This is a genomic window from Paenibacillus radicis (ex Xue et al. 2023) (assembly GCF_024722015.1).
Classification (GTDB): Bacteria; Bacillota; Bacilli; order Paenibacillales; family NBRC-103111; genus Paenibacillus_S.
This window is the reverse complement of record NZ_JANQBD010000019.1, coordinates 1-199,503: the sequence shown is the minus strand read 5'-3', so window position 1 is coordinate 199,503 and position 199,503 is coordinate 1. Positions and strand designations below refer to the sequence as shown.

Below are 199,503 nucleotides of genomic sequence, written 5' to 3'. Positions count from 1 at the left end.
TTCGGAGTGGGTCATGCAGCTCGAAGATCGGACGATCTTTCATAAAGCATTATAATTTTTCATTGAAAGTGAGAGGAGAAATTCACATAAAGGAGCAAGCCCAACTGCGAGAAGAAATCCAACAACTAGAGCAACGTAATGCCTCAAGGAAGACAACTTGGAGCTGTATCGGAAGCTCACCGATCCCGATTTTTGAGGCACTTCCTCAAGCACCCAGGGGTGATATTTGTAAAAAATCTCGAAATAAAGAGTTATGCTAAGGAAACCACTAATTTAAGGGTGAAGACTCCGGATTTAGGGGGCCTAGCCGGTTTTCCTGTTATTCTTCTAACTTTGGATGTTTACTGCAAATTAGCTTGAGGTTTTCCTGTTAGTCTTCTAACTTTGGATGTTTACTTTAGATTAGCTTGAGGTTTTCCGAGGTTTTCCCGTTAATCTTTTCCCATCATCTCCACTGACATTCAGCCGTAACTGCTAACAGACGCACCGGGAGCTGTTCCCAGCGTTCGGTGCGTCTGTTGCATGACGGTGGTCGACCACATTCGTCTATAAATTAACAAATTCCATTTATAAAGCTAGCTTGCTCCGCCATCAGGCATGCGGTTAGCGGCGGCAAAATAGTGCGGGCTCGTCCCGTCAGCAAATCGGACTGCCGTTTCCGCTTCTAGCATATCGTTGCCGACGACGAACAGGCCGCTTGCTGGCACATCGTCCAGCAGCAGGAACGTGCCTGTCCCCAGCTCTGCCTTGCAATTTTGCACGGACACGCCGTCCGCGTGCTTGAGCTCAATTGCCGTCCCGCCCGATTCAGCCGGAGCGCCTCGGAATTCACTCAAAGATAATCGCTCAAGATGCTCCCCATACAACGCATTAGACCAATGCTTGTTTAGCGGGCTCTGCCACTCGATATCAATGTCCTTCAGCGTGATATGCTTCCCGTAACGGCAGAAAACCGCTGGAATAGGATGATGGAAAACTCCACGGTACGATGGATTCGAGTCGAACACACCACCGGGATATCCACTCTCATCACGCATCTTCAGCTTCAAGCCGTGAATCGAGATACCTTCGATGATACTCTCCTCTGAGCCTTCCAGGTAAACGGCATTTTCCGCTTCTGCCAGAATATGCTCAAACCGGATGTTTCGGATAATTCCGGGAAATCCATGCTCTCGTCTGCGCTCCGCCGATACGAAGATAGCTTCTCCTTTGCCCCACCATTTACGCTTGCGCTGCTGCTCGAATTCGTCGCTAAACAGACGCGTTTGAACAATGATGTTGGAAAACAAAATATTCTCAATCGTACCGCCGTTTCTGGCCCATACGCCCAGCCCCCGGTTTGAGTAGCGAATCACACAGTTTTGGAATACGACATTGCGAATATCGGCGAACGTCTCCGTTCCAATCTTTAAAGCGCAGGATCTTGAAATCATCGTACAATTAGTGACCGTAATATTCTCGCAGGCTCCATATGCGGCAGCCCCGTGCTTCGTAGTCTTCAACACAATGCAGTCATCCCCGGCTTCTATGTGACAGTCCGATATATGCACATCCGAGCAGCTATCCGGATCAATGCCATCATTATTAGGACCGCGCAATTGACCGAGAATTTTGATGCCCTGCACATTAACACGACGGCAACCTGTCATATGAAGACACCAGGATGATGCTCGGTATAGGGTAACATCCCGGAATAGTACATCCGTACAACCTTCCAAGTCCACAAGCTTCGGACGGAAATCCTGCAGCGGCAGCAGCACATGATCTCCTTGACCGTCATCCGCCTGCAAAAACCGTTCTCCCTGACCATCAATAATTCCCGGGCCCGTCACCGACACACAGCTGGCATGACGCGCACTAATTAAACCGCAGGTACCCACGTTAGGGTCCGGTGTAAAATCCTTCTCATCCATGCTGCTAACAATTCGACCCGTTGCTTCCAAATGAAGGTTCACGTTTGATTTTAGCATAAGGGTGCCTGATAAATAATTGCCCTTCGGTACAGTTACCGTTCCTCCGCCTTGCTCATTGCAAAAGTCAATTGCCGCCTGTATAGCCAGGGTATCCAGTGAAATTCCATCCCCAATTGCACCAAAATCTTTGATGTTAATAGCGCTCATAATAATCCCCCATTCCATATATATCAGCGTACTAAGCAGCCGGATTCCTGTCGACAATCCCAACAGCATCTATCGGGTGGTAATAATCATAGGGGCAGACCGAGTAATCATTACAGCGCGTAAAAAATCCCCACAAAGTGGGGTCTTGCTTCGAAGTCGATTCAGATACTTTGCGGGGAGCCCCGAAACATATAAAAAATCCCCACAAAGTGGGGTCCTGCTTCGAAGTCGATTCAGATACTTTGCGGGGAGCCCCGAAACATATAAAAAATCCCCACAAAGTGGGGTCTTGCTTCGAAGTTGATTCAGATACTTTGCGGGGAGCCCCGAAACATATAAATTCCATATAGGCAAAAAAGCCGCCCTTACCTTCAAATAAGAATGTAAGGGCGGCTCACTTTTACGGACGGACCATATGTTACAGTTTTTCCTATGTCTTCCGTGTTTTCTGCATCTTGATCATTTACACTTATATCTTAAGCTCCACGTAATGACGGATTAGCGATGCTTTTCACGGTACTGCCCAGGAGTCATATCCTCCAGCTTGCGGAAATACCTGATAAAATTTTGCGAATTATGGTATTGGAGCCTTTCGGCAATTTCGTTAATCTTCATATCCGTCTCCACCAGCCATTGCTTTGCTACAGACAATCTATATTTCGACAGGTAGTCGCTGAAATTACTGCCCGTCTCCTTGCGGAAAACCGTCTTTATATAATTGGGATGATAATTCAATCTGGAAGCGCACAGCTCCAAGGTAAGCTCGCTTTCAAACTCCATATGAATCATATCCAACATCCGTTCGGATATTTTCTTATTCTGGCTTTCCCAACGTTGGTGCAGCGCGGCCATCATTGGTTCGATAACATCGTGGAAAATCCATTCCTCGATCTCTTCGGCCGTCTTAAGCTCCAGCAGATGCTCGTTTATCGGCTTGCCCGATGCCTGGAGAGGGTTCACCGATTCCCCTGCCTCCTGCCATTCGCGAATCAAATCGATTAGCAGCCTCGTCATAGCCATCTGAAAATCATAGTAACGCGGATAATCGCCCAGCACCTTTTGAATAAACTCTTTTAGAATATCCCGCGCTTTATCTCTTTCTTCCGTCTTGACCGCATCGATCAGCTCTTTCTCAAGCCAATCCGGATAGGCCGCGGCAATACGGGTGTCGGGCAATACGCTGTCAAAAGGCAGGATCACCTGCTCGCCAAAACGCACTCTGTAGGTTAAGGCTTCCAGGCTTTGCTTGTAGCCATGCGGTGTATCGTTGATATCCGTATACAGACGGCTGATGCCGATGCTGATCTTGAGGTTCAGCAGCTCCCGGATTGTTGCTTGAATCCGTTCGGCAAACCGGTACAAGTCATTCCCGTAATCATTGCCTTCTTCTATTCCGCTGCGGCATATGGTAACTTGATTGTTCACCATAACAACCGGCTCCAAGCGTTGCGTGGCAGGAATAAGCTCTCCCACAATATTGTTGATGGCAAACATCAATAAATCAAGATCACTCTCGGTATATCTTGTATTCTCGATGTTATCGATCTGGACTGTCATCACACCGAACTGAGCAGGTTCCGAATCATAAGAGAACTGCTGCCAGCGTTCCCGCGTTTCTCCAGGCCGGATTTCCCCTTGCAGAAGCCTGCGGATAAAGAAGGCCTCCAACTGCTTGGAATGCTTGCGCAGCTGATCGCGCAGCTCCGTCTGGGAATTTCGCAGCGAATGAATATGATCACCAATGAATTGAAGCTCATCCTTGATGTGGCGGTCATCAGATGATTGATCGCCGACAGCAAAGGACAGTATACGTTGAATCGGTGAATACATACGTTTCGACCCCGCCCAGGACAGGAAGAAGATCACTAAGAACACTCCAAGCGACACGTACAGAGTGTACCAGCCTATTGCCCGGGAATCTTTGGTAATATCGCTTACAGAGGAGAAGGACAAATACTTCCAGCCGTTATAGGCAGATTGGCGGTACATAACACCTATCGTTTCATTATGAGTCTTGAACGTTAAATAGCCGCTATTCTTGTCATCCGAATTATTAATGCTTTCAATAGCGTGGTTCAACTCTTCCGTAGATTGGATTACTCGTCCTTCGGGCTGCGTTAACAACCGGTTTTCCCGATCCAGAATGATGGTCTCGCGATCCGGCGATTCGTTAAACACAAGCTTCTCCAAAGAGTAGGCCGGTAGCTCGCCTATAATCAACCCGGTGCTGCTAAGAGAACCAAGCGGAAGCTTCTTTATAAGCCTGACACCCAAAGCCGGGTCATGCGTAAGGCTGAGTGCAGTCTGACTGTCCGATTGCTTCTGAGAGACGACACTAGTCCAATAGGAAGCTGCCTCGGCTTGAATGTAGTTCTCAACAGACTCCAACATGTCGGAATCCTCAAGCTTTGAATAACCTTGGTTGGAGATGATCCATCCGTTTTTCAGATTGGCCATGTACACGTTCTTCGCGCCCAGCTCGTACGGCTGCATTTTGTTCAACCCTGCGGTCAGCTCATTTAACATTTCAAAATTACGCTCGGTAATGGACGTTTGTAACGCTTCCCTCACAAGTGAAGTGCTCACATACTGGGTCATGAGGTTCTCAAATAATTGCAGCACCTGCTCCACATTTTTTTGGGTTTGCTGCAGAAGCTGCATATTACTATCATTAACCTTCTGTTGAACGCTGTCTTTCGCTCGAATGAAGGATAAGGTGCCTAACGTAACCACTGGAACCGTGCCGATCAGAAGACTGAATATGAGGAGTCGAACCAAATAGTTGGATGTAAACAGCCTGGACATGCGGTTCCCTCCGATGCAAACGTGAAAGTTTTCTACTATGTAACATTGTAGTCTATTTAATAAAAAAGCTCAAAAGGACTCATTAAGCAAAAAAACTGCGAGGGCCGGCTTACAGTGACCTTCTGGCAGCTTTTTCATGTTGAGCACTACACCGATTTCTATTAAGGTTTCTTAAAAATCATACCGTCATCACTGCTTATAGTTTGTGAAAGATGCTCCTAAGGCCATTGCCACTCAACAAGATCATCGCTCCATGCGATCCCAATACATGCGTGGGTATCGAAGATTACGCGTTCATCCTCGGGACCGGTTCCGTGAAAGAACATAAGGAATTTCTGAATTCCGGGAACTAGTCTGCAATCCAGTACAAAGCCCGCGGTTATCCTCCCTCTAGCCCAATCCCAATCCTGTTGTCCTAATGTCAGCAAGGCATCAGCATGATTCCAGTTTTTCAAATCAAAAGATCTCATGATCCCAATTCCATTCTCCGGAGAATGAAACATAATGTATTGATCCTTATCTTTCAAAATACAAACGTTCTCTCCAGCGCTTTCGTTTCCGCAGTACGTCCAATGAATCAAGTCATGCGAATAGGAATGGCTGACGCCGTTCTGTTTATAGAAACACCACCATTTGCCCGGTTCATCCTTGTCTTCGATCAAATAAGGATCGATCATCCGCCCCATAGACTCGACTGGAACTTGATCTCCCTTCAGCAGAAGAAGCTCCGGCACTGTCCAATGTACGAGGTCCGTGCTCTCCATGCTCCAAATCCGGGAGCTCTCATTGCCGTATTTCTCTCCGTTAGGCCTCGGATAGGTTTGGAGACACATAACCCATCGATCCTTGTAACGGATAATGTTGCCCGGGCTTGAATAGTTCAAGCTGCGGTCTCTCGGTGTCAAGCGCGTCGGCTCGCTCCAAGTCACAAGATCCACGCTATGGCTCATCGCCGTGTACATAAATACTTGACCATCGGGCTCCGTCTCAACCAGAGTATAATACAGCCTGAATACACCATCATAATAAATTGCGGCTGGATCGCGGTATCCGATATGTTTATTTCCATGGAGCAATATGGGTGACTGAATAAGGTTCAAATTCAAAGCAGTCAATTTCATCCCTCCTGAGAGTTTTGCTAAGCAAAACTTACTTGGTAAGCATCAGCTCGGCTTCCCGTTACAACACGGGTCGAATTCGTAATTGTTCATCGAATTCAACCTTCAACGCGGCAGGCCTCTCCCGAAAAGGCGCATTGGAGTCGTTACCGAAAAATGTACTCCACCATTGTCCGCTTTTATCCTGAAAAAACGTATTGTGTCCTCCATGCGGAACGGCTAAATAGCGTTCACCATAAGGACCATATATATGGTCCGAGCTTGCTACGTAGCAGTGGTAATCTCCTGCAATAAATTCTGCTCCAGCCAGGTAATACCTGCCATGGGCCTTGAACAGAAAGGTTCCTTCAAAGCCAACATGCTCGGCATTGGATGGACTCAACAGCCTAAGCTCCTCTGCCAAAGCCGTCATATCCTCGTTCATCCTGGCAATCTTACCGTTATCGCACAAGAAATACACGGTACCGTCATCGTCTTGAAATAACGAAGCATCAATATGTGGGCTGAGTGGTGAATTGGTGGCAATATGATCCATATAGGGGCCTTCCGCCCTCCCGCTGACGCTTCTTAATAAACCGTTGCCTAACCTCGGGATACTGTACGTGATCCAGAAAGTGCCCTTCAAATAATGAATTTCCGGAGCCCAAAGTGGGCGGAACGGTGCGCCGTCGCGAAGGGCTGTCTCCTTCTGCCAAGTACCGTCGCGATCTACGTTCCATACTGTAGATCTTTTACGTGGCTCGGTTATAACCGGAGTCCATGTGTGCATATCCGCCGATTTCCATACTTGAATATCTCCCGTAACAGCCCACCAATCAGGTGAGCCAGTCGTTCCTGTCAAATAATAATAACCATCGCCACCTATACAGATCGAGGTGTCACGAATCGGATAGTCGAACAAAGGCTCGAACGGTTGCGGTAATTTAAGCGGCTTTGTCATCGTCACCAGTTCCTTCTATTCGTTGTTAGAATTCGTCGGCCTTAAACCAGGCAAATCCGCCGAGGATTCGGCGGACTCCAGTAAAGATCAGGCTTTACTTACCGCTGCTCTTGTTATAATCAGCAGTAAACTCTTCGATGATTTTGTCTCCACCACCGGAGCGCCACTTGGCAACAGCAGCCTCCCAGCCTTTATCATCCAGCTCACCAAGAACGAATTTAACTTGAGCATCCGTAACAGCCTTCTTCAGATCAACACCTTTTTGTGTGTTCATATCTGAAAGCAGGGAAGCACTTAAATCAACGACCCCTATTTTTTCGTTATCCGTAAATAGCTTGTCGATCTTTTGCTCCAGCGGTGTTTTCTGAATTTTCACACCCGCATATTGATTGCCCCATCTAAAGTTTTGCCAGTCGTCAGAGCCCTTGGACCCGTCGATTTTTTTCGCGCTTCCGTTTTCAGTCTTATAATCCGTTCCTTCTATTCCAGCATTAATCAAGGACAGCATCGGCTCATCGCCCATTTTATCCAGGAATCCGAGAATTTGCTTCAATTTCGCTTCATCTTTTACATTTGACTTAGGAATTGCAATCAATGAATCATAGCCAGTAGTACCTCTTACTCGTTGTCCCTGCGGCCCGTCAAAATTTTGCGCGACATCAACCACTACTTTAGGGTCCTGCTTTATCATATCTATATGGCGGCCGTAGCCGTCATCGATAACGGAGAAATACATGCCGGCTTTTCCTTGATTGAAGTAATCATATTTTTTAGCTATGGGGAAATCCGAAGCTATGATTTTTTCAGCGACCATTTTCTTATACAAATCCAATGCCGGCTTGAATTCCGGAGCCATAAAATCAGGGATAACCTTGCCATCCTTCAAGCCCCAGCCGTTCGGAGCACCGTTGTAAATAGCCAATTGCTTGAGCAGCTCCATGGTGGCGTCCTCTTGAATGCCGAACGTATTTTTCTTGCCATCTTTATCCGGATCATTTTCTGTAAACGCTTTAGCTACTTTGTAAAGATCTTCAGATGACTTAGGCATCTGCAGCCCCAGACTATCGAGCCAATCCTTGCGGATGATCATTCCGTAACGGGAAAGCACACGCTCTCTCGGAATACCGTACAGCTTCCCGCTGATACTTGCGTTCTTTACTGCTACCGGACTCATTTTGCTTAAATTTTTGTAGTCCTTCAGGTAGGGGGTTAACTCCCAGAATGCACCTGACAGCTGCGCATTCAGGTTCGCTGTCTCTTTCGTTTTCCGAAGCAGGATCACCTCGGGCAAATTACCGGAAGCAATCGTTGCACTTACCTTATCATCATAAGCCGTTCCCGCCCCCGGTACCCAGGTGATATCCAGCTTTGTATTCGTATATTCCTCAATTTTCTTTAAAAAAGGACTATCCTTTTTAGGTGGCTCCGGGGATTGCTGAATCATCATGACTTTTAATTCCAACGGTTTTGCAGGGGTACCCGCCGCCGGTTGTTGTCCAGTTGGTGCTTCTGTCTTGGAGGAAGTGCAAGCTGTCAGCATCGAAGCTGTTAAGCAGGTGGCGCAAACAACCGTGAGCAATTTAATAGACTTGCTGGATGCATTGGTTTTCATACAAAATCTCCTCTTTCTTTCGTATATTTAGCCTTTCACTGACCCCAATAATGCTCCCTTGGCAAAATGCTTTTGCAGAAACGGATATACAATTAAGATAGGTAAAATAGAAATGACAATAACGGCCATCTTGATCGTTTCTGCCGGTGGAGCTACGTAGCTGTCATCAAACTGAGTAGAATCCCCGATCCCTCCTTGTGATAATATAACGATCTGCCTTAACCATACCTGGATAGGCCAAAACTTACTTTCATTGACGTATAAAATGGCGTTAAAGTAAGCGTTCCAATGTCCCACCGCGTAAAACAAAGCAAGTGACGCAAGTACAGGCGCTGACAGAGGAAGCACTATTCGGAACAAAATTCCGATGTCGCTGCAGCCGTCAATTCTTGCGGCCTCCTCAAGCCCATCGGGAAGCTGTTGAAAGAAGCTGCGCATAATAATCAGGTTAAATGCGCTTATCAAGCCTGGAACAATAAGTGCGGCCGGACTGTCGAGAAGGCCTGTCTCCTTCACTACTAAATATGTGGGAATCATTCCGCCGCTAAACAGCATGGAGAATACTACCAGCTTCATGAACAGCTTTACGCCCATCAGATCTCTTTGCGCAAGCGGATATGCCATCAGTGCAGTGAAAAGCAAATTAGCCAAGGTTCCAGCTACCGTTATGAAAATAGAAACGCCAAGGCTGGATAAAATAATATCGGTCGAAAGAATATAACGGTAGCCTTCGAGAGAAAATTTGGTTGGGAATAATATAAATCCCTTCTTCAATAATTCCTCCGGAGCTGTCAGTGAAGACGCCAAAATATAGATGAATGGCAGCACGCACGCAGCCGCGACAAGCAATAGCAATAAATAATTCATTCCATCCAAGATTCTACCGGGCAATCGATGGTCTAACATCTCTGTTCCCTCCTTTTGTCAGTAAATTCCCTCTTCGCCAAATCGTTTAGCTAGACGGTTCGCAGAGGCGACCAAGATTAACCCCACTACTGATTTAAACATACCGACCGCTGTACTGTAGCTGAATTTGCCCTGTGAAATCCCGGTCGAATACACGTACGTATCAAACACCTCACCAACCTCCCGGTTCATCGGATTGACCATCAGAAAAATTTGCTCGAAGCCTGAATCAAGAAAGCTGCCAATCCGCAAAATGAGCAAAATAATGATCGTACTGCGAATAGCAGGAAGGGTTATATGCCACATTTGCCGCCAACGATTAGCCCCATCCATTCGCGCCGCTTCGTATAATTGCGGATCAACGCCAGCGAGCGCTGCAAGAAAAATAATAGTACCCCAGCCTGTCTCCTTCCAAATCACCTGCGAAGTAATGATTGTACGAAACCAATCACGGCTAAGTAAAAAGTTGATCGGCTCATTGCCTGCACTGTTCAGCATATTGTTGACTATGCCGCTCTCCGTTGAAAAAAACAGGAAGCTGATCCCGACTACCACAACCCAGGAAACAAAATGCGGAATATAGATAAAGGTTTGAATTAATCGTTTGAATACATCCTTGCGCACTTCATTTAACATGAGGGCAATAACAATCGGCAATGGAAAGAAGAATACTATGTTGTAAACAGCTAGAATAAAAGTGTTGCGAAACAGCATCCAGAAGGTCTCATCATTGAAAAAAGTTTCAAAGTGCTTAAAGCCAACCCATTTACTTCCAAAAAAACCCAGGAACGGCTGGTAATCCTGAAAGGCTATCAGAACGCCCCACATTGGAACATATTTATAAATAAGGAAGTATAATAGCCCGGGAAGCAGCATGAGATAAAACCATTTCTGCTTTTTGATCCGGCGGTTGAAGATGACCATCTTAGAAGCTGTAAGCGTTTGAATTTTTGCAGAATCGGCCTGCATCACACATCCCTCCAAAGTTTCCCATCTGTTTATACTCACCAAGGATACTCCTTAACTTAAACGTCTTATGAATTCATGTCTACAATCACCATGGCATATCATTGCCGTAAAATGGTTATAGAAGCTGGATTATTGCCCATTAAGCGAATTCATAATCAATACGGCAGGTCTAATAATCATGAGGGATTGCAGACTTTGTTTAAGAGATATTCGCTCGCCGCTTTTTAACCATAGACATCGCCCAATATATTAACGGCAGGCATTCTACAAACAGGGCAAAGGTAGGCCAGGAACGTAAAATAAATTCATTGAGCTCAATCGTGTTATTAACCATATTTACGGAAATGCCGAGCATAATCGCACCGAAGGAAAAGGAAAACGGTCTGGTATCTTTAAGCCCCATAAGCTGTGTAGAGATCAATACCGGAATATAAAGCAGAATGCTTACTTTAATAAATAAGCTGCCCAACCAGATCGCAACAACGACGGGGTCTAAATTTTCGAGGAAATCACCAATGCGGATAAAACGGATCATTTCTAATATGGGGTAAGTCATTTGCCCTGACAGGTGAGAGCCGAATAATAGAAAACATAAAATAAAGCTTATTTCAATAAAAATAAGACTGGTAACCGTCGACCACAGCAGCGAACGGAATGTTTTCTGTGAATGAGCTAAGTAAGGAAAAATAAATAATATCATAAACATTTCACCAAACCAGGGAATGAAAGGATAAGAGTTACTGAACAAACTTGCCGCATTCAAATGAGTCAAAAGCGCAATCGAACGATCATAATTAAGCTCATTGGCAACCATGAAGGGAGTAATTGCACCCACGCCGAATATAACGAAAAAAAAGCCTGCAGCGCATCGGAAAATGGTCTCGATTCCCGTCCTTACTGCCATCGTTACGACAAAAGCGAATAAAGCGCCAACGACCCATGTCGGTGTGGTCGGCAGATATACCTGCACCATGAAGTCTGTAACCTGACGCAGTACAAGGCCTGCAAGATGAATAAAAAAGAAACAGGAGCCTATCATCAGGATGACATGAGGCCACCGGCCGACCAGCTCCTTTCCATAATGAACGAGGAATTCACTCGCTCTCTGCTTCGCAAGTACAATCGATATATAGGTAATCAGCAGTCCTCCAGCGGCAGCAACAATCAGAGTCAACCAGCCTTGATAAGCTGCAGTTGAAAAAAGCAAGGACATTAAAAATCCCGTTGCCGTAGAAAAATGAAACAGGATGAATAATATTCCAAGCTCTAGCTGGGATATTCGCTGCATAACGGTTACCTCCCTTACTTCGTAGCTAGCCAATAAAGCTACTTGCCAAACACAAATTCAATCCAACCATTAGGGCTCGGAAAGCTCTTAACAGAGTAAACCAGCATTATATATACGTAGGCCGCAAGTAAAGAGCAGCCCGCCAGCCAATAGGTCCTTTTCTTCCGTTGGTGATGTCTTAGAAAATTCCATTCCAGCGAAGCTATCACTATAAAAACAATCGTAATAGTAGTCATGGTTAGCCGCCTTAGCGATGAAACTGACGTATGATCGGATTTTTTTCCGTTCCGGTTCTTTTTACATTTACCTTGGCGTCCACATTAAACTCAACTTTCTTATATGTGGTCAGCCACTGCTCCTCATGTTCCTTCCATACATTGGGATAATTCCAATTCAGAAGCCGGCCGAATCCGAACACATCCGCCCCCATATTTTGAGATTTCCGAATGGCATGCTGAATTCTTCCTTTTAGCTGCCGCGAAAGCATATTCTGTACTTTGAGTATTTGCTCCGGATTTGTTAAATCAATGTTAGATTCAGACGACATGATGTCATCCTCTGCTTCAACGCTAATATTAAAGCGGATCTTCCCCCCTTGGACAACGGGATGTACAGCTGCTTTGGAGCTCAGAATGATAAAGCTGATCGTTTTGCCATCCGTCGGAGACTTTAATGAAATCATCGCATTTCTCATTTTTCCTTTTAACCATAGCCATGCTCTCATTTCCTTGACATCGAATGTCCCGATCATTTTATCCTTCCTGAAAATAGCCGCTCCATCGGTTCCAACCCAAGTACTTTTCTTCCCTTTTTCACTCAGCATTTCCGTATCCCCTATAGTTAGCATAGCCGCAGCCGTATCCCCGTCTGTTGCCGCTGACTCCAGAAAATCTTTAATGCTCGTATCCAGCGTCACTTTCCGCTTCGCAAATTCGCGGAGCACTTCCGCAGGAAGCCTTTCAAATACAGGCGTTAAATAGGAGATTTCCCTTGCCCTGTTTGGGGCAACCATGAAATAGCTCTTGGTATGAAAGTTCGGTTCTCGGGCTACGAATTCAAGGATAGGATTGACCCCCGATTCTGCCATCTTCCTCCCGACTACAATAACCCGGCAGTGTCCCCACGAGATTTCCCGGCTTAAGTCCGAGCGAATCAAACGGAGCGCAATGGCTATACTCTCAGCTTTTTTAGTCACTATCGTATATGGATTGCCGCCACCGCCGCCGCTGCTGCCTAGCCCCGTGGATGAGCCTCCTCCTGAAGCAATCCGGTTAGGCAGAGGAAAGCCTATGGACAACTCATAGTCGCCATCCTCTAAACGGTCAACATATATTGCCGTCACGAAAGCCCGATCGTTAATCTCAACTCTGGACCAGCATCCGGTTAAAATCAGCAAACACCACAAGGCCAATAAGAGTCCTACACCTGTTGTTCGCTTACGCAGCATCGTTAATCTCCATCATCCTCTGGAATTTGCGGCCTTTTCCGATAAGTTTGCCGCTTATCATCATTGGTTCCATACAGCAGGGGCCTCTTCTTCATCATCCACCATGGAGCCCGAATCAGTACATCCTTCCAATCGCTAAAAACGATTGGCGCAGTAGGTGAAAGATAAGGCGTACCGAATGATCTTAACGAAACCAGATGCACATAAATAAGTAAAATACTAATAATAACCCCATACAAGCCGAAGCTTGCGGCAAGAATCATAACCGGGAAACGCAATAGCCGAAAGGTTAGTCCCAGATCGAAATGCGGGATAATAAACGATGCAATTCCCGTAATGGAAACAACTATAACCATAGGCGCGGAAACGATTCCTGCCTGAACTACAGCTTGACCGATTACCAATGCTCCAATAATGGAAATGGTTTGTCCTATAGGCTTGGGAATCCGCAGTCCCGCTTCCCTGAGCGCCTCAAATGTGATTTCCATAATGTAGGCTTCAATAATGGCAGGAAACGGGACATCCTCACGGGCTGATGCAACTGTAATCAATAGATTGGGAGGCAGCATTTCCGGGTGGAACGTGCTTACCGCTATATAAATAGAGGGCAGCAAAAAGGAGATCAATAAAAAGATGTAACGAATCCAGCGGATCCAAGTCGCAGCAACAAACCTTTGATAATAATCCTCAGGTGATTGAAGCAGCATGTACAAAGTAACAGGCACGATAAGAGGAATTGGCGTTCCATCTATTAGAATAGCGACTCTGCCTTCCAGCAGCGCTGCGGATACGACATCCGGCCGTTCCGTGTATTGAACCTGAGGAAAGGGAGAGTAGGGATTATCCTCAATAAACTCCTCGATATAACTGCTGCCAAGCACCCCGTCAATGTCAATCCGAGATAATCGTTTCTTCACTTCATCGATCAGCTTCTGTTCACATATGCCTTCAATATAACAAATGACAGCAGCCGTTCTGGTATATGAACCGAACTGATAATGCTCCAGCTTTAGAGCGGGATGCTTGATTTTTCTGCGAATCATGGTGATATTGGTAGAGATATCTTCAACAAAGGCTTCCTTCGGCCCTCGAATTACAGTTTCGTTCTCCGCCTGGGGGATCGCCCTCTTCTCCAGAGCTTTCATCGGAAATAAAATGAGCTGCGGCTCGTTATGAACCAGAAGAACTATCGTTCCTTCAAATAATGAATTTAAAGCAGCCTCCAATTCCAAACTGGTTTCCACGTATGAGACAGGCAGCTGCTTTAAGCCTGCGATTTTCAGCACCAGCTCGGCACCGGTTACACCCGTTACTTCAAACATGAGCGGCGATAAAACCTGCTCCTGCAGCAGCTTTTGATCGGTAATACCTTCTATATAAATAAATACACAAGGAATATCTCCCGGTAGGCGAACCTCATGAAACTTGATGTCCGTGCAATTTTGCAGCTGTTCACGGAACCAAATAACCTTTGAAGCCAGATCATTCCTTACTTCCTTCTCTGAAGAAGAGATGTATGAAGGCGACGAATTGCGAATTAGCCCTTTGCGCTGCTTCTTGAACCATTTGGAAAAGAACATGATTCACCTCTGTAGGCAATTTCTATATAGATTTCCATTAATCGCTACTGATTATGCACTTTTCGGTTGAATCAACCGTATTCCAGCACGTAGATTCTCGTATAGGGCTTCGAAAAATACGTTTCAGCGTCCTTGATCCTGAATATAGGGTTGAACAAAAGCACCCTCAATTCCATTTTGGAATTAAAGGTACTTTTGCACATTCTATGGGATTCATTCACTAGGGTTTACCCTATTGAAACAGCCCCTTTTGAGACAGCCATTCTTGGGTATTCTCAGTGAAATGCAGCTATGAGGTCGATCTCCAACGCGTGCTAATCGCGGGTTCCGGGTTCGTTTACAGCATGGCATGGCAGTCTGGCGAACCTCACGCAATTATGAGGAAATTGTCACGTTATATTCTCGAAAAATAGCGTCCCAAGCCCTATAACTGGAATTTCTCATGCTAATTTTAAGGATTTTGTCTGATATCATCCCTATTGCCTCTATTAGCAGGAGTTTTTCCAGTTAGATTGATTTCAAACGGAATCCAGGCTGGATTAACGGGAGGATTTCCATCTATAGTCTTTCTTTCGGCAGCCGTCCGAAAATCCTAAGTTTCCTTTAGAATGAAAGCAACCTGTAATCATCTGTTCTCGCGCCATCACTAAAGCAACATTAAAGCAACATTAGAAAGAGTATCCTTATTTTAGCGCTGTAAGGCGCTTTCATTCATCGGTGGTGTCGCGTAAGCGGCATGGAAGTCTTATGTGTTAAAGCAACATGAAAGAGTATCCTTACTTTAGCGCTGTAAAGCACTTTCATTCATCAGTGGTGTCGCGTAAGCGGCATGGAAGTCTTATGTGTTAAAATAAAGCAGCCCACCCTGGTAGGGCGAGCTGCTTACTGTGCTTGCATAAAAATCATAAAGAAAAATGATAGAGTTTGTGACGCGCAATCGAGGGCGCGTTAAGCATAGTATTACGGATTATACAGATTACACAATAATTACGGAGTGATTGTAATCAGATTGGCAATTTGCTTGTAGTCGGAATTCCATTCTACCCTTGCAGCCAACGATTCCGCTACCTTCCGAACCGGAACGAATACCGTTCCTTGCTTCACTTGCGCCTCCGCCTCTGGAGTGTCCGCTATCTTCAGCACTATCGTCTTTCCTTTGCGGCTTATAGTAATTTCCGAGGATTTAGCATCACCCTTAATCTCCGCGCCCAACGTCTGTTGGATGACGCTGACCGGTACCATTGTGCGCTCAGAGGCTATGAATGGCTCCTTTTCCAAGGCAACCGCTTTGCCGTTCGCTTCCAAGTATATTTTGCCGTATTCGACTCCCTTCAACCATTCAGGCCCAACATCCTTCGGCTTCAAAGGCTCGTTGATTACTGGTGCTTGGGACTCATTGCTCCATGCTTTTATGGCAGGGCTTTGCGGAGTAGTCCGATAAATTCCATCTGCTCCCAGAGCAAGCTTCGGATCCTGTACAGTTATGCCGGCTACCGGATCGATACCGAGCTCAGCGCCATACATGAAATTGCCTTCATACTTAAGCTCGGCGGTATCATCAAGCACCTTGATTAACGGCAATGTACTTTTCCCGCTTGCTGCTACAAGATTATTTACAAGCATGGTACCTGCTGGCGCCAGTGAATTAGTGGCGCTTTTCTTGTCGCCTACAATAATGTTGTTCTCATTATTAACCAACGTGTTATTGGCGATAGTAACGTTCTTTACTTGGAAATATTTATTCAGATCTGAATTCGGGATGCCATTGGTCATTGTGATGGCTCCCCGAGTTACGTTAGAACCAACAATACCGCTTATGTAATTGTTAGCTATGACATGATCCTCACCGATAACGCGAATTGCGCCGGCATTCGCTTTCCCATTAGCGAGGAAGAAGTTATTCTCAATATGCGAGCCATTGCCGTGACGAAGCGTAACGGTAGCCGCATTGTTCAAAAATGTATTGCCGCGGATCATGTTTTTGCCCGACTTCACGGACATCATCTCAATCTCGCCATCGTTATTCTCGAACAGGTTAGCCTCAACCGTAGTGTACGAATCCGTAAGGGAATGCGTACTCGTGCCGATTCGCAGCGTCTCCGCTTCGTTGCTCACAACCTGTCCTTTATCATCCCTCAGAATAGGACGTCCGGCAAAATAGTTATGATCGATCTGATGGTAGTTCTCGCCTACCTTCTCTCTCCATACTACCATAGTTGCGCCAATATTCTTCTTGCCCTTGAAGTAAGAATGATCCACACGGTTATGGTCACCGTATATGCCTACCCACTTGGTATTCGTCTCATTGCTGGATGGATTATAATCGATCATCTGAATATTGGTAAGGCGGGAGTGTGAAGCTTCGATGTCACCAACCTTGAATTCTATAACGCCCGAATCATCGATATCTCCCCCGTTTTTAAATACCAAGCCATCGACTGTCAGGTAAGACCCTCCAATATTTAATGTAGAGGAACCGGTCAACCATACTTGACCCGGAGTTTCAGCGCGCAATGTAATAGGCTTATTTTCTTTTCCTTCTCCTGTTACTACAACAGCGGCATCCTTCCAAACGCCGTTCTTCATAACAATCGTGTCGCCAGGCTGCGCTTTCTTCATCGCAGCAGCGATTTCATCCACGGTAGATACTTTAACTTCCGCTGTTTCAGCAGAAGCCCCAGTCGGGGCAGTCGAGAAAGCGATTACAATACATAGCGGTAATAAAGCCCGATTCCATTTTTTCACGATACTATGCCTCCTCATGCAAATGTACTGTCATTATCCTACAAGTCCACTTGAATGAGGTAGCGGTTGTTTTTAGGTGATCTGTTGTTTTTTCCATTTTCGTCCATTCAGGGCTACAACTCTCCAAACCCTTCTTCAAGATCATGCCAATGGTCGGTCAACCATATCATTTCCTCAGCAAATCTTTTGGGGGGCGTATTATAATCGTCCATGTCGACCCTTAGCCACCAGTGAGCCTCACGGCACCATACAAGCTTCAAGGCTAAAGGCAGCCGCCCTCTTGGAAAAGGACGTTCCTCCCTGTAGCCCGCAAGAAAGGCGGCAGCAGGTTCCATGCGAAGCTCCCCCCTGTGCAAAGTGCAGGACAGCAGCAATCGTGCAATGTCGATTTCGGGATAGCCGAACTGGACGGTATCGAAATCAACGAAGCGAACCTCACAATCTTCGCCGAGCAACATATTATCGACCCATAAGTCCCAATGCGCCCAACCGTGTTCAAGCTCGCTAAACATTGATAAATCCAGGCTCGACAGCAGCATTCCTTGCCTTTTGATAGCGCGGACAGCTTTCTCGTTCTGAGTGCTCTTCTCTAATGCTTTCTCTAGATTGATTCGCCATTTATCTATCATTGTCGTCATTGACGGTGCCCAGCTCCCGCCCTCTGCCGGATAGCTTGATAGTATGACATGCATTCGGCCGGCAGCCTTCCCCAGCTTATGTATGGTCTCTGTGTCCACCAAGCCGGCTTGAAGCGGACGGCCCGCCACATGCTGCATGACCACATAGCAATGACCCGATGGGGATTGAAAAATGTATTCTCCATTCCGGCTCCACACTCCGGGACACACACCCGCCTGATTGTGCAGCACATGCTGAAACGAAAGCGAACGTCCAATTTTGGCACGGCGATCGGAATCGGTCAGTTGATACCGCTTAGGGTGGTAGCATTTAACGAACAGTTCCCCGGCATTAGTTGTCACAATCCACTTCATATTATGTAAACCTAAAAAATTGGGGACATAACTATAAATTCGCAAGCTGAATAATTCCGCTAAATGGGCGAATACTTCTTCCCTTACCTCAGAATCATCGGTTACGCGGGGTTCCATAAAAATTGACAAGGAAGGATCACCTTTTCTCTATAAATGAATGAACTCGTATGGCCATAAAAGCTTGAGCGCTCACCTCAAAACTTTATAGAACTGATGTTCTATAGTCAAACGCTGTTCCGGTTGATTCAGTCCTTTTAGCTATGATGAAAGCTTCTTACAGGATATGGAATGAGGCGTTTTTCAGAAAATGATTGGCTATGAATTTCTTGCGATTTCTTTCTTTTTCACTGTTTTTCAAAAATTGTACAATCCTTCTGATCCATAACTTCTCCAAGATAAATACCGCGTCAAGTTTGGGGTCGACCACTAGCCTCCAAATTTGTTACAATGGAACTAATTCAATTGGACACAAGGAGAGCATACAATGAAATATATCAGCACACGGGGACAGGTAGCCCCTACTGGCTTTATTGACGCAATTTTGATGGGACTTGCCGATGACGGAGGATTGCTTGTACCTGAGCAGCTGCCTCAGCTGTCGGAAGAAACCCTTAAACAATGGCAGCAGCTCTCTTATCAGGAGCTTGCTCTTGAGGTTTTCTCCTTATTTGTAAATAATGAGATTCCGCGGGCGGATCTGAAGAAGCTAGTTGATGACAGCTATTCAACATTCCGGCATGAGGATGTAACGCCAGTACACCAGATTAATGAAGGTCTGTATGTGTTGGAGCTGTTTCATGGCCCCACATTCGCCTTCAAGGATGTAGCGCTGCAATTTCTAGGCAATCTGTATTCTTACATCTCCCGTAAAAATAATTCCATCATCCATATCCTCGGAGCAACCTCAGGCGACACCGGAGCTTCAGCGATCGAGGGCGTACGCGGCAAAGAAGGAATCCGCATTTGCATTTTACATCCTCACCAGAAGGTTAGTAAGGTGCAGGAGCTTCAAATGACGACAGTCAGTGACACTAATGTGCTTAACCTCTCTGTCGAAGGCACCTTCGATGACTGCCAGCGTATTATTAAAGAATTGTTCGCGGATGTAGACTTCAAGCATCAGTACCATCTGCGCGCCATTAACTCAATCAATATTGCCCGGATTCTCGCACAGACCGTGTACTACTTCTATGCTTACTTCCAGCTGGCCAACAAAGGACAAGCCGAGAAGATCAGCTTCAGCGTACCGACAGGCAACTTTGGCGATATTTTTGCCGGTTACCTCGCTCAGCAAATGGGTCTTCCCATTCACAAGCTCATATTGGCGACGAACGAGAACAACATCCTGGCGCGTTTCGTAAACGAAGGCTTGTATCAACCTGGGGATTTCCGCGGTACGTACAGTCCGTCGATGGACATTCAAGTGGCAAGCAACTTCGAGCGTTACTTGTTCTATCTGTATGGAGGAGACGCAGCTACTGTCACTTCTCTCATGGCACAGTTCAAGGCAGAAGGACGCATCGTCATTCCAGAACAATTGTTGAAGCGTGTGCAAGCTGATTTCTCCGCTTATAGTGTGGATAACGAGGATTGCCTGAACACAATCCAGGAATATCACGAGAAGTATGGCTACCTGCTGGATCCCCATACCGCCTGCGGTGTAGCAGCATCCGATAAGCTTGCAGCTGACGGAGAAGTAACGGTCGCACTTTCGACAGCTCATCCGGCCAAGTTCGATGAGTCTATCCGGCTGCGCAATATTAGCCAGACTTACCCGGAGCAAATTCAAGCTCTGTTCGATAAACCGCAAAACCAAATCGTAGTCGATGGAACCAACGAAGAGATCAAGAAACAGCTATTGACGTTTTTTTAAAATAAAAGAACGGCTCTGTTCGCAAGCAATTGCGATGGAGCCGTTCTTTTTTTCAACGTGGATGCAGCTTGACACTCAAAACCAACCCGACCGCCAGCATGTTTGTCAACAGCGAGCTGCCTCCATAGCTGACGAAAGGCAGCGCGATCCCCGTCAATGGCATGAGGCCGATATGCATCGCGATATTTTCAAATATTTGCAGCGAAAACATCGAAATTACACCGACAATTAAATACCTGCCTTCTATGTCCTGAGTATCTATGGAAATCCGAACCATCCGGTAAATAAGCAGAAAATAAATCATCAGCAGAACAGCGCAGCCCAAAAATCCGAATTCCTCCCCTATCACGACAAATATGGAATCCGCGTAGCTGTACGGTATAAAGCCTCTGCGAATAAACAACCCGTTAAGATAGCCCTCACCGCTTAATTGTCCGGTGCCGATGGCTCGGATGGAATTAACGACATGCCAGCTTCGATCCGGATCAGACAGAGGATCAAGAAACGTTTGAATACGCTGCAGTTGGTGTGGCTTCACAATTGCGGAAAACAGCTCAAAATCGTAGAAATAGAGAAAAACAATGCCTGCAATTGCTGAAGCTGCACCTAAAGTGCCTATTAGGATGTGCTTCCACTGCATGTTTCCAATCCATAATATCCCGATGAAAATGCATAATAATACGATCGAGGTACCCAAATCAGGCTGCTTCAGCACCATGTAAAAGGGAATGCCTACCAAAAGCGCCGCGGGAATCAATTCATGCCATATCCGAATCGGCAGTCCGTCACGGTTTTTCAGCCATTTGGCCAAAGCCATAATAAGGAATAGCTTCATAATCTCCGATGGTTGAAATACCATCCCGCCTAATGAAAGCCAGCGCTGAGCCCCGTTAATTTGCATACCTTTAAAGGAAACGAAAAGCAGCAGTAAAATACCGGAGCCATATAAAATATAGGAAAATCGGTGGATGATAACACGATAATCCAATAAGCTCAATCCGATCATGGGAATAAACAATACTCCAAATGTGATGAGATTGTTTTTATACAGGCCTTCATAACTGGTTTCAAAGGTTGCGCTGTAAATGACAACAGTGCTGAGTACTAAAAAAATGCTTAAAATGAACAGAATCGGCATATCCAGTTGTTTGAGCTTACTAAGCAATATATTCAACTCCGCTCTAACGCGTTTTATTTCAAGAAATATTTTTGGCAAAATAAAACTCCCCGCGGGTGTAAGCCAAGGAGAGTTGTTGAGGCCGACACAGCAAGCTACAGTCCAAGATCTACAACTCGGAAACCATAGCAGGCTTGCATGTAACACTATAAATGAAGTAATACCTTGGCAATCGTGAAATAAATAATAAGTCCGGTACCGTCCACCAGCGTGGTTATAAAAGGCCCAGAGATAACTGCAGGGTCCGCTTTCAGCTTGTGCAGGATTAAAGGTAGGACAGCTGCGACAAAGGACGCCCAAATGACGATGGCCATAGCTGTTATGCCGACAACAAGTCCAATATTCGATTCAACCCCAAGAATCAAGGCTCGAATATAGGCTATCAATGAAATTGTGGCGCCTGTCATGAGGCCGGTCGAAACTTCTTTGCGGATGACCCTGAAAATATCGCTGAACTTCACTTCGCCAACAGCAAGCGCACGTACAAGCGTGGACACGGTTTGGGTTCCTGTGTTTCCTCCGGTACCGATCAGCAATGGAATGAAGAACGACAGTGCTATGACCTCGGACAACGTCTCTTCATAGTGCCTTAGCACAGTCCCCGTATACGTTTCTGCCACAAATAAAATCAACAGCCAAATAATTCGTTTTCTGTAGAGATGAAACACAGAAGATTTGAAATAAGTGTCCGTTAACGGTTGACTGCCGCCCAGCTTTTGAATATCCTCCGTTGCTTCCTCCTGCATGACATCAATCAGGTCGTCAACTGTAATTACACCAATTAATCGTTTTTTTGCATCAATTACAGGGAGGGCAACCAGATCGTATCGGAATAAAAGCTCTGCTGCCTCCTCCTGCTCCATAGACGCTGGCACCGAAATTACATCCCCGGTTACAATCTCCGATATTTCCGTTTTGGGCTCCGCTAAAATAATATTTTTCAACGAAACTACACCTACAAGCTCACCTTTATTTCCGGTGACGTAGACATAGGACGTGATTTCGGCCTCATGCCCGATTTTTCGGATATGCTGCAGCGTTCTCTCAATAGTCCACGTGCTTCGGGCAGCGATATAATCGATGGTTGCCAAGCTGCCAGCCGTATGTTCCGGGAAGGTCATTAACGTCTGAAGCTTTCGCCGGTAAATCTCCGGAAGTAGCTCCAGCAACCTGTCCGCCTGATGGCGATGCAAGGCCAACATCATATCGACAACCACATCGCTAGACATTTCATTCAATACCAGCGATGTTTGGGCCTCCTCCAGTTCATTCAATATTCGATATTGCAGCACAGGCTCCAAATATTCCAATATCGAAGCAGACCGATCCGGGGGCAATAATCCTAAAAGCTCCAGCTGTTCCGTCGGTTCGAGTCTTTCTACACAGTTGGCCAAATCATACGGCTGGAACGTTTCAACGTAGGCTATCAGTGAAGCCATATCGGATTGAGCCAGTATATGTTTCATTTCATTGATAGGGATCATTCGGGTCTACTCCCTCGTGATAGAATGATGCATTCCAAATTAGAAGCGGGTTCAGCCTCTTGACCTAAACGTCCAACATATCTCAATCATTTACTCTGTTGGTAAATATTACGATATTCAAGAAAACCTTCGGATCGAAGCCTTTTCGATGAAGATACATTCGTGTTTAAGCTGTAGCTTTTCTTGCAATATCCGACTTGTTCAGCTCCGCTGAAAACTTATCAAGTCTGATATTATATGAAAAATGTCTTGCGGCCGTCCTTGGAAAGTGCTGTCCCGAAATTCATTTTGGAACATCCCATCCATCATTTTATCTACATATAGGGTGGCAAAAGCTTAAAGATTCTTTTGCACATTCTATGGGATTCATTCGCTCTTACCCTTTTGAGATAGTAGCCCTTCTTAGGTATTCTCAGCGAATAGCAGAGATGAGCTTGCTTTCAAACGTGTGCTAATCGCGGGTATCGGGATTCGGGGTTAGTTTACAGCATGGCATGGCAGCCCATTGAACTCCACGCACGCAATTATCGGGAAATTGTCACGTTATTTTCCCCCAAACATAGCCTTACTAGCCCTATAACTGGAATTTCTCCTGCTAATTCTAAGGATTTTGGCAGATATCATCCCTATCACCTAGATTAGCAGGAGTTTTTCCAGTTAGATTGCTTTCAAACGATATCCAGGCTGGATTAACGGGAGGATTTCCATCTAACGGTTTTCTTTCGGCAGACGTAACAGTAATCCTGTATGTCCTTTACAAAGAAAGCAACCTTCGAACATCCGGTCTCGCTTCTCATGACTTACGCAACATTAGACAGGGTATTTCCACTTTAGTGCTATAAGCACTTAAACTTTCTGTATAAGAAAAGCTTCGGTTCGAAGACCCTTCGATGATGATACATTCGTGGCTTAGCTGTAGCTTTTCTTGCAATATCAGACTTGTTCAGCTTCGCTGAAAACTTATCAAGTCTGATATTTTAAGAAAACCTCTAGTAGAAGCCATTCATATACGCCGCCTTATTTGGTTAGCTGCCGCGGGCTCTTGCCAATGCGTGTAAGTATTCGCTGTTCAACCCGTTCATATAAGCGAACAATCGAGAGCAGCATATGCTGGGCCCAAGCCCATTTGCTTACAACAATACGAATCACAATCGCGCACAAAATGCCATTGACCATGCCGCCCACTATATCCAGCGGGTAGTGAACCCCGACCCATACTCTGGAGAACGACACACAGCATGCTAACAGGAACAAAACCCATCCTATAGGCTTGCGGTACAGCAGAAGAACTGCCGCGATAACGAATGTGCCGGTTGCATGATTGCTTGGAAAAGAAGCCGTAGCATGATGAGCAATCAATTGGATGACATCATGTGCGACAAACGGACGTTCCCGGAAAAAGAAGATGCCGCATAATTTGCTGACGCCAAACGCTGCGCCGGATGCCACGATCGTTTCCAGAACCATCAGCCGATTTCGCTCCGAACGAGTTAGCCCATACACCAGCAAGCAGAGAACGAATAAATAGACGGCCTGCTCCGCAAAAAAACGCATCAGCAGGTAGATGAAGCTGTCTTTACCGGCTGTTAGATTAATAAATTGAAATATTCGATAGTCGATTTCCGTTAACATTAACTTGCGCTCCTTCACCCATGTTTAAGTAGATTATTTTTTATGCTGGGCTAGGCTAATCCCATGATGCCAGCTGATGTCATTGCCTTTGGTCCCGGGAAATGCTTAATAACATACCGGTGCTGGCCATGCAAAGAATTAATGAAGAACCGCCATAGCTTATAAAAGGAAGCGGCACGCCCGTAATAGGCAAGCTGCCGGTAACGGCGCCAAGATTAAGCAGAGCTTGAATAGAGATCATCGCAACGATGCCCATCGCGAGCAGAACGCCAAATAGCTCCTGACATCGGACTGCTGCCAAGCATCCCCGCCATATAAAGAGAATAAAGACCAGGATAAACAGCCCGCATCCTACAAATCCCCATTCCTCACCAATCACGGCAAAAATAAAATCCGTATGCGCCTCCGGTAAATATAAAAATTTCTGCACACTTCCTCCGAGCCCTGCGCCCGTAAGCCCGCCATGTCCCAAGGCATAGAGCGACTGTACCAGCTGATAACCGGAATCGGAAGGAGTATCGAAAGGATTCATATACGAAGTAATCCGTTTCAATCGATAGCTTTTGCTGACAGCCAAATAAATGAACAGCGGAACCAGCCCCAAACCGAGCATGAACAGGTGGCGCCAATTAAAACCGCCAATCAATATAATCGTTCCTACTATAAATAGCAGGATCAGTACGGTACCAAAATCCGGCTGCAGCATAATAAGCAGAAAGATGAGCCCGACCACGATCAGAATGGGCAGCAAGCCTCTCTTGAACAGACGGGTCTTGTCGCCTTTCTTGCTAATGAGCGCGGACAAGTAGATAATGATCGATAGCTTCGTGAATTCAGCCGGTTGGAGAGTGAGGCCGCCCACCATAAACCATCTCCTCGCTCCGTTGACGGATGTTCCGACAATTAATACGAGGATGAGCAGCAGCAGTGAAATTAGCAACAGGTAAGGCGCGGTTTTTTGCCAGAACGGATAGGGTATGCCTATAAACAAAAACATGGAAGCTAATCCTATAATCGCAAACAAGCTCTGCTTATAAACGTAATACGAAGGTATGTTGTATTTATATATAGCCAAAGGCGAGCTGGCGCTAAAGATCATGACTAGACCAAAGCCGACTAGCAGCACCGTAACGATAAGCAATAAAAAATCCAATTGCCCTCTTTTGCCATTGCCATTCATATTTGTGAAGTACCTCCTGAAAGCAGCGTCACAGAATGGCTTGGGCGCTCTACTGCCGGTCCTCTCTTAGGCTGATCCTGCTAGTTACCCGCTTGACCCGGGATTATTTCCAATTGGAGAGGATTATCGTACCCTTGTTTGCCCCATAGCTTAAATGCGTTATTTTTCCATTCATAGATGTCCATTCCAGTGCCTCCTGCACCCAGAGACCATCCCAGCATAATTTCGGAAGTACCGTCCCCATTAAGATCAGTCAGACGGACATAATCGACTCCGTAACCAAGACCTTTGGCGTCGCCAACGATCCTCCATACCGCATTCTGCTGCTTCAACAACGAAGCTTTAATCATTTTTTCGTCAATCGAGCTTTCCTCATACACGATCACAGCTTCATCCACCCCGTCACCGTCCACGTCTCCGAATGAAGCGACTTGGTTCTCATCGCCATGGTTTGGAGTAAGCAAACGCGCTCCATCAGGGAGCAAGGCTAGAAGAGTGGCGCGTAAATTGCCCTTCTGGAAGCTTCCTTCCGGGGAGGGGGGTTTGATCAAATCGATAGGAGTAGCTGGCATACCGCACCCGGTTATTATCCATAACACCGTTAAGATCATTCCTACCCTGAGCGGTTTGCTGATCATTCGTTTCGCCTCTCTTGTCACGATCCTGATTTTTATTTTATAAGGTTAAGAAGTAGAAAGGGTTATGAAAAAGTTAAATTTAGCTCCAAGCCTTATACGGCAAACTAATTTCGACTGTTGTTCCCTTTCCAACACGGCTGTTTATTCTCAATTGCCCGCCATGCAGCTTAATAATTTGCTCGGATATAGACAGACCAATACCGCTTCCAGCAGTATGACTGCTTCCCTTGTAAAACTTTTGGAAAACATGCTCCAAATCCTGCTCCGCAATACCTGATCCTGTATCCTCGACGGTTATAATGATCTGCTCATGAGTCGGGCGGGCATGGATCTTGATAGCTCCGCCGGGTTCAGTAAATTTAAGCGAGTTATCGACCAAATTAATGAATACCTGCTTCAATCGGTTTTCATCAGCTTGAAGGAGAGGGAGGGGTGCATCTGAACTCACTTCCAGAGAAATGCCCTGACGTGCAGCTCTGGGAGCTAATTGCTTGCCGATATGTTGAAGCAGCTCCCCAATCTGAAGTGGGGCGCAGCTTAGCATCAATCGCCCATTATCCATTTTGGAAAAATCAAGCAGCTCATCCACAAGCCGTGTCAGCCTGTCGCTTTCGGCCTCGATGATATCCAGCCCTTCAATGAGATCGACCTTTCCGTCCTCAGAGCTTGATTTCAGCGTTATCGTCCAGCCTTTAATAGAAGTCAGCGGGGTTCTCAGCTCGTGGGAAACCGATGAAATAAAATCATTTTTAAGTCGCTCGTTACGCCGGATTGTAGCGGCCATCATCGTTAAAATATCAGCTAATGTCCCAAGCTCGTCCTGATACCGTTTCCTTGCGGTCACTGTAAAGTCGCCTTCGGCCATTTTTTCGGCCGCCAGCTTAAGCTCCCTGATCGGGCCTGTAATTGTTCTTGAAACAACGATGCCGAGAACGGCGACGATTACTACAACAACAACGCCCACAGCGATAAAAATGGCCGAAATTTGGGCGATGGTTGTGTTCGTATCCGTTAAAGAGGTAATGAAACGGACAATCCCTACAGTAGTTTGGTCTGCCTTCAGCGGATAAGATACGGCGAGAATAGCTTCATGCGTGCGGGGATCATACCCTCTCCAGGAGCCTGTATTGCCGCTGAATGCTTCCTGCACATCCTGATAATCGGCTGCATGCGCATCCATGCGCTTTCCTGAAGAGTCTTGAAGAATCTGCCCGGATGTACCGATAATCTGGACTTGCGCGGTGGAATGCTGCGAAAATCCTTTTAATAACCTTTCCGACTGCTTCTCCAAATCCTCGTCTGCAAAATATTGATTAAAAAAAGTAGCGGACAGTTCCGCTTGATTCATCATAATCCGTTCTATATTGTGATAATAATAGTACCTGACGAAAAAGATAAGAAACAATTCCAGGATCAACACCGTGATCAAAATAACTATAAGGTAGCTACCGACTAATCTTTTTTGGATTCCAAGCAATTCAATCGTCCTTTCTCCAACGGTATCCCAAGCCCCAGACGGTTTCGATCAGCAGCGGTTTGGAGCTGTCGTCTTCAAGCTTCTCCCTTAGTTTGCGGACATGGACATCCACCGTTTTAGTATCGCCAACGAAATCCTCACCCCACACAAGGTTTAGCAATTCATTCCTCGATAACGCCTGATCCGGGTTCTCTACAAATACTTTGACCAGCTGGTATTCCTTGGGTGTTACTTCTATTAAACAGTCATGTTTAAACAATTTATTCGAATCCAGATCTATCCGGATCGGACCGGATTGAAGTACCTTTCTTTGCCGTTTCTCCACATGCTGAGTACGGCGCAGCACCGTTCGAATTCGGGCTACAAGCTCCAAAGGATTAAACGGCTTAACGATATAATCGTCGGCTCCAAGCCCCAGACCTTTTATTTTATCCATATCCTGGCCGCGTGCCGTTACAATAATAATGACAATGTCGGGATCGCTTTCCCTGAGCTTCCTGCAAATTTCAAATCCGTCCATATCCGGAAGCATGAGATCAAGCACGATAACATCAGGCCGGTTTAAGTCGATAATGCGCAAAGCCTCTCTGCCCAAAGCAGCCTCAGAGACTTTAAATCCGTTTCTTTCCAAATTAATAGTTACAAAACGTCTTATGTTGTCGTCGTCTTCAATGATAAGTACTTCGTTACGATATACCGTTTCCATAGCAGCCTCCTTAAACCTGGCGAATCCGCCTCATCGTGATAGTACCACATGCAGCGCTGCAGCGCATAAAAAGCCGCATACTTCCTTGCTTCCTATCCGCTCTTCGATCCGGTATTCATAGCCATACTCCCCGTTGTAGTATTCCATATGTACCTTCAAAGTTGGCGCGTTGTGGCGTTGCATGGTGGTAGGTCGAACCCCACGATGGCGTGTCTTCATCTCCTATAACGCTGCCAATCACTCGCTTAGAAGGATGAAGGGAAGTGAGGTGCGCTATTTCCTTGTTTTAACGCTATTATTCAAGTGAAACGGAACTAGGATCTCTTATTTGTTGTAAATAGGTCATTTCAGTCTATTAAAAGTCGCAATAACGCATCGTAGTTCCGCTACATCATGAAATGGGATGGGTTTTCAAAAAATAAAGGATCGACGTTCCGTCAATCAACGGAATTCATGTTAGAATGGATCCAAAGACATAGCATACGAAAGAAGAAAATGTTCATACTGCCCCCCTCCCCCCAGCAAGAGAGAGACTTCCCCTATTGTAAAGTCCGATCTTATGAAAAAGAACCTTCAATACCACCCTTATGTGGTTTGAAGGCTCTTTTGTATAGATTAATTAAGACTCAATAAACAACCGAAGCGTTCTATCTCCAATTGCTATAGTTTCCATACCCTCTGCTTCAGCGTAGCGTACACTCGCTAACAGTACACTATCCTGCAGAACATGATCGAAACGCTCCAATGCCGCTTTCAGCTGTGAATCGACATCGAGAACGAGGTCAACACGCTTCTCTATCGGAAGCTCCAGCTTTTTACGGTAATCCTGAATGACCCGAATGACCTCGCGAACAAGCCCCTCCTGCTCCAGCTCCTCGGTAATTGCTGTATTCAGAGCCACAATCATTTGATAACCCGATGCGGAAGTAAAGCCCTCTTTGGCTTGTTTCTCAACAAGCAGCTCATCAAGAGTGATGTGAAGCGCTTCTCCATCAATCGTTAAATCCAGGAAGCCGCTATCCACCGCTTGTTTGGAGGCGGAAGCAGATAATTGCTTCAGCTGGCTTTGCACCGGACCTACGAATTTACCGTACTTTTTGCCTGCAGCCTTAAGATTCAGCTTCAAGCTGTATTGAGCGAAGCCGCTGTCGCTTTGTTCCACACGGATCTCTTTAACATTAATCTCATCTTTGATGATATCCTCGAACTGGCTTAGATTGAAATCCCGTGTAAGCGAAACAACCAGCTCTGACAGGGGTTGACGGTTCTTAATGCTAGTTTCATTCCTGATATTGCGCGCGAGCTCAACAATCTGCCTTGCGGTTTCCATGTCGCTCTCAAGTGCTCTATCAATGGCAGCATCGTTCACCAAAGGATAGTCTGCGAGATGCACACTTCCCTCGCCTCCGAGGTTATTGTACAGATCATCCGCGATTAGCGGCGCATATGGCGCAATCATTCGTGCGAGAGTCAGCAGCACTTCGCGCAATGTCTGGTACGCTGCTACTTTATCCGAAGTCATTTCGCTGCCCCAGAAACGGTCACGGGAGCGGCGGATGTACCAGTTGCTCAGCTCTTCGATGAACGCTTCGATCTGCTTCGCAGGATTCAAGAAATCGTTGACCTCAAGCCCAGTGACAACATTTTGCAAAGTGCTGTTCACTCTCGACAAAATCCAGCGATCCAATAAGTTCGCAGAATCCAGCCGCGGATGCTCTTCAGGCTTATATTGATCAATCGTTGCATACAACGCGTAAAAAGCATGTGTATTGTTAATCGTATCGATTACTTTCGATTTTGCTTCAGCTACGATTTGCTTAGAGAACCGCTTGCTGTTCCAAGGTGCGCTATCAGCCAGCAAAGCCCAACGGAATGCATCTGTCCCCAGCTCCTCAATGATCTCCCAAGGATCGATAACATTTCCTTTGCTCTTGGACATCTTTTGCCCATTTTCATCAAGGATATGTCCAGTCGACAGCACCGCTTTATATGGCAATTGACCATTATAGAGCGTCGAAACGGCCAGCAGGCTGAAGAACCAGCCTCGCGTTTGGTCGATTCCTTCGCAGATCATATCAGCTGGATACTGCTCGTGGAACAGCTCTTCGTTTCCTCTCGGATGATGATACTGTGCAAATGGCATCGATCCGCTGTCGAACCAAACATCGATCACTTCCGGTGTCCTTGTCATGACTCCACCGCAAGAGCAGCGAAGCTTCACTTCATCTACATAAGGCTTATGCAGCTCCAAGTTTTCACCGATCGGCTCAATCGCTCTCTCTTGCAAATCCTTGTAGCTTCCCGGCGCATATTCAGAACCACAATCCTCGCATGCCCAAACATTAAGCGGTGTACCCCAATAACGGTTCCGGCTGATGTTCCAATCGACGAGCTCCTCCAGAAATTTGCCAAAACGGCCTTCACGCAGATGTGGAGGGTACCAGGCAATTTTACTGTTGTTCTCGATCAACTGGTCCTTGACCGCTGTCGTTTTGATGAACCAGCTCTCCATTGCGTAATAAAGCAGAGGCGATTTGCAGCGCCAGCAGAACGGATAGCTATGCTCGTAGCGCTCCTTAGAGAATAACAGGTCGCGCGCGGACAAATATTTCACGATATCGACATCGCAATCCTTAACAAACCGTCCCGCAAAATCGGTGATTTGATCGGTATAACATCCGGCTAAGTTAACTACGTTAACGAAATCCAGCTCGTGCTGACGAGCCGTACGATAGTCGTCCTCCCCATGAGCCGGAGCGATATGGACGATACCCGTTCCACTTGAATCACTGACATAGTCCGCATCTACAACAATATGTCCTTTGTTCACGCTGAAATATCCAAAAGGAGGTTCATAAGATGTACCTACAAACTCGGCTCCTTTATGCGTCGATAAAACTTCATAATCCTCTTTAAACAGCTTTTCAACGAGATTCATTGCGACAATATAGACTTCGCCGTTTTGTTTAACTTTGGCGTAGTCGATATCTTTATTCATAGCTAGCGCCACGTTAGCCGGCAGCGTCCATGGAGTTGTCGTCCATGCAAGGAACGATTCGTCTCCGCTCTTGCTTTTGAACTTTACTGTTGCGCTCAAGTCCTTCACATCTTCATAGCCTTGCGCCACTTCGTGGGAGCTGAGCGTTGTTTGACAGCACGGACAGTATGGGCTTACGCGATGGCCCTTATACAGCAATCCTTTAGAATGGATTTCGGACAAAATATGCCATACACTCTCGATATAACCGTTGGTTAGTGTGATATACGGATTATCCATATCCGTCCAGTATCCAATCGCCTCCGTAAGCTCACGCCACTGCCTCTCATATTCGAATACGCTGCTTTTGCATTTCTCTACGAATTCGGCTACGCCATATTTTTCGATTTCTTGTTTGCCGGAGATGCCGAGCTCCTTCTCCACACCAAGCTCAACAGGGAGACCGTGAGTGTCCCAACCGGCTTTGCGAACGACACGGTATCCTGACATCGTTTTGTAACGGCAGATGAAATCTTTAATAACACGGCCAAGCACATGCCCGATATGAGGTTTTCCGTTTGCAGTCGGAGGACCCTCGTAAAAAACAAAGTTTGGCTTGCCCACGCGGTTTTCGATCGATTTGCCGAACGTATCATTTTGTTTCCATTGTTCAAGAACACGCAGTTCCCGGGTTCTTGCTTTTTCTTTCACATCCACTTTTCTCATGTTGATCATCCTTTCTTCAAATAAAAAAACAAAAAAATCCCGTCCCATAAGGGACGAGATTAGCTCTCGCGATACCACCCTAATTCCGTAACGATCATATCCATATGACCTAACGACTCCTCATGCTGCGTACCATCATACGCGGCCCTTGTAACGGCGGGATCCCGGGACAGCTTACTTAATTGCTTCAGCTTTCCTTCTCGGAGAGGATTTTCCGCTAAGTCTTGAACATTGGCTTTCAGCACAGGGCCAACTCTCTGGGGGACAAGGATTTAGCATACTCGTTCTCGTCAATGAATTTATAAAGAGATTCAACTAACTTTATTTTTACACCAAGTCCATTAAAAAGTCAACCGGGCGCATCGCCCAATGATCGTTTAAGCACCGTTTGCGCATGGCAGCCGACAAATAACTGTTTCCCGTCGCTATAGCCTTCCTCTCGATCAGCCAATTCTGCCGCGAGCCGTCCTCTCCAGTTATCCAGACTAACCTTATATCGCGTATCCTCAACCAGATTCGTTGTCTCCTGCGGATCCTGACTTAGATCAAACAATTGCTCACGACCCGTTTGGGAAAACCAGATATACTTCTGGATACCATCCGTCATGTAATGATTAGACATGTCTTTACACTCATGCTCTCCATGAATATCATTACGCCACTGTACACTCTCGCCCCTAGCCAATGGGAGCAGACTTAGGCCGTCAACGGTATCAGGGATTGATGCCCCTGCTGCATCAAGCAAAGTCGGCATAATATCTCTAATTTCTATCACATGATCGTTGAGGATATTCTTGTGCAAATTTAATAGGCCACCGGGATCGGCGAGTATAAAAGGAACCTTGGCACTTCCTTCATAAGGCAATGCTTTACGAAACAGATGATGATCACCCAGAAGTTCTCCATGATCCGAAGTGAACAGGATGATTGTATTATGCAGCACACCATACTCTAACATCGATTGTAGAAACCTTCCAATCTGATGGTCGATATGTGTAATCAGAGCATAATAAGCGGCTTGCGCTCTTCTCAGCCTGTTTCCAGGTACGATCCCTCTGTTAGTTATGGGATTGAGCCCATTGCGGTCGGGATCTGCCGCTTCTGCCCATTCCCCAACAACAGGGTTCGGCATGTCAACGCACGTATACATGTCCAAAAATGCCTGCGGCGGATCAAACGGCGGATGCGGCCTAACAAAGGACATGCTTAAGAAAAAAGGCTTCTGCGGGTCACGGCGGCGGAGAAAATCAATGGACTGGGTCACAACCCAATTGGTTGGATGCAACGCTTCCTGCAAATGCCATGGACGGGCTACCGTCGAGGCATTGCAGTCCAGCCCGAGATCCAGCAGGTCACAATTCGCCCCTGCCCTCTCCCGGAGCCATGGCAAATAGTCATCGCAGCTGTCGAATGACTCCGTCACCGTATTCGCCGAACGAATCCGGTTGTGGTGCAGGTATCCATCGTGCATCACAACATTGTGAAACCCGCACAGATTGCGCGCTGGGTATACGTGCATCTTGCCTACGCATTGAGTATGGTATCCTGCCTCAACCAGAACCGAGGGAAGCGTATGCTTATAATCCCATGGGACTTTATCCTGATAGCCTACCCTTCCGTGACTGCGCTGACTCATCCCTGTGAGCATCGCCGTACGAGCTGGAATACAGCTTGGCGTCGCGGAATAGGCGTTGCGAAACAAGACGCCGCTGCGAGCCAGCTGATCCAGATTAGGCGTATCCACTACTGGATGATTTAATATACTGAGGCAATCCCCGCGCATCTGATCTACTGAGATTAGCAGTATATTGGGCTTCATAGCAGTATTCCCCTTCCTTTACTTTGTCGTCTTAAAATGATTTGGCAGCTTAACGCCCCTCACAGCGGAAGCAATCATTTTGGCAAAGACTCTATTTCACCTGCTCCAGTACTGCCTGTTCCCCATTCCAGTCCAATGTAAAACTTAACTCCACATCAGAAAGCGTCAGCTCCAGCAGCAAGCTGTCATCGCTTTTTGTCCCAGCATTCAGCTTCAAGTGTCCCGAAATCTGTCCTTGCCGATCCATCTTATTGTTATAAGAAAACGCATTAATAAACAAAACTTCCCGCTCCCTAGAGCCGCTAACCCTCTGAACGAGTGTTTGCCTGGACCGGTTCGGCGGGTTATCAACTGTACTTGCAGTAATTAGCTGAACTGGGTTCGAGCACCAGCTTACCTGCTGCAGCATCCCTTCTCTCATTTTCCATTCCAAGTGCTGCCCAGCGACTAGCTGCTTACTCATTTTATCTTGAAGCCAATGCTCTCCCAGCTCGCTAAGTTCAGCATCGGAAGGCTGCCATAAGCTGTTATCCGCCAGCTCGCCGCTCAAATGATATAACAAATCGATGGTCCGTTCATCCGGTACCGTCACCTTAACCATATCCAGCAGCAAGTGCTCAGTAACCATATTCACTCTCCGCAGGCTAACCCCGTCATAGGCTTGATCATCCCAGGGGCACATCTCCTCAGGCAAAATAATGGAGTCCTTGACCGTATAAGCTGAATCATTCCATTCCACTGCACTTTCGATCCAGGAGCCCCAGTGCTCTTGATGATATTGAAGCCGCTTTCCGTCAGCCGGTGGTTGGTCCTTACCGTTAATACTCACGGTATTATGGGAATACGTATGCTTGAACCATCCGTAATGCGCTGGAACTCCGTACGCCGTGGTGCCTGGGTCGATGAACAACGGCACACTCCCGGCTCCGAATGACAAGCCAAGTCTATCCATATGATCGTGCTCTCCGCCAAACTTGCTGTGCTTAATCAGCAAATGCCAGCCCTTGCGGTTTACAAGCTTGGTCAACCCGCTGGCATCCGAGGTGGTGTCTGACATGAGGAGCTGAGCCAGAGAACGATCTCCGGTAGCCGCATCCTGAGCTGCGGAGGTCTTCTCATGCTGCCCGTTGTCCAATTCTTCACCAAACCAAAGCGCTTCAAGGGAATCACGGTCTACAGGAGCATCCGAAGTAGCCTTCCAGCTTTGCTGCACATTTCTTTCACTAAATGGATCGGAATCCTTTTGCTCCTCATTCGGGTTACTAAATCCATACGCCAATCGTAAAAGCTCGCCATACCGGGCATCTCCGTACCAATCAAAAGCGATTTCATAGTAGGGCGCCAGCCTCTGAATGTTTGCCGTATAACTCGCATCATTGAGATTCGGCAGTGTACCATCCGGTAATATATATCCCAGCGGGAAATCGAACATTTTCTTAAGCGTAGGGTGCGCCTTAAGATCCCATTCCGTGTGTTCAACCAAAATGGCATATTGCAGAAGCGAGTGGTATCCGTAGAAATGATATTGAAAAGCTCCTTCATACCACATCCCGTCTGCTAATACACCGCGGTCAATTTGATCAAGGAGGCCATACTCTCCCTTCAAGCCGGCCAGATGAATGGCTTCATCCTCAAGAAGAAAACCAAGCATCGCTATCGCGGAAGTAATCAGAACCGCATGATTATGCAGCTGCTTTTCTTTATGCTCGATAAGGAATTCCGCACAGGGCAGCAGCAAGCCGCTGCGAATCAGCTGCTTCTCTTCGTCAGTAAGCATGCGCTCAACAAAGCGGTACGCATAACAAATATCGATAATCCAATGGGCTTCATCCAACGTTTGGGCGAATAGCTTTCCCGGTCCGTTGTAAGGAATATCTCCGTGAATCTCATAATTGGCGTAATATTGGGCATAATCGAGCAGCACTGCCTTGACCTTGCCCAATGCTTCTATATCATCGTCAATCAAGCAGCTTAATGCGAGATGCTTCATCCCAATGCCGAGCTGCGAGTGAGCCAGCGTTACCCAAGCCGCATCGAACGGCTCCCCTGTCCATGTCTTAGAGCAGACTGGACATAGATGCTGCTTCGGAGAGCTCCAATCGAATTGGAGGCGGGCTGCGTCATGATGACAATAATAGTAGTGAGTCCAATTACCACGTTCCCCATCAGTGATCTTATAGTCGATCTCCTGTGCGCTTTTGGAGAGCGCATGAAGCTGGTCCAACGCCTTGCTATAGCTGGGATTGGCAGCATTACTCAGCAGCTTTTCCAATCGGAGGACGTTCATGAAATTCCCTTCTTTCCTAAAATATCAGGGGGCAAGCTCCCCCTAAAGTTAACCTTTGACAGATCCCGATGTGACCTGCATGAAGGTTTTATTAGCCAGCACATAAACGATGAGCAGCGGCAAAATCGACAAGCATGCACCGGCCATCATATAATGCGTTTGGGCCGCCGAGGCGATGCCATACCGCAAGCCAGCAAGCCCGACCGTTAAGGTTTGCAGCTTCGGCTGGCTCATCGTGAACACAAGCGGCAATATGTATTCGTTCCAGGCGTTTCGGAAAGTAAACAAAGCGGCCACGCCGAGCCCCGGTTTTAATAAGGGAAAAATAATTCTTGTAAATATCCACACCTTGGAGCATCCATCGATCATAGCAGCTTCATCCAATTCCCGCGGAATCGCTTTAACGAAGCTAAGCAGGATGAAGAAAATATAAGCATGTCCGCTGACCAGAATAAGGATAACGCCTGTCAGAGACGTATGCAGCTGAAGCTTAACCATCAATTCAAACTGCGGTCGAAGGACAACCGCCCCTATGGAAATAAACATTGTAGCAGCTTGTAGAGCGACATATACGCTTTTCCCAACATAATTGAGCCGATCTACAGCATACGCCGCCATGGATGCAACTATAAGTGTCCCTACCGTCGTAAGGATACTAACATACAGGCTATTCCACGTGTAGGTGGAAAAATGGGCTTGCTGCCAAACCTCGGCATAATTTTTAAAGTGCCACACATCTGGTAAAATCGTTGCTCCCGCCGTTAGTTCTGCGTTCGACTTGAATGAGCCTAACAATGCCATCACGATAGGAAATAAAGTCATTGCGGCTATTATAATAAGGAATATCCATAAAGCCCATCTTTTAGCAGCTGAGCTGACCGACCATCCATTGGTGGTAGAGTTGAGCTTTACTGCGGCTTTGGTTTCCATCTGCACACCTCCTGTGAGTTTAGGCTTGTTGCAAGCACTGATTAGTACACTTTATTCATCCGTTTGGATGAATAAAAATAAATGACAGTGATGACCCCTACAATCAATGCCGTTACAAAGCCAACGGCACTCCCGTAGCCGATCTGCTGCTCCACAGCCGAGCCTGAGGAAGTAAGAGGAAAGAACAGCTTGTAAACATACAGATACATGACTTCCGTTTTGCCTATCGGACCGCCTTCCGTCAACACCATGATGCTTTCATAGCCTTTCAGGGAGTTGATAATAGCCAGCATAATGACCATTTGCAGCACAGGGCCCAGCATCGGAATCGTAATGTACCAGAACTTTTGCACCGAATTGGCTCCATCCAGCGAAGCGCTCTCGTAGACATCATTCGGAATATTTTGCAGCCCCGCAATAAAGAGAAGCATATAATTGCCTACCGCACCCCATACCGCAATAATAATGACGATAAGCATGGCATGACCGGGTCCCAGCCAATCGATACTTTTGGAGATGATATGATAGCGGGTTAAATATTGATTGAGAATTCCGTTATAGGAATTGAAAATAATGAAGAACACAATGGAAATGACCGATGTACTCACGATAGTAGGCATAAAATAAATAGCCCGCAGCAGATGCTTACCCTTCAGCCCCTTATTCAGGATCACAGCCAATATAAGGGACAATGGCAGCGTAATGATTAGCTTTCCTCCTGCGTACACGAAGGTGTTTACAACCGAATCCCAATAAGTGTGATCATTCCATAATTGGGTAAAGTTATCCAAGCCGACGAAACGCTCTTTGCCATAGCCTTTGTAATCATAAAACATATACCGCATCGCCCATAGGATAGGGTATACGCCGAATACGAGCGTTAAGATCAGGCTTGGTAATGTAAATCCGTAACCTGCCAGCTGCGGCCGTAATTTCCTCATCTGTCAGCCCTCCTCCTAATTTCACTTGTTGATAAGAAAAGCTTCTATTCGAAGCCCTCTCAATGAAGATACATTCGTGTCTTAGCGGTTGCTTTTCTTGCTAAAAAAGGGGAGCCTGCAGCAGCAGACTGAATCTGACTGAATCTGACAGGCTCCGTGAATCTCGTTATTTCGCAAACGAGCCTTGCATTTTGGCAGGATCAAAGCTTGGATCCGGCGCTACTTTTACATCACCGCTTGCAATAGCTTTATCGAGCGCTTCATTATAGCGTTTGTTCAGATCAGCCACGATCTTATCCAAGTCCCCACCTTCCAAAATATATCTCCAGAAGGCATCCTCGTATTTCACTCCCTGCACGTTCACAGTCGGTTGTGTCGGCCATACGCCATCGTATTTATTGGGCAAAAATCCTTCGATTCCGTTAATTTCAGGCTTCTTCGCCTTCGCAATAATAGAGGGAACCATGGAAATACCGTAGCCCTTCTCGTGATACGTTTGTAAAATGTCATCACCGCTCATATAGCTGATGAACTTCCATGCGGCGTCCTTCTTCTTCGAGTCTTTATTAATCGCAAGCCATTGACCTCCGAGGAAGCCGGATGCGCCCTTCGCGTTGCCATCGATAGTCGGTGCAGGAGCCGATGACCAATTAATTTTGGCCGGGAATTGACTCTTATAAACTCCGGGCTCCGAAGAATAGGACAAGTACATCCCGATCTTACCTTCGGCGAACTGAGCGCGCAGCGGATCAATATCAAGCGCTTCCATCCCAGGCAAAGTGCTGCCATCATCGCGCATTTGCTTGAACGCCTTCGTAACTTCCTTGAATCCGCTCATATCAAAGCGCGCGGTTTTGAAGTCATAACCGAAGCCCCCATAGCCGCTTAGCTCGGCTATTACCCTGGCTGAACGGTTCCAAGCGCTCGCAGGTGTTTTGAACGGCAATGCAAAGCCATACGCCCCTGTTGCTTTTCCTGCTGCCGTCAGCTTCTTGGCAGCCTCTACCATCTCTGCAAGCGTGGCCGGCGGCTTAGCAATTCCTGCCTTGTCGAACAAATCTTTATTGTATACGAGCCTCATAGTGCTTCCATAGTTCGGCAGACTGTACAACTTACCGTCGAAGAGATTCTGATCGGCCATTGCCGGAAACTTCTTTTTCTGCTCATCCGTTAAGTAACCGTCGATTGGTGCCATATATCCTTTTTTATAAAAGGTTTGAATCACGGCGCCTTCCTTCACTCTGAACACATCCGGCGCTTGTGCAGCCGCAAAGGCCAAGTCTAGAGCCTGCGCATAATCGTCCGCTTTCACGACCAGTTCCACTTCAATGTTGTCCTTATTCGTCGTATTGAACTTTTCGATCACTTCTTTGATATAATCCGCATCATGACGATCGAGGGTCCAATACGTAATCTTCGTCTTCTCGCCCGGTTTGGTGCCAGCTGCCGCTTCCTTCTTCCCTTCCTCCGGAGCTGCTCCACATGCAGCCAGGCTTACCGATAGCAACACGCTCATTGCCGTTACAGCCGTCTTTTTCATCCCTAAAAGGCCTCCCTTTTCTCTCTCGTTTGTTAAGCTATTATCTAGCTCTTGCTGTTTATTGTAGTGGATAAAAGGATGCGGCATAATGTGGCAAAACAAAGAAAGAGGGCAGAAATCCATTATTTCTGCCCTAGATAGGCATCCTTAAACTCCGAGGGGGTCTGGCCCGTATGCTTCTTGAACACATCGCTGAAATAGCGTCTGTGCTCATAACCCAAGGACTGGGCAATCTCCTGCACCTGATAATTATCAATCAGCAGTCTTTTGGCTCGCTCAATCCGCTCGTTAGTTACGAACTGGTTGAACGTAGTTCCCGTTACCTTTTTGAACAGATTGGCAAAATGCCCTCCGCTTATATTCATGAACCTCGCGCAATGCTCCACCGTTAAATCCAAATGCAGGTTCGTACGAATATACTCTATGGCCCGATAGATCAGCTTGGTCGAATCGCTTACTTTTTCCTTCTCAATCCAAGCGCAGCCTCCCCTGCTGATATCCTTCAACATCTGCTGAAATTCCTGAACCATAACCAGCTCCTGGTTGCTGCGGTCACGGATTTTACGGTCGTATTCCTGCAAGCTGGAGAATGGAACCAACTCGTAAAGAACACGCAGCATGATGAAGGCCAGCTCATAATACAGGCTGCGAATATAATTCGGATCGGGGAGTGGGCTCAGATGATTCATTTCCTCGAAGATACATTCCAGCTCTTGTAACGATTTGTCCAGATTGCCTGCCCGAAGGGAAATGAGCAGCTCCTGCTCTTTGGCCGGTGAATAACGCGGGAAAGCCTCCCGCTCCTTCGGTACATCGGTAAAGCTGTATGCACCGTTTCCCCCTGTATAGAAATGATAGGCCAGAGCTGATAAAGCCGATTTATAAGAGAGCGGCAGCTCGTGAATTTCACGGACCATGGATCCAATACCTATTGAAATGGTAAACCGTGTACACTCCGCAATGTTGGAGCAGCATTCTCGGGCAAGAAGCTCTACCTCCTCCAGACGGTCACTGTTTATGATACATGTGAAGTAGCTCTGTCCATCGCGGAAAACGATGCCTTGGGTAGTGCTGCTAATGGTTTCCTCGATAATGTTATGCAAAGCAAATCGGATGAGCTCGATTTCATGAATCGGCTGTGTGGCATATTTGTCCGTAAATTGATCGATTTCAATGATCAGAACTACGAATCGTTCCAGCTCCATATGGACCTTCAATTCATTCCAGTATCGCTCCGCATCTTCCCTCCGAGTCTGGTATTGCAGCAATCGGCTGAAATATTCTTGACGCAATAAAGGCAGGCTTTCCTGAACCTTTTTCTCCATAATCTGAAACTGCTCATGCTTATTCTGCTCTTTCTCCAACGCCTGCTTCGCCTTCAGCACTACCTTCGTAATCTCCTGAATGGAGAACGGCTTCTTCATAAAATCCAAGGCCCCCAGACGGATCGCTTGCTGTGCATACTCAAAATCCGTATAAGCGCTGAGAATGATAATTTTACAATCAGGAAGCTGTTCAATAATGCGGCTGATCATCTCCAGTCCATCCATTCGAGGCATGCGGATATCGGTTAAAATAATATCAGGCCGAACCTCTTGAATAATACGCAGCCCTTCTTCCCCATTTTTTGCGGTACCTGCAATCTCAATCCCGTAATCGTCCCAAGGAATTTTGGTGGCAATCATTTCAACCGTACTTTTTATATCGTCAATCACACATAGCTTGAATATTGCGTTATCTGTTTGCATACGCCTTCTCCCCCTCCCGATGCGATAGGATCAACTGAACTTTGGAGCCTATCCCCGGTTTGCTATCATATTCAATCGTTGCTCCTTCTCCGTAAAATAAATGAAGCCGATGAGCGATATTCCGCAGTGCATAGCCCTTGTGAGAGACTTGCGGCTGCTCTATAGAACGTTTCAAGCTGTTCACATCCATACCCATGCCGTTATCCTCGACTGAAAAGTATATAGCCTGCTCTGTTCTCCTCAGCATTATCCGAATAAGACCGCCTTCCTCACGATCCTTAAATCCATGAAGAATACAGTTTTCCACCAGAGGCTGCAAAATAAGCTTAGGAATCTCCAGTTCTAAAATAGTTTCGTCCTCGACATCAATAATGAAATCGAACTTACCTTCATAGCACTTCTGCTGAAGAGTCATGTAATGCTTGACATGCAGCAGCTCTTCCTCGATTCGCAGAATATCTTTGCCCTGGCTTAAACCAAGCTGAAACAACGTAGATAACGATAAAATCATCTCATTGACATCCTCATTATTACCTAGCACGGATTTGCAATAAATCGTGTTTAACGTATTATACAGAAAATGCGGCTCCATCTGCGCGGAAAGCGCTTTAATTTCCGTTTTGCGTTTTTCTTCTTCTCCCCATCTCACCTTAGCGATCAGCTTCTTGATTTCCTCAAGCATCGAATTGAACCTCATGCCCACCTGTGATACCTCATCTTGGTACAAGCTGTGGAATCGCACATCCAGATCATTATGCTCCACTCGCTTCATTAAGTTATTAAGCCGGAATAAGGGCCTCAGCAAGAGATCAGTAAGCACGTTCGACAGCAGCAGCGCCAGCAGCACGAATCCTAATATGACCAGCAGTGTCGTCCATTTAATAGCTTCCACCTGCTGCAATACAACTTGCTTCGACTGAGTTTCATACAAAATCCAATCCTCTCCGACATCCAGCCTGGAATAATTGATCAGATAGTCTTTATCCTCGATTATTGAACTGAAGTAACCGTTCTTCTCATTTTTAAATTTGCCGAGAAATTCCGGATCCTGCCTCCAGGTTTCCTCCCCATTACCAGTGCGACCTATGACAGGCTTCCCCTCCCTGTTCACAAGCGAATAACCTGTGGAGGTGCTGATCTGATCAACGATTAAATTTTGCAGATCCTTCTCCTTAATATTAACTACGATGTACACATCCTCTACGTACTTCGCCGCACTGCCATCCACCACAAAGGAAATGACCCTGTCTTTTCCATAAAAAAAGCTGTCTTCATGGCTCTCGATCCATACTCCCCGCTGCATAGCTTTAATTTTCTGATACATCCCGGACTGATAAAAGGAGTTTTCCTTCAGGCGTGTATAAGTGGTAGGATAAAAATCGCCGATCGGCGTAGCAATAAGAATCGACTGTATAAAGTCATCATTAAATTTGAGCAGCGCCAGCATCGACTGAAGCGAGGATAAATGATAATAATATCGGCTAACATCCTCCATGGATACATCATCAAGAACATTTTTATACGGATCGCTTATTTTAAGGGACATGATCGATAAAACAATCTTTTTGAGCTTCTCATCCAGCACCTGGGACGATTTATTAATCGTATCCTGACTTAACCGGAGTGCATTCTGCTCGACTATTGTTGCGGAAATGGTGTAAGAGCTCCAGCCCGAGGCGGCAATCGCCAGTGTCATCAGAAGAACGAAAGAAACCCAAATTCTTTTTTTGAAGGAAAGACGATACAGCAGCTGTTTCATAAGCTAACACTCCCTGGGCGGTTAAAATGGTTCAGCAAACGATATGTAAACGATTCAACGCAGCGGGGTAGAATCCTTCAACTCGTCAATTGTATAAATAAAATCTATAGTAAACAATATTTTATATAGATCAAATTTATAATACCTTTACTTGCAGATGACACTTAGCTACAAATTGTGACTTATACTGATACTAGTTTCGAGAATATGGTAGAGAGGACTTGTGCCCATGTGGAGTAAATGGTCGAAAATCGAGTTTCAAAATATACGTATGCGCAAATTCATTTCCTTGCCCACACATCTTACCGTCCGGAAAAAACTATTAGGTTCATTCCTTCTGATAATCATTCTTCTAGGCATCATAGGGGCCGTTAGTATGCAGAGGATGTCCCTGATGCAGAAAGAAACGAGTGAAATAACAGACTCCTGGATGAAGGGCATTGAGACCATCAGCAATATTAATTTGTACGCCAAGGATATGCTAGCCCTCCAGGCTACCATGATTATGGAGCCTAATGATAGTAAAAAAGGAAACTTCATGCCGGAATCCGGTAAGCTTTTCAAAAAAATTGATGATGGATTAGCCATGTACCAGGGAATGATTAAAGATGCCAAGGAACAGGGGCATTTTGATAATCTGCAGAAGAAATGGGCTACCTACAAAGATATTTATTCGGATTCCTTCATCATGGCTACCAGGGTTAATTTCGTAGAGGGTGCGGGTGCCTACTCCACACAGATTGCAGCTATGCTCACCAAGTCCGAGCAGGCTTATCAGGAAATGCAGAAAGAAATTAATGAGCTTGTCGACTTAAATAAGATTGGAGCGGAAGAATCCTCAGAGAAAAGCGCAAATCTATATAAAAGTGCAGTTCGTGATATCGCAATCACTGTGCTGCTATCGGTTGTGATTTCAGTTGGACTAGCCCTCCTTATTGCAGCCAATCTAGCGGGGCCGGTTAAGCGGGTATCCCAGGTGCTGAAACAAATTTCAGAAGGGGATCTGACACAGCAAGCGCTAAAAGTGAAAAATCGCGATGAAATCGGTCAACTCGTCGTCTCCTTAAATCAGATGACCCTCCATCTTCGTACGACGATTATGCATATTCATGAGGCTTCCGATACGGTAGCCACTTCTTCTAGTCAGCTTCTGATCAATTGCGAGCAGAACACGTTGGCTGCAGATGAAGTAAACAAATCGATCCAGGTAGTCGCTGAAGGATCCGACAATCAACTGCTCAGTGCAAGCCAGACGGGGCAATCTATAGAAAAAATTACCGACGGAGTTCAATTCATTGCGGATTCCACCACTGAATTGTCGGGTGTGGCCGATGAAGCCTCACGTCAGGCGAAGCTGGGACATTCCTCTATGAATTCAGCCATTCATGTGATGGGGAATATTAACGAGGTCGTATTGCGTGCTGAGCAAGGGATGAATCAGTTGGGGCAGCATTCCAAGGATATTGGAAAAATAGTAGAAATCATCGGTGATATTGCCGGGCAAACCAATTTACTTGCTTTCAATGCTGCAATTGAAGCGGCTCGTGCAGGGGAGCAGGGGCGAGGTTTTGCAGTTGTAGCCGATGAGGTGCGCAAGCTGGCTGTGCAATCTTCAGACGCCGTTAGGCAAATTGGCAGTATTATTACGAAGGTTCAAACGGATACCGCCAAGGTTACGGAAACTATGAAACAAGGGCTAACCGAAGTCGAATCGGGAATGGCTTCGATTGGAAGTGCTGAAGCCTCTTTCACGAGCATTGTACATAGAGCCGAAGATGTTAGCCAGAGTATTCAAAGCATCTCCTTCGCTGCACAAAGATTGGCAGGAAGCGCTCAAGAGGTATATGCCACCATACAAGTTATGGAAAACATTGCCGCCGAATCGGCTACAGCGGCTACTCATGTCGTCACAACTACAGGCCAACAGCTGGCTTCAGTTAATGAAATGGCTTATTCCGCCAATCACTTGAGCACCATTGCTCAAAAGCTGAGGCAGCAAGTTAATTTATTTACCGTTTAAATTAACTTGCTGCCATTTATAAATATTTCTTGAACCACTCCAGAGCATCGGACATCATATCCGCCGTAAATTTATGCCCGACTCCAGAGTACACGGTCAATTTAACCTGCTCCTTGCTGCTGTAATTTCTCTCGATACGATGATAAAAAGCCTCTAAATCCGCTGATGGAATTTTATCATCGTTCTCACCTGTCAGGATAAGCAGCGGAAGCTCGCTCAGCTCATTCAATAACGGCAGCGGATGAAATGCAGACACCTGTCTTTCATAGTCCTGTATCGTTTCTTCCCCACCCAAATGGCGAAATTGATTGAAAGTAACAATGAACCTACGTACGATATTATCCCACCGTGGAGAGCCCGAGATCGGGACAGCTGCCTTTACTGCCTTCAGCCGCTCTTGCGCCAAATAATAATAAATAATATGAGCTCCCATCGAAAAGCCGATCAGACCCACTCGGTCCGCATCTGCCGCAGGATGCTCAGCCAAATGCCGGATCAGTCGATTGATGTACCCCGAGGTCTCCCGGTAGATTGTAAAAATATCCAGTGGATCGATCAGCTCCCGAGCGGCATAAGGCGACTCTCCGTAACCAGATGCATCAAAGACTACAGCAAAAAAACCAGCAGAAGCCAACTGATGAGCGGCCTCCAGGCCAGATTCTTTCCCGGATCCGGCTCCATGCAGCAGCAGGACTATCGGCCTCTTGCCTGCTTCGTCTGCGTCATAAACAGAAATTGCTGCGATATCCACTAGCTTGAAAGGCTCCGAAATGATAGGCATTGAATAGACTCTCCGTTCCCCCGCACCCAATTAGATGTCCGTAGGCAGTTTATTAAGGTACATGTTTAAGCAGCTTGTATTCTTCTTTAACACTTCCATTGTTTTGGCATTAGGCTTGGAATATATGGTGGGATAATCGATTTCTCCAAAAATCCCTCTAACCGGAAAAGCCAGCCGTTCTTCCTCTGTTGAGAACTGCGCATTTATCCCTTCCTTATTGCCGCGTGCATCGAGTCGAATCCACTTCTTGGAACCAGATACGTACACTGCATTGAGTGCATGTACGCAGTACCCCGTATCCGGCGTATCGCCAAGAGTTAATCGTTGATAGCAAAAGCCTGCCGGAATCCCTCTCCCGCGAAGAATAGCTGCTAACAGATTGGATTTGGCGTAGCAAATTCCTTCCTTCCACAGCAGTACTTCCGACGCTTTCCTCGTAATTCTTGTACTCTGAATATCCCAGGAATGCGCTATCTCGTCACGCACATATTCAAATGCAGACTGAATGAATGCAAGCTCGTTTTCGTTGTCCGTCGATCCATCCGCTAAAAGCTCTATTTGTTCTCTAATCGTTGGGTGACTAAAATCAATCTCATCCGTTTCTTCCAAATAGTCATTTATATGATTGGATTCAAGCACTCACTCCTACCTCCTGTCCAAGCAGATGTAACAGCAAGCTTTTTTGAACATGCATCCTGTTCTCAGCCTGCTGATAAATGATCGATTTGTCAGATTCAATTAAATCCTCCTCGATTTCGAAGCCAGGATGAACCGGCATATCATGCATAATGTAGGGTGAATATCCTTGCAGATTGCGTCGGTTCACCTGAAAAGGCAGCATGGTCTCAAGCCTGCGATTTTTCTCATTCTCATAATGAGCATCATGGTAAAATTCCATATCAACCCAAGTATCCGTATATATAAAATCCGTTCTTGCAACAGCTTCTGACAAGCTTGCTGCATTCTCAATACAGCCGCTCGAATAAGCTTCCTGCATAAGATCCTCATCCCAAGACGCCTCATTAATGATCGGGGTCACCAATAAAAGCTTAATCCCCAATGTGACGCAGCCCGCTACCAGTGAATTAACAACATTATTGTGAATACCAACATAGGTGAGAGTTACACCTGAGAATGTCCCCTTAACTTCGTAAATGGTCATTAAATCGGCCAACGCTTGGCAAGGATGATACTTATCGCAGCAGCCATTGATAACGGGAACTTGGGAGTATTGAGCTAACTGCAGCAAATCCGAATGCTTCTTCAATCTGGCCATAATAACATCGCAATTTCTTGACGCGTACCTGGCTTCATACTGAATCGGTGAAATGCTGAAATTGCTTGTTTCCCAATCCATCGTGACAGCGTAACCGCCTAATTGATTAATACCTGACTGGAAAGACAGATTTGTTCTTGTAGATGTTTTTTGAAAAAGCATAAGAAGACCTTTTCTCTCACACGCTTGGTAAAAATCATGGGGGCTCTGTTTGATTTCAATACCCTTTTGAATAATGGAGTATAACGCAGCCTTGTCGAGCTCCTTTAAAGACAATAAATGATTCAAAACTCTTTCACCTCAATGCATTAATATTCATTAATATGTATAATAATACATTCAAGCCATGACTGTCCAGTAAGAAAAGCTTTTGATCGAAGCCTTTCGATGAAGATACATTCGTGTCTAAGCGGTAGCTTTTCTTGCAATAACAGACTTCTTCAGCTCCGCTGAAAACTTATAAAGTCTGTTATTATAAGAAAAGCTTTTGATCGAAGCCCTTTCGATGAAGATGCATTCGTGTCTAAGCGGTAGCTTTTCTTGCAATAACAGACTTGTTCTGCTCCGCTGAAAACTTATAAAGTCTGTTATTATAAGAAAAGCTTTTGATCGAAGCCCTTTCGATGAAGATGCATTCGTGTCTAAGCGGTAGCTTTTCTTGCAATAACAGACTTCTTCAGCTCCGCTGAAAACTTATAAAGTCTGTTATTATAAGAAAAGCTTTTGATCGAAGCCCTTTCGATGAAGATGAATTCGTTTTTTACGGCAGCTTTGCTTGCGATAATAAGAAAGGGCTGTCCCAAAATTCATTTTTGGAATAGCCCTTCCACCGTTTAATCCTGAATATAGGGTTACAAAAGAACCCCCATATTAAAGGTTCTTTTTTACACATTATATCAGATTCATTTACTCACTAGGGCTTACTCTTTTGAGATAGCCCTTCTTGGGTAATCTCAGCAGAGAAATAGCAGAGATGAGGTCGCTTTCCAACGCGTGATAATCGCGGAGTTCGGGGTTCGTTACAGCATGGCATGGCAGCCTAGCGACCCAACGCAATTATCAGGAAAATGTCACGTTATTTTCTCCCAAAATAGCGTTCCAAGCCCTATAACTGGAATTTCTCCTGCTAATTCTAAGGATTTCGGCTGATCTCATCCCGATCACCTCTATTAGCAGGAGTTTTTCCAGTTAGATTGCTTTCAAACGATATCCAGGCTGGATTAACGGGAGGATTTCCTTCTATTACCTTTCTATCGGCAGCCGCAAATGTATGTATCCCTGTCTCCTGTACAATGAAAGCAAACTTTGAACATCTCTTCTCATTCCATGACTTAAAAATCCCGCCCCATTAGGGACGAGATTGTAACCCTTCGGTACTTCTATATAAAGCTGATCCTAGTTCGATCCTTTTTCGAGAAAAGAAAGAGCCGAGGACAGTTCTGTTCTCCCCGAAGCAACACCATCGATCATTTCTGCGAATGTATCCATCATCAGCATGAATACATCAATGATCTCCAGCAGCTCATCCTTTGGTAAAATTGTGCTGCCTGACACGCACCATACATACCGATAATAGAGTTCTCCGTCTTCACGAATACTGTAATGCCCTATCGCCAGATGACAATTAATGGCCAGCAGCAATTTTTCTACTTGCTCCAGATTCTCTTCCTTCCATATGGTTGGAACCTTTGTATAGATTTGCAGCAGCCGTATATGCTTGATCCCATGCTCAGCCAAAGAGGGAATAAAGCTAAAGGTCAGATAGCGATCACGCTCCCGATCATCCTGGTTTATAGGAACAAGCAGCACTCCGATTGGCACATCGTCCGAAGGATCGATCAAATCAGATTGGAGTCCGGCTTCCTTTAAATATTGCTTAAGAAAGCCCAGCTCAGCCAAATCTCTTGCTTGTGTACTTTCACTCATCGGCATTCCCTCCGGTTAGTTTGTTTATTCGCGTTTCTTCATACTCTTAATCAGTAGCTCGCGCTGCTTGCCAACGTCTCCGTTAAGTCTGTACAGCTCCATAGGATTGACGCCGCTAGAGGCTATAAAATTCTCGACGCGCTTGTACTGTTTTTTAATGTCAGGATCACTAGGCTTATACTCTGGAAGCTTCGCTATCATATCCAATATCAAATTACTTTGCTCAACTCTTTTCGCATGCTTAACAGTGGAGGATTTCTCTGCATTAAACACCATTTTGGTAAGCTTCCATGCATCCGGCTTGGCCGCGCGGTCACGGCCTATTTGTTTTGCTTTCCGGCCCAAGCTCATTGTAACGCCAACTCCTGCCGCTACAGCCTTCAATGGTACTCCGACTTGGGCCCCGGCACCGCTTAAAGTAGCGATATCCCCGGCGATATTAGTCATTTCAAGGCCAATCTGAATGCCCGCTCTCGTCAATCGTTTCTGATTGATATACTTCATTTCTTTGGCTACTTCGTACTCCTGAATATCCCGCAGCTCCACTTGTTCAGCATCGCTCGCCGCAGCTCCCTTCGCGATTAAATCCTGCTTTCGCTGCTGCAGCTTGGCTGTATCCGTCCCCGGATTGAAGGAGCTCCACAAGTTTCTGCCAAACAGCGTGTACTGCTTAGCCCCAACGTAATCCTTGCTGGCGTAATCCTCTTTGAATTTCCGCTTGGCCTGTGTCATCCGATAAGTAGCTATGGCCGACTTAATCATACCGTAAACCTTGATCGTAATGGTAATACCGCTGATCGCAATGCCAAGTCCCGGAATTGCCTGCGCAAGCCCCGCTCCTCCAACCTTTAGAATATCCAGAATCGATTTCACAGTCTTAACAGCCGATTGGGCAACTTTAAGTCCGTTGCTAACCACTTCGAGCCCTCCGCTCAAAGCCTCATCGGCGCTGATGCCCTCGCTGCTGGTCGCTTTGCTGAACAGATCGTATACATTTTTGACAATCATGAAAGAGCTTTTGATTGCAGATATAGCTTCGCCTACGGAGCCCGACCAATCGCTTACCGCTTCGGCTCCTGTGACACTTGTGTCAGATAGCTTTCCGATATTATCGGCAAACCCTGAGGTGCTCTCAACACCTTTCTGGAGCGACTTTCCTGTATCGAGTACACCTTCAGTGATGTCAAAGCCTTTCTCTGTAGCCGATTTTTCCGTGTCATTAACCGTGTCCACAATCTTCTTCATCGCTACGAGACCGTTGAGACCGGACATTAACATGTCCCCCGGAGCCGTTGCCATGCCTAATTTGGCATTTTGCAGCTCCAGCTCCTCTTTTAATTCTTCTTTACCCTCAACACCATCGATATCATCAATACGAATATCCAACGATTCTGAAACGCCGCCCGGTCCGGTGTTTATTATATCGCTTCCCTCACCGATCATTTCAATCCTATCTTCAATACTAGCCGTTTCTTCTTCGGCAGGAGCACCGATCTGATCCATGCGAGTATTAGGCGCTTGCTGCGCCGTGATCTGCTGAAGCTTGTCCCTCGCTCCCGACAGTCCCTTGATTTCCCCAATCTTATTGCTTCGAATAAATCCGTGTTTACCATCAAACTTGGCTAATTTCCATTTGCCTGTACTATCGGTTACATCATAGGTTTCAAATTCGCCACGGAAACTAATCTTGGATCCTATCATTTTATCTTCCTGGACGGTAAACGTCTCACTATTGGTTGCAGCATCGGTCTGTTTGTCATAATCACGCAAATGAGCACCCATAATCGATTTCATCGAAGCTGCCTTCGAATTCGGCAGAGATGCGGGCAGCTTAGTAGGAACAGGAGGAGAACCCGACGTATTGCGTTGAATACGCTTGTCCATCATCATTCTGCCTACCGCTTGATTACCTATCGAACGCTGAAGCTGCATGATACCTGCTGTCGAAGACATGCCAAATCCACCCGTTGGAAATGGGGCCGTCTGCGTGGTCTGCCCTCCCTGCTGTGCAGTGGAGCGGCTGGAGGCCGCGACATTATGAGCGGCTCTGGGTTTCGATCTATCGTGCATATCGATAACTCCCCTTCACATGATGTATATCTTTACTAATAGTATACGAATTGGCTGTATTTGGAAAGATCTACATCCAGTAATCTGCTCAATTCCGCATCGCCATAGACCTCTTGTTTTTTGCATAAAATATCCCCACAAAGTGGGGTCTTGCTTCGAAGTTGATTCAGATACTTAGCGGGGAGCCCCGAAACATATAAATTCTATATATGTAAAAAAAAAGAACCCATATCGGTTCTTAACAAAAGTACGTCTGGTTTATTGTGTACTCTGCAGATGCAGCTGCAAGCTTTTATTTGAAGATGCATCCAGCGGCTCATACTAAAACTCAGGCGTAATAGCTGCCTCTTTACCCAAATCGGGGACATCTATAAAAGCAACCTCAGCATGTTTGGAGCCATGCAGCTCAAAAAGAATTAATTCATTATCTCCATCACGCAGCAAGGGCCCTGGGACATACAATGTTTTTTGAGGTCCAACATTCCAGTATCTCCCGAGGTTAAAGCCGTTTATAAAAGCTACACCTTTGCTCCAGCCTTCCAAGCTTAAAAAGGTATCCGCGATCTCTCCAACATGGAAGTTAGCCTTGTAGAAGGCCGGGCCGTCAATAGAATCGCCATCTGTAAGAACTTCAAATTGAAGCTGCTCCAACTGCTCCATCGGCAGCGGATGCATGCTCCAGCCGAACTGGAACTGATTGTCCAAGCGGACGCCTTCGGTAATTCCTTTATAATCCTTCAATAATGGGCCGTAGTTAATTCTCCCCATATTTTCGACCAGAATATCAAGCCTTGCCCCTTCTTGCGGTACCTCTATTTTCAATGGCTGAGGATTCCAACGCTCGACCACCCCCAGCTCCGTACCGTTCAGAAAGATCTGTGCCCGGTCATGAACCTCCTGCAAATGAAGCTCCTGTCCATTTCGGGGTCCACTCAACTGCGCCGTGTACAGGATGAAGCCATAAGATTGTCCCAGCTTCTCCATGGGTTCAGGGCATACACTATGTATGGCCTCAGAAATTCGATTCAACTGACAGAACAAATCAGCACGCCCGGTTACTTTTACAGTGCCATAGCTTTTCTTGGGCATAGGCTTGGGAAGCTCCAGCTGTCCAATATCCGCATACTTAGACAAGGTCTCTCTTATGGCATAATATTTTTCCGTCGGCTCGCCCCACTCGTTAAGCGGACTATCATAATCGTAGCTTGTGATAGTCGGTTCATAAGCTTTTATATGATTGGCTCCGTTAGTAAACCCGAAATTGGTACCGCCGTGGAACATATAAAAGTTGACGGAGGCACCCGCTTCCAGCATATCACCGAATACGTTGGCTGCATCTATGGCATCACGAGTATGATGATCCTCTAGCCAATGATCGAACCAGCCATTCCAATATTCCATGCAAAACAACGGCTGTCCGGGGCGGTATTCTTGAAGCTTCGCAAAAGACTCTGCTGTCTGGGAGCCAAAGTTAACGGTAGCCAGCACATTCTCAAGCGTTCCCCCTTGAAGCATTTGGTCCGTAGGCCCATCGGAAGTGAACAGAAGCACATCGATTCCGCGTTGGAGAAGCCCTTGCCGGATATGCTCCAGGTAAGCCTTGTCGTTGCCATAGCTGCCGTATTCATTCTCCACCTGAACAGCAATAACAGGTCCCCCGTTTGTACAAAGCAATGGAACAAGCCTAGGAATCAACACGTCATAGTAAGCATCCACTTTGGACAGAAACAACGGATCCGAGCAGCGCAGCCGAATATCCGGATATCTCAGCAGCCAGCCGGGCAAGCCCCCAAACTCCCATTCCGCACAAATATAAGGGCTGGGGCGAACGATAACATGCAGACCAAGCTCCCCCGCCTTCTCGATAAAACGAACCAAATCCGCCATGCCCTCGAAGTAGAACTGCCCTTCCTCCGGTTCATGAAAATTCCATGGGACATAGGTCTCTACGGTATTAAAACCGCATGATTTCAACTTAAGAAGCCTGTCCTCCCAATAGGCCCGAACCACACGAAAGTAATGCACCGCTCCGGACAAAATACGTATCTGCTCGCCATTATAAGTAAAACGGTCTCCTTCTACGTCAAATATAGCCATGTATGTCCCCAACTCTCCTCCTGTGATTTGGATTTTTCGTAATTCCATTATATACCAAGTAACAAGCTAAGTTATGACTTAATCTCCACGCACCTAAATTTTTTAAGGTTTTATATGCATATTTTTTGATATTTGAGCTCAGGAGCTTTTTATTATCGGGGCTTCTGGAAAAACTACTGTACAAGTAAAGGAATTACCTAAACTTCAATTCTTCCACCAAAAGAAAGCGTTATCTATAATAATGAAGTAAGCAATGGTTACCGTTACAGAAATAGAGGTACCATTATAAAGCGAAAAGGGGAGGTTGTATAAAGTGAATGTAAAAAAAGTATCCGCATTAACGCTTAGTGCAGTCATGTTAGGGGGTCTTCTGGCAGGTTGCAGCTCCAGTCCTGCGAATCAATCAGGATCAGGCAAGGAAACCGGAAGCAAAGAGCCGGTTAAATTAACATTCTGGTTTCCAGGTGCAGATAAAGCAAATGATGAATATTTCAACAACGCTGCGAAGGAATTCGAAAAGCTGCATCCCAATGTTCAGATTGAAACGACCGTATTGCCCTCCGCTGCAGAAGATATTGATACCAAGCTAAACGCGGCAAAGCTTAGCGGGACGATGCCAGACATTTTCTCCGCCTACCTGGCTTTCATGGGATCAAGGGGAACCAAAGGTGATTTTGCCCCATTGGATGCTTATATCAGCAAGTGGGATGAGAAGGCCGATGTTATGGAAAGCGCAATGACCGCAGGTAAATATCAGGATAAAACATTGGGTCTCGGTTTCTTCCCGGCACCGGAAATTCTGACTTACCGTAAGGATTATTTTCAAGAAGCAGGCTTGGATCCTAACAAACCGCCGGCAACTTGGGAGGAATTGGCGAGTTACGCTGAGAAACTGACCAAGAAGGATGCTAACGGTAACGTCACTCGCGCCGGCTTTGATATTCCTTATACTTCCGCGGATGTGTTTGTAGAGCCCTTTTTACGTCAAAATGGCGCAAAGTTAATTGATGAACAGCAAAGCGTGCCCGTTCTGAACGACAGCAAAGCGATCGAAGGCTTAAAGTTTTTGGTCGATTTGGACAGTAAAAAAGTAAGCATTCCTTACAATTACCAAAAAAAGGATGAAATTCCTTTTATAAGCGGTAAGTCTGCGATGTCCTTTTTGCAAACCAGTGGAATTAGTAATCTCATCAAAAACAATCCTGATCTAAAGGACAAGCTAGGTTTTGCCCCGGTGCTAAAGAAGGAAGCTAAAGTCGCTTTCAACGGCTACCGTCTGTTTACGATCGGAAACACGAGCAAGCATAAGGATGAAGCCTTCGAATTTATTAAATTTATGATGTCCAACGATCAAGTATGGAAGCGATATAAGGATTTGAAAATCCCCGTTGTGAAAAAATCGCTGGAAAAACAATTTACTGACGAGGACCCAGCCTTTAACAGTGTTTTATTGGATTATGTGAAGAACGGTAAAGGGAAGCCTGTTGTTCCATGGTTAACTCTATACAACAAATACATTATCCAGTCTTATGAGGAAGCGATGAGCAAGAAGAAATCTCCTGAGCAAGCTCTGAAGGACGCCCAAGAGAATGTTGAAAAAGAGCTGAAAAACATTAGCAAATAAGGATACGGTTCAATCATCAGGTTTGCAGTGATAGCAGCTAATAAGCTCTGCAAGCCTGATGCTTAAGATTGTGATTTTGGGCTGGAAGGAGAACCACAATGAATGCAAGCACAGTACCCCATGAAGCGGCAGCAAGCAGTAGATTGAAAAAACAGCAGCTAGACCGTGATCCGATTGGTTATGCGCTAATTGCTCCATTTTATTTATTTTTGCTTATCTTCGTCCTGCTTCCCATTCTGATGAACATCTATTTAAGCTTTACCAATTATGACATGAACCGTATGGATTTTATCGGGTTCAAAAACTATAGAGTATTATGGGATGATACCTTTTTCTGGATATCTCTCAAGAATACGGTCATATACACTTTTTTTACCCTCTTCTTTACGCTTGCTCTTGGTTTGATTTTTGCGGGATTATTAAATAACAAATTAATTGGTCTTTCCTTCTTCAGAACGGGATTTTTCACGCCTCATGTAACCTCCATGGTTGCTGTATCCATGATCTGGCTGTGGATTTATGAACCGTCTCGCGGTATCGCCAATACCGTTCTAGGCGTTTTTCATCTGCAAGGAAAGCAATGGCTCTTTGACGCTAATTGGGCGATGGTTGCCCTTATTATTATGGGAATATGGAAATTCGTAGGCTACAACATGGTCATCTATTTGGCCGGGTTACAAGGTGTTCCGCGCGACTTGTATGAGGCGGCTTCTGTAGATGGTGCCCATACAATGCACAAGTTTTTTTACATCACGATACCTATGCTGAAGCCAATCACTTTTTTTCTATTGATTACAGGCTTAATTAACAATTTCAACGTATTTGAACAAATTAAAATTTTGACCAACGGCGGTCCGATGAATTCAACGACAACCATTGTTCATCAAATATATAACCGTGCATTCGGTGAATTCCAATTAGGCTACTCGTCTGCTATGGCAACGGTTTTGCTGGCGATTATTGCGGTTATTACCATCGTCAATTTCAAATATGGCCAAGGTAATGACATTGATTAAATAAGGTGGTTGATACGGTATGGAAGATACGAAATCCAGGCTAGGGCTTTCTGTAATTGTACTAATCTGCTCTTTACTCATGCTATTCCCTTTTATATTGATGGTTTTAACATCGCTGAAAACGATGGGGGATATAATGGCTCCACAGTTTATTTTTTTCCCGGAAACATGGGTTTGGCATAATTATGTCGAGGCTATGAGCAGGGGCAGCTGGGGAAAATACTTTTTTAACTCCGTGTTTGTGACGGTCATTACAGTCATTGTAAGCTTATTGCTTAACTCTATTGCCGGCTATAGCTTTGGCAGATTGAACTTTAAGGGTAGGGATATCCTGTTCTTGATTTCCTTGATAGGTTTAATGATTCCTCCTCAGGTGACTATGATTCCGGTGTTCTTGATTCTGAAGCATATTCCTCTTGCAGGTGGCAATGATCTGTTCGGGCAAGGCGGATTAGGCTGGATTAATTCCTATATGGGCTTAATTGCTCCTTACGTTGCAGGTTCCTTCGGTGTGTTTTTGTTCAGGCAATTTTATCTTGGCTTTCCTAAAGAACTGGATGATGCTGCGAAAATTGACGGCTTAACTCGTGTTCAAACATTTTTGTACATTTATGTGCCTGTCAGCAAGCCGATCTTTGCAACCCTCGTAGCATTAAAGGCTACCCAATCCTGGAATGAATATACATGGCCACTCATTGTTACCAATGCGGATGAGATGAAAACCGTTCAGCTCGCCTTAACGATGTTCCGTGACGAAACCCAGGTACAATGGAATCTTCTTATGTCGGCAACGACGTTAATCATTTTACCGCTATTAATTCTATTCTTGTTTACGCAAAAGTACTTTGTTGAAGGTATTGTCACTTCGGGAATTAAAGGCTAATTACGTAGAAAAAAGGAGAAAGCATAATGAAAGCAATCGTATTGCTCTTGGACTCGGTCAACCGGCATTATCTTAGCGCTTATGGCGCATCAGGCATCGCAACGCCCAATTTGGACAGGCTGGCTGAGAAATCGGCTGTTTTCACCAACCATTGGTCAGGCTCTCTGCCTTGCATGCCTGCACGCAGGGATATGCTGACCGGGAGGCTTGGGTTTCTTGAGCGTAATTGGGGGCCGATAGAGCCATTTGATCATACTTTACCGCAGGTGCTGCGGGATAATGGAATATTTTCGCATATAGCAACAGACCATTACCATTATTTCCGTGTAGGCGGAGAAAATTATTGCCAACAGTTCAACACTTGGGATTTCATCCGTGGTCAAGAGCTGGATTCATGGGTTTCCAGAGTCAGCCCACCCGAGAAACCGGAGCAGATCGGCAAATTTATGCCGCAGTATGCGCTCAATAGAACACAGTTTCATACTGAGGAAGACTATTCCTCACCGAAAACGATCCAATCTGCATTGAATTGGCTTGAAGATAATCGAGAGGAAGATCATTATCTTCTATGGGTGGAGGCATTCGATCCACATGAGCCGTTCGACTTGCCGGACAGCGAGCTCGATGATTACGAGGACGATTACGAAGGTCCGTCCTACTACTGGCCGGAGTATGGACAGGTGAATGTGCCGGACGATGCACTGAAGCATATACGGAAGCGTTACGCTGCATTGCTGACCATGACGGACCGTTCGGTCGGCAAGCTTCTGGATACGATGGATCAACAGGGGTTGTGGGAGGACACCTTGTTAATTTTCACCTCCGATCATGGATATTTGCTCGGTGAGCATAACTTTATGGCCAAAAATATTATGCCTGCATACAACGAAATTGCCCATATTCCTCTTATGGTTCATATGCCGGGAAGCAAGTATGCTGGAAAACGGATCGATGCGTTGACGCAAAACATCGATGTGTTCCCAACCTTGCTGGAGCATTTCGGAGTGGATCCAGGCTGCTGCCAGAACAAGCTGCATGGCAAATCATGGTTGCCCTTGATACGCGGTGATGCTTCTGCCATCAGGGACTGCGCTCTATACGGCTATTTCGGGAAAAACGTTAATATCACTGACGGATCTTACACCTACTTCAGAGCTTCGGCACAGGAAGACAATTCACCGATCCATCTGTACACGGCTATGCCAACAACGATAGGCCATTATTACGGGTCAGATCATATTATTGATCCCAGTCGCATTGAGACAGGTCCATTTCTGAAATGGACGGACTTTCCCGTGTACAAAATACCGGGAGATAATGTGCGAATGAAGGATCAAACACAGTCCTTTCATGTCAACAGTACGTTTATAAGAGAGCATCTGCTCTTCCATAACATAGACGATTATGGACAGAATCATCCAGTTCACGATAAAACGGTGGAGTTGAGGATGTTAGAGCTGCTGCGCAAAGCATTAGAGGATCATGACTCGCCCGATGAGCAGTATTCACGTCTAGGTCTGGAATAGGACCGATGGGTATGTCTCGATAGAAATAACAAGCATAGAGACATACCTGTCGTTAACTATAATTAACTATTTGGGAGGTCAACAATGCAATCATTCAATAAAAGTGTAAGCGGATTCACGAGCCTATTGTTATTTGCATCCATGTTTGTAGGAGGCGTGATGACTCCTCAAGCTGTCGCTGCTGCTGAAGCATCGAGCACGAAAATCACGGTAGAAGCAAATAATGTGCTTCATTCTATCAAACCTGGCCTGTTCGGCGTCAACCATCGCTATTTTGTCAATGGAGTCGGCATGTGGGATCCTGTTACTAAAAGTGTTTATGCCGAGTTTGACAAGAAACTAGCCGATATCGGTTTGAAATCCCTTCGGTATCCGGGTGGGACAACAGCTAACCTTTTTTGGTGGAAACGCTCCATAGGACCTGTTGATCAAAGATTGAATGAGGTCAACCCTTATTTAGGCAACGGCCCGGAGAAAGCCGATTTTGGCTTGGATGAAGCTATGCGTTATTCTGAAAAGCATGGCTTCGATACGCCCTATGTATATAATGTAGGGAACGGGAACCCGCAGGATGCCGCCGAGCTCGTAGAGTATTTGAATTCTCCTGCCGACGCTGCACATCCATGGGCGATGAAGCGCGCACAGAATGGACATCCGGCCCCCTATAACATCAAAACCTTTGAGCTTGGAAATGAAATTAATTTTTATGGCCAAAATTATTGGATGTCTGGGCAAATTATTTCCCAGGATCCCGCAGTGCTAGCTTTAAACAGTAATTCCGATCTAAAGACGGCCTATTTATATGCCAATGGCGGTACGGTGAAATTTACCCAGCAGAAGACGGGACTAATTGATGATTGGAGAGAAACGGACCCGACGGATGCTTCCAAAAGCGATGGCAAGCCGAACCAGGTGAAGTATGTCAAATACGCTCCGATTGATGCGGGATCACAGGTAGAGGTATCCATTGGCAATAATATGTATAACCCTGCTACAGGCAAAAATGACCTCTGGCAAGCGCAGAATTGGACTCAAGTATCCAATCTAGCTGTGACCGGAGCAACCTATTCGTTTGAACTGGATTATACTACCGGTGCGATCAAGTTTGGAGACGGCACCCATGGCAATATCCCTGCTGCCGGCAAAGAAATTAAAGTTACCTATCAGACAACACATGCCGGGGTTGGCGAATATTATGCCAGGATGAAAGCGGTAGATCCGACAATCAAGATTTACAGCTCCATGGACCAGAGCTACGCCATAGCAGCACTTGGCAATACGGTTCCTTACGACGGAATTGTCATCCATCCTTACGTCGGGATAAAAAAGGAGCCTGTGGTTGGCTTATCAATGACTACTCCTTATGATCCAAATAACGTTGCCAAATATCACTATGCCACTATGTTGGATTCAGAAGCAAGGGTTCGAGAAGTTAAGGAGATCGCACACTCATCCGCTACAGTATCAGGGCGCAATATCAAGCCAATTGTAACGGAATTCGGTCAGCATGATGGTGAGTCTAAGACCTATCAGGAGAATGGGGTAACCAAAACCGCTCTTTTATATGAGGGGTCCTTGGGAGCTACTCTGCAAACCGCCAATATGCTCATGCATTTTATCGATATGGATTTGGAATACGCTTTGAGGCATTCGCTGATTGACAGATGGTTCGAGAACAAGTCTGCCGTACCTATGGCATTATTTGACACGTATACGTTCTTGCCTTCAGCTTCCGCTTACATGTACAAAATGTTTACGCATATGAGCGGTGCAAACCAAGTGAAATCGACCATCGATAATAATCCGGTAAGAACGGTCAATATTGACAACCAGGATCAAAATATTAGCAAATTGATGACGGTAGCTTCCAGAACCGATAATGATCTGTATATGATTGTTCTGAATCAAGACGCAACCGATGCAGTAGCTTCCGCTGTGGAACTATCCGGTTATAAAGCACAGTCGGCTGAAGTATGGACCTTGAACTCGGATAAGCTTGAAGACATTAACACCAATGAAAAGCCGAATACAGTGGACATTGACACGAGTGTGCTCGCTATCAACTCGAATACTTTTAACTACACGTATCCTGCTCATTCGATCACTGCTTTTAAATTTACAGCTGCACAATCCACCGGCTCCCACTCGTCTTCACGTGGAGGTGGCGGTGCATCGGTGAATACGCAACCTTCAAACAGCATATCGATAGCTGCCGGGGCTTCAGGTAAAGTCAGCTTAGGGGATGAAGCATCGGTTGTGATTCCTGAAGGAGCGCTCAGCGAAGCAGCTCAAATCAGCATTCAAAAGCTTGAACTGACGGACAGCCTGAAAACCGATAAGATGAAGCTGATCAGTCCTATTTTCGAAATTTCAAAGAATATCAATGGCAATTTTAAAAATCCGGTTACTCTTACGCTACAGTTGGATGCTGCCTTATTAAGAGATAATCTGGCTTCCATCTTCTATTATGACGAGTCTGCAAAGACATGGGTGGAAATAGGCGGTACCGTTAGCGGCACTACCATTACGGCAACCGTAGACCACTTTACCAAATTTGCAGTTTTTGCCAAGAATAAAGAAGCTTCCAAGCCTGAAGATAAGTCAAAACCATCGGAAAGTATGAATTGGAAGGATATTCAGGGGCACTGGGCACAAGCACAGATTGAGGATGGAGCAAGCAAAGGAATCATTAACGGGTACAGCGATGGCTCTTTCCTGCCCGATCACATGATTACCCGAGCTGAGTTTACGTTAATGATATCCAGAGCCTTGCATTTGCAAGGAAAGACAGAAAAGCTGGCTTTCTCTGACGCCAATCAGATTCCAAGCTGGGCGTTAGAGGGCGTCAGCAGCGCTGTTAACGCAGGTTGGATCACTGGCTATGAAGATAACACCTTCCGCCCCGACCAGCCGATCTCCCGAGCTGAGATAGCTGCCATAGTAGGCCGGGCATTGAAGCTGTCAGATAATAATCTGACTAAACCAAGCTTCGCCGATGAAGCTGACATTCCTTCATGGGCCAAAGGCTATGTAGCAGCTGCAACTGCAAAGGGAATCGTTAACGGACGAAGCGCCAATCTCTTCGCGCCTAACGAAAGAGCGACTAGAGCAGAGGTTGTCGTCACTGTGATTAGAATGCTTCAAGCTGCTCCACAGTAGCGGTAAGTGAAGGTGGATAAGTCCTCCCCTTCCTCTCGACACACAAACGTAGGTGGGCTGCTCTAAGATTTAAAAAGGACCTAGCGGGGTGATAACAAATCATCTCCCGCTAGGTTTTTATTATGCCATCAGCAGGCTTTTCATTATTTATTGTACAATTTGCTATACTCGGAAGGCTTCATGCCGACTACCTTTTTGAATACTTGACCGAAGTAGCTCGGATTTGAATAACCGATCGCTTGGCAAACCGTATAAATGTTAGAGCTGGACTGCCTCAACAGTGCTTTCGCTTCATCAATTCGCAGGTTTATTAAGTAATTATTGAGAGTTTCCCCTGTTTGCAATTTAAATAACTGGCTTAGATAGCTTTTGTTAAGATGGAATTGAAGCGCGATGGATTGCAAGGAAATATCCTCCCTGTAATGCTGATGAATGAAATAAATAATGGATTTTACCGTAGGACTGTAATTCCCATTCCGGCTATCCTTCAAAAAAGTTTCAATTTCGTTCAATATATGCTTAAGCACCTGTAAACAATCGGTCACATTCCGGGTATTCTCAATTGATTTAAAAAAAGTAATCTTGCGCTTGTGGAGCTCGTCGATCTCTAATCCCATCTCATCAAGTCTATGGATAATATAGTAGCAAACTTCAATAAATCCATTCCGTATGGCATAGGGGTCTATGTAATTCTTAGTTTGAATGCTGTCTGTAATGAACTGCTGCACCTTCTCGTAAATTCCTGGGAAGTCTTGTTTATCAATGTACTCGTTAAAGTTTTTAAATGGCAAATCCATGCTGGTTTTAAGCTCTGCAAGCTCAGCCTCCTTCATTACCGAACCTGAATTTATGTAAAACCGGTACGGCGAGAGGGCCAGCAGTCTTTGATATACCGAAGGAATATCGCTGAATTCGGAAAACAATTCGCTCACGCATAGCCAGTGCTGCACATCGCAGGCTGCAAAAGCAGGAGCAATCAGATCCCTGTACTCGTCCTCTGACGTGTTCATAATGACGATAAGCTGCAGCGGATTAACCGCAAAGCAGCAGCCATTCTGTTGCTGCAGGAGCATGGCTTGCAATTCGTTAACTATAGTATTTGTGAACTCTCCCTCTTGGGGAGCATCCGAGGCAGAATTGGTTTCCAGAAGCTCAAGTTGAATCGATATTAAACGCATAGGACCTGGCTGCAGCGGTAGACTAAAAGCTATAATCTGTTCCAGGATCGCCTCATCGGTTTGGCTGGTCTCACACAGTAGGCTTTTAAAGAAGCTCTGCATGGACTTTTTCCTTAGTTCGCTTTGAGTATCCTTAGCCAGCTCCTTATGATGTTTGTTCGCTTTGGCCTTTTCCATGGCGTTCACCAAGTCGGTATATTGCATCTTAGGCTTCAAAATATAGTCCAGCGCACCCAGCTGCAGCGTTTCCTTCACATATTCAAAATCATTATAGCTGCTCAACACTATGACCTGAATGTCCTTATATCTCTGCTTAAGGATTCGAGTCAATTCAATTCCGTCCATGCCAGGCATGCGAATATCCGTCACAACAATGTCAGGCTGATAACGTTCTACAAGCTCCAATGCTTCGATTCCGTTGGACGCGTCACCAACGATTTCAAAGCCGTTTACGGACCAGTCCGTCATATGGATAAAGCCTTGGCGTAACAGCTTTTCATCGTCTACAATGATGACCTTATACATGTGCTTTCACCTCTTTCAATCTCATTGTACTTTTGGAAGTGTAAGGGTAACCGATGTCCCCATCCCAGGCTGGCTATTTATCGTTAAACCATATTGTAATCCGAAATTCAATTTCAATCGTTCATCGACGTTGCGAACTCCTATCCCGCTGAAGCGTGAGGAGGATTGATTGCCTGTTTCGTTAAAAATACGATCGATATCTTCCTCGCTCATTCCAACTCCGTTATCGATAATTTCAATTTTTATGCCGCCTCTGTATGACGATCCATACACCGAAATGGTGCCGGTTGTCTTATTCGGTTCGATCCCGTGGAAAATTGCATTTTCAATGATGGGCTGTAAGAGCAGCTTCGGCAGCTTGTATGGCATGAGCTGTTCATCTATTTTGTAATTCATCGTGATCGTTTGGGACGTTCGTATTTGTTGAATATAAATATAGTGATCGATATTATCGATTTCATCCTGGATGCTGATAAGCTCGTCACTACGGTTAATCGTTTGTTCGAGCAAATTGACGAGCGCGTTGATGGTAGGTTCGATTAAATGCGTTTTTTGGACCCAGACCAAGCATTTAATAGAATTCAGCGTATTGTACAAAAAATGGGGATTAATCTGCATTTGCAGTGCCTGCAGCTCAGCCACCCGCTTCTCTTCCTGATTTTTCACTAAATCGCCAATCGTCCGATCAAGTTTATTGATCATGTTATCGTATTCGGTGGTCAACAAATTAATCTCATTTACCGGTGAGGGCGATTTGATAGATTCGGAATTTCCTTTTAGCAAATAGGTTTGAATCCGTCTCGATAATTTCCCAAGCGGCATGGCGATCGTTCGAGAAATGAACAAAGCAGCTGCCAAGGACAGTAAGACACAAATAAAGGCAATAAGAAACACTTTTGATTTCAACACATCGATGTCTTTGTAAATCGCGGACATCGGAATTTTCTCGACAATGTACCAATCCACCCGGCTTATCTTTTTATATAAAGTGAGGTACTTCTCGTTGTTGATCGTGGAAATTTTGTAGCTCTCATCGTTATCAGATAACCATTGTACATAAGGTTCGCCTTCCATCTTTCCGCCAACCCGCTCTCTATTGCTGTGTGAGATGATGTTCAAGTTAGAATCCAGAATAAAAATTTCCTTCCCATTGTTCAACAGGTTTTTATAAATGTTATATAAATTATTTTCATTGACACTTAAGACGAATACGCCATAAGACTTGTTCGTATTAGCTGTCTGTAATAATTTGGCTGCTGTAAATACGTTGACTCCTTCGTTGTTCTTCAAGAAGCTTTTGTGGGTGCTAAGCCAAGTGATTCTATCAGGTACTTTAGCCAGATAGTCATTCCATTGATAGCCCAGAAGGCGGTCAGGATCTACGATATTGTTCTGATAGTTTTGAGTATAGATAAGCCCATTTTGACCGATGAGAAAGGATTGGAAATTAAGCCAATCAAATGCAAAGGAATAACGCAGCATACTGTTCTCCACTTTGGCCTGATCTTGAAGCTGGTCGTAGATATTGCTATAAGTTTTGGTTAGCATCGACTCCAGCTCATCATTCATATTGTAGATGTTTACGATTGCACTGACTTGGTCAAGAAGCACACTTATATTTTTGTCGATTTGCTCAAGTGTATCAATATTTGATTTGCTTACCTGCGCATCCAGCAGCTTCTCAGAAACTTTAAAAGATACGAGACCAACTACACTCATGGGAATAATACTAAGTAGAATAAAAGTTGCTAGGAGTCTGCCAAAAATGCTCTTGTTAAACGCAAAAAGTTTCCCCACCATGTTCTTCATTCCTTTATTAAATGATAGCGATTTCAATGGTTGGGAGTATTGTAGAACGAATTGCTCCACAACGCAAGCGTTTACCCTAAGATATGAGAATTATAAGAAAAGCTTCTATTCGAAGCTCATTCGATGAAGATACATTCGTGTCTTAGCGGTAGCTTTTCTTGCAATATCAGAATTGTTCAGCTCCGCTGAAAACTTATTAATTCTGATATTATTAGAAAAGCTTCTATTCGAAGCTCATTCGATGAAGATAAAAAGGCAAGCTACCTTACTAGCTTTTAACCCGCCCCACGATCATTTCCCTCCATGGTATATACGTATACCTTGGTACGGAATACATCTCCGCATGTAACTACTCTTTCCGGCCGCCAGCCGGGTAGTGCGAAACAAATGCTGACAATCCGCGCGTTCGGCGCCAGCCGCTCCCCAAGAATTACGCTAAGCCGCTTCATCGCGCCAGGGTACAAGTAGCACACAACAACATCCGCACTTTCATAAGGATAGTCGTAAATATCACCGCGGATGAAGGCAATAGGGTCACGTGTGACAGCCGAAGCTTCAGAGTTTCCGGATATTTTAGGAAAAGCCACCCTGACCCATGTTCTCGAAACCCACAAAGGTACCGGCGAATTTTCGATCCCTATGATCCTCCAGCCCGGACAGTGCTGCATTAGATGCAGTGCAAGCGTTCCCCAGCCTGAGCCCGCTTCTACGATCGTGCCACGACCTGAGATTTGATTGATCTCGTTCGCTACCGCAAGGCGAGTTGGAGCCGAGGAAGGCATAGGCGATATTCCATTCCTCCAGCTCACATACACAATGGATACCATCGCCAGAAATACAACTCCTGCCACCAGGATAGATACGGTATCATAAATGTTGATCTTTGCCGCCTCCTCTCCCTCTCCATGAGGATGATTTTATTTACACACTATATACGCATTCGAACTAATCCAATACCTCAACCAGGAAAACCCTTTTCGCAAAGCCGCCTCTTTCAGCTGCCTTCTTCATTCTCAAAGACTCTGCTTGCTCAATACTTACTCCGTGAATGGACGCATAAGCATGAATAACTTCCAGCATGTCCGCCAACTCTTCAGTAGCATCCTCCAGATTGTCTGCCTTCATATATTCTATAACTTCTTCATCTAATTTTTTGCGCAACTCTATTATATAGTTATCATTATCCAAAATCTCGTAAATGCAGGATTCCCCTTTGGATTCGATTATTTGTGGAATTGCATCACGCACCAATTTTTTATACAACGGCATTAGTCCACCTCACCTCATAGTTACTTATGTATTTTAATTACATCTAAGAGGTTATCGAACATGCATTCCCTTGTCAAGGGTCTTATTGCCTTCTCCATAAACCATACTCATGCGCTTTCAATACGCGTTCGGTTGGTGAACATTTGTTTGCTGCTCATGATATATCATCTCTTCTCACATATCTTTAATTCAAGATATTAATCTTCGAATAAAGATAGTTTGATTAGAGATAAATAAGGTGGCAAAGCCGCACTTCGATCCATTAAAAGACGATCCATCTGACTCTCTTAAGTTAGGAACAGCAAAGAAGAAATCATAGAAGCCTTTAAGGACATCCACCAATCCGGAAAAATGGTTCTAAAATTCAGCAGCCCAGCGCCGTAACAGGCACCAGGCTGTTTTAATAGCTTCAAAACACATTCCACTAGGCATCCGCATACGATGGAAAAACTCTACAAAATCGTAAACGGAGGTTCTTGCAATGAGCTGGCAATCTCAAGGATACCAACAAATGTATGGAAGAAATCCTATGTCAAACAATCTATTTTTACTGGATATGAAGCAAGCCGATGTAACCGGAGACGGAATACTTGATAACGTGTACTTATACGGCAATAAACCCGATGGACAATCAGGATTGTTTGCTGATCATATAACCCTCGTCATCCAAGATGGGCATTCCAAAATTAGAACAACGGTGAATTCTCCGAATAACGCCGGCTATAATGGCAGACTGTTCCTCGGGGATTTTGACAAAGATAAAGTAGCGGACATATTAGTTACTATTGATTCCGGAGGTAGCGGAGGATACATTAGTTCTTATATTTATTCCTTCAGAAATAAGGTTCTGAGGAAGCTGTTCGATGTCGATGCATATAATAGTTACTATACGTTTAATGTGAATTATGAGGATAACTATAAGGTTAGTGTGGGGAGCCCTCGACTTGATGTGCTTTTTACCATAGACATAAGCAATAAGGGCTACGATTATTTATCGCAATATTACAATGATAACGGAAAGCTGAAAACTCCGACTAAGGGTGAGGTTCTTGCTCTGGGAGCGCTATATCCTATTGTGACAGATGAAAAAAGCATGAGCTATGACTTACTTGCATTGCAACGAATCATTGGTACATTTAATGCAGATACATTAGGCTATGTCGAAAACCTTTTGACATGGGGTGGTACTGCTTTTATTTCCTCAAGGTTGTCGGTGTCCATACTTCCTGCAAAGCTAATTTCACTTTACTAAGCATTGATTTTTCTCAGTATCAGTAAGGAGCTCCAAGTTAATCCTCTGCAGATCCGAATCTTTTGGCAGATCTAACTCGGGCACGTTCGATCTCAACCTCACGGTTGCGAGGTTCAGCATTGGTTACTAGCGAGTCCAACAGGTTCTGAGCAACCACAGTGATCTCCTCAATAGCACGATTGAATGCTGCCTCATTTGCCTTCGAAGGTACGGTGAAGCCTGTGAGCTTTCTCACGAATTGGAGCGATGCTGCCTGAATCTCGTTATCGGTAGCTGGAGGGTCGAAGTTGAAAAGTGTTTTAATATTTCGGCACATAGCTTTCTCCTTTGGATAACCATTTTGGTATCCATTTTACTACACTCCAACCCGCTCATCCAGTCAAAAGAATAAGCAGCACTTTGCGAGGCCACCGCTTTTGAAAAGCGGAGATATCAGGAGATTCGAATAGGTCTCCCCAAATACGAAACGAGCCTTAGAAGCGATTCTAAAGGCTCGTTTTTTTGGGGGCTCAAAGCTCAAATCAGCGCATGACAAAGTCATTCGTTTCGGCTCCGTACCCAGCTCGACTCTTGATATGACTCTAGGAACGACAATGGCAGCAAGCAGAAGATATTATTCGATTCGAAGCCGTTGCCTACCCTAAAACCTGCAATTTTACATCCTTTTAGGTGGTTAATCGTAGTATTCTTGAATTCATGCAAATGTGCATCTTTTTTCCATTCTTAGCTGAAACGGGACCGTATTGCATGAAAATTACTGTATTTTTGCAGTTTATTCTTCTCAAACGCAAATTTCAGTAGAAAATAACTGCATTTTCGCAGGAATTTATGTGGAGTGATGGTCGGAGAATGGTCAACGAAGTATGATTTTCTGAAGGCAATAACAGAAAAAGCAGACCAACTGGAACCTTACAGTTTTGGTCTGCTTTTCTTTACTAGTCTAGTCTCTGATTTCGACGATCAATTCAATTTCAACCGGCGTATGAAAAGGCAGGTCGCTCGTACCAATCGCGGAGCGCGCGTGCCGCCCGCTTTCGCCGAACACATCGATGAGCAGATTCGAGGCGCCGTTCATGACGTAAGGCTGGTCCCCGAAGCCAGGGGCGCTGTTCACGAATCCGAGCAGCTTGACGATTTTGACAACTCGGTCAAGGTCACCCAGATAGCTCTTCATAACGGCGAGACAATTGATGATAACCTGACGGGCGGCTTCCTGCCCCTGCTCGATGGTCAAGTCACTGCCGACCTTTCCTTCGTACATCAGTACGCCGTCGATACGGCAGTCTTGTCCGGACAGGTACAGCAGGTTGCCGGTCCGGTTGCACGGAATGTAGGAGAAACGAGGTTCTCCCACTGGAGGCAGCTCGATATTTAATTGCTTCAGACGTTCTTCGATAGTTGACATAAGAAATAGCTCCTTTGGAAATAAAGTTGGATTATATATAGTTCGAGCTCGATTATATGGTTGTTTAGTACGGTTGTTTAGTACAGTCGATTAGTATGGTTGTTTAGTATGGTTGTTTAGTATAGTCGATTAGTTTAGTCGATTAATATAGTCGTTTAGTACAGTTGTTTTGTATAGTTGATTAGTGATCGTGATGACCGATGCCGCAGCAATGCTGAGCCCTAATGAGCGTTCCTTCGCGGGCTTTGGTGTGCTCACCATCATCGAGAGTAACACTGCCATTGACGATCACATGGGAGATACCCTCCGGATATTGACGCGGGTCCTGGAAGGTCGCCCGATCATGAATGGTTGCAGGATCGAACACTGCCAGGTCCGCTGCATAACCCGGCACGAGAAGGCCGCGCTTCCCGAGCTTGAACCGCTGCACCGGGAACGAGGTCACCTTGCGCACCGCCTGCTCCAGCGACAGCGTCTTCTTCTCTCGCACATAGCGGGAGAACAGGCGCGGGAACGAGCCATACAGCCTCGGATGAGGCTTGCCTGTCTCACAATGCAGGCTGTCGGAAGCGATCAGCGACTTCTCCCAGCCCACCACCTGCTCCACATCGTTGTCCGCCATGTGGAAGTAGACGATGGATACTTGCCCATCCTCCTCCAGCAGCAGATCCATGACGCAGTCAGCCGGATGCTGGCCGCGCACTTCGCTGATTTCCGCGATGGACTTACCTTCCAGCGCTGCATTCTCGGGATGGCGGACAGATGAAACAATAACCGCCTCCCAGCCGGTAGAGCAAACGAGGTTATCCCACTCCGTTTGCTCCTCCCCGAGCTCCTTTTTGACACGCTGGCGCAGAGCCGGATCACGGAATCGCTCCAGCGTGCTGCCTATGCCGCCTTCCAGTGTCCAAGGCGGCAGCACCGTTGTCAGCATCGTTGAGCCCGCGGAGTAAGGGTATACGTCGCAGGTGACGTCGAGACCACGAGCGCGCGCGTCTTCGATCAGCTCGAGAGCTTCCAGCGCCTTGCCCCAGTTACGCTTACCCGCCGCCTTCAGATGGCTGATGTGCAAAGAAACGCCGCTAGCTTCAGCAATCCAGATAACTTCCTTCACCGAAGGAAGCAGATTGTTGCCTTCGCCGCGAATATGCGTGGAGAACAGCCCGTTGTACTTAGGCAGCACACGGCATAGCTCCACCAGCTCTTCCTTGGACGTATAGCTGCCCGGGGCATACAGCAGTCCGATGGAGAAACCGATGGCTCCCGCCTTCAGACCTTCCTCCAGCAGCTGTTTCATATGCTCCAGCTCAGCTGATGTCGCCGGCCGGTTCTCAAAACCCATCGCCGCAATCCGCAGCGCGCCGTGTGCGACGTAAGTCGCCACATGCTCGGATGGACGGGATCCGGCCAGATGCGCCATATATTCGCCAACCGTTTCCCATGGCCACTTCCAGCTCGTTGAGCCCAGAACCGGCTGAACATAGGTCTGCAGAAGCTCCGCCCTGCTCGGAACGAACGGAGCAGGAGCCAAGCCACAGTTCCCAATAACCTCCGTTGTAACGCCCTGCCGTAGTTTGATTTCACTATGCGGGTAGTCGAGAATCATCAGATCGGAATGGCAATGCCCATCAATAAAGCCAGGCGAGATAACTCGCTTCTGTGCATCGATGATCCGGTGCGCCTCCACATCCAATCGACCGACAGCGGCGATCACGCCATTCGCCACGCCGACATCCCCGTAAAACCACGGGTTACCCGTGCCGTCAACGACTTTGCCATTTTTGATAATTAAATCAAGCATGGACATTCCCCTTTCTCCAGCGGCCTGCCGCCTTACTCAAGCATTCCACGCGCCAGCACGGATACCTTCTCCACCTGCTGGCCGTCCACGAAATAAATATGATTATGCAGATTCAATGTGCTGCAAACATGATTCGGGATAATATGGATTCGGTCGCCAACCTTAAGCGTATGATGCGGCTCCAATCGTATGACCCCATGCTCTTCGGAGAGCCGTTCCAGCACAGCCTCCGGAGCTTCGAGAATATGACCAAAGCCCTTTAGCTGCAAAGGGTTCGTTCCCGGCTGTACATCGGTTGCGAACGTTTTGCTGCCACCGTCGATGACTGCGTACTGCTCCGACGGACGACTGACCACCGTTGCCTCAATGACAGCCGCGCAGTCGTTCAAAGTGCATACGCCGAAAGCTTCCAGCATCCGGTCGTTAAATACATACGTGCCAGGCCGAATTTCCGTAACGCCCTCTACTTGAGCGGCGTAGAGACCGGTTGGGGACGAACCGACGCTGACGTCGGCAATCGGAATGCCAATCTCACGCATCGCCTCAGCGAGATGTACCATCAGCTCGCCTTCCTCACGACCCGCACGCTCCAGATCCAACGTTGGCTTGCCTTCTAGCAGAGCACCGCGGAACGTGTAGATGCCCGTCAGTTTCAGATGGGGCAATGCATGTATGCGACCAGCCAGAGCTACCGCTTCATCGTAAAGCACTCCGGTTCGTTTCAGCCCGGTATCGATCTCCAACCGCACTTGCAGCACATGGCCCAACCGTCCAGCTTCCTGCGACAAACGATGTGCCCCTTCATCGCTGTCCACACCGACAATCAGCTCGATCTTCCGGCTGAGCTGCACCGCTCTTTCGATTTTGGATGCCGTTACGAGCGGATAGGCTACGAAAATATTATCGATGCCATGCGCCGCCATGACCTCGGCTTCCGATATTTTAGCTACAGTAATGCCGACGGCTCCCGCTTCCATCTGAGCTTTTGCGATCGAAGGCGTCTTATGCGTTTTCGCATGCGGACGAAGCGCAGCACCATGGCGAAGCGCAGCTTCGGCCATGGTACGGATATTCGCGTTCATTGTGGGTACGTCTATTAACAGGCACGGGGTTTCTGGCATGAACAATTTCCTCCTTCACAGTGCGCGAGTGTGTTGCCTAGTTTTTATTTAATAAGTAATGAGTCGGCCATACATATACCATACATATCCAACCAAGAAGCTGCAACTAGCTGTTTAAGGACTCCAACACCTGCTTCACATACTCCACTGAGCGAATCGAGCCCAGTCGCTGCTCGTCATCTCCTTCGAATTCAACTGTAACCCAGCTGTTATAGCCACCCGTCTGCAGACGGGACAACAGGCCGCGCACATCCACACTTCCTTCGCCAAGCACCTTGCCTGCGTAGCGGTCTCCGCTCAAAGCCTCATACGATTCGCCGGAATAGCTACCCGCGACACGAGTAAAATCCTTGGCGTGTACATGGCCTACCATCGTTTGCAAAACGTCAAGTGCAGAGCCAGGCTGCTCGTCGACCAGCAGGAAATTGCCCATATCGAACGTGCTGCGCAGAGCTTCGGAGTCCACGTCCCGGATAATGTCCATAACCTGTTCCGCTTTCCCGGCGAATAGTCCATGATTTTCCAGGCATAACACAACATTCCTTGCGCCTGCATATTCTGCTGCCGTCTTCAGCCCTTCCACAATCCAACTCCGAGCCTCACCGAAATCAACCCCCTCCTGCCGGTTGCCTGAGAAGACACGTACGACCTTCGCCCCGAACCCGGCCGCTATATCGACCGACTCGGTAATTTGGCGGAGCTGCTCCGTACGGTTAGCAGCATCAGGCAGCGCAAAGTTGTTGCTCGCACCGACACAAGCTACCTCCAACCCTTCTTGCTGAAGCGCCCGTTCGATCATAGCTTGACTCTCGGTATCAGGGTACCAAAAGCGATGCAGCAGTTCAATACCTTCAGCGCAGGTCTCCTGACCGGTGAAACGAATGAAATCGATATTTTTCCATGTCTGATCGTAAAAGTATTTATGACAGCTCCATACACTTAAGCTTGTTTTCACTCCAATCCCTCCATCTGTTTCGCCCCCTTAGCGGTAGGCACGAATAAATTGAACGGCCTTGCGGATATCCTCCTCCGGCTGCTCGCCTACTTCCCTCTCGATCGTCAGATAGCCTTCATAGCCAATATCCTGCAGCGCCGCGAAATACCGGTCAAAGTCAACCTTCCCTTCACCGAGCGGAACCTCCCGGAAGCTGTCGCCCCCGGCTGCCATCTGCGCAATATGCTCATGGGACATCGGATCAAAGCCCAGTGCTCCGTAGACCAAGCGCGGATCCACCTCACGAAGACGAATACCGTCCTTCACATGCGTATGAACGATATAATCCTTCAGCAAATAGACGCCGTTTACCGGATCATCCCCTGTCACCATCACCATGTTCGCTGGATCAAAATTGACGGACACACCGTTTGTGCTCAATGTATCCAGAAAAGCTTTGAGATGCGCGGCAGGCTCCGGTCCCGTCTCGATGGCAAAATAAGCGTCCATGCTCTTCGCGTACTGCCCAAGCTCCTCGCACGCCAGCTGCAGCGTTTCGTATACCTCACTTTTCGGATCATCCGGCACAATGCCGATATGCGTCGTCACGACCCGGGTGCCGAGCTCCAGCGCCAGCTCCAGAATACGCTTGGACATATCCACCTTCTCGGGATTGGCACGATGATCCTGAAAGCCATGGCCTCCAAGATCGCCGCAAAGCGCTGACACTTCCAAACCAAGCTCGTTGATGTACCGCTTCAATTCTTGTCGGGCAGCAGTCGTCAACGTCCGAGGATCCATCTCACCACTTACAGCATATATTTGTACACCATCCGCATTAACCTCCCGGGCCTTCAGCAGCCCCTCTCGAACACCGATGCCGAAGCTATCTACTATCACGCCGATTTTATTCGTCATCATCATCAGCCCGTCTCCCCTCTCCTGCCTCAGCGGTTTATATCGAACCGAATTTCTTGCCCCGATGCCGCGGATTCATATACGGCGCATAGCATCTTCATCATCTCGACGCCATCCTCAACAGGGCTTAACGTCTCTAGACGTCCCAAGCAGCAGCCCACAAAATGCTCAATTTCGCTATTGAAGCCCGCTACGAAATCGAACGAAAGCCGATCGGCCTGGGGCAGCAGGTTGATCATCACGTCATGCTTCTCCGCAGCTATTTGCAGCTCAGGCTCAACCTGGGCGCCACCCTTGGTTCCATGGATCGAAATTGTCGTGTCGTTCTTCACCGCATGAAGGGTAAAGCTCACATCGACCATAAGCGATGCACCGTTCTCAAATCGGATCAACGCATTGGCCATATCTTCAACGTCATTTTTGGTTGCATCATAATCCGCCGCCTGATAAAACGAAAAATACTCTACATTGGCGCGGTTGCCGAGCTTATAGTACGTATTGCCGCTTACCGACTTAACCTTCGGTCGGCCCATCAAATACCAACACAGGTCGATCACATGTACACCGATATCGATTAGAGGGCCGCCGCCTGAGCGTTCCTTGTCGGAGAACCAGCCTCCAGGATTGCCGAGACGACGCAGATAGCTCGCTTTGGCATAATAAATCTCGCCCAGATCGCCTGCTTCAATGAATCGGCGCAAAATCTGTGTCGTCTGGCCGTAGCGGCGGACGAAGCCGACCTGGAACACTTTTCCACTGCGGCGGACTGCTTCCTCCACCTTAAGCGCCTGCTCTACGGTTTGGCATAGCGGCTTCTCACATAGAACATGCTTGCCTGCCTCCAAGGCGGCAATGCTAAACTCGGCATGCGTATTGTTCCAGGTACATATACTAACCGCATCCACTTCCTCATTTGCCAGCAGCTCGTGCACATCCGTGTACACATTAGGAATGTTGTACTTGGCCGCTTTTTCCTCAGCACGTCCACGGTTCATATCACAAATAGCAACAAGCTCGACTTCCTTGTTAGCTGCATACGCATCCAGATGCATAGCAGAAATCGAACCTGCGCCAATAACGCCAATCCTAAGCTTATTCATAGGTATTTACGCCTCCCAAAGAATTATGAGTTATGGTTTTCTTCGTACTCTAAAAAGCCTGGTGATCGTTTAACCTTTAACCCTTGCACGGGCGGAACTACTTTGGTCCTCACTCCGTAGTTCTGCGATTTTACAGCCTAATTTGGCTTCTCTCGCGGTGCATTGAATTTGCAGCACCGCGAGAGAAGCCGGCGGGGTTCGACCGACCGCCATGCAATGCCGCAACGCGCGCCAGGGATTCACGCGCGTTGCGGCAATATGATCATCAGCCGGTGGAGGACTTTGTACGGTTCATCAGAGCGAACATGATCAGGAATCCCGCAACTCCGAGCAGCGCAAGCACGGCTCCGAGTCGGTACATAGCCACCGCGCCCATATAGTGGAACACCCAGCCTCCGGCAATACCGGCGACTATACCGGACACGCCTCCCCAGCTCAGCGCGTACAGCGCCTGGCCTGAGGCCCGGTACTCCCGCGGAATCAGCGTAGAGGTCAGCTGCGTGCCTATGTAGTAGTATCCGCCGAACGTAATGCTGTTCAGGATTTGGATGCCTACAACCTCATAAGGAGAGGTGGCCAAAGACATCAGCAGCCATCGTACCGCATACAAAAGACTAACCACACCCAAACACAGAATCATAGTTCTGCCGTTCTTTGGCAGCAGACGGTCGAAGAGCAGGAAAACTGGAATCTCAAAGATAGATGTCAAGAAAGCCGACAATCCGATCAGTCCTTCCTGCCCTCCAAGATCGGAGATATAAATCGACACGAAGGTCGTATTCATACCGTTCGGGATCGAAATCAGCACCCCGATCAATAGAAAAGCAAGGAACCGCTTGTTCGTAAAGATGCGTCCGTACCCACCGCGAAACACATCTTCCTTGGGTCGTGCATTCCCCCGCGGAAGCGCGAAAGCAACCCCAATGGCCACCAGCATCATAACGCTGTACACGACCCAGAAACGACCGATGCCGAGCAGGCTCAGAACAGGTCCGGTCGCTATCGCCATTAGAGCCCAGCCAAGCGATCCCCAGAGGCGGAACGAGCCAAACCTGTGTCCCGTATGCTCGATGACATCCAGAATCAGACTATTGCTCTGCGAAAAGAGTGGGCTCTGAAAGAAAAAATACGCCAGCATCAGCGCGAACAACACAGTATGTGAAGTACTGAAAAAGACGCTCAGCATCACAACCGTGTTGCCGATCAACAACAAGATCAGCACCCGCTTGATATTGTTCCAGCGGTCGCTCCAATAACCCCAGAACGGATTCGCCAGAATCGAAATGAACGGACCTCCAGCCAGCAGCAGACCGATCTGCAGAGACGAAATGCCAATTGATTTCAAATAGAGCGGAAAGAAAGACGTGTAAATCGCAATCGCGCCGTAAATAAAGAAGTTAAAGCCTTTAATAACGGTGAATGACCGCGCTTTCGTTCGGGAGGCTAACTCCATGTCATGCCTCACCTCCTTACCCGTACCGGCCAGAAGCCTTATGTCGGTGTCGTTTCCGCAAGCTTGCGGTACTGCGTAGGCGTGACGCCTGTATATGATTTGAAGATGGAGCAAAAATACTTGTAATCCTTGTAGCCGACTTTCTCCGCAATCTCGAACACTCTGTCATGCGTCTCTCTCAGGAATGCTTTGGCATGCTCGATCCGCACCTCGTTTAAATATTCCGCGAAGCCTTTACCGAAATATTGATTGAAGACAATACTGAAATAGTTGGGCGTGATTTTCAGCCAGGCCGCAACCTCGGATGCCCTTAAATCGTTGGTGTAATGAGATTCAATATATTTTTTGACCCTATCGATAGTCCAATGGTTTTTGCCCCCGACAGAGGAATGAATTAGAGTGAACAGCGACAACAGCTCACGGCGGATCAGCGCTTCAAGCGCACGGTAGGAGTTATGCACATGCAGATCGATTTCCCCGGCCAGAAAGCCTTCGATCTCATCCGACACATCTACACTGCTGGTTCGCAGCCTCCGTTGAATCACAACCTTCAGCTCTTTGACCGCCTGGACGATATCTGCGAGCAAATTGCCTTTCTCACGCGATTGGTCCATCATTTTCCCCAGAACATCCTCCAACTCATCGATGCTCCCATTAAACAGGAGGTTCACAAGTTCCTTCTCCAGCTCTGCAGGTGCAAACAAACCGCGATTCCTTCTTGGAGAAACCGATTCCTCGTGGAATAACACGGTCCTTCCCTCCATAGCCGCACTCAGCTGGACAGCAGCAATGGCGTTCTCACAGCGCGTGTATGCCTCCGTCAGCGCCTGGAAGTCAGGAGAAACACCAAAGTGAAGACTATGCGCCTCCACTGCTGGTCCCGGCACTTCACCCAACGCAGCGAGCAGCTTCTCCCGGCTAACCTCCCGAGAATCGATACATAAGGAAATTAGCAAATTCGGATGATGAAAAAACGAGAAAACCTCCTGCCCCTCTTCCGAGAGGGCGTTATGGACGGCTTGCTCCCATTTCCTACGTACTGTCTGCCGTTCTTCCTCTGCCGATTGCTCGGCCCACATCGCATAATCCTCCAGCTGACTCGCTACAAAACGGAAGCTATGAGCCCCCGCTGGAACAGAGGGAGTTTTTTCTCCATCAGGCAAGGCACCACCGTTCTGCATCAGGCTTTTCAGCCAGCTCAGCCAGCAGTCTCGCACAGCTTCCTTCCTTTGGTTGGCCTCTTGCTCCAGTTCGCCGCCGATGCGCTGCACCATCCCCATCAGCTCGTCAACATTGACCGGCTTCAGCAAATAATCCTCCACCCCGATACGGATTGCCTGGCGTGCATATTCAAAATCGTCATAGCCGCTGAGGATAATGATCCGTATCTCTGAATGCCGTTCCCTCAGCGTCTTGGACAAGACGAGGCCGTCCATGCCGTCCATGTTGATATCCGTCAGTACCAAGTCGACCGGCTGGCGTTTAATCAGCTCGAGCGCTTCCGCCCCATCGGCGGCTTCGCCCACCACTTCAACTCCGATCGAGTCCCACGGGATCGTCTCCCGCAGTCCTCGGCAAATGATAGGTTCGTCGTCTACAATCAACATTTTAATGGTCATATAGCCTCCTGTCCGTTCGTCTGAATAGGAATTCTTAACCGAACGCAAGCCCCAGTCTGGTTGTATTCTTCGGGAATTTCAACACCATAACCTCCGCCATAGACCAGCGAAATAAGCTCATGAATATTGCATAGCGCATGCCCGACAAGACTCTCATCGCTGCTCTTCTCGGCTAACGCCTGACGAATTGCTTGCAGCCGCTCCTTCGTGAAGCCCATTCCTGTATCAGCTACATCAATGATCAGCTCATCTTGCAGACTACGATAGCAGCGCACACGGATCTCACCCTTCTGCCGGGAGATAAAGCTGTGCTTGATACTGTTCTCTACAAGCGGTTGGATCAGTCTGCGCGGCAGCACAACCTCTTCCAGTGAAGCCTCCATCAGCAGGGAGAAAGCGAGCTTGCTCCCCATTCGTTTCTGCTGCAAATTGAGATAAGACCGGACGAATTCCAGCTCATCGGCCAAAGTCGCAGTGCGTTTCTCCCTGTTCATGCTCATCCGGAAGAAGCCTGACAGTGCTTCGATCAGTTGGCTGGTTTCCGGTGCCTTCTCCAGCCTGGCCGTCCACCGGATCATATCCAACGTATTGTACAGAAAATGCGGGTCCATCTGGCTTTGCAAAATACGCAGCTCGGATTCCTTCTGCTGGATCTCCAGCTTGTATTTCTTATCGATCAGCTCTTTGATCGTCTGTACCATATTATTGAACTGCCTGCCAAGCTCACCGATCTCGTCACGAGAACGAACCGTCACCCGGGCAGAGAAATCTCCGGTCTTCAAACGGCTTGTTTGCTTCTTCAGCTCAAGCATAGGACGAATAATCGCCAGCTCGAATCCAATCAATGCAAACAGGCCAAATATAAAGACAACCAGGAACAAAGCCTGCAGCGAAACCTTTAGTGCACTGGTCTTGGCTACGATCGTCTCGTCACTGACCAGTGTCACAATGTTCCAACCGGTAGATCTCATGAACTTATTAAACACTACGTGATTTTTTCCATTTATTTCTATTTTCGTCACTTGACTTGATGATTGGTTGACTGCATTCAACAGCTCCGAATTCGGGTAAGGCTGTCCAATAAGCTCCTTGTTACTGTCCAACAGGACGGTTCCATCGGGACGTAATATAAAAATGGAGCCCTGCTCCTTCGGAATCGCTGCTGTCAGCAGCTTGGAAATCTCCGACTCGTTCAGCCTGACGATGACCAGTCCAACCGTCTTCGTTAAATCGTCAAAGGAATTGATGATGCGGAACAACGAAACCACACGCTTCGGTCCGGTCCAGGCACTGGTCAGCGGATATGAATTAGACCAGACAATCCTGCCCCGGTTCTCCTTTGCCAGATCGATCCACGGCTGCTCGGGTCCATCCACCGGCTCCCCAAGCTGCATCGTGTTTCCTTTCAGACCCTGCAGTGTAATTGATTTAATATAGCTCTTGGACATGAGCTGGAAGGCGACAAAGCCTTCGATGGATTCCCGGTCTTTGTTCAGCTGATCCAACGTCTCAGGCGTTTCAGCCGTCTGCATGAAATTACGGAAATCCTTTTGATAAATCATATAGTCCGTCATATCGTCCACGGTTTTGATCTTCTCATACAGATTCATCTCAATAGTGTTAAGATTTTTCTCCGTGGAATCGATGAATTGCTGTCTTAAGATGGTGTCATACCTGTTCAGAAACGCATACCCGACAAGCAGGGATGGGAGCGTTACCAATAAGAAGAAGATCGCAATCGATTTTTTTCGCAAGCTTATATTGGTTAATCTGCCTTGATTTTTTTTCATTTCCCGCAAGTCCTCCCCCCATAGATTTCCTTACCGGTATTTTGTCCATCACGGTTCGGATTCCATCTATTCCTTCTATAATATAGGAAGGCCCGAGGGGGAATCTACTGGAAATTGGCTAGCCTTTCACGGCTCCTGCGGTCATTCCCTGCACGAGCTGCTTCTCCAGCAGAAGATAGAAAGCTACTACAGGCAGCAGCGCCATTGTCAGTGCAGCCATTTGCATCGTCTGGAACTTCGTCTCCGTACCGGCGAAATTGGCAAGACCCAACGGAAGTGTCTTGAGTCCTGTCTTGCTGATCAGCACCAGCGCGAACAGAAATTCATTCCAGTTGTAAATGAAGTTAATGATGACAACCGTCGCCAATGCAGGCCGAGTCATCGGTAAAATAATGGACCAGAAGATCCGGTAGACTCCACCTCCGTCAATAACCGCCGATTCTTCGATATCCTTAGGGAAAGACTTCATGAAGCCTACTAGAATAAAAATCGTAATCGATAGATGGAACGCGGTATACGGCAGGATTAGAGACAAATGGGTGTTCAATAATCCGAGTTTCTTCATTAATATGAAGATCGGCACAAGCGTTGCGTGAATCGGAATAGTCATCCCGATGATAAACAGCCCGTAAACCCACTTGGACAATTTAAAATCGAATCTTGATATAAAATAGGAGGCCAACGCACCGAGAAACACAGTTAATACAATGGCGGCTATCGTCACAAAGATGCTGTTCCAGAAATAAGTACCGAGGTGAGCTACCCTCCAGGCATTGGTATAGTTGCTAAAATCCCACAGCTTGGGCCAACCCATCGGATTAACAGAAAATTCTTGCTCGGATTTGAAGGAGCTGATGATCATCCACAAGATAGGGATAATATTGGCCAAACATAAGACAGCCAGCAATATGTGGATGAATGATAATTTTATACGTGATGTTTGCATAGGTCCTCCTTCTGCTAGGTTCTGCTTATTGGCTGCGTCGTGTAAGCAGGTTGGCTGCATAAATGGCAATCAGGCTGAATAGCAGAATCAGCATGGAAACCGCGCTTCCATATCCAAAATTCATATTTTGAAAAGCATTGTTGTACATATAGATCGTCATCACTTCCGTGTTATGCGCCGGTCCGCCGGCCGTCATGACATAGATAAGATCAAATACCCGGAAGCTGTTGCTGATAGAGAAGATGAGTATTACCCAGATCGTATCCTTTAGCATTGGAAGAGTTACATACCAGAAATGCTTCCAGCCTATCGCTCCGTCCATAACGGCAGCTTCCTTGATTTCTTCCGAAATATTTTGCAGAGCCGCCAGGAATATGACCATATAAAAGCCGTAATTTTGCCAGATATACGTAATGCTGACCGAGAGCATGCCGAGCTTCGGGCTTCCGAGCCAGTCCTGCTTCCAGGCATCCAGACCGATCACACTAAGCAAACCGTTCAGTAGACCGGACTCTATCTTGTATACCATACCCCAAATAATTGACACGATAACAGCTGAGATAACGACAGGCAGGAACAGCATCGATCGATAAATCTTGATGCCTTTGAGCGAACGGTTAAGCAGCAGGGCGAAAAACAGACCTATCGGAAGCTGACCGAAGATACCGGTTGCCATCATGAAAATATTGTTTTGTACGCCCTTCCAGAAAATCGTATCCTTGAGGGTCGAAACGTAATTATCGATACCAATGAACTTCATAGGGGATAATCCATCCCAATTGAAGAAAGAATAGTAAAATGACATGCCGATAGGCACTAGTGCGACTCCTATATAAATGATGAGAGCCGGCAGCATTCCAATAAACACAGTCCATCCAGTTCTTTTCAATGCATGCATGTGCAGCAGCCTCCGTTCACAGTTAGTTATATCTTGACGGCAAGCGACCGGGAGCTGGCTGCAATTTCATCTGCCGTAACCTCTCGGCCAAGGGAGTCGGCCAAATAAAGCCCTTCGCTTATCAGCAGCGTCGCAAGTGCAATGTCCGCTGTCGGCAGAAGCTCGACTCTCCCTTGCAGTGCGGCAATCCAATGCTGCTGGGAGGAGTCGTAGGCATCCTCATTCGATCTCATTCGATGCCATCGGATGTCCATCCGGTTGAGGTCAACCGTACTGTTCAAATCGAGGTCCGCCACTGTCGTATGGAAGCTGAAATCGCCCGTTTGTTCTCCTGAATGATAGGAGGGCAGTCGAATTCCCCCTTTTGCCCCAACGATGCTGCTTCCTTCGATTCCGCCCAAATGTATGGCCCAGGCTTCGAAAATATCCAGCGTCACGCCACTCTTGAAAGTAACAAAGCCTACCGCCAGCTCCTCCACATCAAAGCCACTGTCTTCCCGGCGCTGCGGGTCCATATCCATCTCTTGAACCAGCCTGCCTGTCATCCGTTCCACATCGGTTACTCCGAGCAGGTAGAGCATCTGAGCAATATGGTACACGCCCATATCAAGCAGAGCACCGCCCCCTGCGCTAGCCTTCTTCGTGAAATGTACCGTACCAAAGCCATCCACATAAGGCCGGCCTCTGCGGCGAAAGCCATTCGAACGTGCATGGAACAATCGTCCCAGCTGTCCGTCATCAATCAGCGCCTTCGCTGCTTTTGTTTCTTTCTTGTACAGGGTGCCAAGCTGAATATGCAGCTTCTTCCCGCTTTCACGTGCCGCCTCCAGCATCGTCAGGCCATCATAGTAAGAGCCCGCTATCGGCTTCTCGCAGTAAACATGCTTGCCGCTCCGAAGTGCAGCGATCGTCAGCGGTGCGTGAAAATTATTGTGCAGACACACATCCACCGCATCGATGTCATCTCTCGCCAGCATTTCCTTAAAATCCGTATAGACATCCGGGATCCCATACTTTTCAGCAGTCAGCCGTGCTTCCTGCTCGTTAATATCGCATAAGGCCACAACCTCAGCTCCGGGGATGCCGGCGTATTCCTGCAAATGAGCTTTTCCGATAATGCCGACACCAATGACGCCGATTCTTATTCGTTGCACCTCATTTCCCTCCGTTTCCTTGTTCCAGCATGGCCATTTCAGCCTTGGCCAGTATTCGTTTCGCTGAAGCCAACGCCCATTCCAGCTCGATGTAAGGCAGGGACGGAGCGTTGTACTCGACCGCCCAATGTCCCTGATAACCGCACTCCATGAGCATCCTTGTGATCTCGATCGATTCCTCCGAGACTAATGACTTGGCATCGAGATGAACATGATTCACCCAAGGGGCTATCAGCCGATCCCCCTGCGTCTGCGTATCCTGCTGCCATCGGCCGATATGCAGAAGCACCCCATAACCCGGATGATCCACTGCTTCGGCAAGCTTCTTCATCCACTTCGGATCGAGCGAAATACCTGTATGATTCTCCGGCCCGACCGTATATCCATTGTCTAGTGCTCGCTGTGCATATTCCCGATAACGCATAACTGTGTATTCGAATTGCTCCTCAGAAGGCTCTACCGGCCCACGACTCGTATCGATCCGAACTGTGCGGGCGCCGAACAGCTCCGCTGCGCGTAAATGATCAAGCGCATTCTGGTGCAGCCTCGCCCGGGTACCGGGGTCCGGGTCCCATATATGGGCCCGGTCCACAGCAAAATTGGCAACGGTCAGTTCTTTCTCATCAAGCGATCTTTTAATTTTCTGTAAAATATCGTCTTCGGCGATCGGATAGAATGGATCACTCCGATCTGCGAAGAATCCATTCCACAAGTCAACGGATTGCAATCCATAACGATGCCGGACCGTTTCTAAATAACCGAAAATATCCATTTCTCCTGCACTGAGCAGCTGGTAAAAAGAAAATCCTCCGATGGAAACATTCAAGCTCCTAACCTCCCTGACCCAAGTCGATCCCAGGCTGCGTTTGCTTTATTTCTTACTCTTATCCACGGCATCTTGCAGCTCTTTGGCAATTTGCTCTGGTGTCTTCTGCTTCGTTATGATCGCTTGGATTCCATTCTCCATTGCATCCTTGACGGATGGATGCATCACACTGTCGAATACGAGCGCCGAGCCATTTTGCGTTAGCTTCAGCATTTCTTTCAGATAAGGGCTAGTATCCGCAGGCATATCGACCTTGGCCGGAACAACGATACCTTTGCTCATCAGGTTCTGGTACAGCTCAGGCGCGTAAAAATATTTCAAGAACTTCAACGCCGCTTCCTTCTTCGCACCATTCAGCTCTTTGCTCAACCCGATACCGTACTGAATGACTCCCGCACTCTTAGTTGGATCTCCTTTACCACCATCAACCGAAGGGAACAGCGCGATTCCGATGTTTTCGGCAGCTGCTTTATCCGTATTTCCAGCTCTGAATTTGGTGTCAATCGTCGAGCTGGTCATCGTCATGGCTGCTTTCTTCTGCAGGAAGTAATCTTGCTGCTGTACTTCGTCCATCGTGTTGATATCCGGGTTGAAGGCATCCAGCTTGACTAGATCAGACACTACATTCAGTGATTTCACATATTCCGCATCGGTAAATTTGGCTTCCCCTTTATTCACCTTAGTCAGGAATTCGCTTCCGGTGATACGATCCTCTACGGCAGACATGAAGGTCGATTGCATAGGCCATTTATTTTTGTTTCCGATCGCCATTGGAGTGACACCAGAATCCTTCAGTTTCTTGACCAGATCGAGGAAGCTGGCATAAGTTTTGGGAAATTCATTAAAGCCCGCTTTGGCCAACATATCCTTGTGGTAATATACAATATCAACAAACGTCATCTTGGTAGGAATCGCATATTGCTTGCCATTCACATTAAAGCCGGCCAGAGCCTGCTGTGGGAGTATGTTTTTCCAGTTATCCATAATCTCGTCTATCGGCATCAGCACATTAGCTGCGATATAAGGCTCCATTTCGATTCCCGGGAAAAGGATGAACATATCCGGCATACTGTTGCCAGCCGCTTCCGTACGAAGCTTGGTACGATATTGGGCCGATGGAATGTCCTGTGCCTCAATTTTAATATCAGGATTCAATTCTTCGAACTTCTTGATCCGTTCCTTGTACAGCACGTTGTCTACATTGGGGCTGGACCAGTTATACTCCATAGTCAGAGTCACAGGCCCTTTAGTTTCTTTCGCTGGAGTCTTGGTCTGCTCGGTTGTGGTCGTCTGTCCGCAACCTGATAAAGCAGTAACCATTGCGGCGGAAGCGGCAACCAAGATTGTATTACGAATCGACTTTTTCACAAGAACATTCCCCTTTTCAAATGTCATTATTATTAACACTAAAGTTCGTACGGCTATTATAACTCCGAATGTATCCGCTTAACTATCCCACGGAAATACAATAAAGTTGAATTTTTTAATCTAATATCGAATTTCAGTCTATTTTTTATGATTAATGTTAGTTTATATAACATACAAGTAAGCGCATCCAATCAAAAACCATTGTTTTTTAGCCCTCATGTTAGCTTTGAAAGCTCTTAAAAAAAGAAAAAAACTGCAATCCAGCCCGGATCACAGATTTTTTCATCTTCATTTCGCGATTAGTGTAGCCAAAAACCGAGAAACTCACTCTTCAGCTTGCGGAAACTGCGGAAGCCACTCCTTATTTTCAAGCAGAATGTCGTCCAGCACTTTTTTGGCAAGGGCCGCATCCCCTACGAGCGGATGAATAGCCAATGCCTGGAGCGCAGAAGCATAATCTCCCTCAACGGCGGCCTTGACCGTTAATTCTTCATACGCCTTTACGACCTGAAGCAAACCACGCATTTGTGCTGTTACCGGAGCCAAGGGCTGAATCGGGTGAGCGCCCTGCGCATCTATCACACAGTTGATTTCTACCGATGCGTCATTCGGCAGGAATGGCAGAATCCCGTTGTTTTTTACGTTTACCGTCTGAATATTTCTTGTGTTGTTGTAGATTGCCTTGATCAGATTGACAGCCGCCTCGGAATAATAGGCCCCACCTCTCTTCTCAAGCTGCGGCGGCTTAACCGCCAGCTCCGGATCCTTATACAGCTCGAATAATTCCGCTTCGACCCCGATTACATCGTCCGCACGTGTCGTTCCATGCTCACGGAATTTCTCCTGCATGTGCTCAAGCATCGTATTCCTCATGTAGTAATACCGATGATAGCTGCAAGGAAGTGCGCCTACAGCTTGAAGGAAGTCGTCATCCCAACCGAAATCGGGAATATTCTTCATCGTCAATCCGCTCGCCCCAGCCGCCTTGCTCAGAAAGCTGCGGGTTACGTCCTCCCCGTCAATCAGGATGCGCGTCGTCCAGTTCAGGTGGTTGATGCCTACCATCTCTGTTTCAACCCTCGCAACATCGATATCGTACAGCCCGGCAATCTGCATACGAGTACCGATTGGAAGATTGCAGAGCCCCATCGTGCGGATCTTGGAATGCTTGATTACCGCTTCGGTGACAATGCCCGCCGGGTTCGTGAAGTTGACGAGAAACGCGTCCGGCGCAAGCTCCTCCATATCCCGGCAAATATCGAGAATGACGGGAATCGTACGAAGCGCCTTGGCAAACCCGCCGGCACCCGTTGTTTCCTGTCCGATCAGCCCATGCCGGAGCGGAATTTTCTCGTCACGGGAACGCGCCGACAGCAGTCCGATTCGCATTTGCGTAGCAACGAAGTCTGCGCCGGCAATTGCAGCCCTCCGATCAAGCGTCAGGCTAAGCTGGATTGGCACTCCGGTCTTTTCGATCATACGCTCCGCCAAACGACCAACAGTCTCCAGTTTACTCCTTCCCTCTTCGACATCGACCAGCACCAGCTCGGTCACTGGGAGTTCACTGTAATTCTTAATGAATCCCTCTATCAGCTCAGGGGTGTACGATGATCCGCCGCCTATGACCGCTATTTTCAGAGTTTTTTTTCTCATGATTTGTACCCTCCGTAGGCTATGAATTTGTTCATGATAATATCCGTTACGGGCAGCTGCAGCCGATCCATCGCCAGCAGCACCGAACCGTACACCGGCGACAGCTGCGGCACTACGAGCTCGAAGGCATCATGCTTTTCAGCGATTGTCTCCTTCAGTGCCTGAAGCAGGTGAGGATTGCGGCCCTCTTGAACGACGCTTCCCACTAGCACAATCGGCACCGTTTCGGAGCCGAAGCCGCCGAGGCGTTGAATAACCGAGTTCGCCGCAATGCCGAGCTCCTTGCCCGAGCCACGCAGCAGCTCGATGGCCAGTTCGTCCCCTTCATCCGCTGCCTGGTGAAGCACGATCGTCAATTCCCCTGGAACTTGTCTTACATCGCGATCGAGAAAATCGTTCACGAGCGCCTCCATCGTGTCAAAACCAAAATAACGGGGAACCCTATCCGTTAGCAGCGACGGTCTCTCCCGCAGCTCCCACGAACGAACGGCGCTGCTGAAAGTTTCGCGCGCCAGATCGGTTCCGCTCGTCCGGTCGCCGTACAAGGGCCCAAGCCCTCCGGTCTGCACCGTCCGTCCTTCCCGGTTGCGCCCTGCAGCATTCGTACCGTTGCCGCATACGAGCACAACGCCCGTATTGGTGGGGCTCCCAGCCCGCAGCCCTGTCATCGTGTCGCAGACCAGATCCCAGCTCGCGAACGGAAGCCTGCCCAATGCCGGAAGCAGCACATCGAAATCCTTCTGTCGGTCTGCACCGGCTAGTCCGTATTGTACAAAGGCGATATCGTCATGCACCAGCTGCGCTTCCGCGAGCGCCATGGCAATCGATTCACTAATATTGGCCATCGCCTGCTCGACGCCAAAGTTCTGGTGATTACTGCGGCCCGAGATGCCCTGTCCAAGCCGGTTGCCCTGCCCATCAGTAACTACCGTATAAGTCTTACTGCCTCCGCCATCAATGCCCATTAGGTATGGCATCATCTGCCTCCTCTCCGTTATTCACTTCTTACTCCATGCCTCATAGCAAAGACCGGCTCCAACTTACCATACGGCCACATGTCCATCGGCCCGCGGTTCCGTCCCCCCGGCCAACACGCCGGTATCGGGCTCGCGCCATATAATCTGGCCGCGTCCGAACATCCCGGAATCAAGCGCCCGCTGCACACTATGCCCCTTGCGAGCAAGCGCCTGTGCAAGATGATCGGGAAATTGAGGCTCGACCTCGATCATCTTCTCCCTCAGCCAGCGCCATCTTGGCGCATCAAGCGATGCCTGCGGATTGAGGTGAAAATCAATCGCATTCATGACAACCTGCACATGCGCCTGGGGCTGGATCGAACCGCACATGACGCCGAAGCAGCCGATCGGCTGTTCATCCTTCGTGATGAATCCAGGGATGATCGTATGATACGTTTTTTTGCGGGGAGCGAGCACATTGGGATGCGCCGGGTCCAATGAGAATCCTGCGCCCCGATTCTGCATGCAGATACCTGTTCCAGGGATAACCAGGCCGGAACCGAAATCGCCGGAATGGCTCTGGATGAACGACACCATATTGCCCTCCCCATCTGCTGTCGCCAAATAGACCGTTCCGCCCTTCGGCGGCTCCCCGGCAGTCGGCATCAGCGCTTCCTCGCCGATCAATGATCGTCGCTGTGCCGCGTAAGCCTCAGAGAGCAGCTCTTCCACAGTGACCTCCATGTTTCGCGGGTCCGTAATATAACGCAGCCCGTCCGCATAAGCGAGCTTCACGGCTTCAATCTGCTTATGCAAGGTGGCAGGTGTATCCTTCCCGTCAAAATCCAGTCCCTTGAGGATGTTCAGCGCCATCAGCGCGATCATCCCCTGTCCGTTAGGAGGCATTTCCCAGACGTCGTAACCCCGGTAGTTCACGCTGATGGGCTCCATCCATTCCGGCTGGTATTCAGCCAAATCCTCCTTGGTCAAAAAGCCTCCATGCTGCCGGAAGAACGCATCGATGCGCTCAGCGAGCTCGCCTCGGTAGAACGACTCCGCGTTCGTTTCGGCAATGGATCGCAAAGTTCGCGCATGATCAGGCGAACGCCAGAGCTCACCGCTGCGGGGCGTACGGCCGCCTGGAGCAAATACATCCATCCACGAAGCGAACAGCTTCTCATCGTTCAGAGCACGGATGTTTTCATGCCCGAGCTTCCAGTAGCTGCCGATCGTCGGAGACACGGGAAAACCCTGCTCCGCGTAGTGGATCGCCGGAGCTAACACCTCCGTCAACGGCAAGCGGCCGAACCGCTCCGACAGTGCTACCCACGAAGCAGGCGTTCCGGGAACCGTAACCGGCAGCAAGCCGTAGGTTGGCATTTTGGCATATCCGGCAGCCAGCACCTTGTCAAGCGAAATGGCAGCTGGGGAAGGACCGCTGGCATTCAGCCCGTGCAGCTTGCCCTGCGTCCATACCAACGCGAATGAATCGCCGCCGATGGAGTTCGAGTTCGGCTCGACGACAGTTAGACAAGCTGCCGTCGCAATCGCAGCGTCGATCGCATTCCCTCCCCGCTTGAGCATATCCAGTCCGGCTTCGGCCGCCAACGGCTGGGTCGTGGATACCATCCCCCGACTTGCATAAGTCACCATTCTTCTGGATGAATAAGGATAATACAAGGCATCGTATTGCATCGTCACCGACATCATCTCCCTCATAATTGCGTCGTTGAAATCGGTGATCCCAAGACGGGCCGACCGATTTAATGAACATTATGTGCACTCTTCTTCCACGGTGTCAACTGAAATTGCGAGGCTCACGAACTCCCCTTCAAACCTACTAAAAGGCCTTCTCTAACGGCCTGGGGCTGCAAAAATCGGCCTGTATACCGCTGTCGTTTTTTGCCTTGCAGCACTTTTTGGCATCAAAAATGGGACAATTATTATATGTTGTCGAATTTATAGGTAGCGCTTTCAAAAAGTTCTTAAAAGTTTCACAATTAGTACAAATTTGCGACATCTTGATCCTCCCTCACACCCATGCCCTTTTTTGTTCTACTCTGTACTTTGCATCGATCCTTACTTCCTAACCGGTCTTTGATCTGGCTTCCCACAAGGAATGAGTTCGAGCTTTAGCGGACGTACTCGTTCCGTTATGGCTCGGGAAAGCGCAACAAACAGAGAGATAAAGGAACAACTGCTTCCGTAATCTCTCTGTTTTTGTTCAATAGGTTCCCATTCACTCTAAATAACGGAATTCTGGCTTCCGCTATCGTCTTAAATTGGAAACGGCAAATTCAATAACGGAATTTTCAGTTCCTTTCAGACCTTTAGAGCACCAGTCTCCAAGACCAAACCTTCTGTGAGGCAAAGCTTGTTCAACAGCTTTAATCGTTCATAGCTTTTAACATTCTCTCTTTGGTTTCTTTTAGATGATTCCCCGCATCATGAGGATGTAAAGGTTCACTCCATGAGAAGCCATCCCCTTCAAACCTTGGAATGAGATGCATGTGGTAATGAGTCAGATCATTAAAGCTTCCGCCATTTTGACATATAGTTATTCCGTCCGGTGCAAACACCTTCTTTATTACTTTGGACAGCTTTATCGAAGCATCCATTACAGCATAGGCGGTTTCAGTATCCATCTCTTCGACGTCCAAATAATGCTCTTTCGGTAGAATCAGCAGATGCCCCTCATTGAATGGAGCGATATCCAAAACACAAGCAACAAGTTCATTTTCATAAACCATATTTAAGTTAGGTTCATTGCCATTAGCAATTCTGCAACCGAGGCAACCCACACTCACCACTCCAATTGGATGTATTAGTCAGTCGTATTATGTGAATCCATTAAAAATACCTTCTCACCGACGCTAATTTGTCCTGTCTTTTTTACAGAAGCATATACCCCGAAATTTAAATTCATCTCCTCGTTTACTTTTTTCAACAGAGATTTATCATATTCCAAAGTATCCGGATCGATTGTAATCATTGAACAGCGCTTACAGTACATATCAACCTCCAGCTCCGCATTCCCTATTAATAAACGTTTCCCTATCCAGTTGCTTTCATCAAATGAGTTCTCGCCTAAAGACACCGTAAAGTTGGCTCTAAAACGACGCTTATCCAAATTTTTGCCCCATATATCCTCAAGCTTCCGTAATGAAGCATCTGTAATTATCAATATACTGCCTGTATCCACAGCCAAAAGATCTTCATTACTTGGTTTGTAGTCCAGCATGGACATTTTTGTTTTCGAATAGGCTTGTATCTCTCCTAGCAGCTCTTCATCCCACTTTAAAATCCGGCCATTTGGCGAGATGACATTCACTTGGGGAAACTCCTCTCCAGAGCCATCACCAATTAACTTGGCTTTATAGCTAAGCAGGTCAGGAATTTGTCTGGCCGTAATATATCTGGACCATCCCTCTTTCGTTTCATCGATAAAGGCATAACTGCGGTCACCATATAATCCATAGGTCTCGATTCTCGTTGTCTCCAAGCTCTCTCCAGCAAAAGACTTTATAGGATATCTATTAATTCCCCTTATTTCCCCAATAGATAATAGCGTCGACACTCCCGACATTCGCACACTTCCTTTCCTGTATAAATAGTACCATAAACTGACAAATAGATTAACATTTATCACTGAATTCTGCATGAAGAAACTACCCCAAAGCAGAGCCAGTCCTAGAACTTCAAACAAAAAAAGCCTCCAAAACCACTGTCAAAGTGGGGTTGGAAGCTTACTGACCGCAGCGCTATTTTAAGCCTTTATTTTCTAGCATGACCAACTGTGAAGCAGAAATTTTTGCTGCCTGTTTCGTTTGATGAACCAAGTTAACAATGTCCTTGTAAGCTTGCTTTGCCCCCATCACTAACAACGGAACTCCGATAAAATCAATTTTCAACCAACGCGAAAGCATACCGCCCATCGTCATTGAAAGAGGTACGGTCGGCGAAGTATTCGATAAAATAATTTTCTCATGCAGTACATTTTCATCAAGCAGCATCTGGATTAGATTATAAATACCCGGAATCAGGATTTTGGATCGTCCTCTGCCCATTGTATATACTTGATTCCCCTCTTCATCCGTCCCATGAAAATATAGCTTGCCTCGGTCTTTATACACCAATTTATTGAAATTATGCGAAGCTAATATCTCCGTTTTGGTCGGCTCTCTATTTACATCCAGCTTATTAAGATGGTAGGAGGCTGCCAATACCGTTGTGTGCGTCCCACCAAAATCATTATAAATATAAATCATATTTTTTCCTTCCCTACTATGTAATAGTCTAACTTCAAAATTATGTAGCCTTCAAAGCATAGGGAGCAGGCAGCATGAAAATGTTCTAAGTGAATTTAGTATGCTGTACCCGTCATTTCCATATTCATTCAAAAACTGCTTCCCTTCGCTGGTTTTAATTTTTTCCAGTTTTTTTTTACTAATATGGGATATATTATGTTCGTTACTTAAAGAGGAGGTGAAACCAATGACCGTAGCATCCCAAGTAAAAACATGCGTTGCTTCGTTAAAAAGCGCCCAAGCAAGTCTTGAGCAATTTGCTTTGGAAACTCAAAATCAAGAAGCAAAAACTCTTTTCACTAATGCTTCCCAGCAAACACAACAAATTTTGGAGCAGGTGGAGAGTCGCGTTCAGCAGCTTGAGAACGAGGAACCTCAATATAAGGGATTCTAAAAATTTTTAATCGGATGGGGGAATTTGAATATGGCCCAACAAATCGATACAAACCTGTTGAAAAAAGCAGAAGCATCCTCTTCGATAGCTAAAGATATGATTGCACAAGCGATCGAACAATCGGCTGCAAACCCAACGTTATGTGAAGAAGCTCTAAAAACGGCTTCTGCTGAAATAGCCCAGGCGCAAACGATGGTAAGCCAGGTGTATTCTTCACTTCAAACCGCCGTCCAACAGCCTCAATCCTAGCTGCCAGCTGTATTGAGAACCACAGAATGCAAAAAAAGGATGGCTATTAAGCCATCCTTTTTTTGCATTCCACTAAGCAAGCTCCAGCCACGCCTTGAACAGCGCATCGAGCTGCTCTCGCAGCGCTTCCCGCTCGCGCCACCGCTCCTCCAGCTGCGCCGCATCGCCGCCGCTGTCGCCTAGCTGCTGCAGCTTCGCATCTGCTGCAGCCAGTTCCGCCTCGAGCGCGGCGATTTGCCGCTCGAGCTGCTCGCGCCGCCGCTCAGCGGCCTGCGCGGGAGGCTGCGGCGCAGACGCGCTTCCCACCGCAGCGCCGAGCGCTCCCGCAGCTGCGCCAGTGCGGACCGGCTTGCCTTCGGGCCGGGCTCCGGCGGCTTGCCGCGCACTGCCGGCGGCTGGGCTTCCAGCTTCCGCCTTGTTTCTGGCGGAAGCCTCCTCCTGCTGTCGCTTCTTCGCCCGGTACTCGTCAAAATCGCCGAGGTACGTCGCAAGCTTGCCCTGCTCCAGCTCCCATACCCGTTGTGCCAACCGGTTAATGAAATACCGGTCATGCGAAATAGCTAGCACCGTCCCTGGAAATTCCTCCAGTGCTTCCTCCAGCGCCTCGCGTGAAGCGATATCCAGATGGTTGGTAGGCTCATCGAGCAATAGCAGGTTCGGCTTCTTCAGGACGAGCAGCGCAAGGCGCAATCGTGACCACTCGCCTCCGGATAGCATACTTACCGGCTTAAATACATCTGCGCCATAGAACAAATATTTGGCGAGAATCCCCCTCGCTTCGCCTTCCTCTATGTTTCCTTCCAGCCGGAAGTATTCCAGTGTGGTCTGCTTGCGATCTTGTATCTCCGTCTGCTGGGCAAGGTATCCAACCTCGACACGTGCGCCCAGCTTTATTTCCCCCTTATCCGGTGATTCTTCACCAAGCAGGAGCTTGAACAATGTTGTTTTGCCGGAACCGTTATCGCCCAGCAGCATAACCTTTTCGCCGTATTGAAGGCTTCCTTCGGCACCCGTCAGCACGCTGCGTTCGCCATAAGCCTTGGAGATCCGCTCGAAAGCAACAACCCTGTTCCCTGAGCGATCAAGCGGCGAAAGCTCGAAATCAGCGGTTTTGGGCTCCAACACGGGTCGTTTCACTATCTGCATACGCTCCAGCGCTCTGCGGATAGATGCCGCCCGCTTGAAAAACTTCTCATTCCCTCCGACACGCCCCCATTCCTCAAGCTGGCGAATCGTCTCCTTCATCTTCTTGATGACCTTCTGCTGCTCCTGAAATTGCGCGAACTGCTGCAGCAGTCGTTCTTCCTTTTCTTTCATATGTCCGCTGTAGTTGGAGGTATACGTATGAGCCTCCCCATCCTCGAGCTCAATCATTTTGGATGCCACCCGATCAAGAAAATACCGGTCATGCGATACCACAACGTATGCGCCCGTGTAGCTTTGCAGAAACTGCTCCAGCCATTCAATCCCCTTCAGATCCAGGTGGTTCGTCGGCTCATCAAGCAGCAGCAAGCCCGGACATACAATCAGCTGTGAAGCTAAGGATACCCTCGTCTTCTCACCTCCGGAGAGTGTGCTGAAGCTTTGTGCGTAGACGCTCTTTGATATTTGCAGACCGCCTGCCACCTTGTCTATATTTGCATCGATTTCATAACCGCCGCCACGTTCATAGCGTTCCTGAACAGCTGCGTAGGCTTTCAAAAGCTGTTCAAGCTTCTCGGGACTCGAGGCAGCGTCGGGTTTGGACATTTCTTGCTCCAAATGGGACAATTCCTTCTGAAGCGCTATTAATTCCCGGTAACCGTGGGCAAGCACTTCGTAAACAGTAAGACTCTCGAATTCAGCTGGAATTTGGGGCAAATACCCGACCTGCATATCCTTCTTCAGAGTCAGCATACCCTCATCTACATGCACGTGCCTGGAGATAAGCTGCAGCAGCGTTGATTTACCGCAACCGTTTCGGCCGATTAGACCAATCTTCTCTCCATCGTGAATTTCAAACGTAACCCCGTCCAGTACAAGATGGGCTCCCAAGTATTTTTTTATATGTTGACCGTTAACAATTATCATATAAGATCCTCCCAGAGATGAAGACCCTATCCACAATCCGAACGACAAAAAAAGAGCCGCAGCAGCAAGCCGCGACCCTTCGAATGATACAGCAATCCGTATCGGTTAAGGTAGGCATCTTCTCGCGAATGGTAACAACGTATAGGTATAAACGGACAGACTTCTCCCATTGCAAGAAAAAGCATGAACGAGGCCAGCCATAGCAATCGGCAGCTGGCTAATACGGTTGTTCACCATCTCGTGATTCACCTACCTCACCTCCTTGAAAATAATTACTTTTTACTTTAGCACGAAACATATAGGTATTGCAATCTCTAACCTAAACTAAGCGACCTATAGCTTCCCAAGCTTCCTAAAATGCAGTATAACCGCCGCTGGAATTTCGTATGAAAGGAACTTATTCGTTCTTTTTTAAACACCCGGCTGCTGTCCGCCGTCAATTACAATTTCCGTACCCGTGATCGAAGGAACTCGGTCGGAAACGAGCAGGAGCGCCATCGCCGCTATCTCAGCCGGGTCTACCATATGCCCAAGCGGAATAGCTGCATTCATCTCCGCTTTTTGAGCATCAACGGATACTCCTTTAGCCTCTGCATGCTGCTCAGCCAGCCTTTCAGCCCGCTCTGTAGCCGTAGTTCCCGGGGAAATGGCGTTAATTCTCACATTGGATTTAGCCAGTTCCTTGGAAACCCCTCTCGTGAAGTTAAGCAGCGCCGCGTTGGCGGTACTGCCCGCCAGAAACGCCGGGCCCGGTGTGCGTCCTGCTCCACCGACGATATTAACGATGCGGCCGTCACGCTGATTGATCATATGGGGTGCCGCTTCCTTCACCATTCGGATGTACCCGAGCAGCTTCAAGCTCCATGCATCCATAAACGCCTCCTCCGGCAGCTCGAAAAACGAGCCTGCCTTCGCCGACCCGGCATTATTAATTAATATATCGATGCGGCCAAAACATTCCAAAGCGGTTGCTACCGCTCGCTTCACCGTCTCCGACTCGCGCATATCACCACTTACTGTGACGATGCGCGAAGCATCCCCCGCAGGATGTCCCTCACGAATCGCAGCAGCAGCTTGCAGCATGCGCTCAGCATCCCGCGCCACCATTACGACGGAAGCCCCTTCCTCGAACAGCGCTTTAGAGCAGGCAAACCCAATCCCCGCGCTTGCCCCTGTGACAATCGCTATTTTACCGGCAAGTCCTAAATTCATTTGATTCTCCTCCTTTTAATGGTTAACATTGCTTTGGACTTTCTTGAATGCTTGCTCTTTCAACATATTCGAATAGAACCGGCTTTTTTCCTGCGCGATCTCCTTGACCGTTTCCAGATGCTTAATCTGCTGCTCCAACTGATCGATGTGCCGTGCCAGCATGCTGATTCTATCCTGCAGCGAACCGCTAATGTCTACATCCTGATCGTTAAGGGTAAGGATACAACCGTCCTTTGTAAAAGCTGCGATGCTCTCCAAGCTCATCCCCGTCTGCTTTAACCCATGAATAAACCGAATAAACTGGAGCTCCTGATCATCATAACGCCGCATTCCATCCTGGCGACCCGGTTTGGGAAGAATGCCTATCTTTTCATAATATCTAAGTGTAAAAGCCGTAATCCCCGTCAGTTTCGATATTTCTCCGATAGAGTACATGAGGGGCGTCTCCTTTCTTTTTATAGACCAATCAATACAACTTTCCCAACAGATAATGACTTCTCAAGCAACTGCTGCGCATATGCCGCTTCAGACAACGGAATTCGGTGGGAAATCACCGGATTTATTCGTCCCTGCTCCAGCAATGAGAACAGAACACCCACATCCTCCTTAAACCAATCCGGTCTTTCTTTTCTTAAAGCTGTAATGCTATATAGATAAGCTGGGTTTCCTTGGTCCGTTTGCTTTGTCTCCGATAAAATTGTCCAATCCTTAACCCAATTCTCGCGATTCTCATGCCCCAAAACAGAGGTGTAGCCGTAGCCGACAAACCTACCCTTTGTACCTAAAGTTTGAAACGATCGCTGCCAATTCTGTCCCCCTATAGGATCAAACACTGCATCCATGCCTTGCGGAACCAAATGACCGAGCACCTGGACAAAATCATCATTCCGATAGTCAATTGGCGTTGCACCAAATTGGGAAACACTGTGATGCTTGCTTGCGGAAGCCGTGCCGAACATAATTACATTCGCAACCTTTCCAAGCTCCAGCAGTGCGGATCCCACGCCACCACTTGCGCCATGGATAAGGATGTTCTCCCCTTCGGAAACCTTAGCAATACGGTGAAGCATTTGATAGGCTGTCACATAGTTGAGAATAATCGCAACGGCTTGTGCAGCATCAATAAATTCAGGTACTTTGAATACATCCTCAACCGTTACATATACATACGCTGAATAACCGCCGGTTCCGTTAAAAAAGGCGCCAACCCGCTCACCACGTGAATAGTGTCCGACTCCTTCTCCCAGTTCATCAACAACTCCAACTATATCATACCCCGGTGTGAATGGAGGCGTTGGCGATAGCGGATATACGCCCTCTCTTCTCATAATATCCGCAAGAGCGACTCCAGCACTCTGAACTTTAATGCGAAGCTCCCCTTTATGGGGCATACACAGCGGCTCCTCTATCGTATCAAGAACATCAGCTCCTCCGTACCGGGTTACAACTACGCGCGTATTCAACATAAGCATGTCTCCTCCAACTGGAATATCAGATAATTGCATTTTATAGCTTAGAGTCAACTCTAAGTCAAGTGCAGTTTTTTCTGATTCGTTCAGCTATAATCTAACTATTGGAAACCGAAGTGCGGTGACGACGTAATGAAAATAAGGCTATTTCGAAAAAAGGAAACGGAGGATTATCCATGCCAGACTCATTGCACAGCCGACTGATGGAAGCGAAGGAACGGAAATTCCGCCTTCAAAAGGCGGAACGCCGAAAAGAGGAGCTGCTGAAGGAAACTCGCAAGCAGGAGCGGCTCATCATACAGCTCGAGCTGCAATTGGAATCGGAGCAATTAGATGTGGACAAATTGACACGAATGTCTCTTGCCAACCTGTTTCATACGATTCTTCGAAACAAAGAAGAACAGCTTGAGATGGAGCGTCAACAGGCGTTAGCTGCAGCACTCAAGCTGCAAGAAGCCAAGCAGGCGCTCGAGGGCATGGAAGCCGATTTGGAGCAGGTCGGCAATGATCTCATGGACTACCGCAACGCAGAGCGCGAGTACGAGAAGCTCATGGCTGAGATGGAATCTGTCCTGCGCAGAGAGTCTTCATCCTCGGCCAACATGCTGGCTGAGATGGATGGAAGAATCTCGGATCAGGCCGTTCTTGTCAAAGAAATCTTTGAGGCTTTGACCGCTGGACGACGGGTGCTGGCCTCGCTGGAGGATGCCTCCGCAAGCTTGGAGAAAGCGGAAAATTGGGGGAAATGGGATATGTTGGGCGGCGGTACCATCAGTACACATGTGAAGCACAACCATGTCGACGACGCCAAACAGTATATTCATAATGCAAACCGTCTGCTGCTGAATTTCCGTAACGAGCTGGCCGATTTGAAGCGCAGCGTGGACATCCATATAGAAATAAGCGGACTGCTGAAGATGGCCGATTATTGGTTCGACGGATTGATTACCGACTGGGTCGTCCAAGGCCGCATCCAACATGCACAAGACCAAACGCTTGAGGCAATTCATCATATCCGCACCATCGTTCGCCAGCTCCAAACGGAGCATAGTGCCGCCGAGTCGGCACTGGCAGGAATGAAAACGAAGCGTATCCTGTGGATTGAACAAATCGAGCTCTAATATATAAAAGAATTGGGCTGTTAGAGCGGAGTGAACCGGTCCCAAAGTTCAAACAAAAAAGCCTCCGAAACCGCTTTTCTCTGTCAAAGTGGTTTCGGAGGCTTTTGTTCTATGAATCAATAATAGCAATGGCTCAATAAATCCAAAATTGACTTCCGAAACAGAACAGCAGATCCCCTGCCAAAGCTTAACTGGCTGAAATTAGTTAGTACGGATCGGAGTAGGCTTGGTGCCGAGCGGTATCAACGACTGGTATACTTCACCCTCCAAACGTTCTTTATGCTCAGCTTTTGCTTTTTCAATAATTTCCGGGTTTAGCATGGCCTCAATGGCAGAGGAAGCCATAACCTTACCGGCTAACAGCAAACCCTTGTGGGCAATAGAAGATTCGCCTTGTGCAACCATCTGCCAGCTATGCGGCATTGTTCTGAATGCGCAGGTCATCACATATACTTGTCCAGTAGGCACAAGCCAACTTACATCGCCGACATCTGTAGACACGCATCCATGCCCGTTGCCGCCCTCAATAACGGCTTCTTTGGTAATCACTCCAGCCTTGGCTTAATTCTGACACCAATCAATTTTTATCCAGCAGCACCTTTCCGGCTATTCCCGGCTGAGTCATTTGGTAAGGATCCAAAATAATATCCAGCTCTTCTTCCGTCATCACATTATATAGCAGGCATAACTCACGCAAGGATCGTCCCGTTTCAATAGCTTCACGTGCAATTCTTGCGGCTATTTCATAGCCAAGATGGGGATTCAGCGCCGTAATAACACCAACACTTTTGTCCACATACTCCTTGCATCTCTGTTCATTGGCCTCTATCCCTTCCAAACAGTGAGTATTGAATACTCCAAAGGCCTGATTCATCATGCTTAAAGATTGCAGCAAATTAAAAACCAGCACCGGTTCCATTACGTTTAATTCAAGCTGCCCCGCTTCTGAAGCCAAACAAATCGTATGGTCATTGCCAATCACTTGAAAAGCTACCTGATTGATTACCTCGCACATCACCGGATTGACTTTACCCGGCATAATCGACGAACCAGGCTGACGAGCGGGAAGGCTGATTTCCCCCAAGCCGGCGCGCGGTCCGGAAGCCATTAGACGCAAATCATTTGCCACCTTTGACATATTAATCATACATACCTTCAGAGCGGCAGAAACTTCCGTGTAAGCATCGGTATTTTGAGTAGCATCAGGTAAATGCTCGGCATTTTTTAAAGGCAGCCCGCTAAGGCCAGCTAATATTTCAACGGACCTGACAATATATTGGGGATCGGCATTCAGACCCGTTCCTACTGCGGTGGCCCCCAAATTCACTTCATATAAATGCTCTTTCGTCCGCGTGATCCTTTTTATATCCCTCTCAAGCACCCGGCTGTAAGCTTCAAACTCCTGGCCGAGCCGAATCGGAACCGCATCCTGTAAATGGGTTCTACCCATTTTAATGACTCCGTCGAATTGCTTTGTTTTTCGTAAAAACGTTCCATGTAAATGCTGCAAAGTTACCAACAGCCGTTCAATTAACGATAAGACCGCAATATGAATAGCTGTAGGAAAGCTGTCATTAGTTGATTGGGACATATTAACGTGCGAATTAGGGCTTAGGGAAAAGTAGTCGCCCTTGGCTCCTCCAAGAAGCTCAATAGCCCGATTGGCTATAACCTCGTTTGCGTTCATATTAATGGAAGTTCCTGCACCTCCCTGAATCGGGTCCACGATAAACTGATCATGCCAATGTCCGGAAATCACTTCTCCTGCAGCTTCTACAATGGCGTTACCCAGACGCGGATTTAATTGCTTTATTTCCATATTTGCCAATGCTGCCGACTTTTTGACCATAGCTATAGCTTTAATCAGCTCTTCATGGATTCTGTATCCGGTAATCGGGAAATTTTCCACAGCTCTTAAGGTTTGAATCCCGTAATAAGCACCCTGAGGCACTTCCTTCTCTCCTAAAAAATCTTTCTCTATTCGTACTCCTTCGTTCAACATGTTACTGTCTCCCTTCTGATCGGCTTGCTCTTAAGCCATTTGCTGAATCTTTTTGGGCTTGCCGTTAATGAAAAATATACTGACAGCAATCAGGATTAGTCCTGCAAAGAGCTGAAACGTAAACGATTCCCTTAGAAGAAGCGTTCCGGTTAAAATCGATACAAAAGGAACGAGAAAGGTATAGGAAGCCACCTTGCTCACATCCCCGGAATTAACCAGTGTAAAATAGACTGCCCAGGAAGCCGCAACTCCTAGTATCCCCCCGTAAAGCAATACTGAAACATAGGTCAGATTCCATACGACATCACCCCAACGCTCCCCTATCAAGCCATACCCGTTAACAAACAGCCTCCGATTAAACATTGAAATGCTGCATGACACATAGAATCCACTCGATAGCTTACCTTTTTCACATAAACCGTTCCGAGTCCCCAACCAATAGCTTAACCCAAAGCCAGTGCAATGCCAAGCAATGAAATATACCCATAAAACCCTTGCACGCTGACCACCGTTACCCCCAGAAAGCCGAGCAACAATCCCACGACCTTCAGAATGGACATACGCTCCCCCAGCCACATCCATGCGAAAATAGCTACAAGCACTGGCTGCAAATAAACAATTACCGAGAATAAACCTATGGAGAACAATTTGGCATTCGTATCCACAGTAAATTCGGTTGGGGCACCGCCATCTATATTACTATTCCAATTGATTAATACCATCATCTATAAACCGGCACAACGACCTGCACACTCCATTAACACCAAGGTCGGTGTGTTGGTTTCCATTTTATTTGTCTATAATAGCTTATAGCCCCCAACCATAAATTTACATAGACACAGAACGGAGATTGACAGAATGGAGACCTTTTTAGATATTTTAGTATTGATATCATTAGTCGGTATATCCCAAGTGGTCCATCATTTACTTCCTATTATTCCGGTACCGCTCGTCCAGATTGCCCTCGGTATTATCGTGGTCCTATTGCCAGGTCACATGCATGTACCGCTGGAGCCGGAGTTATTTTTTGTTCTATTCATTGCCCCTCTATTGTTCCAGGACGGACAGCGGACGCCACGTGAGGAATTATGGAGTCTCAAAGGTCCTATTCTCCTTCTGGCCATAGGTCTTGTGTTTGCAACGGTTCTTGTTGGTGGCTACACCATCCACGCCCTGATTCCGACTATTCCGCTCGCGGCAGCCTTTGGACTAGCGGCTATTCTATCTCCAACGGATGTTGTAGCTGTAGGCGCCATAGCATCCAGAATTCATTTGCCCAAGAAAATTCATCGGCTGCTCGAAGGGGAAGGGCTGATGAACGATGCTTCAGGGCTGGTTGCTTTCAAGTTCGCCATCGCAGCTGCAGTGACCGGTGTATTCTCCATCCAAGAAGCTTCAGTCAGCTTTGTTATTGTCTCTGTTGGCGGGCTAATATTTGGCGCTTTCTTATCCCTGGTGTTCATCTGGTTCCGGTCCTTGCTTCGGCGCTTTGGTATGGAGGATGTTACGGTACACATGCTGATACAGATTCTTACACCGTTCGTGCTGTTTCTAATGGCAGAGCATGCCGGGCTTTCAGGAATATTAGCTGCCGTAGCCGGTGGAATTGTCCATGCTGTTGAGCAGGATCGCACACGCTCCTCTTCTCTCGAGCTAAAGGTAGTTTCGGAGAGCACCTGGTCTGTAATCTTGTTTATTTTAAACGGTCTCGTATTTGTCATCCTTGGTCTTCAGATTCCGGATATCGTGCAGCATATATTTGATGATTCCATGTACAGCATCATAAAGGCATTAGGCTACGTGGTAGTCATTTATGTGCTGTTAATTGCGCTGCGCTTTTTATGGCTGTATGTATTCGGTCACTTATCGTGGATGCGACGCAACAAAGAAACAAAACCAACTACGTGGACACCTCTTTTATTACTTTCGGTTTCCGGTGTGCGAGGTGCCGTGACATTGGCCGGAGCCTTCACGATACCGCTGTTTCTGGACAGCGGAGCTCCCTTCCCAGAAAGAAACCTGATTATTTTCTTGGCAGCCGGCGTTATTCTCTTGTCGCTTGTGATGGCCAGTATTACATTGCCTTTATTGATTGCAAAGGAAAGCCCGCAGCCGGATACTTCTTCCGATGATAAGGAAACCACAGCGGAGTCCCGATCCATAGCTGCAGCGCTTGGAGCTGTAAGGCAAGCACAGAATGACGATAGTATTGCAGCTTCTATCGTAATCCATGCTTATGAACTACGATTGGCAGGGCTGATGAACGGAAACTCTGAAGTCCGGATTAACGGTCGTGAGCGTCAGCAGGAATTGGCGTTGCGCAGATTGGGAATTGAGAAAGAAAAGCAGCTGGTCGAGCAATTATTGCAGGAAGGCAGTATCGGGGTTGAAGATGCCAGTAGAATGCAAACCAATCTAAAGAGAGCTCAGCTAGCGCTGACAAGCCCCCTGCATCTATGGTACATACTGTTTTCCATACTATTCAGCAAGCTTGCCGCCACTTTGATCCCGGCCAAACGCGCTGCATTCACCCCCTTATCGGCAGACCATAAAAAGGAAATGATTCGGATAAAAATACAGTCATTAGAGGCAGCAGTTGAAGGAATCCACAAAACCACTTTGGAGAGCCCTGATTCCGCTGCTACTACCACTGCTGCTCGGGTTATTAAGCGATACAACTATATTATCGCTATGCTTCGTGATCAGTTATCCTCTGATCCGGAGAAGCAGCGCTTGAACGAGCAGGTGAAGGAATTGGAAATGATTGCAATCCAGGCAGAGAGAGATGAAATCCAGTCCCTTTTCCAACAAAGGCTTTTAACCAGACAGCAGTACAACAAGCTTCAATTAATGATTAGTATACGGGAAGCGGATAGCATCGAAGAAGGAATGGCTGTGCTGTCCAATTGATTTTTGCATGTTTTTTTCATTGCGCGATCCTGCTGTATATTATATGATAGGAACTGACGTTCTATATCTGGAATGATTTGCGTTGCAAATCCAAAAATATTACAGCAGGTGATACCATGGAATCCAAAAACTTCTACGAAGAGCTAAGAGTAAAGTACCAGGATGAAGACCGCGCCAAGCTCCTCATGCAGCAGCTAAGAACCTACCAAGAGAGCAAGCGGCAACGGAAATGGTGGCAGAAGTTAGATTTGCGCCAGAATATCAAAGTGAAGCCAAAGTCGTGGAATGAATAATGCCTGCTGAGCGGCCAATTCGTTTATTTTATTAAAGGATTGCATATGTCACAGTCTGTATGAGCGATAACCAATGACCAATGGAAAAGGTGCTATCTCTAAAGTCATTTTGGGACAGCCTCTCCACCACTTATCCGGTTGCAAAGAACCCTCCATGCAAATTATCGGGAAAATGTCGGGTTAATTACTCCGAAAATAGCGTTCCAAGCCCTATAGCTGGAATTTCTCATGCTAATTCTGAATATTTTGGCTACTATCATCCATATCAGCTATATTAGCTGTAGTTTTTCCAGTTATATTAGTTTCAAACGATATCCAGGCTGGATTAACGGGAGGATTTCCATCTATTGTCCGGCAGCCGTCCGAAAATCCTAGTTAGTTTCCTCTAGAATGAAAACAACCTTTAATCATCGGTTTTCGCGCCATCACTTAAGCAACACAGAAGGGGCAGCCCCTAGTAGCTAAAGCTACTTTTGGAGCTGTCCCTTCTGTATTTAGATGCATCATTAAAGCAAGCATTTCAATTTACCTCCATACATACTCTCGTTCCCAAAAGCCGGTATATCGTATAACATAGTCAGCCTATCGGACGTTTTTCTCAACCGAATATTACGCATAAACTGGAGCGAGGAAAAATCCAATATAATGATCGTCCCCATTCCCTTTTTATTCCATTTGAAATAAGATAGTCATACACCTCCATATCGTAGCTGAAAGGAAGAGATTAACATAGTCCATATCCCAGCTGTACATACCGTGTTCCACAAAGAGGAGCTGTTCAATACTGTCACTAAGCTTTATAACATTGGAACTCCAATTTCGAGTCGATTTGTTATGAACGGCCTCAACGACACCTATATAGTTGAAACAAACCAGGGGTCGTTCGTTCTGCGCATCTATAAACATCAATGGCGATCCGAATCGGATATCCTCTATGAGCTGGATTTTCTAGTGCATCTGCATCACCATGGAATTCCAGTTTCTACACCGATTCCACGGCTTGACGGCGGATGGTTGACGGAGCTTGAAGCGCCGGAAGGGCTGCGGTACGCGGTATTATTCACATTCGCCCATGGAAAAACGAAAGTCGATGCGCAGACGAGTCGAATATTTGGGCGTTCGGTCGCCCTCCTGCACCGGGCTGCAGACGAATATATGCCTCCGCACAGCCGGTTTTCGCTCGATGCGAAGCATCTGCTGGACGAACCTGTTCAGCATATCCTCCCTTTTTTGCAGCATCGTCCGGATGATTACGCCTTGGTACAAGAAGTGTCCCACCGTTTAAGAGGCTATCTTGATGCGTTGCCTGAGGGTCTGCTCGACTGGGGAGCTTGTCACGGAGATTTGCATGGTTGGAACGTTCATTACACGGATGCCGAAGCGCTGACACATTTCGATCTTGACTGCTGTGGCAGAGGATGGCGCTCCTACGATCTCTCTGTTTTTCTATGGTGCCGGGTCGAATCCCGTACTAAGAAGGAGGAGTTCAAGGATGAATGCTGGGATGCTTTTCTCGATGCGTATATGAAAGAACGCCCTTTACAAGAGACTGATCTTGAAGCGATCCCAGTCTTCGTTGCAGTAAGACAACTATGGCTGATGGGGCTGCATACAGGAAATAGCGCCCTCTGGGGCGCTTGGCAGGATGACAGCTATTTTGACCGAAAGCTCAAGTTTCTTAAAGCTTGGACTAAGGCATATTCGTTATAGCGACAAAAAATCCCCACAAAGTGGGGTCTTGCTTCGAAGTTGATTCAGATACTTTGCGGGGAGCCCCGAAACATATAATTCTATATAGGCAAAAAAAGCTGCATCGCGGCAGCCCTTCCCAATAATTCCCTGATATACGATTGTTAAGAACGACCCTTGCCTACAAGAAACTTTTTGTTACCTTTTTTATGTACAACCGGCACGTGTTTATAGCTCCGCACCATTGGATTTTTACATAAAGGACAATCCGGCAAGTCTTCTTTAACAAACTCCTTACGCGTCCAAGCTTTGCACTCAGGTTGTTTGCACTTCCAAATCTCTATCTGTTCCAATTCTTGCTTCTGTTCCTCATCTAAAGTCGTGGTTGCCATTGTTCAATCAGATCTCCCTGCATCAATTTCTAGACTACTTATTATGATACAGAAGAGGTCAATTAGCAAGCCCCAAGTACTAAATAACATTCTTTTAAGGAAAGTGGTGGACCTATATGCAAAGCTATATTCACTGTCTAATACCTATCTTACCCGTGAACGATGTCAAGGCGTCTCTTGAATACTATCGGGACGTGCTCGGCTTTGAAGTAGCTTCGGTATGGGATGAGGACGGGTATGCTGTCGTACAATGCGGAGATATCGAGATTCATCTGGATAAGCAAGATCATTTTGCCGTATACAGGTCCCATTCTTATCTCTTTGTGGAAAACGCCGATGAGATTTATGACCTTTATAAGAGCAAACATGTAGAAATTATTCAGGAAATTGAGTCCAAGCCTTGGGGCGTAAGGGAGTTTACCTTTCGGGATATCAACGGGCATATGTTTAGAGTCGCTCATGGAGAGAAGTAGCAGTAGACTGCTTACCTATAAGCAAACCTCTCTTTAGCCTATCGAAGTTATATTATTTACAATCAATGATCTCTGATAAATTTATCCATTTCTGTCCCATCCATATTCTCTGATTCAACACATCAAATTTGCTTATATATCCTATTACAGTATAGCTTTGCGTGGGGTGAAACAGGGTAAGCGCAATTTCCTGCCGCCCCTCGAACGCTTCCCGCAGCGTATTGTTTATGATCTCAAGCTTCTGCTCGTCCAGGATCGGCATTCTCTTGATATCAAGCTCCTTGTTATGACGGTTAATCCGGTCCTTATGCTCGGGCAGCATCATCCGGCTGCTCTCCCACATGCCGTTGCCTTCCAGTTTCTTTCTCATTATTTCCAGTGCCCTCCGATCATTTTACTTCTTCTCTCCGCCTGCCCGGCGTTCGTTAATGAGGATGCGCGCATAATCGCTGTGTCACCGAATCTGTCGCGGATCAAATCGGTTTCCCGCTCCAGCTTCCGCAGCCGTTCGCTGTCGTCAAAAAGCGTCAGCTGGTAGCTATCAGCCGGGACGAGCGATGAGAGCGTTACGCCGACCTTGCGAATAGGCGAACCATCCCAATGCTTCTCGAAAATTCGACAAGCCGCCTCGTAAACATACTTGGTGATATCCGTAGGATCCGGAAGCTTGGATTGCCGATAGAAGCCGGTCGGGTAATCAAAGTCAGCACCTTGCGCTCCGGCTGACACCACCCACCCCATCTGCCCCTTGCATCTGCTCCGGCGGCATACCAGATCAGACAATTCAAGCAGTACGACACGCAAGTCATCCATAGTACGAAAATCGATGGGGAGCGTCATTTGGTGACCTATCGCCTTTTGCACAGTTCCATGAGTAAATGGACTGACTGGGGCATCGTCCATTCCATTGGCAATTTTCCAAAGCATTTCAGCATGAATGTCACTCTGCCTGCCCATACGTTTGCGCAGCATGATCTTGAGCTCATTTAGCGGTACCCTCGCTAATTCGCCGATAGTACGGATGTTCATACGTTCAAAATGGGCCGTCATCCGCGAGCCTACCATGAACATCTTATTCAAGGGATAGTTCCAGAGCATCTTCGGCATATCCTCTCTGCTCATCTGCCATAGCCCCGTCTCGTTCTTCTTCGCTATATTGTCACAGGCCATCTTCGCGATCACTTTGTTCTCGCTGATGCCAATGCGGGTATATACGCCTGTATCACTCCACACCTTGGCTTGAATAGCTTTGGCAATTTGCAGCGGGCTGCCGAACAGGCGAATGCTGCCGGTGAGGTCGGCGAACTGCTCGTCAATGGAATAGGGCTCTACCAAATCGGTATACGACTCAAGAATTTCCGTAATTTGTGACGAAACATCGATATATTTCTGCATTCTCGGCTTAATAATAATGAGGTCCGGACATTTGGCGATCGACTCTTTCACCGACTCCGCGGTTGTAACTCCAAACTTCTTGGCAAGGGGGCAAGCAGCAAGTATGATACCGCGGCGCTCCTCTGGATTTCCCGCCACGACCAGAGGCTTATCCCTGTACTCCGGATGCGCCGCCTTCTCTACCGAAGCGTAGAAACTTTGACAATCCGCTAAAAAAATCACTCGCTGTTGTTTGCTTCCCATCGGTCCTCATCCACCATCCGTTAAAATAATCCCCAAATACTGACTGCCCTTCTGCAAAATTTCCGTCCGCACCTTCTCCCACTGAAGCAGCAGCTTATGATCATAGCCGCGGCATTTGAACCTGGCCTGTATTCCCTCGGCTGCACGAACTTCTTCAACTATCTTGATACCGCGCTTCCGCAGCTCTGCCTTCAATTCCATTAATTCAGAGTGAGCGCTGTCCTGTGCCTTGCCGAGACTCATGATGTAGAGAATATTCAGCTTCAGCTTAATTTGATTGATCTGGTTGATATCCCGTTGAAGCACATCGAGCATGACAGGCAGAATAATCCCCATCTTAACGAATTGAAGCTCTTCGAGTGTAAGTAGCGGCGCTTGTTTCATATAACAGACTTTTCCGCGGGCGCAACGGCCAGAATACAGCTTATTTTGAATAGCCGCGGCGCTTTCCGTTCACAACAGTAGGCAACGGCATGTTCATTGCTAAGCGAACGAAGCTTAATCAGCCGTTTGGAAAACTTACCGGATCGGTCCACGTAGATAATCTCCACCATACAGCCTACATATCTTAGTAAATCAATGCTCATACAAAACCACCTCAAATTAAGAACTGGTGTTCGTATTTTTATTATATACCGAACAGCCTGTTCTTATGCAAGTGGAATATATATACATTTACTTTTCTTTAGAATAGATGGGCAAATAGCCGCTTCTTGATCGAGGCAGCGATATAGACGAGGCAGGGGAATACCATATATCCCACAAGAATATATATAGTCCCCGTTGTTGAAACGAAGGAGGCCAGAATCTGGAAATCCCTTGCTGACCAGAAAGAGGTTACCATCACCAATAATCCTATAGGCAACACGATCACTTTGTAGCTTTTCAACCCTAAACATTCCGTGAATCCAATAGAGATCGCATAATAAAAAACACTGATTTTGATAAAAGCGGCCAGCACCCATACCATCATCAGCGTAGCTTCCACATGTTCAAAAAAATCAGCCAAGCTGATGTACCTCGCCGCCATGAATACCGGGTAATTGTAATAGGAGGAGCTGTCGCCCAGAAGCATGAACACGAAGCTGTTTACAGCAAGCATCATAACCCCTACTCCCGTTACGGAAAGAACTCCCCATTTCAGTATCTTCTTCTCATCTTTGATCCGCGGCAAGAAATAGATCACCAGCATGAACTGGCAAAACCAGCCTTCCACGACAATCGAGCCTTTCAATAATGGCATCATGCCTTGCTCAAAAACCGGAAGAATCTTATTAGGAGTCAGCTCTGGTATCAAAAATACGAAGGTTAGCAAAGTAAAAAGAAGCCCTACAGGCAGGAAAATTTGACTGCATCTGGCCAGCACTTCCACTCCCTCCCTGACGACCCAGGCGCATAATAATACCATGCTTCCCGTGATCAGCAGCAAAGGTGTTTTGAAGAAAAAATTGCTAAGAATGAAATCGCTGTAATCCCGTATGACGATAGATAAAATATGGATTTGAAATAGTAAAAAAAGCAAACCGAATGTTTTGCCTAGCAGCTTGCCAAATACAAGTTCCAGCAGCTTTTGAATAGAGCCCTGCGGTGAGATTCTGTACAGCCTCACAGCCAGCCAAACGATGAAATAGCCGCCGACAGAAGCAACAATGGGCGTCATCCACATATCTCTTCCTGACAAGCTTGTTGTAATAGCGGGCATGAGCAGCACCGATGAGCCCAGCAAGCACTGAAACATAAGAAAAGCCAACTGCAAGCAAGATATTCTGCCTCTATCCATCTCTCGCCTCCATATGTCCATATAAATTTTAAGGCTGTATCAGCTTGCCGAGCGGCTTATACAATGCATCGATCCACTGAGTTGGACCAGGCATTTCCGGATAAAACACAAGGATCAGGGAAATCGACCCGCTAAGGCCCAGCAAGCCTAAATAAATGAGACTCGCCCGCTTTTCACTTTTCAGTGCTTTGCTGTCTATCCACCACATCAATCCGCCAATGATTCCAAGTATCCATACAGAGTTTCCATTCATCCTATCGCTCCTTCTGATTTAACGAGGGGATATTTTTGCTCATAATACCAGGACGAAGTATGTGGACGTAAATAGTCAGCTCGATATCCATCTCAGAAAAGCTCTCTCTCCATTTCATCTTCTCTTTATTCCACTGACGCGGATACTTTCGGTGAAAAGCTTCCCCGATCCCGAATACATCCGCGCCCATACCCTTTTTGATTTTTTCAAGTGCGCCCATTACCCGACTTCGAATAAGCTCACTCGCTTTTTCCTCAATTAAGTGCATCTGATCCGGTTTCATCAAATCGAGACTGGAGGTGTTCTGCAGCACATCCCCTTCACATTGAATAGAAATGGTTAACCCCCATTTACCGTTTGCATTAATGTGGGGCTTCAAGCGGCTCTCATTTCTCGAAAGGCTGATCGAGACGTTTCCGGGCACTGATGCTGGAACTACGGTTATCGTTGATTTTTTTATTTTATTGCTTAACCAAAGCACTCCGCGTGTCAAATTATTATCTACATTGCCTACCATTTTCCCCTCTTTAAAGATGGCTAAACCTTTGAAATAGGGAGCTGCCGTATTGCGCACAAAGTTTTCATGCGACATGGCCGAGCCGCTCAGCACATAGGGAACATAGAACGTTTGCCCTGGGGTCTCCACGATCTGTTCAATGACATCCCTCAGATCCACTTCCGTGCTGACCTCCGTCTTGGACAACTCGCGGAGAGCTTCCATTGAGCTGCGCTCCAGCTCGGGAATAACCCTCATGACTTCGATGGCTTTGCCTTCCGAAACATATATATCCGCTCGCTCGCGCATTTCAACATAGCGTAGAAGAAAGTCCAAATCATCCTTGACTCCAGCTTCAGCTCTCTGTTTGCCGAACACAAAAATTTTGTTATGTCCCCAGAACAGCCTCCTCGAAAGGCGCTCCTGAAGATGGGATACGGCATCAGCAAGAGATGTCCCCTTGGCGACACTAACCAAGGTTTGCTCCCCCCTTCCACTTGACTTTCTGCTATCCTGCGTCATAACAGAGGAATTGCCGCTTGCTGGAATGAACACCTGAAGGGAGAGCTCGACTTCATTATGAGCCCCCTGGTCGATGCCCGCCGCCAGAATGATCGCCATATCATTCACTTCCATCCGATCCCAACAGCCTGAGAGCAGGCAAGAGGCTGCGCCTATAACGAGCAGGAGCATACTGCGGATTCCGGTTCCTTTCATCCCTGATCACTCTCTTCTTTAACAGGCGGAGCAGGCTTCCCACCTTTGCCCCGGCGCTGCCCGCCCCCTGATCTTGTCAAACGAGGCCTTCTGGAAGGCGACCATGCAGGCATCCTTAGCAGCACATCCTGCCATTCCTCCTTCATTCCGGGCCCCAGAGGAGACAAATACGGAAGACCGAAGGAGCGAAGCGAGCTCAGATGAATGACGATCGCAATTACGCCCAGCAGTAGTCCGAGCAGCCCTAATAATCCAGCCATCAACATGATCGGGAAGCGCAGCAATCGGATAGAAATGCCCATCGTATAGTGCGGAAGCATGAAGGACGCAATTCCGGTAATCGCCACTACCATCACCATAGGAGAGGATACGAGGCCTGCGGATGTTGCGGCCTGCCCAATTACGAGCGCACCGACGATACTGACGGCCGCACCGACCTGCTTGGGAAGGCGGACGCCCGCCTCTCGTAAAGCCTCGAACATAATTTCCATAATAATGGCTTCCATCAACGCAGGAAACGGAATCTCTTCTCTTGATTTAGCTACGCTGAGCAATAACGCGGTAGGGATCATTTCCTGATGATAAGTGAGAATGGCCACATAAGCAGAAGGAAGGAGCAGCGCCACCAGCAAAAAGAGATAGCGAAGCCAGCGAATGGCTATAGAAATCATGAACCGCTGGTAGTAATCCTCAGGCGACTGTACCAGCGAGAAAAAACCAATAGGAGCAACAAGCACAAACGGCGTCCCATCCGTCAATATTACCGCTCTGCCCTCCAACAGCCCCGCGGTAGCCGTATCGGGACGCTCGGTCGCCATAACCTGCGGGAAGGGGGAATAGGGCTGATCTTCAATAAACTCCTCGATATTCCCGCTTTCCAAGACACCATCCACATCAATCTTCGAAAGCCGCTCCTCCACTTCCTTAATAAGTCCGGGCGCTGCCAGCTCTTCCATATAAGCGATCATGACGCGAGTTTTACTGTAACGGCCGACTTCTACTCCTTTCATTTTCAGCCTGGAGTCGCGCAGCTTTCTGCGCAGCATGGCCGTGTTGTCGGTCAATGATTCTGAGAAGCCTTCTCTCGGACCTCTTATAACGGATTCCGCTACAGGATCTTCAATCGCTCTTTTTCTCCATTTCGCAAGAGAAAACGCATGCCCCTCCGTCATTCCATCGATCAATAAAACGGGATTCCCGTTAGTCACCTGCTCATTCAATTCGGTGAACGTACATACTTCCTTGAAACTAAAATGAGCGATCTCACTGCGGATCGCTCCTTCCAATTCAACACGTTCGTCGTAATCCTTCTCCAATGAGCTTATCTGATGCCTGATTTCGTTCAAACGTTCGTCATCGGTAAGTCCATCAAAGTAAACAAACAATCCACGCAGCTTATGCCCGAAAGAACATTCCAAAAAAACCATATCACTGCATGTATCGTACAATTGATGCAATCGAAGCGAGTTCTCGCCAAGATAGGCAGATATTGGATCCATAGAATTGGTTGAAATGTCGCTCATCATGAGGTTCCCTTTGGATCTTCAGTAGTTAGTATCTGAAGGGTTCCCATTTTTGCCCATAAGTATGTATTCCATAGCCAAATCGATCCTTGCGTACAATCCGGTAAAGTTTTAACCTGTTAGTAAAATCGCTTATACTGAGTAAAAGGAGGTGTGCTCCATGTGCGGAAGGTATACAATCACGGTAACACTTGAGGAGCTCATGCTAAGGTTTCATCTGGATATGCCTACCATCAAATATCACATCCCAAGATATAACGTAGCTCCCATGCAGCAGGTAATGGCGATCGTACATGACGGCGAACATAACCGGATCGGAGAGCTTCGATGGGGATTGGTTCCTTCATGGGCCAAAGATGCCAAATCGGCCGCTTCCATGATCAATGCCCGCTCCGAAACGCTGCTTGAGAAGCCGGCATTCAAAAGCCTCATTCACCGGAAGCGCTGCTTGATTCCTGCTGACGGATTCTACGAATGGAAGAAGGAAGGCACTGCCAAGCAGCCGATGCGTATCGTGATGAAGGACCGCGATATATTCAGCATGGCTGGATTATATGATACCTGGCTAAGCCAAGACGGCACCAAGATCAGCACTTGCACCATTATTACAACCGCCCCGAACCGGTTGGTGGAGCCGATTCACAATAGAATGCCTGTGATTCTGCGCCCCGAAGATGAACAAACATGGCTGAACCGCAGCAATCCGGACGTCGGGCTGCTAATGTCGCTATTGAAGCCGTATGATGACCGTGAGATGTCCGTCTATCCTGTATCAAGCACGGTCGGCAATGTGAAGAATGACTCGGAGGACTGTATCGAAGAGGTTCCAAGCTTATTTTAGCTGCTTACTATGGCTTGATAAAGCCGCATATTACGGGTACTGAACCAGCAAATCCTCCATCAGCTTCTCCAGTTCCCGTAAGTCCATACTTGGCATCAAATAACGATGCCCTTGATCCGGGGATGCTACCCATTCGCTTTCCCCGTCAGCTCTTACTTTCACACAACCGGCAGGACTTGCCTCCCAGCACCCGGCAAGCCCGCGAACCCCATACAGCACAGCGGTTAAATCCCAGCTGTTCCGGCTTCCCTGCCGTCCCAAGTACCATTCATACGATTGGCGTACCGGATTGTGCTCGGGGGTTTCCAGAAATAGCCGCTCGCCCGTCATCAGTTCATGTCCGATCTCAAAGCCGCTGAACATGACCGGTGTCGGCCATTGCTCCGCCACAAGTCTCGCAGATGGAGCATCCATCTGAAAATTCCATTCCATCCCTGAAGGAAATGCCCCTCCCATGACAACGAGCTCCGCAACCTTCCGGGCAGCCAGCTCCCTTCCGCTTAACGGGCATAACGAGTCGGGCTGGGATTGCAAAAGATGGCGCAGGTTGCGCAAAGGACCAATCGCAACAATTACGACACTGCCGTCCGGCTCCGCCGCCAGAAGCTCCCGAAGCAGCACGGCCGCATCCTCCGGTTCATGTCCTTCCCCGTATGGATTAGGGTGTGTTTCGCAAATACGGCGGTTGTATTTATGATACTGCTCACCATCCAGAAAGCCCTGATCCTTCAGCGTTCCAATACGTATATCAGATCGGCCGTAATATCGGTTGATGGCGTCTATGCAGCCTGCCCCCCAGGGGCTGGAGGTACAATGGGTGATGCCCAGAATCTCTGCCTCTCCGCGGCTTGCCAAAGCGTGCAGTACAGCGAGTGCAGCAGCATCATCGCAATCCGGACCTATGTCGGTATCCAGTATAATTTTCACCGGTTTGATCATAAATTAGCCTCCTTTAACTTGGTATCCTCTAAGCTTTATCCTTTCATAGCCCCGCCAACGAGACCTTTAATAATATGCTTTTGCATGACAATAAAAAACACCAGAATGGGCAGCAGCACCAGAACAGTTAATGACATAAAGGATGGCCAATCCACACTGAACTGTCCTCTCGCCTGATAAATTTCCAATACCAATGTCGCTTTTTTTCTCGTGTTAAGAAACAGCATCGGGGCAAGAAAATCATTCCATATCCACATCGTATGATAGATAAGGGCTGTAGTTGTGATGGGCCTTAATAATGGGAGAATGATAACCCAGAAAATCTTTCCTACCGAGCAGCCGTCAATGATAGCAGCTTCGCCCAATTCCTTCGGAACGGTTCTCATATAACCCATAATTAGAAAAAACGAGAACACCGAGCCCGATGTATAAAACACGATAAGCCCGCTCATTGTATTAACTAAATTCAAGTCCCGCATAAGCTCGAACAATGGAATCAGCGTCGATTGAAATGGAATCAAAAAGCCGCATAACAAGTAATACATGGCGATTTTCATCCATTTGCTCGGATTATACACGATAGGATAGGCTGCCATAGCACCTATAAGCACAATCAATAAGACCGAGCAAGCCGTAATGAACAAGCTGTTAAAAAAGCTCTGAAACACCGGCGTTTGCGCAAATACTTGCTTATAATTTTCCAGTGTGAACGCCCCAGGCAGTGATAGCGGATTCTCATTGGCATCCATTGATGTCTTAAACGTGTTGATCACCATATAATAAAATGGAAACAACGTAACCAGGCAAAACGGCAGCATCAGCACATCAAGCAGCAGCAGCTTCCGGTCCTTCTTCATTGCAGGTTTTCCTCTCTTTTTTGCATTTTACCGAACTGAACGAACGTAATAAGCAGGATACACAGAAAGAATATGATCGACATAGCCGACGCTTTTCCGTACTGCAATTCCGATACCCCACGTGTAATAATGACTTGGGTAACCGTATACGTTTCGTAGCCTGGGCCTCCTTTGGTCAATGCAAACGGGATTTCAAACACCTTCAAGCTCCCGGTAACCAGCAGCATGACACTAACGGTCATGGCCGGAGCCAGCATCGGAAGAGTGATGAATCTGATTTTCTGCCACCGGCTTGCTCCATCAATACTTGCTGCCTCGTAATAATCCTTCGGAATGGACTGCAGAAAAGCAAGATATAGAATCGCATGCCAGCCGGTGCTCGACCATACATGGACGATAACCGATGAAATCTTCGCTAATAGAGGGTCCGACAGCCAAGGTACAGCCTTCATGTTAAACAGAGCATGCAAAATCCGGTTAGCAACTCCTGATGAAATAGGAGATAGAATAAAGCCCCATACATACCCAAGCAGCAAGCCGCTTGGGATGGATGGAAAGAAGAAGATGGCTCGCTGCATATGTTTCGTATAAGAATTCAAATCCAGCACTAACGCGAGTGGTATCGCTAATAAAGTAATGGCCACAACAGAGAAAAACGTATAGAACAAGGTAAATAATAAAGCGGAAACAATGGCGTCATCGCGAAAAACCTGCACATAGTTGTTGAAGCCGACAAATGCCATTTGCTTGCTCATCCCATTGAAATTGGTTAAGCTGTACACGAATGTTTTGACCATCGGGTAGACGGTAAACAAGGTATAGGCAATAAGCGCAGGGACCAGGAAAATACCATATTGAACATGCCGGGAGATGGGGGCCTTGAACATCATTTGCCTTCCATTTCCTTGAACTTTTTATCCAGAGATTGTGCGGCTTGCTCCGGTGTTATTTTGTTCAACAGCAGATCCTGCAATGAAATAATATATTGGTTGCGGATCGCCTCCGTATGCTTCCTCCACTCCGCCATCGGAATGTAGGTCCGGTTGCTCAACAATCCTTTGTAGGCGGTTTCTAGCGACGGATGTACCGTGTGCTCGAAGCCTTTGGCCGTAATAATTTGTCCCGTGCCTTCATAATAGGCCTTCAAGCCTTCCGGGCTGGATAAATAGTCCAAAAACTTCAATGCCGAGTCTTTATTTTTCGTCTTGCTGTTAACCGCGTAAGCAATCCCCGGCGCTCCGAAATAATATTCACTGCCCGCTTTCAACCCCGGAACCGGTATCATACTGTATTTCAAATTCGGATTTTGCTTGTCGATCGCTCCAATATTCCAAGGGCCGCCAAGAATCATAGCCGTCTTTCCGGCGGAAAACTCGCTGACCACCTGATCACCATTCAAACCGACCATATCGGAAGTAATGAATCCGGGCTTCACCATACCCTCATGCCAGATTTTTATGGGTTCGGTCCATCCGTCCGCATACTTCTTCTTGCCCTCCAGAACCTCTTTGTCAAAATTGGCATTTTGCGAAAGCGTCTGTGAAGCAAACAAGGAGGTCACCATGTTCACCGCCGCGTCCTGTGTGTTGTTTAGAATGGGCGTAATGCCTGCGGCTTTAAGCTTACCGGAGAGGTCAACGAGCTCCTGCCATGTTTTTGGCTCGCCGGCAATGCCCGCTTTGGTGAACAAATCCTTGTTGTAAAAAATACCTCCAACCCATGAGGACTGCGATAAAGCATAAACCTTGCCATCCTTCGAATAGGCCTTTTTGTTATTTTCCGCTATCCCCTTCATGAAGGGCTCATTAGTAATATCCAGCGTATAGCCTCCGTCAATCAGATCTCTGTTTTCCAGCGCCATAACGAAGAGGTCCGGGCCAGAGTTGGTAAGCAGCAATGTTTTCAGCTTCTCGATATAGTCCTTTACTGGCGGTGCATATTGGAAATCGAACGTGACATTCGGATATTTCTGCTTAAAGCCATCGACAACCGGCTTCATCTTCGTTTCATTTTCCCATGACAAAATACTAAGTGTCACCTTATCACCCGCTTTGGGCGCTGCGCTCCCTCCGCTCGGTTCCCCGGATGTACTGCATCCGGCGGCAGCTGTAGTCAGCAAACTCAAAACAATCGGCACAGACCATAATCTCTTCATTCTTTTTCTATCCCCTTTCGTTCATGTAAAAGCGCTTACAAGATTGATCTTACGCAATATGAACGATAAATCCCATTGATATTATTGATTTGTTGTTGAGGATTCTTGCGTATGCTTGTGCTTATAATCTTTCGGTCTAATCCCGTAATATTTCTTAAACGCATTGCTAAAATGGCTTTCGTCCGGATACCCGACCTTTTGCCCAATATGAACCACTTTGTAAGAAGTATAAAGCAGCAGTTCTGCTGCCTTCTGCATGCGCACCATAGTTACATAAGACCAATAGCTAACGTCAAATTCGCGTTTAAACAACCGGCACAATTGATATTTATTCATAATAAATTTGGCTGCCATACTGTCCAATGATAAATCCTCGCTGCAGTTCGACTCTACATACTGTTTAATTTGGTAAATCGTATCCTCGGGGGCAAAAGAAGGCTTCAGCATACTCCCGATGATATCCACCATGTATTGCGAGAACAATTGCTGCAGCTGTTCCAGTGTTTGCTGCGCTTCCAGCATACTCACAGAAAACTTCGCTTCATACCCCTGCTTCTTGCTTAACATCATAAATAGTAAATGACAACAAATTTGGTAGACGGCCTCAGGCTTTACCTTCTTATCACGAAAGGCGGCAAACATAGTGCTGACAGCTTTTTCCCATGCTTGTTCCGAATAGTCCAGCTCCAGCTTGGCAAGCATGCCTCTCACCATTTCATCTGTTTGATGTTGAGTTAGAGCTTCCGTAAACATCGATTCCGAATAAACGTACACACCACCGCCCTCATAGAAGCCCACCTTGGCAGCCGATTCGCATTGCAGCAATCCTGTTACCAATAAATCGGCTTGCCGTTGAACGGCGCTAATGCCAATGACCGCGCTGTCCGGTAATCCGTTCTCATACAACCTGGCTATATCGCTTGCAGCTTGCTCCTCCTTCAGGCCGTGAACGATATAAGCTTCAGCATTATTTATTCGCACTGCAAATTGGCACGGGCTTGTCGGGAGCAAGGATACCGCTTGACCTGCTTCCATGTCCGGCTCTTTTACATATACACATAAATATCCGTTGACAGCCAAAGCTTGAAAACCGATATGGATCAATTGTGAGGTTACAGCGTCCATCGTTTTAAAGCGGCATACTTGAGCAATCAAACCTTCCAAATGATCCCGCGTTTCCCTCTCAACCTCTTTGCGCAATATTTCTACCGCTTGACTTACCGCCACAATATCAATGGGCTTCAATAAGTAATGCTGAACACCGAATCTCATCGCGTCCCGGGCATATTCAAATTCGTCATGTGCGCTTAAGATCATCGTTTTTGGCTTTTGTGGCAAATCCCTTATCTCTCGCAGAACACCGATCCCGTCTAACATAGGCATTTTCAAATCCAAAATCAGCAGGTCCGGGGACAGCTCCGCTATAAGTTCGACAGCTTCTTTTCCGTGAAAAGCGTGATGCACCTCCGTTATTCCAAGCGACTTCCATTCGATCATTTTATGTAAAAATTGATGGGTCGATTGTTGATCATCTGCAATTACCAGCTTCAAGAGCGCTCGACTCCTTCCTTTTAAATCTTTATTCCGTTCTTGGCAGCAGCATATATACCTTCGTGTAAGCCCCTTCTTTACTGCGAATAAAAATTCCGTAGCCGCTGCCATACTTTAAGTGGATTCGATGGTTCACATTATCCAGTCCAATATGATTGCGGGGTTGATAGGATGCTTCATTAATACGCTGACGCAAACGGTTTAATTCGGCTTTCGCCATACCTATTCCATTGTCCTGAATTAAAACGAGGATACCTTTTCTCACTATAGTTGCACTGATGTATATTTCATTGTTGTAGGGAGCTTCCTGGAAGCCATGCTTGATACAGTTTTCAACTATCGGCTGCAGCAACAGCTTCAGTGTTCTGTGCTCAAATACGGCTGCATCCGGGATGTTGTATCGAACAGTAAGATTGCCGCTGAATTTTTTATGTAAAATAAACAGATAATCTTTCACATTATTAATTTCATGCTGAAGCGATACCACTTCATTCGCATGGTTCATTGAATACCGGAGCAAATTGCTTAAGGAAACAATGATTTGATTCGACTCCTCGTTATTTCCATAAACGATCTCGGTCTGCAGCAGCTGCAGCGTATTGAACAAAAAATGGGGATTGATTTGCGATTGCAGAGCTTTAAACTCCGTCTCCTTTAAAGTGATTTGCGAGATGTAGTTCTGATCAATCAGCAGTTTGATTCTTCCTATCAAGTCTTCAAACTTCATTCCAATCTGGTTAAGCTCCGAATATCTGTAATCGAACGGTCGAATTACCAAGCTCTCATTCCCTGTCTTGTCCAAAGTTCTAAGCAGCTTGTTGACCGGTCTGGAAATCCGAATCGTGATGACGACACCTAGGCATATATTGAGCGCGAAACCAAGATACAGAATACTTTGCAGGTTTTTGCCGAGAGGACTTGTATGCTTCCTTATTTCTGACATCGGAACAGCGGACACAAGCTTCCAGTCGCCAATCGTCGCAGGATGATAAATAACTAGATAATCTTGCCCATCGATATCGGCAATAAAATTGTTCTTACCCTCTCTCTGACCTGCTGCAATGGAAAACTGCGTGCCGATCAAGCTTTTATTTTTATGAACGATGATCTGCTCATCCTTATCGATAAGAAACATGCTGCCGCTATATTCGGAAGCGCTTAAATCAAACAAGCCGTTCAAATGATCCAGATCGATGTTGCACACAATGGACCCGACTACCTTTTGCTCAAAATTTAAAATAGGAATTGCCACGGATAACGTCTGCTGGTTATATTTCGAGGCGTAATCATTTAAATAATAGTCTTGTTTGTGCAAGCCTAAAGTAATGAAATTGTTTTGGGGAAGCTCCACCGTTTTTTGAAACCACGGCTGCTGCCTGAAATCATAATCCCACTTCAAGGACCGCCTGCCATCCAAATTCATAATATAGCCATTGATGCCAATAATCAGAACATCGCTAATTAAGGAGGAGCTGATGCTGCGGCTGGCATCCGTGATGAGTCTCTCGTGATTGATTCTTTCAGCTGCATTCATCAAATGAAAGGAGTTGAGGGACGCGATGACTGAAGGATGGGTGCCCATCAACACCAAAGCTCGCTTTACTTCCTCCAGATTGAAATTAAGACCAACCGTCGCTTGCTCCATTACCTTTTTGCTGGAATTGATAATTTCTTCGGTAAATAGGCTTGTTGTATCACGGAGGGTCAAGTAACCAAGACTTGAAATAAGTAAAATGTTTGCAACCAAATAAGACAAGAGCATCGTACGGACAATGGACCGTTTAAATAAAGTCAATTTCAAGGCTTTGGACACATTTATCATGAAGGGCGTTACCTTTCCTGGTAAATTGGCATTTTACCCCTTTATTATAACAACACCCGTTTCGTTTAGAGCAAGCAAATATTTTCCCGCCATATAAGTTGAACTAAAAGCTTTAAATCCGCCATCGTGTAGAGGTTTCAGTAGTCGTGAGACCACTCCCCGTGGACCGACCGCCATGCAACCCACAATAACTGGAAAACATCCATCTATTTTTAGAATTTTTGGAGGAAAATTGCATATAGATGGATTTCCTCCCTCTAATACAGCGTGTAACCCCAACTAGAGGGATAGGAGGCGATATTAACATGAGGTTTTCCATCTAAGCTAGGGTTCGAGGCAATATGCAGCATAATTAGCAGGAGTTTTTCCAGGTAACATGACCTCAAAACAGCGGCTATCCGACCGCGGGCTTATCGCATACAAGCCGAAAAAGCCTTCCGGCTAAAAAACCGGAGGCTTCGACTTGCATATCATTCCCTTGCTATCAATCATTTCCCCAGGAAGGAATTCAACATCCAGACATGCTTCTCAAGGCTGGCATGAATGCCGAGCAGCAAGTCGCCTGTCGTCTCATCGTCCAACGATGCCGCCAGCTTCATGCCGGCTTTCAATTCATTAATAACCGTCTGGAAGTCGTTGACTACGGCTCCAACCATCTGCTCTGCGGTCTCAATGCCTGCCGCATCGCGGACCGACGCCACATCCAGGTATCCCTGCAGGGTTGCTACCGGCTTTCCGCCCAAGGCCAGCAAGCGTTCCGCCAGCACATCCACATGGAGAGCCGCTTCCGTATACAGCTCCTCGAATTTGAGGTGCAGAGTGAAGAATTGATGGCCTTTCACATACCAATGGAAATTGTGCAATTTGACATGCAACACGGACCAGTTGGCAATCTGCCGATTAAGAATAGTGTTTAATGCTTCGCTCATCTTAGGTTCCTCCTCATAAGTCTTTGAACAGCGTCATTTCAGCTGCAGCAGCGACTAGTTAAATTTATATTTAGACTTAATCTAAATTTACAAATCAATCATACCATCTTCATCCATATTAATCATGAAGATTTCATGAAGAAATGTAGGGCCGCTCTTTATACAAGCAGTCTGAGTTTGTATTCTTCAATTCGTAAGCAGGAAAAGAGCGATAGCCAAATTCCAATATATCTTGGCATGTATCGCAAATGTCACCTTCCCATGTCGGTTCCTTCGCTTCTTGGTAACATAACCCGCATACTTGTGTATGGCTCATTGATGCTTCCTCTCTTTCACAATGATTATATCTGCCTTCAGATGATCGTACTAAAAATAGCATCAGAGACCGCCTATAGGCTGCGAGCAATAGCTCGCAGCCTATTCTTCCGTTATGTCTTCTGGAAACATGGAACATATGATAATCTTTAACCTGCTGTGTGTGTCCTGTTATTTAGTATTAACAGTAACCGTTCTGGTGGCTTTATCAAACGTTACATTGGCACCAAACGCTTCGCTTACGAATCTTAGAGGAACCATCGTACTATTGAAATTCGAAGGATTTCTGACAACCTGAACTGGAACCTCAAGCGTTTTTTCTGCTCCGTTGAGAACGGCCGTTGTTGAGCCTATAGTTAATTTCAGCTTCGTATTCCCTTTACTCGCCGTTACGCTCCTTTTGTCGCCATCCCATACAACAGCGGCTCCCAGCTTTCCGAAGATATCTCCTAACGGCACTAACACATTGCCGTCTCTGATAACAGGAGCTTGCACAAAGCTCTGTGCCGCATTATTGATAGCTACTTTCACTTGCGGCACACCGGTAACCATAGCCAAGCTATCACTTGCCTGCTCTGCACGCAGCGGAAGGTAGATTGCGTGCTTGAGAACCTGCTGCTGTCCTTCTTTACTCAGGATGAATTTCATAAACTCATCAAGCACCGGATTCAATTCCTTACCCGGCTGCTTATTCACATTAAAGTAAATTAAGCGGCTCAGCGGGTATTTAGCACTTGCCACATTCTCATAAGTTGGTGAAAAATACGGACTTGTTGAGTTTTCTGCCAGAGCAATCAATTTCACACCTTTATCGATGTAAGCAAGGCCTGAATATCCAAGACCGTAACGATCATCCGCTACGCGGCCGGCTGCAGGAAAAACAAGCTTATCAAAGGTAATACCCTCGCGCCATTCACCACGTTGTCCGTCAGTGCTCAACACTCTTTGACGGATGAACTCCTCGAAGCCGTTCCAAGGCTGAATACCGTACAGATTGATCGGCTTATCGGCCCATTCGCCGGTTAATCCAAGCTCCCCCCATGTAGTGATAGCGCCTCCTCCACGATGATGCGTAGCCGAGTATAATGCATCGAGCTGGTCAAAGTTCAGCTTCTCAAGCGGATTGTCTTTATGGACATAGAATCCCATAGAATCAAGGAATCCAAAGTGCCGGTAGGAAGCTCCTGAAATGGGGACGCTAAGCGGCTCATAGCCATACTGTGCCTTGAAATCAACGACATCCTCAGGCTTAAGCTCCCGCGATACGAAAACAAATTCGACCGTTTCCTTAAGTAGTTCCCGTGCTCCAAGGCTGCCTGCATAAGGAGGAACTATTTCTATGTTCACTTTTGGATAATATTTCTTGAACTCCTCAATCCACAGACTTACAAGACTGGGCAGCACGTCAGATGATGCACCCTTAAAGCTGCCGGAGAGCTCGATATCCTTACGCGGCTTATAAGATGGCAAAGACGAATCAATCAATGGCTGCATAAATTCCGGTGTAGGCAGCGGACGGCCATTTTTTTTATTAAAAGCATCTTGTTCGTCTGTCTGCTTCAGGTTCGTCGGAAGAGGCGGGATTACCATTTCCACCATATTCGACTCGGCCGCCTTGGCATAATTCCCATAACCGCCTAAAACACAGGATGCTACAACCGAAAATACCGTCAATCCTTTTAACAGTTTGTTCATACTTTAACCTCTTTCGCTAATGTAGTTACGTTACATGCAAATTCTACAATTAACGAATGCGCTTTCAAATGCATATATTTGTCCTTTTCTTTTCTGTTTTTGTACTTGAAAGCAGTGCCGGCTTAATTGGCCGGTTCCACCTGAGGTTATTTTCCACTTTTGAATTCCAGAGGTGTTTTTCCTGTAACCTTTTTAAAAATTCGGCTAAAATGGGTCTGATTCGGATAACCTACACTCTCACCAACCTCATAAATTTTCATGCCGCTGTACAGCATCTGTTTAGCTTTCTCTATACGAAATCGAGTGACATATTCACTGAAATTTTCCCCGGTGTCTTTAACAAATACTTTGCTTAAATAGCTTTCGCTAACCCCCACCTGCTGACTGACCAAAGATAATGAAATCGGGGCGGCATAATGGCGCTCGATCAATTTCTTGGCCTTATCGATCAGCCTGGGAATGCTGTCTGCCGCCTTCCTTCCCGAATCCAAAACATTATAAATTTTGTGCAGCACTGCAAGCAGCCAGTCATGAATCCGGGGCATCCACTCCAGTTGCTCCAATTGTTCATACGGAGAATCGGCATGCTCCAATATATCCGGCCAAGTGAACCCTTTAGCGTGAATTAGCATGCTTAACTCTCTTAGAAGTGACTTATATTGTTGAAAAATAATTTCAGCCTCAACGACCCCGAGAGATTTTACAGCTTGAATCCATTTGTCGAATTCCCCCTTCCAATCTGCTGTCCCCATTTCAAGCTTATACAAGAGTTCACCTGTGCTGCATAGCGGCGTAACTGTCGATTGAGAGCTTTTAAACGGACTATCCTCAGGAAAGTAAGCGTGGCCGAGTCCGTTATACAAACGAAGTGCCGCGAGCTGCCGCGCAGCATCATAGTGCTCACTCCATTGCATCCACCCCGCACAAGGAAGCGATACCCCCATGCTGACCGATATATTCAAGTACTGTCTGAGATGATTGCTGATCGTATTCACTGTTTCGATAATTCGATGTCTCGTATGCTGCACGCTTTCGTTGACAGGATAAACCACCAATATAGCAAATTCGGCCTTATTAAAAGGCACAATGACAGATTCCGGATAGTTGGCCTCCAGTACTTGCATGATGGTAATTGAAATATACCTCAGCTTCTGCGAATCAAGATCCTTCGATTCTTCGGAAAATGTTCTATCGATCCATATGCTTATCAGAATCTGGCGTGACTGAGACGATTCAGCCCGCCATTCCCTGATCATCCTTATTTGTTCTTCGGGCAAGCCTTCATCTTCCGCAGCATGGTTTAAGATCAGCAAAAGAGCTTGCTCCTTCATACGCTTCTGCTGAATTTTCGACTCCTGAAGCTGCTGCTCTGTTTCTTGCATATGTTCTTTCCGCTTGGCTACCGCCTTAGCAATGACAGGGGTAACCACGGATTCCTCTAAATCCTCCTTTACGATATAGTCGCTCGCCCCTAATAAAAAGGCTTTCCGTACATAATTGTAATTGGAGTACGCACTGAGTACGATCACCATCGGCTTATGCTTCTCTTCCCTTTCCTTCAGCTGTTCAAGAAAAGCGATTCCGTTTAGAACCGGCATTTGCACATCCATAATCACGATGTCTACAGGATGGCGCTCCATGTACCGCAAAGCTTCTCCGCCGTTGGATACTTCCGCAACGATCTCACAATCATAATGCTCCCAGCGTATCATTTCCCGCATCGCTATTCGAAACAACGGCTCATCATCGGCGATTAATACCCGCAGCAATTCAATCACCTCCTGAATCCAGATTCAAAGGGGCTTCTAATAAAGGCAGGCAAATATCCACCTTTGTCCCCTTACCCGGCTTGCTCACAATTTTCAGTCCATACTTAGGCCCATAATTCAATTGAATTCGCTGGTGGACGTTCTGCAGCCCCATCCCGTTGAAGCTCTCTCTCTTAGGGTATTGAGGTTCTATTTCTCCCAGCTCCGCATCCGACATGCCGACTCCATTATCTTGGATGCAAAAGCATAGAGACTCCTCGTTCATGAACTCCCCCGTAATACTAAGCCTCCCTCTCCCCTCTGCACTCTGGAGACCGTGAATAACAGCATTTTCGATGATAGGCTGAAGCAGCAGTTTAAGAATATGAAAACTTTTCAGACGCTCTTCCACACGAATCTCAACGTCAAAGCTATCTCCATACCGCACCTTCATAATATTTAAATAATGACCCAGCAGCCCGATTTCCTCTTCGATTGTAATGTATATACCTCCCCTGTTGAATGTAAAAGAGAGCAGTTTAGTAAGCGATTCGGTCATTTTCTGAATATGCTGGGACTTGGCCATAACCGCCATCAGCTTGATTGTATTTAACGTATTTAATAGAAAATGGGGGTTAATTTGCGATTGCAGCGCAGCAATCTCCGCGTGTTTCTTCTGCCTTTCCTTCTCTTCGACATCCAGAATTAATTCTTTCATCCGCAGCACCATCTGATTGAAGGTTTTGGACAACAAAAATATTTCCAACGGACCGCGCTCTGCGATCTGCACGTTCAAATTTCCGGTTTTCATTACATTCATTTGCTTGACCAATGAGAGAATCGGCTTAACAATGTAGGATACGATAAGAATAGAAATGAACAGGAAAATGATTATTCCAATCGAGCCTATCCAAATGGTTTGTTCATAGACACCCTTCACCTTTTTGATAAACCGTTCGTAAGGAATGATTCGGATATACTTCCATCCCAATTTCGAAGTCAAATAAACGACGAATGATTCCTTCTGATTAATTTCAGCGACATAATAGCCCGCTTCCTCTCTCTGCGCCCTTAATAAGTACGGATCTTCGAAAACCCCTTTGTAACCCTCAGTATTTCCAGACACTATGAAGGAAGCGTTTTCATTTAGAACAAGCAGTTCACCCGACTTCGATACCTGGGACTCCAGATGCTGCTGCAAAATATTGTCATTAAAAACAAACAGGATCAAATCAATATCGGCAAAGAATGGGCCGTCGTCTCCCGGGGCAACCACAGCCGTGAAGGAGGATTTCATATCCGCGTCAGCTAGAAATACTTGCTCTTGAACGTCAAATAAGTGTACTTTATTTTTTGATTGCAGCATCTCGCTATACCATGGGGTTTGCCTGATTTCTTTCTCATTTAAATTAAGATTTCTCTGATAATAATAGGCTCCTTGATTTTTACGAAAAAAAACAATCGAAATCAAATCTGGCCAATAATGGTGGAAATAATTGGACAATTGCTGATCAAGCTTCTGCTTATAGGTAGGGCTCTCCAATAAATCTTCAGCTCTAAGGATTCGAGAGATACTCGCGCTAACTTCATGATCTTTAAGAAGTGACGCTATCGTCTTCTTGATTCGGCCTACTTCATTATCTACAGTAGAGGAGACAAGCTCAAGTGTTGTTGTCGCACGCGAAGTGATGGTTTCCATTAAAATGGAGTGATACAACGTCACAGATATTACGGTTATTAAAAATATCGGTAGTAAAATCATAATAAAAAATGAAATAAACATAATTTTTGATATGCTCCATCGACTGGATCGAGCACGAGAAAACCAGGCAGCTAACTTGAATAACAAATTTGCTCCTCCAATCTTGAAAAAAACCTCCGAACGCACTATATAAGTGGCCGGAGGCTTATTTTATTATAACAGACTTAATAAGCTTTCAGCGGAGCTGAACAACTAAATCAATCTAATTCACAGTTACCGACAGATGATGTTTTTTAAAAACTTCAGTCATCTCCGCCTTTGCTTCTGCTTCATCAAGACCGTGAATCTCCAGTCTGTAGTGCTGATCGTTCAACAAAGTAATGCTTAACCCCAATATACTCTTTGCGTCTATAATTTTATTGTCTAAACAGATAACGATGCTAGATCTAAACTGGGAGGCCTTCTGATTTATTTCCACAATTGCCTTAGTATCCAAACCGCTCATCTAAATCCCTCCAATTTTAGGATGCGTTTCACTTAGATATCGTCAAAGCGTTATAAAGCGCTTTCATCATATCATTAAATATAAAATATAATAATTTAACCAAATTAACAATAATAACTTCATTTAGTACGTTTTGTTCATAAAATTCACGAAGGCTTAATCTATAAATAGCCCCAATATATGCTACAATGGGGTTTTATTGGTTCTGACCTGTAATCTAAACTCAACACAAGGGAGCATTTTGATACCTATGCTGCGTGTAATAAAAGCAAGCCAACAGAGAAAGATTAGCCTTGCCACACTATTAACAGGCTTGGTCTCTCTATCTGTCCTTCTGACTTTAACCATTCTCCTCATAGCATCCTATCAATCAAGCAAAAAATCATTAATAGATACTACGCTCACATTGAATCTTACAAACGCAAGCAAAATGAGTCAGACGATAGATTCCTTGTTTAAATCCATGAGGAGCAGCCTGTACAAATCCGCAACATTTTATTCAAATATGAGCTCAATGACTGAAGATGAAATATACTCTAATCTGGAATTGATACGTTATAGCAGCAACTATTTTAATTCCATTGCTCTGGTAGACGAAACAGGACTTGTTCGAAGTATGTCCCCCAAATCCATCGGTTCTGCAGGCAAATATATTACAACCGAAGAGTCGAAAACCGCATTGGCCCTGCAACAACCTTACCTTTCCAAACCTTACATAGCTGCAACTACCGGACGTCTTCTCGTATTTATGAGCGAGCCCATATATGATATGAACGGTACTTACCGGGGGTATATTAGTGGAACTATTTATCTTCAAGAGGAAAATATATTGAATATGATTTTTCGAAGCAACCCAACAGATGAAATAGGTTCTCATTTTTACATAGTGGAAAATGAAGGTCGTTTACTATTCCATCAGGACACAAATCGTATAGGCGAGGATATTAGCGCCAATCAAGTCGTCCGAAAGCTTATTCAAGGTCAGAGCGGCCACGAACAGACGGTCAGCTTGAAGGGAGAGGCATTGCTTGCCGGATACGTTAAGGTTCCGGCAAATGGCTGGGGCGTAGTTGTGGCGTCGCCTATCGACGTCGTAAATGACCAACTGGAACAGCATATCGGTGCCGTTCTATTGTATATGATGCTGCCATTTCTAATGTTGCTACTGGTAGTCATAGGCTTTGCGCGCAAGCTGGCGAAGCCTTTCGTAACTCTGGCTGACCTTGTGAGTAAAATCGGCAGAGATAAAGTCGAAATCCCTGAAATAAAGCAGCATTGGAATAGAGAGGCGGATTTGTTAACCAAATCAATTAGATATGCTATATCGGATATTAAAAAACAGACGGATCAATTGACGCATGAGGCGATGACCGATCCATTGACCGGATTGACAAACCGAAGAACGCTCGAAATCATCATGCATCAATGGATGGAGGAGCAGACCCCTTTCTCTATAATTATTATGGACATTGATAGATTTAAATCCATTAATGACACCTACGGTCATCAAGCCGGGGACGAAGTATTAAAGCATTTTGCACAAATTATTACTTCCACAGTACGGCCGGGTGATGTATGCTGTCGTTTCGGAGGTGAAGAATTTATTGCCCTTATATCACATGCCGCTATTGATGAGGCTTTTCTTGTGGCAGAACGAATTCGCCATACGTTGGAAAAAAATATCCATCCTATCGGCCAGCCTATTACGGTCTCACAGGGTATCGCACACTATCCTTCACACTCCGCATCTGCAGAAGAGCTGATCCATATGGCCGACCAAGCCTTGTATAAGGCTAAGCAATCGGGAAGAAACCAGACCCATATAGCCAAATTTAGGTAAAATCATGGTTGATTTTTTCTGAAATGCGGGTATACTGATAAAAAGCTTTTTTATTCGAGCTATAAAATTTCATAATCCTTCGATGATTGGGACAGTAATTATTGACAATAGTTCAAGCGAGCCGGGATAGTGAGAGCCGGTACGGAGTCATTAATGAAACGGACCCATGAGATGATCTTCTGAACGGTAAGTAGGAAGGTCCGGCTAAGACCGTTATCTTTGGAGTGGTTAAACCTCGGTTTAACAACAAGAGTGGTACCGCGAGTGCTATAAGCCTTCGTCTCTTATTAGAGATGAGGGCTTTTTTGCGTTAAAAAGACTATTTTCAGGAGGGGTATTATGTTAAATCAACTGTTAGCTGCTCATATTGAAGCGGCGGTAACCAAGCTGTTGGATGAGCTCGATCTTCCCCAAGCTTCACCCATCAAAGTTATCATTGAACAACCATCCCATATCGAGCATGGCGATTACTCCACCAACATAGCGATGCAGCTGGCGAAGGTACTGCGCAAGCCCCCGATGCATATAGCACAGCTCCTGCAAGCAAGGCTGGAGCAGGACGGTTTCATTGAAAACAGGGTGTACAAAATCGAAATAGTCCCGCCAGGATTTATCAACCTGTTTATAAGCTGGAAGCAGTGGGCGCACCATCCCCTTGCCGCAGCTGAAGTGTCCCCCGGACTTAAAGTCGTCATTGAACATACATCCATTAATCCGAATAAATCGGCGCATATCGGGCATTTAAGAAATTCCTGTATTGGCGATACATTGGTGAGGCTGCTGCAAAGAGTCGGCTATCAGGTCGAGGTTCATAACTACATCGATGACCTTGGTAATCAGCTAGCGGATACGGTTGTCGGCCTTCTTCATACGCCGCTGCAAAAGGAGCATGTCCGTTTCGGCGATTATTGCTGGGATATTTATTCTGCGATTAATAAAGAATACCAAGCTAACTCGAAGCTGACGGAACAACGCGCACATGTGCTTCACAATCTAGAGGAAGGCAACAACAATTTAGCGTGGGTCGGCATGCTGGTAGCGGAACGAATTGTCCGCGAGCATATTGAGGAAATGCAGCCATTCGGAATTGACTATGATTTGTTAGTATGGGAAAGCAACATTGTCAGGGAAGGATTCTGGTCATCCGCGTTTGCGCTTTTGCAGCAAACCGCACTTTTTTATCAAGAATCGGAAGGGAAATTGGCGGGCTGCTGGGTGTTAAAACAACCGTCTTCTACAGGAGAAGAGGCGGAGTCCAAGCATAGCGCGGATAAAGTTCTAGTCCGTTCTAACGGCATCTTGACCTACACCGCCAAAGATATCGCTTATCACTTATGGAAGTTCGGGCTGCTGGAAAAAGATTTTAGGTACAAAAAGTTTAGCGAGGGCTTGTGGACAACCTATACAGCAGGCTCGAAGGAAGCATTCGGTAACGCCGATCTTGTGATCAACGTAATTGATCATAGACAGGAATATCCGCAAATGATGGTCAAGCAGGCTCTTGAGGCATTGGGCTACTCCGAACAAGCAGCCCAGTTGCGCCATGTCAGCTATGGAGTTGTTTCCCTAAGTCCTGGATCGGCCGCAGAGCTAGGCATCCATACAACCGACAAGAAAACATCGTACGCCATGTCCGGGCGGCAAGGAATTGGCATCAAAATCTCCCATCTGCTTGATTTGATGGAAGGCGTTGTGGAAGACAAGCGCTCGGATAAAACCGGCATCTCCAGCAGGACCATCGCAGCCGCGGCGATTCGGTACTACTTGCTTCGTTTTAACCTGCACACCGAGGTGGTATTTGATCTGCAGCAGGCTACTGAAATATCGGGTAATTCAGGCGTATATTTAATGTATTCGTATGCACGTGCCGTCAGTCTTATCAACAAAGCGGAGCAAGAGCTGCATATCGTACCGGCTGTGCCCGGGGACTTCCCTGAGATGGAGAAAGCAGAATATGCTCTGCTTAGACATCTTGCCAATTGGCAAGATACATTAATTGCCGCCAGCCGCGAGCTGACGCCAAATTCGATATGCAGCTATGCATTCGATCTGGCAACGCTGTTTAACAACTTTTATGCTGTCTGTCCGATTCTTAAAGCGGATGATGAGAGGAAGAAATTCCGCGTATGGCTCACCTCAATATTCAAACAAACACTAGGTGATGCTCTGAATGTTCTTGGTTTACCGGCCCCGGATCGTATGTAAACTATAGACGGCATTTAAGCCTGTGATGCTTGCCTTCTCGTCAATGGGTTGTGGATAACTACAGTTGTGGATATGTTGATAATATTTTCAAAGATATGCACAATAAAGGATGGTGCTATGTTGATAATGTGGATATCCATGTGGATAAATAATCTGCCCTATCATGTAGCACCCTTCACTGAAGGTATCCTATCTATTACGTCGAATAATGTGGGATGAGGTGACTAAACATGTCTGAATCAAAAGCTCTCTGCACCGATACAGAGCTATTCGCTGCAGCCTTGTTCCAGCTGCAAGTATCCGTTTGGGAGCGCACGGCTGATGATATTCCTGTCAGAGTTGAGGATGGCGGAACCATTGAGCGGATTACGCCTGTCAGCGTCAAAATAAATGGAATTTATTATGTGCGAAGCGAATGCGAATTTCGAGTTGATAGGAGCGGAATTAAGTCCTAGCTTGCCCTTGTGCATCATTTTAATTTTATGGTTCGATAGATAGAGAAAATAATAGTTAGCACAACAATGGCTAGAATGACATAGATAAAGAGTCCAAGATCGTTTATCTTGTCTGCTGCCACTTCTACCGATTTCCACAATAAGTAACTGAACAAGACTGCAATCTCTACCTTTAACCAGCTCAGCAGCATTTTTGCGTTTATATATTGCCTTTGGGCATTGCTTTCTGTGATCTCACTGAGGTAATTAAAAGAATGAGGAAATTTACTTAAAACTGTGAGTCCAATATAGATAACTATAGAAATAATTGGCAGTATAAATAAAGTCCCTTTCCCTCCCCAGCCATCTACCTTCCCGGAACCGTTAAAATGCGTCGGTATTTGGGCAGGCAGCTTCGGCCACTCTACAAATAAGTAAGCTATGGACGATAGGATCACAACAATTGAAATAACATCATGCAATACCTCCAGGTTAGTTTTCGGAATGGAAAGTATGGGCCGCTTCATAAATAATCCCCCTTATTATCAAATTTCTTTTGGGTCTATCTGCATTTACTGTAACCGCCGCGGGACATTTAATCAACCAAGTGCCCTTGTTTATCCTCAGGATGCAAACAATCTCGCCCCCTAAGAGGCGAGATTAAACTCACGATGCTATATGCTGCCACTAGTCGGCAGTAGAAAGAAGGTCTTTCAAGAAATCCGCCGTGAGCTGAATAGCTACCTCCAATTGATCAGTCGTTCCCGCAAAAGGATGCACAGCGCCGAACGTGTGCGTTCCCTCGGCAATCGTAACGCAACGATGCTGGGGAGCGGCTTGCCGCAGCGATTCAAAGCCGGCCTGAAGCCTATCGGAATCCCTGTTTCCCTGAAGCTGCAAAACAGGGATTCCCAACGCTGATAACCTTTCAGGAATATGATAGCGTGACCGATGCTCAGCCAAATCCTCATAAAAGCCACGCCGGATCGGCATCTGCTGCTTCGTCCTCGCATTGGCTACATAAGCAACACCATGCTCCGCAATAGCAGCCTTGAAGGCATCATCAAATAAATCTGGATTGGCATTGCCATTCCAGGTGACTACCCCCTTAACTTCAGGATGCTCGCTCGCAAAGAGAATGCTGTTCCCTCCTCCACGGCTGTGCCCAAGCAAATAAATACGCTGTAAATCCGCTCGTTCCCCTTCCGGCAGCTGCTTATCCAATAGCGCTTGAAGAAGAAGGCTCAAGTCGGCCTGTTCACGGGAATAAGTGTTGAAAGAAAATTTATCCAGTTCGTCAAAATCATTCTCATTAACTCCGTTGCACGAGAAATTAAACGTTACAACAAAGAAGCCGCGCTGAGCAAACTGTGAAGCCGCATAGGGAAAAAAGCCCCAATCCTTAAACCCTTTAAACCCGTGACTTATAAGAAGTACCGGCTTGGGTGACAACGAATCACCGCCTGGCTCTTGCTGAAATCTAACTTCCCCCCGTATGTACAGAGCCTCTCCCTTCTCGGTAGGCAGCTTACCCGCATTCAATATAAAAGAATGTGCTTCAACAGCTGCATTCGGCATAACTTCACTCCTCATTATTTGAATTAGAAAATGCAATTATAATATTTATATTGTAACATATTGACCTAAATTGATAAAGTGTTACAATTGGTGTTGTGGAAAATATTCCAATTATTGTGAGAGGAGTTTAAATGCCTATGAAAAACCCCGATTTCGAATTTTTTGCCGAGCAATTCCCTGAGGTTTCCGATCAATTCCGCAGCCTGCACCGCTCTGTCATTGCCCAATCGGCATTAGATCCAAAAACACAGCAGCTCATTTATATTTCCAACTTGGCCGCTCTTGGCTACGCTCCCGCCATTAAATCCCACCTGCCTTTAGCCATTAAAGCAGGAGCCTCCAAGGATGAAATACTGGCTGCATTGTTAACCAGCATACCCGCAGCCGGTCTTGTACCTGTCCTTCCGGTACTAAAGGAGGTTGCGGAAACGCTTGACGAGCTGCTGACGCAAACGAAAACCTCTGTTAGTTAGCAACGTTAAGGAACCCTGTGATCCTAACCGGCCGTTACATTATAACGACCGTTGAAATGCAAAGGAAGACAAATCACAGTGGCTCCGTCCAACAGCCAGCAGTTGGCTCAAAGCTTCACCGATCGAGCTGCTGAATTTAAAGCCATGGCCTGATCCTCCACCGGCAAACCAGATGCCCGGACGCTCCGGGAGCTCCCCTATCAAGAAATGTTCACCCGGAGCGTTCTCATATAAGCAGGTTCCCCCCTTGGATAAGCTTCCCACCTTCGGCAAGTACAGGTTTATAAAGCTTTGCAAATCCTCTTCATCTTCAGGATGGGTTCCGAACGGAGGAAGCTCTGCCCCTGGAAGCACCGTTTCGCCTCCATCATGCCTCCCTACCTTTACCCCTCTGCCGTCAAGATCAGGGAAACCGTAATATTCTTCCGTTCCGCCTTTATTAACAATAAAAGCCGGGAAGACCCCGCTACCATATAAGCATGCAGGTGCTTCAAACCAGCCTATAGCTTTTCTCACAGGGCGTACCAGATGCTTCAGTTCAGGCAGCAGCGCAGCTGAGAAGGCTCCCCCGCAGACAAGTACACGATCAGCATAATAGGTTCCTGCTGAAGTGCGAACCATTTGCTGCGCCGAACCGGATACGATGGACTCCACCCGTTCATTGGTTCGAAAGTCGGCTCCGCAGCGTTCGGCCAGTATCCGATAAACACGGATAATGTTCTCGCTGAATAACACTCCAGCCTGCGGCTCGTACAAGCCTTCCGTATGCTCCGGGATGCAGAAGCCAGGCCACCTGTCCATCAATTCCTTAGGCTTCAAACGCTCGTAAGGAATACCGAATTCCATACAGCTATCCTGCTTCGATTGCAAAAACCTGGAATTCGTATCTCCTATACTCACTACTCCCGTCTTTCTGAAAATTTCCGCATCCGCTTTCGCCATACCGCTACCGCAATAATGGCTGCTACCCCATTCTCTCGCCTCCTCCGCAAGCTCCGACCAGAGCTCACCCGCTCGCAAGGCGAGTTGCGCATAGGCTGGCCCCATGGTATAGGCGGAGCGGTAAATACGTGTTCCTCCATGATGGCTGCCTTGCTCATGCGGAGGATTATGAGCGTCGATCAGAAGCACCCGCAGGCCCGACTTGGCAGTAAAGTAACCGGCGCTCATGCCGAAACTCCCGGCCCCTACGATAATGATGTCATATCCATTATTCAAGCTACCACTCCTCTATGCTCATGCTTCATACACCGTTTGTTCAACCTTCGGCTCCTATGGACCGACCGATGGCTCGAAGCACGTTTTGTATGCAAATAAGACACCGCGAATAACGCACGCAGTGTCTCCATCCATTTATCCATTCACTTTCGGCACCTTCTGTAAAATACCGGTTGCGGTCACAGGCTTACCGCTTTCCTCTGGCTTCCCTTTTTTCAATCCCGTCGCCAGCACGACGCCCCCCACTATTAGCATAGAGCCGACTATTTGAACTATTGTCACCGGTGTGCCCATGAGCAGGAAACCGACGACCATAGCAACAAAGGGCTGCAGGTTTAGGAAAACCGATGCTTTCCCCGCTCCTATTCGTTTAAGCTGAACATTCCAAATCAGTCCGCACAGCCCCTGCATAAGGATGGCCGTTACAAACAACAGCACCCAAGCCCACGGATGAGAGCTCACGTGAGTGATAGGCTCCTTAATCAAAGCAACGGGTATAACCATACCTGAGCCAATTAATGTGGAATATACGGTAGCTGTCAATGGATCGATCCGTTCTGTCAGCTTGCGCATAATAATAATCGAGATAGCGAAGGAAATCATAGCCAATACAATGTACAGCATCCCTATTGAGGGCTTGATACCCCCGGATTTACCGACTACAAAGAAAATACCGACCATAGCTATAACCGATCCGATTACCATCTTTCTCGTAATGGTTTCCTTCAGAAACACCGCGGCCAGTACAGCAACAGTAATCGGCGCAAGCGAGAGTATCAGCGACGCCGTAGTCGCATCGATGGTTTCCAGTCCTGTGAAAAAAGCAGCTTGATTAATCAGCGTTCCCACAAAGCCAAGCGGAATGAGCAGAAGGAAGTCTCTGCGTGTTAAATGACCGAGCTTTTTAAAGCTCCATCCGTATCCAATCAGAAATAACGAGGTTGCCGACAGCCGAATCGCAGAGAGAAGAATAGGCGGAAATTCATTAACCAATATGGAACCGAATACAAAATTGCTCCCCCAACAGCAGACACAAAAAAGCAGGAGTATATATGACCGTACCATGAACCGCCTCGTCTCCTTATATCCCCAACATATACTCATCTACAGATATTACTCCTCGAAGATGATTCTGTCGAACAAGAGAAAGGTCCTTAGAAAGCGGGTACAGCACAAGGATTATACGACACACTTCATTATCTCGTTATCCCGGAGTTTTACGCGAATCTCCTCTTAATTCCAGCTTTCTTCCGCTAGCAGCCTAATCACTTTCCAATCGTTTCATAAAATCCTCAACTGCGCTGTAGCCCTGCTGCTTCAAATACCAATTATTCGCAGCCGCCTCCACAAGTCCCGCCACATCTCTTCCGGGTTGAAGCTGAATTTCTATATGCGGAATGCGAACGTCCAGATAATCGGTAAACTTCGGCTCCAGCTCCAAATCATTATTCAAATCGTTCTCCTGCCATTTGGTCAACTCGATATCGAGAACGATGCGGGTTTCATCTTGAAACGCTCTTCTTCCGTACAACCGGGATACATTGATAAGTCCGATACTGCGAAGAGCCAGAAACTCTTTGCTTTTGCCGTTATGCGAGCCAATGATCGTTTCCGGACTCGTTTTTTTCAGCACCACGATGTCGTCAGCTACAAGCCGATGCCCGCGGCGAATCAAGGTATGCGCAGTCTCGCTCTTGCCAACGCCCGATTTGCCGCGAAGTATAATCCCGATGCCGGACACGTTGACGCATACACCATGGATGGTGATCTCCGACGCTAATGCTTTAGCCAAGTAATTATCCATCAGATCCGAAAACTTGGAGGTCGGCTCGGGAGTTCTTAACAGAGGTATACCCTCTTCTTCGCAATACTTTTTCAAATATTTAAGCCCCTCCTGGTTACGCGTTACGACGAAGCAAGGGGGATGGTATTTCACAATGTTGCCAATACTCAAATTTCGCTCTTCTTCGCTATGCTTATGCAGATAAGTGATTTCCTTCCTCCCCAAAACCTGCACATGCGCCTGTGGGAAAAAATCGAAATATCCGACAAACTCAAGACCCGGACGATGAGTCTTAGGCTTGGTTATCACCCGGTGCAGCTCCGACTTGCCGGCCAGCACTTCCAGTGAGAACCGATTCACTAAATCTTGAACGGTGACAGTCTTGATCATCATCGCCTTCTTTCTTATGAATTTGTTCTTAACTACATTAACATTCTACATATCGAAGCATTTTCCTCCGCTTAAAAGCTACAATTGTGTAGCAGCCTTATCCTGCTTCCATTACAATGGGATCTACTGAATTGTGTGAGTCATTTTGTGCTAGAAATAACCTAGAATCCTCTATGATTATATAAAATGATAGCGCATTCATTCCAAAAAAGAAACCTACCTTTTTGCAATAACCGTAACATTTCTTGAAGCTGGCCAAGCTCGTTACGGTGGTTATTTCCGGTGCTAACGGGCTTGCTTCTTTACGGCGGCTTAGCTGGACGCCTTCATCTTCCTTTTCGAAGCCTCTTCCATTTCCAATACTATCCTACTGAGCCCCTTCTTTGGTTTGCTGCTGCTCCATAACCTTGCCAATAGCTTCGTTAATCTTGGATATCCTATCCTCAACTTTGCGTGCCGCTGCATCCAATGTGAATCCATCGTCCAGCAGTTCTTTGATGAGAATAATCTTTTTTAGATTCGCGTAATCATACCGTCTGGTTGTTACCTCCTGATCCGGTAAGCATTTAATGATTCCTTTCGTTTCCCAATATCGGATTTGCCTCTGCGGAACGCCGGTAATCTCCGCTGCCTCGCCAATTCCTACTACGAGACGGGCAATGATATCCACATCGAACAATAAATTTTTTATTTGATCATCCACTTCTGTCTTCCTCCTGCTTGCACGACTTGTATTTATTTTACGAAATTTGCCGGGAAGACGCAATTCATCCGAAGCTTCTGTAGGGAAAAAAGGCCGATCACCACAGTAGCGGAGGAAGGCCTGTTACGATTAGTGCTGCAACATACAATTCGCTTATTTCTGGACTGGATATCCGGGAAGAATGTCGGGATTTATGCGCCTGGCCATCTCAACTATCCACTCGTTTAGGCTGTCTGTAGCTGCGTTCGTATCGTACCTTACACCTTCTATTTGCAGACCGCTGCCGTAACGGACAGTTTTTTCCCCATCATACAAGTCCATGAAATACAAGTAGCCAACCCTCCATTGCTGATCATAGGATTTAACAAGCTTCATTGCCTTCAGCCTCTTCACCATTTCTCCAACTGTGTCCGCATCCTTAACAATGACCTGTTTCCCGTCTCCAAACCGGATACTTATCTGAACAATGCCATTCAAATCGTGATGTAAAATATCGGTCAACTCCACCGCTTGATCCGCTGACGGCGGGTCCCACACGGCGAATTCCACCAATACCCTTGGTTCCGGATCATTATTGGATATTACCCTTGTGCTTGGCCCTATACTCCATCCATCAATCCTCTGACCCTCCTTCAAGTCCTCGAATTTAAGTGGCTGCTTGCCATTCTTTTGGTACAATTGGGCATCATTTGCGAAAGAAACCCAATAAACTCCCTCCATGGTGTTTTCATGAGGTTTGTATTTTTCCTGATCCACTACTAGAACTCGGCGCTCCTCCTTGCGAATCATTGAAATGACGCCCTCTATATCAGGTTGCTCAGCAATCGTAAAGGACTCAATCTGTAAAAGAAAAGAATGGCCAACAGCATCATATATGGCTTGCTGAAGCGTTAATTTCTCTTTCTCGGTCAGAGGCTCCCGGTGCTCGTTCAGCTTTCTCACCTGCATATGAACGGCTCCATCTTCTGTGTAACTATTCATAAGCTGTACGGATAAACGAAGATATACTTCGGTCCATGCGGGGATTTGCTCCTGAATATGTTGAAGCTCCAAAGAAGGCTGCGAAGCCTGCAATTCATTGTTGGAGTTAGTCAGGAGAGGTAGATCAGTCGGTTGCATAGTCATTGTCCCCCATCCCATTGTTAGAACAATGAAGAAGGCAATCAAACCGTTCAAATGAATCACCCGCCTCTTAAAAAGATATATGTATAAAGTATTAGACTAGACGAACTTGAAATAGTTTCTATAAATTTCCATTATCATCATAGCACCTGAATAAACCATTGAATGTTTGAGCATACCTGAGGTATACTACTTAAAAGAAAAAATGACAACCTGCCTATGAAGAGCATCCAACTCGGAGGCGTTCTCGTCAAGGAGACTGTGAATCTCCCTAAGTTAAACGGACCCGCCCGTTATCGCGGAACCAAAGTGGATCAGACAACTTTTGTTGTTTGATCAAGTTGGGTGGCACCGCGAGCCGAAGCGCTCCTCGTCCCAAACGGATGAGGGCGCTTTTTGTCTTTTTTACTAAAAAAGGAGCGTGGCGGCATGTTAGACATCAAATGGATTCGTGAACACAAGGAAGAGGTACAAAGGGCGGCAGAACGGAAGGGAATTCCACTTTCCATCGAGGATTTACTTGCATCCGATGACCGGAGACGCTCGCTGCTGCAAGAAATCGAACAGCTTCGGCAGGCCCGAAATCGACTAACCCGAGAAACTAACGATCTCATGAAAAACGGAAAACAAGAAGAGGCTGATGAAAGCAAAGCAAAAGTAAGAGAAGTTAACGGGAAGCTGACTGTGCTGGAGAATGGACTGTCTGAAATAGAAGCTGAGCTCCACACATTATTGCTGCAGGTACCTAATATCACTTCAACGGATACCCCTTTCGGGCGCTCGGATGAGGACAATGTGGAAATACGGCGGGTGGGCGAGCCTGCCCAGCTTAACTTCGAAGCCTTGGATCATATTGCACTTGGGGAGCTTCATCAGATCATCGATCTCCCGCGGGGCGTAAAAACAGCCGGATCACGCAACTACTATCTCAAGGGGGCAGGTGTGCAGCTTCACCGCGCCGTACAGCAGCTTGCTGTGGATTTACTAACAAGCAAAGGATTTACACTGCTCGAGGTTCCTCTGCTAGTCCGCACCGCGGCGATGATGAATACTGGTTTTTTCCCGGCAGGTGAAGAGCAGACATTCCGCATTGCTGACGATGACAAGTGGCTTGTAGGGACATCGGAGGTTCCTATCGTCTCCTTTTACAGCAACGAGATTGTAGATGTAACGCACCCACTCAAGCTTGCTGCCGTTTCCCAGTGCTTCCGCAATGAAGTGGGCTCAGCTGGTAGGGATGTGCATGGCCTGTATCGGGTACATCAATTCGCCAAGGTAGAACAGGTTATCCTATGCCGGGCTAACCTGGAGGAGTCAGAGCAGATGCTTCAGGAGCTGACTCAAAACGCAGAGGAGCTCTTGCAGCTGCTGGAGCTGCCATACCGTGTAATGGCCGTCTGTACCGGCGACATGTCGCAGAAGACTTACAAGCAGTATGACCTTGAAAGCTGGATGCCCAGCCGTCAAGCATACGGCGAAACTCATTCGTCGTCCAACATCCTTGACTTTCAGGCCCGCCGCTCCAATATTCGGTACCGCGATGATCAAGGCAGCCTGAAATATTGTTACACGCTCAATAATACGGCCGTAGCATCGCCTCGCATATTAATTCCTTTGCTTGAGAATCATCAAGAGGAGGATGGGGCCATACGGATTCCGCTGGCGCTGCGGCCCTACATGAATGGGATGGAACGGTTAGTCCCGAATATCTAGTAAAAAGAGGAACTTGCAAGCATGCAGGTTCCTCTTTTTACTGGCTTCACTTTTAAGTTATCAGCTTAATACCACTAAGCAGTAATTGAAAGTAAGCAGACACGACTCCAACATGAAATAGTGGGAAAACCTCAAGAAAACCTCCAGTTAATAGGGGTCCATGGGAGCCCATCACCATAAGTAACAGGAAAACCTCAAGCTAATTCCGCCCCTTACAGTGCTTTCCCCAATAAATGCTTCATATAGATGGAGCTTTTCCAGTTAGTCTCCTTATGCCAGGCTTAAAGGCTAGATTAGCTCCAGAAATTCCAGTTAACCCCTTCCCTACAGGCCTGTAAGCACTCGTTGGGCTTGTCGGGCTATCCGGTCAGTTACTTTACGACAACCAAGAAACTATCCAAAAAACATATGAAGAAAAAAAAAACCAGTCAAGATTAGTTTCATTCGGTACTCCACCCGCTCACGCTTTACTGCTAATTATGTTTCTCGCTATCCATACTCCGGCAGCGCCTGCCTGTGCGAGACCTCTCGTTATTCCTGCACCGTCGCCTCCGCAATATAAGCCCTTGATCTCGGTTTCGAACGCTTCGGTAAGCTTAGGTCGAGCCGAGTAGAACTTGGCCTCCACGCCATAAAACAACGTATGCTCGGAAGCAATACCGGGAGTAACCTTTTCCAAAGCCTCTATCATCTCAATTAAGCTTTTCATTGTATTGTAGGGCAGAACTAAGCCCAGATCGCCGGGCACCGCTTCTTTTAATGTCGGTTCAATAAACCCCTCTTTAATTCGGCTTACCGTTGAACGCCTTCCTCTGATGATATCCCCGTATTTCTGAACGATAACACCGCCGCTGGACAGATCATTAGCTCTTTGACAAATTTCCCTCGCATACTCATTCGGCTTATCAAAAGGCTCCGTGAATTTATGGGAGACCAGCAAAGCGAAGTTGGTATTCGTTGAGCCCAGCTTCGGGTCCTTATAAGAGTGTCCGTTGGCCGCCATGACGCCGCTGTGATTCTCCACAACAACATGACCGGAAGGATTGCTGCAGAACGTTCGGACCTGAGTGCCGACTGACGTATTGAAAATAAATTTACCCTCATACAGATGCTCATTAATCTCTCTCATGACGACATCTGAAGTCTCAACACGCACCCCAACATCCACTTGATTGTTGTACATCTTCAGTTTCTTTCTTTTGAAAACTTCACTAAGCCACGCAGAGCCATCTCTTCCCGGAGCTATGACTACATGATCGCTGAAATACTGCTTGCCATTTTTTAAAAGAACGCCTTGGACGCTGCTGACATCATTGTCTTTTGCGGTGATAATATCTTCCACTTCGGTCCTGAATTGCATGTCGATCCGTTGATTCAGATATTCATAGATGGACCTCAGAATTTCCAGGTTTTGTTCGGTGCCCAGATGTCTGACCTCGGCTCGCAGCAGCTTAAGACCAGCGGCAAACCCGCGTTGTTCAATATTTTTTATCGTATCGGTCGTTGGATCGGTTATGTTCTGCGTGGCTCCGTGCTCCAGATTAATGTGATCCACATATTTAATAAGCTCCAAAACTTTGGAAGGACTCAAGTAATCGGTCATCCAGCCGCCGTACTGTGTCGTTATATTAAATTTCCCGTCACTATAGGCTCCCGCACCGCCAAACCCGCTCGTGATCGAACATGCAGGCAAACAGCCAGCGAAGTCTTTTTTTCCTGCTGCAGGAGGACAGAGTTTAATTTTTTCTTCCAAAATGGGACATCGTCTATGATAAATATCTTGACCTTTATCGATCAACAGTACTTTGTAGTGAGGTGATTTCAACATAAATTCATAACACGCAAAAATCCCCGCAGGTCCGGCTCCAACTACAATTACATCATACTTACTCATATCAGGCCTCCATAGATCATTATTCATTTAGTTCCGAGCAAACAAAAAAATCCCTAACCGTGAATGGGTGTGCGGATAGACAGCACCCCATTCATAGTTAGGAATTTAGCGGTTCCTACTAGAAACCCTCAAACCGTATTATTGAGGATATATGAACGGATGAATATTCATTTGTTTTTTAAGACAAATTGAATGTTATAGCAGATCCGTCACGATGTCAATAGTTATATTTCGTGTTTACAGCATTTGAATACGATTTACTAAATAAAAAAACTGAAATAATAACCAAAATCCGAACATTATTTTAAAAACACTCTTATAAAGCGACAGATAGACCCTATAATCGAATATTAAAAGCTATAAATCCTTCCTGCGAAACAACCACAACCCGCCTCCGAAGGTCAGCAGGGTATATCCCGCCACATACCATAAGAAGGTATTGGATGGAATAGGCCCTAAAGCAAGAGTTCCGGTCAACCTGTTTAATTGAACCAGTTCATTCATTTCCTGCAGTGAGAACAGCTCTGCCAGCATACGGCTTTGTAAGGAATCTGCAGGCATGACGATCGACATCAACCCCGCGATGGTAGCAAGCTGCTTGGCGGCAATCTCCTCCAGTCTAAATGAGGATGTTATTTTGCCAATCATCCCGCCCAGCCAGCCTGCGCCGAATAGCATAGTCATAAATACGCCATTTCCGAGGGTTGACAAAAAGCATGAGCCCAGCATCGATACAGATATGAGCATTGGAACCACAGCAGCAAACAGTAAGAAAGCGCGGACAAGCGCTCCTATATCACGTGGAACGGCAGCATGAATTTGGGTAATTACCAAGATGGAGACAAATAGAATAGCTGCGTACAGCACCCCCATCGATACATAACCGATCCAGCGTCCCATATACCATCCGGCGCGGGACAACGGGCGAGGAATGAGTGCCTGCAGCACCCCCTGCTCCGCTTCGCCGGCCACAACCGAGAATGAACTGAATATGGATAAAAAAGCGAGCACGAACGAAGCAAAAAAGAAACCCAAAGTCAGAATTGTCACTCCGGCCTGGTACTGCTCAATCAGAAACTGGGAGCTGGATGGATCAAATCTCTCCAACAGCCTATTCGTCTGATCACCCAGCGTTCCGGCAACAAACCAGAAAGCGACCAGAAATATGGCTGTCATCAGGAACGTGAGCATAAGCACCCGCTTGCGCAGCATTTCTTTCCAAGTCATCAGCGTGATGGTAATCATTCTCTTTCCCCCCTGTGGCTCCTTCCGGCAACTGCACCGACGAACCACTCGTCCAGCTTCCCGCCTGCCTTCTTCACTTCATACAATGTCATTCCCTGCTCGATAATCAGATGATTAAGCCAGCCGATTTGCTCCTCTGTTTCAACCTCGGCCTCGAGCCATATACTCTCATCCATCGAAGCCGCTCCGCTTCCGCAGTGAATATGTAAGGACAGCCCGGTTGTTTCTTGAAGCCAATTAAGCATAGAAGATTCAAAACCGCCGATCCTAAGCTGCCAAAGCTTCTTCTCCTGCAACACCTCGGAAACCGTGCCGCTCTGCAGAATGGTGCCATTGTTCAGCAGCGCCACCCGGTCGCAAAGCACCTCCACATCCTCAAGCAGATGTGAGTTAAGAAATATCGTTTTTCCAGCGGCCTTCAGCCTATGTACAAGCTCTCTAACTTCCTTACGACCTACTGGATCCATCGCAGATGACGGCTCGTCCAGAAAAAGAAGCGGCGGATCGGATAGTAAAGCGCATGCCAATCCAAGCCGCTGCTGCATCCCCTTCGAATAATGCTTCACTCGATCCTTGCCGCGGAGACCAATGCCCACTTCATCCAACAATTGCCGGATCCGCCCCACGGTGTTGGAGGGCTTCCAACCGCATAATTTTGCATGCAGTTGGAGCACTTCCTCGCCGCTGAGCCATTCCTGGTATCTATACAGCTCAGGTAAATAACCGATATTGCGCCTCGCTTCGAGTGAACCAATCGGGTGACCGTATAAGGCGGCCTCTCCTCCGGTAGGCCGGATAAGTCCGACCAGCATTTTAACGAATGTACTTTTACCCGCCCCATTTGGGCCAAGGAATCCGAAGACTTCCCCTTGTCCTACGGTTAAGCTAATACTTCTGCAGCCCCGTCCGTTTCCGTAATCCTTGGTCAGTCCCCGGGCTTCAATGGCAGCCTTGTTCAAGGGTGAATCAACTCCTTAATTTGAGCGATTAGTTTATCTTGGGTAATTGCATTACCTTGAGCTCCCAGTTCAAGCAAGTGGCCATCTTGAACCCAGTAGGCGCTATAGTACCGATTTCTCTCATCCCCCTGCTTCTTAACAAGAACCGGGATTCCTTCAACTTTAATTTGCTCCATCTTTTGGTTGGAAATAACCGGCAGCGGTACGGAACCACCCTTCAGCATATTGGTCGTCTGCATCGCCTGCTTCAGGTTTTCTGGCAGCAGCGGGAAATCAAGCACAGCCTCCATCGCTTCCGCTATAGGAATAGAAGGATCTACGGTGAGCTCAGGAACTGGCTGCTGGGACATCCAATAACTAGTCTCTTGCCCTTTGCCTTCCCCGCTCTTGAAGCTTGCATGAATACTTGGTCCCAACTCCAACGTTATTGGCTTCCCATCAACGGATGCAGGCAGCAGTTTTTTGGCGCCCAGCCGCTTCATAGCGCTATTAACTTCGCTCACATTCATCTGGAAAGTTATCGTATTAGAGGGAGAAACGTTGAACTTATCTGTTTTGGCTTGTTTCGGTAAAAGCAGCTTGCCGTTCATAAGCTGCTTGGCTTCCTCGGCTGATATAGGTTCATTTCGAGGTGTGCCGTTCTTCTGTGTAAACGTTCCGAACTTATTAATCGCTTCTCTCGTTTTATCATCACGGAAAGCACCGTTTAATATCATTTGCAGATCATCCTGCTGCACGACTGCCATCTCCTGCATGCGGAATTTATGGAGTATCGCAGCCAACGCTTCGTTTCCAGCCGTGGTACTTACGATGATGACCAGCAGAGCCGCGGCAGTCGCCGTGCCAACCAGCTTACGCCGTTTTTGAATCCACTGGGCGAATCCCTTCCTTGTCTTTACTGGAGCTTCCTTCTCCATGGATGGTGTTTGGTTCCATTCACTATTGTGCATTGTTTCCGAATGAAGACCATTCGGTAGAGGTTGTATGGATCTATCTCCTTGTAAGGAGCTTGCTCTTGCTGCTGAATTGCGCTCTAACTGCGCCCACTGCAAACTCCGCGGCTCCTTGGCCAGCTTCTCCTGAAGCTTCGCCCAAGCCTGATCCGTTAGCATTTGCTCATCTTTTGGCTGATTTGACAATGTTTATTCCCTCCTAATCTAACTGGACATGTGCCTTTGCTTGACGTTTCAGCTTCGCTGTAGCCCGATGTATGAGCGTGCCGACAAGCGGCTGTCTGACCTGCAATTGCTCCGCAATCTCCGCATAGCTATAACCCGAATATCGGAGTAGCAGCAATTGGCGGTCCCGCTCAGGCAGTTCACTAAGCCACTGTTGAACTTCCTCATGGTCCAGCTTTTGCAAAACGGCTTCTTCCCCTGACGGCTCATCGCTTCCCATGAGAAGCACCTGATACTCCTGCTTTTCCTGCAAAGAGCGTTACCGGGATTTTTTATTTAAATGATCGTATCCGATTCGCGTCAGTACCCTGTGAAGCCAAGCGCCCACCACATTCAAGTCGTCCGGCGGGTTGCGATACAACCTCAGGAATACTTCCTGTGCTAAATCCTCGGCCGCTGCTTCATCCCGGACTAAAGCGATCAGCTTACGTCGAACCGTGGGATAGTGGGTGTAGAATAGTTCTTGAAATAATTTTGTTTCAGGAATTTCCAATGCATTGTCCTCCTTCAGCTGCAGCTATTATAAAGACGGAAGTTAGCGGAGTTTTGTATCATTTTCTGAAATACTTCTCTTTTAGAGAGCTGCTACATAATCTAGTGTAAAATTATTCAATAAGCAGGGATGTGTATGCGATGATTAGTAACAGATCTCTTTCATACCCATGTGAAAAACCTAATTTTCTCGTAATACTGGTAGATGAAGAGCGGTATCCCCCTGTATATGAAAACAAGGAAATCCAACAATGGCGCCGTGAAAATCTTGTGACACAGGAGCTTTTGAGGTCTAACAGCATCGAATTCCACAGTCACTATATTGGAAGTGCCGCCTGCTGCCCAAGTCGGGCTACAATGTTTACAGGTCACTATCCATCGCTTCATGGAGTAAGCCAGACAAACGGAATCGCCAAGGGAGCCTTTGACTCCGATATGTTCTGGCTCGGCAGAAACACGGTGCCTACCATGGGAAATTACTTTCGCGAAGCCGGGTACCAGACGTACTATAAAGGGAAATGGCATATATCGTATGAAGACATTGTTATTCCCGGTACACATCAAGGACTCTCTAGCTATCATCCCCTAACCGGCGTACCTGATCAAAAAAAGGAAGATTTATACCTGAACGCGGACCCGCTGGACAGCTTCGGGTTTTCCAGCTGGATCGGTCCGGAGCCCCATGGAAAAAATCCGCGAAACTCCGCTTCTTCCGCTGCTTTCGGAGTGAGCGGCCGAGATGTGGTCTACGCTTCGGAAGTGGTTGAGCTCATCGAAGCTCTCGACCAACAGAAAGCCATCGACAACGATGCGTTGCCATGGCTTGTTGTAGCTTCATTCGTGAACCCGCATGATATTGTTTTATATGGGTCGCTTACCGAACGACTTCCCATGTTCAATTTTGATGTGGAGCCTATGCCTTCGGTCGCTCCCCCGCCTACAATAAATGAACCCTTGGATACGAAGCCCCGCTGCCAAGCCAGCTATCAGCATATATATCCCAGAGCGCTACAGCCTATAATCAACCAGCCGCATTACCGCAAGCTCTACTATCAGCTGCAAAAAAATGCCGATCAGCAAATGCTCAAGGTTTTTGAAGCCCTTACCCGCTCTTCCTTCTATGATGATACGATTATCATTTTTACATCCGATCACGGAGAGCTGCTTGGAGCTCACGGCCATCTTCATCAAAAATTTTACTGTGCTTACGAAGAAATGCTGCATGTACCCTTTCTCATTCATAACAAGAAGCTGTTTCCGCAGCAGCATCATTTTAACACACTTACAAGCCATCTAGATTTACTGCCCACCATGCTGGGGCTGGCCCATGCCGATACAGAAGACATTCAACATCGCCTGCAAAATAAATTCAGCGAAGTCCGTCCCTTTGTCGGACGCGACCTTTCTCCTTACCTCTTAGGGCATAATAAATCCGATCCCGTTGAAGAACCAATCTATTTTATGATTGACGATGATGTTACGCAAGGCCAGCGCCAAATCAACCCGTTGGGGGAGCCCTATCCCTCCGTCGTGCAGCCAAATCACATTGAAACCGTGATCTCCCACATAGAAAGAAATAACAGAAAAGAACTGTGGAAGTACTCCCGCTATTTCGACAACGATCAATTCTGGAGCCATCCAGGAAAAAAAGATGTCACCGTCCAGACAATAGGTGGGCATCCTGCTGGAATGCAGTCAACGCAGTATGCTGCGTATTGCGTCACCTCAGTTAAAACCCAGCCTCTCCCCGATGAATATGAGCTTTATAACTTAACCGATGATCCACTCGAAACCCGCAATCTCGCACATCCTGCTTATGCCTCTGAGCAATCGAGAACGATTCAAGAGCAGATGGCTTCAATACTCAAGGAACAGCGGCAGCAAAAAAGGTTGGTTAGTCAAAATACATCAGGATCCCAGCGCTGAATTTCATGAAGTCCTTTATGACGAAAGCACCGGTAAGAGTAGGCAAATTGCCTTTCTTATCGGTGCTTTCGTCGTAAACCGACTCCTATTCTGTTTAGCGTAATCCTTCCAGTGGTTCTTCTGTTTAACCATGTTAATCCATGTTAAGCCGTGTTTAGCCGATGCAGCTGTTCCTGACTAAGTTGAATGTTCAAAGCATCCAAATTCTCCTGAAGCTGTTCAGGCTTGCTTGCCGCTATTATTGGAATGGTCCTGGGAGTGTTCTGCAGGAGCCAAGCCAACACCACCTGATTTAAGGTTCCTCCCGTTTCGTTGGCAACTTCGGTCAAAACCCTGATTCTAGCTTGAGTATCCGGACCTTCGTATTGCTCCGGGATGGATACATCCTGACGGGTATACGCGCCATTTAACAAAGGAGAATACGCGAGGAGGGAGAAATCATCATGGGTCTTGCAATAGTTCAGCAGCTCGTCAGTAACACTTAGCTGTACGCCAAAATCGGCTCCCGGCTTAGGGCGAAGATAGGTATACCTCTGCTGTACGCAGCAGTACGGCGTCCAATGATTGGCGAGGCTGATGCCTCTGGACTTCTCTATCCGCCAAGCCCGATGGTTGCTGCAGCCTAAAGCTCTAACTTTTCCAGCCTTTATCAAGCCATCCATGGCTTCCATCGTCTCTTCAAGAGGTGTATTTTCGTCATCAATGTGAGCATAGTACAAATCCACATAATCGGTTTTAAGCCGCATCAGACTTGCATCGATTGCCTTCTCGACAGCTTTTCGGGACAATCCTTCCTTATTCTCAAAGCCGCCGCCCGGGAACATCGGATTGGCTCCAACTTTCGTCGCCAAAAAAATACTATTGCGATTTCCACGATCCTTGAGCCACTGACCGAGCAGCAATTCGCTCTCCCCGCCGACGCATCCCTCGTTCCAAAATGCATAGTTATTGGACGTATCCAAAAAATCCCCGCCAGCATCTCTATACTGATCCAACAACCGATAGGATGAAGCTTTGTCCGCCCGGGAACCAAAGTTCAAGCATCCCAAACCTAAAGCACTGACTTTCATGCCGGTTTTCCCTAATGATAGCTTATGCATGTCAAACTCCTCCCCCTAAAATCGCAATTGAATGGTTGGGGTCAGCCTGTTATCGATTTTTCCTCTTGCTGCTGTGCGGCTTCCCATGAACGATAGTACACAATTTTATCTCGAAGCACGGTCAGGGTGTTTTGCAGCTCTTGAACCTGCATTAGCAATTTTTGTTCATGCTCCTCCAATACTTGCCGCCTTTGCGCAATGGTCAAATCTCCGTGACGCATCATGTCAGCGAAGCGCCGCATTTCTGAAATAGGCATTCCTGTTGATCGTAGTCGCATAAGCAAAATGATCCACTCAAGATCATTCTCCTTATAGGATCGATGCCCGTTGGAAGCTCGACAGATCGGTTCCATGAGACCGATTCTCTCATAATAACGAAGTGTATGTACGCTCAAGCCCGTTCTTGCTGCAACCTGCTGAATCGTCAATTCAATGTCCATCTTTTGTATCACTGAATGGCCTCCTCTTTGCTATTTTTTTATCATACAAGTTAGAGCGCACTCGAAGTCAACCCATTAAATGATTATATTTAGAAAAATAACCCAGATATTAGAAAAATCAAGAAAAATTGTCAGAACATTGACGGTCCTTTTATGTAGAAGCTCATACATGCGTGGGGAGGGGTTCAGTGTGGGGTTCCGACGCAAAAATTGAAATAAGGGGGAAGCTTCGCTCACCCCACGCGGCTTGTTATTACGTGATTTAAGTAGTCTTCTGCTGTCATTTGTCCTCTCCCTTTACTCCACTTTTTTTGCAGAAGGCCAACGTCATGACAAATAAACCAACCGAAAATTGTTGATTGGTTTATTTGGAGAAATTCAAAATTTATTTAGTCCCCATAAAATGGATGGATCCCATATATTCATGATATCGTTCCATTATACTATTATATTTATTAGTTACTTCCCAAAGTGCTGTGTCATAAAAAGAACCGGCATCTATGTGTTGATGGTGATCGGGATGTTCGAGAAGATCCTCGCTGATCTTGGGAAACAAAAAAGGGCCTTCTATCTGTACGTCTTTAAAGGCTGCTTTATTTACTAATTGGGACCAATCCTGATAATTCCACAGTGTGCCTATCTGAAAAAAAAGGGCAATATCATCATAAATTTCTTTTGGCATTGGTTTGATTTGAACCATTTCTCTGTCATAAACCTTGCCTCCAGTACGCAGAACTCTATAATATTCCGTTAAGGCTTTAGCAGTATCCACAAATATTGATACGGATTCAACAAGAATCACATCAAAAGAATAGCTTTCAAATGGAAGTGAGCATGCGTCTCCTTCCAAAAAGACGGCAGAGACATTCTCTTCATTTGCCCGTCTAATTGCTTTTGAAATCATATCCGAGCGAATATCAATCCCTGTCACATCATGGCCTTGTGCAGCTAAATAACAAGATGTTCTTCCTGTACCACAACCAACTTCAAGTATTCGCGAGTTCATTGGAAGTGGATAGTGCTCAAGTTGCTTTAATGTTGCGGCAAATCCTCCAGGATGAGCGTTGCCGATTCCTAATTTGGCCAGCATATCTAAATATTCCATCCGGATTACTTCCTTTCACAGCATTTTAATCTCATCATATGAATGAAAAACAATATTGTAATGGACTTATGCTATTAGTGGATATTAGTCCATTCAAAATAGGTTTGCTGCGAATAACATATCCTTAGAAACGAAAAAGGAGGGATTGCAATGAGCACCGTCGGATTTACTTCCACTGCAACGATCTTGGTTCTGTATATCCTATTGGTTATTGTTTTATCTGCTGGCTTTTGTATCTAATATCTTTGAGACAACCCCTCCACCATTTTATCCTGAATAGATGGTTGCAAAAGAGCCCTCAATTCCACTTTAATAGTTGAGGGCTTTTTTGCGTATTCTTGTGTATTCTTAGTGATGAATAAGATGAGGTCGCTTTCCAGCGCGTACTCATCGCGGGTATCGGGTTCGTGGTTCGTGGCATGGTTCGGTTACGGCATTGCATGGCAGTCTGGCGCACTCCGTGCAATTATCAGGAAAATATCAAGTTAGTTACTCCGAAAATAGCGTTCCAAGACTTATAGCTGGAATTCCTCATGCTAATTCTACATATTTTGGCTGATATCCACCTTTTCACCTCTATTAGAGTTAGTTTTTCCAGTTAGATTGATTTCAGGCGATATCCATGCTGGATTAGCGTTACAATTTCCATCTATTTTCTTTTCTTCCGCAGTGGCCCCGACAAATCATGGTCTCCTCTAGATTGAAAGCAGCCGCCCCATCACTTAAGTAACATCCAAAAAGCGGCCGGACTCATTTTTCGATTTTCGAACCCCCACTCTGATGGGAATTTCCCTACGAAAAAGACGTTTCATTTTCCGCTTACATGGTGGTTTTGGAGGCGTCTTTGTACATAGTTTGGGACTGATTCATTCACTGATACCCTTTTGGGACAGCTTCTTTTTATGAAAATTCTTGTCGTAACGCAGATAGAACTTCAAGAAAAGCAGTGGGGTTTATAAAATATCTGGATCCTTAGTCCTTCTAAACATTCCGAAGTCAAATGATTCAAGAGTGAGTCCTTCGAGTTGAATTCCTCTCTTTTCATGGCCCCCACAGCTAGACTACCTTAATCTTCATTTTCATTTAACATGAGCAACTATACTTAGCTACAATGTAGGTTGATTTGTTTCACTAGTTGACAATGTAGGGAGATTTGTGCATTTTGTAATGACACAACGCGCTAGGGATTCGCTCGCAGGAAAGTCAAGAACGCTCCTTCTCCTGAGGAGATGAAGCGTTCTTGAGGTGAAATTATTCAGTTCCTTTTCCTTTGCCATTGCTGCCATTATCTTGACTCTGTCCATTGTCTTGGCCTTGGCCGCCACCTTTGCCTTGTCCATTGTCCTGACCGTTTCCTTGGCCTTGGCTGCCACCTTTGCCTTGTCCATTGTCCTGACCATTTCCTTGCCCTTGACCGCCGCCTTTACCTTGTCCATTGTCCTGACCGTTTCCTTGGCCTTGGCTACCACCTTTGCCCTGGCCATTGTCTTGGACGTTTCCTTGGCCTTGGCCGCCGCCTTTGCCTTGACCTTGCTCTGGGCCTTTTCCTCCGCCATTACCTTTGCCCTGCTCTTGACCTTTTCCTTCGCTCTTACCTTTACCCTGCTCCGGACCTTTTTCTTCACTCTTACCTTTACCCTGCTCCGGACCTTTTTCTTCACTCTTACCTTTACCCCAGCCCCAGCCTTTACCCTGGCCTCCACCCTGTCCCTGGCCTTCGCCTTGTCCTTGGCCTCCGCCTTGTCCTTGGCCTCCGCCCTGTCCTTGGCCTCCGCCTTGTCCTTGGCCTCCGCCTTGTCCTTGGCCTCCGCCTTGTCCTTGGCCTCCGCCTTGTCCTTGGCCTCCGCCTTTACCCTGGCCTCCGCCTATTCCTTCGCCTCCGCCTTTACCCTGGCCTCCGCCTTGTCCTTGGCCTCCGCCTATTCCTTCGCCTCCGCCTTTACCCTGGCCTCCGCCTTGTCCTTGGCCTCCGCCTATTCCTTCGCCTCCGCCTTGTCCTTGGCCTCCACCTTGTCCTGAACCTTTGCCTTGAGAAGGCATTTTCATATTCGCATAAGCGTACATAATTGATTCAAGTGTTCGATTATCTACAGCTCCGTTAACCGGCAGCCCATGTTTTTTCTGAAAATGTTTAACTCCCCTAACTGTTGTTTCATCGTAGTAGCCCGTGATTTTCCCCTCATAGCTGCCAAGTGCTTTCAGCATCCCTTGGATTACGAATACGTCCGGTCCATTCGCACCCTTACCGACCGCCCAGCTGGCATTTGGCATACTCAGCAATAATGCTATTGCCAGCAGCGCCGTACCGAGATACCTTCCCACTAACCATTTTGAGCGTGATCCGCGGGATTTCCAAATACGATCTTTCATTTCAAATAAACACCATCCTTGTAGTAAATTGTTTTGATACAACCCTTACTATTCCCAACTTTTCATTTTCATTCTGTCAATATTGGACAATTTCTTTCGCAAGGCAATGCAACTGCACTTCCTCGCAACAAAAAAACCGCCCTCCCACCCGATTGTACGAGAAGGAAAGCGGCAATATGTAACAGCAAACCGTTGCTTTTCAAAGATTTAGAACTAGAATGCCCAGTTGCCTTGTTTAAAAACAGGTTCTTCAACACCTTCGGCTGTGACCCCGAATATGTCCATCTCACCTGAGCCAATCATAAAATCTACATGTGTGATGCTGGTATTAAGCCCTTTGGCTTTCAGCTCATCCTGCGACAGCTTTTTTCCATCCGTCAGACAGAATGCATAGGCGCTGCCAATGGCCAAATGATTCGATGCATTTTCGTCAAAAAGTGTATTGTAATAAAGAATATTAGACTCGGAGATTGGGGATCGATGAGGCACCAGCGCCACCTCACCCAAATAATGCGAGCCCTCATCTATCTCGACCAAGCCCTTCAGCGTTTCTTCACCCTGAGCCGCGGATACATTGACAATACGCCCATTCTCAAACGTAAGCGTAAACCCGTCTATAATATTGCCTCCATAGCTCAGGGGCTTCGTACTGGACACTTTGCCGTTCACTCCGCCAGCTAACGGTGCTGTGAATACTTCCTCTGTCGGCATGTTCGCCACAAACGAATGTCCGCGCTCGTCAATACTATCAGCAGCTACCCAAATATGTCCCTCAGGCAGCTCAATCGTCAGATCAGTTCCCGGAGCGAGATAGTGCAGCTTCTTGTACTTCTTCGCATTCAAATAATCCGATTTGCTGTTCAAGCTTCGGACATGCCCTTCCCATGCTGTGATGGGATCAGCCTGATCGACTCGTACTGTTTTAAAAATAGCGTCCCACAGCTTGGCCACCTGCTCTTCCTCAGGCAGCTCAGGAAACACCTTCGCAGCCCAATTTTTCGAAGGAGCCGCAATCACGCACCAGCTGAATTTGTCAGATTGCAAATATTGCCGATACTTAGCCATCGCTTTGCCGTATGTTTTCTGGTAATTGACAATTCGATCCTGAGGTATTCCTTTAAGAAGGTCAGGGTCTGAAGATACAATACTTATAACCGCAGCCCCTTTTTCGACTAGCTCCAGCATTTCACCGGCATACCATTTGGGTTCCTCAAGGAATGATTCATCCGCAGCCAGATCATATCGCATACGGGATACCGTATCATCAGTCCAATTAACCTTGACCAGGTAGGCGCCGGCTTCATACGCTTTTTTCACGATCAACCTGACTAAATCTGCCGCATCAATGGAACCGTTAACGACCAAAGTCTGGCCCTTGTGAATATTAACTCCTATTTTGACAACCAACTCGGCATAGCTGCTCAGCAGCTGCTGGAATTTTTCGGACATAGCGATCCCTCCAATATTGAGTACTTATTTTCTCTTTATTTTATAGCAACAAAGCCCCGAATTCAAAATAGATGGATAACCGTGTCCATATCTCATCTTATCCTGGAGGCGAGCCCTAATGATTTCAATATAGTATATCTGTATTAGGACACAATTAGACATGTTCTTGAGGTATAATAGATACATCTTATTGAGGTGGTTTAAAAAGTCCCCTGTTGATCACGAATTATCCTGAAAAGCGGACCTTTTGAACATGCACTTATTACCATTAAATACGAGGAATCGAAATGACGAATACTCAGCGAATCAATTGTATGAAATGCCAACATTTCTATGTCACATGGGATCCCAAATTTCCCAAAGGGTGTAAAGCTTTTGGATTTAAGTCACATAATATGCCCAGTCTTACGGTTTTGTCTTCGTCAGGCAAGACGTGTATGAATTTCGAACCCAAGCCCGCCCCCAAAGCTTAAGCATTACAAAATAGCTGCACCCGCTCGCCACTCCATCAGCCAGCAGTCCCGCTTCTCCCCTTCATGCCATTCTTGCTCAGGCAGCAGCTTGACTTTGCGGAAACCGCTTTTTTCATAGCAGGCGATAGCCCGCTCATTCCACGCTTGCGGATCCATGACAACGCGGCTAGCCTGATGCTCCTCCTCTAAATAGCGAAGCATCGAGCTCATTAACTGCTTGCCTATCCCCCTGTTCCAATACGTCGGCTCACCTATGAACTGATCTGTGCCGAATATTCGTGTACCCTCCGATTCATCCAAGCCAAAGTAATTCAGTCCCTCAGCCTCCAGCAAATAAAATTGTATGTATCCGATCGGTTGCCCTTCATATTCCAATATGCATCTGTATAATTGATCCTCTTCGGGATAAAAATGCTCCTGCACCATTTCCGGTGTATGCGCCCGATCCCTGCCGCCGTAGTAGCGAAGGACTTCGGGATCATTCAGCCATTTATGAAGCATCGAAGCATCGAACCGGGTCAGCCTGCGCACAGTGAGCGGATTGCTCCGGTATCGAATCATGCTTTCTCCCTCAGTTAAGTATTCGATAAGAAACTTACGGTCCTCGGGATAAGTCAGGTTGAGCATTTCAATCTCATCCGCCGATTTCCACTGGATATCATAAATAAGGCCATCAGGATCGTGAAGCGTTGGCAGTCCACCTTCCACTTGAACCTCGTAATATTTAACCTTGTAAACGGTTCCTCGGCTAACGCCGCTTTTTTCATGCAAATAGCTGCCTACCTGCACCTTGTAGCCCGTCTCCTCCCAGACCTCACGAGCGCAGCAGGCTTCATACGTTTCATCGCTGTTTGCTCCTCCTGACGGGACAGACCACCGCTTCTCCTCATCTGATCTTCCTTGCAGCACCATAAGCAGCTGCTTGTTTTCGTTGACACAAATCGCGGCCGCGCCTCTCCAAATATACATGGAATATCCTGTCCCCTTTTTCGCAAATATAGGATGATCTTATTATACTACCAGAACCCATTCGTTTTCAGCGATACAGTTTTCTTAATAATCATTCATTATTTTCCAATTATGCCCAACCATTAGTAAGATGAAGATGAACCTATTTCACAAAAATAATTGAGGTGCAGAAAATGAACATTACAATAAGGCCTTTAGAAGTTCCAGGCGACTATGAGAGAATGGCTGAGCTGCTTAATATCATCTTCTCAGAGCCGACATGGGCGGAGCGATTAGAGGAAGATGACCGAAAAATGTACAAGCAAGGCAAGCTAACCTATGATGACGAGAATAAACTGACCGGATACGATCGGATTCGTTTGGCGGCACAATCACCCGACGGCCTCATGATCGGATATGCCAACAGCTGGCGAGCCCCTTGGACCGAAGCCGGTACCCTGCACCATACACTCGTTGTAGACGCTAAGCATCGTAACAAAGGTGTAGGGTCTGCGCTTGCCGGAGCTTTGGAGCAATGGGCTCATGAGATGAAGGCATCGGAGATAGTAGTCAATGTGGCCGACCATGATGAGTCTTCCATCGCATTTGCGCAAAAACGTGGGTATCTCACAGCCCGACATGCGTTCAAGTCCATCCTCAAGCCTGCCGAATTTGTGGAAGCATCAGAAGGAGACTACGAATTGAGGCTCGTTTCGGAAGGAATCCGTTTTTTCACTCTGCTGGAGGAACCTGGGGAAGAAAGCGAATTAAAGCTGTATCAGCTTTACAAACAGGCAGCAGCCGATATTCCTGGAAACCGTGAAAGCTATCCGAACGTATCTGAATGGAAAAAATGGTTTCTTCATCTGGAGGGTTATCGCCCGGAGCTCGTCCTCATTGCGGCAGATGGCAGCAGGTACGTTGGTGTTGTTCATTTATTGCATAACGAGAAAACTTCCGGTATGTATCACGAGTTTACCGGAGTCGACAGGGAATATCGCGGGAGACATATCGCCTCAGCGCTCAAAATTAGGGCAATCCGTCTATCTAAACTGCTCAATGTCCCGTACATGAGTACACATAACGATTCAGCCAACGCGCCTATGCTAGCCATTAACCGCAATCGGTTAGGCTACATAGCTTCTCCGGGCAACTACCGGATGATCAAAGAGCTTCGCTCCGACTAAAGAAAAAGCAGGGCTGCCGCTAAGAGAAAGCTTTCTTATCGACAGCCCTGCCATTATGTTATCCGTCATTCTATTTCAAGCTCTTGACAATGACCGTGACCGCTTCCGCACGAGTGACAAGGTTCTGCGGTTTAAAGCTGCCATCATAATAACCGGCTATGATTTCTTTCTCTTGCACCGCTGCCACAGCTGCTTGGGCCCAGCTGGATATTTGCGCGCTATCCACGAACGATACGGCTCCTGTCCCTTTTTGGATCCCTGCTGCGCGCATAACCATCAATGCCATCTGCTCGCGGGTAATCGGATCATCCGGTCCGAAGCGGTCGGCGCTATAGCCCGTAACGATCCCGGCTGTAACTGCCCGTCTGAAAGGTCAATCCGGCAGGTAAACATAACGTTACGGTAAGAACTAAAATGAGCCAAGAGCTGATGGTTCGTTTAAATTTCATTCCTTCTTCTCCTTAGAAGACTATTTTTATAAGTCATTTTATAATCGCTCTCAAAATAAAGGCACTCCTCAATGCGCGCGAATCCCGGGCGCGCGTTGCGGCATTGCATGGCGGTCGGTCGAACCCCTGTACCGTGAACCTTCTATGGACCTAACCGTGGCTTGACACTTATTCGAAAAATCCGTTAATCAACTTCCATTACTCCACACATTCCCTATACATCCGTTTCCTTTATAGGCCCCTTCAATCCCATCCATCTGTATTTCCATATATGACCATTCAGTAAAATAAATCTTTCTATGTCTATCCATCTCCACTTATTACTTAAATCTCACCAATCCCATCAGCCCCCATCTATCCTTACAGTTCCATCACTCCTACACTTCCATTTGCTACTTAAATACCACCAATCCCATCAGTCTCCATCTATCCATACGCTTCCATTACTCCGTACACTTCCATTTGCTACTCAAATACCACCAATCCCACCAGTCTCCATCAATCCATACGCTTCCATCACTCCGTACACCTCCATTTGCTACTTAAAACTCACCATTCCCATCAGTCTCCATCTATCCTTACACTTCCATCACTCCGTACACCTCCATTTGCTATTAAATACCATCAATCCATCAGTCTCCATCTATCCATACACTTTCATCCATATCCATCAATCCATACACTCCCATCACTCCGTACACCTCCATTTGCTACTTAAATACCACCAACCCCATCAGCCCCTATCTATCCAGCACTTCCATCACTCCCTCCGATTCCCCCCATCTCCATCAATCCACACACTCCCATCACTCCGTACACCTCCATTTACTACTTAAATCTCATCATTCCCATCAGTCTCCATCAAATTATCGGGAAAAAATCCCTTTAGTTACCCCTCTACACAGCATTCCTATCCCTATAACTGGAATTTCTCATGCTAATTCTGCCTCTTTGGCCGATTTTTTCAAATATCGCCTAATTTAACGTGAGGATTTCCAGTTATATGGGTTATAAACAATATTTAAGCTATATTAGCGGGAGGTTTTCCATCTATTTCCGAAGGCATCGTAAATCATAGTCTCAGTCTCCTGGTATGGCTACGAGGAAGTGCAAATTCACTTCCCCCATCCCAAAAACATATAGAAGGGTAAGAGAATCCCTTCATTCGAAGCCCCTCGATGAAGATACCTTCATGTCTAAACGTTAGTTTTATTGCAAATTAGACTAGTTCGGCTCGTATGAGTACTTATACATTCGGAAAAGCGCATTAAAAAAAGCCTGATTTCTCAGGCTTTTTTTAATGTAGCTATCAAGTTTACGAATGGAAATCTTGTCCCGAACGTACTTCCTTAACATAACCAGCGCGAATGACAAAATCACCGAAGTGTTCGCCTTCCCACCGCTCCTTGGCATATTGTGTAACAATCGGTTCCAGGGACTTTAGAATCTCCGCCTCACCAATGTTTTCCTTGTACAGCTTATTCAGTCGGTTTCCGGCAAATCCGCCTCCCAAATACATGTTGTATTTGCCAGGTGCCTTGCCAATGAACGCGATTTCCGCCAACATCGGGCGGGCGCATCCATTCGGACAGCCGGTCATACGAATAACGATCTCCTCTTCGCGCAACCCTACTTCCTCAAGCATCGGCTCAATCTTATCCAGCAATGTAGGAAGATAACGCTCTGATTCCGCCATTGCCATCCCACAGGTCGGGAATGAAACGCAGGCCATAGAATTTCTCCGCAATGCCGAGTGGTAAAGCCCATCGGAGAGCCCATGCTCCTTGATTAATTCTTCAATCTTTTTCTTCTTCTGGCTGCTCACATTGCCAATGATCAGGTTCTGATTGGCAGTCAGGCGGAAATCCCCGGAATGTACCTTGGCGATTTCTCTCAAACCCGTCATCAGCGGGTAGCTGTCCGTATCTTTAATCCGGCCATTCTCGACAAAGAGAGTGAAATGCCATTTCCCGTTGCTTCCCTTAACCCAGCCATAGCGATCTCCGTTATGGTCAAAATGGTAAGCACGCGCTTCTTCAAGCTTCCAGCCTAGACGATCATGCAGCTCATTGATGAACCAATCGATACCGCGGTCGTCGATGGTGTACTTAAATCTTGCATGCTTACGTACGGAACGATCCCCGTAATCCCGTTGAATCATGACCGTCTTCTCGGCAACGTCAACGATCTGCTCCGGCAAACAGAATCCGATCACTTGGGATATTTGCGGATAGGTTTCAGGATCGCCGTGAGTCATCCCCATCCCGCCTCCTACGGAGATGTTGAAGCCCTTCAGGCGTCCTTCTTCGATAATCGCTATGAAGCCAAGATCCTGCGAGAATACATCTACATCATTGGAAGGAGGAACAGCCATACCAATTTTAAACTTCCGCGGCAAATAAACAGGCCCATAGATAGGCTCTTGTTCTACCGCGTTATCCTGGCTGTCTACTACTTTCTCACCGTCAAGCCAGATCTCATGATACGCTCTTGTTCTTGGATCAAGGTGATCGCTGACACGACGCGCCCACTCGTACACCTCAGTATGAATCTCGGACTGATACGGATTTGGGTTGCACATAACGTTACGATTTACGTCGCCACAGGCGGCTAACGTGCTTAGCATTGCATCGTTCACTTCTGCAATCGTCGTTTTCAAATTCCATTTGATTACACCATGCAATTGGAAGGACTGACGGGTTGTCAGACGAATGGTTCCATTCGCATATTTCTGTGCGACACGGTCCATCATCAGCCACTGATCCGATGTTATGACTCCACCCGCCGCGCGTACGCGAAGCATGAACTGATACGCCGGCTCAAGCTTCTGCTTGTTCCGTTCGTTGCGCAAATCCCGATCATCCTGCATGTAGCTTCCATGAAATTTCATCAATCTATTATCATCTTCGGGTATCGACCCCGTGATTACATCTTCAAGTGTCTCCGCGAGGCTTCCCCGCAAATAGTTGGTTCTGCGTTTGATAGCCTCTACATCACTGTGCGGCGCACTGTTGGGCGAAAGTAAATTATTTTCTGACATGCTTGCTTTTCTCCTCTCGCAATCCCTAGGACTTGGGTCTAGTAGACATCCCGCTGATAACGTTTCTGCTGTTGCATGCGGGTCAAATATTCAGCAGCTTCCTCTGGGCTAAACTTGCCCTCTTGTTCGATGATTGTTGTCAGAGCAGCATGGACGTCATGCGCCATTTTCTTCTCATCGCCACAAATGTACACGGAAGCCCCTTCCTGAAGCCATTGATAAAGCTCACGGCTCTTTTCAAGCATCCGATGCTGTACATACACTTTCTTGTCGGTATCACGGGAGAATGCGACATCCATACGTGTCAGCACGCCCTGTTTAAGCCAACGCTGCCATTCCGTCTGATAAAGGAAGTCTGTGGAAAAGTGCTGGTCGCCGTAGAACAGCCATGTCTTCCCAGCGGCTCCGGTTTCTTCCCTTTCTCCTAAGAAAGCTCTGAACGGAGCAACGCCCGTACCTGGTCCAATCATAATGATCGGCGTATCTGCGCTCTCTGGAAGCTTAAAATTCGAGTTAGACTGAATGTAAACCGGCAGCGTATCGCCCGACTGGATTCGCTCTGCAAGCTGAACGGAACATACACCGTACCGTTCTCTTCCCCGTGACTCGTAACGTACGGCGCGGACGGTAATATGCACTTCATCCGGGAACGCTTTGGAGCTGCTTGCGATGGAGTACAAGCGAGCCGGGATTTTCCGAAGGATCGCTACGAATTCGCCTGCGGATACACCTTTTAGCGAGTAGTCCTGCACCAAATCCAACAGATCACGCTCGTTAAGATAAGCCCTGAGCTCCTGCTCACGTCCTGCCTGCAGCAGCTCTTCAAGTCCATTGCTTGAAGTAAGCTTGGCCGCTTGCTCCAGCAGTGGCTTGGTCAGCACAGTAATCTCATAATGTCGAAGAAGCGCCTCTCGTAATGGAAGTTTATCGCCATTCTTATTAATACTTACAAGCTCTTCCGCTTTCCAACCCATCGCTTCGATCAATTCGTCCACAAGACGAGGATGGTTCTCCGGATAGACTCCCAAGCTGTCGCCAGGTTCATACTGAAGATTAGATCCCTCAAGAGATATCTCAACGTGACGAGTTTCCCGGTCCGATCCGCGGCCGTTCAGATTCAAATTCTCCAACACTTCGGCCTTAAACGGATTCGATCTCGAATATTCCGATTCTGTTTCACTCGCGACTGCCGCACCGGTTCCAACGCCAGATGCCGGGGCAGACGATGCCTCGCTTAGAGAGGCTACAATATTATTCATCCACTCCGCAGCAGACTCGTCATAATCCACATCGCAGTCTACACGCGGGATAATCCGTTTACCGCCAAGCTCCTCAAGACGCTTGTCGAAATCCTTGCCCGTTTGACAGAAAAACTCGTAGGATGTATCTCCCAGACCAAGCACAGCAAATGGCTTGCCCTCCAATTGAGGCGCTCTCTTGCTATGAAGGAACTCGTAGAAAGGAATCGCGCTATCCGGCGGATCTCCCTCTCCTTGGGTACTCGCCACAATTAGCAAGTTTTGGACATTCTTTAAGCCATTAGGCTTAAAGTCGCCCATCGAGGAGAGCGTTACCTTAAAGCCTTGCTCTTCCAGCTTTTTGGACACCTTCTTCGCCAACCCATGACTATTGCCTGTCTGCGATCCGAAGAGCACGGTCACTTCCTTGGGAACGACGGCTACACTCACTGGTGCAACTGCCGATGGCACAGCAACAGGCGTTCCCGCAGCTGCCGCTCCCTGAAGAGCCGCAAGATATCCGCTCAGCCAGATCCGTTGACCTTCTGTTAGCGTTGGCAGCAGGCGATTAAGCAGTTCAGCTTGCTCTTGATTAAAAGGACTGTTTGTTACTTGAAATTCCAACTTTATCCACCTCACGCAGCATGTAATGATAATAATCCCTAGTATTAGTATCTAATTAATTTTTTCGCTCTCTTGACCCTATCATAGCACAAGTAAGCGGTCAATTAGAATGATCTTATAAGTTCTATCAGTTATATTGATAAAGAAGGCATATGTACGTTAGTTAACTGCTTTTACCTATTATTTGCCCATCATCAGCCGCCAGAATCAATCAAGCTCCCAAGCAAATATTTCCACGATCAGTTACCCTGTTATATAATACTTGTATCCCTGCCGGCCGCTAGATCCGGTAACCTACGAAGGATAGGAGAACTCATATGGACATTATTCAGATTGCTACGCATTTAATAGATGAAGATACGGATCAGCCCAGATATCAATTCGATGAAGACTCGCTCCAGGAATTAATGAACAGCATCGAGGAGCTTGGCCTGCTATCGCCAATTAAAGTGAGAACGACTCCGGATGGTCGATATAAAATCATTTATGGAAACAGACGGTACAAAGCATGCAAAACATTGGGCCGGCCTACGATCCCTTGTATTGTATCTACCGTGACGGATGAGCTGGAAATTTATTTGGAGCAAATAGCCGAGAATTTGACAAGAGAAGGCTTTTCCCCGATCGAGGAGGCCGAAGCCTTCAACAAGCTTATGAATGATCCGAAGTTCAGCAGCTCAACCAAATTTCTCTCCAGCAAGCTTGGCAAGCCAGAATCCTACATTAAGAACAAATGCGATTTGCTGAAATTCAGCAATGCCGTTAAAAAACGGATCGTCAGCGGCACCGATATAAAAAAAGATAAGCTGACGGAACAGCAGCTGCTGCCGATTAAGGATTTGCCGATGGAGCATCTCGACGCACTCGCCTTGATTATTGCCAGAGACGAGGTGCCGGTAAGTGATGTCAAAAAAATCGTCAAGCTGTTTAAAGACAAAGATATTTCTAATGGCACCAAGGACAAGCTCCTATACAAATCAGGACGTGAGTTGCTGGAAACCTGGTCTGTGTATGAGCAAAATAAAGCTGAGAGAGCCAAGCCTCCTGCAGAGCCTAAGGCCGAGGCCAAAAACAATAAGCAGAATCACAACAGCAGCAATACCCCTTCAGCAGAGAAAGAAACCGCAAGCACTGCAGCGGCTGCAAATGAACGTACAAATAAAGAAGCTGCTGCAGCACCTATCGAGAGCAAGCTTCAACAGCTGCTGGCTTTCCTGCCTGCTCACTATCCGCTGCCATCTGAAGTAGAGCAAATTTATCCTAATGATGAAGAAAACTTTGTAAACAACGTTGATCTTCTCATTAACAATATGGAGAAGCAGCTGGCAGAGTGGAAAAATGTACGCGAACTAGTCAAGTCCAAAACGTCAGCAGCAGAAATTGAAATGATTAAACAATAAACACAGGGCAATGATGTTACTACTACATACAAACGGAGCGAAACTTACATGGCTTATAATTTTGACGAAATCGTCGATCGTGAGAACACGAACGGCATCAAATGGGAGAGCGTGCAAGACATCTATGGCGCATCTGATTTACTTCCCTTGTGGGTGGCGGATATGGATTTTCGGGGACCCTCCCCCGTCATGGAGGCTTTGAAGCAGCGGGCGGAGCTCGGCGTTTTCGGCTATACGGAACGTCCCGATTCATTATACGAGGCAATTGAAGGCTGGGTACTGCGCAAGCATCAATGGAGGATCGTGAAGAACTGGATATGCTGGTCGCCTGGTGTCCTTCCTGCCTTGACTGCTTGCATTCAAACTTTCACCAAGCCAGGAGACCGGATCATTATCCAGCCCCCGGTATATCCGCCATTCTTCAAGGTAGTGAAGGACAACGGCCGCGAGCTGGTGACGAATCCGCTGCGTTATGTGAATGATCGATATGAAATCGATTTTGAGGACCTGACGAATAAATTCCGCACTACAGGGGCTAAAATGCTCATCCTGTGCAGTCCGCATAACCCGGTCGGCAGAGTTTGGACCCGAGATGAGCTCAGCCGGATTGAAGCCATCTGCACGGAATTCGATGCGCTAATCATCTCCGATGAAATTCATGCCGATCTAACTTATCCCTCTTTTCAGCATATCCCTATGGCGTCGCTGTCAGCAGGAGCTGCGGAACGGACCATCGTCTGCTTCGCACCGAGCAAAACATTCAATCTGGCCGGTCTGCAGTCCTCCTATATCGTAATCCCGAACAAGGAGCTGCGCATCGCCTTCAACAAAACAATGGCTCGAGGCCATCTGTCGATGAGCAATACATTCGCGATTACAGCTTCGGAAAGCGCCTATCGGGATGGGGATGAATGGCTGGAGCAGTGTCTCGCCTATATCCGTGCCAATATCGATTACGCAGCGGAATTCTTCGCCCTGCATATTCCCGAAATCAAGATGATTAATCCCGAGGGCACCTATTTGCTCTGGCTTGACTGCAGCAGACTCGGCCTGGATACAGCAGGACTAAGACGCTTCATGGTGAAGGAAGCCAAGCTCGCTCTCAACGAAGGCGTCAGCTTCGGGACTGAGGGCGAGGGTTTCATGAGGCTGAATGCAGCTTGTCGACGAGCTACCATTGAGGAGGCTCTCCAGCGCTTATTGAATGCAGTTAAAGCCCGACGTTAACAGGCTAAGCTAGTACAGGAATCTCCATAAATAAAAAGTGGCATAAGACTCCCAATTTGTCCAAGTTGAAGATAGCTGCAGGATTTCATTTTTCGTCGGTTTATTTTCGGTGCCCTGAAGATGTTTAATTGAATTGTGAAGACCCACATCATCAATCGGAAAAGCCGACGGAAATCTCAAGCAGCGCATCAAAACATAATTAGCCGTCCATGGACCAATACCCCTGACTTTGACCAACATTTTCTCCGCTTTCTTATCATCTCCTGCGTTCAGCAGAAGCTCTTTGGTCAGTTCCCCGGCAGCGATGAGCCTTGCCACGCCAATAAGATACTCACATTTCTTAACCGTCATTCGCAATAATCCCAAGTCTTCAACCGTCAATGCAGCTATTTCATCCGGTGTAGGGAATACCCAATACAATTCCCCCTCACATTCCAAACCGCGACCGAAGGTTTCCACAAGTCTTCTTTTCAATGTGTAAGCAAACGTAAGGTTTATTTGCTGTCCAATGATCCCCCAGCAGATCGCTTCGAATAAATCGGGGATGCCTATAGTACGCAGTCCGTAGAATGAATCCACAGCCCGCTGCAGCAGCGCATCGGTTCTGGCCATTTCGTAAAACGGAAGCAGATCGGTATCCAAATCGAACCACTCCCTCACATAACGCGCGACCTCTGCACGAACCCATCGCCGGGAAGGCGTTGTCTCTCCTATAAAACGAATAGTCATCACGTTCTCAGAGTTCGAACTAATTTCAACGACAGGTGTTTCTTGCCCAACCGGTATTGCTTTGTAAATCTTCTGATCCCTGGTATGGAACAAGCACTCGTCAGGGGAGTTGGACATATATTTCATATTTTCAGAAAAGCTGAATTCCTTCGGAGTAATCAATATCAGCTCTTGCTTGTTATCCTCCCAGGAGCCCTTCGGCAGACCGGAACAGCAGTTTTTGCACGAACGATAGCCAGCCCGTTCCGCCTCCACTCGCGACTCAAACCGTACCGTGTTTTCCGGCTTGGGTTGTCCTGTACACCAAGGGAAGCAGTATATTTTCATTGTTTTGACACCTGTAAAATAGGGAGCATCCCACTCCGCATTAACTCTCTTTATATTCATAAATATCCTCCATTCATCGCGGTACCACTCCACATTTAGTTTTAACATAAAAAGTGTTCGAGCGATTTCGATATCTTGCTGTTACATTCGAAAATGCGTACACGGGGCCCCTATCGGGGGTATACTGTGTGTGGAGGTGAGGCAAATGAATGATTTTAAAGGGCAAAGACATGTGGACACGTCCAGTTTAAAAAACGCTGCAGATACAGCTGATACCCATGAGGAGCTTATGACAGAGGAACAATGGCAAGCAATAATCCTTAACGATGCATCTTACAATGACAAGTTTATTTACGCGGTAAAAACCACAGGTATTTTTTGCAAGCCCTCTTGTAAATCCAGAATACCCAAAATCGAAAATGTGCGCGTTTTTCAAAATGCCAAGCAAGCACTATCCGCTAATTTCCGTCCATGCAAACGATGCAAACCGACCGGTGAACGATTGCCGGATCATGACTGGGTAGATCAAATAACTCAATACATCGACAACAATTATATTGAAACGCTAACGCTGGCAAACTTGGCGGATATGTGCCACGGCAGTCCTTACCATTTGCACCGCACCTTCAAACGGATTAAGGGGATAACACCGGTCGAATATGTCCAGCAAACGAGAATAAATAAAGCCATCGACCACCTCATTCATACGGATAAAACAATTATGGATATTGCTCTGACAGTAGGCATGCCCAATGCACCTTATTTTATAACCCTCTTCAAGAAGAAAACCGGACATACACCTGCCGACTATCGTCAAATATACAGCAAAAAACACGCTAAGGAGGCGCTGCACAGTGGAAACAAAAACTAATCCCGTCATTTACTGGACATTGCTGGTTCATGAGTCATGGAGCCTGTATATGGCCGCAACCTCAAAAGGGTTATGCTACGTAGGTTCTCTCAATAAGCCTTTTCAAGAATTATCAGATTGGGCTAAAAGGCGCTTCCCAGGCAGCATATTGACTCAAGACGATGAAAGGCTGCAGCTCTATACAGCAGAATTAATCGAGTATCTCGAAGGAACACGGAGTGCTTTTACCGTACCCTTTGATTTCCATGGAACCTCATTTCAGCTTGCCGTATGGGATGCACTCTGTAAGATTCCGTATGGACAAACCCAAACCTACTCGGATATTGCCGACCTTATTCAAAAGCCTTCGGCAGTACGTGCAGTTGGAGCGGCTATCGGCGCCAATCCGGTATTGATTACCGTACCGTGCCATCGGGTGATAGGGAAGGACGGCTCGCTTACAGGCTACCGGGGTGGTCTTGATATGAAGACGCAGCTCCTGCAGCTGGAACGCGAAAGCTCGTTAACCGTTGGGGGGAGTCAGGCCTATGCCTAACCGGCTTGCAAAACGTATGGCCGCATTAGATTGGAGCTTGCTGCAGAAATCGCTCGATGAGCAGGGCTACGCTGAGCTTCCTGTCCTGCTGGATCAAGCGCAGTGCACTGAAATCATGAATACGTACGAGGAAGCAGCCCTTTTCAGAAGCACTATTGATATGGCCAGATATCGGTTCGGAATCGGGGAGTACAAATATTATCAGGCCCCGCTTCCAGACTTGCTGCAGCAGCTTCGTGAGGGCTTTTACCCCGAGCTTGCCCTGACCGCCAATCGTTGGCTGGAGCAGCTTGGCCGCAATACGGTATTTCCGCCGGCACTCCCGGCATTTCTCGATCTTTGTCACCAGCAGGGGCAGCTGCGCTCGACACCATTAATTCTTAAATACGAAACCGGAGGATACAACTGCCTGCATCAGGATTTGTATGGTGAAGTATTTTTTCCCTTTCAGGTAGTATTCGCTTTAAATCAGAGAGGGAAGGATTACACAGGCGGAGAGTTTCTGCTGACCGAACAACGGCCGAGGGCTCAAAGCAGAGGGCATGTGCTTACGCTGGAGCAAGGCGCAGGAATTATCTTTCCTACGAATCATCGCCCGGTACTGGGAGCACGCGGCTACTATAAAACCACGCTTCGGCACGGAGTCAGCACGATTACTTCTGGTGCGAGGTACAGTCTGGGTATTATTTTTCACGATGCCAAATGAAGTCTGGATACCTTCCTCTTAAAAGGAAAAGAGGAGCTCATAAATTCGATGAGCCCCTCCATTATATTTTACCGCCTTATACTCTTATGTTTAACGTGATATTGTGCCAATATCGTTAATCTTCACGCTTAAACTACAATCAACCGCTTCGCCGCGTGCTTCCAGAACAGGAGTGAAGCCCTTCATTTTCGTATTAAATGATGTTATGTATTCCGTAAGATTAGCATGGTCGATAGTTACCAGATCCGTTGTTACCTGATCATCCTCAAGCTCAACGATACGGAAGGCTGGAATATCCAGACATGCCGCAGTTTGAATGTAATGCCATCCGTCCTGCCGCACTATGGAATTCACATGATTATGACCACAGAAGTAAAATCCAAAGCCCTGCTTCTTGTTCAAAACAGCCTTCATATCAATATCCGGATGGATGGAAAGCTTCTCCATAGTTGAGCAAGCGGTTGTATCGTAGACCGGATGATGAGCAAAAACAAAAACCGGCTTCTCCCCTGATTCTACAAGCCTGGCTTCCAGCCACTCCAATTGTTCTTCGTCTATCTCGCCTCCCCAGTCGGACTTGTTCATTTCCTTGGTAGAGTCGAGGAAGATGAGCATAGCTTCATCCAATTCTATGGAACGGTAACGCTGCTGTCCGGTAATGGCCAAAATATCCGCCTTGGGGATTGAATGCGTATCATGGTTGCCCAACACATGGATGAAATTGCATTGGCCGCCTTCTATACGATCAAACACATAACCGAATTCCTCTGGAAATCCATCATGCGTAAGATCACCTAATGAAATATGGAATTGCCCATCCGTATTCACGAATGTATCAAGCATGACCGAATAAGCCCGGTCTCTTGCCTCTTTCATCTCCTCGGCTCCATCCTCCATCCGTGAATAATGAAAATCTCCCATAAGTACAAGCCGCATGGAATACTACCTCCTGGTTTTTGAGTAACTGCAACCAAATGTCTCACTAGTTAACACACTTCATATTTGATCTGTTTTAGTGATAGACGCTATAATGAGATAGCTTTTCAAAAGCTCTTCCCCATTTATTAACAGCATAGGACACAATTATTATCGCAGTATTAATGGGGCGTCAATGTATTATTATACAGCTATTTTCATGAAATTTACATACATTGGTAACAATAAACAATCAAATCATTAGGTGGGAACTTCATGAAAGACAATGTGGTTATACCAGTCTGGTCCATAGGAACATTCCTAGTCGTCATGAATACAACTATGTTTAACGTTTCCTTACCGGAAATTATAGCCCAGCTTCATATAACGGCCGGACTTGCTTCCTGGATCGTATCGGGTTATTCGATTGGCTTTGCCTTGTCCACGATTATATTTAGCCGATTGTCCGACTTCATACCAATTCGCAAGCTGCTCGCTATAGGACTAACCTGTCTCGGAGTGTCGTCTGTACTAGGATTTATGGCTCAAGGCTTCGATCTGCTGCTAACGGCCCGACTGCTGCAATCCTGCGGCGCCGGCGCCATGCCAGGGCTTGGGATGGTGCTCGCCAGCCGCTACGTACCATTTGAACGAAGAGGACGGGCCATTACTATGATAGCCTCCGGAAGCGCCCTGGCCTTCGGGGTAGGTCCGGTCGCCGGAGGGATAATTACAGAGTTTTTCGGTTGGCAAGAGCTATTTCTCGTCACTTGTCTGGTCATTCCTTTGGTCCCCGTACTTTGGAGACTGCTGCCTAAGGAAGAACAGAAGAAGGTCCGGTTCGACTTTGTCGGTGCCGCTCTTATTGTAGTGACGGCTGCTGCACTATTAATTGCCATTGCATCGTTATCTGTGATCTTTCTAATCGTCAGCATTGCAGCGGCTATCCTTTTATTCAAACATTTGTACAAAGCCAAGGAGCCGTTCATCCAGCCATTGTTGTTCCGAAACTCCGGTTACCGCAAATTAATTTTCATGGCATTCTCGGCATTTGTCCTTAACATGTCCATGCTGTTTCTTATGCCTCTTATACTAGCAAACGGCTTCCACAAATCAGCTGCAGCTGTAGGATTAATGATCTTCCCCGGTGCTTTATTGTCAGCATGTCTAATGAACTTTGTAGGGCGCTGGATAGACCGGTATGGCAATATGCGGTTCTTATTGGCCGGACATATTCTAATGGGGCTTTCACTAGTCTTCATATCCCTAGGAATCCATATATCCGCCTTTGTCATAACATTTGCCTACTTGATATTTGCCCCATCCTTATCAACCATCACATCCACCCTGTCCAATGAGGTGTCGCGTATTCTTCCCAAGGAACAGATCGGCTCCGGAATGGGCCTGTCCCAGCTATCGCAATATATGGGAGGCTCGTTCGCAGTTGCCCTGTGCGGGCTGCTGATCGTCTGGCAGGATGAGATTGCTCCATTGTTTGCTTATCAGCATATCTATATATTGTTGGTTGTTGTCCTGCTGCTTTCCTTGTTCATGCTGCGCAGGTATACAAAGTCCAGGGAGCCGCTTAAATCAGAACTTGACGCGTGATATCTTTAGCGAACACAAACTATAGTAGTTACTAAAAGGCTGTCCCAAAAGTAATTTATGGAAATTGCAGCCTCCACTCGGTAGTATTGAAATGTAAAAGAACCTTCAATTCCACTATTTATAGTAGAGTTGGAAGGTTCTTTTTCACATTTTATTGGATTCATTTGTTTGGCTTTTTTGGGACCAGCTTTTGTCTAACGCATACGCTTGAACTCAGAATTAAACAAGTTGCTTCCTCCTCAGCCTTACGGATCAGCAACGAAACGCTTCAGCTCAGCAATAGCCAACCCGGCAAAGAAAGAGGCGCTGATTGGCAATGCTCGCTCATCGACATCGAAAGCGGGATGATGCCATTCCTTCTGCCCCCCTGTTCCCATGAATGCAAAGAATCCTGGAAGATGCTTTTGGTAAAAAGCAAAATCCTCGCCAGCCAATGACGGCTTGGGCGTAACAACATGGATACCAAGCTGTTCTGCAGTCCTCCGTGCGGCTTCCGCCAGCTCTGCATCGTTATTAACAGGTGGCGGGCCTTGAATCCAACGCACGGCAGCCTTCGTCCCATATGCCGCTGCAATGCCGTTTACGACCTCGCTGAATCTCTCTATTACCCGAGTGCGCACCAGCTCATCGAACGTCCTCACCGTGCCGTCAAGCACTGCCGTCTCAGGGATGACATTCCAAGCTGTCCCACTGTTTAGACGGGTTACACTGATAACTGCGCTGTCAAGCGGGCTTACGTTGCGGCTGACAATCGTCTGCAGTGCCGTAACCAAATGAGCGGCAGCAACAATCGGGTCGACACTGGCTTCGGGTACAGCTGCATGTGACCCGATACCTTCAAACTCCACGAGGAAGCCGTCGGCCGCAGCCATCAGCGGTCCTGATCGAATACCGATCGTGCCGACTGGCAGATCCGGCTTATTGTGCATGCCATAGATTGCACACACTCCCTCCAACGCACCGCTCTGCAGCACTTTCTCTGCACCGGCCGCCTTCTCCTCCGCAGGCTGGAACACGAAGCGAACCGTCCCTGGCAGCTCGTGCTCCTTCTCTTTAAGCAATAAGGCTGCACCGAGAATGGCTGCAGTATGGAAGTCGTGACCGCAAGCATGCATCTTGCCTGTATTCTTGGAAGAGAAGGGCAGTCCCGTTTCCTCCAGAATGGGAAGAGCATCAATGTCAGCTCGCAAAGCTATGACAGGTCCCCCTTGCAGTCCCCCTACCTCGGCAATTAGCCCAGTTTTTAGGGAAAACTGGGCGGCGATCCGAATCCCGGTTTCTTCCAGCCTTTCGCGAATATACGCCGTTGTCTCATATTCCTCATGAGACAGCTCTGGATATTGATGCAGGTGACGTCTAATATCCAACAGCTGTTGCTCGATTCTCTCGTTGATTATGATGGCTCCATCGCCCTTTACTGCCATAATGCCTCCTCCTCCTCAGTGCATGTTTCCACCAGCAACCTGAGCTTCAAATAAGTTGGGATTCACAACTTTTCGCAGCAAATGCATAGTACCATCTCCGTTGCCCCGGTCAATCGAATCTATTCTCTCATATCCTTTTCGTTCATACATAGCCAAAAGCCACGGATGCTTCTCAGCGGTAGCCAGTGTAAGGGCAGACGCTCCCAGTTTGTCCCTGATAATCGTTTCCTCTACCCAAACAAGCAGCTCCGTGCCGAGCCCTAGCCCTTGATACTCTGGCCCCACCGCAAACCATTTGACGAAAGGAAGGTCAATGTTCCACCTGTTAAGCTTCTCCTTCGACAATGTCAAGGTTGCGGCGATTTCTCCATCCAATTCCAAGACATAGCATTCATTCTTCAAGATATTATCTTGAACGAGGGCAAGATTCGCATTAGCCGCAGGCCATTGGAGCTGGAGCTCCCTAATCGTCACATAGGCTTCATAAATAACATGACGCAGCCTTTCAGCATCCTCCAAGGTGGCAAGACGGTACACTTTACTCATATTATTCACCCTTTCTCATGTAAAATGGATAGCTAATGCGGTTTCCTCCTATATGGAATAGGACAGTTCTGGCCTAATCCGTCTTAGAAACTGCTTCGTCCGTTCCTCTTTTGGCTCGTTGAACAGCTCGGCAGGTCTTCCTTCTTCAACAATGACACCTTCATCCATAAAAACGACATGGCTCGCAACATCCTGCGCGAAAGTCATCTCATGGGTGACGATGACCATCGTTATCCCCTCCTTGGCAATCTTACGAATGACCGAGAGTACTTCCCCGACCAGCTCGGGGTCAAGCGCTGAAGTTGGTTCATCGAACAGGATAACTGCCGGATTCAAGGCCAGCGCACGTGCAATGCCTACGCGCTGCTGCTGGCCTCCGGACAGCTGGGAGGGATACGAATCCAGCTTGCTTCCGAGCCCTACTTTCTCCAACAGTTCGACACTTCGCCGACGCGCTTCGTCCTTCGACTGCTTTTTTACGATCACAAGGCCTTCCATGACGTTCTCGAGCGCCGTCTTATGACGGAACAGATTGTACTGCTGGAATACCATCGCTGTCTTTTGCCGCAACTGATGGATTTCCTTTTTGCTGGCCCGTTTACAATCTACGCTGAAATCATCAATTGTAATGAAGCCTTCGTTTGGTTTTTCCAAATAGTTCATGCACCTCAGCAGCGTCGTTTTACCAGAACCGCTTGGTCCCAGTATCGCCACCACTTCACCCTTATTTACCGTTATGTCGATGCCCCGGAGTACCTGGTTACGGCCGAATGATTTCGTGATTTTGGTTAATGTAATCATGGGTTACCCTCCTCCCATATCTCTTGCGAGCCAAATTTACCTAGTACTCACAACAGTGGCGGCTATTAATCCGGTCTGATCGATAGCCCTTGAATATTAAGCCACGCCACCCTTGCTGTACACATTCAAACGTTTCTCCAATAAACCTGAAACATGCTCAGCTATTATGGTCAATATCCAATAGATTACAGCGGCCGCAATGAAGGCCTCTAAATATTTCCAATTTCTCATAGCCACAATATGTGCCGTTCCGTTCACTTCCTGTAAGGAAATGGTGAAGGCAAGCGAAGATCCGTGCAGCAATCCGACGAATTTGCTTAGCAGATTCGGCAGACTAGCCATCAGGGCCTGAGGAATGACGATGCGCCTCATCGCTTGCGAGGTTGTCATGCCTACCGAATAAGCCGCTTCCAATTGTCCGATGCTGACCGACAAGATCCCGGAACGAATCGTTTCCGACATATAAGCGCCAATATTCAACGTAAACGCAACGAAGATAAACATAATCAGGGGAATGAAGCTGGAGCTTATCCCCCAGCCATACCTCTCCGACAAAGCATCAAGTATCATTGGAAGAGCAAAATAAACTAACATAATATGAAGCAGCAGAGGCGTCCCACGGAAAAAGGAAACATAGAATTGAGCTATCCGATGAATGTATTTGACCTTGTACATACGCACGAAGGCTACAACGACTCCGACGATGAACCCCGTAAACAAGGGCACAATAGAAATGACCAAAGTAAGCGGCAGCGCCTTAAGCATTGCCAGGAAAGCCTCTATGATAAAGCTGAAGTCGATCTGGATATCCCATCCCCTCCTCTTTAATTAATAGCAGCGACATGCTTTTCATATTTGGATAAGCTGCGTTCTACCCTGCGGTATGTGTACTCGAAGATAAGAACTATCGTGTAATAAATGATCGAAAGTGCGATCCATATCTCCAGAAAATGATAGGTCGTGCCTAACATTTCGGCTCGGCCGACAACATCCATTACTCCCAACGTATAGGCGAGGGATGTGTCCTTCAAGGTGCCAATAATCAGATTGGCAACGTTCGGCAGTGCGACCTTCCAGGCTTGGGGAAGTACGATCCGCGTCAATACATCATAATTTCCCATGCCAATGGAATAGCCGGCTTCCGCTTGACCGCGGTCGACGGCATTCACTGCGGCGCGTACGATTTCGGAGAAATAAGCGGCAAAGTGGAGCGCATAGGTGATAACCACGAACACAAGCGGCTGAACATCGGTCACATCGATATGGACAGCCTTGAGCAGCTCCGGCAATCCGTAATAGACCAGAAACAACTGGATCAGAATCGGAGTGCCTCTCGTATAAGAAATGTAAATAACCACAATTCGGTTGAGAATCGGAATCTTATACAATCTTGGCAATGCCGCGACCAGGCCAATAAGGATGCCGAATGCGACGGAAGCCACTACAATGAACAAGGTCACATGCAGAAATGACAGCAGCTTCGGCAGATAAACCCAGATGAGTGTAAAATCAAATGATTTCCCCATTTAACCCCCTATGCCTCCCTCGACTTGATCAGGCGAGGCGAATTTATTCAGTAACTGTAAAATCTTCGCCCAGCCATTGCTTGCTCAGCTTCGCCAGCGTTCCATCCTTCTTAATTTCCCGAATCGCCTCATCAATTTTGCTCTTTAATTCAGTTTCATCTTTACGCAGCACGTAATAAATTTTCGAGGTGTAGAGGACCGGACCTACCACTTTCTGCTGCGCGTCGGCGTCTCTATTGCGGCTCGCTATCGAAAAAGGTGTACCGATGGTAGCATCGACTCGGCCTGTTTTGATTTGGCTAATGACATCGTTAGTCCCGCCGCTTCCCGAGAAGACAATTTCATACGGATTTCCGTGGGCCTTATTGTAATCCTGCAGCCACACGGCTCCATTGCTTCCCGGGCTTGTTATCACTTTCTTGCCCTTCAGATCCTCGACAGATTTGATTGCATCGTTGTCCTTACGCACAACGACTTTGCTTGGCCAGATGTTATAAGCTTCATCGTTAAAAAGAAATTTGGCTTGCCTCTCCGGATTTACCTCATACTGGTTAACGGCCAGATCGATTTTGCCTGCTTCCAAACTCAGCAGGATGCTGGCAAATTCCATCGTCTTAAATTCGAATTCATAACCCGGCAGACGCTTGTCGATTTCCTTGGTTAATTCGATATCATAGCCTGTCAAATTTCCCTTATCATCCAGGAAAGTAACATCCTTGAAGGTGCCGCTCGTACCGACAACGATCTTCTTTACCTTCTGAGGCGCTGCGCTTGCGGGAGCTGCAACGCTGGCCGTGCTGGCCGCCCCTTTAGCAGCTGTCTGTTCCTTCGCTCCGCAGCCTGCAAGCAGTAACACGGAAGCAATTGTAATTGCCATGCAATTCATTATTTTCATAGGTAACTCCTCCTGATATATACTTCCTATTATTTGGAATGCCATATTGCAACACGGGAGTCATAAGCTACTAGTTGCAGCAAGTTTAAGCCTGTAAGCTTTAACCAAGGTCCGATTATCGCCTCCGAAAAAATCGAATTCAGGCACTCGCTCGAATCCAAGCCTCGTGTACAGCCTTACTGCGGACGGCATTCGATCTGAAGTATGCAGTCCCAAATAAGGCGCTCCGGCTCCAATAGCTCGCTGCGCGCATTCGCGAATCAGCGTGGTTGCGATGCCCTTTCCCCTAATCGAGGGATGTACACCCAAGAGTCTGACTTCCGGATAGGGGATCATCTCATTTAACTTCTCGTACAAGCCTTTCTGGGGAGGATACAAAAGCACGCTGCCCACAAGCTTCCCTCCCTGAACCGCCACAATCCGCTGTGTATTCTCTTGATTTACCCATTGCGACCTTATGTTCTTTATGTATTGCTCCCATAACGGCTGTCCAAAGCTTTCCTCATATTGCCGATAGGCCGCTATGGTTAAATCAATTGCCTCCTCCCATTCCTCAAGTCGGGCATCACGGACGAGCACATGAATTGCAGTCGACATTTTTTCCACTCCTTTATTAGGGTTCAAGGAACTACCGGATGAATACATTGTTAAGTGCGTACACTAGCTCCTCCTCCAGCCTAAATTGACTTCGGTTCAGTTATTTCCCCCTCGTTTATTCATACTATACATATGTAATTTATCGGAATTAATATTATTGTAATGCCAATCTTTTTCTTGGTCTAATTGAAACTTTCTATTTCTGTATTAATAAAATCAATAAAGCCGCTGGTGCACGATCAGGCTAAGCGCACCGTAAGAAAAACGCCTTGCGGCGTCCTTGGTGTACAATTTACGTTTGTAGGTTTGGATGGATGTGGGATTCCGGCCGCTGTTGAAGTCGTGTTCCTTTGAATGGTAGGCTTGCAGCAGGAGGAACAAGAGCTTCAAAGGCAGGTTACATACCCGAGCAGTCACCGGAGGTGACGACCAGGGCGGACGCTATCGCTCCTCCATCCCACACCCATGCCCTCTTTTGTTCTACTCTGTGCCTTCTGCGGCTTCTTTCATCCCTAACCGGTCTTCGAATCGGTATTCATAGCCATGTATCCCTTGGTAGTATTCCGGGTACACCTCTCCACCACATGCTTCGCTATCTAAACTGCGGCGGTATCTCAGGATCCCCCGTCGTCCATCTGATCAAAGTCGCGAACGATACGGTATCATCTTCACGTCATGGCATCCCTCACATACCATAAAAAGCCAGGCGTTCGCTTATAACTACAATGAAAGAACGGAATAGCTTTCATGCTCTGTGGTGCAGTCTAAGGATGCATGGTTGGCTAACAGGAAATCCTCCCGTTAATTCCAGGCCGCAAGGGCCTTTTCAGCAAATAACTGGAAAATATCCTGCTGATTCCATCCTTTAATGCATTTCACCCAATAATCTCTCTATATAGAAGGAGCTTCTCCAGTTAAATACCTTACCGAGGATCTGACGGGGATTATTAGCTCCAGAAATTCCAGTTAACCATTCACCATCGCTCCTTCACTCCACACACACCCATGCCCTATTTTGTTATACTCTGTCCTTTGCGCTGATTCCTGGCCTCCTTAACCGATTTTCGGGTTGGGGTGAAAGAAACAGCCCTTTTATCGATGCATTGAAAGTCACACCTATCAAGTCTAAAGAGGTACTTAACGCAAAAAACCTCCGCTCCCACCTTTATCGGTGATCGCGGAGGTTCTTTATGCAGGATTCAGCGTCAGGTCTACGAAGCACCCGCGGCGCTTACCATTCTCGCTTTTTTCCAGTTGCCGAATCTGTAGTATATAATGTTCAGCGCAGCGGCTATAAAAAAGCTGATGGGAAAGCTCCACCAAATAGAATCGAATCCATAGTTATAGCCTAATAGATAAGCAATGGGATTTCTTACGAACAATAAGGCAATAAAAGATACAACCAGCGGAACAATAACAGCTCCTGAGGATCTTACAACACCAGCCACCACATTGAAAATGCCAAATAGTATAAAGGACCATAAAGTAACGTTGTTGATATGAACGCCCAGATCGATCGCTTTTCCATTGGGTGGCAGAAACAAACTAACCGCCTCACGGTTAAAGAAATGAATACAGATAACAAGCAACCCCGTCAACACAACGTTGAATGCAACGCCAATCCACGTAATGCGGTTGACCCTATGCCAATTCCCCGCTCCAATATTTTGCGCAGCCATGGAAGTCACAGCACCTCCAATAGCCATGGCCGGCATCTGTACATAGCTGGAAATTTGAGTGGCCACCCCAAACGCAGCCGACGCCTCAGACCCAAATGAATTGACCAGATGAATCAAAATTAAATTGCTCACTGAAACTACAATCATATTTAAACCCATCGGGAGACCCTTTTGTATAAGGGACCGGATAATCGTCCAGTTCAAAGTAAGCAAATGAAAATCGGTTTTGGTAATACGCAGAAAATACTTTTTCCGATACAGGTAAACAAGTAAGAGAACAAAGCTGACAAGCTGAGAAATAAACGTCGCGGTAGCAGAACCGGATATCCCCATCCTTGGAAACGGTCCTATTCCTTCAATTAACAATGGGTTCAGAATAATGTCGAGACAGGCGGACAGCAGCAAAAAGTAAAAGGGCGTTTTGGCATCGCCAGAGCCTCTCAGCACAGCCATGACCAGATTATAGCCAAAAATAAAGGGAATTCCCGCAAACATAATCCGGGTATACGAAACCGCCAGCTCGAAAGCATCGGGAGGCGTATTCATCCAGCTCAAAATATGAGGAGAGAAAAACACCCCGATACAGCCCACAATAATAGATAACACCATGAAAAATACGGCGCTCGTACCGACTACCTTTTTAGCTTCATCCACCTTTTTGGCTCCCAAATTTTGACCAATCAGGATTACTGCCGCCATCGCAATTCCAAATATACCGCTAATTAAGAGGAACATGATGATGTTAGCGTTGGACGTAGCCGCGAGCGCTTGCTCACCAAGAAACTTGCCGATCCAGATTGAGTTAATCGAGCCATTCAAGCTTTGCAGCACATTCCCCAGCAAGATAGGCAAAGAAAATAAGAAAAGAGTTTTGGCTATCGGCCCTTCGGTTAAAGTGGGCTTACCTGCCTGTGACTTGGACATATTCATGTGTAGGTCTCCTTTATGCTCCCAGTAAGAAAAGCTTCCATTCGAAGCCCTCTCGATGAAGATATATTCGTGTCTAAGCGGTAGCTTTTCTTGCAATAACAGACTTGTTCAGCTCCGCTGAAAACTTATAAAGTCAGTTATTTCAAGAAAAAAGTTAATACCCTTTTTATTATAGCTCATAGCACCCGGCAGTTGGAATTTTTGCTCAAAAACATAGCAGCCAAATAAGTAAACAACAAAGCTGACACCGGCATTGGCATCAGCTTCATATTAACCAGCTATCGTTTGGTGGAATGTTAAATCTCCATAATAACTGGCAAAATCATCGGCCTTCTGCCCGTTTTTTCATACAAAAATCTCCCCAGTACCTCTTTCACATGAGATTTAATCGTACTCCATTGATTAATGTTTTCTGTCTGCAGCTTATTGATCACATCGCTAACCAAGCGATTCGCTTCATCCAGCAACCCCTCCGACTCGCGGATATACACGAAACCTCGGGAGATCATATCCGGTCCGGATACAATTTTCCCTTCCGTTTTACTAAGAATTGTCACCACAATGAGAATACCATCCTGAGAGAGATGCTTCCGATCCCGCAGCACAATATTCCCTACATCCCCTATGCCCAATCCGTCCACATGCGTATTTCCAGCAGGTACTTTCCCTGATTGACGGGCAATGCCGTTGCGGATTTCAACCACTTCTCCGATATTTAAAATGAAGGTATGATCCGGCTCCACGCCAACGGCTTCAGCCAGCAAACGATGCTGGTGCAGCATGCGAAACTCTCCGTGAATCGGTATGAAATATTTGGGCTTCATAAGACTCAGCATTAATTTCAACTCTTCTTGGCTCGCATGCCCGGAAACATGCATCCCCGTCACAGATCCTGAGCCATAGATGACTCTTGCGCCTAAGCGGTACAGATCATCTACCGTATGCGCTACATTGCGTTCATTGCCAGGAATAGGTGTTGCCGAGAGTATCACGGTATCCCCTGGATGAATCTCAATGTGACGAAAGTTCCCACGGGCTAGGCGGGACAATGCCGCCATCGGCTCTCCTTGACTGCCGGTGCACAGTAAGGCAACCCGGCTCGAATCGAATCGGTTAACATCCGCCGGTTCGATCAGCATTCCCTCAGGAATATTCAGATACCCTAGCTCAGAAGCTATCGTAACCACGTTAATCATGCTCCGACCAAGTAGGGCCAGCTTGCGATTCGTAAAATGCGCTGCATCGATAATTTGCTGCAGCCGGTGCACATTAGAGGCGAAAGTCGAGATAAATACCTTTTGCCGGGCTCTGTGGAATTCTTCTTCAATATGCTCGCCTACAATCCGTTCCGACGGGGTAAAGCCAGGACGTTCTGCATTAGTGCTCTCAGATAATAAAGCCAGAACGCCACCTTTTCCAATTTCGGCCATTTTATGAAGATCGGCATACTGCTCGTTTACAGGGGTTAAATCAAACTTGAAATCTCCCGTATGAACAACTACTCCCTCAGGGGTATGAAACACAATGCCCAGACAATCAGGAATACTGTGGTTCGTCTTGAAGAAAGTGGCCTTCATGGAGCCCAGTTGAACTTCTGAATCCGAATGAATTAAGATCCGTTCTGTTGATCCAAGCAGCTTGGCTTCTTTAAGCTTCCCTTCAATCAGCCCCAGGGTAAGCCGCGTTGCATAGACGGGCATGGGGAACTGTCGCAATATGTAAGGTAATCCGCCAATGTGATCTTCATGGCCATGGGTAATAAGGATACCCCGAACTTTATCGCGATTTTCCAGCAAATAAGTAATATCAGGAATAATTAAATCAATACCAAGCAACGTTTCGTCAGGAAACTTCGAGCCGCAATCGACAATCACAATATCATCGGCATACCGCAAAACATACATATTTTTACCAATTTCATTAACCCCGCCTAATGCAAAAATAGACAGTTTATTGGTATCATTACTCATGAAAAAAGCCCCCCCTCGGTAAAATCACAGTACTATTCTTATTTCCCTATGCAAGTAATTTTATGTTTGGGGGACGGAGCAATTAATGATAATGTTTATTTTTCAATTGATCCAGACTCTTGAACTCATACCCCTGCTGACGAGTGTCATCGATAATTTTCGCTAGCGCTTTGGCGTTATCACTTGATACCGAATGGAGCAAAATCACCGCGCCCGGGTGAAGCTGAGCCATTACACTTTCATAGGCGTAGCTCCAGCCCTTTTGCTGCTTCGTATCCCAGTCCCTATAGGCTATGGACCAGAACACATTAGTATAACCCAGCTCTCGGCTTGCCCTTAGCACCTGATCGCTAAAAATTCCTCTCGGCGGCCGCAAATACGGCATAGATTCTTGGCCTGTAAGCTGTGACACAGCTTGCCTTACTTTCTCCAGCTCTTCTTTCATCCGGTTTACCGAGATTTGACTCATGTCAGGATGGCTCCACGAATGATTCCCGACCAAATGTCCCTCGCTAACCATCCTTTTGATCAGGTCCGGCTGGTCTTTAACATAGTGACCCGTAACGAAGAAAGCGGCGGGCACCTTCTTTTCCTTCAACACATCCAGAATTTGGGCTGTATACCCATTTTCATAACCATTATCGAAGGTGAGATAGAGCTCCTTTTGCTCCGTATCCCCTAGAAAAATAGCTTCGTGCTTTTGAACCGTAGCCATAAAGCCCTCCTCCGCTATCGAGGGAAGCTTGCCGTCCTTGCTCTTCTTGAATCCAAAATGATACGGCTGAGACCCTTGAGCGAATACAGTACCGGAGGTTAATAAGACGATCAAAACAAGGCAAACCATACTTGCAGCCAGACGTTTCATCAATATTCGTTACCCCTTTCTAGCTAGAGCTTAGCCCTCAGTTGCCGACTCGCAGCCAATGATTACATCCGATAAAATTCCCATGACCGCTTTACTTTATTCCGGTATAATGCTCAAGCAGCTTGAATCATTGTTTATGTCCTATGAAGCATTGAAGTCGTTTCATATGCTGTTATCTTCACTACTTGATGGGATGAATCGGTATTTCTCTAGGTCAATACGTCCATCGACTTTCAATTCCACGCCTTCATTGCTCAAATAAAGTGTCTGCATAAAGCGTGATTCATCATCCCTAATCGCGATTTCCCCTTGAGCATTTACTACCCTGTGCCAGGGAAGCTTATGAATGCGGCTTTGCGTATGCAATATCCGCACGACCTGTCTCGCCCCTCGCGGGCTTCCCGCCAGATCCGCAATTTGCCCATAAGTCATAACGTATCCTTCAGGTATGTTCTTAATAATATCGATCACTCGCAATGTAAAAGGGTTCATTGTTCTCGTTCCTCCTGGCATACAAATTGACATACAACTAAGCATATAACCACATCAACAATAATAACAGCACTTCTTACCTATACGTGTCAAATATTCTGTTATTATTCAGAAAAAATATCGTACAATGTCAGCCCTTTATTCATCGACTTACCCCCGATTGTAACTTAACATAACATGTAAATTATTGTTGCCGATTCCAGCTTAATATGTAAAAATAAAGTAGCAAATAAAGTCGAATAACCGGGCTTAGGGATCAATAAAATAACGATATTTTATGAAGGTGGTTGAACCGTAGTGAGTAATCTTCAAACCTTGAATCCACAAGAAGTAAGCGCAAAAGATTATGTTCAGGGGGTATACGAAACTGTAGTAAAGCGTAATCCTCACGAGAGTGAATTTCATCAAGCGGTAAAAGAAATTCTCGAATCGTTAGTACCTGTCATTGCCAAGCATCCAAAGTATATGGAAAACGGCATTCTTGAAAGAATGGTTGAGCCGGAACGAATGATTACTTTCCGTGTGCCTTGGGTAGACGATCAGGGGATTGTTAACGTTAACCGCGGCTTCCGCGTTCAATTCAATAGCGCAATCGGTCCTTTCAAAGGCGGATTAAGATTCCATCCTTCCGTTAATGCCAGCATCATTAAGTTCCTCGGTTTTGAGCAAACCTTCAAAAACTCCCTTACCGGCCAACCGATCGGCGGCGGTAAAGGCGGATCCGATTTCGATCCGAAGGGCAAGTCTGAAGGCGAAGTTATGCGTTTCACCCAAAGCTTCATGACTGAATTAAGCAAATATATCGGTCCTGATACTGACGTACCTGCGGGAGATATCGGTGTTGGCGCAAGAGAAATCGGCTACATGTTCGGCCAATACAAAAGAATCCGCGGCGGCAATGAAGCCGGAGTTCTTACAGGTAAAGGACTTTTGTACGGCGGCAGCTTGGCTCGTACAGAAGCTACTGGCTACGGTGCCGTTTACTTCGTCAATGAAATGCTGAAATCCAAAGGATTAAGCTTTGACGGAAGCACAGTTGTTGTGTCCGGCTCAGGTAACGTATCTATTTACGCTATCCAAAAGGCAGTCCAATTAGGCGCCAAAGTCGTTGCATGCAGCGATTCAAACGGATACGTCTATGATAAAGACGGAATTAATCTCGAAACAGTACGCAGACTGAAAGAAGTAGAAAGAAAACGGATCAGCGAGTATGTGAATGAACATCCGGACGCTGTTTACTTCGAGGGCTGCCAAAACATCTGGACAATTCCATGTGACATCGCTCTTCCATGCGCTACCCAAAATGAAATTGACGAGACATCAGCCAAACGTTTGGTAGCAAACGGAGTGTTAGCAATCGGCGAAGGAGCTAACATGCCTTCTACATTGGAAGCTATCGATGTATTCTTGCAAGCTGACGTGCTTTTCGGACCAGCGAAGGCTGCAAATGCCGGTGGCGTTGCCGTTTCTGCGCTTGAAATGGCTCAAAACAGCATGAGATATTCATGGGCCTTCCACGAGGTGGACGACAAGCTTCATGAAATTATGAAAAACATTTATAGAAACTCTGTCAACGCAGCAGAGGAATACGGTCATCCCGGCAACCTCGTGGTGGGCGCCAACATTGCCGGATTCTTAAAAGTAGCGGATACTATGCTCGCTCACGGCATCATTTAATTAATTTTTAGCTAGCTTAGCCTACCTAAGCCCTCTTCTAACCAAATGGTTGGAGGAGGGCTTTTTATTAATTCAAGCTTGAGAAGCAAGCGATGCACTTCTAGTGTGGTAAATTGCCCCAGCCTACTTCGAGCTCCCATTAAATCGACCGTGCCTCCGAATAGTTTAGAGATAACCATTTCTCCGGAGGAGCCATTCATCATGAAAAAATCAGCCGCTCTATACATCACTCTAGGTATTGCCGTTTTTGCAGGAGGACTTGGTTCTGGAATATCATTGGCATCAGGAAAAATACAGCAGGTAACGGCAGACCTCTCTCCTTTTCATTGGAAGAAAGGGGATTCCAGCTTTTCAGCTGAAGATGGCTATAACGATGGGACCCGGCAGCTTCCAGGCAGCTTAAATTACCAGGGCACAACTTATATTCCAATCCGGCTGCTTGCCGATACTTTTGGATTTGATGTAGGCTGGGATGATTCAACGAAAATGGCTACTATCATCGATCCCTCTCAAAGCGACGATCCCGCATCCGACCTTCCCACACCTCCCAAGACGGAGTATGTGCCTAATACTGCAATACTGAAAGCTGCAGCTGTCATGCTGGAGAAGCCTGATGGAAATGCTGCGGTTCTTGAAACATTGCCGATGAATACTAAAGTCGAAGTCAGTGCGGAGTCGAACAGGGAATGGCTCGAAGTTACTGTTAACGGCCGGAAGGGCTATGTGTCAGCAGCAGCGACAGATTACCGTTTCGAAGCAGATCGGCCTGCGTGGGAGCGCAAAGCGGATGCTGTGATCGCTATCGGTTTGAAATATTTGGGCACGCCCTATCAGTTCGGCGCTTCTCCTAAGCAGACCGCCACCTTCGACTGCTCTTCCTTTACACGGTATATCTTTGGAGAGCAAAGCGTGACGCTGCCCCGTGTTTCCAGAGATCAGAGCCAAACGGGACAGGAAGTGGAATTAAATAAGATACGAAAAGGCGACCTGCTGTTCTTCACAACACCTCAACGCAAAAATGAATCCGGACTCCAGAAGATTGGACATGTGGGCATCTATCTTGGAGATAATAAAGTATTGCATACTTATCGGGTAGGGATTGGAGTAACCGTCACAGAGCTTGACGACAACTGGAAGGGACGTATGGTTTCGGCCAAAAGAGTGATTAAATCTTAATGCAAAAAATAGACCGCCCTCCGCAAAAGCAGAGGAAGCGGTCTATTCCCTTATCAGTTTCCTTCCACAGCGCCCGATGCCGCAAAGGTTAAGTCTGAATGAGCATGTGAATCCTCCAGAAATCTTTCGCAATCGAGTGCAGCCATACATCCGGTTCCCGCCGCGCTAATCGCCTGTCTGTAGCGGCTGTCCTGAACATCTCCGCAAGCAAATACACCAGGGATGTTCATCTCCGTAGTACCAGGCTTCACGAGCAGATAGCCATTGTCGTCAGCTGTCAGCTGACCTCCAAGAAACTTGGTGTTCGGAGTATGGCCGATTGCAATAAATACCCCATCGGCTTCAATAACTTCCTCTAACCCAGTATCGTTGTTGGTTACCTTCAATCCAGTTACCCCGCGTTCGCCGGCCAGTACCTCCAAGGGCGTTTTATTCAGTCCCCAGCTGATTTTACTGTTGGCACGCGCACGATCCTGCATGATTTTCGAAGCGCGAAGCTCACTCCGCCGGTTAACAAGCACGACTTCGGAAGCAAATCGTGTCAAGTAATTAGCCTCTTCCATGGCTGAATCTCCGCCTCCAACAACGATGATCTTTTTGTTGCGGAAGAAAAATCCATCGCATGTCGCACAAGTGCTAACACCGCGGCCGACGTTTTCTTTCTCGCCTGGAATTCCTAGATATTTGGCCGAAGCACCCGTTGAAATAATGACCGATTCCGCTTGTACCTCCCCCATACCTTCCACCGAAAGGGTAAAGGGGCGCTTGGAGAAATCAACTTTATTAACCCAACCAGATTTGAATTCAGCACCAAATCTCTCCGCTTGTTTCCGCATATTATCCATTAACTCCGGACCCATTATTCCATCCGGAAATCCAGGAAAATTTTCAACTTCTGTTGTAGTGGTAAGCTGACCGCCCGGCTCGGGCCCTTCAATAACTAATGGATTCAGATTCGCTCTCGCCAAATATATGGCAGCCGTCAATCCCCCCGGCCCAGTTCCGATAATAACTGTTTTATACATGGTATTTACCTCTTTTCATATATTTAAACTAAGTATAAATTTGCTTCATAGACAAATCTTATCACCTGCTGCTGTTAGCTTCATGAAGGTATGATGAAGATCAAATGAAGGTTTCATGAAACTTTATCAGGACTATTGCCTTATGGGAATTTTTATACTATTGTTGCAAGAATAAACCCTGTTGATGAGGTGAGACGCGTGACTATTTATGATTTTAACATTGTCAAAACAAACGGAGAACGCATGCCCTTGTACCATTTTAAAGATAAAGTTGTCCTTATTGTAAATACGGCGAGCAAATGCACATTTACCCCGCAATTTGAAGATCTCCAGAAGCTTTACGACCAGTATCATGCACTTGGAGTTGAAATCATTGGATTTCCATGCAATCAATTCGGGGAACAAGAGCCTGGCAGTAATCAGGAAGCCTCATCCTTTTGTCAAATTAATTACGGCGTGAAATTCCCTATTGCAGCAAAGCTGGAAGTTAACGGCGAGCATGCTCATCCTCTATTCGATTACTTAAAAAGAGCAGCTCCGTTCCAAGGATTTGATGAGGCTAATTTTAACGCCAAGCTGCTCAAAATGATGATTACCGAGAAATCACCTGAATGGTTATACGGTGACTCCATTAAATGGAACTTTACCAAGTTTCTTATTGACCAGGAAGGGAAAGTCATCCGCAGATTTGAACCAACGGATGAACTTGACATACTAAAGTCAAGCATCGATGAGCTGCTTCAGACTGGGGTAGCTTAGCTCACACCAAACCTGATTGAATGTCTCTGTAACAGCCAAATGCGCTATCATATCACTAATGTAATGCAAAAAGCCTCCAACCACAGAGCCGTGGAATGGAGGCTTCAATTTTATAGGATATAAGCGTTATAAATTTCAATTCTTATTTGGACGCTTCAATTTCAATGGAAATTTTGACCTCATCTGCGATGAGAACGCCGCCTGTTTCAAGTGCCGCATTATATGTTAAGCCGTAGTCGCTGCGTTTGAAGCTCCCCTGACCACTAAAGCCAGCCTTCTCATTGCCCCACGGATCTTTACCTGAACCTTCGAAGGTAACGGCGAACGTTTCAGAACGGGTTACGCCATGAAGTGTTACATCACCTGTCACGTCATATTCCCCTTCTCCCGTTTTCACAATTTGGCTGGATTTGAACGTCAGCAGAGGAAACTGTTCCACATCGAAGAAATCCGCTGTACGAAGATGGGCATCCCTATCACTATTGCGTGTATCAATGCTGCTTAAATCGATACTGAAATTAACATCGGCCGATGTCAGATCCTCCGGATCAGCCTCAATCTCCGCTTCAAAGGTATGGAATGTGCCTTTTACCTTCGCAATCATCATGTGTCGGATTGTAAAGTCAACGCTGCTGTGAGTGGTGTCAACCGTCCATTTCGCTTTAGCCAAAAGTATTACCTCCCCAATATTTAACTTACTAAATTATATCAACTAACAAACCACTAACAATTAAACTTTATTCCATATAATCCCTTTTGTCAATAGAGGAGCTTGTTTTATTTTTCCATTTTATATTCCATATGTAAATAACCGATACCCTCTATGCTTAAGTGAGCGCACGTGTGTAATAACCCGTTTTCTACAGCGTGCAAAACACCGAAACCTCTCCTTCGCGGCAGCCGCTGCGGTTCAAGTATGAGGTGTGAGGTCCATTATAATATGTCCATTTCCTAGTTCGATCTCAATAAAGCCTGCCATATCCTTTGCCTGGAATTCGATAGTCTTGTTGCTCCCCATTACAATAATATTCCGTATGTCAGACTCATTCGTCCCCGCTAGGCCGTAGGCTTTTGAGTAAGCATACGTTTCTCTAAGAGTGGTATAAATAGCATCGATCAGTTTATCGTTCTTGGATTTTCCCATTAGATTAATAATGATAGCTCCCCGAGAGTCGAGCTTTTCCATCGTCATTTCGAAAAATTCCTTCGTTGTTAAATGGAGCGGAGTACCTTTTTTCGTGAAAGCGTCCAAGATTATATAATCAAATTTATTGGGTTCTTCATTCATAAGGATACTGCGTCCATCTCCTATAACAACATTATCCTTCCGGTAATTGAAAAACAGTCTGCTTAACTCCACTACTTTCTGGTCTATTTCTACTACAGTAAATCGCTTGTCCGGGTAATGGCTCGCGATTGTCCCGATACCATGCCCAATGACAAACACATTTTCAAACGACGGATCGTTGAACTCCATTAAATGTATAATTGCTCTCGGGTATTCCAGCACAATGCGACTCAGATCCTTCAAGTCCACTGCACCTTGCATAGCATCATCTGAAAACTGCAAAAATCGATATTTTCCCATCTCGCCATATAACTGGTTAGTTTCGTAAACCGCAATCTCATTAAACAAACTGGACTCCTTAGCTAGTAGATGCAAATGATAGATCTCCTTATGAATTAGGGTGAATTTCATCCTTAATCGGAATTTAGCTTTATTATAAACCACTCATTGATCTTAATGAACCTTATTAAATCAATATGACTTTCCCAGATCAACAAATTTTTAGGCAAATCAAACAAGAAGTTGGCATGACCCCGCCCCTGAATGGTTCCTTGATCATCGGCAGATTATTTTAATAAGTAGAAACCACTTAAACAGACAAAATATCGACAACTTTGTTCTTTAAAAGTATTGCAAAAGCTTAGTGAAAGGTATAAATTATTTTTAACTGATAATGATTTTTATTCTCATTAATATTGGCCATACTTTGAATACGAAGGGATGTTTAGCATGAATAAAAAATGGAGCTATCCTCTGTCAGCAGTTGTGTTGGGTTCAGCCCTGCTGCTCTCTGGATGCGGAGATTCTGAAGCTAATAAAGACGCCAAAAAACCGGAGGCCACCCAGCCTGCTAAACCGGCTGTTGCAGATAAGCCTGCTGATAAACCTGCAGAAAAGGCCGGTGAAAAGCCTGCCGCTGCCAACGATGCCGCTCCGAATCTGAAAGTTTCGATTGATCAATACCGCAAGTGGGTTATTGAACAAACTGACCAGCTTGTGAAATCCACTGAAAGCTTCACTAAAGCTGTCAAAGCCGGAGACATAGAAGCAGCGAAGAAGCAATATGCACCCGCACGTGCTTATTATGAAAGAATAGAGCCAATAGCTGAATCATTGGGAGATTTCGATCCATGGATCGACGCCCGTGAAGGCGATGTCCCTGATAACGAGTGGCGCGGATACCATAAACTAGAGAAAGCTTTATGGGAAACGAAATCTTTGGCTGGTCAAGATAAGGTCGCCGATCAGCTGCTGCAGGATGTAAAGCAGCTTCGCGTTAAGGTAGAGAGCGTAGAGATCGACGCAAAGCTGCTGGTAACCGGCGCTGTCGAGCTGCTTAATGAGGTATCGTCAAGCAAAGTAACCGGTGAAGAAGAACGATATTCACGTACGGACCTGTACGATTTTGCAGCTAATGTCGAAGGGGCGAACGAAATTTTCAAGGTGCTTAAAGCGTCTGTAGAGAAGAAGGATGCTGCTCTATCCAAAGAAATCGAAACTCGCTTCGGCGAGCTTGACAAAGCTCTCACACCTTACCGTAGAGATAAGGATTATGTGCTTTACAGCGATCTGAAGGAAGATGAAATCAAGAAACTGAGCCAAGCGCTCGACGCCTTGGCAGAGCCGTTGTCCAAAATGGGAACCATTCTAGGGGGCTAACTCATGACAACGAACGATCCCGAAGACGCATCAAGTAAAAAAATTTCACGACGGGACGCTTTGAAGCTGGCTGGTGTCGGAGGCGTCGGCCTGCTGCTAGGGGCGGGAGGCATGAATAGTTGGCTCCAAGGCCCTGCTGGCTCCAGCAAAACTTCCACCGCAGCCGCTTCAGCTACTGCTTCCGCAGATGGGATCATCCCCTTCTACGGCAAACATCAGGCGGGTATCTTAACACCTATGCAGGATTTCATTTGTATGGCTGCTTTTAATTTAACAGCCACTACGCTTGAGGATGTCCGCAAGCTGTTTCAGATCTGGACCTCGGCATCGGCAAGGCTCGCCGAAGGCAAGTTCATCGAGGAGGAGAGCGACAATCCGCATCTCCCTCCTGCCGATACAGGGGAAAGTGCGGGACTCGCTCCAATGCGTACTACCCTTACATTTGGCCTCGGCGCTTCTTTCTTCGATGAACGCTTTGGCTTGGCAGGGAAGCGGCCTGCTCCCTTGGTTGATCTCCCTCGATTTAACAGCGATGAGATTCGTAAGGAATGGTCCGGCGGAGATATTGTCGTTCAAGTGTGTGCGAACGATCCACAGGTCGCTTTCCATGCGCTGCGCAATCTCGCCCGTATCGCTCGCGGAAAGGCGGTGCTCCATTGGATGCAGGAAGGCTTCCAGCGCACCGGTGCTGCGGACCCGTCAGGCTCCACCCCGCGAAACCTTATGGGATTCAAGGATGGCTCTAATAATCCCAACGTTAGCGAAGCGGCAACGGCCGATGAGATCGTTTGGGCACAGCCCTCCGACAATCCTTCTTGGATGGCTGGCGGAAGCTACATGGTGATGCGGAGAATCCGCATACGAATTGAGGTATGGGATCGATCCTCCCTTGATGATCAGGAGGCTACGTTCGGCCGGCATCGCCATTCAGGCGCGCCGCTCAGCAAAGCCGGCGAATTCGACGAGCTTGAGCTGGACCGCAAGGACGCCAAGGGCAACCTCGTCATTCCCGCAAACTCGCATGTAGCGCTATCTCACATGGACGGCAAGGTAAAAATTTTACGACGAGGCTATTCCTACTCAAGCGGCATGGACGTAAAGACCGGGCAGTTGAATGCCGGTCTTCTGTTCATTTGCTTCAATCGTGATCCTCGCAAGCAGTTTATTCCCATGCAGCAGAAGCTGGCATCCATGGATAAGCTCAACGAATATATCACACATGTAGGCAGCGGCTTATATGCCTGTCTCCCCGGAGCTAGCACAGGCGGCTATATCGGGGATACGTTATTTTAATCATAATCAGGGATGGAGTGAACATCTTGAGCTTGAAACGTAATAGGCTCATCATCTGTATGTTCCTGCTGCTGCTATTGTCCGGACTTCAAGGAGCTATTGGAGCTGCTGCCGCCCTTCAGCCTGATCAGCTCAAACAGCTTATCGCTCTATCCAGCGACGCTTTAATCAGCAGCGGGGACAATAATTGGGAGGAAGCTCGACTATCCGTTACACGTTTGAAGGCTCTCTGGGAAGTAAATACGGATAAATCGGCCGAGGCCGAGGCGTTATCCTCAGCGCTGCTCAAAGCGGAGCAGGAGCTCACGAAGGTTGGTTCCGCGCCAGAGCCTGCTTCAGCTGCCATTTCCAGTCTAGCCAAAGCAGTCGACCGTTATGTTACGGCACAAGGAGACAGCGGCCAGCCCAAGGAAAAGGCCCATAAGCAGATTGGAGCGCTTCTTCCTCAGCTGAACAAAAGCTTGGCAGCCGTCACAGCGGGAAACTGGCCCCAAGCCAAACAATCCTATAACAGCTTCGTTAACGGCTGGTATAAAGCCGAAAACCTAATCCGATCCGAGAATGCACAGGTCTATGGCAATATGGAATTGAAAATTAGCGGGGCTCGGATTGCACTAAATATTGAACCTCCAGATGCAGCCAAAAGCACAGCGAAGCTAAAAGAGCTAATTACAGCCGTTGAGGATTATGTCTCGGGCAAGGCGGAAGCAAATGCATCAACCACTTCCACCTCATCGGAGCAGCCATCCATCTCTTCGCTCCTGCAGCTTCTAGATTCCGTTCAAGCAGACATTCAGAGCAAGCAGCCGGAAGTGGCTGCAGGCAAAATGGATGGCTTCATCGCTGCCTGGCCATCTGTAGAAGGCGTCGTCATCACGAGAGCACCCGACACATACAGCAGCATCGAAACGAAGATGGTTGCTGTCCCGACTCTGATTTTATCCAATCCTCCTAACTGGGATAAAGCGTCTTCCCTTATAGCTGAGATGAAAACAGAGCTTCAGCCTTTCGCAGAGGCATCCTCTTACACAGCCTGGGATGCAGCATTAATTTTGTTCCGGGAAGGGCTGGAGGCCATCCTGATAATCGTCTCGCTGCTGACGTTCTTGAACAAATCCGGCAACGCAGACAAACGCAAATGGATTTGGTCCGGAGCGGCGATGGGGCTCGTCGCCTCCGCCATTCTTGCCGTCATTCTGAGCATCGTCCTGTCCAACTTATCAACAGGCAGCTCACGTGAGACGATAGAAGGGGTTACAGGCCTTGTTGCTGTTTTGTTTATGCTAACGATTGGAGCCTGGCTGCACAAGAAATCCAACCTGCAAGCCTGGACCCGTTATGTGGAGCAGAGCATCGGCACCTCCCTGGCTCGAGGAACACTATGGTCGCTTAGCTTTACCGCATTTCTTGCCGTTATAAGGGAAGGTGCGGAAACGATTATTTTTTATTTTGGTATGGTAGCTACAATTGGTTTGACTGACCTGCTGCTCGGTATCGTTGGCGCCCTCATCGCATTGTCTGCTATCGGCTATGCGATTATCAAACTGAGCTCGCGAATTCCGGTACGCCCATTTTTTCTGGCAGCCGGTTTGCTGCTCTACTACATGGCCTTTAAGTTCATAGGCGTCAGCGTTCATGCGCTGCAGGTCACTGGAAGCCTCCCTGCGCACAACTCGGATCACTTATTCAACCTTCCGAAGCTGGGTATTTACCCTAGCTGGGAAACAACTGTGCCGCAACTTGTCGTGCTGGCCGTTATATTAATCAATATCGTCCTCAATGCTCGACGCAAGCCGATCAAACCACCCCTGCAAACCACTAACTAGCCAAGGTTCATCGACAATTTATGATAAGGGCTCTTATTGTAATGGAGATACAGCGGTGAATACAATGGCGAAGCTGTTATGGCGCCTGAAAGGTCCAAACGGAACTGTGGGTTCCGTTATTTACTCCGCCCCCCGAATTCAAGGCTTTAGCGGAAGCCGGAATTCCGTTAACCGGGCGAAAAGGAGTGCTATACACCAAAAACAGAGAAATAACGGAACTAGCCATTCCTTTATTTCTCTGTTTTTTATATTTTCCATGCGATAGCGGAAGATTTGCTTCCGCTATCGCATCCACTTCCATGGTAGCCACGCTATTCATCAGGACAACTGATGACCTCTAGCGTTTAACTTCTAAGATCGAATACATAGGCTATCGAATCCGAACACTACCTTCATTTGTCCGTTTGGGATTGGGTTGGGTCGGTTGGTTACTTGGCTCGCTTGGCTTGCTTGGCTTGCTTGGCTTGCTTGGGTCGCTTGGGTCGCTTGGCTTGCTTGGCTTGCTTGGGTCGCTTGGCTTGCTTGCTTGGGTCGCTTGGGTCGCTTGGCTTGCTTGGCTTGCTTGCTTGGGTCGCTTGGGTCGCTTGGGTCGCTCGGCTTGGCTCGCTTGGCTTGCTTGGCTTGCTTGGTTTGCTTGGTTTGCTTGGCTCGCTTGACTTGCTTGGCTTGCTTGGCTTGCTTGGGTCGCTTGTCTTGATAACTAAGGCGCTTGTTGTGTTGTATACCCGTCCGCCCCCCCTTTACATTAACGTAACGTTAATGTTTATAATGAACAGGATGGGAGGAATCTGGTGTGAAGATTAAAGAAATAGCGGGTAAGCTTAACATTTCTCCGAGAGCAGTCCGATTCTATGAAGAAAAAGGGTTGTTATCCCCTACTAAACAGGAAAACAACCAATATCGTACCTTTACTGAAAAGGATGTATGGCGGTTACAAACCATCATTTCGCTTAGAGAAGCCGGGATGCCGCTAGCTGATATTAAGAAAGCATTGGAAGAAATAGACGCGACCAACCACGAACAGCTTCAATACTACCTTGAGCTCCAACGAACCGTCATGATGTCTCAATGGCTGGAAATAAAGCAGGTTATTGAAACAACCGATCATATGATTGCACTTTTAAAAAGCAAAAATACATTACCGCTGGAAGACATTTATCAGCTTGCTGAAGCTTCCAAATTGTTAAGGGAGCAGCGGAAAAATTGGAAGGATAAGTGGAATTTTGATCAACAAGCATCCACTCATGACGAACGGGTTGCCAATAATACCGGCAATTATTCAGACTACGAACAAGCTCTGGCTCTAATAGTAAAATGGGTTTCACCTATTCCAGGAGAAAAAGGTCTGGACATCGGAGCCGGAACCGGCAATCTGGCAGGAAAGCTTATAGAACTTGGCGCCAGCATGTCGGCCGTCGACCAATCCAAAGAAATGCTGCGGCAATGTCAAAGAAAATATCCGGATTTGGAAACGAAGCTAGGAAACTTTCTCGCTATCCCTTACCTTGGCGGACAATTCGATTTTGTCGTCTCCAGCTTTGCCTTTCATCACTTGACAACCGAACAGCAGCTTCTGGCTTTAGAAGAGATGCGCAGAGTTTTAAAACCTCGTGGACGCATTTGTTTGGCTGACCTTATGCATGCAGCCCATGACCCCATACAAGAGGATATTGAAGAATATCCCGTATTGCCGACACTGCACCAATGGTTTGAGGATAACGGCTATATGATTAAACATCATCAAATGAATCGTTTCCTTCACATCGTATATGCCGTACCTATCAGATAAATAAATGTTTGACCTTCTCGTTACGTCAACTTGTACGATAGAGTTGTTAAGTTCATTCCCATTACGAGGAGGAAATACCCATGCCGGACCATTCGAATATTTATGCAAAGGAAGCCGAAAAGTACCACCAATTAATCTCCAAGCAAGCTGATTTAACGGATCGAATTGAAGAAATACGACCCTTCAGCGGGTTGGACATTGTCGAGCTTGGTGCAGGTACAGGAAGATTTACAGCTTCACTGGCAGCAAGGGCCAAGTCCATCATCGCTCTTGACGCCTCTGAGGCAATGCTGCGCCTAACAGCAGATAGGCTCATCCAAGCAGGCTTAACGAACTGGCGAACTCAAGCTGCCGATCATCGGATGCTTCCATTAGAAGATCAAAGCGCTGATCTAATCGTAGCTGGCTGGAGTATTTGTTACTTAGGCAGCACGAATGTCCAGAACTGGGAGCAAAATATCCATGAGATCGTAGGAGAAATAAAACGTGTTCTGCGCAGCAATGGAACCGTTATTATTTTCGAAACATTAGGTACAGGTAACGATACGCCCAAAGCTCCGGATTTCTTAAGGAAATACTACTCCATGCTGACAGATGACTACGGGTTCTCCCACAAATGGATTAGAACGGATTATTTATTTGACAGCCTGGAGCAGGCTGAGGAATTAACACGTTTCTTCTTTGGCGAGGAGCTGGCAGACAGAGTGATTAAGCAAAATCTCGTGCATTTACCGGAATGCGCAGGGATTTGGTGGCTCCAGCTTCCGCAAGCTTAAACAAAAAAGCCTCCTTAACCACTGCTGAGTGGAAGGGAGGCTTTACTTTCAGAAAGTCATATTCACGAAAAATTGCCCAACTATTGTGCCGAGGAAGCCGCTAATGAATCAAATGCTGTCCGCAGCTTATCCGTCTCAATAATCTCTTTCCACGGATCCTTCGTCAAGCTGAGCGCATGTTCAATACGTTCTACCAGAGCCAAGCGGTCCTCGGGGTTCTCCAGAGCTGCCTTAATGGTATCCAACCCTACCCGCTCCAACCATTCTGCTGTTCGCTCGTTGTACTTGCCTGTCTCTCGGTAATATTGCAGGTACGCCCCCGTCCATTCCAGCACTTCTTCCTCCGTCTTAACCTTGCTAAGCAGATCGCACGCTCTTACCTTTGTCCCGCCGTTTCCTCCTACATATAGCTCCCATCCTCCATCGATTGCTACTACACCGAAATCTTTGATTGTTGCTTCCGCGCAGTTGCGCGGGCATCCAGACACAGCCATCTTTACTTTAGCCGGCGTACTCAACCGCTCGAACCGCTTCTCCATTTCGATCCCCATGCTGATAGCATCCTGAGTACCGAATCGGCAAAAGGTCGAGCCTACACAAGTTTTAACGGTCCGCAAGGTTTTACCGTAAGCGTAGCCTGAAGGCATGTCCAGATCCGCCCACATATGCGGCAAGTCCTGCTTCCTTACACCTAACAAGTCGATCCGCTGCCCTCCGGTAATTTTAACCAAAGGTACATCATATTTCTCGGCTACTTCAGCTATTCTCTTCAAATCCTTAGGAGTGGTAACGCCGCCGTATATTCTCGGAACAACTGAGTAAGTACCGTCCTTCTGGATATTGGCATGGTTCCTTTCATTTACAAAACGCGACTCTTTCTCATCCTCATGCTCATCAGGCCATACCATGCCAAGGTAATAGTTCAGAGCAGGGCGACATTTGGAGCAGCCTTCCGGGTGGCTCCATTCCATTACATTCATAACTTCCTTCGAGGTCGTCAATCTCATGCTGCGGATACCGTCAACCACTTCATCCCTGCTCAGTGTCGTACATCCACAAATGCCTTCCTTGACCATCTTCACTCCATCCGTCCCGAGTACACAGGAAAGCACATCAGCGACAAGAGGCTTGCATCCGCCGCATGAAGCGGAAGCTTTAGTGCATGCTTTGATATCATTGACGCTTGAACAGTCTTTTTCATTAATCGCTTGTACGATAGCTCCTTTCGATACGCCATTACATCCGCAGATGATTTCATCGTCCTTCATAGCCGCCACCATGTCAGCCCCGCATTTAACGGAGCCAGAACCACCTGAGCCAAACAGAATTTCCTTCTCTCTGCCCGTTACATCTTCCCCGCTCCTTATCATAGCGAACAATCGTGAGCCATCGCTTGTATCTCCGAACAAAACCGCTCCTGCAACCTTACCATTTTTAATAACGACCTTCTTGTACACACCGTCAAATTCGTCCTGCACGCGTACCGCCCGAGTGTCTTCACTATCCGTGAACTGTCCTGCCGAAAACACATCCACACCGGAAACTTTCAGTTTAGTTGAAACTACGGAGCCTTGATAGCCCTCTGTGTCCACGCCAGCTAATCTTTTAGCAAGGACTGCGCCCTGCTCATAGAGAGGGGCTACAAGTCCGTACGCAATACCGCGATGCTCTGCACATTCACCCACCGCATAAATATGAGGGATATTTGTTTCCAGATAATCATTAACGACAATACCACGATTGATCTCAATCCTGCTTCTGTTGGCAAGCTGCACATTAGGCCTTATACCCACTGCCATAACAACGAGATCCGCAGATTCCTCTGAACCATCTGTAAATCTTACGCCCGTAGCCCGCTTTATCCCAATAATCCTTTCCGTGTTTTTCTCTAACAAAAACTTCATCCCCTGCTGCTTAAGTTCCTTTTGCAGCATGACGGCCGCCGTTACATCCAGCTGTCTTTCCATCAAATATTTGTGTATATGAACTACAGATACTTCCATATTTAGATTCAGTAAACCTCTGGCTGCTTCCAATCCAAGCAATCCCCCGCCTATTACAACCGCCTTTTTATATAATTTGGCCGTTTCCATCATAATCTCGCAATCTTTAATGTCGCGAAAAGCAATAACTCCCTTTTTATCCGCACCAGGCAGCGGCAGCATAAAAGGAAGCGACCCCGTAGCTACGATTAGTTCATCGTACGGTACACTGACTCCGTTGTCAGCGCTGACCAGCTTTCGTGATGAATCAATGCCATTTACCGTTGTTCCCGTATACAGGGTAATATTATTTTGCTTGTACCACTCCCGGCTATTAATCACAATATCATTCATATCCGCATCTCCCGCCAGAACAGACGAAAGTAGGATACGGTTATAATTGGGGTGAGGCTCGCTGCCGAAGATAGTGATGTCATAGCGGTTCGGGGCAAGCTTCAAAATCTGCTCTACGCAGTTAACTCCAGCCATACCGTTACCGATCAGTACTAATTTCTTTTTCATCTATTCACACTCCTGTTAGTTTTAGTTATTTATTATAAGAAAAGCTTCTATTCGAAGCCCTCTCGAAGAAGATACATTCGTGTCTAAGCGGTAGCTTTTCTTGCAATATCAGACTTCTTCAGCTCCGCTGAAAACTTATAAAGTCTGGCGTGTAATATAATCCACTAATGAAGGGAAATCCCCAGCAACTATCGAAGATACGAAGCACCTGACAAAGAGCTTCAATCTATACCTACCCTACCACAGGAGGTTGAAGTCGCATGGGGAAATCCTCAAATATTCAAGGCTTAAAGGGA

166 protein-coding genes, 1 riboswitch and 2 other annotated features are annotated in these 199,503 nt (G+C 46.8%); of the genes, 39 read left to right on the top strand and 127 right to left on the bottom strand.

Annotated features, from left to right (window positions below; genetic code table 11):
- Positions 1–575 precede the first annotated feature (575 nt).
- From NV381_RS24735 to NV381_RS24675, 13 genes are all read right to left on the bottom strand, one after another.
- A complete protein-coding gene (locus tag NV381_RS24735; RefSeq protein ID WP_258215963.1) occupies positions 576–2,120 on the bottom strand; it encodes a glycoside hydrolase family 28 protein in 1,545 nt (514 codons plus the stop codon).
- A gap of 498 nt (positions 2,121–2,618) precedes the next feature.
- Positions 2,619–4,925, bottom strand: coding sequence for an AraC family transcriptional regulator (locus NV381_RS24730; RefSeq protein ID WP_258215962.1), 2,307 nt, complete (start codon positions 4,923–4,925; stop codon positions 2,619–2,621).
- A gap of 218 nt (positions 4,926–5,143) precedes the next feature.
- Positions 5,144–6,040: a hypothetical protein gene (locus NV381_RS24725; protein WP_258215961.1), complete on the bottom strand. Its 897-nt coding sequence runs from the start codon at positions 6,038–6,040 to the stop codon at positions 5,144–5,146.
- A gap of 64 nt (positions 6,041–6,104) precedes the next feature.
- Entirely contained in the window at positions 6,105–6,983 is an 879-nt protein-coding gene (locus NV381_RS24720) for a family 43 glycosylhydrolase (RefSeq protein ID WP_258215960.1), read from the bottom strand.
- A 94-nt stretch (positions 6,984–7,077) separates the two neighbouring features.
- Entirely contained in the window at positions 7,078–8,595 is a 1,518-nt protein-coding gene (locus NV381_RS24715; RefSeq protein WP_258215959.1) for an extracellular solute-binding protein, read from the bottom strand.
- Between the two features lie 27 nt (positions 8,596–8,622).
- Complete coding sequence (locus NV381_RS24710; RefSeq protein ID WP_258215958.1) at positions 8,623–9,501, bottom strand: carbohydrate ABC transporter permease; 879 nt, start codon at positions 9,499–9,501, stop codon at positions 8,623–8,625.
- A gap of 18 nt (positions 9,502–9,519) precedes the next feature.
- Positions 9,520–10,425 carry an ABC transporter permease gene (locus NV381_RS24705; RefSeq protein WP_258215973.1) on the bottom strand — a complete coding sequence of 302 codons (906 nt, stop codon included), beginning with the start codon at positions 10,423–10,425 and terminating at the stop codon, positions 9,520–9,522.
- Between the two features lie 244 nt (positions 10,426–10,669).
- On the bottom strand, positions 10,670–11,758 hold the full coding sequence (locus tag NV381_RS24700; RefSeq protein WP_258215957.1) for a GerAB/ArcD/ProY family transporter: 1,089 nt from the start codon (positions 11,756–11,758) through the stop codon (positions 10,670–10,672).
- Positions 11,759–11,796: 38 nt separating this feature from the next.
- The gene (locus NV381_RS24695) at positions 11,797–11,994 is read right to left on the bottom strand and encodes a hypothetical protein (RefSeq protein ID WP_258215956.1); all 198 of its coding nucleotides are present in this window, start codon (positions 11,992–11,994) and stop codon (positions 11,797–11,799) included.
- Positions 11,995–12,005: 11 nt separating this feature from the next.
- On the bottom strand, positions 12,006–13,205 hold the full coding sequence (locus tag NV381_RS24690) for a Ger(x)C family spore germination protein (protein WP_258215955.1): 1,200 nt from the start codon (positions 13,203–13,205) through the stop codon (positions 12,006–12,008).
- Between the two features lie 2 nt (positions 13,206–13,207).
- Entirely contained in the window at positions 13,208–14,785 is a 1,578-nt protein-coding gene (locus NV381_RS24685) for a spore germination protein (protein WP_258215954.1), read from the bottom strand.
- A gap of 987 nt (positions 14,786–15,772) precedes the next feature.
- Entirely contained in the window at positions 15,773–17,530 is a 1,758-nt protein-coding gene (locus NV381_RS24680) for a chondroitinase-B domain-containing protein (protein WP_258215953.1), read from the bottom strand.
- 113 nt (positions 17,531–17,643) lie between these two features.
- On the bottom strand, positions 17,644–18,651 hold the full coding sequence (locus NV381_RS24675; protein ID WP_258215952.1) for a phosphotransferase enzyme family protein: 1,008 nt from the start codon (positions 18,649–18,651) through the stop codon (positions 17,644–17,646).
- A gap of 355 nt (positions 18,652–19,006) precedes the next feature.
- Between NV381_RS24675 and thrC the strand changes: the two genes are divergently transcribed.
- Complete coding sequence (gene thrC / locus NV381_RS24670) at positions 19,007–20,395, top strand: threonine synthase (RefSeq protein WP_258215951.1); 1,389 nt, start codon at positions 19,007–19,009, stop codon at positions 20,393–20,395.
- 52 nt (positions 20,396–20,447) lie between these two features.
- Here thrC and NV381_RS24665 read toward each other — a convergent pair whose 3' ends face one another.
- From NV381_RS24665 to NV381_RS24590, 16 genes are all read right to left on the bottom strand, one after another.
- The gene (locus NV381_RS24665) at positions 20,448–21,611 is read right to left on the bottom strand and encodes an FtsW/RodA/SpoVE family cell cycle protein (protein WP_258215950.1); all 1,164 of its coding nucleotides are present in this window, start codon (positions 21,609–21,611) and stop codon (positions 20,448–20,450) included.
- A gap of 107 nt (positions 21,612–21,718) precedes the next feature.
- The gene (gene mgtE, locus NV381_RS24660; protein ID WP_258215949.1) at positions 21,719–23,056 is read right to left on the bottom strand and encodes a magnesium transporter; all 1,338 of its coding nucleotides are present in this window, start codon (positions 23,054–23,056) and stop codon (positions 21,719–21,721) included.
- A 1,017-nt stretch (positions 23,057–24,073) separates the two neighbouring features.
- A complete protein-coding gene (locus NV381_RS24655) occupies positions 24,074–24,688 on the bottom strand; it encodes an undecaprenyl-diphosphatase (RefSeq protein ID WP_258215948.1) in 615 nt (204 codons plus the stop codon).
- 79 nt (positions 24,689–24,767) lie between these two features.
- On the bottom strand, positions 24,768–25,868 hold the full coding sequence (gene ftsW, locus NV381_RS24650) for a putative lipid II flippase FtsW (RefSeq protein WP_258215947.1): 1,101 nt from the start codon (positions 25,866–25,868) through the stop codon (positions 24,768–24,770).
- An 80-nt stretch (positions 25,869–25,948) separates the two neighbouring features.
- Complete coding sequence (locus NV381_RS24645; RefSeq protein ID WP_258215946.1) at positions 25,949–26,506, bottom strand: hypothetical protein; 558 nt, start codon at positions 26,504–26,506, stop codon at positions 25,949–25,951.
- A 79-nt stretch (positions 26,507–26,585) separates the two neighbouring features.
- The gene (locus NV381_RS24640; RefSeq protein ID WP_258215945.1) at positions 26,586–27,983 is read right to left on the bottom strand and encodes an ATP-binding protein; all 1,398 of its coding nucleotides are present in this window, start codon (positions 27,981–27,983) and stop codon (positions 26,586–26,588) included.
- 1 nt (position 27,984) lies between these two features.
- Positions 27,985–28,689 (bottom strand): response regulator transcription factor, encoded by a 705-nt coding sequence (locus NV381_RS24635; protein ID WP_258215944.1) that lies wholly within the window; start codon positions 28,687–28,689, stop codon positions 27,985–27,987.
- Positions 28,690–28,719: 30 nt separating this feature from the next.
- Positions 28,720–28,872: a hypothetical protein gene (locus NV381_RS24630; protein WP_258215943.1), complete on the bottom strand. Its 153-nt coding sequence runs from the start codon at positions 28,870–28,872 to the stop codon at positions 28,720–28,722.
- 436 nt (positions 28,873–29,308) lie between these two features.
- Positions 29,309–32,392 carry an isoleucine--tRNA ligase gene (ileS, locus tag NV381_RS24625; RefSeq protein ID WP_258215942.1) on the bottom strand — a complete coding sequence of 1,028 codons (3,084 nt, stop codon included), beginning with the start codon at positions 32,390–32,392 and terminating at the stop codon, positions 29,309–29,311.
- A gap of 46 nt (positions 32,393–32,438) precedes the next feature.
- Positions 32,439–32,695: a binding site (T-box leader), on the bottom strand.
- A gap of 46 nt (positions 32,696–32,741) precedes the next feature.
- The gene (locus NV381_RS24620; RefSeq protein WP_258215941.1) at positions 32,742–34,211 is read right to left on the bottom strand and encodes an arylsulfatase; all 1,470 of its coding nucleotides are present in this window, start codon (positions 34,209–34,211) and stop codon (positions 32,742–32,744) included.
- Between the two features lie 91 nt (positions 34,212–34,302).
- Positions 34,303–36,498 (bottom strand): heparinase II/III family protein, encoded by a 2,196-nt coding sequence (locus NV381_RS24615; protein ID WP_258215940.1) that lies wholly within the window; start codon positions 36,496–36,498, stop codon positions 34,303–34,305.
- 48 nt (positions 36,499–36,546) lie between these two features.
- On the bottom strand, positions 36,547–37,320 hold the full coding sequence (locus NV381_RS24610) for a carbohydrate ABC transporter permease (protein ID WP_258215972.1): 774 nt from the start codon (positions 37,318–37,320) through the stop codon (positions 36,547–36,549).
- Between the two features lie 149 nt (positions 37,321–37,469).
- The gene (locus tag NV381_RS24605) at positions 37,470–38,369 is read right to left on the bottom strand and encodes a carbohydrate ABC transporter permease (RefSeq protein WP_258215939.1); all 900 of its coding nucleotides are present in this window, start codon (positions 38,367–38,369) and stop codon (positions 37,470–37,472) included.
- Positions 38,370–38,535: 166 nt separating this feature from the next.
- Complete coding sequence (locus NV381_RS24600) at positions 38,536–39,909, bottom strand: ABC transporter substrate-binding protein (RefSeq protein ID WP_258215938.1); 1,374 nt, start codon at positions 39,907–39,909, stop codon at positions 38,536–38,538.
- Between the two features lie 122 nt (positions 39,910–40,031).
- Positions 40,032–41,657: a response regulator gene (locus tag NV381_RS24595; protein ID WP_258215937.1), complete on the bottom strand. Its 1,626-nt coding sequence runs from the start codon at positions 41,655–41,657 to the stop codon at positions 40,032–40,034.
- On the bottom strand, positions 41,644–43,416 hold the full coding sequence (locus tag NV381_RS24590) for a sensor histidine kinase (protein WP_258215936.1): 1,773 nt from the start codon (positions 43,414–43,416) through the stop codon (positions 41,644–41,646). The genes NV381_RS24595 and NV381_RS24590 overlap by 14 nt, the downstream gene beginning before the upstream one ends.
- 229 nt (positions 43,417–43,645) lie before the next feature.
- Here NV381_RS24590 and NV381_RS24585 point away from each other — a divergent pair, with 229 nt between their 5' ends.
- Positions 43,646–45,436 carry a methyl-accepting chemotaxis protein gene (locus NV381_RS24585; RefSeq protein WP_308862223.1) on the top strand — a complete coding sequence of 597 codons (1,791 nt, stop codon included), beginning with the start codon at positions 43,646–43,648 and terminating at the stop codon, positions 45,434–45,436.
- Positions 45,437–45,452: 16 nt separating this feature from the next.
- On the opposite strand, the gene NV381_RS24580 is transcribed toward NV381_RS24585, so the two are convergent.
- From NV381_RS24580 to NV381_RS24555, 6 genes are all read right to left on the bottom strand, one after another.
- The gene (locus tag NV381_RS24580; protein WP_258215935.1) at positions 45,453–46,217 is read right to left on the bottom strand and encodes an alpha/beta hydrolase family protein; all 765 of its coding nucleotides are present in this window, start codon (positions 46,215–46,217) and stop codon (positions 45,453–45,455) included.
- A gap of 30 nt (positions 46,218–46,247) precedes the next feature.
- Complete coding sequence (locus tag NV381_RS24575) at positions 46,248–46,856, bottom strand: transglutaminase-like domain-containing protein (protein ID WP_258215934.1); 609 nt, start codon at positions 46,854–46,856, stop codon at positions 46,248–46,250.
- Positions 46,849–47,781, bottom strand: coding sequence for an ornithine carbamoyltransferase (locus NV381_RS24570; protein WP_258215933.1), 933 nt, complete (start codon positions 47,779–47,781; stop codon positions 46,849–46,851). The genes NV381_RS24575 and NV381_RS24570 overlap by 8 nt, the downstream gene beginning before the upstream one ends.
- A 1,107-nt stretch (positions 47,782–48,888) precedes the next feature.
- On the bottom strand, positions 48,889–49,419 hold the full coding sequence (locus NV381_RS24565; protein ID WP_258215932.1) for a YbjN domain-containing protein: 531 nt from the start codon (positions 49,417–49,419) through the stop codon (positions 48,889–48,891).
- A 24-nt stretch (positions 49,420–49,443) separates the two neighbouring features.
- Entirely contained in the window at positions 49,444–51,489 is a 2,046-nt protein-coding gene (locus NV381_RS24560; protein WP_258215931.1) for a hypothetical protein, read from the bottom strand.
- A gap of 321 nt (positions 51,490–51,810) precedes the next feature.
- Positions 51,811–53,586 carry a glycoside hydrolase family 35 protein gene (locus NV381_RS24555; RefSeq protein ID WP_258215930.1) on the bottom strand — a complete coding sequence of 592 codons (1,776 nt, stop codon included), beginning with the start codon at positions 53,584–53,586 and terminating at the stop codon, positions 51,811–51,813.
- Positions 53,587–53,899: 313 nt separating this feature from the next.
- On the opposite strand from NV381_RS24555, the gene NV381_RS24550 reads away from it, so the two are divergent.
- The 5 genes from NV381_RS24550 (at position 53,900) to NV381_RS24530 (ending at position 61,794) form a co-directional block, all read left to right on the top strand.
- A complete protein-coding gene (locus NV381_RS24550; RefSeq protein ID WP_258215929.1) occupies positions 53,900–55,210 on the top strand; it encodes an ABC transporter substrate-binding protein in 1,311 nt (436 codons plus the stop codon).
- 98 nt (positions 55,211–55,308) lie between these two features.
- On the top strand, positions 55,309–56,226 hold the full coding sequence (locus NV381_RS24545) for a carbohydrate ABC transporter permease (protein WP_258215928.1): 918 nt from the start codon (positions 55,309–55,311) through the stop codon (positions 56,224–56,226).
- 19 nt (positions 56,227–56,245) lie between these two features.
- On the top strand, positions 56,246–57,109 hold the full coding sequence (locus NV381_RS24540) for a carbohydrate ABC transporter permease (protein WP_258215927.1): 864 nt from the start codon (positions 56,246–56,248) through the stop codon (positions 57,107–57,109).
- 26 nt (positions 57,110–57,135) lie between these two features.
- Positions 57,136–58,635 (top strand): sulfatase, encoded by a 1,500-nt coding sequence (locus NV381_RS24535; protein WP_258215926.1) that lies wholly within the window; start codon positions 57,136–57,138, stop codon positions 58,633–58,635.
- Between the two features lie 84 nt (positions 58,636–58,719).
- Positions 58,720–61,794 carry an S-layer homology domain-containing protein gene (locus tag NV381_RS24530; protein WP_258215925.1) on the top strand — a complete coding sequence of 1,025 codons (3,075 nt, stop codon included), beginning with the start codon at positions 58,720–58,722 and terminating at the stop codon, positions 61,792–61,794.
- Between the two features lie 143 nt (positions 61,795–61,937).
- Here the strand turns inward: NV381_RS24530 and NV381_RS24525 are convergent, their stop codons facing one another.
- The 4 genes from NV381_RS24525 to NV381_RS24510 form a co-directional block, all read right to left on the bottom strand.
- Positions 61,938–63,497, bottom strand: a complete 1,560-nt coding sequence (locus tag NV381_RS24525; RefSeq protein WP_258215924.1) for a response regulator transcription factor — start codon at positions 63,495–63,497, stop codon at positions 61,938–61,940.
- A 21-nt stretch (positions 63,498–63,518) separates the two neighbouring features.
- The gene (locus NV381_RS24520; protein WP_258215923.1) at positions 63,519–65,216 is read right to left on the bottom strand and encodes a cache domain-containing sensor histidine kinase; all 1,698 of its coding nucleotides are present in this window, start codon (positions 65,214–65,216) and stop codon (positions 63,519–63,521) included.
- 365 nt (positions 65,217–65,581) lie between these two features.
- Positions 65,582–66,133 carry a class I SAM-dependent methyltransferase gene (locus tag NV381_RS24515; RefSeq protein WP_258215922.1) on the bottom strand — a complete coding sequence of 184 codons (552 nt, stop codon included), beginning with the start codon at positions 66,131–66,133 and terminating at the stop codon, positions 65,582–65,584.
- A gap of 118 nt (positions 66,134–66,251) precedes the next feature.
- Entirely contained in the window at positions 66,252–66,575 is a 324-nt protein-coding gene (locus NV381_RS24510) for a nucleoside triphosphate pyrophosphohydrolase (protein ID WP_258215921.1), read from the bottom strand.
- 481 nt (positions 66,576–67,056) lie between these two features.
- On the opposite strand from NV381_RS24510, the gene NV381_RS24505 reads away from it, so the two are divergent.
- Complete coding sequence (locus NV381_RS24505; RefSeq protein ID WP_258215920.1) at positions 67,057–67,827, top strand: VCBS repeat-containing protein; 771 nt, start codon at positions 67,057–67,059, stop codon at positions 67,825–67,827.
- A gap of 37 nt (positions 67,828–67,864) precedes the next feature.
- Here the strand turns inward: NV381_RS24505 and NV381_RS24500 are convergent, their stop codons facing one another.
- The 21 genes from NV381_RS24500 to NV381_RS24400 form a co-directional block, all read right to left on the bottom strand.
- Positions 67,865–68,143, bottom strand: coding sequence for a DUF2277 domain-containing protein (locus tag NV381_RS24500; protein WP_258215919.1), 279 nt, complete (start codon positions 68,141–68,143; stop codon positions 67,865–67,867).
- 624 nt (positions 68,144–68,767) lie between these two features.
- Positions 68,768–69,232, bottom strand: a complete 465-nt coding sequence (locus NV381_RS24495) for a RidA family protein (RefSeq protein WP_258215918.1) — start codon at positions 69,230–69,232, stop codon at positions 68,768–68,770.
- A gap of 181 nt (positions 69,233–69,413) precedes the next feature.
- Positions 69,414–71,039 carry an N-acyl-D-amino-acid deacylase family protein gene (locus NV381_RS24490; protein ID WP_258215917.1) on the bottom strand — a complete coding sequence of 542 codons (1,626 nt, stop codon included), beginning with the start codon at positions 71,037–71,039 and terminating at the stop codon, positions 69,414–69,416.
- A 26-nt stretch (positions 71,040–71,065) separates the two neighbouring features.
- Positions 71,066–72,154 (bottom strand): alanine racemase, encoded by a 1,089-nt coding sequence (locus NV381_RS24485; RefSeq protein ID WP_258215916.1) that lies wholly within the window; start codon positions 72,152–72,154, stop codon positions 71,066–71,068.
- Positions 72,155–72,260: 106 nt separating this feature from the next.
- On the bottom strand, positions 72,261–73,109 hold the full coding sequence (locus NV381_RS24480) for a sugar phosphate isomerase/epimerase family protein (RefSeq protein WP_258215915.1): 849 nt from the start codon (positions 73,107–73,109) through the stop codon (positions 72,261–72,263).
- Positions 73,110–73,136: 27 nt separating this feature from the next.
- Positions 73,137–74,012, bottom strand: a complete 876-nt coding sequence (locus NV381_RS24475; RefSeq protein ID WP_258215914.1) for a sugar phosphate isomerase/epimerase family protein — start codon at positions 74,010–74,012, stop codon at positions 73,137–73,139.
- Between the two features lie 23 nt (positions 74,013–74,035).
- Entirely contained in the window at positions 74,036–75,106 is a 1,071-nt protein-coding gene (locus tag NV381_RS24470; protein WP_258215913.1) for a Gfo/Idh/MocA family protein, read from the bottom strand.
- A gap of 265 nt (positions 75,107–75,371) precedes the next feature.
- Positions 75,372–76,559 carry an MFS transporter gene (locus NV381_RS24465; protein WP_258215912.1) on the bottom strand — a complete coding sequence of 396 codons (1,188 nt, stop codon included), beginning with the start codon at positions 76,557–76,559 and terminating at the stop codon, positions 75,372–75,374.
- A 38-nt stretch (positions 76,560–76,597) separates the two neighbouring features.
- Positions 76,598–78,178 carry a response regulator transcription factor gene (locus tag NV381_RS24460; RefSeq protein ID WP_258215911.1) on the bottom strand — a complete coding sequence of 527 codons (1,581 nt, stop codon included), beginning with the start codon at positions 78,176–78,178 and terminating at the stop codon, positions 76,598–76,600.
- Complete coding sequence (locus NV381_RS24455; protein ID WP_258215910.1) at positions 78,175–79,968, bottom strand: sensor histidine kinase; 1,794 nt, start codon at positions 79,966–79,968, stop codon at positions 78,175–78,177. The genes NV381_RS24460 and NV381_RS24455 overlap by 4 nt, the downstream gene beginning before the upstream one ends.
- Before the next feature lie 118 nt (positions 79,969–80,086).
- Complete coding sequence (locus NV381_RS24450) at positions 80,087–80,914, bottom strand: carbohydrate ABC transporter permease (RefSeq protein WP_258215909.1); 828 nt, start codon at positions 80,912–80,914, stop codon at positions 80,087–80,089.
- Between the two features lie 25 nt (positions 80,915–80,939).
- Complete coding sequence (locus NV381_RS24445; RefSeq protein ID WP_258215908.1) at positions 80,940–81,812, bottom strand: carbohydrate ABC transporter permease; 873 nt, start codon at positions 81,810–81,812, stop codon at positions 80,940–80,942.
- 26 nt (positions 81,813–81,838) lie between these two features.
- Positions 81,839–82,966: a Gfo/Idh/MocA family protein gene (locus tag NV381_RS24440; RefSeq protein ID WP_258215907.1), complete on the bottom strand. Its 1,128-nt coding sequence runs from the start codon at positions 82,964–82,966 to the stop codon at positions 81,839–81,841.
- Between the two features lies 1 nt (position 82,967).
- A complete protein-coding gene (locus NV381_RS24435; protein ID WP_258215906.1) occupies positions 82,968–83,792 on the bottom strand; it encodes a sugar phosphate isomerase/epimerase family protein in 825 nt (274 codons plus the stop codon).
- A 45-nt stretch (positions 83,793–83,837) separates the two neighbouring features.
- Positions 83,838–85,160: an extracellular solute-binding protein gene (locus NV381_RS24430; RefSeq protein WP_258215905.1), complete on the bottom strand. Its 1,323-nt coding sequence runs from the start codon at positions 85,158–85,160 to the stop codon at positions 83,838–83,840.
- A 324-nt stretch (positions 85,161–85,484) separates the two neighbouring features.
- Positions 85,485–86,813, bottom strand: coding sequence for a 6-phospho-beta-glucosidase (locus NV381_RS24425; RefSeq protein WP_258215904.1), 1,329 nt, complete (start codon positions 86,811–86,813; stop codon positions 85,485–85,487).
- Complete coding sequence (locus NV381_RS24420) at positions 86,810–87,793, bottom strand: N-acetylglucosamine kinase (RefSeq protein WP_258215903.1); 984 nt, start codon at positions 87,791–87,793, stop codon at positions 86,810–86,812. The genes NV381_RS24425 and NV381_RS24420 overlap by 4 nt, the downstream gene beginning before the upstream one ends.
- 60 nt (positions 87,794–87,853) lie before the next feature.
- Positions 87,854–89,464, bottom strand: coding sequence for a gamma-glutamyltransferase family protein (locus tag NV381_RS24415; RefSeq protein ID WP_258215970.1), 1,611 nt, complete (start codon positions 89,462–89,464; stop codon positions 87,854–87,856).
- A gap of 692 nt (positions 89,465–90,156) precedes the next feature.
- Positions 90,157–90,570 carry an HIT family protein gene (locus tag NV381_RS24410; protein WP_258215902.1) on the bottom strand — a complete coding sequence of 138 codons (414 nt, stop codon included), beginning with the start codon at positions 90,568–90,570 and terminating at the stop codon, positions 90,157–90,159.
- A 23-nt stretch (positions 90,571–90,593) separates the two neighbouring features.
- On the bottom strand, positions 90,594–91,355 hold the full coding sequence (locus tag NV381_RS24405) for an MOSC domain-containing protein (RefSeq protein WP_258215901.1): 762 nt from the start codon (positions 91,353–91,355) through the stop codon (positions 90,594–90,596).
- Positions 91,356–91,530: 175 nt separating this feature from the next.
- On the bottom strand, positions 91,531–92,037 hold the full coding sequence (locus NV381_RS24400) for a DUF3189 family protein (protein ID WP_258215900.1): 507 nt from the start codon (positions 92,035–92,037) through the stop codon (positions 91,531–91,533).
- Between the two features lie 226 nt (positions 92,038–92,263).
- Here NV381_RS24400 and NV381_RS24395 point away from each other — a divergent pair, with 226 nt between their 5' ends.
- Together NV381_RS24395 and NV381_RS24390 are read left to right on the top strand one after the other, a co-directional pair.
- Entirely contained in the window at positions 92,264–92,470 is a 207-nt protein-coding gene (locus tag NV381_RS24395) for a DUF1657 domain-containing protein (protein ID WP_258215899.1), read from the top strand.
- A 30-nt stretch (positions 92,471–92,500) separates the two neighbouring features.
- Positions 92,501–92,719 carry a hypothetical protein gene (locus NV381_RS24390; RefSeq protein WP_258215898.1) on the top strand — a complete coding sequence of 73 codons (219 nt, stop codon included), beginning with the start codon at positions 92,501–92,503 and terminating at the stop codon, positions 92,717–92,719.
- A gap of 72 nt (positions 92,720–92,791) precedes the next feature.
- Here NV381_RS24390 and abc-f read toward each other — a convergent pair whose 3' ends face one another.
- The 4 genes from abc-f to NV381_RS24370 form a co-directional block, all read right to left on the bottom strand.
- Positions 92,792–94,789: a ribosomal protection-like ABC-F family protein gene (abc-f, locus tag NV381_RS24385; RefSeq protein ID WP_258215897.1), complete on the bottom strand. Its 1,998-nt coding sequence runs from the start codon at positions 94,787–94,789 to the stop codon at positions 92,792–92,794.
- 411 nt (positions 94,790–95,200) lie between these two features.
- A complete protein-coding gene (locus tag NV381_RS24380) occupies positions 95,201–96,001 on the bottom strand; it encodes an SDR family NAD(P)-dependent oxidoreductase (protein WP_258215896.1) in 801 nt (266 codons plus the stop codon).
- Between the two features lie 15 nt (positions 96,002–96,016).
- A complete protein-coding gene (locus NV381_RS24375; protein WP_258215895.1) occupies positions 96,017–96,436 on the bottom strand; it encodes a MerR family transcriptional regulator in 420 nt (139 codons plus the stop codon).
- A 20-nt stretch (positions 96,437–96,456) separates the two neighbouring features.
- Positions 96,457–97,467 carry a medium chain dehydrogenase/reductase family protein gene (locus NV381_RS24370; protein ID WP_258215894.1) on the bottom strand — a complete coding sequence of 337 codons (1,011 nt, stop codon included), beginning with the start codon at positions 97,465–97,467 and terminating at the stop codon, positions 96,457–96,459.
- A 179-nt stretch (positions 97,468–97,646) separates the two neighbouring features.
- Between NV381_RS24370 and NV381_RS24365 the strand changes: the two genes are divergently transcribed.
- Positions 97,647–98,591 carry a hypothetical protein gene (locus tag NV381_RS24365; protein WP_258215893.1) on the top strand — a complete coding sequence of 315 codons (945 nt, stop codon included), beginning with the start codon at positions 97,647–97,649 and terminating at the stop codon, positions 98,589–98,591.
- Between the two features lie 201 nt (positions 98,592–98,792).
- Here NV381_RS24365 and NV381_RS24360 read toward each other — a convergent pair whose 3' ends face one another.
- From NV381_RS24360 to NV381_RS24345, 4 genes are all read right to left on the bottom strand, one after another.
- The gene (locus NV381_RS24360) at positions 98,793–99,140 is read right to left on the bottom strand and encodes a hypothetical protein (protein ID WP_258215892.1); all 348 of its coding nucleotides are present in this window, start codon (positions 99,138–99,140) and stop codon (positions 98,793–98,795) included.
- Positions 99,141–99,168: 28 nt separating this feature from the next.
- A complete protein-coding gene (gene aspA, locus NV381_RS24355; RefSeq protein WP_258215891.1) occupies positions 99,169–100,593 on the bottom strand; it encodes an aspartate ammonia-lyase in 1,425 nt (474 codons plus the stop codon).
- A gap of 30 nt (positions 100,594–100,623) precedes the next feature.
- On the bottom strand, positions 100,624–100,974 hold the full coding sequence (locus tag NV381_RS24350) for a DMT family transporter (RefSeq protein ID WP_258215890.1): 351 nt from the start codon (positions 100,972–100,974) through the stop codon (positions 100,624–100,626).
- Between the two features lie 62 nt (positions 100,975–101,036).
- Complete coding sequence (locus tag NV381_RS24345) at positions 101,037–101,318, bottom strand: DMT family transporter (protein WP_258215889.1); 282 nt, start codon at positions 101,316–101,318, stop codon at positions 101,037–101,039.
- A 133-nt stretch (positions 101,319–101,451) separates the two neighbouring features.
- On the opposite strand from NV381_RS24345, the gene NV381_RS24340 reads away from it, so the two are divergent.
- The 3 genes from NV381_RS24340 (at position 101,452) to NV381_RS24330 (ending at position 105,506) form a co-directional block, all read left to right on the top strand.
- Entirely contained in the window at positions 101,452–103,503 is a 2,052-nt protein-coding gene (locus tag NV381_RS24340) for a Na+/H+ antiporter (RefSeq protein WP_258215888.1), read from the top strand.
- 116 nt (positions 103,504–103,619) lie between these two features.
- Positions 103,620–103,796, top strand: coding sequence for a hypothetical protein (locus NV381_RS24335; RefSeq protein WP_258215887.1), 177 nt, complete (start codon positions 103,620–103,622; stop codon positions 103,794–103,796).
- Between the two features lie 834 nt (positions 103,797–104,630).
- Positions 104,631–105,506 carry a phosphotransferase enzyme family protein gene (locus NV381_RS24330; protein WP_258215886.1) on the top strand — a complete coding sequence of 292 codons (876 nt, stop codon included), beginning with the start codon at positions 104,631–104,633 and terminating at the stop codon, positions 105,504–105,506.
- 143 nt (positions 105,507–105,649) lie between these two features.
- Here the strand turns inward: NV381_RS24330 and NV381_RS24325 are convergent, their stop codons facing one another.
- Positions 105,650–105,877, bottom strand: coding sequence for a cold-shock protein (locus NV381_RS24325; protein ID WP_258215885.1), 228 nt, complete (start codon positions 105,875–105,877; stop codon positions 105,650–105,652).
- Positions 105,878–105,993: 116 nt separating this feature from the next.
- On the opposite strand from NV381_RS24325, the gene NV381_RS24320 reads away from it, so the two are divergent.
- Positions 105,994–106,350, top strand: coding sequence for a bleomycin resistance protein (locus NV381_RS24320; protein ID WP_258215884.1), 357 nt, complete (start codon positions 105,994–105,996; stop codon positions 106,348–106,350).
- 52 nt (positions 106,351–106,402) lie between these two features.
- Here NV381_RS24320 and NV381_RS24315 read toward each other — a convergent pair whose 3' ends face one another.
- The 8 genes from NV381_RS24315 to NV381_RS24280 all read right to left on the bottom strand — a co-directional run bounded on the left by NV381_RS24315 (position 106,403) and on the right by NV381_RS24280 (position 112,760).
- Positions 106,403–106,720: a YolD-like family protein gene (locus tag NV381_RS24315; RefSeq protein WP_258215883.1), complete on the bottom strand. Its 318-nt coding sequence runs from the start codon at positions 106,718–106,720 to the stop codon at positions 106,403–106,405.
- Entirely contained in the window at positions 106,720–107,988 is a 1,269-nt protein-coding gene (locus NV381_RS24310) for a DNA polymerase IV (protein ID WP_258215882.1), read from the bottom strand. Before NV381_RS24310 ends, NV381_RS24315 begins: the two co-directional genes overlap by 1 nt.
- 6 nt (positions 107,989–107,994) lie before the next feature.
- Positions 107,995–108,372: a hypothetical protein gene (locus tag NV381_RS24305; protein WP_258215881.1), complete on the bottom strand. Its 378-nt coding sequence runs from the start codon at positions 108,370–108,372 to the stop codon at positions 107,995–107,997.
- Positions 108,369–108,575: a hypothetical protein gene (locus NV381_RS24300; protein WP_258215880.1), complete on the bottom strand. Its 207-nt coding sequence runs from the start codon at positions 108,573–108,575 to the stop codon at positions 108,369–108,371. The genes NV381_RS24305 and NV381_RS24300 overlap by 4 nt, the downstream gene beginning before the upstream one ends.
- A 98-nt stretch (positions 108,576–108,673) precedes the next feature.
- Positions 108,674–109,768 carry a GerAB/ArcD/ProY family transporter gene (locus tag NV381_RS24295; RefSeq protein WP_258215879.1) on the bottom strand — a complete coding sequence of 365 codons (1,095 nt, stop codon included), beginning with the start codon at positions 109,766–109,768 and terminating at the stop codon, positions 108,674–108,676.
- A 28-nt stretch (positions 109,769–109,796) separates the two neighbouring features.
- Positions 109,797–110,021, bottom strand: coding sequence for a hypothetical protein (locus tag NV381_RS24290; RefSeq protein WP_258215878.1), 225 nt, complete (start codon positions 110,019–110,021; stop codon positions 109,797–109,799).
- Between the two features lies 1 nt (position 110,022).
- Positions 110,023–111,234: a Ger(x)C family spore germination protein gene (locus tag NV381_RS24285; RefSeq protein WP_258215877.1), complete on the bottom strand. Its 1,212-nt coding sequence runs from the start codon at positions 111,232–111,234 to the stop codon at positions 110,023–110,025.
- A complete protein-coding gene (locus tag NV381_RS24280; protein WP_258215876.1) occupies positions 111,231–112,760 on the bottom strand; it encodes a spore germination protein in 1,530 nt (509 codons plus the stop codon). The genes NV381_RS24285 and NV381_RS24280 overlap by 4 nt, the downstream gene beginning before the upstream one ends.
- 157 nt (positions 112,761–112,917) lie before the next feature.
- Between NV381_RS24280 and NV381_RS24275 the strand changes: the two genes are divergently transcribed.
- On the top strand, positions 112,918–113,598 hold the full coding sequence (locus NV381_RS24275) for an SOS response-associated peptidase (RefSeq protein WP_258215875.1): 681 nt from the start codon (positions 112,918–112,920) through the stop codon (positions 113,596–113,598).
- A 30-nt stretch (positions 113,599–113,628) separates the two neighbouring features.
- Here the strand turns inward: NV381_RS24275 and NV381_RS24270 are convergent, their stop codons facing one another.
- The 11 genes from NV381_RS24270 to NV381_RS24220 form a co-directional block, all read right to left on the bottom strand.
- Complete coding sequence (locus NV381_RS24270) at positions 113,629–114,537, bottom strand: nucleoside hydrolase (protein ID WP_258215874.1); 909 nt, start codon at positions 114,535–114,537, stop codon at positions 113,629–113,631.
- 35 nt (positions 114,538–114,572) lie between these two features.
- Positions 114,573–115,394, bottom strand: a complete 822-nt coding sequence (locus NV381_RS24265; RefSeq protein ID WP_258215873.1) for a carbohydrate ABC transporter permease — start codon at positions 115,392–115,394, stop codon at positions 114,573–114,575.
- Positions 115,391–116,284 (bottom strand): carbohydrate ABC transporter permease, encoded by an 894-nt coding sequence (locus NV381_RS24260; RefSeq protein ID WP_258215872.1) that lies wholly within the window; start codon positions 116,282–116,284, stop codon positions 115,391–115,393. Before NV381_RS24260 ends, NV381_RS24265 begins: the two co-directional genes overlap by 4 nt.
- Positions 116,281–117,549: an ABC transporter substrate-binding protein gene (locus NV381_RS24255; protein WP_258215871.1), complete on the bottom strand. Its 1,269-nt coding sequence runs from the start codon at positions 117,547–117,549 to the stop codon at positions 116,281–116,283. Before NV381_RS24255 ends, NV381_RS24260 begins: the two co-directional genes overlap by 4 nt.
- An 81-nt stretch (positions 117,550–117,630) precedes the next feature.
- Positions 117,631–119,100: a response regulator transcription factor gene (locus NV381_RS24250; protein ID WP_258215870.1), complete on the bottom strand. Its 1,470-nt coding sequence runs from the start codon at positions 119,098–119,100 to the stop codon at positions 117,631–117,633.
- Positions 119,101–119,128: 28 nt separating this feature from the next.
- Complete coding sequence (locus tag NV381_RS24245; protein WP_258215869.1) at positions 119,129–120,922, bottom strand: sensor histidine kinase; 1,794 nt, start codon at positions 120,920–120,922, stop codon at positions 119,129–119,131.
- A gap of 488 nt (positions 120,923–121,410) precedes the next feature.
- Positions 121,411–121,851, bottom strand: coding sequence for a Dps family protein (locus tag NV381_RS24240; RefSeq protein ID WP_258215868.1), 441 nt, complete (start codon positions 121,849–121,851; stop codon positions 121,411–121,413).
- Positions 121,852–122,337: 486 nt separating this feature from the next.
- Positions 122,338–123,861: a stalk domain-containing protein gene (locus NV381_RS24235; RefSeq protein ID WP_258215867.1), complete on the bottom strand. Its 1,524-nt coding sequence runs from the start codon at positions 123,859–123,861 to the stop codon at positions 122,338–122,340.
- A gap of 146 nt (positions 123,862–124,007) precedes the next feature.
- Complete coding sequence (locus tag NV381_RS24230; RefSeq protein WP_258215866.1) at positions 124,008–125,630, bottom strand: response regulator transcription factor; 1,623 nt, start codon at positions 125,628–125,630, stop codon at positions 124,008–124,010.
- Between the two features lies 1 nt (position 125,631).
- On the bottom strand, positions 125,632–127,392 hold the full coding sequence (locus NV381_RS24225) for a sensor histidine kinase (RefSeq protein WP_258215865.1): 1,761 nt from the start codon (positions 127,390–127,392) through the stop codon (positions 125,632–125,634).
- A 181-nt stretch (positions 127,393–127,573) separates the two neighbouring features.
- On the bottom strand, positions 127,574–127,816 hold the full coding sequence (locus NV381_RS24220; RefSeq protein ID WP_258215864.1) for an HPr family phosphocarrier protein: 243 nt from the start codon (positions 127,814–127,816) through the stop codon (positions 127,574–127,576).
- A gap of 250 nt (positions 127,817–128,066) precedes the next feature.
- On the opposite strand from NV381_RS24220, the gene NV381_RS24215 reads away from it, so the two are divergent.
- The 3 genes from NV381_RS24215 (at position 128,067) to NV381_RS24205 (ending at position 132,316) form a co-directional block, all read left to right on the top strand.
- A complete protein-coding gene (locus NV381_RS24215; RefSeq protein WP_258215863.1) occupies positions 128,067–129,656 on the top strand; it encodes a sensor domain-containing diguanylate cyclase in 1,590 nt (529 codons plus the stop codon).
- A gap of 73 nt (positions 129,657–129,729) precedes the next feature.
- Positions 129,730–129,944, top strand: a binding site (T-box leader).
- A gap of 51 nt (positions 129,945–129,995) precedes the next feature.
- Positions 129,996–131,861 (top strand): arginine--tRNA ligase, encoded by a 1,866-nt coding sequence (locus NV381_RS24210; protein WP_258215862.1) that lies wholly within the window; start codon positions 129,996–129,998, stop codon positions 131,859–131,861.
- 230 nt (positions 131,862–132,091) lie between these two features.
- The gene (locus tag NV381_RS24205; protein ID WP_258215861.1) at positions 132,092–132,316 is read left to right on the top strand and encodes a hypothetical protein; all 225 of its coding nucleotides are present in this window, start codon (positions 132,092–132,094) and stop codon (positions 132,314–132,316) included.
- Between the two features lie 14 nt (positions 132,317–132,330).
- Here the strand turns inward: NV381_RS24205 and NV381_RS24200 are convergent, their stop codons facing one another.
- Positions 132,331–132,822: a DUF1648 domain-containing protein gene (locus NV381_RS24200; protein ID WP_258215860.1), complete on the bottom strand. Its 492-nt coding sequence runs from the start codon at positions 132,820–132,822 to the stop codon at positions 132,331–132,333.
- A gap of 160 nt (positions 132,823–132,982) precedes the next feature.
- Entirely contained in the window at positions 132,983–133,873 is an 891-nt protein-coding gene (locus tag NV381_RS24195; RefSeq protein WP_258215859.1) for an alpha/beta hydrolase family protein, read from the bottom strand.
- A 137-nt stretch (positions 133,874–134,010) separates the two neighbouring features.
- Here NV381_RS24195 and NV381_RS24190 point away from each other — a divergent pair, with 137 nt between their 5' ends.
- A complete protein-coding gene (locus tag NV381_RS24190) occupies positions 134,011–134,346 on the top strand; it encodes a carboxymuconolactone decarboxylase family protein (RefSeq protein ID WP_258215858.1) in 336 nt (111 codons plus the stop codon).
- Between the two features lie 39 nt (positions 134,347–134,385).
- Here the strand turns inward: NV381_RS24190 and solA are convergent, their stop codons facing one another.
- The 5 genes from solA to NV381_RS24165 form a co-directional block, all read right to left on the bottom strand.
- On the bottom strand, positions 134,386–135,564 hold the full coding sequence (solA, locus tag NV381_RS24185; protein WP_258215857.1) for an N-methyl-L-tryptophan oxidase: 1,179 nt from the start codon (positions 135,562–135,564) through the stop codon (positions 134,386–134,388).
- A 135-nt stretch (positions 135,565–135,699) separates the two neighbouring features.
- Positions 135,700–136,629, bottom strand: coding sequence for a DMT family transporter (locus NV381_RS24180; protein WP_258215856.1), 930 nt, complete (start codon positions 136,627–136,629; stop codon positions 135,700–135,702).
- A gap of 196 nt (positions 136,630–136,825) precedes the next feature.
- Positions 136,826–137,734: an HPr(Ser) kinase/phosphatase gene (hprK, locus tag NV381_RS24175; RefSeq protein ID WP_258215969.1), complete on the bottom strand. Its 909-nt coding sequence runs from the start codon at positions 137,732–137,734 to the stop codon at positions 136,826–136,828.
- 370 nt (positions 137,735–138,104) lie between these two features.
- Complete coding sequence (locus tag NV381_RS24170) at positions 138,105–138,440, bottom strand: MerR family transcriptional regulator (protein WP_258215855.1); 336 nt, start codon at positions 138,438–138,440, stop codon at positions 138,105–138,107.
- Between the two features lie 153 nt (positions 138,441–138,593).
- Positions 138,594–139,565, bottom strand: a complete 972-nt coding sequence (locus tag NV381_RS24165) for a hypothetical protein (protein WP_258215854.1) — start codon at positions 139,563–139,565, stop codon at positions 138,594–138,596.
- Between the two features lie 426 nt (positions 139,566–139,991).
- Here NV381_RS24165 and serS point away from each other — a divergent pair, with 426 nt between their 5' ends.
- Complete coding sequence (gene serS, locus NV381_RS24160; RefSeq protein ID WP_258215853.1) at positions 139,992–141,275, top strand: serine--tRNA ligase; 1,284 nt, start codon at positions 139,992–139,994, stop codon at positions 141,273–141,275.
- 460 nt (positions 141,276–141,735) lie between these two features.
- Here the strand turns inward: serS and NV381_RS24155 are convergent, their stop codons facing one another.
- The 6 genes from NV381_RS24155 to NV381_RS38270 form a co-directional block, all read right to left on the bottom strand.
- Positions 141,736–143,169, bottom strand: coding sequence for an NAD(P)/FAD-dependent oxidoreductase (locus tag NV381_RS24155; protein ID WP_258215852.1), 1,434 nt, complete (start codon positions 143,167–143,169; stop codon positions 141,736–141,738).
- Between the two features lie 74 nt (positions 143,170–143,243).
- A riboswitch (purine riboswitch) is annotated at positions 143,244–143,344 on the bottom strand.
- Positions 143,345–143,526: 182 nt separating this feature from the next.
- On the bottom strand, positions 143,527–144,414 hold the full coding sequence (locus tag NV381_RS24150) for an ABC transporter permease (protein ID WP_258215851.1): 888 nt from the start codon (positions 144,412–144,414) through the stop codon (positions 143,527–143,529).
- Complete coding sequence (locus NV381_RS24145; RefSeq protein WP_258215850.1) at positions 144,411–145,373, bottom strand: ABC transporter ATP-binding protein; 963 nt, start codon at positions 145,371–145,373, stop codon at positions 144,411–144,413. Before NV381_RS24145 ends, NV381_RS24150 begins: the two co-directional genes overlap by 4 nt.
- Complete coding sequence (locus tag NV381_RS24140; RefSeq protein ID WP_258215849.1) at positions 145,370–146,512, bottom strand: hypothetical protein; 1,143 nt, start codon at positions 146,510–146,512, stop codon at positions 145,370–145,372. Before NV381_RS24140 ends, NV381_RS24145 begins: the two co-directional genes overlap by 4 nt.
- 13 nt (positions 146,513–146,525) lie before the next feature.
- Positions 146,526–146,771 (bottom strand): sigma-70 family RNA polymerase sigma factor, encoded by a 246-nt coding sequence (locus tag NV381_RS38275; protein ID WP_308862231.1) that lies wholly within the window; start codon positions 146,769–146,771, stop codon positions 146,526–146,528.
- A gap of 39 nt (positions 146,772–146,810) precedes the next feature.
- Positions 146,811–147,044 (bottom strand): sigma factor, encoded by a 234-nt coding sequence (locus tag NV381_RS38270; RefSeq protein ID WP_308862207.1) that lies wholly within the window; start codon positions 147,042–147,044, stop codon positions 146,811–146,813.
- 140 nt (positions 147,045–147,184) lie between these two features.
- Here NV381_RS38270 and NV381_RS24130 point away from each other — a divergent pair, with 140 nt between their 5' ends.
- Positions 147,185–148,969: a sulfatase-like hydrolase/transferase gene (locus NV381_RS24130; RefSeq protein WP_258215848.1), complete on the top strand. Its 1,785-nt coding sequence runs from the start codon at positions 147,185–147,187 to the stop codon at positions 148,967–148,969.
- A 143-nt stretch (positions 148,970–149,112) separates the two neighbouring features.
- On the opposite strand, the gene NV381_RS24125 is transcribed toward NV381_RS24130, so the two are convergent.
- The 3 genes from NV381_RS24125 to NV381_RS24115 all read right to left on the bottom strand — a co-directional run bounded on the left by NV381_RS24125 (position 149,113) and on the right by NV381_RS24115 (position 151,614).
- Positions 149,113–150,069 (bottom strand): aldo/keto reductase, encoded by a 957-nt coding sequence (locus NV381_RS24125; protein WP_258215847.1) that lies wholly within the window; start codon positions 150,067–150,069, stop codon positions 149,113–149,115.
- 41 nt (positions 150,070–150,110) lie between these two features.
- Positions 150,111–150,521, bottom strand: a complete 411-nt coding sequence (locus tag NV381_RS24120) for a MerR family transcriptional regulator (protein ID WP_258215846.1) — start codon at positions 150,519–150,521, stop codon at positions 150,111–150,113.
- A 373-nt stretch (positions 150,522–150,894) separates the two neighbouring features.
- The gene (locus NV381_RS24115) at positions 150,895–151,614 is read right to left on the bottom strand and encodes a class I SAM-dependent methyltransferase (protein ID WP_258215845.1); all 720 of its coding nucleotides are present in this window, start codon (positions 151,612–151,614) and stop codon (positions 150,895–150,897) included.
- A 150-nt stretch (positions 151,615–151,764) separates the two neighbouring features.
- On the opposite strand from NV381_RS24115, the gene NV381_RS24110 reads away from it, so the two are divergent.
- Positions 151,765–151,854, top strand: coding sequence for a YjcZ family sporulation protein (locus tag NV381_RS24110; protein WP_258215844.1), 90 nt, complete (start codon positions 151,765–151,767; stop codon positions 151,852–151,854).
- Positions 151,855–152,865: 1,011 nt separating this feature from the next.
- On the opposite strand, the gene NV381_RS24105 is transcribed toward NV381_RS24110, so the two are convergent.
- From NV381_RS24105 to NV381_RS38265, 3 genes are all read right to left on the bottom strand, one after another.
- Complete coding sequence (locus tag NV381_RS24105) at positions 152,866–153,984, bottom strand: peptidoglycan-binding domain-containing protein (RefSeq protein WP_258215843.1); 1,119 nt, start codon at positions 153,982–153,984, stop codon at positions 152,866–152,868.
- Positions 153,985–154,197: 213 nt separating this feature from the next.
- Complete coding sequence (locus tag NV381_RS24100) at positions 154,198–155,433, bottom strand: aminopeptidase (protein WP_258215842.1); 1,236 nt, start codon at positions 155,431–155,433, stop codon at positions 154,198–154,200.
- A 476-nt stretch (positions 155,434–155,909) separates the two neighbouring features.
- Entirely contained in the window at positions 155,910–156,875 is a 966-nt protein-coding gene (locus tag NV381_RS38265) for a GNAT family N-acetyltransferase (RefSeq protein WP_308862204.1), read from the bottom strand.
- Between the two features lie 173 nt (positions 156,876–157,048).
- On the opposite strand from NV381_RS38265, the gene NV381_RS24080 reads away from it, so the two are divergent.
- Positions 157,049–158,041 carry a GNAT family N-acetyltransferase gene (locus tag NV381_RS24080; RefSeq protein ID WP_258215840.1) on the top strand — a complete coding sequence of 331 codons (993 nt, stop codon included), beginning with the start codon at positions 157,049–157,051 and terminating at the stop codon, positions 158,039–158,041.
- Positions 158,042–158,111: 70 nt separating this feature from the next.
- Here NV381_RS24080 and NV381_RS24075 read toward each other — a convergent pair whose 3' ends face one another.
- The 3 genes from NV381_RS24075 to NV381_RS24065 all read right to left on the bottom strand — a co-directional run bounded on the left by NV381_RS24075 (position 158,112) and on the right by NV381_RS24065 (position 163,392).
- Complete coding sequence (locus tag NV381_RS24075) at positions 158,112–158,318, bottom strand: S-layer homology domain-containing protein (RefSeq protein WP_258215839.1); 207 nt, start codon at positions 158,316–158,318, stop codon at positions 158,112–158,114.
- Positions 158,319–159,805: 1,487 nt separating this feature from the next.
- Positions 159,806–161,530 carry an assimilatory sulfite reductase (NADPH) hemoprotein subunit gene (gene cysI, locus NV381_RS24070; RefSeq protein ID WP_258215838.1) on the bottom strand — a complete coding sequence of 575 codons (1,725 nt, stop codon included), beginning with the start codon at positions 161,528–161,530 and terminating at the stop codon, positions 159,806–159,808.
- Between the two features lie 38 nt (positions 161,531–161,568).
- Entirely contained in the window at positions 161,569–163,392 is a 1,824-nt protein-coding gene (locus NV381_RS24065; RefSeq protein ID WP_258215837.1) for an assimilatory sulfite reductase (NADPH) flavoprotein subunit, read from the bottom strand.
- Positions 163,393–163,709: 317 nt separating this feature from the next.
- Between NV381_RS24065 and NV381_RS24060 the strand changes: the two genes are divergently transcribed.
- Both NV381_RS24060 and NV381_RS24055 read left to right on the top strand, forming a co-directional pair.
- A complete protein-coding gene (locus NV381_RS24060) occupies positions 163,710–164,792 on the top strand; it encodes a ParB/RepB/Spo0J family partition protein (protein WP_258215836.1) in 1,083 nt (360 codons plus the stop codon).
- A 48-nt stretch (positions 164,793–164,840) separates the two neighbouring features.
- On the top strand, positions 164,841–166,019 hold the full coding sequence (locus NV381_RS24055) for a MalY/PatB family protein (RefSeq protein WP_258215835.1): 1,179 nt from the start codon (positions 164,841–164,843) through the stop codon (positions 166,017–166,019).
- A 9-nt stretch (positions 166,020–166,028) separates the two neighbouring features.
- Here NV381_RS24055 and NV381_RS24050 read toward each other — a convergent pair whose 3' ends face one another.
- On the bottom strand, positions 166,029–167,135 hold the full coding sequence (locus NV381_RS24050) for an Ada metal-binding domain-containing protein (protein WP_258215834.1): 1,107 nt from the start codon (positions 167,133–167,135) through the stop codon (positions 166,029–166,031).
- Positions 167,136–167,364: 229 nt separating this feature from the next.
- Between NV381_RS24050 and NV381_RS24045 the strand changes: the two genes are divergently transcribed.
- The 3 genes from NV381_RS24045 to NV381_RS24035 are packed head-to-tail and all read left to right on the top strand — an operon-like array spanning position 167,365 to position 169,187.
- Entirely contained in the window at positions 167,365–167,946 is a 582-nt protein-coding gene (locus NV381_RS24045) for a bifunctional transcriptional activator/DNA repair enzyme AdaA (protein WP_258215967.1), read from the top strand.
- Positions 167,930–168,481 (top strand): methylated-DNA--[protein]-cysteine S-methyltransferase, encoded by a 552-nt coding sequence (locus tag NV381_RS24040; RefSeq protein WP_258215833.1) that lies wholly within the window; start codon positions 167,930–167,932, stop codon positions 168,479–168,481. The genes NV381_RS24045 and NV381_RS24040 overlap by 17 nt, the downstream gene beginning before the upstream one ends.
- A complete protein-coding gene (locus NV381_RS24035) occupies positions 168,474–169,187 on the top strand; it encodes a 2OG-Fe(II) oxygenase (protein WP_258215832.1) in 714 nt (237 codons plus the stop codon). The genes NV381_RS24040 and NV381_RS24035 overlap by 8 nt, the downstream gene beginning before the upstream one ends.
- 90 nt (positions 169,188–169,277) lie before the next feature.
- On the opposite strand, the gene NV381_RS24030 is transcribed toward NV381_RS24035, so the two are convergent.
- Positions 169,278–170,123 carry a metallophosphoesterase family protein gene (locus NV381_RS24030; protein WP_258215831.1) on the bottom strand — a complete coding sequence of 282 codons (846 nt, stop codon included), beginning with the start codon at positions 170,121–170,123 and terminating at the stop codon, positions 169,278–169,280.
- A 255-nt stretch (positions 170,124–170,378) separates the two neighbouring features.
- Here NV381_RS24030 and NV381_RS24025 point away from each other — a divergent pair, with 255 nt between their 5' ends.
- The gene (locus tag NV381_RS24025) at positions 170,379–171,710 is read left to right on the top strand and encodes an MFS transporter (RefSeq protein ID WP_258215830.1); all 1,332 of its coding nucleotides are present in this window, start codon (positions 170,379–170,381) and stop codon (positions 171,708–171,710) included.
- A gap of 245 nt (positions 171,711–171,955) precedes the next feature.
- On the opposite strand, the gene NV381_RS24020 is transcribed toward NV381_RS24025, so the two are convergent.
- The 11 genes from NV381_RS24020 to NV381_RS23970 form a co-directional block, all read right to left on the bottom strand.
- Positions 171,956–173,134, bottom strand: coding sequence for an amidohydrolase (locus NV381_RS24020; RefSeq protein ID WP_258215829.1), 1,179 nt, complete (start codon positions 173,132–173,134; stop codon positions 171,956–171,958).
- 15 nt (positions 173,135–173,149) lie between these two features.
- A complete protein-coding gene (locus NV381_RS24015; RefSeq protein WP_258215828.1) occupies positions 173,150–173,680 on the bottom strand; it encodes a GNAT family N-acetyltransferase in 531 nt (176 codons plus the stop codon).
- A 48-nt stretch (positions 173,681–173,728) separates the two neighbouring features.
- Positions 173,729–174,481, bottom strand: a complete 753-nt coding sequence (locus NV381_RS24010) for an amino acid ABC transporter ATP-binding protein (RefSeq protein ID WP_258215827.1) — start codon at positions 174,479–174,481, stop codon at positions 173,729–173,731.
- Between the two features lie 96 nt (positions 174,482–174,577).
- On the bottom strand, positions 174,578–175,246 hold the full coding sequence (locus NV381_RS24005; protein WP_258215826.1) for an amino acid ABC transporter permease: 669 nt from the start codon (positions 175,244–175,246) through the stop codon (positions 174,578–174,580).
- 59 nt (positions 175,247–175,305) lie between these two features.
- On the bottom strand, positions 175,306–176,007 hold the full coding sequence (locus tag NV381_RS24000) for an amino acid ABC transporter permease (RefSeq protein WP_258215825.1): 702 nt from the start codon (positions 176,005–176,007) through the stop codon (positions 175,306–175,308).
- A 43-nt stretch (positions 176,008–176,050) separates the two neighbouring features.
- A complete protein-coding gene (locus tag NV381_RS23995) occupies positions 176,051–176,902 on the bottom strand; it encodes a transporter substrate-binding domain-containing protein (RefSeq protein ID WP_258215824.1) in 852 nt (283 codons plus the stop codon).
- A 60-nt stretch (positions 176,903–176,962) separates the two neighbouring features.
- Positions 176,963–177,499 (bottom strand): GNAT family N-acetyltransferase, encoded by a 537-nt coding sequence (locus NV381_RS23990; RefSeq protein WP_258215823.1) that lies wholly within the window; start codon positions 177,497–177,499, stop codon positions 176,963–176,965.
- Between the two features lie 1,211 nt (positions 177,500–178,710).
- On the bottom strand, positions 178,711–180,102 hold the full coding sequence (locus NV381_RS23985; protein ID WP_258215966.1) for an MATE family efflux transporter: 1,392 nt from the start codon (positions 180,100–180,102) through the stop codon (positions 178,711–178,713).
- A 302-nt stretch (positions 180,103–180,404) separates the two neighbouring features.
- Positions 180,405–182,078: a ribonuclease J gene (locus tag NV381_RS23980; protein ID WP_258215822.1), complete on the bottom strand. Its 1,674-nt coding sequence runs from the start codon at positions 182,076–182,078 to the stop codon at positions 180,405–180,407.
- An 82-nt stretch (positions 182,079–182,160) separates the two neighbouring features.
- Positions 182,161–182,922, bottom strand: a complete 762-nt coding sequence (pdaA, locus tag NV381_RS23975; protein WP_258215965.1) for a delta-lactam-biosynthetic de-N-acetylase — start codon at positions 182,920–182,922, stop codon at positions 182,161–182,163.
- A 183-nt stretch (positions 182,923–183,105) separates the two neighbouring features.
- Positions 183,106–183,435, bottom strand: a complete 330-nt coding sequence (locus NV381_RS23970) for an MGMT family protein (protein ID WP_258215821.1) — start codon at positions 183,433–183,435, stop codon at positions 183,106–183,108.
- Between the two features lie 297 nt (positions 183,436–183,732).
- On the opposite strand from NV381_RS23970, the gene gdhA reads away from it, so the two are divergent.
- Together gdhA and NV381_RS23960 are read left to right on the top strand one after the other, a co-directional pair.
- Positions 183,733–185,112: an NADP-specific glutamate dehydrogenase gene (gene gdhA / locus NV381_RS23965; protein WP_258215820.1), complete on the top strand. Its 1,380-nt coding sequence runs from the start codon at positions 183,733–183,735 to the stop codon at positions 185,110–185,112.
- 201 nt (positions 185,113–185,313) lie between these two features.
- The gene (locus NV381_RS23960) at positions 185,314–186,288 is read left to right on the top strand and encodes an NlpC/P60 family protein (RefSeq protein ID WP_258215819.1); all 975 of its coding nucleotides are present in this window, start codon (positions 185,314–185,316) and stop codon (positions 186,286–186,288) included.
- A gap of 53 nt (positions 186,289–186,341) precedes the next feature.
- Here NV381_RS23960 and trxB read toward each other — a convergent pair whose 3' ends face one another.
- Positions 186,342–187,313, bottom strand: coding sequence for a thioredoxin-disulfide reductase (trxB, locus tag NV381_RS23955; protein ID WP_258215818.1), 972 nt, complete (start codon positions 187,311–187,313; stop codon positions 186,342–186,344).
- A gap of 198 nt (positions 187,314–187,511) precedes the next feature.
- Here trxB and NV381_RS23950 point away from each other — a divergent pair, with 198 nt between their 5' ends.
- Positions 187,512–188,072 carry a glutathione peroxidase gene (locus NV381_RS23950; RefSeq protein ID WP_258215817.1) on the top strand — a complete coding sequence of 187 codons (561 nt, stop codon included), beginning with the start codon at positions 187,512–187,514 and terminating at the stop codon, positions 188,070–188,072.
- A 142-nt stretch (positions 188,073–188,214) separates the two neighbouring features.
- Here the strand turns inward: NV381_RS23950 and NV381_RS23945 are convergent, their stop codons facing one another.
- A complete protein-coding gene (locus tag NV381_RS23945; RefSeq protein WP_258215816.1) occupies positions 188,215–188,742 on the bottom strand; it encodes a YceI family protein in 528 nt (175 codons plus the stop codon).
- Between the two features lie 240 nt (positions 188,743–188,982).
- A complete protein-coding gene (locus tag NV381_RS23940; RefSeq protein WP_419182297.1) occupies positions 188,983–189,735 on the bottom strand; it encodes a spermidine synthase in 753 nt (250 codons plus the stop codon).
- A 354-nt stretch (positions 189,736–190,089) separates the two neighbouring features.
- On the opposite strand from NV381_RS23940, the gene efeO reads away from it, so the two are divergent.
- The 6 genes from efeO to NV381_RS23910 all read left to right on the top strand — a co-directional run bounded on the left by efeO (position 190,090) and on the right by NV381_RS23910 (position 196,703).
- Entirely contained in the window at positions 190,090–191,019 is a 930-nt protein-coding gene (gene efeO, locus NV381_RS23935) for an iron uptake system protein EfeO (RefSeq protein WP_258215815.1), read from the top strand.
- 3 nt (positions 191,020–191,022) lie between these two features.
- Positions 191,023–192,312 carry an iron uptake transporter deferrochelatase/peroxidase subunit gene (efeB, locus tag NV381_RS23930; RefSeq protein WP_258215814.1) on the top strand — a complete coding sequence of 430 codons (1,290 nt, stop codon included), beginning with the start codon at positions 191,023–191,025 and terminating at the stop codon, positions 192,310–192,312.
- A 17-nt stretch (positions 192,313–192,329) separates the two neighbouring features.
- Positions 192,330–194,138, top strand: coding sequence for an FTR1 family iron permease (locus tag NV381_RS23925; protein WP_419182296.1), 1,809 nt, complete (start codon positions 192,330–192,332; stop codon positions 194,136–194,138).
- Positions 194,139–194,570: 432 nt separating this feature from the next.
- Positions 194,571–194,942, top strand: coding sequence for a hypothetical protein (locus NV381_RS23920; RefSeq protein WP_258215812.1), 372 nt, complete (start codon positions 194,571–194,573; stop codon positions 194,940–194,942).
- Positions 194,932–195,927: a MerR family transcriptional regulator gene (locus NV381_RS23915; RefSeq protein ID WP_258215811.1), complete on the top strand. Its 996-nt coding sequence runs from the start codon at positions 194,932–194,934 to the stop codon at positions 195,925–195,927. The genes NV381_RS23920 and NV381_RS23915 overlap by 11 nt, the downstream gene beginning before the upstream one ends.
- 80 nt (positions 195,928–196,007) lie before the next feature.
- Positions 196,008–196,703, top strand: a complete 696-nt coding sequence (locus NV381_RS23910; RefSeq protein WP_258215810.1) for a class I SAM-dependent methyltransferase — start codon at positions 196,008–196,010, stop codon at positions 196,701–196,703.
- 80 nt (positions 196,704–196,783) lie between these two features.
- Here the strand turns inward: NV381_RS23910 and nirB are convergent, their stop codons facing one another.
- Positions 196,784–199,207 carry a nitrite reductase large subunit NirB gene (gene nirB, locus NV381_RS23905; RefSeq protein ID WP_258215809.1) on the bottom strand — a complete coding sequence of 808 codons (2,424 nt, stop codon included), beginning with the start codon at positions 199,205–199,207 and terminating at the stop codon, positions 196,784–196,786.
- Between the last annotated feature and the right edge of the window lie 296 nt (positions 199,208–199,503).

Coding starts and splice junctions, on each gene's coding strand:
- NV381_RS24110 (WP_258215844.1), top strand. CDS start 151,765: ATGAGCACCGTCGGATTTACTTCCACTGCAACGATCTTGGTTCTGTAT.
- NV381_RS23990 (WP_258215823.1), bottom strand. CDS start 177,499: ATGTCGACTGCAATTCATGTGCTCGTCCGTGATGCCCGACTTGAGGAA.
- NV381_RS24240 (WP_258215868.1), bottom strand. CDS start 121,851: ATGAGCGAAGCATTAAACACTATTCTTAATCGGCAGATTGCCAACTGG.
- NV381_RS24020 (WP_258215829.1), bottom strand. CDS start 173,134: ATGGCAGTAAAGGGCGATGGAGCCATCATAATCAACGAGAGAATCGAG.
- NV381_RS23970 (WP_258215821.1), bottom strand. CDS start 183,435: ATGAACCCTTTTACATTGCGAGTGATCGATATTATTAAGAACATACCT.
- ftsW (WP_258215947.1), bottom strand. CDS start 25,868: ATGAATGGCAATGGCAAAAGAGGGCAATTGGATTTTTTATTGCTTATC.
- NV381_RS24495 (WP_258215918.1), bottom strand. CDS start 69,232: ATGTCAACTATCGAAGAACGTCTGAAGCAATTAAATATCGAGCTGCCT.
- NV381_RS24685 (WP_258215954.1), bottom strand. CDS start 14,785: ATGTTCTTTTCCAAATGGTTCAAGAAGCAGCGCAAAGGGCTAATTCGC.
- NV381_RS24345 (WP_258215889.1), bottom strand. CDS start 101,318: ATGATGGTATTAATCAATTGGAATAGTAATATAGATGGCGGTGCCCCA.
- NV381_RS24605 (WP_258215939.1), bottom strand. CDS start 38,369: ATGAGGAAATTACGGCCGCAGCTGGCAGGTTACGGATTTACATTACCA.
- NV381_RS24505 (WP_258215920.1), top strand. CDS start 67,057: ATGAGCTGGCAATCTCAAGGATACCAACAAATGTATGGAAGAAATCCT.
- NV381_RS24235 (WP_258215867.1), bottom strand. CDS start 123,861: ATGAACAAACTGTTAAAAGGATTGACGGTATTTTCGGTTGTAGCATCC.
- NV381_RS24245 (WP_258215869.1), bottom strand. CDS start 120,922: ATGATAAATGTGTCCAAAGCCTTGAAATTGACTTTATTTAAACGGTCC.
- NV381_RS24315 (WP_258215883.1), bottom strand. CDS start 106,720: ATGAGAAAGAAACTGGAAGGCAACGGCATGTGGGAGAGCAGCCGGATG.
- NV381_RS24270 (WP_258215874.1), bottom strand. CDS start 114,537: ATGATCAAACCGGTGAAAATTATACTGGATACCGACATAGGTCCGGAT.
- NV381_RS24375 (WP_258215895.1), bottom strand. CDS start 96,436: ATGTACTCTATCGGAGAAATATCGAAACTGACGGGGATTACGGCTTTT.
- serS (WP_258215853.1), top strand. CDS start 139,992: ATGTTAGACATCAAATGGATTCGTGAACACAAGGAAGAGGTACAAAGG.
- pdaA (WP_258215965.1), bottom strand. CDS start 182,922: ATGGTTTGCCTTGTTTTGATCGTCTTATTAACCTCCGGTACTGTATTC.
- NV381_RS24695 (WP_258215956.1), bottom strand. CDS start 11,994: ATGACTACTATTACGATTGTTTTTATAGTGATAGCTTCGCTGGAATGG.
- NV381_RS24535 (WP_258215926.1), top strand. CDS start 57,136: ATGAAAGCAATCGTATTGCTCTTGGACTCGGTCAACCGGCATTATCTT.
- NV381_RS24475 (WP_258215914.1), bottom strand. CDS start 74,012: ATGATGATGACGAATAAAATCGGCGTGATAGTAGATAGCTTCGGCATC.
- NV381_RS24165 (WP_258215854.1), bottom strand. CDS start 139,565: ATGACTATGCAACCGACTGATCTACCTCTCCTGACTAACTCCAACAAT.
- NV381_RS24700 (WP_258215957.1), bottom strand. CDS start 11,758: ATGCAGCGAATATCCCAGCTAGAGCTTGGAATATTATTCATCCTGTTT.
- NV381_RS24615 (WP_258215940.1), bottom strand. CDS start 36,498: ATGAACGTCCTCCGATTGGAAAAGCTGCTGAGTAATGCTGCCAATCCC.
- NV381_RS24200 (WP_258215860.1), bottom strand. CDS start 132,822: ATGAAGCGGCCCATACTTTCCATTCCGAAAACTAACCTGGAGGTATTG.
- cysI (WP_258215838.1), bottom strand. CDS start 161,530: ATGTCAGAAAATAATTTACTTTCGCCCAACAGTGCGCCGCACAGTGAT.
- aspA (WP_258215891.1), bottom strand. CDS start 100,593: ATGTTGAACGAAGGAGTACGAATAGAGAAAGATTTTTTAGGAGAGAAG.
- thrC (WP_258215951.1), top strand. CDS start 19,007: ATGAAATATATCAGCACACGGGGACAGGTAGCCCCTACTGGCTTTATT.
- NV381_RS24005 (WP_258215826.1), bottom strand. CDS start 175,246: ATGCTTAAGGCGCTGCCGCTTACTTTGGTCATTTCTATTGTGCCCTTG.
- NV381_RS24260 (WP_258215872.1), bottom strand. CDS start 116,284: ATGATGTTCAAGGCCCCCATCTCCCGGCATGTTCAATATGGTATTTTC.
- NV381_RS24320 (WP_258215884.1), top strand. CDS start 105,994: ATGCAAAGCTATATTCACTGTCTAATACCTATCTTACCCGTGAACGAT.
- NV381_RS24295 (WP_258215879.1), bottom strand. CDS start 109,768: ATGGATAGAGGCAGAATATCTTGCTTGCAGTTGGCTTTTCTTATGTTT.
- NV381_RS24395 (WP_258215899.1), top strand. CDS start 92,264: ATGACCGTAGCATCCCAAGTAAAAACATGCGTTGCTTCGTTAAAAAGC.
- NV381_RS24610 (WP_258215972.1), bottom strand. CDS start 37,320: ATGACTTTATTTCCTATCGTGATGGCATTGTTAGGCTCATTCAAGTCG.
- NV381_RS24195 (WP_258215859.1), bottom strand. CDS start 133,873: ATGCCGAATGCAGCTGTTGAAGCACATTCTTTTATATTGAATGCGGGT.
- NV381_RS24520 (WP_258215923.1), bottom strand. CDS start 65,216: ATGAGTGTAGTTGGTCTCGTATCTTTTAAAGTTTCTGAGAAGCTGCTG.
- NV381_RS24455 (WP_258215910.1), bottom strand. CDS start 79,968: ATGAAAAAAAATCAAGGCAGATTAACCAATATAAGCTTGCGAAAAAAA.
- ileS (WP_258215942.1), bottom strand. CDS start 32,392: ATGAGAAAAGTGGATGTGAAAGAAAAAGCAAGAACCCGGGAACTGCGT.
- NV381_RS24460 (WP_258215911.1), bottom strand. CDS start 78,178: ATGACCATTAAAATGTTGATTGTAGACGACGAACCTATCATTTGCCGA.
- NV381_RS24150 (WP_258215851.1), bottom strand. CDS start 144,414: ATGATTACCATCACGCTGATGACTTGGAAAGAAATGCTGCGCAAGCGG.
- NV381_RS24280 (WP_258215876.1), bottom strand. CDS start 112,760: ATGATGAGCGACATTTCAACCAATTCTATGGATCCAATATCTGCCTAT.
- NV381_RS24620 (WP_258215941.1), bottom strand. CDS start 34,211: ATGAAGCCCAATATACTGCTAATCTCAGTAGATCAGATGCGCGGGGAT.
- NV381_RS24555 (WP_258215930.1), bottom strand. CDS start 53,586: ATGGCTATATTTGACGTAGAAGGAGACCGTTTTACTTATAATGGCGAG.
- NV381_RS38265 (WP_308862204.1), bottom strand. CDS start 156,875: ATGTATATTTGGAGAGGCGCGGCCGCGATTTGTGTCAACGAAAACAAG.
- NV381_RS24275 (WP_258215875.1), top strand. CDS start 112,918: ATGTGCGGAAGGTATACAATCACGGTAACACTTGAGGAGCTCATGCTA.
- NV381_RS24330 (WP_258215886.1), top strand. CDS start 104,631: ATGAACGGCCTCAACGACACCTATATAGTTGAAACAAACCAGGGGTCG.
- NV381_RS24425 (WP_258215904.1), bottom strand. CDS start 86,813: ATGAGAAAAAAAACTCTGAAAATAGCGGTCATAGGCGGCGGATCATCG.
- NV381_RS24205 (WP_258215861.1), top strand. CDS start 132,092: ATGTCTGAATCAAAAGCTCTCTGCACCGATACAGAGCTATTCGCTGCA.
- NV381_RS24125 (WP_258215847.1), bottom strand. CDS start 150,069: ATGCATAAGCTATCATTAGGGAAAACCGGCATGAAAGTCAGTGCTTTA.
- NV381_RS23980 (WP_258215822.1), bottom strand. CDS start 182,078: ATGAGTAATGATACCAATAAACTGTCTATTTTTGCATTAGGCGGGGTT.
- NV381_RS23960 (WP_258215819.1), top strand. CDS start 185,314: ATGAAAAAATCAGCCGCTCTATACATCACTCTAGGTATTGCCGTTTTT.
- NV381_RS24705 (WP_258215973.1), bottom strand. CDS start 10,425: ATGGTCATCTTCAACCGCCGGATCAAAAAGCAGAAATGGTTTTATCTC.
- NV381_RS24290 (WP_258215878.1), bottom strand. CDS start 110,021: ATGAATGGAAACTCTGTATGGATACTTGGAATCATTGGCGGATTGATG.
- NV381_RS24300 (WP_258215880.1), bottom strand. CDS start 108,575: ATGAGCATTGATTTACTAAGATATGTAGGCTGTATGGTGGAGATTATC.
- NV381_RS24585 (WP_308862223.1), top strand. CDS start 43,646: ATGTGGAGTAAATGGTCGAAAATCGAGTTTCAAAATATACGTATGCGC.
- NV381_RS24420 (WP_258215903.1), bottom strand. CDS start 87,793: ATGATGCCATACCTAATGGGCATTGATGGCGGAGGCAGTAAGACTTAT.
- NV381_RS24415 (WP_258215970.1), bottom strand. CDS start 89,464: ATGCAATACGATGCCTTGTATTATCCTTATTCATCCAGAAGAATGGTG.
- NV381_RS24305 (WP_258215881.1), bottom strand. CDS start 108,372: ATGAAACAAGCGCCGCTACTTACACTCGAAGAGCTTCAATTCGTTAAG.
- NV381_RS24450 (WP_258215909.1), bottom strand. CDS start 80,914: ATGCAAACATCACGTATAAAATTATCATTCATCCACATATTGCTGGCT.
- NV381_RS24630 (WP_258215943.1), bottom strand. CDS start 28,872: ATGCAACGCCACAACGCGCCAACTTTGAAGGTACATATGGAATACTAC.
- NV381_RS24080 (WP_258215840.1), top strand. CDS start 157,049: ATGAACATTACAATAAGGCCTTTAGAAGTTCCAGGCGACTATGAGAGA.
- NV381_RS24310 (WP_258215882.1), bottom strand. CDS start 107,988: ATGGGAAGCAAACAACAGCGAGTGATTTTTTTAGCGGATTGTCAAAGT.
- NV381_RS24735 (WP_258215963.1), bottom strand. CDS start 2,120: ATGAGCGCTATTAACATCAAAGATTTTGGTGCAATTGGGGATGGAATT.
- NV381_RS24465 (WP_258215912.1), bottom strand. CDS start 76,559: ATGGAGTTAGCCTCCCGAACGAAAGCGCGGTCATTCACCGTTATTAAA.
- NV381_RS24265 (WP_258215873.1), bottom strand. CDS start 115,394: ATGAAGAAGGACCGGAAGCTGCTGCTGCTTGATGTGCTGATGCTGCCG.
- NV381_RS24035 (WP_258215832.1), top strand. CDS start 168,474: ATGCCTAACCGGCTTGCAAAACGTATGGCCGCATTAGATTGGAGCTTG.
- NV381_RS24190 (WP_258215858.1), top strand. CDS start 134,011: ATGAAAAACCCCGATTTCGAATTTTTTGCCGAGCAATTCCCTGAGGTT.
- NV381_RS24000 (WP_258215825.1), bottom strand. CDS start 176,007: ATGGGGAAATCATTTGATTTTACACTCATCTGGGTTTATCTGCCGAAG.
- NV381_RS24325 (WP_258215885.1), bottom strand. CDS start 105,877: ATGGCAACCACGACTTTAGATGAGGAACAGAAGCAAGAATTGGAACAG.
- NV381_RS24470 (WP_258215913.1), bottom strand. CDS start 75,106: ATGAATAAGCTTAGGATTGGCGTTATTGGCGCAGGTTCGATTTCTGCT.
- NV381_RS24635 (WP_258215944.1), bottom strand. CDS start 28,689: ATGGAAACGGTATATCGTAACGAAGTACTTATCATTGAAGACGACGAC.
- NV381_RS24445 (WP_258215908.1), bottom strand. CDS start 81,812: ATGCATGCATTGAAAAGAACTGGATGGACTGTGTTTATTGGAATGCTG.
- NV381_RS24025 (WP_258215830.1), top strand. CDS start 170,379: ATGAAAGACAATGTGGTTATACCAGTCTGGTCCATAGGAACATTCCTA.
- NV381_RS24730 (WP_258215962.1), bottom strand. CDS start 4,925: ATGTCCAGGCTGTTTACATCCAACTATTTGGTTCGACTCCTCATATTC.
- efeB (WP_258215814.1), top strand. CDS start 191,023: ATGACAACGAACGATCCCGAAGACGCATCAAGTAAAAAAATTTCACGA.
- NV381_RS24285 (WP_258215877.1), bottom strand. CDS start 111,234: ATGAAAGGAACCGGAATCCGCAGTATGCTCCTGCTCGTTATAGGCGCA.
- NV381_RS24215 (WP_258215863.1), top strand. CDS start 128,067: ATGCTGCGTGTAATAAAAGCAAGCCAACAGAGAAAGATTAGCCTTGCC.
- NV381_RS24365 (WP_258215893.1), top strand. CDS start 97,647: ATGCCAGACTCATTGCACAGCCGACTGATGGAAGCGAAGGAACGGAAA.
- NV381_RS24340 (WP_258215888.1), top strand. CDS start 101,452: ATGGAGACCTTTTTAGATATTTTAGTATTGATATCATTAGTCGGTATA.
- NV381_RS24655 (WP_258215948.1), bottom strand. CDS start 24,688: ATGTTAACGGAAATCGACTATCGAATATTTCAATTTATTAATCTAACA.
- nirB (WP_258215809.1), bottom strand. CDS start 199,207: ATGAAAAAGAAATTAGTACTGATCGGTAACGGTATGGCTGGAGTTAAC.
- NV381_RS24335 (WP_258215887.1), top strand. CDS start 103,620: ATGGAATCCAAAAACTTCTACGAAGAGCTAAGAGTAAAGTACCAGGAT.
- NV381_RS24645 (WP_258215946.1), bottom strand. CDS start 26,506: ATGATCAGCAAACCGCTCAGGGTAGGAATGATCTTAACGGTGTTATGG.
- NV381_RS24010 (WP_258215827.1), bottom strand. CDS start 174,481: ATGATTACATTAACCAAAATCACGAAATCATTCGGCCGTAACCAGGTA.
- NV381_RS24050 (WP_258215834.1), bottom strand. CDS start 167,135: ATGAATATAAAGAGAGTTAATGCGGAGTGGGATGCTCCCTATTTTACA.
- NV381_RS24500 (WP_258215919.1), bottom strand. CDS start 68,143: ATGTGCCGAAATATTAAAACACTTTTCAACTTCGACCCTCCAGCTACC.
- NV381_RS24690 (WP_258215955.1), bottom strand. CDS start 13,205: ATGCTGCGTAAGCGAACAACAGGTGTAGGACTCTTATTGGCCTTGTGG.
- NV381_RS24210 (WP_258215862.1), top strand. CDS start 129,996: ATGTTAAATCAACTGTTAGCTGCTCATATTGAAGCGGCGGTAACCAAG.
- NV381_RS23995 (WP_258215824.1), bottom strand. CDS start 176,902: ATGAAAATAATGAATTGCATGGCAATTACAATTGCTTCCGTGTTACTG.
- efeO (WP_258215815.1), top strand. CDS start 190,090: ATGAATAAAAAATGGAGCTATCCTCTGTCAGCAGTTGTGTTGGGTTCA.
- NV381_RS24560 (WP_258215931.1), bottom strand. CDS start 51,489: ATGCACGATAGATCGAAACCCAGAGCCGCTCATAATGTCGCGGCCTCC.
- NV381_RS24220 (WP_258215864.1), bottom strand. CDS start 127,816: ATGAGCGGTTTGGATACTAAGGCAATTGTGGAAATAAATCAGAAGGCC.
- NV381_RS24720 (WP_258215960.1), bottom strand. CDS start 6,983: ATGACAAAGCCGCTTAAATTACCGCAACCGTTCGAGCCTTTGTTCGAC.
- NV381_RS24405 (WP_258215901.1), bottom strand. CDS start 91,355: ATGTCGGGAGTGTCGACGCTATTATCTATTGGGGAAATAAGGGGAATT.
- NV381_RS24715 (WP_258215959.1), bottom strand. CDS start 8,595: ATGAAAACCAATGCATCCAGCAAGTCTATTAAATTGCTCACGGTTGTT.
- NV381_RS38275 (WP_308862231.1), bottom strand. CDS start 146,771: ATGGGAAGCGATGAGCCGTCAGGGGAAGAAGCCGTTTTGCAAAAGCTG.
- mgtE (WP_258215949.1), bottom strand. CDS start 23,056: ATGATCCCTATCAATGAAATGAAACATATACTGGCTCAATCCGATATG.
- NV381_RS24380 (WP_258215896.1), bottom strand. CDS start 96,001: ATGAATTTAGGACTTGCCGGTAAAATAGCGATTGTCACAGGGGCAAGC.
- NV381_RS24390 (WP_258215898.1), top strand. CDS start 92,501: ATGGCCCAACAAATCGATACAAACCTGTTGAAAAAAGCAGAAGCATCC.
- NV381_RS23910 (WP_258215810.1), top strand. CDS start 196,008: ATGCCGGACCATTCGAATATTTATGCAAAGGAAGCCGAAAAGTACCAC.
- NV381_RS24525 (WP_258215924.1), bottom strand. CDS start 63,497: ATGTATAAGGTCATCATTGTAGACGATGAAAAGCTGTTACGCCAAGGC.
- NV381_RS24540 (WP_258215927.1), top strand. CDS start 56,246: ATGGAAGATACGAAATCCAGGCTAGGGCTTTCTGTAATTGTACTAATC.
- NV381_RS23985 (WP_258215966.1), bottom strand. CDS start 180,102: ATGTCCAAGTCACAGGCAGGTAAGCCCACTTTAACCGAAGGGCCGATA.
- NV381_RS24580 (WP_258215935.1), bottom strand. CDS start 46,217: ATGCCTATCATTTCGGAGCCTTTCAAGCTAGTGGATATCGCAGCAATT.
- NV381_RS24400 (WP_258215900.1), bottom strand. CDS start 92,037: ATGATTTATATTTATAATGATTTTGGTGGGACGCACACAACGGTATTG.
- NV381_RS24600 (WP_258215938.1), bottom strand. CDS start 39,909: ATGAAAAAGACGGCTGTAACGGCAATGAGCGTGTTGCTATCGGTAAGC.
- NV381_RS24105 (WP_258215843.1), bottom strand. CDS start 153,984: ATGAAAGATCGTATTTGGAAATCCCGCGGATCACGCTCAAAATGGTTA.
- NV381_RS24225 (WP_258215865.1), bottom strand. CDS start 127,392: ATGTTTATTTCATTTTTTATTATGATTTTACTACCGATATTTTTAATA.
- NV381_RS24060 (WP_258215836.1), top strand. CDS start 163,710: ATGGACATTATTCAGATTGCTACGCATTTAATAGATGAAGATACGGAT.
- NV381_RS24590 (WP_258215936.1), bottom strand. CDS start 43,416: ATGAAACAGCTGCTGTATCGTCTTTCCTTCAAAAAAAGAATTTGGGTT.
- NV381_RS24530 (WP_258215925.1), top strand. CDS start 58,720: ATGCAATCATTCAATAAAAGTGTAAGCGGATTCACGAGCCTATTGTTA.
- NV381_RS24030 (WP_258215831.1), bottom strand. CDS start 170,123: ATGCGGCTTGTACTTATGGGAGATTTTCATTATTCACGGATGGAGGAT.
- trxB (WP_258215818.1), bottom strand. CDS start 187,313: ATGTATAAAACAGTTATTATCGGAACTGGGCCGGGGGGATTGACGGCT.
- NV381_RS24100 (WP_258215842.1), bottom strand. CDS start 155,433: ATGTCCGAAAAATTCCAGCAGCTGCTGAGCAGCTATGCCGAGTTGGTT.
- NV381_RS24490 (WP_258215917.1), bottom strand. CDS start 71,039: ATGTCCATGCTTGATTTAATTATCAAAAATGGCAAAGTCGTTGACGGC.
- NV381_RS24180 (WP_258215856.1), bottom strand. CDS start 136,629: ATGGTACGGTCATATATACTCCTGCTTTTTTGTGTCTGCTGTTGGGGG.
- NV381_RS24485 (WP_258215916.1), bottom strand. CDS start 72,154: ATGCCAGAAACCCCGTGCCTGTTAATAGACGTACCCACAATGAACGCG.
- NV381_RS24515 (WP_258215922.1), bottom strand. CDS start 66,133: ATGGTATCCATTGTGTATGTGAGCTGGAGGAATGGAATATCGCCTATG.
- NV381_RS24015 (WP_258215828.1), bottom strand. CDS start 173,680: ATGAGTAAAGTGTACCGTCTTGCCACCTTGGAGGATGCTGAAAGGCTG.
- NV381_RS24255 (WP_258215871.1), bottom strand. CDS start 117,549: ATGAAGAGATTATGGTCTGTGCCGATTGTTTTGAGTTTGCTGACTACA.
- NV381_RS24545 (WP_258215928.1), top strand. CDS start 55,309: ATGAATGCAAGCACAGTACCCCATGAAGCGGCAGCAAGCAGTAGATTG.
- NV381_RS24045 (WP_258215967.1), top strand. CDS start 167,365: ATGACAGAGGAACAATGGCAAGCAATAATCCTTAACGATGCATCTTAC.
- NV381_RS24595 (WP_258215937.1), bottom strand. CDS start 41,657: ATGCAAACAGATAACGCAATATTCAAGCTATGTGTGATTGACGATATA.
- NV381_RS24565 (WP_258215932.1), bottom strand. CDS start 49,419: ATGAGTGAAAGTACACAAGCAAGAGATTTGGCTGAGCTGGGCTTTCTT.
- NV381_RS24710 (WP_258215958.1), bottom strand. CDS start 9,501: ATGTTAGACCATCGATTGCCCGGTAGAATCTTGGATGGAATGAATTAT.
- NV381_RS24155 (WP_258215852.1), bottom strand. CDS start 143,169: ATGAGTAAGTATGATGTAATTGTAGTTGGAGCCGGACCTGCGGGGATT.
- NV381_RS24055 (WP_258215835.1), top strand. CDS start 164,841: ATGGCTTATAATTTTGACGAAATCGTCGATCGTGAGAACACGAACGGC.
- NV381_RS24130 (WP_258215848.1), top strand. CDS start 147,185: ATGATTAGTAACAGATCTCTTTCATACCCATGTGAAAAACCTAATTTT.
- NV381_RS24075 (WP_258215839.1), bottom strand. CDS start 158,318: ATGGTTATGCGCGCAGCAGGGATCCAAAAAGGGACAGGAGCCGTATCG.
- NV381_RS24115 (WP_258215845.1), bottom strand. CDS start 151,614: ATGGAATATTTAGATATGCTGGCCAAATTAGGAATCGGCAACGCTCAT.
- NV381_RS24370 (WP_258215894.1), bottom strand. CDS start 97,467: ATGTTGAATACGCGCGTAGTTGTAACCCGGTACGGAGGAGCTGATGTT.
- abc-f (WP_258215897.1), bottom strand. CDS start 94,789: ATGATAATTGTTAACGGTCAACATATAAAAAAATACTTGGGAGCCCAT.
- NV381_RS24510 (WP_258215921.1), bottom strand. CDS start 66,575: ATGCCGTTGTATAAAAAATTGGTGCGTGATGCAATTCCACAAATAATC.